Annotated in this window: 216 protein-coding genes, 5 tRNA genes, 7 pseudogenes and 1 riboswitch (1 of these 229 running past the window's edge); of the genes and pseudogenes, 166 read left to right on the top strand and 62 right to left on the bottom strand. The window is 68.7% G+C overall.

Annotated features, from left to right (window positions below):
- Positions 1-211 precede the first annotated feature (211 nt).
- From AB0D57_RS00120 to AB0D57_RS00140, 5 genes and pseudogenes are all read right to left on the bottom strand, one after another.
- A complete protein-coding gene (locus AB0D57_RS00120) occupies positions 212-961 on the bottom strand; it encodes a DUF6227 family protein (RefSeq protein WP_362065096.1) in 750 nt (249 codons plus the stop codon).
- Positions 962-1,118: 157 nt separating this feature from the next.
- Positions 1,119-2,348 carry an Ig-like domain-containing protein gene (locus AB0D57_RS00125; protein ID WP_362065099.1) on the bottom strand — a complete coding sequence of 410 codons (1,230 nt, stop codon included), beginning with the start codon at positions 2,346-2,348 and terminating at the stop codon, positions 1,119-1,121.
- 169 nt (positions 2,349-2,517) lie between these two features.
- Complete coding sequence (locus AB0D57_RS00130) at positions 2,518-3,558, bottom strand: P1 family peptidase (RefSeq protein ID WP_362065102.1); 1,041 nt, start codon at positions 3,556-3,558, stop codon at positions 2,518-2,520.
- Between the two features lie 45 nt (positions 3,559-3,603).
- A pseudogene (locus tag AB0D57_RS00135) lies at positions 3,604-4,770 on the bottom strand (IS200/IS605 family accessory protein TnpB-related protein); the annotation flags it as partial.
- Between the two features lie 68 nt (positions 4,771-4,838).
- Positions 4,839-6,065 (bottom strand): low temperature requirement protein A, encoded by a 1,227-nt coding sequence (locus AB0D57_RS00140; RefSeq protein WP_362065105.1) that lies wholly within the window; start codon positions 6,063-6,065, stop codon positions 4,839-4,841.
- A gap of 103 nt (positions 6,066-6,168) precedes the next feature.
- Between AB0D57_RS00140 and AB0D57_RS00145 the strand changes: the two genes are divergently transcribed.
- Entirely contained in the window at positions 6,169-6,381 is a 213-nt protein-coding gene (locus AB0D57_RS00145) for a hypothetical protein (protein ID WP_362065108.1), read from the top strand.
- A 67-nt stretch (positions 6,382-6,448) separates the two neighbouring features.
- Here AB0D57_RS00145 and mscL read toward each other — a convergent pair whose 3' ends face one another.
- From mscL to AB0D57_RS00175, 6 genes are all read right to left on the bottom strand, one after another.
- Entirely contained in the window at positions 6,449-6,919 is a 471-nt protein-coding gene (gene mscL, locus AB0D57_RS00150; RefSeq protein ID WP_362065111.1) for a large conductance mechanosensitive channel protein MscL, read from the bottom strand.
- Positions 6,920-7,033: 114 nt separating this feature from the next.
- Complete coding sequence (locus AB0D57_RS00155; protein WP_362065114.1) at positions 7,034-7,624, bottom strand: hypothetical protein; 591 nt, start codon at positions 7,622-7,624, stop codon at positions 7,034-7,036.
- Between the two features lie 174 nt (positions 7,625-7,798).
- Positions 7,799-8,632: an S-methyl-5'-thioadenosine phosphorylase gene (locus AB0D57_RS00160; RefSeq protein WP_362065117.1), complete on the bottom strand. Its 834-nt coding sequence runs from the start codon at positions 8,630-8,632 to the stop codon at positions 7,799-7,801.
- 75 nt (positions 8,633-8,707) lie between these two features.
- Complete coding sequence (locus AB0D57_RS00165; protein ID WP_362065120.1) at positions 8,708-9,046, bottom strand: FmdB family zinc ribbon protein; 339 nt, start codon at positions 9,044-9,046, stop codon at positions 8,708-8,710.
- 68 nt (positions 9,047-9,114) lie between these two features.
- Complete coding sequence (locus tag AB0D57_RS00170; protein ID WP_362065123.1) at positions 9,115-10,377, bottom strand: MFS transporter; 1,263 nt, start codon at positions 10,375-10,377, stop codon at positions 9,115-9,117.
- 375 nt (positions 10,378-10,752) lie between these two features.
- On the bottom strand, positions 10,753-12,327 hold the full coding sequence (locus tag AB0D57_RS00175) for a potassium/proton antiporter (protein ID WP_362065126.1): 1,575 nt from the start codon (positions 12,325-12,327) through the stop codon (positions 10,753-10,755).
- Positions 12,328-12,595: 268 nt separating this feature from the next.
- Here AB0D57_RS00175 and AB0D57_RS00180 point away from each other — a divergent pair, with 268 nt between their 5' ends.
- Positions 12,596-15,358 carry a penicillin acylase family protein gene (locus tag AB0D57_RS00180; protein WP_362065129.1) on the top strand — a complete coding sequence of 921 codons (2,763 nt, stop codon included), beginning with the start codon at positions 12,596-12,598 and terminating at the stop codon, positions 15,356-15,358.
- 70 nt (positions 15,359-15,428) lie between these two features.
- On the opposite strand, the gene AB0D57_RS00185 is transcribed toward AB0D57_RS00180, so the two are convergent.
- Complete coding sequence (locus AB0D57_RS00185) at positions 15,429-16,004, bottom strand: 5-formyltetrahydrofolate cyclo-ligase (protein WP_362065132.1); 576 nt, start codon at positions 16,002-16,004, stop codon at positions 15,429-15,431.
- A 133-nt stretch (positions 16,005-16,137) separates the two neighbouring features.
- Here AB0D57_RS00185 and galU point away from each other — a divergent pair, with 133 nt between their 5' ends.
- The 7 genes from galU to AB0D57_RS00220 all read left to right on the top strand — a co-directional run bounded on the left by galU (position 16,138) and on the right by AB0D57_RS00220 (position 21,878).
- Positions 16,138-17,040 carry a UTP--glucose-1-phosphate uridylyltransferase GalU gene (gene galU / locus AB0D57_RS00190; RefSeq protein WP_362065135.1) on the top strand — a complete coding sequence of 301 codons (903 nt, stop codon included), beginning with the start codon at positions 16,138-16,140 and terminating at the stop codon, positions 17,038-17,040.
- A 4-nt stretch (positions 17,041-17,044) separates the two neighbouring features.
- On the top strand, positions 17,045-18,367 hold the full coding sequence (gene glp, locus AB0D57_RS00195; RefSeq protein WP_362065138.1) for a gephyrin-like molybdotransferase Glp: 1,323 nt from the start codon (positions 17,045-17,047) through the stop codon (positions 18,365-18,367).
- 61 nt (positions 18,368-18,428) lie between these two features.
- Positions 18,429-18,941, top strand: a complete 513-nt coding sequence (gene moaC / locus AB0D57_RS00200; RefSeq protein ID WP_362065141.1) for a cyclic pyranopterin monophosphate synthase MoaC — start codon at positions 18,429-18,431, stop codon at positions 18,939-18,941.
- Entirely contained in the window at positions 18,938-19,450 is a 513-nt protein-coding gene (locus AB0D57_RS00205; protein ID WP_362065144.1) for a MogA/MoaB family molybdenum cofactor biosynthesis protein, read from the top strand. The genes moaC and AB0D57_RS00205 overlap by 4 nt, the downstream gene beginning before the upstream one ends.
- 23 nt (positions 19,451-19,473) lie before the next feature.
- The gene (locus tag AB0D57_RS00210; protein ID WP_362065673.1) at positions 19,474-20,151 is read left to right on the top strand and encodes a GNAT family protein; all 678 of its coding nucleotides are present in this window, start codon (positions 19,474-19,476) and stop codon (positions 20,149-20,151) included.
- Between the two features lie 206 nt (positions 20,152-20,357).
- A complete protein-coding gene (gene glpR, locus AB0D57_RS00215) occupies positions 20,358-21,707 on the top strand; it encodes a gephyrin-like molybdotransferase receptor GlpR (protein ID WP_362065147.1) in 1,350 nt (449 codons plus the stop codon).
- Between the two features lie 97 nt (positions 21,708-21,804).
- Positions 21,805-21,878 (top strand) — tRNA-Ala (locus tag AB0D57_RS00220).
- A 206-nt stretch (positions 21,879-22,084) separates the two neighbouring features.
- On the opposite strand, the gene AB0D57_RS00225 is transcribed toward AB0D57_RS00220, so the two are convergent.
- Positions 22,085-22,981: a pectate lyase gene (locus AB0D57_RS00225; RefSeq protein WP_362065151.1), complete on the bottom strand. Its 897-nt coding sequence runs from the start codon at positions 22,979-22,981 to the stop codon at positions 22,085-22,087.
- Between the two features lie 371 nt (positions 22,982-23,352).
- Complete coding sequence (locus AB0D57_RS00230) at positions 23,353-23,556, bottom strand: cold-shock protein (RefSeq protein ID WP_028805073.1); 204 nt, start codon at positions 23,554-23,556, stop codon at positions 23,353-23,355.
- Between the two features lie 354 nt (positions 23,557-23,910).
- On the opposite strand from AB0D57_RS00230, the gene AB0D57_RS00235 reads away from it, so the two are divergent.
- Together AB0D57_RS00235 and AB0D57_RS00240 are read left to right on the top strand one after the other, a co-directional pair.
- Entirely contained in the window at positions 23,911-24,759 is an 849-nt protein-coding gene (locus AB0D57_RS00235) for a menaquinone biosynthesis protein (protein ID WP_362065155.1), read from the top strand.
- Positions 24,760-24,829: 70 nt separating this feature from the next.
- Positions 24,830-26,587, top strand: a complete 1,758-nt coding sequence (locus tag AB0D57_RS00240; protein WP_362065158.1) for a protein kinase — start codon at positions 24,830-24,832, stop codon at positions 26,585-26,587.
- Here AB0D57_RS00240 and AB0D57_RS00245 read toward each other — a convergent pair.
- Entirely contained in the window at positions 26,580-26,720 is a 141-nt protein-coding gene (locus AB0D57_RS00245; RefSeq protein WP_362065161.1) for a hypothetical protein, read from the bottom strand. The genes AB0D57_RS00240 and AB0D57_RS00245 overlap by 8 nt on opposite strands.
- Before the next feature lie 163 nt (positions 26,721-26,883).
- Between AB0D57_RS00245 and AB0D57_RS00250 the strand changes: the two genes are divergently transcribed.
- From AB0D57_RS00250 to AB0D57_RS00260, 3 genes are all read left to right on the top strand, one after another.
- Positions 26,884-27,711, top strand: coding sequence for an A24 family peptidase (locus AB0D57_RS00250; RefSeq protein ID WP_362065164.1), 828 nt, complete (start codon positions 26,884-26,886; stop codon positions 27,709-27,711).
- Positions 27,712-27,782: 71 nt separating this feature from the next.
- Positions 27,783-28,982 (top strand): cyclic dehypoxanthinyl futalosine synthase, encoded by a 1,200-nt coding sequence (gene mqnC / locus AB0D57_RS00255; protein ID WP_362065167.1) that lies wholly within the window; start codon positions 27,783-27,785, stop codon positions 28,980-28,982.
- Positions 28,983-28,989: 7 nt separating this feature from the next.
- The gene (locus tag AB0D57_RS00260) at positions 28,990-29,436 is read left to right on the top strand and encodes a hypothetical protein (protein WP_362065170.1); all 447 of its coding nucleotides are present in this window, start codon (positions 28,990-28,992) and stop codon (positions 29,434-29,436) included.
- A gap of 106 nt (positions 29,437-29,542) precedes the next feature.
- On the opposite strand, the gene AB0D57_RS00265 is transcribed toward AB0D57_RS00260, so the two are convergent.
- Positions 29,543-30,574 (bottom strand): chitinase, encoded by a 1,032-nt coding sequence (locus tag AB0D57_RS00265; protein WP_362065173.1) that lies wholly within the window; start codon positions 30,572-30,574, stop codon positions 29,543-29,545.
- Between the two features lie 306 nt (positions 30,575-30,880).
- Here AB0D57_RS00265 and AB0D57_RS00270 point away from each other — a divergent pair, with 306 nt between their 5' ends.
- The 4 genes from AB0D57_RS00270 to AB0D57_RS00285 all read left to right on the top strand — a co-directional run bounded on the left by AB0D57_RS00270 (position 30,881) and on the right by AB0D57_RS00285 (position 35,892).
- Positions 30,881-31,273, top strand: a complete 393-nt coding sequence (locus tag AB0D57_RS00270; RefSeq protein ID WP_362065176.1) for a hypothetical protein — start codon at positions 30,881-30,883, stop codon at positions 31,271-31,273.
- A 19-nt stretch (positions 31,274-31,292) separates the two neighbouring features.
- Positions 31,293-33,629, top strand: a complete 2,337-nt coding sequence (locus tag AB0D57_RS00275) for a bifunctional polysaccharide deacetylase/glycosyltransferase family 2 protein (RefSeq protein WP_362065179.1) — start codon at positions 31,293-31,295, stop codon at positions 33,627-33,629.
- Position 33,630: 1 nt separating this feature from the next.
- Positions 33,631-35,124, top strand: a complete 1,494-nt coding sequence (locus AB0D57_RS00280; RefSeq protein WP_362065182.1) for an acyltransferase family protein — start codon at positions 33,631-33,633, stop codon at positions 35,122-35,124.
- Between the two features lie 72 nt (positions 35,125-35,196).
- Entirely contained in the window at positions 35,197-35,892 is a 696-nt protein-coding gene (locus tag AB0D57_RS00285; RefSeq protein ID WP_362065185.1) for a demethylmenaquinone methyltransferase, read from the top strand.
- A gap of 86 nt (positions 35,893-35,978) precedes the next feature.
- On the opposite strand, the gene AB0D57_RS00290 is transcribed toward AB0D57_RS00285, so the two are convergent.
- Together AB0D57_RS00290 and AB0D57_RS00295 are read right to left on the bottom strand one after the other, a co-directional pair.
- Entirely contained in the window at positions 35,979-36,311 is a 333-nt protein-coding gene (locus AB0D57_RS00290; protein ID WP_362065188.1) for a PASTA domain-containing protein, read from the bottom strand.
- Between the two features lie 91 nt (positions 36,312-36,402).
- Positions 36,403-36,909, bottom strand: a complete 507-nt coding sequence (locus AB0D57_RS00295; RefSeq protein WP_362065191.1) for a GNAT family N-acetyltransferase — start codon at positions 36,907-36,909, stop codon at positions 36,403-36,405.
- 99 nt (positions 36,910-37,008) lie between these two features.
- Between AB0D57_RS00295 and AB0D57_RS00300 the strand changes: the two genes are divergently transcribed.
- Positions 37,009-38,310: a geranylgeranyl reductase family protein gene (locus tag AB0D57_RS00300; protein WP_362065194.1), complete on the top strand. Its 1,302-nt coding sequence runs from the start codon at positions 37,009-37,011 to the stop codon at positions 38,308-38,310.
- Positions 38,311-38,354: 44 nt separating this feature from the next.
- Here the strand turns inward: AB0D57_RS00300 and def are convergent, their stop codons facing one another.
- On the bottom strand, positions 38,355-39,014 hold the full coding sequence (gene def, locus AB0D57_RS00305) for a peptide deformylase (protein WP_362065197.1): 660 nt from the start codon (positions 39,012-39,014) through the stop codon (positions 38,355-38,357).
- 232 nt (positions 39,015-39,246) lie between these two features.
- Here def and AB0D57_RS00310 point away from each other — a divergent pair, with 232 nt between their 5' ends.
- Positions 39,247-39,744, top strand: coding sequence for a winged helix-turn-helix transcriptional regulator (locus AB0D57_RS00310; protein ID WP_362065675.1), 498 nt, complete (start codon positions 39,247-39,249; stop codon positions 39,742-39,744).
- Between the two features lie 106 nt (positions 39,745-39,850).
- Here the strand turns inward: AB0D57_RS00310 and AB0D57_RS00315 are convergent, their stop codons facing one another.
- Positions 39,851-40,702, bottom strand: coding sequence for a C40 family peptidase (locus AB0D57_RS00315; protein WP_362065200.1), 852 nt, complete (start codon positions 40,700-40,702; stop codon positions 39,851-39,853).
- A 752-nt stretch (positions 40,703-41,454) separates the two neighbouring features.
- Here AB0D57_RS00315 and AB0D57_RS00320 point away from each other — a divergent pair.
- From AB0D57_RS00320 to recQ, 15 genes are all read left to right on the top strand, one after another.
- The gene (locus AB0D57_RS00320; protein ID WP_007383963.1) at positions 41,455-41,814 is read left to right on the top strand and encodes an NADH-quinone oxidoreductase subunit A; all 360 of its coding nucleotides are present in this window, start codon (positions 41,455-41,457) and stop codon (positions 41,812-41,814) included.
- Between the two features lie 13 nt (positions 41,815-41,827).
- Positions 41,828-42,382, top strand: a complete 555-nt coding sequence (locus AB0D57_RS00325) for an NADH-quinone oxidoreductase subunit B (protein WP_003998928.1) — start codon at positions 41,828-41,830, stop codon at positions 42,380-42,382.
- Positions 42,379-43,125, top strand: coding sequence for an NADH-quinone oxidoreductase subunit C (locus AB0D57_RS00330; RefSeq protein ID WP_362065203.1), 747 nt, complete (start codon positions 42,379-42,381; stop codon positions 43,123-43,125). The genes AB0D57_RS00325 and AB0D57_RS00330 overlap by 4 nt, the downstream gene beginning before the upstream one ends.
- Positions 43,122-44,465 carry an NADH-quinone oxidoreductase subunit D gene (locus tag AB0D57_RS00335; RefSeq protein ID WP_362065206.1) on the top strand — a complete coding sequence of 448 codons (1,344 nt, stop codon included), beginning with the start codon at positions 43,122-43,124 and terminating at the stop codon, positions 44,463-44,465. Before AB0D57_RS00330 ends, AB0D57_RS00335 begins: the two co-directional genes overlap by 4 nt.
- Entirely contained in the window at positions 44,462-45,307 is an 846-nt protein-coding gene (nuoE, locus tag AB0D57_RS00340; protein WP_362065209.1) for an NADH-quinone oxidoreductase subunit NuoE, read from the top strand. The genes AB0D57_RS00335 and nuoE overlap by 4 nt, the downstream gene beginning before the upstream one ends.
- Positions 45,304-46,653, top strand: a complete 1,350-nt coding sequence (gene nuoF, locus AB0D57_RS00345; protein ID WP_362065212.1) for an NADH-quinone oxidoreductase subunit NuoF — start codon at positions 45,304-45,306, stop codon at positions 46,651-46,653. The genes nuoE and nuoF overlap by 4 nt, the downstream gene beginning before the upstream one ends.
- Positions 46,650-49,154, top strand: coding sequence for an NADH-quinone oxidoreductase subunit G (locus AB0D57_RS00350; protein WP_362065215.1), 2,505 nt, complete (start codon positions 46,650-46,652; stop codon positions 49,152-49,154). The genes nuoF and AB0D57_RS00350 overlap by 4 nt, the downstream gene beginning before the upstream one ends.
- Positions 49,151-50,530, top strand: a complete 1,380-nt coding sequence (gene nuoH / locus AB0D57_RS00355; protein WP_362065218.1) for an NADH-quinone oxidoreductase subunit NuoH — start codon at positions 49,151-49,153, stop codon at positions 50,528-50,530. Before AB0D57_RS00350 ends, nuoH begins: the two co-directional genes overlap by 4 nt.
- A complete protein-coding gene (gene nuoI / locus AB0D57_RS00360) occupies positions 50,523-51,125 on the top strand; it encodes an NADH-quinone oxidoreductase subunit NuoI (protein ID WP_362065221.1) in 603 nt (200 codons plus the stop codon). Before nuoH ends, nuoI begins: the two co-directional genes overlap by 8 nt.
- Complete coding sequence (locus AB0D57_RS00365; protein ID WP_362065224.1) at positions 51,122-51,937, top strand: NADH-quinone oxidoreductase subunit J; 816 nt, start codon at positions 51,122-51,124, stop codon at positions 51,935-51,937. Before nuoI ends, AB0D57_RS00365 begins: the two co-directional genes overlap by 4 nt.
- A complete protein-coding gene (nuoK, locus tag AB0D57_RS00370; protein WP_030401737.1) occupies positions 51,934-52,233 on the top strand; it encodes an NADH-quinone oxidoreductase subunit NuoK in 300 nt (99 codons plus the stop codon). The genes AB0D57_RS00365 and nuoK (AB0D57_RS00370) overlap by 4 nt, the downstream gene beginning before the upstream one ends.
- Before the next feature lie 14 nt (positions 52,234-52,247).
- On the top strand, positions 52,248-54,161 hold the full coding sequence (gene nuoL / locus AB0D57_RS00375; RefSeq protein ID WP_362065228.1) for an NADH-quinone oxidoreductase subunit L: 1,914 nt from the start codon (positions 52,248-52,250) through the stop codon (positions 54,159-54,161).
- A gap of 5 nt (positions 54,162-54,166) precedes the next feature.
- Positions 54,167-55,738: an NADH-quinone oxidoreductase subunit M gene (locus AB0D57_RS00380; protein WP_362065231.1), complete on the top strand. Its 1,572-nt coding sequence runs from the start codon at positions 54,167-54,169 to the stop codon at positions 55,736-55,738.
- Complete coding sequence (nuoN, locus tag AB0D57_RS00385) at positions 55,735-57,393, top strand: NADH-quinone oxidoreductase subunit NuoN (protein ID WP_362065234.1); 1,659 nt, start codon at positions 55,735-55,737, stop codon at positions 57,391-57,393. The genes AB0D57_RS00380 and nuoN overlap by 4 nt, the downstream gene beginning before the upstream one ends.
- Positions 57,394-57,631: 238 nt before the next feature.
- Positions 57,632-59,602 (top strand): DNA helicase RecQ, encoded by a 1,971-nt coding sequence (gene recQ, locus AB0D57_RS00390; RefSeq protein WP_362065237.1) that lies wholly within the window; start codon positions 57,632-57,634, stop codon positions 59,600-59,602.
- A gap of 105 nt (positions 59,603-59,707) precedes the next feature.
- Here the strand turns inward: recQ and fahA are convergent, their stop codons facing one another.
- A complete protein-coding gene (gene fahA, locus AB0D57_RS00395; protein WP_362065240.1) occupies positions 59,708-60,922 on the bottom strand; it encodes a fumarylacetoacetase in 1,215 nt (404 codons plus the stop codon).
- Between the two features lie 255 nt (positions 60,923-61,177).
- On the opposite strand from fahA, the gene AB0D57_RS00400 reads away from it, so the two are divergent.
- From AB0D57_RS00400 to AB0D57_RS00410, 3 genes are all read left to right on the top strand, one after another.
- Positions 61,178-62,464, top strand: coding sequence for an ATP-grasp domain-containing protein (locus AB0D57_RS00400; protein WP_362065243.1), 1,287 nt, complete (start codon positions 61,178-61,180; stop codon positions 62,462-62,464).
- 71 nt (positions 62,465-62,535) lie between these two features.
- Entirely contained in the window at positions 62,536-63,741 is a 1,206-nt protein-coding gene (locus AB0D57_RS00405; protein WP_362065246.1) for an FAD-dependent oxidoreductase, read from the top strand.
- Positions 63,742-64,387: 646 nt separating this feature from the next.
- Positions 64,388-65,266 (top strand): HAD family hydrolase, encoded by an 879-nt coding sequence (locus AB0D57_RS00410; RefSeq protein ID WP_362065249.1) that lies wholly within the window; start codon positions 64,388-64,390, stop codon positions 65,264-65,266.
- Here AB0D57_RS00410 and AB0D57_RS00415 read toward each other — a convergent pair.
- From AB0D57_RS00415 to AB0D57_RS00425, 3 genes are all read right to left on the bottom strand, one after another.
- Positions 65,260-65,949, bottom strand: a complete 690-nt coding sequence (locus tag AB0D57_RS00415) for a LysM peptidoglycan-binding domain-containing protein (protein ID WP_362065252.1) — start codon at positions 65,947-65,949, stop codon at positions 65,260-65,262. The two genes, AB0D57_RS00410 and AB0D57_RS00415, sit on opposite strands and share 7 nt — an antisense overlap.
- 4 nt (positions 65,950-65,953) lie before the next feature.
- Positions 65,954-66,115, bottom strand: a riboswitch (cyclic di-AMP (ydaO/yuaA leader).
- Between the two features lie 425 nt (positions 66,116-66,540).
- Positions 66,541-66,708 carry a hypothetical protein gene (locus AB0D57_RS00420; protein WP_362065255.1) on the bottom strand — a complete coding sequence of 56 codons (168 nt, stop codon included), beginning with the start codon at positions 66,706-66,708 and terminating at the stop codon, positions 66,541-66,543.
- Positions 66,709-66,719: 11 nt separating this feature from the next.
- A complete protein-coding gene (locus AB0D57_RS00425) occupies positions 66,720-68,861 on the bottom strand; it encodes a CocE/NonD family hydrolase (RefSeq protein ID WP_362065258.1) in 2,142 nt (713 codons plus the stop codon).
- A gap of 487 nt (positions 68,862-69,348) precedes the next feature.
- On the opposite strand from AB0D57_RS00425, the gene AB0D57_RS00430 reads away from it, so the two are divergent.
- From AB0D57_RS00430 to AB0D57_RS00455, 6 genes are all read left to right on the top strand, one after another.
- Complete coding sequence (locus tag AB0D57_RS00430) at positions 69,349-70,359, top strand: polyprenyl synthetase family protein (RefSeq protein WP_362065261.1); 1,011 nt, start codon at positions 69,349-69,351, stop codon at positions 70,357-70,359.
- 145 nt (positions 70,360-70,504) lie between these two features.
- The gene (locus tag AB0D57_RS00435; RefSeq protein WP_362065264.1) at positions 70,505-71,548 is read left to right on the top strand and encodes a CHRD domain-containing protein; all 1,044 of its coding nucleotides are present in this window, start codon (positions 70,505-70,507) and stop codon (positions 71,546-71,548) included.
- Positions 71,549-71,854: 306 nt separating this feature from the next.
- Positions 71,855-73,066, top strand: a complete 1,212-nt coding sequence (locus AB0D57_RS00440) for a DUF2092 domain-containing protein (RefSeq protein ID WP_362065677.1) — start codon at positions 71,855-71,857, stop codon at positions 73,064-73,066.
- A gap of 33 nt (positions 73,067-73,099) precedes the next feature.
- Complete coding sequence (locus AB0D57_RS00445) at positions 73,100-74,113, top strand: ABC transporter ATP-binding protein (RefSeq protein WP_362065267.1); 1,014 nt, start codon at positions 73,100-73,102, stop codon at positions 74,111-74,113.
- Positions 74,100-75,077, top strand: a complete 978-nt coding sequence (locus AB0D57_RS00450; protein WP_362065270.1) for an ABC transporter permease — start codon at positions 74,100-74,102, stop codon at positions 75,075-75,077. Before AB0D57_RS00445 ends, AB0D57_RS00450 begins: the two co-directional genes overlap by 14 nt.
- A gap of 385 nt (positions 75,078-75,462) precedes the next feature.
- Positions 75,463-76,584 carry a tetratricopeptide repeat protein gene (locus AB0D57_RS00455; protein ID WP_362065272.1) on the top strand — a complete coding sequence of 374 codons (1,122 nt, stop codon included), beginning with the start codon at positions 75,463-75,465 and terminating at the stop codon, positions 76,582-76,584.
- Between the two features lie 116 nt (positions 76,585-76,700).
- On the opposite strand, the gene AB0D57_RS00460 is transcribed toward AB0D57_RS00455, so the two are convergent.
- A complete protein-coding gene (locus AB0D57_RS00460) occupies positions 76,701-77,648 on the bottom strand; it encodes a M28 family metallopeptidase (RefSeq protein ID WP_362065275.1) in 948 nt (315 codons plus the stop codon).
- Positions 77,649-77,798: 150 nt separating this feature from the next.
- On the bottom strand, positions 77,799-78,266 hold the full coding sequence (locus tag AB0D57_RS00465; RefSeq protein ID WP_362065278.1) for a VOC family protein: 468 nt from the start codon (positions 78,264-78,266) through the stop codon (positions 77,799-77,801).
- 90 nt (positions 78,267-78,356) lie between these two features.
- On the opposite strand from AB0D57_RS00465, the pseudogene AB0D57_RS00470 reads away from it, so the two are divergent.
- Positions 78,357-78,470 (top strand): annotated as a pseudogene (locus AB0D57_RS00470) (CGNR zinc finger domain-containing protein); the annotation flags it as partial.
- A 16-nt stretch (positions 78,471-78,486) separates the two neighbouring features.
- Here the strand turns inward: AB0D57_RS00470 and rarD are convergent.
- Both rarD and AB0D57_RS00480 read right to left on the bottom strand, forming a co-directional pair.
- Positions 78,487-79,473 (bottom strand): EamA family transporter RarD, encoded by a 987-nt coding sequence (rarD, locus tag AB0D57_RS00475; RefSeq protein WP_362065281.1) that lies wholly within the window; start codon positions 79,471-79,473, stop codon positions 78,487-78,489.
- 207 nt (positions 79,474-79,680) lie between these two features.
- Positions 79,681-80,535 (bottom strand): NAD(P)H-binding protein, encoded by an 855-nt coding sequence (locus AB0D57_RS00480; protein WP_362065284.1) that lies wholly within the window; start codon positions 80,533-80,535, stop codon positions 79,681-79,683.
- Between the two features lie 94 nt (positions 80,536-80,629).
- Between AB0D57_RS00480 and AB0D57_RS00485 the strand changes: the two genes are divergently transcribed.
- Entirely contained in the window at positions 80,630-81,034 is a 405-nt protein-coding gene (locus tag AB0D57_RS00485) for a helix-turn-helix domain-containing protein (RefSeq protein WP_362065287.1), read from the top strand.
- A 324-nt stretch (positions 81,035-81,358) separates the two neighbouring features.
- Here AB0D57_RS00485 and AB0D57_RS00490 read toward each other — a convergent pair whose 3' ends face one another.
- The 5 genes from AB0D57_RS00490 to AB0D57_RS00510 form a co-directional block, all read right to left on the bottom strand.
- Positions 81,359-82,438 carry a 2-oxoacid:ferredoxin oxidoreductase subunit beta gene (locus AB0D57_RS00490; protein WP_362065290.1) on the bottom strand — a complete coding sequence of 360 codons (1,080 nt, stop codon included), beginning with the start codon at positions 82,436-82,438 and terminating at the stop codon, positions 81,359-81,361.
- A complete protein-coding gene (locus tag AB0D57_RS00495; protein WP_362065293.1) occupies positions 82,431-84,371 on the bottom strand; it encodes a 2-oxoacid:acceptor oxidoreductase subunit alpha in 1,941 nt (646 codons plus the stop codon). The genes AB0D57_RS00490 and AB0D57_RS00495 overlap by 8 nt, the downstream gene beginning before the upstream one ends.
- 256 nt (positions 84,372-84,627) lie before the next feature.
- Positions 84,628-85,287 carry a response regulator transcription factor gene (locus AB0D57_RS00500; protein WP_362065679.1) on the bottom strand — a complete coding sequence of 220 codons (660 nt, stop codon included), beginning with the start codon at positions 85,285-85,287 and terminating at the stop codon, positions 84,628-84,630.
- Positions 85,288-85,689: 402 nt separating this feature from the next.
- Positions 85,690-87,045: a sensor domain-containing protein gene (locus tag AB0D57_RS00505; RefSeq protein ID WP_362065296.1), complete on the bottom strand. Its 1,356-nt coding sequence runs from the start codon at positions 87,043-87,045 to the stop codon at positions 85,690-85,692.
- 313 nt (positions 87,046-87,358) lie between these two features.
- A complete protein-coding gene (locus AB0D57_RS00510) occupies positions 87,359-88,654 on the bottom strand; it encodes a sensor domain-containing protein (protein ID WP_362065299.1) in 1,296 nt (431 codons plus the stop codon).
- Positions 88,655-89,098: 444 nt separating this feature from the next.
- Between AB0D57_RS00510 and AB0D57_RS00515 the strand changes: the two genes are divergently transcribed.
- From AB0D57_RS00515 to AB0D57_RS00580, 14 genes are all read left to right on the top strand, one after another.
- Positions 89,099-89,512 carry an NADH-quinone oxidoreductase subunit A gene (locus AB0D57_RS00515; protein ID WP_326786120.1) on the top strand — a complete coding sequence of 138 codons (414 nt, stop codon included), beginning with the start codon at positions 89,099-89,101 and terminating at the stop codon, positions 89,510-89,512.
- Positions 89,503-90,114: an NADH-quinone oxidoreductase subunit B family protein gene (locus tag AB0D57_RS00520; RefSeq protein WP_362065303.1), complete on the top strand. Its 612-nt coding sequence runs from the start codon at positions 89,503-89,505 to the stop codon at positions 90,112-90,114. Before AB0D57_RS00515 ends, AB0D57_RS00520 begins: the two co-directional genes overlap by 10 nt.
- On the top strand, positions 90,111-91,562 hold the full coding sequence (locus tag AB0D57_RS00525; RefSeq protein WP_362065306.1) for an NADH-quinone oxidoreductase subunit C: 1,452 nt from the start codon (positions 90,111-90,113) through the stop codon (positions 91,560-91,562). Before AB0D57_RS00520 ends, AB0D57_RS00525 begins: the two co-directional genes overlap by 4 nt.
- Complete coding sequence (locus AB0D57_RS00530) at positions 91,559-92,524, top strand: complex I subunit 1 family protein (protein WP_362065309.1); 966 nt, start codon at positions 91,559-91,561, stop codon at positions 92,522-92,524. The genes AB0D57_RS00525 and AB0D57_RS00530 overlap by 4 nt, the downstream gene beginning before the upstream one ends.
- 2 nt (positions 92,525-92,526) lie before the next feature.
- Positions 92,527-93,183: an NADH-quinone oxidoreductase subunit I gene (locus AB0D57_RS00535; RefSeq protein WP_362065312.1), complete on the top strand. Its 657-nt coding sequence runs from the start codon at positions 92,527-92,529 to the stop codon at positions 93,181-93,183.
- Complete coding sequence (locus AB0D57_RS00540; protein WP_362065315.1) at positions 93,180-93,851, top strand: NADH-quinone oxidoreductase subunit J; 672 nt, start codon at positions 93,180-93,182, stop codon at positions 93,849-93,851. Before AB0D57_RS00535 ends, AB0D57_RS00540 begins: the two co-directional genes overlap by 4 nt.
- Positions 93,851-94,264: an NADH-quinone oxidoreductase subunit NuoK gene (nuoK, locus tag AB0D57_RS00545; RefSeq protein ID WP_362065318.1), complete on the top strand. Its 414-nt coding sequence runs from the start codon at positions 93,851-93,853 to the stop codon at positions 94,262-94,264. Before AB0D57_RS00540 ends, nuoK (AB0D57_RS00545) begins: the two co-directional genes overlap by 1 nt.
- A complete protein-coding gene (locus tag AB0D57_RS00550; protein ID WP_362065321.1) occupies positions 94,261-96,252 on the top strand; it encodes an NADH-quinone oxidoreductase subunit L in 1,992 nt (663 codons plus the stop codon). Before nuoK (AB0D57_RS00545) ends, AB0D57_RS00550 begins: the two co-directional genes overlap by 4 nt.
- A 6-nt stretch (positions 96,253-96,258) precedes the next feature.
- Positions 96,259-97,845, top strand: a complete 1,587-nt coding sequence (locus tag AB0D57_RS00555; protein WP_362065324.1) for an NADH-quinone oxidoreductase subunit M — start codon at positions 96,259-96,261, stop codon at positions 97,843-97,845.
- Positions 97,842-99,341, top strand: coding sequence for an NADH-quinone oxidoreductase subunit N (locus tag AB0D57_RS00560; protein ID WP_362065328.1), 1,500 nt, complete (start codon positions 97,842-97,844; stop codon positions 99,339-99,341). The genes AB0D57_RS00555 and AB0D57_RS00560 overlap by 4 nt, the downstream gene beginning before the upstream one ends.
- Before the next feature lie 204 nt (positions 99,342-99,545).
- The gene (gene htpX, locus AB0D57_RS00565) at positions 99,546-100,409 is read left to right on the top strand and encodes a zinc metalloprotease HtpX (protein WP_362065331.1); all 864 of its coding nucleotides are present in this window, start codon (positions 99,546-99,548) and stop codon (positions 100,407-100,409) included.
- Complete coding sequence (locus AB0D57_RS00570; RefSeq protein WP_362065334.1) at positions 100,406-100,798, top strand: YccF domain-containing protein; 393 nt, start codon at positions 100,406-100,408, stop codon at positions 100,796-100,798. The genes htpX and AB0D57_RS00570 overlap by 4 nt, the downstream gene beginning before the upstream one ends.
- A 13-nt stretch (positions 100,799-100,811) precedes the next feature.
- The gene (locus AB0D57_RS00575; protein WP_362065337.1) at positions 100,812-101,957 is read left to right on the top strand and encodes a hypothetical protein; all 1,146 of its coding nucleotides are present in this window, start codon (positions 100,812-100,814) and stop codon (positions 101,955-101,957) included.
- Positions 101,958-102,009: 52 nt separating this feature from the next.
- Positions 102,010-102,576, top strand: a complete 567-nt coding sequence (locus AB0D57_RS00580; RefSeq protein WP_362065340.1) for an SMI1/KNR4 family protein — start codon at positions 102,010-102,012, stop codon at positions 102,574-102,576.
- Between the two features lie 50 nt (positions 102,577-102,626).
- Here the strand turns inward: AB0D57_RS00580 and AB0D57_RS00585 are convergent, their stop codons facing one another.
- On the bottom strand, positions 102,627-103,871 hold the full coding sequence (locus AB0D57_RS00585) for an APC family permease (RefSeq protein ID WP_362065343.1): 1,245 nt from the start codon (positions 103,869-103,871) through the stop codon (positions 102,627-102,629).
- Between the two features lie 163 nt (positions 103,872-104,034).
- Between AB0D57_RS00585 and AB0D57_RS00590 the strand changes: the two genes are divergently transcribed.
- Positions 104,035-104,301: a GlsB/YeaQ/YmgE family stress response membrane protein gene (locus AB0D57_RS00590; protein ID WP_362065346.1), complete on the top strand. Its 267-nt coding sequence runs from the start codon at positions 104,035-104,037 to the stop codon at positions 104,299-104,301.
- Positions 104,302-104,419: 118 nt separating this feature from the next.
- Here the strand turns inward: AB0D57_RS00590 and AB0D57_RS00595 are convergent, their stop codons facing one another.
- Positions 104,420-104,908 carry a YajQ family cyclic di-GMP-binding protein gene (locus AB0D57_RS00595; RefSeq protein ID WP_355789823.1) on the bottom strand — a complete coding sequence of 163 codons (489 nt, stop codon included), beginning with the start codon at positions 104,906-104,908 and terminating at the stop codon, positions 104,420-104,422.
- Between the two features lie 202 nt (positions 104,909-105,110).
- Here AB0D57_RS00595 and AB0D57_RS00600 point away from each other — a divergent pair.
- A tRNA-Tyr gene (locus AB0D57_RS00600) sits at positions 105,111-105,192 on the top strand.
- 349 nt (positions 105,193-105,541) lie between these two features.
- Positions 105,542-105,754 (top strand): hypothetical protein, encoded by a 213-nt coding sequence (locus AB0D57_RS00605; RefSeq protein WP_362065350.1) that lies wholly within the window; start codon positions 105,542-105,544, stop codon positions 105,752-105,754.
- 291 nt (positions 105,755-106,045) lie between these two features.
- Here the strand turns inward: AB0D57_RS00605 and AB0D57_RS00610 are convergent, their stop codons facing one another.
- Positions 106,046-106,702 (bottom strand): SDR family oxidoreductase, encoded by a 657-nt coding sequence (locus AB0D57_RS00610; RefSeq protein ID WP_362065353.1) that lies wholly within the window; start codon positions 106,700-106,702, stop codon positions 106,046-106,048.
- A 113-nt stretch (positions 106,703-106,815) separates the two neighbouring features.
- Between AB0D57_RS00610 and AB0D57_RS00615 the strand changes: the two genes are divergently transcribed.
- Positions 106,816-107,913: a hypothetical protein gene (locus AB0D57_RS00615; protein WP_362065356.1), complete on the top strand. Its 1,098-nt coding sequence runs from the start codon at positions 106,816-106,818 to the stop codon at positions 107,911-107,913.
- A 76-nt stretch (positions 107,914-107,989) separates the two neighbouring features.
- Here the strand turns inward: AB0D57_RS00615 and AB0D57_RS00620 are convergent, their stop codons facing one another.
- A complete protein-coding gene (locus AB0D57_RS00620) occupies positions 107,990-109,249 on the bottom strand; it encodes an amidohydrolase family protein (RefSeq protein ID WP_362065359.1) in 1,260 nt (419 codons plus the stop codon).
- A 394-nt stretch (positions 109,250-109,643) separates the two neighbouring features.
- Here AB0D57_RS00620 and AB0D57_RS00625 point away from each other — a divergent pair.
- The 7 genes and pseudogenes from AB0D57_RS00625 to AB0D57_RS00655 form a co-directional block, all read left to right on the top strand.
- Positions 109,644-109,716: transfer RNA gene (locus AB0D57_RS00625), tRNA-Thr, on the top strand.
- A 46-nt stretch (positions 109,717-109,762) separates the two neighbouring features.
- A tRNA-Met gene (locus AB0D57_RS00630) sits at positions 109,763-109,835 on the top strand.
- Between the two features lie 88 nt (positions 109,836-109,923).
- Positions 109,924-110,088: a 50S ribosomal protein L33 gene (gene rpmG / locus AB0D57_RS00635; protein ID WP_004571794.1), complete on the top strand. Its 165-nt coding sequence runs from the start codon at positions 109,924-109,926 to the stop codon at positions 110,086-110,088.
- A gap of 267 nt (positions 110,089-110,355) precedes the next feature.
- Complete coding sequence (locus AB0D57_RS00640; protein ID WP_362065362.1) at positions 110,356-110,802, top strand: MaoC family dehydratase N-terminal domain-containing protein; 447 nt, start codon at positions 110,356-110,358, stop codon at positions 110,800-110,802.
- 2 nt (positions 110,803-110,804) lie between these two features.
- The gene (locus AB0D57_RS00645) at positions 110,805-111,233 is read left to right on the top strand and encodes a MaoC family dehydratase (RefSeq protein ID WP_362065365.1); all 429 of its coding nucleotides are present in this window, start codon (positions 110,805-110,807) and stop codon (positions 111,231-111,233) included.
- A gap of 98 nt (positions 111,234-111,331) precedes the next feature.
- Positions 111,332-111,599: pseudogene (locus AB0D57_RS00650) on the top strand (MFS transporter); the annotation flags it as partial.
- A gap of 363 nt (positions 111,600-111,962) precedes the next feature.
- Positions 111,963-113,036, top strand: a pseudogene (locus AB0D57_RS00655) (UDP-N-acetylmuramate dehydrogenase); the annotation flags it as partial.
- A 55-nt stretch (positions 113,037-113,091) separates the two neighbouring features.
- On the opposite strand, the gene AB0D57_RS00660 reads toward AB0D57_RS00655, so the two are convergent.
- Entirely contained in the window at positions 113,092-113,724 is a 633-nt protein-coding gene (locus AB0D57_RS00660; protein ID WP_362065367.1) for an NAD(P)H-binding protein, read from the bottom strand.
- A 126-nt stretch (positions 113,725-113,850) separates the two neighbouring features.
- Here AB0D57_RS00660 and AB0D57_RS00665 point away from each other — a divergent pair, with 126 nt between their 5' ends.
- Positions 113,851-114,462, top strand: coding sequence for a helix-turn-helix domain-containing protein (locus tag AB0D57_RS00665; RefSeq protein WP_362065681.1), 612 nt, complete (start codon positions 113,851-113,853; stop codon positions 114,460-114,462).
- 201 nt (positions 114,463-114,663) lie between these two features.
- Here the strand turns inward: AB0D57_RS00665 and AB0D57_RS00670 are convergent, their stop codons facing one another.
- Entirely contained in the window at positions 114,664-115,704 is a 1,041-nt protein-coding gene (locus AB0D57_RS00670) for an adenosine deaminase (protein WP_362065370.1), read from the bottom strand.
- Positions 115,705-115,877: 173 nt separating this feature from the next.
- Positions 115,878-117,104 carry a pyridoxal phosphate-dependent aminotransferase gene (locus AB0D57_RS00675; protein ID WP_362065373.1) on the bottom strand — a complete coding sequence of 409 codons (1,227 nt, stop codon included), beginning with the start codon at positions 117,102-117,104 and terminating at the stop codon, positions 115,878-115,880.
- Between the two features lie 248 nt (positions 117,105-117,352).
- Between AB0D57_RS00675 and AB0D57_RS00680 the strand changes: the two genes are divergently transcribed.
- From AB0D57_RS00680 to tuf, 15 genes are all read left to right on the top strand, one after another.
- Positions 117,353-117,425 (top strand) — tRNA-Trp (locus AB0D57_RS00680).
- A 107-nt stretch (positions 117,426-117,532) separates the two neighbouring features.
- A complete protein-coding gene (gene secE / locus AB0D57_RS00685) occupies positions 117,533-117,814 on the top strand; it encodes a preprotein translocase subunit SecE (RefSeq protein ID WP_362065376.1) in 282 nt (93 codons plus the stop codon).
- A gap of 77 nt (positions 117,815-117,891) precedes the next feature.
- Positions 117,892-118,776, top strand: coding sequence for a transcription termination/antitermination protein NusG (gene nusG, locus AB0D57_RS00690; RefSeq protein ID WP_362065378.1), 885 nt, complete (start codon positions 117,892-117,894; stop codon positions 118,774-118,776).
- Positions 118,777-118,969: 193 nt separating this feature from the next.
- Entirely contained in the window at positions 118,970-119,404 is a 435-nt protein-coding gene (gene rplK, locus AB0D57_RS00695; protein WP_095853122.1) for a 50S ribosomal protein L11, read from the top strand.
- A 93-nt stretch (positions 119,405-119,497) separates the two neighbouring features.
- Entirely contained in the window at positions 119,498-120,223 is a 726-nt protein-coding gene (gene rplA, locus AB0D57_RS00700) for a 50S ribosomal protein L1 (protein ID WP_099942858.1), read from the top strand.
- Between the two features lie 211 nt (positions 120,224-120,434).
- Entirely contained in the window at positions 120,435-121,331 is an 897-nt protein-coding gene (locus tag AB0D57_RS00705) for a hypothetical protein (RefSeq protein WP_362065383.1), read from the top strand.
- Between the two features lie 211 nt (positions 121,332-121,542).
- Positions 121,543-122,379 (top strand): DUF1396 domain-containing protein, encoded by an 837-nt coding sequence (locus AB0D57_RS00710; protein WP_362065386.1) that lies wholly within the window; start codon positions 121,543-121,545, stop codon positions 122,377-122,379.
- A 292-nt stretch (positions 122,380-122,671) separates the two neighbouring features.
- Positions 122,672-123,202, top strand: coding sequence for a 50S ribosomal protein L10 (rplJ, locus tag AB0D57_RS00715; RefSeq protein ID WP_362065389.1), 531 nt, complete (start codon positions 122,672-122,674; stop codon positions 123,200-123,202).
- Between the two features lie 114 nt (positions 123,203-123,316).
- On the top strand, positions 123,317-123,700 hold the full coding sequence (gene rplL / locus AB0D57_RS00720) for a 50S ribosomal protein L7/L12 (RefSeq protein WP_362065392.1): 384 nt from the start codon (positions 123,317-123,319) through the stop codon (positions 123,698-123,700).
- Positions 123,701-124,467: 767 nt separating this feature from the next.
- A complete protein-coding gene (rpoB, locus tag AB0D57_RS00725; RefSeq protein WP_362065395.1) occupies positions 124,468-127,953 on the top strand; it encodes a DNA-directed RNA polymerase subunit beta in 3,486 nt (1,161 codons plus the stop codon).
- A 94-nt stretch (positions 127,954-128,047) separates the two neighbouring features.
- Positions 128,048-131,947: a DNA-directed RNA polymerase subunit beta' gene (locus AB0D57_RS00730; protein ID WP_362065398.1), complete on the top strand. Its 3,900-nt coding sequence runs from the start codon at positions 128,048-128,050 to the stop codon at positions 131,945-131,947.
- A 937-nt stretch (positions 131,948-132,884) separates the two neighbouring features.
- Positions 132,885-133,256: a 30S ribosomal protein S12 gene (gene rpsL, locus AB0D57_RS00735; RefSeq protein ID WP_003948652.1), complete on the top strand. Its 372-nt coding sequence runs from the start codon at positions 132,885-132,887 to the stop codon at positions 133,254-133,256.
- Between the two features lie 2 nt (positions 133,257-133,258).
- Entirely contained in the window at positions 133,259-133,729 is a 471-nt protein-coding gene (rpsG, locus tag AB0D57_RS00740; RefSeq protein ID WP_003974303.1) for a 30S ribosomal protein S7, read from the top strand.
- A 39-nt stretch (positions 133,730-133,768) separates the two neighbouring features.
- Entirely contained in the window at positions 133,769-135,898 is a 2,130-nt protein-coding gene (gene fusA / locus AB0D57_RS00745) for an elongation factor G (RefSeq protein WP_362065402.1), read from the top strand.
- Positions 135,899-136,041: 143 nt separating this feature from the next.
- A complete protein-coding gene (tuf, locus tag AB0D57_RS00750; RefSeq protein ID WP_362065405.1) occupies positions 136,042-137,235 on the top strand; it encodes an elongation factor Tu in 1,194 nt (397 codons plus the stop codon).
- A gap of 426 nt (positions 137,236-137,661) precedes the next feature.
- On the opposite strand, the gene AB0D57_RS00755 is transcribed toward tuf, so the two are convergent.
- From AB0D57_RS00755 to AB0D57_RS00765, 3 genes are all read right to left on the bottom strand, one after another.
- The gene (locus AB0D57_RS00755) at positions 137,662-138,900 is read right to left on the bottom strand and encodes a cytochrome P450 (protein ID WP_362065408.1); all 1,239 of its coding nucleotides are present in this window, start codon (positions 138,898-138,900) and stop codon (positions 137,662-137,664) included.
- An 87-nt stretch (positions 138,901-138,987) separates the two neighbouring features.
- Positions 138,988-139,584 carry a Uma2 family endonuclease gene (locus AB0D57_RS00760; RefSeq protein ID WP_362065411.1) on the bottom strand — a complete coding sequence of 199 codons (597 nt, stop codon included), beginning with the start codon at positions 139,582-139,584 and terminating at the stop codon, positions 138,988-138,990.
- A 52-nt stretch (positions 139,585-139,636) separates the two neighbouring features.
- The gene (locus AB0D57_RS00765; protein WP_362065414.1) at positions 139,637-140,500 is read right to left on the bottom strand and encodes a helix-turn-helix domain-containing protein; all 864 of its coding nucleotides are present in this window, start codon (positions 140,498-140,500) and stop codon (positions 139,637-139,639) included.
- 410 nt (positions 140,501-140,910) lie between these two features.
- On the opposite strand from AB0D57_RS00765, the gene AB0D57_RS00770 reads away from it, so the two are divergent.
- The 33 genes from AB0D57_RS00770 to truA all read left to right on the top strand — a co-directional run bounded on the left by AB0D57_RS00770 (position 140,911) and on the right by truA (position 160,174).
- Positions 140,911-141,786: a helix-turn-helix transcriptional regulator gene (locus AB0D57_RS00770; protein WP_362065417.1), complete on the top strand. Its 876-nt coding sequence runs from the start codon at positions 140,911-140,913 to the stop codon at positions 141,784-141,786.
- Complete coding sequence (locus AB0D57_RS00775; protein WP_362065420.1) at positions 141,783-141,992, top strand: DUF397 domain-containing protein; 210 nt, start codon at positions 141,783-141,785, stop codon at positions 141,990-141,992. The genes AB0D57_RS00770 and AB0D57_RS00775 overlap by 4 nt, the downstream gene beginning before the upstream one ends.
- Before the next feature lie 471 nt (positions 141,993-142,463).
- The gene (gene rpsJ, locus AB0D57_RS00780) at positions 142,464-142,772 is read left to right on the top strand and encodes a 30S ribosomal protein S10 (RefSeq protein WP_003948644.1); all 309 of its coding nucleotides are present in this window, start codon (positions 142,464-142,466) and stop codon (positions 142,770-142,772) included.
- Between the two features lie 17 nt (positions 142,773-142,789).
- On the top strand, positions 142,790-143,434 hold the full coding sequence (gene rplC, locus AB0D57_RS00785) for a 50S ribosomal protein L3 (protein ID WP_355782961.1): 645 nt from the start codon (positions 142,790-142,792) through the stop codon (positions 143,432-143,434).
- Positions 143,435-143,439: 5 nt separating this feature from the next.
- Positions 143,440-144,096, top strand: coding sequence for a 50S ribosomal protein L4 (gene rplD / locus AB0D57_RS00790; protein WP_362065424.1), 657 nt, complete (start codon positions 143,440-143,442; stop codon positions 144,094-144,096).
- Positions 144,096-144,512, top strand: coding sequence for a 50S ribosomal protein L23 (rplW, locus tag AB0D57_RS00795; protein ID WP_067367110.1), 417 nt, complete (start codon positions 144,096-144,098; stop codon positions 144,510-144,512). Before rplD ends, rplW begins: the two co-directional genes overlap by 1 nt.
- A 39-nt stretch (positions 144,513-144,551) precedes the next feature.
- On the top strand, positions 144,552-145,388 hold the full coding sequence (gene rplB, locus AB0D57_RS00800) for a 50S ribosomal protein L2 (protein WP_362065428.1): 837 nt from the start codon (positions 144,552-144,554) through the stop codon (positions 145,386-145,388).
- A 12-nt stretch (positions 145,389-145,400) separates the two neighbouring features.
- Entirely contained in the window at positions 145,401-145,682 is a 282-nt protein-coding gene (gene rpsS, locus AB0D57_RS00805) for a 30S ribosomal protein S19 (protein ID WP_010986346.1), read from the top strand.
- A gap of 41 nt (positions 145,683-145,723) precedes the next feature.
- Entirely contained in the window at positions 145,724-146,071 is a 348-nt protein-coding gene (gene rplV / locus AB0D57_RS00810) for a 50S ribosomal protein L22 (protein WP_003974262.1), read from the top strand.
- Positions 146,071-146,922: a 30S ribosomal protein S3 gene (rpsC, locus tag AB0D57_RS00815; protein WP_362065433.1), complete on the top strand. Its 852-nt coding sequence runs from the start codon at positions 146,071-146,073 to the stop codon at positions 146,920-146,922. Before rplV ends, rpsC begins: the two co-directional genes overlap by 1 nt.
- A gap of 5 nt (positions 146,923-146,927) precedes the next feature.
- On the top strand, positions 146,928-147,347 hold the full coding sequence (gene rplP, locus AB0D57_RS00820; protein ID WP_099500627.1) for a 50S ribosomal protein L16: 420 nt from the start codon (positions 146,928-146,930) through the stop codon (positions 147,345-147,347).
- Entirely contained in the window at positions 147,347-147,571 is a 225-nt protein-coding gene (gene rpmC / locus AB0D57_RS00825; RefSeq protein ID WP_003998824.1) for a 50S ribosomal protein L29, read from the top strand. Before rplP ends, rpmC begins: the two co-directional genes overlap by 1 nt.
- Positions 147,571-147,855 carry a 30S ribosomal protein S17 gene (gene rpsQ, locus AB0D57_RS00830; protein WP_362018953.1) on the top strand — a complete coding sequence of 95 codons (285 nt, stop codon included), beginning with the start codon at positions 147,571-147,573 and terminating at the stop codon, positions 147,853-147,855. Before rpmC ends, rpsQ begins: the two co-directional genes overlap by 1 nt.
- 105 nt (positions 147,856-147,960) lie before the next feature.
- On the top strand, positions 147,961-148,329 hold the full coding sequence (rplN, locus tag AB0D57_RS00835; RefSeq protein WP_003998823.1) for a 50S ribosomal protein L14: 369 nt from the start codon (positions 147,961-147,963) through the stop codon (positions 148,327-148,329).
- 2 nt (positions 148,330-148,331) lie between these two features.
- Positions 148,332-148,655 carry a 50S ribosomal protein L24 gene (rplX, locus tag AB0D57_RS00840; RefSeq protein ID WP_053674523.1) on the top strand — a complete coding sequence of 108 codons (324 nt, stop codon included), beginning with the start codon at positions 148,332-148,334 and terminating at the stop codon, positions 148,653-148,655.
- Entirely contained in the window at positions 148,655-149,212 is a 558-nt protein-coding gene (rplE, locus tag AB0D57_RS00845) for a 50S ribosomal protein L5 (RefSeq protein WP_060901493.1), read from the top strand. Before rplX ends, rplE begins: the two co-directional genes overlap by 1 nt.
- A gap of 5 nt (positions 149,213-149,217) precedes the next feature.
- Positions 149,218-149,403, top strand: a complete 186-nt coding sequence (locus AB0D57_RS00850; protein WP_030368403.1) for a type Z 30S ribosomal protein S14 — start codon at positions 149,218-149,220, stop codon at positions 149,401-149,403.
- 210 nt (positions 149,404-149,613) lie between these two features.
- On the top strand, positions 149,614-150,012 hold the full coding sequence (gene rpsH / locus AB0D57_RS00855) for a 30S ribosomal protein S8 (protein ID WP_362065440.1): 399 nt from the start codon (positions 149,614-149,616) through the stop codon (positions 150,010-150,012).
- 24 nt (positions 150,013-150,036) lie between these two features.
- The gene (gene rplF, locus AB0D57_RS00860) at positions 150,037-150,576 is read left to right on the top strand and encodes a 50S ribosomal protein L6 (RefSeq protein ID WP_362065443.1); all 540 of its coding nucleotides are present in this window, start codon (positions 150,037-150,039) and stop codon (positions 150,574-150,576) included.
- Positions 150,577-150,579: 3 nt separating this feature from the next.
- On the top strand, positions 150,580-150,963 hold the full coding sequence (rplR, locus tag AB0D57_RS00865; RefSeq protein WP_362065446.1) for a 50S ribosomal protein L18: 384 nt from the start codon (positions 150,580-150,582) through the stop codon (positions 150,961-150,963).
- Between the two features lie 66 nt (positions 150,964-151,029).
- Positions 151,030-151,635 (top strand): 30S ribosomal protein S5, encoded by a 606-nt coding sequence (gene rpsE, locus AB0D57_RS00870; RefSeq protein ID WP_005313527.1) that lies wholly within the window; start codon positions 151,030-151,032, stop codon positions 151,633-151,635.
- A gap of 2 nt (positions 151,636-151,637) precedes the next feature.
- Positions 151,638-151,820 (top strand): 50S ribosomal protein L30, encoded by a 183-nt coding sequence (rpmD, locus tag AB0D57_RS00875; RefSeq protein WP_030788246.1) that lies wholly within the window; start codon positions 151,638-151,640, stop codon positions 151,818-151,820.
- A 2-nt stretch (positions 151,821-151,822) separates the two neighbouring features.
- Positions 151,823-152,278: a 50S ribosomal protein L15 gene (gene rplO / locus AB0D57_RS00880; protein WP_053746341.1), complete on the top strand. Its 456-nt coding sequence runs from the start codon at positions 151,823-151,825 to the stop codon at positions 152,276-152,278.
- Positions 152,279-152,616: 338 nt separating this feature from the next.
- Positions 152,617-153,930: a preprotein translocase subunit SecY gene (gene secY / locus AB0D57_RS00885; RefSeq protein WP_362065452.1), complete on the top strand. Its 1,314-nt coding sequence runs from the start codon at positions 152,617-152,619 to the stop codon at positions 153,928-153,930.
- Entirely contained in the window at positions 153,930-154,592 is a 663-nt protein-coding gene (locus tag AB0D57_RS00890) for an adenylate kinase (RefSeq protein WP_362065455.1), read from the top strand. Before secY ends, AB0D57_RS00890 begins: the two co-directional genes overlap by 1 nt.
- A gap of 135 nt (positions 154,593-154,727) precedes the next feature.
- Positions 154,728-155,564, top strand: coding sequence for a type I methionyl aminopeptidase (gene map / locus AB0D57_RS00895; protein WP_362065458.1), 837 nt, complete (start codon positions 154,728-154,730; stop codon positions 155,562-155,564).
- A gap of 286 nt (positions 155,565-155,850) precedes the next feature.
- A complete protein-coding gene (gene infA, locus AB0D57_RS00900) occupies positions 155,851-156,072 on the top strand; it encodes a translation initiation factor IF-1 (RefSeq protein WP_003948620.1) in 222 nt (73 codons plus the stop codon).
- Between the two features lie 69 nt (positions 156,073-156,141).
- Positions 156,142-156,255: a 50S ribosomal protein L36 gene (gene rpmJ, locus AB0D57_RS00905; RefSeq protein WP_003998809.1), complete on the top strand. Its 114-nt coding sequence runs from the start codon at positions 156,142-156,144 to the stop codon at positions 156,253-156,255.
- A gap of 191 nt (positions 156,256-156,446) precedes the next feature.
- Positions 156,447-156,827, top strand: a complete 381-nt coding sequence (gene rpsM / locus AB0D57_RS00910; RefSeq protein ID WP_060901485.1) for a 30S ribosomal protein S13 — start codon at positions 156,447-156,449, stop codon at positions 156,825-156,827.
- A gap of 66 nt (positions 156,828-156,893) precedes the next feature.
- Positions 156,894-157,298 carry a 30S ribosomal protein S11 gene (rpsK, locus tag AB0D57_RS00915; RefSeq protein WP_003956432.1) on the top strand — a complete coding sequence of 135 codons (405 nt, stop codon included), beginning with the start codon at positions 156,894-156,896 and terminating at the stop codon, positions 157,296-157,298.
- 195 nt (positions 157,299-157,493) lie between these two features.
- Positions 157,494-158,516: a DNA-directed RNA polymerase subunit alpha gene (locus AB0D57_RS00920; RefSeq protein ID WP_003966937.1), complete on the top strand. Its 1,023-nt coding sequence runs from the start codon at positions 157,494-157,496 to the stop codon at positions 158,514-158,516.
- A 180-nt stretch (positions 158,517-158,696) separates the two neighbouring features.
- The gene (gene rplQ / locus AB0D57_RS00925; protein ID WP_362065463.1) at positions 158,697-159,221 is read left to right on the top strand and encodes a 50S ribosomal protein L17; all 525 of its coding nucleotides are present in this window, start codon (positions 158,697-158,699) and stop codon (positions 159,219-159,221) included.
- Positions 159,222-159,316: 95 nt separating this feature from the next.
- The gene (gene truA, locus AB0D57_RS00930; RefSeq protein WP_362065467.1) at positions 159,317-160,174 is read left to right on the top strand and encodes a tRNA pseudouridine(38-40) synthase TruA; all 858 of its coding nucleotides are present in this window, start codon (positions 159,317-159,319) and stop codon (positions 160,172-160,174) included.
- Positions 160,175-160,280: 106 nt separating this feature from the next.
- Here the strand turns inward: truA and AB0D57_RS00935 are convergent, their stop codons facing one another.
- On the bottom strand, positions 160,281-161,165 hold the full coding sequence (locus tag AB0D57_RS00935; protein WP_362065470.1) for a hypothetical protein: 885 nt from the start codon (positions 161,163-161,165) through the stop codon (positions 160,281-160,283).
- Between the two features lie 426 nt (positions 161,166-161,591).
- Between AB0D57_RS00935 and rplM the strand changes: the two genes are divergently transcribed.
- From rplM to glmM, 3 genes are all read left to right on the top strand, one after another.
- On the top strand, positions 161,592-162,035 hold the full coding sequence (gene rplM, locus AB0D57_RS00940; protein WP_362065473.1) for a 50S ribosomal protein L13: 444 nt from the start codon (positions 161,592-161,594) through the stop codon (positions 162,033-162,035).
- A 42-nt stretch (positions 162,036-162,077) separates the two neighbouring features.
- Positions 162,078-162,605 carry a 30S ribosomal protein S9 gene (gene rpsI / locus AB0D57_RS00945; protein WP_362065476.1) on the top strand — a complete coding sequence of 176 codons (528 nt, stop codon included), beginning with the start codon at positions 162,078-162,080 and terminating at the stop codon, positions 162,603-162,605.
- Between the two features lie 174 nt (positions 162,606-162,779).
- On the top strand, positions 162,780-164,138 hold the full coding sequence (glmM, locus tag AB0D57_RS00950) for a phosphoglucosamine mutase (protein WP_362065479.1): 1,359 nt from the start codon (positions 162,780-162,782) through the stop codon (positions 164,136-164,138).
- A gap of 178 nt (positions 164,139-164,316) precedes the next feature.
- On the opposite strand, the gene AB0D57_RS00955 is transcribed toward glmM, so the two are convergent.
- The 5 genes from AB0D57_RS00955 to AB0D57_RS00975 all read right to left on the bottom strand — a co-directional run bounded on the left by AB0D57_RS00955 (position 164,317) and on the right by AB0D57_RS00975 (position 168,371).
- Positions 164,317-165,252, bottom strand: a complete 936-nt coding sequence (locus AB0D57_RS00955) for a DUF389 domain-containing protein (protein WP_362065482.1) — start codon at positions 165,250-165,252, stop codon at positions 164,317-164,319.
- A gap of 16 nt (positions 165,253-165,268) precedes the next feature.
- Positions 165,269-166,258: a type I pantothenate kinase gene (gene coaA / locus AB0D57_RS00960; protein ID WP_362065485.1), complete on the bottom strand. Its 990-nt coding sequence runs from the start codon at positions 166,256-166,258 to the stop codon at positions 165,269-165,271.
- Positions 166,259-166,338: 80 nt separating this feature from the next.
- Positions 166,339-167,286 carry a CbrC family protein gene (locus AB0D57_RS00965; RefSeq protein WP_362065488.1) on the bottom strand — a complete coding sequence of 316 codons (948 nt, stop codon included), beginning with the start codon at positions 167,284-167,286 and terminating at the stop codon, positions 166,339-166,341.
- 27 nt (positions 167,287-167,313) lie between these two features.
- Positions 167,314-167,736, bottom strand: a complete 423-nt coding sequence (locus AB0D57_RS00970; RefSeq protein WP_362065491.1) for a hypothetical protein — start codon at positions 167,734-167,736, stop codon at positions 167,314-167,316.
- Positions 167,737-167,900: 164 nt separating this feature from the next.
- Positions 167,901-168,371 carry a hypothetical protein gene (locus AB0D57_RS00975; RefSeq protein ID WP_362065494.1) on the bottom strand — a complete coding sequence of 157 codons (471 nt, stop codon included), beginning with the start codon at positions 168,369-168,371 and terminating at the stop codon, positions 167,901-167,903.
- A 521-nt stretch (positions 168,372-168,892) separates the two neighbouring features.
- Between AB0D57_RS00975 and glmS the strand changes: the two genes are divergently transcribed.
- The gene (gene glmS, locus AB0D57_RS00980; RefSeq protein ID WP_362065497.1) at positions 168,893-170,740 is read left to right on the top strand and encodes a glutamine--fructose-6-phosphate transaminase (isomerizing); all 1,848 of its coding nucleotides are present in this window, start codon (positions 168,893-168,895) and stop codon (positions 170,738-170,740) included.
- On the opposite strand, the gene AB0D57_RS00985 is transcribed toward glmS, so the two are convergent.
- Positions 170,701-170,898, bottom strand: coding sequence for a DUF397 domain-containing protein (locus AB0D57_RS00985; protein ID WP_362065683.1), 198 nt, complete (start codon positions 170,896-170,898; stop codon positions 170,701-170,703). The genes glmS and AB0D57_RS00985 overlap by 40 nt on opposite strands.
- A 324-nt stretch (positions 170,899-171,222) precedes the next feature.
- Between AB0D57_RS00985 and AB0D57_RS00990 the strand changes: the two genes are divergently transcribed.
- The 9 genes from AB0D57_RS00990 (at position 171,223) to AB0D57_RS01030 (ending at position 178,791) form a co-directional block, all read left to right on the top strand.
- The gene (locus AB0D57_RS00990) at positions 171,223-171,735 is read left to right on the top strand and encodes a hypothetical protein (RefSeq protein WP_362065500.1); all 513 of its coding nucleotides are present in this window, start codon (positions 171,223-171,225) and stop codon (positions 171,733-171,735) included.
- A 41-nt stretch (positions 171,736-171,776) separates the two neighbouring features.
- On the top strand, positions 171,777-172,301 hold the full coding sequence (locus tag AB0D57_RS00995; RefSeq protein WP_362065503.1) for a hypothetical protein: 525 nt from the start codon (positions 171,777-171,779) through the stop codon (positions 172,299-172,301).
- Positions 172,302-172,394: 93 nt separating this feature from the next.
- Complete coding sequence (locus tag AB0D57_RS01000) at positions 172,395-172,766, top strand: holo-ACP synthase (protein WP_362065506.1); 372 nt, start codon at positions 172,395-172,397, stop codon at positions 172,764-172,766.
- 76 nt (positions 172,767-172,842) lie between these two features.
- Complete coding sequence (locus AB0D57_RS01005; protein ID WP_362065509.1) at positions 172,843-174,282, top strand: NAD(P)H-hydrate dehydratase; 1,440 nt, start codon at positions 172,843-172,845, stop codon at positions 174,280-174,282.
- Positions 174,283-174,399: 117 nt separating this feature from the next.
- On the top strand, positions 174,400-175,293 hold the full coding sequence (locus tag AB0D57_RS01010; protein ID WP_362065512.1) for a L,D-transpeptidase family protein: 894 nt from the start codon (positions 174,400-174,402) through the stop codon (positions 175,291-175,293).
- Between the two features lie 55 nt (positions 175,294-175,348).
- On the top strand, positions 175,349-176,515 hold the full coding sequence (alr, locus tag AB0D57_RS01015) for an alanine racemase (RefSeq protein ID WP_362065515.1): 1,167 nt from the start codon (positions 175,349-175,351) through the stop codon (positions 176,513-176,515).
- A 185-nt stretch (positions 176,516-176,700) separates the two neighbouring features.
- Positions 176,701-177,948, top strand: coding sequence for an alpha/beta hydrolase (locus tag AB0D57_RS01020; RefSeq protein WP_362065518.1), 1,248 nt, complete (start codon positions 176,701-176,703; stop codon positions 177,946-177,948).
- Positions 177,914-178,447: a tRNA (adenosine(37)-N6)-threonylcarbamoyltransferase complex ATPase subunit type 1 TsaE gene (tsaE, locus tag AB0D57_RS01025; protein ID WP_362065521.1), complete on the top strand. Its 534-nt coding sequence runs from the start codon at positions 177,914-177,916 to the stop codon at positions 178,445-178,447. Before AB0D57_RS01020 ends, tsaE begins: the two co-directional genes overlap by 35 nt.
- Positions 178,448-178,611: 164 nt before the next feature.
- Positions 178,612-178,791 carry a hypothetical protein gene (locus tag AB0D57_RS01030; RefSeq protein ID WP_362065525.1) on the top strand — a complete coding sequence of 60 codons (180 nt, stop codon included), beginning with the start codon at positions 178,612-178,614 and terminating at the stop codon, positions 178,789-178,791.
- A 220-nt stretch (positions 178,792-179,011) separates the two neighbouring features.
- Here AB0D57_RS01030 and AB0D57_RS01035 read toward each other — a convergent pair whose 3' ends face one another.
- Complete coding sequence (locus AB0D57_RS01035; RefSeq protein ID WP_362065528.1) at positions 179,012-179,566, bottom strand: hypothetical protein; 555 nt, start codon at positions 179,564-179,566, stop codon at positions 179,012-179,014.
- Positions 179,567-179,700: 134 nt separating this feature from the next.
- On the opposite strand from AB0D57_RS01035, the gene tsaB reads away from it, so the two are divergent.
- From tsaB to AB0D57_RS01095, 12 genes and pseudogenes are all read left to right on the top strand, one after another.
- Entirely contained in the window at positions 179,701-180,348 is a 648-nt protein-coding gene (gene tsaB, locus AB0D57_RS01040; RefSeq protein WP_362065531.1) for a tRNA (adenosine(37)-N6)-threonylcarbamoyltransferase complex dimerization subunit type 1 TsaB, read from the top strand.
- Between the two features lie 17 nt (positions 180,349-180,365).
- The gene (gene rimI / locus AB0D57_RS01045) at positions 180,366-180,893 is read left to right on the top strand and encodes a ribosomal protein S18-alanine N-acetyltransferase (protein WP_362065685.1); all 528 of its coding nucleotides are present in this window, start codon (positions 180,366-180,368) and stop codon (positions 180,891-180,893) included.
- Positions 180,886-181,995, top strand: a complete 1,110-nt coding sequence (gene tsaD / locus AB0D57_RS01050; protein ID WP_362065534.1) for a tRNA (adenosine(37)-N6)-threonylcarbamoyltransferase complex transferase subunit TsaD — start codon at positions 180,886-180,888, stop codon at positions 181,993-181,995. Before rimI ends, tsaD begins: the two co-directional genes overlap by 8 nt.
- Positions 181,992-182,243, top strand: a complete 252-nt coding sequence (locus tag AB0D57_RS01055; protein ID WP_362065537.1) for a hypothetical protein — start codon at positions 181,992-181,994, stop codon at positions 182,241-182,243. Before tsaD ends, AB0D57_RS01055 begins: the two co-directional genes overlap by 4 nt.
- Positions 182,244-182,343: 100 nt before the next feature.
- Positions 182,344-183,384: a substrate-binding domain-containing protein gene (locus AB0D57_RS01060; protein ID WP_362065540.1), complete on the top strand. Its 1,041-nt coding sequence runs from the start codon at positions 182,344-182,346 to the stop codon at positions 183,382-183,384.
- 470 nt (positions 183,385-183,854) lie between these two features.
- Positions 183,855-185,147 carry an extracellular solute-binding protein gene (locus tag AB0D57_RS01065; RefSeq protein ID WP_362065543.1) on the top strand — a complete coding sequence of 431 codons (1,293 nt, stop codon included), beginning with the start codon at positions 183,855-183,857 and terminating at the stop codon, positions 185,145-185,147.
- Positions 185,148-185,156: 9 nt separating this feature from the next.
- On the top strand, positions 185,157-186,164 hold the full coding sequence (locus tag AB0D57_RS01070; protein ID WP_362065546.1) for a sugar ABC transporter permease: 1,008 nt from the start codon (positions 185,157-185,159) through the stop codon (positions 186,162-186,164).
- On the top strand, positions 186,161-187,009 hold the full coding sequence (locus tag AB0D57_RS01075) for a carbohydrate ABC transporter permease (RefSeq protein ID WP_362065549.1): 849 nt from the start codon (positions 186,161-186,163) through the stop codon (positions 187,007-187,009). Before AB0D57_RS01070 ends, AB0D57_RS01075 begins: the two co-directional genes overlap by 4 nt.
- A gap of 73 nt (positions 187,010-187,082) precedes the next feature.
- Positions 187,083-189,311: a glycoside hydrolase family 3 N-terminal domain-containing protein gene (locus AB0D57_RS01080; protein WP_362065552.1), complete on the top strand. Its 2,229-nt coding sequence runs from the start codon at positions 187,083-187,085 to the stop codon at positions 189,309-189,311.
- 112 nt (positions 189,312-189,423) lie between these two features.
- A complete protein-coding gene (locus AB0D57_RS01085; protein ID WP_362065555.1) occupies positions 189,424-190,473 on the top strand; it encodes a LacI family DNA-binding transcriptional regulator in 1,050 nt (349 codons plus the stop codon).
- Between the two features lie 244 nt (positions 190,474-190,717).
- A pseudogene (locus AB0D57_RS01090) lies at positions 190,718-191,103 on the top strand (cellulose binding domain-containing protein); the annotation flags it as partial.
- Between the two features lie 85 nt (positions 191,104-191,188).
- Complete coding sequence (locus AB0D57_RS01095) at positions 191,189-192,268, top strand: LCP family protein (RefSeq protein WP_362065558.1); 1,080 nt, start codon at positions 191,189-191,191, stop codon at positions 192,266-192,268.
- Here the strand turns inward: AB0D57_RS01095 and AB0D57_RS01100 are convergent.
- Positions 192,261-192,584 carry a hypothetical protein gene (locus AB0D57_RS01100; protein WP_362065561.1) on the bottom strand — a complete coding sequence of 108 codons (324 nt, stop codon included), beginning with the start codon at positions 192,582-192,584 and terminating at the stop codon, positions 192,261-192,263. The two genes, AB0D57_RS01095 and AB0D57_RS01100, sit on opposite strands and share 8 nt — an antisense overlap.
- 163 nt (positions 192,585-192,747) lie before the next feature.
- Between AB0D57_RS01100 and AB0D57_RS01105 the strand changes: the two genes are divergently transcribed.
- From AB0D57_RS01105 to AB0D57_RS01120, 4 genes are all read left to right on the top strand, one after another.
- Entirely contained in the window at positions 192,748-194,724 is a 1,977-nt protein-coding gene (locus AB0D57_RS01105) for a zinc ribbon domain-containing protein (protein ID WP_362065564.1), read from the top strand.
- Positions 194,725-195,376: 652 nt separating this feature from the next.
- On the top strand, positions 195,377-195,955 hold the full coding sequence (locus tag AB0D57_RS01110) for a Uma2 family endonuclease (RefSeq protein WP_362065567.1): 579 nt from the start codon (positions 195,377-195,379) through the stop codon (positions 195,953-195,955).
- Between the two features lie 138 nt (positions 195,956-196,093).
- A complete protein-coding gene (locus AB0D57_RS01115; RefSeq protein ID WP_362065570.1) occupies positions 196,094-196,450 on the top strand; it encodes a YciI family protein in 357 nt (118 codons plus the stop codon).
- Between the two features lie 68 nt (positions 196,451-196,518).
- A complete protein-coding gene (locus AB0D57_RS01120) occupies positions 196,519-197,859 on the top strand; it encodes an RNA polymerase sigma factor (RefSeq protein ID WP_362065573.1) in 1,341 nt (446 codons plus the stop codon).
- Here the strand turns inward: AB0D57_RS01120 and AB0D57_RS01125 are convergent.
- Both AB0D57_RS01125 and AB0D57_RS01130 read right to left on the bottom strand, forming a co-directional pair.
- Positions 197,853-198,212 (bottom strand): DUF6204 family protein, encoded by a 360-nt coding sequence (locus AB0D57_RS01125; protein WP_362065577.1) that lies wholly within the window; start codon positions 198,210-198,212, stop codon positions 197,853-197,855. The genes AB0D57_RS01120 and AB0D57_RS01125 overlap by 7 nt on opposite strands.
- A gap of 93 nt (positions 198,213-198,305) precedes the next feature.
- A complete protein-coding gene (locus AB0D57_RS01130; RefSeq protein WP_362065580.1) occupies positions 198,306-199,472 on the bottom strand; it encodes a methyltransferase domain-containing protein in 1,167 nt (388 codons plus the stop codon).
- 130 nt (positions 199,473-199,602) lie between these two features.
- Between AB0D57_RS01130 and AB0D57_RS01135 the strand changes: the two genes are divergently transcribed.
- From AB0D57_RS01135 to groL, 4 genes are all read left to right on the top strand, one after another.
- The gene (locus tag AB0D57_RS01135) at positions 199,603-200,505 is read left to right on the top strand and encodes a polysaccharide deacetylase family protein (protein WP_362065583.1); all 903 of its coding nucleotides are present in this window, start codon (positions 199,603-199,605) and stop codon (positions 200,503-200,505) included.
- Positions 200,502-201,281, top strand: a complete 780-nt coding sequence (locus AB0D57_RS01140) for a polysaccharide deacetylase family protein (protein ID WP_362065586.1) — start codon at positions 200,502-200,504, stop codon at positions 201,279-201,281. The genes AB0D57_RS01135 and AB0D57_RS01140 overlap by 4 nt, the downstream gene beginning before the upstream one ends.
- A 260-nt stretch (positions 201,282-201,541) precedes the next feature.
- Positions 201,542-201,850 (top strand): co-chaperone GroES, encoded by a 309-nt coding sequence (gene groES, locus AB0D57_RS01145; RefSeq protein ID WP_077796719.1) that lies wholly within the window; start codon positions 201,542-201,544, stop codon positions 201,848-201,850.
- Positions 201,851-201,963: 113 nt separating this feature from the next.
- Complete coding sequence (groL, locus tag AB0D57_RS01150; RefSeq protein ID WP_362065590.1) at positions 201,964-203,592, top strand: chaperonin GroEL; 1,629 nt, start codon at positions 201,964-201,966, stop codon at positions 203,590-203,592.
- A gap of 116 nt (positions 203,593-203,708) precedes the next feature.
- On the opposite strand, the gene AB0D57_RS01155 is transcribed toward groL, so the two are convergent.
- From AB0D57_RS01155 to AB0D57_RS01165, 3 genes are all read right to left on the bottom strand, one after another.
- Entirely contained in the window at positions 203,709-204,416 is a 708-nt protein-coding gene (locus tag AB0D57_RS01155) for an ester cyclase (protein ID WP_362065593.1), read from the bottom strand.
- A 144-nt stretch (positions 204,417-204,560) separates the two neighbouring features.
- Positions 204,561-205,334: an SDR family NAD(P)-dependent oxidoreductase gene (locus tag AB0D57_RS01160; protein ID WP_362065596.1), complete on the bottom strand. Its 774-nt coding sequence runs from the start codon at positions 205,332-205,334 to the stop codon at positions 204,561-204,563.
- Positions 205,335-205,551: 217 nt separating this feature from the next.
- A complete protein-coding gene (locus AB0D57_RS01165) occupies positions 205,552-206,223 on the bottom strand; it encodes an MOSC domain-containing protein (RefSeq protein WP_362065599.1) in 672 nt (223 codons plus the stop codon).
- Between the two features lie 89 nt (positions 206,224-206,312).
- Here AB0D57_RS01165 and AB0D57_RS01170 point away from each other — a divergent pair, with 89 nt between their 5' ends.
- Positions 206,313-207,209, top strand: coding sequence for a LysR family transcriptional regulator (locus tag AB0D57_RS01170; RefSeq protein ID WP_362065602.1), 897 nt, complete (start codon positions 206,313-206,315; stop codon positions 207,207-207,209).
- An 88-nt stretch (positions 207,210-207,297) separates the two neighbouring features.
- On the opposite strand, the gene AB0D57_RS01175 is transcribed toward AB0D57_RS01170, so the two are convergent.
- Positions 207,298-207,627 carry a WhiB family transcriptional regulator gene (locus AB0D57_RS01175; RefSeq protein WP_362065605.1) on the bottom strand — a complete coding sequence of 110 codons (330 nt, stop codon included), beginning with the start codon at positions 207,625-207,627 and terminating at the stop codon, positions 207,298-207,300.
- Positions 207,628-208,018: 391 nt separating this feature from the next.
- On the opposite strand from AB0D57_RS01175, the gene AB0D57_RS01180 reads away from it, so the two are divergent.
- The 4 genes from AB0D57_RS01180 (at position 208,019) to AB0D57_RS01195 (ending at position 212,415) form a co-directional block, all read left to right on the top strand.
- Positions 208,019-208,630 (top strand): response regulator transcription factor, encoded by a 612-nt coding sequence (locus AB0D57_RS01180; protein WP_003948568.1) that lies wholly within the window; start codon positions 208,019-208,021, stop codon positions 208,628-208,630.
- A gap of 256 nt (positions 208,631-208,886) precedes the next feature.
- Positions 208,887-209,462 carry a sigma-70 family RNA polymerase sigma factor gene (locus AB0D57_RS01185; RefSeq protein ID WP_362065608.1) on the top strand — a complete coding sequence of 192 codons (576 nt, stop codon included), beginning with the start codon at positions 208,887-208,889 and terminating at the stop codon, positions 209,460-209,462.
- A gap of 209 nt (positions 209,463-209,671) precedes the next feature.
- Positions 209,672-211,177, top strand: coding sequence for an IMP dehydrogenase (guaB, locus tag AB0D57_RS01190; RefSeq protein WP_362065611.1), 1,506 nt, complete (start codon positions 209,672-209,674; stop codon positions 211,175-211,177).
- Between the two features lie 113 nt (positions 211,178-211,290).
- The gene (locus AB0D57_RS01195) at positions 211,291-212,415 is read left to right on the top strand and encodes a GuaB3 family IMP dehydrogenase-related protein (protein WP_362065614.1); all 1,125 of its coding nucleotides are present in this window, start codon (positions 211,291-211,293) and stop codon (positions 212,413-212,415) included.
- Between the two features lie 69 nt (positions 212,416-212,484).
- Here the strand turns inward: AB0D57_RS01195 and AB0D57_RS01200 are convergent, their stop codons facing one another.
- Both AB0D57_RS01200 and AB0D57_RS01205 read right to left on the bottom strand, forming a co-directional pair.
- Positions 212,485-213,075: a hypothetical protein gene (locus tag AB0D57_RS01200; protein WP_362065617.1), complete on the bottom strand. Its 591-nt coding sequence runs from the start codon at positions 213,073-213,075 to the stop codon at positions 212,485-212,487.
- Between the two features lie 183 nt (positions 213,076-213,258).
- Positions 213,259-214,467 (bottom strand): nucleotide sugar dehydrogenase, encoded by a 1,209-nt coding sequence (locus tag AB0D57_RS01205; RefSeq protein ID WP_362065621.1) that lies wholly within the window; start codon positions 214,465-214,467, stop codon positions 213,259-213,261.
- Between the two features lie 261 nt (positions 214,468-214,728).
- Between AB0D57_RS01205 and AB0D57_RS01210 the strand changes: the two genes are divergently transcribed.
- On the top strand, positions 214,729-216,435 hold the full coding sequence (locus AB0D57_RS01210) for a glycerol-3-phosphate dehydrogenase/oxidase (protein WP_362065624.1): 1,707 nt from the start codon (positions 214,729-214,731) through the stop codon (positions 216,433-216,435).
- A gap of 72 nt (positions 216,436-216,507) precedes the next feature.
- Here the strand turns inward: AB0D57_RS01210 and AB0D57_RS01215 are convergent, their stop codons facing one another.
- Positions 216,508-217,491, bottom strand: a complete 984-nt coding sequence (locus tag AB0D57_RS01215) for a serine hydrolase domain-containing protein (RefSeq protein ID WP_362065687.1) — start codon at positions 217,489-217,491, stop codon at positions 216,508-216,510.
- 320 nt (positions 217,492-217,811) lie between these two features.
- On the opposite strand from AB0D57_RS01215, the gene AB0D57_RS01220 reads away from it, so the two are divergent.
- The 5 genes and pseudogenes from AB0D57_RS01220 to AB0D57_RS01240 all read left to right on the top strand — a co-directional run.
- On the top strand, positions 217,812-220,040 hold the full coding sequence (locus AB0D57_RS01220; RefSeq protein WP_362065627.1) for a serine/threonine-protein kinase: 2,229 nt from the start codon (positions 217,812-217,814) through the stop codon (positions 220,038-220,040).
- A 239-nt stretch (positions 220,041-220,279) separates the two neighbouring features.
- A complete protein-coding gene (locus AB0D57_RS01225; RefSeq protein WP_362065629.1) occupies positions 220,280-223,135 on the top strand; it encodes a protein kinase in 2,856 nt (951 codons plus the stop codon).
- Positions 223,136-223,313: 178 nt separating this feature from the next.
- The gene (locus AB0D57_RS01230; protein ID WP_362065689.1) at positions 223,314-224,942 is read left to right on the top strand and encodes a serine/threonine-protein kinase; all 1,629 of its coding nucleotides are present in this window, start codon (positions 223,314-223,316) and stop codon (positions 224,940-224,942) included.
- Positions 224,943-224,973: 31 nt separating this feature from the next.
- Positions 224,974-225,281 (top strand): annotated as a pseudogene (locus AB0D57_RS01235) (serine/threonine protein kinase); the annotation flags it as partial.
- A 281-nt stretch (positions 225,282-225,562) separates the two neighbouring features.
- Positions 225,563-225,820: pseudogene (locus tag AB0D57_RS01240) on the top strand (IS630 family transposase); the annotation flags it as partial.
- A 133-nt stretch (positions 225,821-225,953) separates the two neighbouring features.
- On the opposite strand, the gene AB0D57_RS01245 reads toward AB0D57_RS01240, so the two are convergent.
- Positions 225,954-226,640, bottom strand: coding sequence for a TetR/AcrR family transcriptional regulator (locus AB0D57_RS01245; protein WP_362065631.1), 687 nt, complete (start codon positions 226,638-226,640; stop codon positions 225,954-225,956).
- Between the two features lie 195 nt (positions 226,641-226,835).
- On the opposite strand from AB0D57_RS01245, the gene AB0D57_RS01250 reads away from it, so the two are divergent.
- Positions 226,836-227,699, top strand: coding sequence for an NmrA family NAD(P)-binding protein (locus AB0D57_RS01250; protein ID WP_362065633.1), 864 nt, complete (start codon positions 226,836-226,838; stop codon positions 227,697-227,699).
- A gap of 1,475 nt (positions 227,700-229,174) precedes the next feature.
- Positions 229,175-229,379, top strand: partial view of a serine/threonine-protein kinase gene (locus AB0D57_RS01255; protein WP_362065635.1) — the start only. It continues 1,475 nt past the right edge of the window; the window shows 205 of its 1,680 coding nt (coding positions 1-205); the start codon lies at positions 229,175-229,177; its stop codon lies beyond the right edge, outside the window.

Here is a 229,379-nt window from a genome sequence, read left to right on the forward strand (position 1 = left end):
CGCCGCTGGGCGAGCCGTGCTCCTCCGGCCGAGCGAGCACCGCTGGGCGAGCCAGACCCCGCGTCCGCGGCGTGATCCAAACGACAGGCCCTAGGCGAGCCGTGCCGCCCGCGGAGCCGCCCGCCGCTGGGCGAGCCGTGCTCCTCCGGCCGAGCGAGCACCGCTGGGCGAGCCAGACCCCGCGTCCGCGGCGTGATCCAAACGACAGGCCCTAGGCCAGCCGTGCCGCCCGCCGTTCCATCGCCTCGCGTGCCGCGTGCTCCGTCGGATAGACCTCGCACATGTGGCGTCCGTCCGGCGTCGCCGTGTGCTCGACCTCCCACAGGGAGATCTCCTGGCCGTCACGGAGCAGGAACGCGTGCTCGTAGAGGGAGAAGCACAGCCCCACTTGGCCCGCTCGGCAGGGGCGGCCGAAAGCCTGTGTGATCTGGTGCGCGAAAGCGGTGCGCAGCAGCAGCGTCGAGAGATCGGCCCCCGGCCGGTCCGCGTTCTCCGCCCGCCGCAGCAGACGGCGCGCGTGGTCCGCCGAGTCGTCGGGCACGTAGGCGTGGCGCGACTCGGGGACCGGCGCCAACTGGACCGTCACGGGCAGTTCGAAGTCCGGCGCGTCCGGCGGCAGCGGCAGCCGGGCGGTGGCGGCGCGCAGCTCCTCCTCGTCGGCGTACACCTCGTGCTGCGGCTCACGGCCCGGCGCCGTGTTGTGCACGAGCTCCCACAGGGTGACCGCGGAGCCGTCGGCGAGCAGCCAGGTGTGCCGGTACGTCTCGCGGTGCAGCCCCGCGCTGTGGTGCGCGGAGTGCAGCGAACTGTCCTGCGCCAGGGCGCAGTCGAGTCGCCGTACCGTCTCGTCGGGCAAGTCGAAGGAGTTCAGGGCACGGCCGAGGAGTCGCGCGAGGTGCTCCTCCGGAGACTCGGGCGACTCGGGTTGTTCGTACGCTGCTGTCTCGTACGGAACGCTCAAGGCTTCTCCCGGCGTTGCTGCATGTCACCTTGTGGGTGCATACCGTAGCCCCTCGGTCGGACATCATGTCCGCGAACCGAGAAAACGTACGGAGGCAAAACGAGCGGGCCGCGCGGCAAGTTCCCACACGGCCCGCCGAGACGTCAACAGGCCCTCGTCAGACGGCACTTCCGGCGGTCCACGCGCTCCACGACATGTTCCAGCCGTTCAGCCCGTTGTCCGGCGCGACCGTCTTGTCGGGCGAGTTCTTGACCGTCACGACGTCCCCGACGAGAGAGTTGTCGTAGAACCACTTGGCGGTCGTGTCCCCCTGCGCGCCCTGCACATCCGCCAGCCCCACGCACCCGTGACTGGTGCCCTGGCGACCGAAGGGCGGATTGCCCTTGTTGTACCAGTAGTTGCCGTGGATGAACGTCCCCGACGAGGTCAGTCGCATCGCGTGCGGCACGTCCGGGATGTCGTACTCGCCGCCGTAGCCCACCGTCGAGCCGTTCATCCGGGTCTGCGTGAACTTCTCGGAGATCACCATCTGCCCGTTGTACGTGGTGTGCTCCGGGCTGCCCGCCGAGATCGGCACCGTCTTGAGGGTCTTGCCGTCCCGCGCCACCGTCATGGTCTGCGTGTTGACGTCGACCGTGGAGACCTGGGACCGGCCGATGGTGAAGGTGACCGTCTTGTCCTGCACCCCGTAGACGCCGTTCGCGCCCTCGACGCCGTCCAGGTCGATCTTCATCGTGACCTTGGAACCGGCCTTCCAGTACGCCTCGGGCCGGAAGTCGAGCCGCTGCGTCCCGAACCAGTGCCCGACCACCTGCTGACCACTGCTGGAGGTGACCGTGATGTGCGACTGCACGGCCTTCTGGTTGCTGATCACCTTGTCGAAGGTGAACGACACCGGCATCCCGACGCCGACCGTGGTGCCGTTGTCGGGCGTGTACGTGCCGATGAAGCTGTTGTCCGAAGAGACCGTCGTGAAGATGGAGTTGGCGGCGGCCGTGCGCCCGTTCGTGTCCTTGGCGGTGGCCGAGATCTGATACTTCGTCCCGCGCTCCAACTGCTCCTTCGGCTTCCAACTGCTGCCGTTCGCCGATATCGCCCCCGTCACCGCCGCCCCGGTCCCCGAGACCGTCATCTTCACGTCGGTCAGCCTGCCGTCGCTGACCCGCACCCCGGTCGCGTTGATGGACGCGCCCGTCGAACCGTCCTTGGCCGAGATGACGATCTTCGCCGTGGACGTGTTGGCCGAGCTCTTTCCGTTCCCGCCGTCCTTGCTGCCCTTGTTGTCGGCGCTGGCGTCGCCACCGCAGGCGGTGAGGGTGAGGGCGCCGACCATCAGGGCGGCACAGGCCCCGAGTGCGCGCCACGCTGTCGAGTTCGGCGTTGTCACGGGCTGCTCCGGTTTCTTGTGATGTGCGTGATCCGCTCCAGTACGTGGAGAAAGAGCGAGCGGCAGCGGAACGGGTTCCCTCCACCCGCGCAGAACACCATCACGTGACAGAACCGGGACAATCCCTCAATCTCAGTTGTCAGCGGACGACGTGAAGTACTCGGGCCCCCTACAACTCCCCCTTCTGCTCCCCGTACAGCTCCCCGTACGACGGCCACACCCCACCCGGCCCGTCCACCGGTGCGGCCGCCCGCACCGCCCGGACGATCGCCCGTGTCACCAGGTCCGCGCCCGCCGCGAGGACCTCATTGAGCGCGAGGGGATGCTCGGCGAGCGGCCTGGCACCCGTGGCCAGCGCGAACACCGTGTCCCCATCGTTGAGCAGATGCACCGGCCGCACCGCGCGCGCGATCCCGTCGTGTGCCGTGCCCGCCAGCTTGTGCGCCTGCGCGCGTGTGAGGTCGGCGTCGGTGGCGACGACGGCGAGCGTGGTGTTCAGCGGGGGAGGCCCGCTCTTCGCCGCCGCCTCGGCCAGCCGCCGCCGGGCCGCCTCGTGGACCTCGGACGCGGGATACGCCGTACGTCCGCCTCGCAGCAACTCCCCGTACAACACCCCCGTCTCCGGATCCATCGCCGAACCCGCCGCGTTGGCCACCACCAGCGCGGCCACCGTGATCCCCGAGTCGAGCACGACGCTCGCCGTCCCGACCCCGCCCTTGATCTGCCCGACCGCTGCCCCGGTCCCCGCGCCGACGCACCCCTCCGGCACCGGGGCACCCTCCTCGCTCGCGCCGGCCGCCTCGACCGCGGTCCTGCCGGTGGACGCGTCCGGCCTCGCCCGGAAGTCGCCGCCGCGGCCCAGGTCGAAGACGCAGGCGGCGGGCACGACCGGCACGACGTGCGCCGGATCGGCGTCCACGCGCACCCCGCGTCCGCGCTCCTCCAGCCAGCCCATCACGCCGGAGGCCGAGTCCAGCCCGTACGCGCTGCCACCGGTCAGCACGACCGCCTCGACCTTCTGCACCAGGTTGCGCGGGTCGAGCGCGTCGGTCTCCTTGGTGCCGGGCCCGCCGCCCCGCACATCCACGGCCGCGACGGCGCCACCAGGAGGCGCGAGCACGACCGTGGTGCCGGTGAGCCAACCGCCCCCCGTACACGTCGCGTGTCCCACGCGCAGGCCCGCCACATCCGTCAGAGCGTCAACTGTCATGGACCCAGTGTTTCGGCCCGGCGCTTCCCGTGTCACGAACCGTTCCTAGAGACTGAGCGGGAGTGAGTCCTGTTGCCAGGACTCGTGCTCAGCCGAACGCCCCGAACGGTGTTGGGCGTTCTGGTTGCCCGCGTTCGTTCCGCGTCCGGGCCCGACGGATCGTGTCCGTGGTCCGGGAATGCGGGGGCGGGTTCCCTCACGCCCAAGAGCCCCCGGTCGGGCCTGGACGGTCCGATGCCCCTGCTCATCGCTCCGGTGAGCAGGGGGCGGTGCCGTCCGTCGCCGGATCGGGTGTCCCTGGGCGCGCCTTCCGATTGCCACGGCGGCCGCGTCGTGGCGAGTGGTCTTGCGGTTGTTGCTGGTGAGGGGCTTTTGCCAGTGCCGGGCGCCCCAGCGGCTGGTGTAGGCCGGGTCCACAGCGATGATCGCGATGCCGGTGTGGTCGGCCATCGAGGTCAGCCGGGCGCGGAGCCTGCCGGTGGGCATGCCGGAGATGAGCTGGCGGAACCGCTTTTTGCGTCCGTGTTTCTCGCGGGTCTTCTCCGCGCCGAAGTCCAGGTCCTCGATGGCGATGGCCTTCACGCCGCAGGCCCGGGCCCAGTGCAGCAGCCGGGTCAGGGCGTGGCGGACCTGGGCGTCGCGGTGATGGCGGGTGCCGGACAGGTCGTAGAGGAAGCGGCGCGGGGTGCCGGTCGGGTTGCCGTGGACATCCAGGCGCCGGGCGGCGAGGTGGTCGGCGTTCATGTCGACACCGATCACGCCCTGGGCGAGCGCGGCGGCCAGAGGGATGGTGGGGGTGGGCGGGATCTGCCAGGACGCGGTCAGGTACCAGCGGTCCCGGTCCACGTCCAGGTGGATGCGGTAGGCGATCGCCCGGTTGGCCTCGACGCGGTCGGCCCACTCGGTGCCCCGGTGCCCGAACGTGACGCGGCAGGCGAGGACGTACCGGCCGTGCGGGGCGTTCGCCAGATGCGCCAGGGGTGCGGGGAGCTTGATGCTCACCTCGCCCTCCGGCGTGACGCGGATGGTCTCGTTGCCGTAGCGCTTCCCCGACTCGCCGTCGGCGGAGAGAAACCAGCGCTCCGCCTCCCAGCGTCGGCGCCAGTGCGCCTCGGTGAGCTGTGCGGCGTCGAGATGGTGGCGGGTGCGGGCCAGTTGCTTGCCGCCGCGCGCGACGTGCACGAGTCCGGCTTCGCGGTCGGCCCGCACTCGCTCCCGCTCACTGGAGCACCCTTGAGTGCGCTTCAGTGGCAGCAGCTCCACACCCCAGTGCCTCGCCCCTACACAGCCCTCTCCTCCTGCCGTGCGCCCCTGTACGCCGTCATGGTCAGCCCGACCGCCACCGTCAGCGCCGCCATGATGCCCGCGGTGGGCACCGCCCAGTCACCCAGGAAGGTGCACAGGATGATCAGCAACGCGGACGTCGGCAGCACGACTTGCTCCGCGATGCCCACCTTGAAGTAGCGCGCGTGCAACCCCCAGACGGTGAGGAGGAACAGCGCAGTCGGCAGTGTCACCGACGCGGACGCGGAGAGCGTCGAGATGTGCGCCTTGCCGACCGCCTGCTCGACCGCGACCTCCAGACCCGCGCCGATCGCGGCCGCCGACGCGAAGATCAGGTAGTGGCCGTAGCCCCACACGAACGCCTGCCTGCTGGAACGCAGATGCCCGTGGATGGGTACCGCGAAGTAGATCCACCACGCGGAGAAGACGATCAGCAGTCCGCCCGCCGCGATCGGCAGCAGATCGCCCAGTGCTTCGTGCTCGTCCACGCCCGACTTCACGGCGACCGTGGCCGCGGCGATCGTCTCGCCCAGCACGATGATCGTGAACAGTCCGAACCGCTCGGAGATGTGATGTGGATGCCAGGGTGTGGCGGTGTCCTTCTCCGCGTACACCGGGACGCACAACTCGACCAGCACCATCACCAGGAACAACCAGGGACGGCCGGACTCCGGCAGGATCAGCACCCCCAGCCAGCCGATCAGGCACAGCGTGACCCCGCCCGCGTACCGCAGCGCCATGGTTCTCTCGGCGCCCTGGGTGGACCGTGCCACCCGCAGCCACTGCGAGATCAACGCGAATCTCATGATCACGTAGCCGAGCCAGACGGTCAGGAAGTTGTGGTTGTCGAACGCCTGGGACACCCCTGCGGCGAGGACCAGGACACCGGCGATCTGTACCAGCGTCACGAACCTGAAGAGCACGTCGTCGTTGTCGTAGGCCGAGGAGAACCAGGTGAAGTTCATCCACGCCCACCAGATGGAGAAGAAGACCATCGCGTAGTTGAGGATGCCCTCGCCGGCGTGTCCCTCGGCCATCGCGTGCACCAGCTGGGCGCCGGCCTGGGCGATGGCCACGACGAAGCACAGGTCGAAGAAGAGCTCCAGCGGCGACGCGACCCGGTGCGTCTCCGCCCGCCCCCGCGCGGTCATTTTGCGCAGGGGCCGCCTGTGCGGGGGAGGCTGCGGTGTTGAATTGGATGCGGATGAGGAACCGGAGGTCATAGGGCCAAGCACAGCAGATAAGGGCCTCGGTTGCCCAGGCCGAGGACCGGGACCCGCAGCTGGTCCGGGATGGGGCGCCACCCCCTCGACGTACCCTGGAGGCATGACTACCGGCCCCGCCCCCGAACCACGCACCGCGTCGCCCCGCGGGGTGTCCCCGGCCGTCCGGAAATCGGCGTTGGACTTCGACGACCCGCTGAGCCAGCAGTCCTCCGACGACACGGACCGGGGGTGGGGCGAGCAGGCCGCCGGCGACGGTGACAGCGCGGCCGACCTGAAGCGCTTCCTCGACGAGAAGCCCCCGCACCACCTCTGAGCCCCGGCCCGGCGGAGCCGCTGGGCCCTGGGCCGGAGACTCTGAGCCCCCGCCCGGAGCCGCGCCGTCAGTCTTGGCTGTGTCCCGAACCGCGCTGTGCGACCAGGGCGTCGCGGATCTCCTTCAGCACCTCCAGCTCGGTCACCTCGATGACCTCGTGCGTGCCCTCCTTCGCCTTCTGGCGGGCCGCCTGCCGCGCCAGATACTTGGACATCGGCAGAACCATCAGGAAGTAGACGACGGCTGCGGTGATCACAAAGCTGAGCGTGGCGCCCAGCACCGAGCCCCACAGGATCCGGACGCCCGTCGCGGTGTCCCCACTGCCGGTGCAAGGCGCCTTGAGGCATGAGCTGTAGCTGTCGAGGTTCTTCGTGCCGATCGCGCCCACCAGCGGGTTGATGATGCCCTTCACCACCGAGTTGACGATGTTGGTGAAGGCCGCGCCGATGACCACCGCGACGGCCAGATCGACGACGTTGCCCCGCGTCAGAAAGGCCTTGAAGCCGTCCCAGACGCCGGGTATCTTCTTCTCGCTCACCAAGGGGCCCCTCTGTACAAGTTGCGGAACAAACAGCTCCGCAACCTACGGCAGGGCGTGCCGCGGCTGCCCAATTCGGTACCTGTGACGGGCGACTTGACACCGATTCGATACTCAGCACAGCGTCACCGCCAGCCGTGCGGTCGTGCCGACGCCGGCCAGCCGTGCCGCCGTGGGCCGCGGCACCGAGAGCACGACCAGCGCCCCGGTCTCGATGGTGTCGAAGTCCGGCACCTCGGTCACTCGCGCCCCGGCCGCGACCACGCGCCCCTCACCTCCGCCGTCCGCCGCGACCACGTCGACCCGGTCGCCCGGCCCGAGCAGCCGCACCGTGGCCGCGTCGGCGATCCGCACCGGAGCCGCCACCATCTCGACCCCGCGCCGCCCACGTAAGAGGGAAGAAGGGGAGGAGGCGGAAGAGGAAGAGGAGGTGACGGAGGACGCGGAGGGGGATGCGGTCGCCGGATGCCCCCGCGCCCGCTCGGCGTCATGAGGGCCCGCCGCCACGAGGGCAGCCGCCGTGACCGCGAGTCCCGCGGCCACGGCCCGCCGTTTGTGCCGGGTGAGGCGCCGCAGCCCGTACCGCCCGCCGCGCACACGCACCGGGGCGAACTGCGGCACCTCGCAGGTCGGAGGAGCGTCCACGCCGGGTGGGCGTACAGGATCCGTGCCATGCGGACGTACGAGAGGGGAGAGATGTGCCATGGGGACCACCACCTGCGACGAGGGACCGGCTTGCGATCCCACGATGAGGCGTCGCGGCGGATCCCGCTGAAGCCCGTGGACTACTCACGAGTTGTGGACAACTGCCTCACCCGAACGGGAGGTTCATGGACGTTCACGAAGACTCGTGGAGGTTCCGCCTCGTGCGGGCGGCCGTCACGGCAGCTCGAACCCCGGGTCCATCCCACCCAGCGCCGTCGTGCACAGACAGTCCCGCGTTCCGTTCGCCGGCAGCCCTGCCACCGCGTCGAACAGCACATCCCGCAGCCGGTCCACGTTCGCCGCGAACACCTTCAGTACCTCGTCGTGAGAGACGCCCGTGCCGTGCTCCGCGCCCGCGTCGAGGTCGGTGACCAGGGTCAACGAGGTGTAGCAGAGCTCGAGTTCACGCGCGAGTGCGGCCTCGGGGTGGCCGGTCATGCCCACCACGGACCAGCCCTGCGCCTGGTGCCACAACGATTCGGCGCGGGTGGAGAACCGGGGCCCTTCGATCACCACGAGCGTGCCGCCGTCCACAGGCTCCCAGTCCCGTCCGCGCGCCGCCGCGAGGGCGGCCTTGCGGCCGATGGGGCAGTAGGGGTCGGCCAGCGACACGTGCACCACGTTGGGCACGGTGGCGTCCGGCAGCGGCAGTCCGTCGAAGTACGTCTGCGGCCGCGCCTTCGTACGGTCGACCAACTGGTCCGGTACGAGGAGTGTCCCCGGCCCGTACTCGGGTCGTAGTCCGCCCACCGCGCAGGGCCCGAGGATCTGGCGCGCGCCGACGGAGCGCAGCGCCCACAGGTTGGCCCGGTAGTTGATGCGGTGCGGTGGCAGATGGTGGCCGCGGCCGTGGCGGGGGAGGAAGGCGACCCGCCGCCCGGCGATCTCGCCGAGGAACAGGGAGTCGCTGGGCGGCCCGTAAGGGGTGTCCACCTGGATCTCGGTCACGTCGTCGAGGAAGGAGTAGAAGCCTGAGCCGCCGATGACACCGATCTCTGCGTTCGCCATGACGAGCACATTAGCTGGCCCCGCAAACGCCGAAGGCCCTGCCGTCGTACGACGGCAGGGTCCTCGCGGGAAGCCTTATGCGGCCGAGCTGCTGCTGGACGAGCCGGTGCTGGACGAGCCGGTGCCCGACGAGCTGGAGCTCGACGACTTCGAGTCCGAGGAGGACGACGAGGTCGTCGACGACGAAGACGAAGAGGTCGACGGCTTGGCCGACGCCGACGAGCTGCTCGACGAGGAGCCGCGGCTGTCGTTGCGGTAGAAGCCGGAGCCCTTGAAGACAATGCCGACGGCCGAGAACACCTTCTTCAGGCGGCCTCCGCAGTTGGGGCACTCGGTCAGGGCATCGTCGGTGAACTTCTGCACCGCCTCGAGGCCCTCGCCGCACTCGGTGCACTGGTATTGGTAGGTCGGCACTTGTCTTCCTCCTGGCACTCTCACTCAGTGAGTGCTAACGACGATCCATACTGACCTATTCCGAGAGATCAGTCCACTGTCACCGGCACTCGGTGACCGACGCCACGTGCGACGGTGCGGCCGGGGGGCTGCGAATCCAGCCGTGACCGCAGCGCCACCAGGGTCACCAGAGCCAGTGCCGTACCGGCCATGGGCACCAGGAATCCGGCGCCGTCCCAGAGGCGGTCCTCCAACTGTCCGGCGACCGTGACGGCGGCCGCCTGGCCGAGCGCGACGGCGCCGGTCAGCCAGGTGAAGGCCTCGGTACGAGCGCCCGTCGGCACCAGCCCCTCGACCAGCGTGTAGCCGGTGATCAGGGCCGGAGCGATGCACATGCCCACCAGAAGTCCGATTCCGGCGAGCACGACCACGGAGTGGGCGGCCCACAGCCCCGACGCGGTGAGTGCGAGGGCGGCGTATCCGATGACGAGGCGCCGCTGCGGGGCCACCTTCCAGGCGATGGCGCCGCAGACGACGCCGGAGAGCATGTTGCCCGCGGCGAAGACGCCGTACAGGACGCCGTTCAGGCCGGGCTCGCCGATCGACTCGCTGAACGCGGCGAGCGAGACCTGCATGCCGCCGAAGACCGAGCCGATGCCCAGGAAGGTCACGATCAGGACGCGCACCCCGGGGACCCGCAGCGCGGAACCGTGCTCCACGCGCGCGTGCCCGTCGAAAACGACAGCGGGCTGGGTGCTCTTCTGTGCGGCGAAGAGGAGACCGCCGACCAGGGTCAGCGCCGCCTCGGTCAGCAGGCCCGCGGCCGGGTCCACGGTGGTGCACAGGGCGGTCGCCACCAGCGGGCCGAACACGAAGGTCAGCTCGTCCGTCACGGACTCGAAGGCCGCCGCGGTGGTCATCAGGGGCGAGTCCTGGAGCTTTACGCCCCAGCGAGCGCGCACCATGGGCCCGATCTGCGGCACCGAGGCACCGGTCGGCACGGCGGCGACGAAAAGGGCCCACAGGGGGGCGTCCATCAGCGCGAGCGCCGTCAAGGAGACGCCGGACAGAGTGTGGGCCAGCACGCCGGGCAGCAGGACGGCGCGCTGCCCGTAGCGGTCGGCGAGACGGCCGGTGAGGGGGGCGAACAGCGCCATGGAGACACCGGTGACGGCGGCGACGGCGCCGGCGGCGCCGTACGAGCCGGTGGTGTGCTGGACGAGGAGAACGAGGGAGATGGTCAGCATCGCGAACGGCTGGCGTGCGGCGAAGCCGGGAAGCAGGAACGTCCAGGCGCCGCGGGTGCGCAGCAGCTGTCCGTATCCCGGGCGGGAGGTGACCGTGGATGCCACGGCCCGTGCCTTTCTGCCGCCTGGTAGCGCGGCCCCTTTCATCGGGCGCGTTCGCCTCCGGAGTGCTGCAGCCGGTGTCGAGGGGGCGACCGTGCTCAGCCCTTCGGGCCTCCGCGCGCTCACCCTCTCGATACCGGCGCACTCCTTCGGCTCACACGCCCTGCCGGGGGCGCCGAGAGCTGTCCTCTTGCGCGGAACTGCGGTAGATGCCACGCCGCCCTGCGAGGGCATCGTGGCCGCCATACGGTCGCGCCAGCTCTGCGTCAGACAGAGTTGGTTCGATCAAGGTATGCCTTCATCGTACAGGGGTGGAGGGGTGAGTGCCTGTGAAAGCGGGCACCATGGCATCGTCCGCCTGCGAATGTATATCTGCCCTTAGCGGTCGGTTCCGGTCCCGGTTTCCGGTCCGGTGTCGTTGCCCGCCGTCCCCAGCCAGCCCGCCAGCTTGCCGCCCTGGCCGACCGCGCGGAGCCGCTGTTCCGCGGCGTCACGGACCGGATCGGTGGCCACCACGAGCAGCTCGTCGTAGCGCCGCAGGACGGTCGTGGGCAGGGGCACGAAAGACTTCCCGTCGCGCACGACGAGCGTGACGGCGGCGCCCGCGGGCAGCCGCAGCTCGGCCACCTCGACGCCGTGCATGCGCGATCCCTTCGGGATCGCGACGGACAGCAGATGGCCGCGCAGCCGCTCCAGGGGCGCCGACTCGATGCCCAGGTCGGCGGCGCCCGCGCCCTCGCCCAGCCGCAGTTTCCGGGCCAGCCAGGGCAGCGTGGGTCCCTGGACGAGGGTGTAGACGACGACCAGGACGAAGACGATGTTGAAGATCCGGCGGCTCTCCGCGACACCGCTCACCATCGGGATGGTCGCCAGGATGATGGGCACGGCGCCGCGCAGCCCCGCCCAGGACATCAGCACCTGCTCCGGCCACGGCACACGGAACGGCAGGAGGCCGACCACGACGCTCAGGGGCCGCGCGACCATGGTCAGCACCAGGCCGATGACGATCGCGGGCCAGATGTCGTCGCCCATCTCGTGCGGCGTGACCAGCAGGCCGAGCAGGACGAACATGCCGATCTGGGCGATCCAGCCGAGTCCGTCGGCGAAGCCGCGGGTGGCGGGCCAGTGCGGCAGCTTCGCGTTGCCGAGCACCATCGACGCCAGATACACGGCGAGGAATCCGCTGCCGTGGGCGAGCGCTCCGGCCGCGTACGCCATGACCGCGATCGCCATCACGGCGATCGGGTAGAGGCCGGAGGCCGGCAGCGCCACATGCCGCAGCCCGAGCCCGCCGAGCCAGCCGACCGCGAGGCCGATGGCGGCGCCGATGGCCAGCTCCAGGGTTATCTCGCCGAGCAGCGCGTACCAGTGCTCGACCGGGCCCGCCGTGCTGAACGCGACGACCAGGATGACCACCGGAGCGTCGTTGAAGCCCGATTCTGCCTCCAGGACTCCCGTCACGCGCGCGGGGAGGGGCACTTTCCGCAGCACCGAGAAGACCGCCGCCGCGTCCGTCGAGGACACCACCGCACCGATGATGAGCGCCTGCCGCCACTCCAGACCGATCAGATAGTGGGCGCCCGTGGCCGTCACCCCGACACTCACCGCGATGCCGACCAGCGCCAGTGACGTGGCGGCCGGAAGTGCCGGCTTGATCTCCTTCCACTTCGTGCCGAGACCGCCCTCGGCCAGGATCACGACCAGGGCCGCGTACCCGATGACCTGCGTCATCTCGGCGTTGTCGAAGTGGATGTTGCCGAGCCCGTCCTGGCCCATGGCGATGCCGATGCCCAGGTAGACGAGCAGGCTGGGGAACCCGCTGCGCGAGGAGATACGAACCGCTGCCACCGCGACGAGCAGAACGAGCGAGCAGACGAGGAGGAGCTGGTTGAGGTGGTGGACAGTCAGCGGCTGTTCCCTTCTTGCCAATCCGGACGTCGGATCCGAATACATGGATCACACACGTGGATCACATGGATCACATGAATCACGTGGATCGAGTCGATCACGTCGATCCGAACGCCGGAGGTGAGTACATAAGTCCAAGTACTTCGTTACCTTACCTAACTCTTGACGCTTTCTTGACGCTCCTCAGGCCAAGATCGAGCGCTGGGCCATCCGGGTACCCGACTCCGCGTCAAGGCGCGGTGGGCCCTGCGCCTATGGTTGCTCCAGCACTCCAGGACCGCCTGCCGCTCGCGTTAGGACAGCAAGGACAGCGATGCCCCCGAACACCACCGCATCTTCCGGCCAGAAACCCGGCAAGTCCGGCAGGAAGAAGGGGCGCAAAGCCCGACTGGTCCTTATCGTCCTGGTTCTTGCTGTGATCGGAGGCGTCGCCTTCGGCGGCTACTGGGGCGTCAGCACCGTCCGAGCCTCCTTCCCGCAGACCGAGGGTTCCCTCACGCTCGACGGGCTCTCGGGGTCCGTGGAGGTCAAGCGGGACAGCTACGGGATCCCCCAGGTCTACGCCTCGTTCGACGAGGACCTGTTCATGGCGCAGGGCTTCGTCCAGGCGCAGGACCGGTTCTACGAGATGGATGTGCGCCGGCACATGACCTCGGGCCGGCTGTCCGAGATGTTCGGCAAGGGCCAGGTCAAGGACGACGAATTCCTGCGCACGCTGGGCTGGGACCGGGTCGCCAAGAAGGAGTACGACACGAAGCTGTCGGCCTCCACGAAGAAGTACCTCCAGGCGTACGCCAAGGGAGTCAACGCCTACCTGAAGGGCAAGGAAGGCGAGGACATCTCGCTGGAGTACGCGGCCCTTGGTTTCAGCAACGACTACACGCCCGAGGAGTGGACCCCGGTCGACTCCGTGGCCTGGCTCAAGGCGATGGCCTGGGACCTGCGCGGCAATATGCAGGACGAGATCGACCGCTCCCTGATGACCAGCCGCCTCGGCCCGAAGCAGATCGACGACCTGCACCCGGAGTACCCGTACAGCCGAAACGCGACGATCGTCCAGGAGGGCGAGTACGACAGCGTCACGGGGTCGTACGTCCAGGACAGCGGCACGACCGGCACGACGGAGTCCGCGTCCACGGCGGGCACCGGGCTCGCGGGCGACACCACGGCGCCCTCCGACCTGCAGAGCCAGCTCTCGGGGCTCTACGACGTCCTCGACGACGTGCCCACGGCCGTCGGTGTGAACGGCAACGGCATCGGCTCCAACTCGTGGGTCGTCGGCGGTGCCCACACCATCACCGGCAAGCCGCTGCTGGCCAACGACCCGCACCTCTCGGCCTCGCTGCCCTCGGTCTGGTACCAGATGGGCCTGCACTGCACCACCGTCTCCGCCAAGTGCCAGTACGACGTCTCGGGCTACACCTTCGCGGGCATGCCCGGCGTCATAATCGGCCACAACGCGGACATCTCCTGGGGCATGACCAACTCCGGGGTCGACGTCACCGACCTCTACCTGGAGAAGATCACCGGCGACGGCTACCAGTACGACGGCAAGGTGCTGCCCTTCACCAGCCGCAGGGAAACGATCAAGATCGCGGGCGGCGGGAGCAAGACCATCGTCGTCCGCGAGACCAACAACGGACCCCTGCTGTCCGACCGCGACGACGAACTGGTCAAGGTCGGCAAGAAGGCCACCGTCGACACCGCGGCGCCCGACCGCGGCGACGGCTACGGCATCTCGCTGCGCTGGACCGCCCTGGAACCGGGCAACTCCATGGACGCCGTCTTCGAGATGGACAAGGCGTCGAACTGGACCGAGTTCCGTGAGGCGTCCGTCTCCTTCGACGTGCCCTCGCAGAACCTGATCTACGCCGACACCAAGAACAACATCGGCTACCAGCTGCCCGGCAGGATCCCGACCCGCGGGGGCGGCTACGACGGCTCGCTCCCGGCGCCCGGCTGGGACTCCAAGTACGCGTGGACCGGTTACATCAAGCAGGCCGAGCTGCCCTACGAGTACAACCCGGAGCGCGGCTACATCGTCACCGCCAACCAGGCCGTCGTCGACCAGGACAAGTACCCCTACACGCTCACCACGGACTGGGGCTACGGCGCCCGCAGCCAGCGGATCGCCGACCTGATCGAGTCGAAGATCAAGGGCGACGGCAAGATCTCGACCGATGACATGCGGCAGATGCAGCTCGACAACAGCAGCGAGATCGCGAAGCTGATCGTGCCCAGGCTGCTCAAGCTCGACGTCGCCGACAAGAACGTCCGCGAGGCGCAGAAGCTGCTCGAGGGCTGGGACTACACCCAGGACGCCGACTCCGCGGCGGCCGCGTACTTCAACGCGACCTGGCGCAACATCCTCAAGCTCGCCTTCGGCAACAAGCTGCCCAAGGAACTGCGGGTCAAGGGCCAGTGTCTGTACGTCGACCCGGTCGACACCACGGGTCCGGTGGACGAGGACCAGTCGGTGCGCGAATGCGGTCAGCGCGACGCGGACCAGGCGCAACCGGACGGCGGCGACCGCTGGTTCGAGGTGATCCGCAAGATCATCGAAGATGAGGACAACGACTGGTGGAAGGCGCCCAAGACGCGCCTCGACAGGGCGACCGACACCCGTGACGAGCTGTTCGCACGGGCCATGAAGGACGCCCGCTGGGAGCTGACCGCCAAGCTCGGCAAGGACATGGACACCTGGAGCTGGGGCCGGCTGCACCGCCTGTTCCTGAAGAACCAGACCCTGGGCACCAGCGGTCCCGACGTCCTGCAGTACATGCTCAACCGCGGTCCCTGGAAGCTCAGCGGCGGCGAGGCGACGGTCAACGCGACCGGCTGGAACGCCGCGGGCGGCTACGAGGTGGTCTGGGTGCCCTCCATGCGGATGGTGGTCAACCTCGACGACCTCGACAAGTCCAAGTGGATCAACCTCTCCGGAGCCTCCGGGCACGCTTACAGCGCCCACTACACCGACCAGACGGACAAATGGGCGAAGGGTGAACTGCTGTCGTGGTCCTTCTCGAAGAAGGCGGTCGACGACAGCACGAGCGACACGCTGGTGCTGGAGCCGTGAGCCACTGACGGCGACATGTGAAAGGGCCCTCCACGCGCGCGTGGAGGGCCCTTTCACACACCCGGGCCCGTCAGCGGAACCGCCGTACTCCCGAGGGCGTCACCACCGCGTGCACCGGGTGGTCGTGCGGCTCCTCGGGAACGCGCTCGGCGACCTCCGCGTCGTACAGGAGCACCACCAGTGCGGGATCGGCCCCCGCGCGCTCCAGACGGGCCAGTACGCGGTCGTACGAGCCGCCGCCGCGGCCGAGGCGCATCCCACGCCGGTCCACCGCCAGACCGGGCAGCAGGACGGCGTCGGCCTCCTGGACCGCCTCGGGGCCGAGCCGCTCGCCCACGGGCTCCAAGAGGGCCATCTTTCCGGCGTGTTGGACGCGCGCGAGGGAACCTTCTCCGACGTACACGCCCCAGTTCAAGTCGTTGTCCGCCATCAGGACGGGCAGCAGTACCCGTACGCCCCGCGCGCGGAGTGTGTCCAGGAGCGCGAGGGTTCCCGGCTCGCTCCCGACGGATACGTACGCCGCCACCGTGCGCGCGTGCGCCAGCTCGGGCAGTTCTAGGGCGCGCACGGCGAGGGCCGTGGCGGTTTCCCGCAGGTCACCGGGCGTCAACCTGCTTCTCACCGAGAGGATTCCGCGCCGCAACATTCGTTTGTCAGGCTCTGCTTCACGTCCGGCGTGGCCCACAAGTCGCTCCCGTGTCGTTGCTTATGCGGTCATATGAGAGCTATTTAACGGGAATGACAGATTCCGCTCATAGCGACCGGATATGGTTACCGCCATGACTGAGTCGCACCCCAGGATCAGCAAGGCTGTCATTCCCGCAGCGGGCCTCGGTACCCGGTTCCTGCCGGCCACTAAAGCCACTCCCAAGGAAATGCTGCCGGTCGTGGACAAGCCGGCGATCCAGTACGTGGTCGAAGAGGCTGTGTCGGCGGGTCTCGACGACGTCCTGATGATCACGGGCCGTAACAAGCGCCCCCTCGAGGACCACTTCGACCGTAACTACGAGCTCGAATCGGCCCTCCAGAAGAAGGGCGACGCCAACCGCCTTGCCAAGGTCCAGGAGTCCAGCGACCTCGCCACCATGCACTACGTGCGCCAGGGCGACCCCAAGGGTCTCGGTCACGCCGTGCTGTGCGCTGCCCCGCACGTCGGCAACGAGCCCTTCGCAGTGCTCCTCGGCGACGACCTGATCGACCCGCGCGACCCCCTGCTGGCCCGCATGGTCCAGGTCCAGGAGCAGTACGGCGGCAGCGTCATCGCGCTCATGGAGGTCGAGCCCGAGCAGATCCACCTCTACGGCTCCGCCGCCGTCGAGGCCACCGACGAGGGCGACCTGGTCAAGGTGACGGGCCTGGTCGAGAAGCCGGACCCGGCGGACGCGCCCAGCAACTACGCGATCATCGGACGCTACGTCCTCGACCCGCGCATCTTCGACATCCTGCGCAAGACGGAGCCGGGCCGTGGTGGCGAGATCCAGCTCACCGACGCTCTCCAGCAGCTCGCCGCGGACGAGAAGGTCGGCGGCCCCATCCACGGCGTCGTCTTCAAGGGTCGCCGCTATGACACCGGCGACCGGGGCGACTACCTGCGTGCCATTGTCAGACTCGCATGCGAACGTGAAGACCTGGGCCCGGACTTCCGGACCTGGCTTCGCAGTTACGCAGCCGAGGAGATGTAGCGATTTGAGCAGCGCCGCGACCCGCGTCACCGGCCAGGACCACCTCTGGTCGGTGACCGAGCACCTGGAGGACATCCTCGCGACCGTCCGCCCGCTCGAACCCATCGAGCTGCAACTCCTCGACGCCCAGGGCTGCGTCCTGGTCGAGGACGTCACGGTGCCGGTCTCACTGCCGCCGTTCGACAACAGCTCGATGGACGGGTACGCGGTCCGGGTCGCCGATGTCGCGGGCGCGAGCGAGGAGTACCCGGCCGTCCTCACGGTCGTCGGCGATGTCGCGGCCGGCCAGGCCGAGCAGCCCTCCGTGGGCCCCGGTCAGGCCGCCCGCATCATGACCGGCGCCCCGCTGCCGCCCGGCGCCGAGGCCGTCGTCCCGGTGGAGTGGACCGACGGCGGCCTGGGCGAGGGGCCGGTCTCGGGGATGCGCGCCCACAGCGCCGCTCCCGAGGGTGCCGCCGGCCAGGTGCACGTGCACCGTCCGGCCGAGGCACGCGCGCACGTGCGCGCGAAGGGCAGCGATGTGAAGGCCGGCGACCGCGCCCTCGAAGCGGGCACCATCCTCGGCCCGCCGCAGATCGGCCTGCTCGCCGCGATCGGCCGCGGCACCGTGCGCGTGCGTCCGCGCCCGCGCGTGGTCGTCATGTCCACCGGTAGCGAACTGGTCCAGCCCGACGAGCCGCTCGGTAGCGGCCAGATCTACGACTCCAACAGCTTCGCCCTCTGCGCAGCCGCCCGCGACGCCGGAGCCATCGCCTACCGCGTGGGCGCGGTCTCCGACGACGCCGAGACACTCCGCTCCACCATCGAGGACCAGCTCATCCGCGCGGACCTGCTGGTCACGACGGGCGGCGTGAGCGTCGGCGCGTACGACGTCGTCAAGGAAGCCCTGTCCTCCGTGGGCGACGAGGACGAGCCGGGCAGCGGCATCGAGTTCCGCAAGCTCGCCATGCAGCCCGGCAAGCCGCAGGGCTTCGGCTCCATCGGCCCCGAGCACACCCCGCTGCTCGCGCTCCCGGGCAACCCCGTGTCGTCGTACGTCTCCTTCGAGTTGTTCGTCCGCCCCGCGATCCGCACCCTGATGGGGCTGGACGACGTCCACCGGCCCACGACCCGCGCGATCCTGGAGACGGGCAAGGCACTGACCTCGCCGGCGGGCCGCAGGCAGTTCCTTCGGGGGAGGTACGCCGACGGAAAGGTGACGCCGGTCGGCGGCGCGGGATCCCACCTGGTCGCCGCCCTCGCACAGGCCGACGCGCTGATCGTCGTCCCCGAGGACACCACCTCGGTGGAGCCCGGCACCGAGGTGGAGGTGGTCCTGCTCGGCTGAGCACCCCCGGTTGGCGGTAGCGTGTCGCGCACAACAGGCCCGACCGGGAGCGCCGCAGCACATGACCGTTCCATCCCGGGGGGAGACCCCCGGACCCTCCGCGCAGGACCGACTGACCCATATCGACGAGGCGGGCGCCGCCCGCATGGTCGATGTATCGGGCAAGGATGTGACCGCGCGCACCGCCCGCGCCAGCGGCCGAGTCCTGGTCTCTCCCCGAGTGGTCGAGCTGCTGCGCGGCGAGGGGGTCCCCAAGGGTGACGCCCTGGCCACCGCGCGCATCGCGGGCATCATGGGCGCCAAGCGCACGCCGGACCTGATCCCGCTCTGCCACCCGTTGTCGGTGTCGGGTGTCAAGATTGATCTGTCGGTCGCGGACGACGCCGTCGAGATCCTGGCCACCGTGAAGACCACCGACCGCACGGGCGTCGAGATGGAAGCCCTCACCGCGGTCAGCGTGGCGGCCCTCACCGTGATCGACATGGTCAAGGCGGTCGACAAGGGAGCGGTCATCACGGACGTACGCGTCGAGGAGAAGACGGGCGGAAAGTCGGGCGACTGGAGCCGGGCATGACGCCGTCGTCCTATCGCGCACTGGTGATCACCGCCTCCAACAGGGCCGCCGCGGGGGTTTACGAGGACAGGGGCGGGCCCTTGATCGCCCAGGGGCTCACGGTGTGCGGCTTCACGGTCGACGGCCCGCGGGTCGTCCCCGACGGCGACCCCGTCGAGGCGGCGCTGCGCACGGGCGTCGAGGCCGGGTACGACGTCATCGTGACGACGGGTGGTACGGGGATCTCGCCCACCGACCGGACCCCGGAAGCGACGCGGCGCGTGCTCGATCACGAGGTGCCGGGCATTCCCGAGGCCATCAGGGCGTTCGGAAGAGAGAAGGTGCCGACGGCGGCGCTGTCCCGGGGGCTCGCCGGAGTCGCGGGACGGACGTTGATCGTCAACCTGCCGGGTTCCACCGGCGGGGTGAGGGACGGTCTGGCCGTCCTGGAGCCCCTCCTGATCCACGCCGTCGACCAGATCCGCGGCGGCGATCACCCCAGACCCAGCGGCAGTGGGGGTGCGAGCTGAACAGCCCAGCCTGGCCCGTCGAACTGGTGGACGGCGACGTCGTCCTCCGGCCCATAAAGGTGCGCGATCAGCGGGCCTGGCGTGAGGTGAACCGGCGCAACCGGGACTGGCTGCGGCCCTGGGAGGCGACGATCCCGCCGCCCACCCCCAGCGGCCCCATCGCGCACCGGCCGACCTACCGCCAGATGGTCCGGCACCTGCGCGCCGAGGCCAACGCGGGCCGGATGCTGCCCTTCGTGATCGAGTACCAGGGGCGGCTGGTCGGACAGCTGACGGTCGCCGGGATCACCTGGGGATCCATGTGTTCCGGGCACATCGGCTACTGGGTGGACCAGTCGGTGGCGGGCCGCGGAGTGATGCCGACGGCCGTGGCGCTGGCGACCGACCACTGCTTCCGCGCGGTCGGACTGCACCGCATCGAGGTCTGTATTCGCCCGGAGAACGGGCCCAGCCGCCGGGTCGTGGAGAAACTCGGATTCCGCGAGGAAGGGCTGCGTCCACGTTATCTTCACATCGACGGCGCCTGGCGGGACCATCTCGTCTTCGCGCTCACCGCCGAAGAGGTGCCGGACGGGTTGCTCGGACGGTGGCGGCGGGCACGATCGGAGCGGACACGCGCCGATCAGGCAGGGTCGGAGCGGACTGGGTCGGAGCGGGCTGGGTCGCAGAACCCGAGCAAGCCCGACAACGCCAGTAAATGAAATAGATGTTCGAAAATGATCGAGATGGTGATCACCTCGGAGCGTCTTGGGTGCATCTCGGTGGCATCTCGAGGCATTAAATTCGCGGTCCCGGTGGCCCGCTGATCGCGTCGGTCACAAAAAAAGCTCGAAATATCAGCCAGATCGTGCGACACACCGGCCCAATTGGCAGATGGCCTCATGCAAACCCCTCTACCGTGTGAGGCGTGAGCAGCAGCGGCCTCATCTACGCAGTCATCGTCGGGGCCTGGGCCGCCTACTTGGTGCCGATGTGGCTCCGTAGGCAGGACGAGCTGAACGAAGCCCGTCCGACGGAACGCTTCAGCACCGCCATCCGGCTGCTGTCCGGACGGGCGGGAATGGAGCGCCGGTACGCCAAGGACCTGCGGGCGCGCTCCGCCGAAGAGGGGGAGCACAGCGCCGATCCGGACGGCGTCACCGATTCGGTGGACGTCCGGGCCTTCGCCATGCCTCCGGTCCGGCAGCAGACCAAGGCCCAACTCCCGCCCCCCGCTCAGCCGGAGCCACAGCAGGCGTCGCAGGCCGCGGCCCGGCAGGGCGCGCAGCAGGGCTACTCGGCGGGTTCCCCGACAGGTTCTTCGGCGGGTTCGCCGATCGGTTCTCCTGCCGGTTCCCCCATGGGGTCTTCGGCCGGTTCCTCCGTCGACTCTTCGAGAGGCGCCGAGCCGGTGCCGCAGCAGTCGGCCAAGTCCGCGCCCAGGTCCGTGTCCAAACCCGGGCCCAAGTCGTCGGGTAGGTCCGCGGGCTCGCAGGTTCCGGCTCCGCGGGGGGCTTCCGCGGCGGAGGCCGCGGCGCGCGCCCAGCGCTCGAAGGTGCTCGCGCGCCGACGGCGTACGACCGTGATGCTCTTCCTGGCCTTCACGTTCGGTGCGATCGTGGCGGCCGTCGGGGGGCTCGCCTTCCTGTGGGCGCCCGGCGTGCCCGCCGTGATGCTGAGCTCGTACATCGTCTATCTGCGCGCCCAGGAGCGACGGCGCTTCACGTACACCATGGACCGGCGCCGGGCCGAGGCCGCGGCGCAGCGGCTGCGGGAGCGGCAGCCGCGCCGGCGGCCGACCCTCGATCCGGGCGCCGACGAGCCGGACGACGGCCCCGAGCCGGAGACCGACCCCGGGCTGTCCGCGCTCGCGGCCGACCGCCGCGCCCTCGTCGAGCAGACCGACCACGCCGAGTGGGTCGACCAGCAGCGCGAGCGGCAGCAGGGCCCCGGCCGGGGTGACAGCTGGGACCCGGTGCCGGTTCCGCTGCCGACGTACGTGACCGCGCCGGTCGCGCCCCGGGCCACCTCCAGCGTCGACCTGGGGGCGCCGGACGCGTGGAGTTCCGCGCGCTCCAGTGCCGTCGAGCCGAGCGAGCCGGAGGCGGACCTTGCCGACGAGGAGGGGCCCGATGCCGACGAGGAGGGCGAGGTCGCGGACGACGGTCGCAGCGACGCCCGGCGCGCCGCGTCCGCCCGGCGCGCCCGCGAGCGCGGTCGCACCCCGCTGTTCGACCAGTACGACGAGGGAGGGCGGCCGCGTGCGGCCAACGAATGACCACCCGCTGACCACCCCGCTCGGGACCCCCGGCTGACCAGCCAGGAACGGATTTCCAAGCAGCGGGACGGGGATGCTAGAGTTTCACTCGTTGCAAGGGCCTGTGGCGCAGTCCGGTAGCGCACCTCGTTCGCATCGAGGGGGCCAGGGGTTCAAATCCCCTCAGGTCCACCGCAACGACTGTTCTTGAGTCAGCTCAGGAATGGTTGACAAGATCCCGTCCGATCTGATTGATCGGGCGGGATTTTTGTGTTGGGCGAACTGGCGAATCGGCGAATTGGCGAACCAGCGAACCGCTGGCGCGTCATCGGTTGAACCCCGGTTGAGCCCCGGTGCGGGATACACCGGGGCTTCACCTCACCTCCTGGCCTGCTGGCTTACTGGAAGGTGATGTCGGACTCGGCGAAGACGCAGTTCGTGCCGTCAGCGTCGGAACCGAGTTCGGTCGGTTCGCCTTCGGTGACGCCCTCGAACTTCTGGCAAGGGACGATCTCTCGTTCGGCGTCGCCGACGATCGTGATGTTGGACAGGCGTGCGGTGTCGCCCAGATTGCTGTTGATGCCGGCCAGTTCGCTGCCGGGTGCGGTCGCGGTCACGTCCTCCAGCACGATGTCGCGCTGGAACTGCTCGCTGCAGTTGCCGCAGGTGCGGGCGAGCTTTCCGAAGTCCGACACCTCGAAGCCGCGGACGGTGAGCGTGCCGTTGCCGTTGAACTGGAACACCTTGTCCTCGGCCTTGGTGGCTCCGCCGCCGGTCACCAGGTAGGTCGCGTCCTCCGATTCGCCGAGGAAGGTCGCGGCGTCCTCGCCGACGTCCTCCCAGAACACGTTGTCCAGGGTGCAACTGCCCAGGCAGTGCACGCCGTCGGCTGCCGGGGCGCCGAGGATGACGTTCTTCAGCACCGCGCCGTCGGCCAGCTCGAAGATCGGATCCTGCCCCTCCTCCTGGTCTCCACCGCCGAGGGCCCCGGTTCCGACGAACCGCTGAAGTTCGCCGTCGAAGGTGCCGGACACCTGCTGGGTCTCGGCGACCGCCTGCTCACCGGTGGCCTCGGGGAAGGCAAGGGTTCGTGCGGGCGCCTCGGCCGGTGAGGAGGCCAGGGTCCGTACCGGCGCCTCGGTCGTCGAGGAGGCCGCGGAGGGTGGGTCGTCGGTGGCCAGGGCGACACCACCGGCGACCGCCGCCGAGACCAGGCCGGCAGTGACGGCTCCGATCAACCAGAGTCTGCCGCGGCGCTTTCGGTGGGGGGTGGGTGCGCTGGATCGACTGACCATCTGGGATCACCTCATGGTGTGTGCAGGATCGGCATTGCTCGCTCGTCATGCGTACGGATGCAATACATACGGATGCAATGCATACGGATGTAATGCGTACAGACGTAATGCGTACAGACGTAATGCGTACGGATGTCCGCTACAGCCGGGGTGCGCTTTCCCGGCTGATCCACACAGGCACATACGGTGCCGGAGAGGTGGCTGTTCAACCCGCGCCAGACCCCGGGGACGAAACGGCACCGCCGGGGGAAAGGGAATGAAACGACGCGGTCGGGACAAAAGGCAGGAGCCCCGCGACCGGCTGGCGCGGGGCTCCTTGGGTACTGCTATCCGTTCCGGATCAAGACATGAGGCTCATGGAGCCCGCAGGCTTAGATCGGGGTGACGTTCTCCGCCTGCGGGCCCTTCGGACCCTGCGTGACGTCGAAGGAAACCGACTGGTTCTCTTCGAGAGAGCGGAAACCGCTCGCGTTGATCGCGGAGTAGTGGACGAAGACGTCCGGGCCGCCGCCTTCCTGGGCGATGAAACCAAAGCCCTTTTCGGCGTTGAACCACTTCACGGTTCCGGTAGCCATAAGCCCTCCTTGGGCCCAAAGGGTTGCCCTGCTCCAGAACCTGCGATTGTGTAAACAACTGCATACGTCTGAAAACGACGAGAGCCCGCGGTCACATGCTCCGCAGGCTCTGTACTGCAAGGGAAACCAAACTGCAACTTGCGGCGAGCTTAGCATCCGGGCAGCCGAAAGCAATAGAGGGCAAGATCACGTCACCCGGATGTTTGACCCTGCCGGGGTGCGGGTTGACGAGGTGATGTCACAAGAGGTGACAAAGTCGTGTCGTGAGGGTTGACACGAGCGGTCGGAGTGTTTTCCAGAACCACTTCGGACCCTGAAGTCTGCACCGTACCCCATGGGGGCTAGCCTCGCGATGTGGACAATTCACGCAACCGGCCGCGCGTCGGCCACATCCAGTTCCTGAACTGCCTGCCCCTCTACTGGGGGCTCGCAAGAACGGGCACGCTTCTCGACTTCGAGCTCACCAAGGACACCCCGGAGAAGCTCAGCGAGAAGCTCGTGCGGGGCGACCTCGACATCGGGCCCATCACCCTCGTCGAGTTCCTCAAGCACGCGGACGAGCTGGTCGCCTTCCCTGACATCGCTGTCGGCTGCGACGGTCCGGTGATGTCCTGTGTGATCGTCTCGCAGGTCCCGCTGGACCAGCTGGACGGCGCCAAGGTCGCCCTCGGCTCGACCTCTCGTACATCCGTTCGGCTCGCGCAGTTGCTGCTGGCCGAGAGCGTGGGCGTCCAGCCGTCGTACTACACCTGCCCGCCCGACCTCAGCCTGATGATGCAGGAAGCCGAGGCCGCCGTACTCATCGGTGACGCGGCGCTTCGGGCCAATCTGTTCGACGGGCCGAAGTTCGGTCTGCAGGTGCACGACCTCGGCTCCCTGTGGAAGGAGTGGACGGGGCTGCCGTTCGTCTTCGCCGTGTGGGCCGCCCGGCGCGACTATCTGGAGCGGGAGCCGGTCGTCACCCGCAAGGTGCACGAGGCCTTCCTGGCGTCCCGGGATCTCTCGCTGGACGAGGTCGGCAAGGTCGCCGAGCAGGCCGCCCGCTGGGAGGCCTTCGACGAGCGGATTCTGGAGCAGTACTTCACCACGCTCGACTTCCGCTTCGGCGGCCCGCAGCTGGCCGCGGTGGGGGAGTTCGCGCGGCGGGTCGGCTCGACCACCGGGTTTCCGGCGGATGTGAAGGTGCGGCTGCTGGAGTCCTGAGGCTCGGGGCGCGTACGGCACTACGCTGCTGGGCAGTGCGTGGAGTGCGTACGGGGGAGGGGTGAGCGTCATGCAGCCGCTCGGAGTCGACGAGCCCACTGTCGTGGGGCCCTACCGGCTGCTCGGCCGGCTGGGCTCCGGCGGCATGGGGCGGGTGTATCTGGGCCGCAGCGCGGGCGGCCGTACGGTCGCGGTCAAGATCGTGCACCCGCACTTCGCGCTCGACGAGGAGTTCCGCGCCCGCTTCCGTCGTGAGGTCGAGGCCGCTCGGCGGGTGGGCGGCGCGTGGACGGCGCCGGTCCTGGACGCGGACCCGGAGGCATCGGTGCCGTGGGTCGCGACGGGGTACGCGGCCGGTCCCTCGCTCGCGGCCGCCGTCGCGGATGGTGGCCCGCTGCCGCTGCCTTCCGTGCGAGTCCTGGGCGCGGGCCTCGCCGAGGCGCTCTCGGCGGTCCACGCGCTGGGTCTGGTCCACCGGGACGTCAAGCCGTCCAACGTCCTGCTGACCCTCGACGGCCCCTTGCTGATCGACTTCGGCATCGCGCGGGCGACGGACGGCACGGCTTCGCTCACCTCGACGGGCGTCTCCGTCGGATCCCCGGGCTACATGTCGCCCGAGCAGATCCTCGGCCAGGGGGTCACGGGGGCGGCGGACGTCTTCTCGCTGGGCGCGGTGCTGGTGTACGCGGCGACGGGTGAGTCCCCGTTCTCCGGTGACTCCTCGGCTGCCCTCCTCTACAAGGTGGTGCACGAGGAGCCCCGACTCGGCTCCCTGGAGGGCGGGTTGCGGGATCTCGTGTCGGCGTGCCTGGCGAAGGAACCGCTCGGGCGGCCGACTCCGGGTGAGGCGGCCGCGCGGCTGGCTCCCGAGGGCGCGGCCCGGCTGGTGACGGCGGGATGGCTGCCGGGAGCGCTGGTGGAGCAGGTGAGCCGAAGTGCCGTACAGCTGCTGAACCTTGAGGCGACCGAGCCGGCGCCCTCGGGTCCGGTGGGATTCAGCAGCCCTTCGGTGGGCCCGAACTCCGGCGCGGAGGTACCGGCGTCCGGTTCCGGCGCGGGCGTGCCGGTGCCCGGCGGGGTGTTCGGGCCGCCGCCCGCGATGCCGACGTATGGGCCGGGACAGCAGTCGACCTACGTGCCGGCGCAGCAGTCGGCCTACGTGCCGGGGCAGAGTGAGGCGCGGGCCGAGCCGCAGGACATGGTGCCCCCGCCCGTCGGCCGCCCCGGCAAGCTCTCCGTCAGTGTGGCCGCGACCTCGGCCCCCGGGATGAACGGCCGTGGTCGCAAGCTGAGTTGTACGGTCGCGCTGGCCGTCGCCGGAGCGCTGGCCGCGGTCACGGTGGGCTCGGCGTTCGTGTTCGACCTGATGCCGGGGGGCGGTGACAACGACGCGGCTTCCAGTGGCTCCGACTCCGCGGCGAGCCCCCCTCCGGCGGCGACACCGAGCGCGTCCGAGCCGGTGGACGCGGAGCCCGGTTCCGTGCCGGCGAAGTACCTCGGCACATGGGAGGGCGACGCCTTCGCCCTGGACGGCAAGCTGCCCGCGGGCACCTTCCGGGTCACCCTGCACCGGGCCGCCGTGGGCAAGGAGGTGGGTACGTTCCGGTCGACCGACCTGATCGGCGGCGTCTGCGACGACGTACTCGTCCTGAAGAAGGTCACCGAGAAACAGCTCACCGCGACGAGCATCGCCGACGAGTCCAACCCCGGCACGTGCACCACCGGCAGACACGAGGTGCGGCTGATTCCCGTCGGGGCCGAACTCACGTACGAGACGGACAACTCGGAGGCGGGGGATCCGGTGGCTCGGATGGCGAAGATCAAGTAGTCGGGGGCTCGGCCGGCCGCCGGGCGGTGGAGCGCCTGACGAGTACGGCGATCAGGGCGGCGCCGAGAAGCAGCGTCGCGGCCGGCCCCAGGGACCAGACGTACGGATGCTCCTCAGGGACGGCGGCGTCCACGCCCTGACAGCGAGGACCAGAAGGCCGCGCTGGGTCTGCAACGACCAGAAGGATCCCGGCGAGCCCTGGCAGGCGGCCATCTTCGGCAACCACCTTCTGGCGACAGGTGGTTACGAGATCTACGCACTGCCCGCGGTGTGGGGCGGCTGCGTAAGGTGGGCCCGTGGATCCCGACCTCTGGCTGACCGCCGTCGCCGCCCTCTGGGGCGCGGCGGTGGGGCTGCTGGTGCCGCGGGCCGCGTACCGGTTCGCGGTGGAACCGGACGAGACGTGGCGGGACCGGTGCCCGGACGGTCATCCGATCACCGGCATCGCGCGGGGCTGGCTCGGACTCGCCGGGTGCGTCGCGTGCGCCGACTCCGTCCGGATGTCCGCGATATCCCGGGTACCCAGTACATTCCGTAGGTCCAGTGCATCCAGTACATTTCGCGCATCCCGTACGTCATCGTACGGACCCGGCACCCCCCGTACGGCCCTCACCACCGCCCTCGTCTGCGCCGGTCTGGCCCTCGCCACCGGCACCCGCCCCGAACTCGGCGTCTGGCTGCTGCTCGCGCCCCTCGGAGTGCTGCTCGCCGTCGTGGACTTCAGGGTGCAGCGGTTGCCCGATGCGCTGACCCTGCCGCTCGCGGTCGGCGCGCTCGGGCTGCTCGGGGTGGTCGCCGCCGTGCCCGAGCACGTGGGGGACTGGCCGACCGCGCTGTTCGGGGCGCTCGGCCTCGGCGGCGCGTACTTCCTTCTCTTTCTCATCAACCCGAACGGGATGGGATTCGGGGACGTGAAGCTCGCGCCGGGGCTCGGGGCCGTGCTCGGCTGGTACGGGTGGGGGACCGTCGTGCTGGGGACCTTCGCGGGGTTCCTGTTCGGGGGGCTGTACGGGCTGGGGCTCGTCATCGCGCGGCGAGCCGGGCGCAAGACCTCCATCCCCTTCGGGCCGTTCCTGATCGCGGGCGCGTACATCGGGCTGCTGATCGGGGCGTTCGCGGCCTGACGTCGGGCTCAGGGCAGGGCTGGCGTAGGCTGGCAAGGTCCGTCCACACCCCTATGAAAGGGACGCTCCCGGTGACCGAGAAGGCCGACCTTCAGTCCGTCCTCGACCGTGCCGCCGCGGGTGGGCGGATCACCCCCGAAGAGGCGCTCGACCTCTACCGCGACGCCCCGCTGCACGCGCTCGGCGCCGCCGCCGACGCCGTACGCAAGGCGAAGTACGCGGGCACCGAGCACATCGCCACGTACATCATCGAGCGCAACATCAACTACACGAACGTGTGCGTCACGGCGTGCAAGTTCTGCGCTTTCTACGCCGCCCCGAAGGACACCGCCAAGGGCTGGACCCGCGACCTCGACGACATCCTGCGCCGCTGCGCCGAGACCGTCGAGCTCGGTGGTACGCAGATCATGTTCCAGGGCGGGCACCACCCGGACTACGGCGTCGAGTACTACGAGAAGCACTTCTCCGCGATCAAGGCCGCCTACCCGCAGCTCGTCATCCACTCGCTGGGGGCGAGCGAGGTCGAGCACATGGCCCGCATCTCCAAGGTGAGTGTGGAGGAGGCGATCCAGCGCATCCACACCGCCGGTCTCGACTCCTTCGCGGGCGCGGGCGCGGAGCTCCTGCCCGAGCGGCCGCGCAAGGCGATCGCTCCCCTCAAGGAGTCCGGCGAGCGCTGGCTGGAGATCATGGAGGCCGCGCACGGGCTGGGCGTCGAGTCGACCTCCACCATGCTCATGGGCACCGGCGAGACCAACGCCGAGCGCATCGAGCACCTGCGGATGATCCGTGACGTACAGGACCGGACGGGCGGCTTCCGCGCCTTCATCCCGTACACCTACCAGCCCGAGAACAACCACCTCAAGGGCCGCACCCAGGCCACGCTGTTCGAGTATCTGCGGATGATCGCGATCGCCCGCCTCTTCCTCGACAACGTCGCCCACATCCAGGGCTCCTGGCTGACCACCGGCAAGGAGGTCGGCCAACTCTCGCTGCACTACGGCGCGGACGACCTCGGCTCGATCATGCTGGAGGAGAACGTCGTCTCCTCGGCGGGCGCCAAGCACCGCTCCAACCGCCTGGAGATCATCGACCTCATCCGCAAGGCGGGCCGCGTTCCGGCCCAGCGGACGACGACGTACGAGCACATCGTGGTCCACGACGACCCGGCGAACGACCCGGTCGACGAGCGGGTCATGTCGCACATCTCGTCGACCGCGATCGAGGGTGGCACCGCACACCCCGAGCTGAAGCTGCTGACCTCCAACTAGCGCCGTCGTGCTGACGATTCACGCCGCGGACGAGCTTCGGGTCACCTGGGACGCCGAGCCGGTGAAGGAGGGCGCGGTCGCCGTCGACGGGGACCGCGTCGCGGGCTTCGGGCCGCTCGCCGAGCTGTTGGAGCGGTTTCCGGGCGCGCGGCTGCGACGCTGGCCCGGCGTGCTCGGGCCGGCGCTCGTCCACGAGGGGGCCCTGCCCGAGGCGCCGAGCCCCCGAGAGCGCGTCCACGCCGTACTGAAACTGGGCGCCACCGCCGTACGGGCGGAACACGCCGACACGGCCGACCTCCGAGCGGCGGCTTCCCGCAACGAGGTCGCTGTCCTTCCTCGTACAGGAAAGCCGATGATCACCGACACGGCCCGCGCAGACCTGGCTGTTTTCGACGAGGACGGCACGTGCATCGCGACGGTGTGTGCAGGCCGCTTGGTACACAGACGGCGCTGAGCTCATTCACGCTCGTCCGCTGCGGCGAGCCTTTTTTGGGCGCGGGGTTGTGCCATTTGCGGGCTCCGCAGAGTGGGCGCGACGAGCTCCCCACGGCCCGCAGTTTTCATCCGGCCAACGCCTCCGCAAACGCCCCCGAAGTCTGCGTCACCCCACTGCAATTGGTTGCCGCATTGTCCGAATCCGCATCGTCACTCGAACACTGCTGATCACGGAACGTCGACCACATGGAGACCCACGCGATCTTCTTCTCCTCGGCGAACTCCCGCACCTGAGCCGCGTCCGAGAGGGTGAACGTCTCGCCCGCCACGTCGTTGTCGCCGATCATCGAGGTGAGCGCGAGCCCCTGCCACGCCCCCTCGCTCGACAGCCCGAAGACGTCCTCCAGCTGGTCGTGGGTCGCCTCGGCGGAGGTCTCCGCGTAGTCACCCATGTCACCGCCGTACGACGTGCCGTAGTTCATCGTCATGATGTTGACGGTGGAGACCGCCACGGAGTTGTCGTTGGCGGACTCCAGCAGCGCCAGGCTGTCGGCGTCGAGGCCGGACGGCATGACCGGCAGTGTGAAGGAGACGTTCAGGTCGCTGCGCTCCTTCTGGAGCAGCGCGATCGCCTCGGAGCGCAGCGCGACCGAGTCGGAGTCGGTCAGCGTGTCGCCCTCGATGTCGAAGTCCGCCTGGGTCGATCCGGCGGCGTCGAGCGCCTCGCCGTAGGCCTCGGCGAGCGCGCTCGCGCTGTCGCAGGTCTCGGCCAGCTCCTTGCCGGACGCCCCGCCGAAGGAGACGCGCACGCTCGCGCCGGACTCCTTGAGCGCCGAGATCCGGGACGTCACCGAGGCCTTGTCGATGGCCTCCGTCCCGTTCCACTTGGGCGTGCAGTCGCTGCCGTCCGAGATCACGAAGGCCAGGTTGTAGGTGGTCGGGGACCCGGTCGCGTCCGTGGCGGAGGTGGCCGTGGCGCTCACGTAGGGCGCGTACGAGGTGGTGGACGTGGCCTCGGTCTCGGAGGGCGCCGCACTCGTCTGCGGGGTCTGTGCGGGCGCCGCGTCCGAGGTGTCATCACCACCGGAGGAGCACCCCGCACAGGCCAGGGCCACCAGGCAGACGAGCCCGGCGGCCGGCTTCAGGAAACTCCTCATTGCGCATGCACCCGCTCTCGTGATTTCTGTCTCAGGACGGAAACAAAGTGCGATTCCGGAGTTCAAAGGTGGCACATTCGGTGTTGATTCACGAATACAGGAAACGCATAGAAAGCACATAGGGGCAGGGGGTGAATCGGGCGAGTCGGGCGCGAGAATGGTACATAAGGTCTGTATGTGTCAGTCCCGAGCTGCGCGGATGATCGAGAATTCTCTCAGGGAACGGACAGGTTGGGCCAAGTTTCATGGGTGCCTCACATGAGAACCAGAGAATTGGCCACATAAAGGCGTCCTAATATCCGGGGAATGCAATCCGAGTCAGCCATCGAAAACCGCGCCCAAGTGCGCGGCCGTCGCCGCAAACCCGGCAACGGGTCCGGGGACGGGCCCGTCTTCGTTGACAGCTCCGGGCGCAGAGCACGTCTCCTGCGCCGAGTCGGCATGCTCTTCGGCGCCGTGTGCCTCGGCTACGCGGTCGTTCTCGGCATGGCCTTCATGGGCGTGGGCACCTCGCTCACCCCGAACTCGCTGATCCCGTTCGGCGGTGGCCAGGCCGGCTCCGCCCCCGGAGGCAACTTCCAGCCGCAGGGTGGCGTGGCCCCCACCGGCAGGCCCACCGGCAACCCGCCGTCGGGCACGCCCACCGGCGAGGCCCCCTCCTCGGCTCCCTCTGCGTCTGCCTCCACCGGCGCCAACTGACCGGAACGGACCCACCCACATGACTTCGACGACGCCCTCGCGCGGCCGCCGGCGTGCCCCCTCCAAGATGGAGCGGGCGGCGGGCAGGGCCGCGGCGCTGCAGAAACCCCGTGTGATCCTCGCCCTGCTCCTCCTGCTGGGACTCACCAGCGTGATGCTGCTCGATGGCTATCTGCGCTCCGAGATCGGCAATGACTCCCGGGTGCGCGACGGCGCCGCCTACGACGAGGTGCCGGAGAAAATCCTCGACGGCGGTCCTCTCCTGACCTTCAACAACGGCACGGCGAAGACGCAGTCCGTACCGAAGAAGACCATCGTGCTCACCTTCGACGACGGTCCGACCGGGGACTGGACTCCCAAGGTCCTCAAGGTCCTCGAGGACAACGACATCGAAGCCACGTTCTTCATGGTCGGCTCGATGGTCTCCCGCTACCCGAGCATCGTGAAGGACCTGGTGGACCAGGGCAACGAGGTCGGCATCCACACCTTCACGCACGTCGACCTCTCCTACCAGACCACGGCGCGGCTGAAGCGTGAGCTGACGCAGACGCAGCTCGCGCTGGCCGGTGCGGCGGGGGTCACGACCACGCTGTTCCGCGCCCCGTACTCGTCGGAGATCAACGCGGTCGACAATTACAGCTGGCCGGTCTACCAGGACATCGGAGACCTGGGCTACGTCAGCGTCTTCGTCGACACCGACAGTGACGACTGGAAGAAGCCGGGCGTTTCGAAGATCGTCAAGTGGGCCACGCCGAAGAACAACGAGGGCGCCGTCGTCCTCATGCACGACGCGGGCGGTGACCGTTCGCAGACGGTCAAGGCGCTCGACACGTACATCAAGAAGATGAAGAAGAAGGGGTACTCCTTCACCACGGTCAGCGGCGCGATGGCGAAGCTGAACCAGGGCCAGAACGGCCGGCCGGGCGGAAACACCGGTTCCGGGCAGACCGTCGAGGCCGGGGCCGCGCCGACCGGTGTTCCGGGTGGGCAGTCGGGTGGCACGCAGTCCGGGCCCGGTTCGGCCGACGCCGGCAACGTGAACGTCGAGCAGTCCGGCCAGTCGAAGGCGTCCGGCGCGACCCTGTACGAGGGCAAGGCCCTCATCTACGCGGTCGCGGTCGCCGAGTGGGTCCTGCCGGTGCTGTCCTGGCTGCTGTTCGTCGTCGGCGTGTCCGTCATGGGCCGGTTCGGGCTGATGCTGGTCCTCGCCCGCCGCCACTACAGACAGCGCAACAAAAAGCGCGGCAAGGGCGGGAAATTCAGTTGGGGGCCGACGGTCACCAGGCCGGTGACCGTGATCGTGCCCGCGTACAACGAGAAGGAGTGCATCGCCAACACGATCGACTCCCTGACGCGGTCCACCCATCCGATCGAGATCATCGTCGTCGACGACGGCTCTACGGACGGCACGTCGGAGATCGTCGAGGCGATGGGCATCCCGAACGTCCGCGTCATCCGCCAGGAGAACGCGGGCAAGCCGGCCGCGCTCAACAACGGTGTGCGCAACGCCAGCTACGACATCGTCGTGATGATGGACGGTGACACCGTCTTCGAGCCGGACGCCGTGCACCAGCTCGTGCAGCCGTTCGCGGACCCGGAGATCGGCGCGGTCGCGGGCAATGCCAAGGTCGGCAACCGCAACACCATCATCGGCGCCTGGCAGCACATCGAGTACGTGATGGGCTTCAACCTCGACCGTCGCATGTACGACCTGCTGCGCTGCATGCCCACCATTCCGGGCGCGATCGGCGCGTTCCGCCGGGACGCGGTGCTCGAGGTCGGCGGCATGAGCGAGGACACGCTCGCCGAGGACACCGACATCACCATCGCCATGCACCGCGCGGGCTGGCGGGTCGTCTACCAGGAGCACGCCAAGGCCTGGACGGAGGCGCCCGGTTCGCTCAAGCAGCTGTGGTCGCAGCGCTACCGCTGGTCGTACGGCACCATGCAGGCGCTGTGGAAGCACCGCAAGTCCCTGACGGACAAGGGACCTTCGGGCCGCTTCGGTCGCGTCGGTATGCCGCTTGTGGTCATCTTCCAGATCATCACGCCGGTTCTCGCGCCGCTGATCGACGTGTTCACCATCTACTCGATGATCTTCGTCGACTTCTGGGCCTCGCTGCTGGCCTGGCTGGCGGTACTGGTCGTCCAACTCGTCTGCGCGGCCTACGCGTTCCGGCTCGACCGGGAGAAGTACCGCTACCTCGCGATGCTGCCGCTCCAGCAACTCGCGTACCGCCAGATGATGTACCTCGTCCTGATCCACTCCTCCGTCACGGCTCTCACCGGCGGCCGCCTCCGCTGGCAGAAGCTCAAGCGCACGGGCGAGGTCGGGACTCCGGCAGGAGTGAGCTGATATGAGCTGGGGCTCGGAACAACAAGGGCAGCAGGGATACCAAGGGCAGCAGGGATACCAAGGGCGGCAGGAGTACCAGGGACAGCACGGGCAGCCGGGGTACGGCTACGGGTACGGCCAGCAGCCCGATCCCTACGGTGGCGGCTATGCGCAGCAGCCCCAGTCGTACGGCCAGGGCCAGGGCCAGGGCTACTCCGGGACCGGGCAGGCGTACGTCGACTACGGGCAGGGGTACGCCACTGACACGGCGCCCCTGCCGGCGGTCGAGCCGGAGCCTGTGACTGTCGCCGCGCCGCCGTCCGAGCCCAAGCCCGATACGTCGTCCGAGCCCTCTCCGAAGCCGAAGCCGAGGCCGAGGCCGAGGTCGAAGCCGAACCCGGATTCGACGCCGGGGCCGGAACTGGAAACGGAACCGGAAGCGGAATCGGAGTCCGGACCGGAATCGAAGCCGAAGCCCAAGGCCGGGGGACGCGACCGCTACTTCGACGCGCTGCGCGCCGTCGCACTGGTCCGCGTCGTGACCTACCACACCTTCGGCTGGGCCTGGGCCGGCATGGTCTTCCCGTCGATGGGCGTGATGTTCGCGCTCGCCGGCACGCTGATGGCCAAGTCCCTGGAGCGCCCCGCGTTCAAGGTGGTCAAGAGCCGGATGCGGCGACTGCTGCCGCCCTTCTGGTTCTGGGGATTCTTCGTCGTGGTGGCGATGCTGATCCACGACTGGATGCCGGGCTGGCAGATCGTCTTCTGGATCGTGCCGGTCGGCGACCCGCCGGGCAACCAGTGGGGCGTTCAGGCCTGGGAGATCCTCTGGTACCTACGGACGTACCTCTGGTTCGTCCTGCTCTCCCCGCTGCTCCTGTGGGTCTTCAGGAAGGCCCCCATTCCGGTTCTGCTCCTCTCCCTCGCCCCGATCGTGGTCTTCCAGTACGGGTGGCAGCCCCCGTACGACCGCTTCGGCAGCGGTCTCACGGACCTCGCCACCTACCTGTTCTGCTGGCTCGTCGGCTTCGCGCACCGCGAGGGCGTGCTCCAGCGGCTGAAGCCGGCCCTGGTGGTTCTGGCGTCGCTGGGCCTGCTGGCGTACGGCGGCTGGTACGCCTTCGCCCACCAGGCGGAGTTCGGCACCTACGACCTGGACGAGATCCCGCTCGCGCAGACCTTCTGGTCGGCCGGCTTCGTGACGCTGCTGATGTACTTCAAGGCGTACTACAACGTCGACTTCGCCTGGCTGGCCCGCTTCAAGCGGCTCGACCGGATCGTGACGATCTTCAACGGGCGGGCGGTGACGATCTATCTCTGGCACGAGATCGCGCTGATCCTCGCGGTTCCGCTGATCGACCAGTTCTGGAAGGTGCCCGCCTTCGAGAAGTGGCTGCCGCTGGAGAGCCAGTGGTTCATGTTCGGCATCGGCTGGGTGCTGATCTGGATCGCGATCCTGCTGTTCGGCTGGGTCGAGGACGTGGCCGCCAAGAAGAAGCCGAAACTGCTCCCCTGAGAGGGTTGTGTGAGACCGGCGTACGGGCCGGGCGCTGGAGAGTCGCCCGGCCCGTGCTGCCACAATGGGGGCGTGACCCGCGCATCCCTGGACAAGCAGCCGCATGAAGTCGCCTCGATGTTCGACGACGTGGCGGAACGGTACGACCTGACGAACGACGTGCTGTCGCTCGGCCAGGACCGGGTGTGGCGCAGAGAGGTCGCGAAGGCGGTCGACGCGCGCCCCGCACAGAAGATCCTGGACCTGGCGGCCGGGACGGCGACCTCGTCCCTCCCCTTCGCGCGCACGGGTGCGTACGTCGTCCCGTGCGACTTCTCCCTCGGCATGCTCCGCGTCGGCAAGAAGAACCACCCCTGGTTGCCGCTCACCGCGGGCGACGCGACGAAGCTGCCCTTCAAGGACGACACCTTCGACGCGGTGACGATCTCCTTCGGGCTGCGCAACGTCCAGGAGACCGAAACGGCGCTGAGTGAGCTGTACCGGGTGACCAAGCCGGGCGGCCGGGTCGTGATCTGCGAGTTCTCGCACCCGACGTGGGCGCCCTTCCGCACCGTGTACACGGAGTACCTGATGCGCGCGTTGCCGCCGGTCGCCCGCGCGGTGTCCTCCAACCCCGATGCGTACGTCTATCTCGCCGAGTCCATCCGCGCCTGGCCCGACCAGCCCGCCCTGGCCGAGCTGCTGCGCAAGGCCGGCTGGTCGAAGGTGGCCTGGCGGAACCTGACGGGTGGCATCGTCGCGCTGCACCGGGGCTTCAAGACCGCTTAACGGCTCACCTGGTCACCTGGCTCGGGTGACCATCTGATCACGTGGCTCAGGTGCCCACCTGCCTACCTGCCCACCTGTCCACTTGTTCACCTGAGCACCGCGAACGGGTCCCCCGGCGCGTCGAGCTCGCGGCGCAGTCCGCCCGACGGCGGACGAGGCAGGCGCGGCTCGCGCACACCCGCGCCGCCCTCCGCGTCACCCAGGTCGAACCACACGGTGACCATGGCACCCCGCGGAACCTCGGAGCCGGGTGGCGGATATTGGCGTACGACGTAGTCGACGACCGTGAGATGGAAGTCCGGCCGGTCCGGCGCGGCGAGCAGCACACCTCGCGCCTCGGCCGTCTCGCGCGCGTCCACGGCCATCAGGCCGATGAACCGCGGCACGCGCACTTCGGGTGTCTTGGGTGTTATGCGCACAGACGTCACCCCCCAGCGGTACCGGAAGGGTAAGCCCGGCCGGGCTCTTCCGGAAGCCTTCAGAGAACTCGCCCGAAGGGGGTGAGGCCCGTCAGAGAGCCAGTCGGTAGCGGTGTGCCTGCTGCTGCGTCGTCGGCGACGTGACCGTCTCGGCGAGCTCCATGCCGAGACGTCTCGTCACCGCGATGGAGCGCTCGTTGCGCGTGTTGACCATGGCGATCACGCTGGATACGCCCGCGTCACGGACCCGCTCCAGGGTGGTGAGCGCGGCAGCGGTGACATACCCCTTGCCCCAGTGCGCCCGTCCGAGCCGCCAGCCGATCTCGATCTGCCCGGCCGGGCCCCACGCGTGCGGCCAGGGCTGCGCACCGGTGAAGCCGAGCACCTCACCCCCGGAGTCGACCATCGTCCACAGACAGAACCCGAGCTCGGCGTCGTGCCGTCGCTGCCGTGCGGTGAGCTCCTCGTACACCGACAGCTCGGCAGCCCGGCCGCCGTGGAACTCCATGACTTCCGGGTGGGCGAAGACTCGGTGCCAGGCGAAAGCGTCCTCGTCGGTGGGGACACGGAGCCGTACGTCGGGGAGAGCTCGGTTCACGGGGGCAGCCCTTCAACCAGGTGATCAGTACCGCTGCATAGACTGCCCATGTCCAGTGCCCGTCAGCACGCAGATTTCGAGTCTTGGGGAGACCCCGCCGTGACCGAGCCCCAACCCCTCTCCGAAAACACCGCAGATGTGATCGTCGTCGGGGCGGGACCAGCCGGTTCCACGACCGCGTACTACCTGGCGAAGGCCGGACTCGATGTCCTGCTCCTGGAGAAGACCGCGTTTCCCCGGGAGAAGGTCTGCGGTGACGGCCTGACGCCGCGCGCCACCAAACAACTCATCTCCATGGGCATCGACATCTCGGAGGAGGCCGGCTGGCTGCGGAACAAGGGCCTCCGCATCATCGGCGGTGGCGTCCGCCTCCAGTTGGACTGGCCGGATCTCGCCTCCTTCCCCGACTACGGACTCGTCCGCAAGCGGGACGACTTCGACGAGCAGCTGGCACGGCAGGCGCAGAAGGCGGGCGCGCGGCTGTACGAGCGCTGCAACGTCGGCGCCCCGATCGTCGACGACCGCACCGGCCGCATCACCGGCGTGCACGCCAAGCTCGGCGACGTCGACTCGGGGGAGAAGCGGGAGGTCACCTTCCACGCCCCGCTGGTCGTCGCAGCCGACGGCAACTCCACCCGGCTCTCCCTGGCGATGGGCCTGCACCGTCGTGAGGACCGGCCGATGGGCGTCGCGGTCCGTACGTACTTCACGTCCCCGCGTCACGAGGACGACTACCTGGAGTCCTGGCTGGAGCTGTGGGACCGCCGTGGCGCCGAGGACCGTCTCCTCCCCGGCTACGGCTGGATCTTCGGCATGGGCGACGGCACGTCGAACGTCGGCCTCGGCGTCCTCAACACCTCCGACTCCTTCAAGGAACTGGACTGGCGCGAGGTCCTGAAGGCGTGGTGCGCCTCGATGCCGGAGGAATGGGGCTACACGCCCGAGAACATGACCGGCCCGATCCGAGGCGCCGCGCTCCCGATGGCCTTCAACCGCCAGCCGCACTACACGAAGGGGTTGTTGTTGGTCGGCGATGCCGGCGGCCTGGTGAACCCCTTCAACGGCGAGGGCATCGCCTACGCCATGGAGTCCGGCCAGATCGCCGCGGACGTCATCGTCCAGGCCCACGCCCGCTCCACCCCCGCCCAGCGAGAACTGGCCCTCCAGCGCTACCCCCGCGTCCTCAAGGACACCTACGGCGGCTACTACAACCTCGGCCGCGCCTTCGTGAAGCTCATCGGCAACCCCAAGGTCATGAAGATCGCGACGCAGCGAGGCCTGACCCACCCCCTGCTGATGAAGTTCACCCTCAAGATGCTCGCGAACCTGACGGACCCGACGGGCGGCGACGCGATGGACCGGATCATCAACGGGCTGTCCAAGGTGGCCCCGAAGGCGTGACGCGGGAGCCGGGGCGCCGCGGCTGAGACAGGGCAGCGAGGACGTCAGCCCCTCAGCTCGGCCGCCTTACTGAGCCTCCGAGCGAAGACGTGCTCGCGGCGGTCTTCCATCTGCCGCAGCGCGTCCTTGCGTTCGCGCCGGGACAGCCGGTCCAAGTAGACGTGCCCGTCGACGTGGTCGGTCTCGTGCTGCAGACAGCGGGCGAAGTAGCCCGTTCCCTCGATGACGAGGGGGTTCCCGTCCTTGTCGAAGCCGCGCACCACCGCGCGGTCGGGACGCGGAACGTCCATGACCGCCCCCGGCACCGACAGACAGCCCTCGCCCTCGTCGAGGAGGCGTCGTCCGGCCGGGGCGAGCTGGTCCAGGACCGGGTTGGCGATGTGTCCGACGTGTCGGACGCCGTCGTCGTCCGGGCAGTCGTACACGACGAGCCGCAGATCCACGTCGACCTGATTCGCGGCCAGTCCCGCGCCGTCAGCGACGTACATCGTCAGGAACATGTCGTCGACGAGCGCGGAGAGCTCCGGACTGCCGAACCCGATCCCTTCCGCACCGGCCCGGATCACTTCCCGGCTCGGCCGATGCAGCACCTCCTCGCCCACCTCGGTGATCCGCCGCACCGAGCCCCGCGCGGCCTCCGGAGGCACCATCGGATACGACTCGACGAGCACTCCCTGCACGAACACCCCGCGCCTGACGGACATGACGCCCCCTCGCTCATCTGACCAACTCGGCAACTTGCCAAGTGCTTTGCAAAGTAGCAGGCTTTGCAAAGTGACTGAAGACGATGTGCACCGAGCCGGGGACGGCGGCCAGGACCGGGGCCAGGGGCAGGACGAGGACCAGAGCCAGGCCGAGAGCCAGGGGCAGGGGCAGGGCCTGAGTCAGGACCAAGGCCTGGGCCGGCACCGAGAGCGAGACCGGGGATCGGACCAGTTGCCGGCGCACGACATACGCACGGCCCTGCTGGAGCTGCTCGCGGAGGTGGGGACGGTGACGGCCACGGAGGCGGCGGCACGGCTCGGATACAGCTCCGGCCTCTGCTCATTCCATTTGCGGCAGTTGGCACGGTATGGGCGTATCGAGGAGGTGCCGCAGAGCGGCGGGCGCGCTCGTCCATGGAGGCTGCGGCGGGAGACGGCCGACTCGGCCTCGGGAACGGGCTCGGAGTCCGGCTTCGGGGAGTTGGTGCGAGGGCTCGAGGACGAGAGCTATCAGCAGTGGCTCGCCCAGAAGGACCAAGTGCCCGAGGAATGGCAGCAGGACGAGGCATTCAGCGCGGTGGTCTACCTCACGCCGGAGGAACTGGCGGCGGTCGCCGCGACCGTACGGCGGACTCTCGCGCGCTATCAGGACCGCGAACAGCGACCGTCCATCCGCCCTGCGGAGGCACGCCCGGTCGCGGTCGTCAGTCGACTGTTCCCGTTGGTGTGACGATGCTCGTCGGCCTCGTCGATTCCATGACGGACTCGGTGACAGGGGCGCCGCCCTCACGCGGCGCCCCTGTCGCCGAGTCGTATGACTCAGAAAGCTGTGCGACTCAGAGGACGCGCACCGCGCCCGTGGCCGGATAGCCCGAAAGGTCCTGAATCACCACACCCTTGGAGGGGTTGGCCGCGTCCAGGTACTGGCCGTCACCGATGTACACGCCCACGTGGTAAGCCGACCCGGCCGAACCCCAGTACAGGATGTCCCCGACCTCGAGGTTGGACAGCGAGACCGGCGTACCGGCCGTCGACTGATCCCCCGAGACGCGCGGCAGGTCGACACCGACCTGCTTGAACGCGGCCTGCACGAGGCCGGAGCAGTCCCACGCGTTGGGGCCCGTACCGCCCATGACGTACGCATCGCCGACCTGCGCCTTGAGGAAGGCGATGACGGTCGCGACATTGCCGCTGGCCGGGGCGGAGACGTTCGAGGACGTGGAGGTGGAGGCGGAGGGGGAGTCGGAGGAGGACAGGACGGTCCGCTCGGCGGACCGCGAGGCGGCCTCGGCGGCTGCGGCCTTGCGTGCGGCCTCTGCCTTCTTCTTGGCCTCCGCCTTCTTCTTGGCGTCGGCGAGGTCCGCCTTGGCCTGCTGGGCGGCCTTGGCGGCTGCGGCGTCGCGCTCTGCCTGCAGCTCGTAGTTCGCCGCGGCCTGCTGCGTGACTTCCGCGGACTGCGCGAGCTGGGTGGCCAGGTCGGCCGTCAGGGTGGGCAGTTCGAGCGTCTGCGTCACGGGCTCGGCCGCGTTCGCCGAACCGGCCGCACCGGCCACGGCCAGGGTGCTGAGAACGCCACCGGCAACTCCGGTGCGCATCGCGAGCGTCGACGCGTTGCGGCGGGGCTTCCGGTGGCTGCGTATGTGAGCGGTGTGGGACATGGGTACAACCGGTATCAGGGGCTCCCTCATACCTTCAAGAAACGTGTGGTGCGCCACAGTTGTTCAATCTGCGGCTGAATCCCGGGCGCGTCACTCTTTATTGACGCCGTAACGGGCATTGCGGACAGAGATGATCAAGCCTGTGATCATGCCCTTTCGGTATTACGTCCGGATTGCCCGCTGCTTACCACTGGTTGGAGCCGGTGGCCAAGCCCGGCTTATCCGGCCCATAGGTGAGTGTGGCGCAGGTCACGGAACGGTCGCCGCGGCGAGCGTGTCCCGCGCGTGTGTCCGGACGGTCACCCCTCGTGAACGCGTGCACGCGCCCATGTCCATCCACACCCGTCCCTCTGATGTGTGAATGCGGCCCTCTATCAAGCCCTCGCGTCCAGCACTAATTTGCATGCAGGGGAAGTCTCTTGATATGGAGATGCCGCTCCAGGCCTGCGGTGACGAGGGCAAATGTCACCTCTCGTGATCGCACGGACGCTTCGCGTGTGAAGATCCCCGCTCATTCGACTTCATGATCCTTCATCAGGTGGTGGAGATCACAAAGTCCTTGCTGTACCCCGTGTCGCAGATCACAGACCGACGGGCATAAGATGCGAGGCGGTTGGGCTTGTGACCTGCTTCACATGTACGCGATCTTCGTCGGGACGCACGGGGCTCGTGGGACAGGTGGGGCGGGAGTGCTTGCCCGACGCAACCTCCCCCGGTCCCGACTTCGCTCGGGCAGGGGGGACCCGCCATGCAGTCAATGCCGACTGAGAGGAGCGAGGAACGTGAACGCGTATGCGCCGATCCTCGTACTGGGAGCCCTCGGGGCAGGCTTTGCGATCTTCTCCGTGGTCATGGCCACGCTTATCGGTCCAAAGCGATACAACCGGGCCAAGCTCGAGGCCTACGAGTGCGGAATCGAGCCGACCCCCACGCCGGCCGGCGGCGGGCGCTTCCCCATCAAGTACTACCTGACGGCGATGCTCTTCATCGTCTTCGATATCGAGATCGTCTTCCTCTACCCCTGGGCCGTCACCTTCGACGCCCTGGGTGTTTTCGGGCTCGTGGAGATGTTGCTCTTCGTGCTCACCGTCTTCGTCGCGTACGCGTACGTATGGCGGCGCGGCGGTCTGGAATGGGACTGAGGGGCCTTAAGACATGGGACTCGAAGAAAAGCTGCCGAGCGGATTCCTGCTGACCACCGTCGAGCAGGCCGCGGGCTGGGTGCGCAAGGCGTCCGTCTTCCCCGCCACCTTCGGACTGGCCTGCTGTGCCATCGAGATGATGACGACCGGCGCGGGCCGCTACGACCTGGCGCGCTTCGGTATGGAGGTCTTCCGCGGATCACCGCGCCAGGCGGACCTCATGATCGTCGCCGGACGTGTCAGTCAGAAGATGGCGCCGGTGCTGCGGCAGGTCTATGACCAGATGCCCAACCCGAAGTGGGTGATCTCCATGGGGGTCTGTGCGTCGTCGGGCGGAATGTTCAACAACTACGCCATTGTGCAGGGCGTCGACCACATTGTCCCGGTCGATATTTACTTGCCCGGCTGTCCGCCGCGGCCCGAGATGCTGATGGACGCGATTCTCAAGCTCCACCAGAAGATCCAGACCTCGAAGCTCGGTGTGAACGCCGAGGAGGCGGCCCGCGAGGCGGAGGAAGCGGCGCTCAAGGCGCTCCCCACCATCGAGATGAAGGGCCTGCTGCGGTGAGCGACGCGAATGGCGCCGGCAACGGCGTGAACCCGGAGAAGGACCTCGGCGCGTCCAATCTCCCCGGCCAGCGTGGTGAGGGCGGCGAGGAGATCCGCGTCCAGCGCGGGATGTTCGGCGCCAACAACGGCGGCGACACCTCCGGCTACGGCGGTCTGGTGCGCTCCATCCGGCTGCCCGGCCCGGCCTCCCGCCCCTACGGCGGCTGGTTCGACGAGGTCGCCGACGAACTGGAGGGCGCCTTGGAGGAACAGGGCCTCGTCCCGGAAAACGTGATCGAGAAGACGATCGTCGACCGTGACGAGCTCACCTTCCACATCGAACGCGAGTACCTGGTCCGCGTCGCCCAGACCCTCCGCGACGACCCGGCCCTTCGCTTCGAACTGTGCACGGGCGTGAGCGGAGTGCACTACCTCAGTGACAAGGGCCGCGAGCTGCATGCCGTCTACCACCTGCGCTCGATCACCCACAACCGGCTGATCCGCCTCGAAGTCAGCGCCCCCGACGCCGACCCGCACGTCCCGTCGCTCGTCTCCGTCTATCCGACGAACGACTGGCACGAGCGCGAGACCTACGACTTCTTCGGTCTCATCTTCGACGGCCACCCAGCGCTGACGCGGATCATGATGCCGGACGACTGGCAGGGCTTCCCGCAGCGCAAGGACTACCCCCTCGGCGGCATCCCCGTCGAGTACAAGGGCGCCCAGATCCCGGCTCCGGACCAGCGGAGGTCGTACTCATGAGCACGCAGACTCCTTCTTCCGGCGCGTCCGCCGCCTCGGCCCGCGAGACGACCGAGGGCACCGTATACACGGTCACCGGTGGCGACTGGGACGAGGTCGCCCAGTCCGCGGTGAAGTCCGACGACGAGCGCATCATCGTCAACATGGGCCCGCAGCACCCGTCCACTCACGGCGTGCTCCGACTCATCCTGGAGATCGACGGCGAGACGGTCACCGAGGCCCGCTGCGGCATCGGCTACCTCCACACCGGCATCGAGAAGAACCTTGAGTTCCGCACGTGGACGCAGGGCACCACCTTCGTGACGCGCATGGACTACCTGACGCCGTTCTTCAACGAGACGGCTTACTGTCTCGCCGTCGAGAAGCTCCTCGGCATCGAGGACGAGATCCCCGACCGCGCCACGATCATCCGTGTGCTCCTGATGGAGCTGAACCGACTCTCCTCCCATCTGGTGTGCATTGCCACCGGAGGCATGGAACTGGGCGCCACCACGATCATGATCTACGGCTTCCGTGATCGTGAACTCATTCTCGATATCTACGAGCTGATCACCGGCCTGCGGATGAACCACGCGTACATCCGACCCGGCGGACTCGCCCAGGACCTGCCGCCCGGCGCGGTGGACCAGATCCGTGAGTTCGTCAAGAAGATGAGGAAGAACCTTCCCGAGTACGACAAGCTGGCCACCGGGAACCCCATCTTCAAGGCCCGTATGCAGGACGTCGGCTACCTCGACCTGGCCGGCTGTATGGCACTCGGCGCCACCGGCCCGATCCTCCGCTCGGCCGGCCTCCCGCACGATCTGCGCAAGTCCCAGCCCTACTGCGGCTACGAGACGTACGACTTCGACGTCCCGACCACCGACACCTGCGACTCCTACGGGCGCTTCCTGATCCGTCTGGAGGAGATGCGCCAGTCGCTGCGCATCGTCGAGCAGTGCCTGGACCGTCTGCAGCCCGGGCCGGTCATGGTCGCCGACAAGAAGATCGCCTGGCCCGCCCAGCTCGCACTCGGCCCCGACGGTCTCGGCAACTCCCTCGACCACATCAAGAAGATCATGGGCACCTCCATGGAGGCCCTGATCCACCACTTCAAGCTGGTGACGGAGGGCTTCCGCGTCCCGCCGGGACAGGCGTACGCGGCGGTCGAGTCACCCAAGGGCGAGCTCGGGGTGCACGTCGTGTCCGACGGAGGCACCCGCCCCTACCGGGTCCACTTCCGCGACCCGTCCTTCACCAACCTTCAGGCCATGGCGGCGATGTGCGAGGGCGGCCAGGTTGCCGACGTCATCGTCGCCGTCGCGTCCATCGACCCCGTGATGGGAGGCGTCGACCGGTGACCACCACCCCCGCCGAGGGCGTCAGCCTGGGCATGCCCCAACTGCCCGCGCCCGACTACCCGGACGACGTTCGAGCCCGGCTCGAAGCGGACGCACGCGAGATCATCGCCCGCTACCCGGACTCCCGCTCGGCGCTCCTTCCGTTGCTGCATCTCGTGCAGTCGGAGGAGGGCCATGTCACGCGCACGGGGCAGCGGTTCTGCGCGGACATGCTCGACCTGACCACGGCCGAGGTCACCGCGGTCGCGACCTTCTACTCGATGTACCGGCGCAGGCCGAGCGGCGACTACCAGGTGGGCGTCTGCACCAACACCCTGTGCGCGGTCATGGGCGGCGACGCGATCTTCGAGGCCCTCCAGGACCACCTGGGCGTCGGCAACGGCGAGACGACCGACGACGGCAAGGTCACCCTGGAGCACATCGAGTGCAACGCGGCCTGCGACTTCGCGCCGGTCGTGATGGTCAACTGGGAGTTCTTCGACAACCAGACCGTGAACTCCGCGAAGCGCCTCGTCGACGACCTGCGCGCGGGAGCACAGGTCGCACCCACCCGCGGTGCCCCCTTGTGCACGTTCAAGGACACCGCACGGATCCTGGCGGGCTTCCCGGACGAGCGCGAGGGGGCCGTCGAGGCGAGCGGCAGCGCGGGTCCGGCATCACTGATCGGGCTGCGCCTGGCCAAGGGCGAGACAGCCCCCGCGCGCGTGGTGCACCCGCGCGGTGGTGAGGCGCCTCAGGACCGGCCGCCCGCCGAGCACCTGAGCTCGCACGACGCCCCGCAGGACACGTCGGCCTCCGACCCGTCCCACCCGGCGGGGCCTGTCGCAGAGGAGGGGGAGTGATGACCTTGGCACCCGAGATCAACGAGAGCAGCCCCGAGAAGCTGCTCGCACCCGTGCTGTCCGCCTTCTGGGACGAGGACAGGTCCTGGACGCTGGACGTCTACCGGAGGCACGAGGGGTACGAGGGGCTGCGCAAGGCGCTGGCCATGTCGCCGGACGACCTGATCGCGTACGTCAAGGAGTCCGGCCTGCGCGGCCGAGGCGGCGCGGGATTTCCCACCGGAATGAAATGGCAGTTCATTCCTCAGGGTGATGGCAAGCCTCACTATCTAGTTGTCAACGCCGACGAATCGGAGCCGGGAACCTGTAAGGACATCCCCCTCCTCTTCGCGAACCCGCATAGCCTCATCGAGGGCATTGTGATCGCGTGTTATGCCATCCGGTCTTCGCATGCCTTCATCTATCTCCGCGGTGAAGTCGTCCCCGTACTGCGGCGGTTGCACGAGGCCGTCCGAGAGGCCTATGCGGCGGGCTACCTGGGCGAGAACATCCTGGGCAGCGGACTCGACCTCCAGCTCACCGTGCACGCGGGCGCGGGCGCGTACATCTGCGGTGAGGAGACCGCACTGCTCGACTCGCTCGAAGGCCGCCGTGGGCAGCCGCGACTCCGTCCCCCCTTCCCTGCCGTCGCGGGCCTCTATGCGTGCCCAACTGTTGTAAATAACGTCGAGTCGATCGCATCAGTTCCCGCAATCCTCCACAAAGGCACGGAATGGTTCAGGTCGATGGGCAGCGAGAAGTCCCCGGGCTTCACTCTCTACTCGCTCAGCGGCCATGTCGCCAATCCCGGCCAGTACGAGGCCCCGCTCGGCATCACATTGCGTCAACTCCTCGACATGAGCGGCGGGATCAGGCCCGGCCACCGGCTGAAGTTCTGGACGCCGGGCGGCTCCTCGACGCCGATGTTCACCGACGAGCACCTCGACGTCCCTCTTGATTACGAAGGAGTGGGTGCCGCAGGTTCCATGCTCGGCACAAAAGCACTCCAGTGCTTCGACGAGACGACGTGCGTCGTTCGCGCCGTCACCCGCTGGACCGAGTTCTACGCCCATGAGTCCTGCGGCAAGTGCACGCCCTGCCGCGAAGGGACGTACTGGCTCGTGCAGTTGCTGCGCGACATCGAGGCCGGCAAGGGCGTCATGTCCGACCTCGACAAGCTGAACGACATCGCCGACAACATCAACGGCAAGTCGTTCTGCGCCCTCGGCGACGGTGCCGCCTCGCCGATCTTCTCCTCGCTCAAGTACTTCCGTGAGGAGTACGAGCAGCACATCACGGGCCGCGGCTGCCCCTTTGACCCGGCCAAGTCCACGGCTTGGGCCGACCGCACGGAGGTGAACGCATGACCGTGACCACCAGCGCTCCCTCCGGAGGGGGGGAGGCGGGGGTCCCGCCGGAGGACCTCGTCTCGCTGACGATCGACGGCGCCGAGATCAGCGTGCCCAAGGGCACCCTGGTCATCCGCGCGGCCGAACAGCTCGGCATCGAGATCCCCCGATTCTGCGACCATCCGCTGCTCGACCCGGCCGGTGCCTGCCGCCAGTGCATCGTCGAGGTCGAGGGTCAGCGCAAGCCCATGGCGTCCTGCACGATCACCTGTACGGACGGGATGGTCGTCAAGACTCATCTCACCTCGCCCGTCGCCGAAAAGGCCCAGAAGGGTGTGATGGAGCTCCTGCTCATCAACCACCCGCTGGACTGCCCGGTCTGCGACAAAGGCGGCGAGTGCCCCTTGCAGAACCAGGCCATGTCGCACGGCCACGCCGAGTCCCGCTTCGAGGGCAGGAAGCGGACGTACGAGAAGCCGGTCCCGATCTCCACACAGGTGCTGCTCGACCGCGAGCGGTGTGTGCTGTGCGCCCGCTGCACCCGCTTCTCCAACCAGATCGCGGGCGACCCGATGATCGAGATGGTCGAGCGGGGCGCGCTCCAGCAGATCGGTACCGGCGAGGGCGACCCCTTCGAGTCGTACTTCTCCGGGAACACGATCCAGATCTGCCCGGTCGGCGCGCTGACCTCGGCGGCGTATCGCTTCCGCTCCCGGCCCTTCGACCTCGTCTCCTCGCACTCGGTGTGCGAGCACTGCTCCGGCGGCTGCGCGACCCGCACCGACCACCGGCGCGGCAAGGTCATGCGGCGCCTCGCGTCCCCCGACCCCGAGGTCAACGAGGAGTGGCTCTGCGACAAGGGGCGGTTCGGATTCCGGTACGCGCAACAGCGGGACCGGCTGGATACGCCCCTCGTCCGCAATGCCGACGGTGTCCTTGAACCGGCCTCCTGGCCGGAGGCACTGGATGCGGCGGCTCAGGGGCTGCTGGCCGCCCGCGGCAGGACCGGCGTCCTGACCGGTGGCCGTCTCACTGTCGAAGACGCCTACGCCTACAGCAAGTTCGCGCGCGTGGCCCTCGACACGAACGACATCGACTTCCGCGCGCGCGTGCACAGCGCCGAGGAGGCCGACTTCCTGGCGGCCAGGGTCGCCGGACGTGGCCGGGACCTCGACGGTACGGGCACCACGTACACCTCCCTGGAGAAGGCGCCCGCCGTCCTGCTCGTCGGCTTCGAGTCGGAGGAGGAGGCGCCCGGCATCTTCCTGCGGCTGCGCAAGGCCTGGCGCGGGCACGGGCAGCGGACTTTCTCGCTGGCCACGCACGCGACACGCGGTCTGGAGAAGGCGGGCGGCACGCTGCTGCCCGCCGCGCCCGGCACCGAGACCGAGTGGCTGGATGCCCTTGCGAGTGGCGTGAGCCTGGAGGGCGACGGCGCCAGGGCCGCGGAGGCGCTGCGCACCGAAGGTGCGTTGATCGTCGTCGGTGAGCGGCTCGCCGCCGTGGCGGGCGGGCTCACCGCCGCCGTACGGGCCGCGTCCGCGACCGGCGCCCAGTTGGCGTGGATCCCGCGCCGGGCAGGAGAGCGCGGCGCGATCGAGGCGGGTGCGCTGCCGTCGCTGCTGCCGGGTGGACGTCCGGCCACCGACCCGCGCGCGCGAGAGGAGGTCGCGGCCGCCTGGGGCGTCTCCGAACTCCCGCATCGTTACGGCCGTGACACCGGCCAGATCGTCGAGGCCGCCGCCGGTGGTGAGTTGCGGGCTCTGGTGGTGGCGGGTGTGGAGGTCGCCGACCTCCCCGATCCGGCACGCGCGCGTGCGGCTCTGTCCGAAGTCGGCTTCCTGGTGTCCCTCGAGCTGCGTCCCAGCGAGGTCACGGAGCAGGCGGATGTCGTCCTCCCGGTGGCCGCCGTCGCTGAGAAGGCGGGCACCTTCCTCAACTGGGAAGGCCGGGTCCGCCTCTTCGAGGCCGCGCTCAAGCCCGACCAGATGACCCGCGGGTCGGCGCCCACCGACGCGCGCGTGCTGCAGATGCTCGCCGACGCGATGGACGTACACCTCGGCCTGCCGGATCTGCGCACCGCGCGCGGGGAGCTGGACCGGCTCGGCGCCTGGGACGGGCCGCGGGCCACCGACCCCTTGGAGACCGCGGTCCCGCTGCCGCGCCCCGCTGTCGGGGAGGCCGTGCTCGCGGGCCACCGGCTGCTCCTCGACCGAGGCCGCCTCCAGGAGGGCGACGATGCGCTCGCCGGGACCCGGCATGCCGCACGCGCGCGCGTGTCGCCCGCCACGGCCGCCGAGGCGGGCGTCAAGGAGGGCGACCTCCTCGCTGTCACCGGTAGTGCCGGAACTGTCGAACTTCCGCTGCAGATCACCGAGATGCCCGACCGCGTGGTCTGGCTCCCGCTGAACTCCACCGGGGGCGGTGTCGCTTCCGACACGGGGGCGCTGCCCGGCGCACTCGTCCACATCGGCCCGGCGACGCTCGCCACCGAGGGCCCCAAGGAGGTGGAGGCATGACTCCGTACCTCGCCGCGGAAGACCTCTCCATGTTCGGCCGCGACCCCTGGTGGCTGGTTGTCATCAAGGCGGTCTTCTGCTTCGCCTTCCTGATGGTGACCGTGCTCTTCTCCATCGTGTGGGAGCGCAAGGTCGTTGCCTGGATGCAGTTGCGCATCGGCCCCAACCGGCACGGTCCCTGGGGAATGCTCCAGTCGCTCGCCGACGGCGTGAAGCTGATGCTCAAGGAAGACGTCATCGTCAAACGCGCGGACAAGGTGGTCTACGTCCTCGCGCCGATCGTCGCGGCCATCCCGGCCTTCATGGCGATCGCGGTGATCCCCTTCGGACCCGCGGGCAACGAGATCTCGATCTTCGGCCATCGCACCACGATGCAGCTGACCGACCTGCCGATCGCGCTGCTCTACATCCTCGCGGTCGCCTCGGTGGGCATCTACGGAATCGTGCTCGCGGGATGGTCCTCCGGGTCGACGTATCCGCTCCTCGGCGGTCTGCGGTCCTGCGCGCAGATGATCTCGTACGAGATCGCCATGGGTGCCGCGTTCGCCTCGGTGTTCCTGTACTCCGGGTCGATGTCGACGTCGACGATCGTCGAACAGCAGCAGGACCGCTGGTACATCATCCTGCTGCCGGTCTCGTTCGTGATCTACATCGTGACGATGGTCGGGGAGACCAACCGCGCCCCCTTTGACATGCCGGAGTCCGAGGGCGACCTGGTCGGCGGCTTCAACACCGAGTACTCGTCGATCAAGTTCGCCCTGTTCATGCTCGCCGAGTACGTGAACATGGTGACGGTCTCGGCCGTGTCGGTCACGCTCTTCCTGGGCGGCTGGCGGGCCCCGTGGCCCATCAGCAGCTTCTGGGAGGGCGCCAACCACGGCTGGTGGCCGATGCTCTGGTTCGTGGTGAAGGTGCAGCTGTTGCTGTTCTTCTTCATCTGGCTGCGCGGCACGCTTCCGCGTGTCCGCTACGACCAGCTGATGAAGCTCGGCTGGAAGGTCCTCATCCCGGTCTCCGTGGTCTGGCTGATGCTCGTCGCGACCGTACGGACCCTCAGGAACGAGAACTACGACTTCGCCGACATCGCCCTGTACGTCGGCGGCGGTGTCCTGGCCCTGCTGTTGCTCTCGTTCGCCGTGGACATCTTCCGGGACAAGCAGGGCGCGCAGGCCCAGGAGACGCCCGCCGAACCTGTCGGCTTCGACCCGATGGCGGGCGGATTCCCCGTACCGCCACTGCCCGGACAGGAGCTGCCACCGGTGCCTCGGCGCCGCCCGCGCCGCGAGCGCGAGTTGATTGTCAGTGGTGGGTCCGATACTGCGAGTGACGGATCGATTGGCGGATCTCGTGACGGAAAGGAGGGGTCCGATGGCTGAGGAGCCGAAGGAGACCAAGCCCGGTTTCCAGAACCCCGTCGCCGGCTTCGGCGTGACCTTCAAGGCCATGTTCAAGAAGCGCCTGACGGAGCAGTACCCGGAGCAGCCGAAGACCACCGCCCCGCGGTTCCACGGCCGGCACCAGCTCAACCGCCATCCGGACGGCTTGGAGAAGTGTGTCGGCTGCGAGCTGTGCGCCTGGGCCTGCCCCGCGGACGCCATCTATGTGGAGGGCGCGGACAACACCGACGAGGAGCGCTACTCGCCAGGCGAGCGGTACGGCCGCGTCTACCAGATCAACTACGCCCGCTGCATCCTGTGCGGCCTGTGCATCGAGGCGTGCCCCACGCGCGCGCTCACGATGACGAACGAGTTCGAGCTCGCCGACTCGAGCCGCGCCAACCTCATCTACACCAAGGAGCAGCTGCTCGCCGGGCTTGAGGAGGGCATGGTCGACACACCGCACTCGATCTTCCCCGGCATGGACGAGCAGGACTACTACCGGGGTCTGGTGACCGAGGCGGCTCCGGGTACGGAGCGCCAAGTCGCCGTCTCCAAGGGTGAGAAGCCCACGGAAGAGGGGGTGGGGGCATGACCGACCTGGCCGCCTACTCCACCTCCACCGGAGAGGCCTTCCAGTTCTGGATCCTCGGCACTGTCGCCGTGATCGGCGCCCTGTGCACCGTCTTCATGAAGAAGTCGGTGCACAGCGCGCTCTGTCTCGCCGGGACCATGATCGTCCTGGCGGTGTTCTACCTCGCCAACGGCGCGTACTTCCTGGGCGTCGTGCAGATCGTCGTCTACACCGGCGCGATCATGATGCTGTTCCTGTTCGTGGTCATGCTCGTCGGTGTCACCGCGGCGGACTCCCTGAAGGAGACCATCAAGGGGCAGCGCTGGCTGGCCCTGGTGTGCGGACTCGGCTTCGGCGCTCTGCTGGTCGCGGGCATCGGCAACGCGTCCCTGACGGAGTTCAACGGTCTGGGTCAGGCCAACTCCGGCGGCAATGTGGAGGGCCTCGCGGCCCTCATCTTCACGAAGTACGTGTTCGCCTTCGAAATCACCGGCGCCCTGCTGATCACGGCCGCCGTCGGCGCCATGGTGCTCACGCACCGCGAGCGCACCGAGCGGGCCAAGACTCAGCGCGAGCTGTCCGAGCAGCGCGTCCGCGAGGGCAAGCACCTGCCGCCGCTGCCGGCGCCCGGTGTCTACGCCCGGCACAACGCGGTGGACATCGCGGGCCTCCTCCCCGACGGCACCCCGTCCGAGCTGACCGTCAACAAGACGCTGCGGGAGCGCGGCCAGATCCGCGATGTGTCGACCGAGTCGCTGAGCGAGCTGAAAGCCCTGGAGCAGCGCGCCGAAGAACGCCTGGATCGCACGAAGACGGAGGAGGCGTCCAAGTGAACCCGGTCAACTACCTCTATCTCGCAGCCCTGTTGTTCACGATCGGCGCCACCGGTGTGCTGGTCAGGCGCAACGCGATCGTGGTGTTCATGTGCGTCGAGCTGATGCTCAACGCCTGCAACCTCGCGTTCGTCGCCTTCTCCCGCATGCACGGCAATCTCGACGGCCAGATCATCGCCTTCTTCACGATGGTCGTCGCCGCCGCGGAGGTCGTGGTCGGGCTCGCGATCATCGTGTCGCTGTTCCGTTCCCGCCACTCGGCCTCGGTCGACGACGCCAGCCTGATGAAGTTGTAAGGGGTCGCTGAATCGTGGAGAACCTGATTGCGCTGCTGGTAGCGGCGCCTCTGCTCGGAGCGGCCGTACTGCTGTGCGGCGGTCGGCGGCTCGACGCCGTCGGCCACTGGATCGGCACGGCCCTCGCGGCCACCTCCTTCGTGATCGGCGCGATCCTGTTCGCCGACATGCTGGGCAAGAGCGCCGACCACCGGACCATGGACCAGTACCTGTACAGCTGGATCCCTGTCGAGGGCTTCCAGGCGGACGTCGCCTTCCAGCTCGACCAGCTGTCGATGACGTTCGTCCTGCTGATCACCGGCGTCGGCTCGCTCATTCACCTGTACTCGATCGGGTACATGGAGCACGACGAGCGGCGCCGCCGCTTCTTCGGCTATCTGAACCTGTTCCTCGCGGCGATGCTGCTGCTCGTCCTCGCCGACAACTACCTTCTGCTGTACGTCGGCTGGGAGGGCGTCGGCCTCGCCTCGTACCTGCTGATCGGTTTCTGGCAGCACAAGCCCAGCGCCGCCACCGCCGCGAAGAAGGCCTTCCTGGTCAACCGCGTCGGCGACATGGGTCTGTCGATCGCGATCATGCTGATGTTCACGACCTTCGGGACCTTCGCCTTCGGGCCGGTGCTCGGCACCCATGAGGAGCCGGGACTTGTCGGCAACGCGACGGAGGGCAAGCTCACTGCCGTCGCCCTGATGCTGCTGCTCGCGGCCTGCGGCAAGTCCGCCCAGGTGCCGCTGCAGTCCTGGCTCGGGGACGCGATGGAAGGTCCGACCCCGGTCTCGGCCCTCATCCACGCCGCGACCATGGTGACCGCGGGTGTGTACCTGATCGTCCGCTCCGGCGCGATCTTCAACGCGGCGCCCGACGCACAGCTCGTCGTCACCGTGGTCGGTGCCGTCACGCTCCTGTTCGGTGCGATCGTCGGTTGCGCGAAGGACGACATCAAGAAGGCGCTCGCCGGTTCGACGATGTCGCAGATCGGCTACATGGTGCTGGCCGCGGGCCTCGGCCCCATCGGCTACGTCTTCGCGATCATGCACCTGGTGACGCACGGCTTCTTCAAGGCCGGACTGTTCCTCGGCGCCGGCTCGGTGATGCACGGCATGAACGACGAGGTCGACATGCGGAAGTACGGTGGCCTGCGTACGTACATGCCGATCACCTTCGTCACCTTCGGCCTCGGCTATCTGGCCATCATCGGCTTCCCGGGCCTGTCCGGATTCTTCTCCAAGGACAAGATCATCGAGGCGGCCTTCGCCAAGGGCGGCACCGAGGGCTGGATCCTCGGCGGCGTGGCCCTGCTGGGCGCGGCGATCACCGCGTACTACATGACGCGCGTGATGCTGATGACGTTCTTCGGAGAGAAGCGGTGGCAGCCGGACGCAGAAGGCCATGAGCCGCACCCGCACGAGTCCCCGAGGTCCATGACGATCCCGATGATCGTGCTGGCCGTCGGATCGGTGGGCGCGGGCGCCTACTTCAGCATTGGTGACCGCTTTGTGCACTGGCTGGAGCCGGTCACCGGGCACAGCCACGGGGACTCCCCGGTCAGCGCCCTCACGGTCACGCTCGCCACGATGGTCCTGCTGGTCATCGGCGCCGCCATCGCGTACGCGCAGTACGGGCGCAGCCCCGTCCCGGTCGTCGCCCCGCGTGGCTCCCTGCTCACCCGGGCCGCCCGGCGCGACTTGCTCCAGGACGACTTCAACCACGTCGTGCTGGTGCGCGGCGGGGAGCACCTCACACGCTCCCTGGTGTACGTCGACCACACCCTGGTCGACGGGGTCGTCAACGGCACGGCTGCCTCGATGGGCGGCCTCTCCGGGCGGCTGCGCAAGCTGCAGAACGGCTATGCGCGCTCGTACGCGGTCTCGATGTTCGGCGGTGCGGCGGTCCTCATCGCCGCGACCCTGCTGATGAGGGCGGTCTGATACCGATGTCGTTTCCTCTGCTGACAGCGACGGCGGCGCTCCCGGCGATCGGGGCGATCGCCACGGCCGCCGTGCCGGCTTCCCGGCGCGTCGCCGCCAAGTGGCTGGCGCTGCTCGTCTCGCTCGCCACGCTCGTCCTGGCCGCGATCGTGCTCGTACGCTTCGATCCCGACGGCGACCGCTACCAGCTCACCGAATCCCACCCCTGGATCAAGGACTTCGGGGTGCGGTACGAGTTGGGGGTGGACGGGATCGGGGTGGCGCTCGTCGCGTTGACCGCCCTGCTCATCCCGTTCGTGATTCTCGCGGGCTGGCACGACGCCGACCCGCACGAGACCGGGAACAAGCGCTGGCGGCCGACGCAGGGCTTCTTCGCCCTGATCCTGGCCGTCGAGGCGATGGTGATCCTCTCCTTCGAGGCCACCGACGTCTTTCTCTTCTACATCTTCTTCGAAGCCATGCTCATCCCGATGTACTTCCTCATCGGCGGCTTCGGGGACCGTGCCCACGAGCACGGGGACGAGGTGGCGGCGACGCAACGGTCGTATGCCGCGGTGAAGTTCCTCCTCTACAACCTGGTCGGCGGCCTGATCATGCTGGCCGCCGTAATCGGCCTCTATGTAGTGGCCGGAAACTTCTCGCTCCAGGAGATCGCCGAAGCTCGGGCCAATGGTTCGCTCGACATGGCGACCAACACGGAACGGTGGCTCTTCCTCGGCTTCTTCTTCGCGTTCGCGGTGAAGGCACCCCTGTGGCCGCTGCACACCTGGCTGCCCAACGCCATGGGGGAGGCCACGGCCCCGGTCGCCGTACTGATCACGGCGGTGGTCGACAAGGTCGGCACCTTCGCGATGCTCCGCTTCTGTCTCCAGCTTTTCCCGGAGGCGTCGAAGTGGGCGACGCCGGTCATCCTCGTCCTGGCGCTCATCAGCATCATCTACGGGGCGTTGCTCGCGGTCGGCCAGCGGGACATCAAGCGGCTGGTGGCGTACGCGTCGATCTCGCACTTCGGGTTCATCATCATGGGCATCTTCGCGATGACCAGCCAGGGCCAGTCGGGCGCGACGCTCTACATGGTCAACCACGGGATCTCGACGGCCGCCTTGATGCTGGTGGCGGGCTTCCTGATCTCGCGGCGCGGCTCGCGTCTGATCGCCGACTACGGAGGAGTGCAGAAAGTCGCCCCGGTGCTCGCCGGTACCTTCCTGATCGGCGGCCTGGCGACCCTCTCGCTCCCCGGGCTCGCGCCGTTCGTGAGTGAATTCCTGGTCCTGGTCGGCGCGTTCGCGCGCTACCCGGCCGTCGGCATCATCGCCACCTTCGGCATCGTCCTTGCCGCGCTCTACACGCTCGTCCTCTACCAGCGGACGATGACGGGCCCGGTGAAGGCGGAGGTCGCCGAGATGCCCGACCTCAGGGTGCGTGAGCTCCTGGTGGTCGCCCCGCTGATCGCTCTGCTGATCTTCCTGGGCGTCTACCCGAAGCCGGTCACCGACATCATCAACCCGGCGGTCCAGCAGACCATGTCAGACGTACACGAGAAGGACCCCCAGCCTGAGGTGGAGGCGGCCAAGTGAGCGCATCAGCCATCCACAGCCTGTGGACAACGGCGGCAACCGCGGCCGAACCGATCTCGAAGATCGGCGCACCGAAGATCGAGTACGGGCAATTGTCGCCCACCTTGATCGTCATCGGTGCGGCTGTCGTCGGGGTGCTGGTCGAGGCCTTCGTGCCCCGCAAGTCCCGCTACTACGTTCAAGTGTTCGTGTCCGTCGTCGCGCTCGCCGCCGCCTTCGCCGCGGTCGTCGCGCTCGCGGCGGGTGGATACGGCACGACGAAGGCGCGTATCGCGGCCATGGGCGCGATCGCCGTCGACGGGCCCGCGCTCTTCCTTCAGGGCACGATCCTGCTCGCCGGTCTGCTCGGCGTGTTCACCTTCGCCGAGCGGCGGCTCGACCCGGAGGCACATGGCAACCGCGTCGACTCGTTCGCCGCCCAGGCCGCGTCCGTGCCCGGCAGCGACAGCGAAAAGGCCGCGGTGAAGGCGGGGTTCACCACCACCGAGGTGTTCCCGCTGCTGCTCTTCGCGATCGGCGGCATGCTGGTCTTCCCGGCGGCCAACGACCTGCTGACGCTGTTCATCGCGCTGGAAGTCTTCTCGCTGCCCTTGTATCTGCTGTGCGCCGTGGCCCGCCGCAAGCGGCTCATGTCGCAGGAGGCCGCGGTCAAGTACTTCCTGCTCGGTGCCTTCGCCTCCGCGTTCACCCTGTTCGGCATCGCCCTGCTGTACGGCTATGCGGGCTCGGTGTCGTACGCGACGATCGCTCAGGTCGTCGACGGCACGATCGCGAACGTCGACCCGGCGCTCGCCGACACCATGGGCAACGACGCGCTGCTGCTCATCGGCGCCGCGATGGTCGTCATGGGCCTGCTCTTCAAGGTCGGCGCGGTGCCGTTCCACATGTGGACCCCGGACGTCTACCAAGGCGCCCCGACACCAGTCACCGGCTTCATGGCGGCGGCGACGAAGGTGGCGGCCTTTGGAGCCCTGCTGCGACTCCTCTACGTGGTCCTGCCGGGCCTGCGCTGGGACTGGCGGCCGGTCATGTGGGCCGTCGCGGTCGTCACCATGCTGGGCGGTGCGATCGTCGCGATCACCCAGACCGACATCAAGCGGCTGCTCGCGTACTCGTCAATCGCGCACGCAGGGTTCATCCTCGCGGGTGTCATCGCGGCCTCGCCGGACGGCGTCTCGTCGGTCCTCTTCTATCTGGCCGCGTACTCGTTCGTGACGATCGGAGCCTTCGCGGTCGTGACCTTGGTCCGGGACGCGGGCGGCGAGGCGACGCACCTGTCCAAGTGGGCGGGCCTCGGACGCAGGTCCCCGCTGGTCGCGGCCGTCTTCGCGGTCTTCCTGCTGGCCTTCGCGGGCATTCCGCTGACCTCGGGCTTCGCCGGGAAGTTCGCCGTGTTCAAGGCGGCGGCGGAGAGCGGAGCGGGCGCGCTGGTCGTCGTCGGTGTGATCTCGTCGGCGATCGCGGCGTTCTTCTACATCCGCGTGATCGTGCTCATGTTCTTCAGTGAGCCGCGGCCGGAAGGTCCGACGGTGGCCGTGCCGTCGCCGCTGACCATGACGGCGATCGGGTTCGGTGTGGCGGTCACGCTGGTGCTGGGTGTGGCTCCGCAGTACTTCCTGGACCTGGCGAGTCAGGCGGGGGTCTTCGTCCGCTGAACCATGTAGGCCTCCGAACCACGTAGGCGCCTCGGACCCGCTCCCTCCCCGGGAGCGGGTCCGAGGCGTGTTCAGGGTCTTGTCGTACCGAGTCTCGCGGGTGCGTACGGGAGCCGGCCGGTCGCAGCCTGTGGATAACTCTGAGGCTGTCGGTGCGGAGCCCTATGGTGGCTGTCGTGGGCGAAGCACGACATACGGGGGACGACGAGCGATGAGCGGGATGGGCGGGACGGGTGTGATGACCGAAGCGGACGCGACGGACAAGCTGGGGGAGAGCGAGGCACTGGCCACGCTCCACCGGGTCTTCGGGTACGACGCCTTCCGGGGCGAGCAGGAAGCGATCATCGAGCATGTGGTGACAGGCGGCGACGCCGTCGTCCTGATGCCGACGGGCGGCGGAAAGTCGCTCTGCTACCAGATTCCGGCCCTGGTCAGGCCGGGTACGGGAGTCGTGGTCTCCCCCCTCATCGCCTTGATGCAGGACCAGGTGGACGCGCTGCGGGCGCTGGGCGTGCGCGCCGGGTTCATGAATTCCACGCAGGACTTCGACGAGCGGCGCGTGGTCGAGGCCGAGCTCCTGGCGGGGGAGCTGGACCTGCTCTACCTGGCCCCGGAGCGGCTGCGCCTGGACACCACGCTGGACCTGCTGTCGCGGGCGAAGATCTCCGTCTTCGCGATCGACGAGGCGCACTGCGTGGCCCAATGGGGCCATGACTTCCGCCCCGACTACCTGGCCCTTTCGCTGCTCGGCGAGCGCTGGCCGGACGTCCCGCGCATCGCGCTGACCGCCACGGCCACACACGCGACGCACCGGGAGATCACCCAGCGCCTGGGCATGCCGAGCGCCCGCCACTTCGAGGCGAGCTTCGACCGGCCCAACATCCAGTACCGGATCGTCCCGAAGGCCGACCCGAAGAAACAGCTGCTGTCCTTTCTGCGTGAGGAGCACGCGGGCGACGCGGGCATCGTGTACTGCCTCTCGCGCAACTCGGTGGAGAAGACGGCCGAGTTCCTCTCCCGCAACGGTGTCGAGGCGGTGCCGTACCACGCGGGCCTGGACGCGGGCACCCGCGCCGCCCACCAGTCGCGCTTCCTGCGTGAAGAGGGCCTGGTCGTGGTCGCCACGATCGCCTTCGGCATGGGCATCGACAAGCCCGACGTCCGGTTCGTCGCCCATCTCGACCTGCCGAAGTCGGTCGAGGGCTACTACCAGGAGACGGGACGCGCGGGCCGTGACGGACTGCCGTCCACGGCATGGATGGCGTACGGCCTTCAGGACGTGGTCCAGCAGCGCAAGATGATCCAGGGCTCGGAGGGCGACGAGGCGTTCCGCCGCCGGGCGGCCGCCCACCTGGACTCGATGCTGGCCCTGTGCGAGACGGTCCAGTGCCGGCGCTCCCAGCTCCTGGCCTACTTCGGCCAGGACCCGCACACCCCCGCCTGCGGCAACTGCGACACGTGCCTGGCGCCGCCCGAAACCTGGGACGGCACGATCGCGGCGCAGAAGCTGCTGTCCACGGTGGTGCGGCTGCAGCGCGAGCGCGGGCAGAAGTTCGGCGCGGTCCAGCTCGTCGACATCCTGCTGGGGCGCCGGACCGCCAAGGTGATCCAGTTCGACCACGACCAGCTGTCTGTGTTCGGCATCGGAGAGGAACTGGCCGAATCCGAATGGCGCGGCGTCGTACGACAGTTGCTGGCCCAGGGGCTGCTCGCGGTCGAGGGCGAGTACGGGACGCTGGTGCTGACCGAGGCGAGCGGGACGGTGCTGCGGCGCGAGCGGGAGGTGCCGTTGCGCAAGGAGGCGCCGAAGCCGACCGTGGCCCGCTCCTCGTCCTCCAGGGGCGAGCGCAAGGCCAAGAGCGCCGTGGCCGAGCTGCCCCAGGAACTCGTCCCCGCCTTCGAGGCCCTGCGCTCCTGGCGTGCCGAGCAGGCCAAGGAACAGGGCGTCCCGGCGTACGTCATCTTCCACGACGCCACGCTCCGGGAGATCGCCACGGTGTGGCCCACCTCGGTGGCGGACCTGGGCGGCATCAGCGGGGTGGGCGAGAAGAAGCTGGCGACATACGGGGAAGGCGTCGTCGGGGTGCTCGCCTCCCTGGGCGGCGGCGCTCCCGGGGGAACGCCGGGTACGGCGACGGACGCGGCCCCGGCCCCGGATCCGGACTGGCCAGAGATGGATGCGGAACCGGAGCCGGAGGACTGGATATAAGGGGATACGGATACGGGGGTGGGGGCGCGGGTGCGAGGCCGGGCTCCAGCAGCCGGGGTCTCGGGAGTCGCGGTCCCGGCCATCCGGCGGGTCAGGAGCCCGGGGTCAGGAGGCCGGGGCGATCCTGCCGGTCACCTCGCCCAGGCCCACGCGGGTGCCGTCGGGACCGGGAGCCCATGCCGTGAGCGTCACCTCGTCGCCGTCCTCCAGGAAAGTGCGTTTGCCGTCCGGGAGTTCGAGGGTGTCGCGGCCGTTCCAGGTGAGCTCGAGGAGGGAGCCGTGCTCGCCCTCGGAGGGGCCGCTGACCGTACCCGAGCCGTACAGGTCACCCGTGCGGAGCGATGCTCCGTTGACTGTCATATGGGCCAGTTGCTGGGCGGCCGTCCAGTACATGGTGGAGAAGGGCGGCTCGGAGATGACGTGGCCGTTGAGGGCTACGGAAATGCGCAGGTCATAGCCGCCGGGCTCGTCGTCGGAGTCGTGAAGGTAGGGGAGGAGGGGGTGCGTGCGCGCCGGGGGTGTGATCCGGGCGCTGTCCAGGGCGTCGAGCGGGGTGATCCACGCCGACACCGATGTGGCGAAGGACTTGCCGAGGAAGGGGCCGAGAGGGACGTACTCCCAGGCTTGGATGTCGCGCGCCGACCAGTCGTTGAGGAGGCAGAGGCCGAAGACGTGGTCGCGGAAGGAGGAAAGGGGGACGGGGGTGCCCAGGCTCGACGGGGCGCCGACGACGAAGCCGACCTCCGCCTCGATGTCCAGCCGGGTGGAGGGCCCGAAGGCGGGGGCGGTGGCGGAGACGGCCTTGCGCTGGCCCGACGGACGTACGACATCCGTGCCCGACACCACGACTGTGCCGGACCGGCCGTGGTAACCGATGGGGAGGTGTTTCCAGTTGGGGGTGAGGGAGTCCGCGGCGTCGGGGCGGAAGATCTGTCCGACGTTACGGGCGTGGTTCTCGGAGGAGTAGAAGTCGACGTAGTCCGCGACTTCGAAGGGGAGGTGCAGCGTCACCTCCGCGAGGGGGTGGAGGAGAGGTTCGACGGTCTCTCGGTAGGCCGGCACCGTCACCCATGCCGTGAGCGCGCGGCGTACGTCGGACCAGGCCGTGCGGCCCGCCGCGAGCAGCGGGTTCAAGGTCGACCGCGCGAGCAGGTCGGCATAGGGGGAGCCGAGCGCCTGAGCCGCTGCGCCCGCGTCGAGCACGTGGTCGCCGAGCCGGACGCCGATGCTCCGCTCGGACGGGTCCGCCCGGCTGAAGACGCCGTACGGAAGATTGTGCGGACCGAAGGGGTCGCCCTCGGGGACATCGAAGGGGGGCATCGGGGTGTCGCCTCACTTTCGTGTTCGCCACGGTATCCATGCGTTCCGCGTGGTCAACGTGTTCCATGTGGTCGCGGCACACGTTACGGGGGAGTGGCTGTGCTGTGGCAGTGCCTAAAGAGTTCGCAATGTCCGAATCGGGAACCTTGTTGGACGTGGCAATTCCGGCTTAGCGTCCTTTGGGGACACGGACGGGGTGGGTCCGGTCCGTAGGGGGGACACGTGGGGGGACCCGTGGCCAGGGGCGCCAGAGGCGTGCCGGTCGACGCTGACCAGGACGTACCGGGCCTGATCGTGAAGTTCGGCGACTATCCGCTGCACCACGGTGGAGTGGGCGCCATCCGAAGTCTGGGCCGCCTCGGCATACCGATGTATGCGATTGCCGAGGACCGTTACACGCCCGCGGCGGCCTCGCGCTATCTGCGCAGCGCCTTCGTCTGGCAGACGACAGGGACGGAGGAGCCGGAGCGGCTCGTGGAGGGGCTGCTGCGGATCGGCCGCCGCATCGGACGGCCGACGGTCCTGGTCCCGACGGATGAGGAGGCCGCCGTCCTGATCGCCGAGCATCAGGAGGAGCTGGGGGACCGCTTTCTCTTCCCGCGGGTGGACGCCAAGCTGCCCCGCCGCCTCGCCAGCAAGCAGGGCCTGCACGAACTCTGCATGGAACACGGCGTCCCCAGCCCGGCGGCCGCCTTCCCGCAGTCGTACGAGGAGATCGTCGCGTTCGCCGAGAGCGCCCGCTTTCCCCTCGTCGCCAAGAACCGGGAAGCGTTCGTACGCCGCAGCCGGCCGGCCGTGAGCGGGACGACAAGGATCGAGACCCCTGAGGGGCTGCTGAAGCTCGCCCGGGACTGGGGCGATCACCCGGGTGTGATCCTCCAGGAGTATCTGCCGAGGGAGGAGGCTGAGGACTGGATCGTGCACGCGTACTTCGACGCGGACTCGACGCCGCTCGCGATGTTCACGGGCGTGAAGGTCCGCTCCTGGCCGCCGCACGCGGGAATGACGGCGAATGCGTATGTCGTCGACAATCCGGAACTCGCGGATGTCGCCGCCCGTTTCATCAAACAGATCGGCTTCAGCGGCGTCATCGACCTCGACCTGCGCTTCGACCGGCGCGATGGACAGTACAAGCTCCTCGACTTCAACCCACGGGTGGGCGCACAGTTCCGACTCTTCGAGAGCGAGTCGGGGATCGACGTCGTCCGTGCCATGCATCTTGATCTGACCGGGCGCAGCGTTCCCGAGGGGGAACAGAGAGTCGGTCACCGTTACATCGTGGAGAACATCGACCTGCCGGCCCTGCTCGCCTACCGACGCAGCGGCTATTCGACGCCGCACGCGCCGGTTCACGCGAGCGGTACGGAGCTGGCCTGGCTCGCGGGTGACGACCTGTGGCCGTTTTTCACGATGCTCGCGCGCTTCGTGCGGCCGGGCGTGAAGCACCTGTATCAGCTGTGGCGGAGCAAGCGCCGGGAAGGCCGCACCAGAGTCGGCACCAGCACCAGCGTCGGCACCAGCACCCGTACGACCACGAAGTAGGCACGTAGGCACGACACGGAGTAGGCACGACCGCGCGACGCGCGGCACAGCATGTCCTGGGGAGGGACTTCGTGAATCATCCGGTAGCAGTCATCGGTGCCGGGCCGTTCGGCCTTTCCACCGCTGCCCATCTGCGGGCGCGCGGCATCCCGGTGCGCGTCTTCGGAGAGCCCATGGTGAGCTGGCGCGACCACATGCCCGAGAGGATGCTCCTGAAGTCGACCCCGGCCGCGTCCAGTATCGACGCCCCGCAGCGCGGCCACACGATCCTCGACTACTGCATGGCGGCAGGAATTCCCCGGCTCGTCGCGGACGAGGACGTCATCCCGGTCGAGACGTTCATCGCGTATGGCGAGTGGTTTCAGCAGAAGTTGGTGCCCGAGCTGGAGCGGGTGCGGGTCGTTTCCGTCGACCGCAAGGGCGGAGAGGGCTTCGAACTCAAGCTGGACTCGGGCGAGTTGTTCACGGCGCGTGCCGTCGTGGTGGCCACCGGGCTGTCCGGGCTCGCCCATCTGCCGCCGGAGCTCGCGGGCGCGGCGACGGACGGGCCCTCGCTCACGGGTCCCGTCTCGCACAGCTCCCAGCATCACGACCTCAGCCGGTTCGCCGGCAAGGAGCTGATCATTGTCGGAGCGGGCCAGTCCGCCCTGGAGACGGCGGCGCTCGCCGCGGAGGTGGGGGCACGGGTACGGGTGGTGTCCCGAGGGTGCGGCAAGGTCGCCTTCGGTGCGCCGCCCTGGAGGCAACCGAAGCTGCGCCCGGAGTCGCCCTTCGGACGTGCCTGGTCGCTCTGGGTGCTGAGCTACTACCCGCACCCTTACCGGTACTTGCCCGCCCGGACCCGGCATTATCTCGTCCGGCGTGTGCTCGGCCCCCTCGGCGCGTGGTGGCTCCGCGACCGCTTCGAGGCCAAGGTCGAGGTCAGCGAGGTGTCCCGGATCGTCCGCGCCGGGGTTTCCGACGGCCGGCCCGTCCTCGCCGTCCGGACCCCGGACGGCGGCCGGACCGAGGAGCTCTCCGCCGACCACGTCATATCCGCGACCGGCTACCGCGTCGACATCGCCGCGATGGACTTCCTGAGCCACGAGTTGCGTACGGAGTTGGCGGTGAGCCGCGGCACGCCGAAGCTCGGCGCCGGGTACCGGTCCTCCGTTCCTGGGCTGTACTTCACGGGGTTGCCGGCGGCGGCTTCGTACGGGCCGGTGATGCGGTTCGTGTGTGGCACGGAGTTCGCTTCGCCGCGGGTGGCCAAGCATGTGGTGGCGGCGCACGGGTGAGGTGACCGTACGGGTGAGGTGACCGTACGGGCGGGGGAAAGGGGGAGGAAGGCTGCGGCTTCCGGGGCATGCCCCGTAGAACTCGACTGTCTGCTCCGGCAGGGAGACGGTGCCTCACGCCACGCGCGCGGTTTTCCCTTGCAACCTGTGAGAACCGCGAATAGGGCGGGGCGGCTCAACCCCTCGCGTCAGGGCTCGAGTTGGCTGCCGGTGGTCACGGCCGTCGCAGTCGCGTCATCCTCCGGAGTGACATCCCACTCGGATTCGTTCGCGCTGTCCTGGACCATTCCGACCGCCGCGCTCACCTCCACACACAGCGGAACCGCCCTGTACACCCCAGGGCGGTCAGCGTACGGACACGTCCGAACGCCGTCAGGGTCGGACAGGGTAGCCACGCTCTGTCACATGAATCCGGAGATCAGACGCGTGCGGGCCGACGGAGAGTGACGAGTCGGGGTGGGGGCTGCTCCTCTCCGACGCGCCACCGACCAGTCGGGCGTCACGCCGGGGACCTCGCCCCGCATGACCATGCGGGCGGAACAGGACCTCGTACACCCCTTACGGTGAACGGCGTTGCTGACGGGATACCGGACGTCGTCCGGTTCACGCCGGGCCGATGAGCCGTTCGATCCGTATTCTTCGGATCATGGCCGCTCCGACTGCATATTCACTTATCGCCACTGACCTGGACGGAACGCTGCTCCGCGGCGACGACACCCTCTCCGACCGGTCCCGGGCCGCGTTGGCGAGGGCGGTCGCGGCGGGTGCCAGGCACCTGGTCGTGACGGGGCGCCCGGCGCCGAGAGTGCGACCGCTCCTCGATGAACTCGGCGGCGCGGGGCTGGCGGTGTGCGGACAGGGAGCGCAGTTGTACGACGCGGGGGCGGACCGCCTGCTGTGGTCGGTGACCCTGGACCGGGAGCTCGCGGAGACGGCGCTGGGCAAGATCGAGGCGGAGGTCGGGCTGCTCTACGCGGCGGTGGACCAGGACGGCGTGGACGGACTGACGCTCATCGAGCCGGGGTACGTCATGCCGCATCCGACCCTTCCCGCGGTACGGGTGGGGCGCCGTGACGACCTCTGGACGGAGCCGATCAGCAAAGTGCTGCTCCGTCACCCGTCACTGTCCGACGACGAGTTGGCCTCGGCGGCCCGCGGCGCGGTGGGATCCTTGGCCACCGTCACCATGTCGGGTCCCGGCACCGTCGAACTCCAGCCATGCGGCGTGACCAAGGCGACGGGCCTGGCTCTCGCCGCCGAGCACCTGGGGCTGAGCCCCGGCGCGACCATCGCCTTCGGTGACATGCCCAACGACATCCCCATGTTCGACTGGGCCGCCCATGGGGTCGCCATGGCCAACGCCCACCCGGAACTGAAGGCGGTGGCCGACGAGGTGACCCTGTCGAACGAGGAGGATGGGATCGCGGTGGTGCTGGAGCGGTTGTTCCGGAGCGGTTGTTTCCGGGGCGGTGTCTCCAGTGCGGTGGTTCCGCGGCCGGTGGGCCCCGTTGACGTTGTTCAGTAGGGTCCGTTGACGTTGTCGATCGAGCCGTACTTCGCCGCCGCGTAGTTGCAGGCCGCCGTGATGTTCGCGACCGGGTCGTAGGGGTTCATCGATGTGCCGGGCACGTGGTAGGCCTTGAAGGTCGGGTCGATGACCTGGAGGAGGCCCTTGGAGGGGATGCCGGCCTTGGCGTTGGAGTCCCAGTTGTTGATGGCCAAGGGGTTTCCGGAGGACTCGCGCATGACGTTGCGGTAGATACCGTTATAGGTGCCCGGTATGCCGGATTTGGCCATGATGTCCAGCGACTGCTTGATCCAGCCGTCGAGGTTGTTGGTGTAGGTCTTCGCCGAGGCGAGGGCGGCCGTGGTCGCCTTGGGGGAGGCTTTGATGGTCTTTGTGCCCACTGTCAGCGTGAGGCCCGGGCGGAGCGTGGTCGGGTCGGCGCCGATGACCGCACTGTTGGCCTCGTACAGCTTCTTCCAGCCACCGCTCTTGGGGTACTTCGCGGCGATCGTGCCCAGGGTGTCACCCGCGACCACCTTGTACGTGATGAGCTGGACCTGAGGGGTGGGGCCGGCGGAGGCGGCCTGCGCGCCGGTCGCGCCCAGGATCGGGAGAACGAGGGCGGCTCCGCCCGTTGCCGCGGCGATGAAACCGCGGGTGAGGGTGCTGGTCCTGGGGTGGCGGTGCTGACGTGCGGCCATGGTGAAGTCCTCTCCGGCGCCTGCGAGGTGAGCTGTCGGGTTCGGGCGGGAGGTGCCCGGCCGCGTTTGGGTGCGGCTTCACCCCTAGCCGCTCCGGAGTCCGGATCGGCGATGTGCTTGGGTCCCCCGCTCCTGCCGTGCGCGTGTGGGTGGGTGGGTGGGAATCCGGGCGGCGGCAGGATTGGGCGGTCCGTCCGGATCGACGTGAACGTATGCGAGAGCACATGTCGGAAACAAGGCCTGATTTCCCGGTGTAGATCGCTTTCTCCTGGTCGGAGCGAGGGATGAATTGCCCGATTATTCCGGAACGTGACGCTCAACTTGCCGTCCGCAAAGGGGGAATAGCTGAGCGAGGGGAGGGGTTCACGCGCGTCCGGGCGTGACCCATTTCACGCGACCAAGCATGAGTAAAGCGGCAATGGGGGCAACTCGGGCATTACGCTTCGAGTGTCCAGGCGGCAGAGCCGTCGGGCAGGGTCGGCCGCACCTCTCACACCGACAGGTCCATGTCCGTGTCTTCGTCCGGGAGCCGGCCCGCGTCGGGCTTGAAGTAGAGGCCGTAGGCCCAGTATTCGGGGAGTTCGTGGCACATCAGGTCGGGGTACGGGGCGAACTCGCCGCTGAGTAAGCCCTGTTGATTCTCGCCACCGCTTCCGCCCGCGAGACCCCGAAGCGCGTCACCATCTCGTGGGCCAGCTCGCGGAAGTACGCGAGCATCCCCTTGTCGAGGTCCATGAGGAATTCTTCGGTCCGTGCCACGGTCCTCAGGGCTACCCCAAGGCGCCGCCGGGACTCCAGTGGGGCGCCGCGTCGGCGACGGCCGCCGTGCGGGGGAATCTCCTCTCCCATGTCCTATGGAAGACCACCTCGTCGCCGTCCTTGCAGATCAGTTCGTTAGAGGTGATGAAGTCCTCAGCGTCGCAGGTGATTTCGGAGTGCGTCTCGACTGTGGCGTTCCATGCCAGGTCCGGGCGGTGGAGGCGGATCGACCAGTCCGAGCGCGCGCGGGCGCTCAGAGGGTCGACCTCCTGGATCGTGTACATCTCCCGTGCGTCCTCCGTGCATTCGAGGCCGTCCGGGTATACGCGGGTGCCACCGTGGTGGGGGTCGACCTCCAGGCGCCACTCGCCCTTCGCCACGTCGCGTACGACGACACGTTCCGGGCGGGGTTCGTCGAAGGTGGTCGGGGAGGCCACTCCGAGGGGTTCGGACTGCTCGGGTTCCTCGAAGGCGATCGAGGGGTCCGACTCGCGCGCTCGTACGGGAAGTTCGAGGGAACTGCCGTTCGGGTCCAGGGTGAAGCCCGCCTCCGAGCCCGGTTGGGGCCAGATCCACGGCCAGTACGCCGAGGAGACGGAGAGGCGGATGCGGTGCCCCGGCGGGAACGCGTAGCCGATGCCGGTCAGGTCGAAAACCACCTCCTCCGTAGAGCCCGGTTTCCAGGAAACCGCCTGGTCACGGCCATGGCGCGCTGACAGGTTCAGTGCACCCCGGGTCACCAGGGTCGAGGCGCCGTCGGGAGCCACGTCGCAGACCCGGGCGATCACCTGGCCCAGGGGCGAGTGGGATGTCAGACGCAGACGGAGCCTCGGGCGGCCCAGGATCCAGGTCTCCTCCGGGGCCTCGAACTCGAAGCATGCGGATCGCGCGTCCTCCTCCCGCTGATTGGGCGGCAGATCGGCGTCGTTGCCGAAGGGGGAGAAGCGGCCCGCGTCCACGCCGGTGTGCTGGGGGGAACGCACCAGTACCGGTGCTCCCTGGAGTGGGTACGAGATCGGGGTCACGGAAGGGGAGGGCCAGGCGGCGTCGCCCACCCAGCGGCCGGGGAGGGTGGCGTAGGTCGTGGCAGGGGCGTGCGCGTCCATGACGTAGGAGCGCAGGAGTGGTTCTGGCATCACGCTTGGACCGGTGCCCGGGTCGGTGCGCGAGTCGGTGCCCAGGCCGGTGGACGGGCCAGTGCCCGAGCCGGTGGACGGGTCCGGGAGCGAGCCGGGCGGCTTGAGCCAGTGCTCCCACCATCGCAGCGTTTCCTGCAGGAAGCCGATCGCCGGACCCGGCGGGAGACCCCTGTCCGGGTACTCGTGGCACCAGGGGCCGATCAGGCCGCGTACGCGGTCCGGCGGGAGGTTCTCGACCAGCCGCAGCACCGTGTCGCGGTACGGGTCGTGCCAGCCGCCCACCGCGAGGACAGCCGCCCGGATCGCTCCGTAGTCCTCGCGGATGCTGCCGTGGCGCCAGTACGCGTCGCGGGTCTGGTGTGCCAGCCAGGTGTGAACGTACGGGTCCACCGCCTTCAGCCGCTTCACCCACATGTCGCGCCACATCACCCGGCCCACGTGCGCCGGGTCCGGCGGCCGGGCGACGAACGCGAGCATCGTGGCCGCCCACGCGTGCGTGTCGACCGCGAGGACGGAACCTCCCATGTAGTGCACGTCGTTGTCATAGCGATCGTCCGTCGAACAGACCGTGACGATCGCCTTGAGCGACTCGGGCGCGCGGGCCGCGATCTGGAGGGAGTTGGAGCCACCCCAGGAGATGCCGAACATGCCCACACTGCCGCTGCACCAGGGCTGGGCTGCCAGCCAGTCCACCACGTCCACCCCGTCGGCCAGCTCGATCTGAGCGTACTCGTCCGTCGGCATGCCCTCCGAGTTGCCGTGGCCACGGATGTCCACGCGGACGGACGCGTAGCCGTGGCCCGCGTACCAGGGGTGGCGCTGCCAGTCGCGGGTTGCGGTCCGGTCGGTGAGGCGGAACGGGAGGTATTCGAGGAGGGCGGGTACGGGCTCGTCGGTCAGCGGGCGCCATACGCGTGCGTACAGACGGGTGCCGTCCGGGAGTGGGATCCAGAGGTCCTCGTGAGTCGTCTCGTACGGGAAGGACGTACGGATGTGTGGGTTCAGCGGGTTCATCGGGGTGACCTCGGGAGAGTGGGTGACCTCGGTGGACGGGGTGCGTGGTGTGGTGCGGCCGGAGGGTGAGGGAGGCCCGAGACTGAGGCCATATGGACGAGCGTTCCCTACGCGACTGCGCCCTGAAGCGTCACCGTGTTCTTATGCCCCGTGTTCCTGTGCCTCGTGTTCGTATGGCTCCGTTCGATCCGGATGTGTCGATTCATACCAGCAGATCAAGGACATATCACCCATGCCTCGATGCCACCCTGGCGCGGCGCAATCCGTTGCTCGGCGTGGGGCCGTCTGCCGCCCGGGGGCATCGGGTGGCAAGCGAGGGGGAAGTCGGGAGGAAGTCGACAGTGGGGACGGTGGGCGCTCGTGGTGATCGAAACGTGACCGGATACGCTGACTTGAGTGATGGCAGCGACACATCGACAAACCGTGTCATCGACCGAATGATCGACCGAGTTCGCCATGTGATCGTCAGCAGACAGGAGAACCTCTCGTGACCGTCGTCGGGCCGTTCGGGCTGAGCGTGCGGGACCAGGCTCTCGAAGCCGATGTCCAGGCCGGGTTGACGGCCGTGGAGGAGGGCCTGCTCGAAGTCACCAAGAGCGAGGTCCCCTTCATTACGGAGGCCGCGCAGCATCTCCTGCGGGCCGGGGGGAAGCGGTTCCGCCCGCTGCTCGTGATGCTCGCCGCGCAGTTCGGGGATCCGTACGCGCCGGGTGTCGTGCCCTCGGCCGTGGTCGTCGAGCTGACTCATCTCGCCACGCTGTACCACGACGACGTGATGGACGAGGCGGACGCGCGGCGCGGAGTGCCCAGCGCGAACAGCCGCTGGGGCAACTCGGTGGCCGTCCTCACCGGCGACTTCCTCTTCGCCCGCGCGTCGCACACCCTGGCCGACCTCGGACCCGAGGCCGTCCGCATCCAGGCCGAGGCGTTCGAGCGGCTCGTCACCGGGCAGATCCTGGAGACGGCGGGGCCGCGCGACGGGCGCGATCCGGTCGAGCACTACCTCGACGTGCTCAGCGGCAAGACCGGGTCGCTGGTCGCCGTCGCATGCCGGTTCGGCGCGATGATGTCGGGCGCCGACGAGACGGTCGTCGACGTGCTGACGCAGTACGGGGAGCGGCTCGGTGTCGCCTTCCAGCTCGCGGACGACGTGCTGGACATCGCGTCCGACTCGCGCGAGTCGGGAAAGACGCCGGGGACGGATCTGCGCGAGGGGATCGCCACGCTGCCGGTACTGCGGTTGCGTGAGCGGGCGGAGCGGCTCGGCCTGGCCGAGGACATCGCGCTGTGCGAGCTGCTCGACTCCGATCTGACGGACGACGCCCGGCACGCCGAGGCGCTTTCGCTGCTGCGGGTCCATCCCGCGCTCGAGCAGGCGCGGCGGGACACCGTGCGCTATGCGGAGGAGGCCCGGGCGGCGTTGGTTCCGCTGCCTGAGTGTGGCGCGAAGGCCGCGTTGGTGGAGCTGGTCGATGCGGTGGTGCACCGGGCCGGGTGAGGGTTTCGCGAGCGCGGAACGGACCGTAAGTGTATGTGGCGCAGGTCACATTCCTAGATTGAGTCCAAGCTCAGATCCATTCCGTAAACCTCCCCAGAAGCTGACGCAGGGGGTGTCAGCTGAATTACGGGGAGAAAACAGAATCATGGGATCTAACGCCCGATCCACCACCCGATCCACCGCCCGATCCGACGCCACGTTTCCGCGGCGTCGTAGGAGCCTGATCCTGGCGGCTGTCGCGGTGGCCGCCGCGGCAGGTGTCGCCGCCGCTGTCATCCCGGCGGTTGCCGACAGCGGCAGCCATGGGAGCAAGGGTCACTCCGCGCACGGCGACCAGACCATCGCCGTGCAGAGCGGAGTGATGGGCGGCACCGGCGGCACCATCCTCGCCACCAGCCTCAACGGCGCCAACGAGGTACCCGTGCAGGGCGGCCCCGCCGTCGGCGACAAGGACGGCGCGGCGCTGGAGTTCATCAAGGTCAAGGGCGACAAGGTGTCCGTCGCCGTGACCTGGCGCGGCACCGGCAAGCCGACCCTGCTCCACATCCACCAGGGCGCCAAGGGCGCCAATGGCGGAGTCAAGGTCGACTTCACCAAGCTGCTCGGGAAGATCAAGGGCCACCATGTGGTCGGCACGGTGAAGGTCAAGGACACCGCCCTGCTCGAGCAGCTGAAGAACGATCCCGGCGCGTTCTACGCCAATCTGCACACCGCCGAGTTCCCGGGCGGAGCCGTGCGCGGCCAGCTCCACAAGGTCACCGGCTCCTTCGACTTCCGGGACGCCCTCGACAACTTCCAGGCCTCCGTCGTCAAGGGCAAGCAGATCTACGAGTGCAAGCTGGCCGAGGGAGGGGGCTACGCCTTCGCCCAGCGTGACGTCTCGGCCGTGCTCGGCGGCAGCATCGCGCACACGTTCGTCAAACCCAACTCCGGTACGCCGCAGTGGGTCGCGCCCGACCGCAGTGCGGTCACCGGGTCGGTGATCTCCAGGACCCCGAACGGCGACAAGAACATCCCCGAGCTGGACCTCAAGGCCACCCAGTCCGGCAAGCACCGAGGTCTGCTGGCCGACACGCAGGAGATCCTGCGCCTCAACACCGTGGGCGGCGTCGCCCCGGCCGGGTCCTGCTCACCGGGCACGATCGTGGGCGTGCCGTACCAGGCGGACTACGTGTTCGTACAGCGCTGATCCGCGGCGCGCCGACCCGCTGGTGCGAGGCGGTGGCTGCCCCAACCCCTACGGGTCGGGGCAGCCACCGCCTCCTCACGTCATACCGCAGGAGTACGCGAGGTTGGCTCCGCGGTCTGACGCTTCCCGTCAGCCGATTTGGTCTGATTGAGGCAGCAGTTTTCTGGGGACCCCCCTCAGACCCCCGACACTTCTCACCGGTTCGGGTGAGAATGGCGGCTACACGGGTGGAGAAGTGCAGGACGGTAGGCCGCCGCCGACGACGGAGGTAAGGCACACATGGCACCGAAGACACCGATGTCACCGATGGATCCGTACGAATCCGACGACCGCACGAGCACCGGCAAGGCCCAGGCCGAGGACATGCGCGCGGGCCGCCGCAAGGCCGCGCGGTATGTCGTCCCGGTCGCGGTGGTGGGGGTGGCGGCGGCGACCATCGGGCTCGTACCGGCGCTCGCCGACTCCGGCGACCCCAGCCTGCCGGACATCACCGCACAGCAACTCATCGAGAAGATCGCTGAGTCGGACGCCCAGCAGCTGTCCGGCATGGTCAAGATCAGCACCGACTTCGGGCTGCCCGACCTGGGAGGGCTGGAGAGCGGCTTCATGTCCGGCGCCGCAGAGGGCGACGACGGCTCCTCCGCGGACCCGCAGTCCAAGCTCATAGAGCTGGCCTCCGGCACGCACACGCTGCGCGTCGCGGTCGACAGCCCGGACAAGGGCAAGATCTCCGTCCTGGACAACGCCGCCGAGTACAGCGTCATCCGCAACGGCGACGACGTATGGGCGTACGACAGCAAGTCGAACGAGGTGTACCACTCGACCGCCCCCGAGTCCGAGGGTGCGAGGGAGAAGGCGCCGGAGGATGTTCCGGCCACGCCCAAGGAACTCGCCGACGAGGCCCTGAAGGCGGTCGACGACACGACTTCCGTAACCGTCGACGGCACCGCCCAGATCGCGGGCCGTGACGGCTACAAGCTGCTCATCAAGCCGAAGCAGTCCGGCTCCACGGTCGGCGCGATCACCGTCGTGGTGGACGCGAAGACCGGGGTGCCGCTCAAGTTCACGCTGACCCCGGCGAGTGGCGGCGCCGCCGTCGTGGACGCCGGCTTCACCAAGGTCGACTTCGCCGAGCCGGCCGCTTCGACCTTCGACTTCACCCCGCCGAAGGGTGCGAAGGTCACCGAGGGCGAGGACGCGAAGGCGCCGGAGTCCGGCGAGGGGATCGGCCAGGGGATCGGCCAGGGACTCGACGGCCTGAAGGTCATAGGTGAGGGCTGGAACTCCATCGCCGAGTTCGACACCGGCGGCCAGGGCCTGCCGTCGGGCTCCGCGTCCGGCAGCGACGACTTCTCCGGAATCCTGGACGTCCTCGGCGACCAGGTCACCGGCAAGTTCGGCTCGGGCACGGTCTTCTCGACCCGCCTGGTCAACGCGCTGATCACGGACGACGGCAAGGTGTACGCCGGTGCGGTCACCAAGGACGCGCTGGTGAAGGCGGCCGACGCGGCCCAGTAGGTTCGCCGCGTGCACGACGAATCGAGGGAGCCCATGGAGGAACTGTCTGCCGCGGAGCCCGATCTGGTGGACGACACGGGAGGCACCGGCACCGACACCGTGCCCGGCGAGGACACGGTGATCGCCACCCGCGCGCTCACCAAGCGCTACCGCGGCGGGCAGCTCGCCGTCGACGGCCTGGATCTGACCGTCCCGGCGGGCAGCGTCTTCGGCTTCCTGGGACCGAACGGCTCGGGCAAGACCACCACCATCCGCATGCTGATGGGCCTGATCGAGCCGACCTCGGGCACGGCGCGCGTGCTGGGGCAGCCTATGCCCCGCGCCACCCGCGCCGTGCTCCCGCACGTGGGCGCGCTCATCGAGGGCCCCGCGCTGTACGGCTTCCTCTCCGGCCGCGACAACCTCGTCCGGTACGACGCCGCCGACCCGACCGCCGACCCGCGCACCAGGCGTACGCGCGTCGCCGCCGCCCTCGACCGGGTCGGACTCGCCGCCGCCGCGGGCAAGAAGGCGAAGGCGTACTCCCTCGGCATGAAGCAGCGGCTCGGGCTTGCGGCCGCGCTGCTCCAGCCCCGCCGCCTCCTCGTCCTGGACGAGCCGACCAATGGCCTCGACCCGCAGGGCATGCGGGAAATCCGGTCCCTGATCCGTGAGTTGGCCTCGGACGGCACGACCGTCTTCCTCTCCTCACACTTGCTCGATGAGATCGAACAGGTGTGCACGCATGCGGCCGTGATGGCGCAGGGGCGGTTGATCAGGCAGGGCGCGGTCGCGGAGTTCGCGGCGGGGGCGCGGGGCCGTCTTCTGGTGACCACACCCGACCCCGGGGACGCGGCGCGCGTCCTGAAGGAGCAGGGGGTCGCGGACGTGGTGGTGACCGAGACGGGGGTGACGGCCGAGCCGCCGGATCGGGACCGGGAACTCGCCGACCTGAACGCCGCGTTGGTCGCGGCGGGCGTCCGAGTACGCGGCTTCGGGGTCGAACGGGCCTCGCTGGAAGACACGTTCGTGGCGCTGACGGGGGAGGGATTCGATGTCGCGGGCTAACGCTGCTTCGAAGGGCGGGGCTGTATCCCCGGCAGGTCAGGCAGGTCAGGCAGGTCAGGCAGGTCAGGCAGGTCAGGCGGAACAGGTAGGAGCTGACTCGCAGGTCGATGTCGGGCGCGCGCCCAGCCCGCTGTGGACGTTCGGACTCTTCCGCAGCGAGCTCGTCACGACCTTCCGGCGGTGGCGGACCATCGCACTGCTGGGCGTGCTGGCGGCTGTACCGATTCTCATCGGTGTCGCCATCAAGATAGAGACGAGTGACGGCTCCTCCGCGGGCGGCGGAGGTGGCGAGGGACCGGCCTTCATCGCGCAGGTCACCAACAACGGCCTGTTCCTGGTGTTCACGGCGCTCGCCGCGACGCTTCCCTTCTTCCTGCCGATGGCGATCGGTGTCATCGCGGGCGACGCGATCGCGGGCGAGGCGAACGCCGGCACCCTGCGCTATCTCCTCGTAGCCCCCGCCGGCCGGACCCGCCTGCTGATCACGAAGTACGCGACCACGATGACGTTCTGCCTGGTCGCGACGCTGGTGGTGGCGGTCTCGGCGCTCGTGGTGGGGGCGCTGCTCTTCCCACTGGGTGAACTGACCACCATCTCCGGGACGCGGATCAGCTTCGCCGAGGGGTTGGGGCGCGCGCTCCTCATCGCGCTGGTCGTCGCCGCGTCACTGATCGGCGTCGCGGCCCTCGGCCTGTTCGTCTCGACGCTGACGAACAGCGGCATCGCGGCGATGGCGACCACCGTCGGCCTGCTGATCACCATCCAGATCCTCGACCAGATCCCCCAGCTCCACGCCCTCCAGCCGTACTTCTTCTCCCACTACTGGCTCTCCTTCGCCGACCTCATGCGCGACCCGGTGTACCGGGACGACCTGGTCCGCAACCTCGGCCTGCAAGGCCTGTACGCGGCGATATTCGGCTCGGCGGCGTGGGCGCGGTTCACGGCGAAGGACATCACGGCGTAGCCCCGGCCAGCCTCGCTGGTCAGACGTCGTCGGCCCGTCAGCCGGTCGGTCTTCACGGCGCCGGGAAAGGTTCGGTAGCGGGGTGTGGGGTCCTGGGACGAGTCTGTGACGCCGCGGTGACGCGAGAGTCGGGTGTGAGCCGAAAGACTCGTGCAACCATCAAGGGAAACCAACCAAGCCACCAGACCGCAGATCCCCACGTGGTCGCGCGTCCGAGGTCTCCGAGTCGTGGACGATAGGGGAGGTGACGTCGGACGATGACGGTCCCACCGACACGCCGGCCACATCCCCGTCCTCGACTTCCTCCGTCTCGCCCCTCCGCCCGTCCGCTCTCCCCTCTCCTTTCCTCTCCTTCCTCCCCCGATCGACCCGAGTGAGGGAATCGATGTCTCGACTCAGCCGCGAAGAACTCGAGCGGCAGCGCTCGGCGGCAGCCTCCGGGGTGCCTCCGATCGAGGTGCTTGTGCCGGTGACCGCCGAGGGCGCCGCGGGCGGAGCCACGGTCGGCGGTATGCCGGTCGCCGCCGCCCCCGGCGAGGCCGTCCAGGACGCCGTCCTGAACCATCTCCACCACGTTGCCCTCGCCACCGGCCGGCCCGTCCTCGCCACGATCCACGACGAACGGATCGGCTTCGTCGTACCGCTCGAGGTGTGCGTGGACGGGTCGAGCCGATACGCGGGGGAGCCGGTGCGGGTGACCGAGGTTCCGGTGCCGAGTGGTCCGGCGCAAAGCGGTCCGGCCCCGTCGACGCACGCCCATCGGGCCGTACCGGAGCCGAAGCCGCTGCCCGGGGCCGCGGCGACGCATGCGCCGCGGGCGGTGCCGGAGCCGGAGGCGGCGCGGGGTGCTGCCACCGGTGCCATGACGCCTCCGCCGGAGGAGCTCGGCCCGGTACCCGAGCGGCCGGTTCCCGCGATGGAGGCCCCGGCTGTGATGGAGACCGAGCGGGAGCCGAAGCCCACTCCCGCGCGTGGTTTCGACGCCGTCGCGGAGTCGGTGCTGGCGCCGGCTCCGGGGGAGGCGGGGGCGGCGACGGAGGGCGCGGCCTTCCTCGGGGGGCCCGTGGCGCAGATCAACGAGGCCGTCAGGAAGGGCCGGATCGAAGAGGCCGCGGGGCTGGCCGAGCGGGCCGTGGCCGAGGCGTCGCGGTCGCTGGGCCCCGAGCACCCGGAGGTGCTGCGGCTGCGGGAACTGACCGCGTACATCGCCTACCTGGCGGGTGACGCGCTCAGGTCGTTCCAACTGTCGCTCGACCTCGCCCAGGTTCGCAGGCGCCATCAGGACGCGGACGCCGCGTACGGCAGTGTGCAGAGCGCGTACACGGCCTGGCGCGCGGTCCGCGACCCCTCGCAGGGCCTGCACCTCGGGCGGGACCTGATCGGCCTGTGGACCGAGCTCGTGGCCGACGGCGGCCCCGCCGCCGACGACCTCGAGCAACTCGATTCGGCCCGTTCCCGCATGACCCGCCTCGCCGACCGCGCAGGCGTCCGAGCCGACGCCACCTAGGACCTGTCCGGTCGATCACGGTGGAGGAAAGCAGCGGTGTGCGGTCGCCGCAGATGCGCGTGCCAGACCCCGCGTCCGCGGCGTGATCCAATCGACAGGCCCTAGGAGGACAGCTCCTAGGAGGACAGCTCCCACACCGCGTACGCCAATGCGTCCGCGTTCCGGTCCAGTGCGGTGTCGTTGATGTTGGACGCGGTGTCGCAGGAGGCGTGGTAGCAGCGGTCGAAGGCCTGGCCCGACGTGCCGCCCCACTTCGCCGCCTGGGCAGCCGTCTTGATGTAGTCGGCGCCGCTGAACAGGCCGCCGACCGGGATGCCCACGTTCTTGAACGGAGCGTGGTCCGAGCGGCCGTCGCCCTCGGTCTCCGGCTCCGTCGCGAGGCCGACGCCCGCGAAGTAGTCCTTGAAGGTCTTCTCGATGGCGGGGTCGTCGTCGTAGACGAAGTACCCGGGGTTCGACGAGCCGATCATGTCGAAGTTCAGATAGCCGCTGATCTTCGAACGGTTCGCTGTGGACAGGTTGTTCACGTAGTACCTCGAGCCGACCATGCCCAGCTCCTCCGCGCCCCACCAGGCGAACCGCAGATGCTTTGTGGGCTGGTACTGCGCGCGGGAGACGGCGAGCGCGGTCTCCAGCACCGCCGCCGACCCGGATCCGTTGTCGTTGATGCCGGGCCCTGTCGTCACGCTGTCGAGATGTGACCCGGCCATGACAACCTGATTGCTGTCGCCGCCGGGCCAGTCCGCGATCAGGTTGTAGCCGGTGCGGCCGGAGGACGTGAACTGCTGCAGGGTCGTGGTGAATCCGGCCGCGTCCAGCTTCGCCTTCACGTAGTCGATGGAGGCCTTGTACCCGGTGCGTCCGTGGGCGCGGTTGCCACCGTTGGCGGTGGCTATGGACTGCAACTGGGCGAGATGGGCCTTGACGTTGGCCACGGGGAGGTCGGGTGCGGCGGCCGCGGCTGTCGGCGCGGGCGCCGCGCCGACTGTCGCGCCGGTCGTGAGGAGCGTGACGGCCGCGACGGCGGCAGCCGGGACGGCACGCCCGGGAACGGAGAGCTTCATGTGGGGGGCTCCGAACTCCTTGGGAAACCACAGGGGTTCCACAGTGAATGGGGTGCCTGATGGTGAAGCTGAGGCCAACGTTCCGTCAAGAGCGCAATCCGGTCAGGGGAGTTCGTATAGCGGACTCGACCCATCAGGAACGCTCACCGCTCACTGCACGCAGAATTCGTTCCCCTCCGGATCCGCCATCACCACCCACTTGCCCCCCGGTTCCTCGACGTGCCGCAACGCGCTCGCCCCCAGCTCCGTCAGCCGCGCCACCTCGTCCGCGCGCCGCCCGTCGCCCGGGTGCAGATCGAGATGCAGCCGGTTCTTCGCGGTTTTCGGTTCCGGCACGCGCTGGAAGAGCAGTCGCCGCCCGAGCCCGGTGCCGCTCTTTTCGTCGTACGGATCGTCCGGATGCCGTACGGCGATCAGGTCCCGGAAGGCGGGACGGCCGTGGAAGTCGACGGTGGCCTCGGCGGGCAGGGCGCCGAGGCTCAGCAGCCGTTCGACGAACGTGCTGTTGTCCTCAACGGTGTAACCGAGCGCGGCGGCCCAGAAGTCGGCCTGGGCGTGCGGGTCGGCGGCGTCGATGACGAGCTTCCAGTGCACGGGCTGCGGGGGCGTGTGTGTCATGGCCACTACTTGTAGCGGTTACGTGCGTGAGCGCGCAGTGGAAACGCCCGGGCCGGCCCCGGTGTCGTATGGCGGGAAGCCGTTCCTTTCTTTCTGGTCTTCGTCGAGACATCCCGTCCGGGCCGCCGCCGCTGGTGCGCCATGGAACACTGCGGAAACCGCCACAAGGTCCGCGCCCACCGCGCCCGCAGGGAAATCCCGTAGCCCGCGGGGAAGTTCCCTAGCGTGCTGCCGACTCCCGTTCGTCATACGTCCGTCGGGCCGCCGCGATCTCCCCCTGATGCTCCTCGCTGGTCGCGGCCCTGAGCGTGCGGGCCGCGCGGCGGGCGGTGCGCAACGCGTCGAAGGTGAGCAGCGAGAGCGCCAGCCAGACCAGCGCGAACCCGGCCCAGCGCTCGGGTGGCATGGCCTCGTGGAAGTAGAGGATGCCGAGGAGGAACTGGAAGACGGGGGCCAGGTACTGCAACAGTCCCAGCGTGGACAAGGGCACCCTGATCGCGGCCGCGCCGAAGCAGACCAGGGGCAGCGCGGTCACCACGCCCGTCGCCGCGAGCAGCGCCGCGTGTCCCGCGCCCTCGGCGGCGAAGGTCGCCTCGCCGCTCGAACTCAGCCACAGCAGATAGGCCAGCGCGGGCAGGAACTGGATCGCGGTCTCGGCGGCGAGTGACTCGATGCCGCCGAGGTTGACCTTCTTCTTCACCAGTCCGTACGTGGCGAAGGAGAAGGCGAGCGTGAGGGAGATCCAGGGCGGGCGCCCGTAGCCGATGGCGAGCACGAGGACCGCGGCGACGCCGACGCCCACCGCCGTCCACTGCACCGGGCGCAGCCGTTCCTTCAGGAGCAGCACGCCCATGGCGATGGTGACGAGCGGATTGATGAAGTAGCCGAGCGACGCCTCCACCACGTGCTCGCTGTTCACGGCCCAGATGTAGACGCCCCAGTTGACCGTGATCACGGCCGCCGCGATGGTGATCAGCCCCAGCTTCCGGGGCTGCCGCAGCAGCTCGCCGAGCCAGGCCCAGCGCCGCATCACCAGCAGCGCGACGCCGACCACGCCAAGGGACCACACCATGCGGTGGGCGAGTATCTCCAGGGCCCCGGAGGGCTTCAGCAGAGGCCAGAAGAGGGGGACGAGCCCCCACATGCCGTACGCCGCGAAGCCGTTCAGCAGACCTATGCGCTGCTCGCTCTTCGACGTCCCGGCCACCGGCGCCGCCCCCTCATGTCCCGCTCGTGTCCCGTTTGTGCAGCTCTCGGCTGACCGCCGCTCCCGCGCGACCTCCAAGAAGGTAGCGCCGAGCGCCCCTGCCTGTCATGCCCGTATCGCCATACGGTCATGACAGGTGGGGGTGGGGTGGCGGAGCTCCGGGCCCGAGGGGCTCAGGGCGGGAGGTGCGCAGGGCCCGAGAGGGGATCAGCCCTTCAGTGCCGCCGCGATCGATTCGGCGATCGGCGTGGTCGGGCGGCCGGTCAGCCGGGACAGGTCGCCGCTGGTGACGACCAGCTGGTTTTCCGCGATGGACACGTCCACGCCGGCCAGGATCGCGGCGACCGGCTCGGGCAGCCCGGCGCCGGTCAGGATGCCCGTGTAGACATCGAGGGGGACGGGGCTGTAGGCGATCTCCTTGCCGGACTGCTTGGCCACCTCGGCGGCGTACTCGGCGAAGCTCCACGCGGTGTCGCCGCCCAGCTCGTACGTCTTGTTCTCGTGGCCCTCGCCGGTCAGTACGGCCACGGCCGCGGCGGCGTAGTCCGCGCGGGCGGCCGAGGAGACCTTGCCCTCGCCGGCGGCCTGGACGACGGCGCCGTGCTCCAGGACCGGGGCCAGGTTCTCGGTGTAGTTCTCGTTGTACCAGCCGTTGCGCAGCAGGGCGTACGTCACGCCGGACTCCAGGATCGCCGCCTCGGTGCCCCGGTGGTCGTCGGCCAGCGCGGCGGTCAGGGTGCCGGGAGCGCTGGTGTACGCGAAGAGTGCCGCCCCGGCGGCCTTGGCGGCGTCGAGGACGACCTTGTGCTGGCCCACGCGGCCCTTGTCGAACTCGTTGCCCGAGATGAGCAGCACCTTGTCGCCGGCGGAGATGACGCCGTCGAAGGTCTCGGGGGTGTTGTAGTCGGCGACCGCGATCTTCACGCCGCGGGCCGCGAATCCGGCTGCCTTCTCCGCGTCGCGGACGGCGGCGGTGATCTGATCGGCCGGGACCTTCTCCAGCAGCCCTTCGATGACAAAACGGCCGAGGTGTCCGGTGGCTCCGGTGACGACGATGCTCATGTCTGAAACAACTCCTCATGGGGTGCGGTCTGCCGCTAACCATAGGAGGTGCGCTAACTCTGGGAAAGTACCCACTTTGAAGTAAGGTACTGGCATGGCCGTAAGTGAGATGGCAGTAACCCCGGATGCGACACCGGTCGGCAAGTACGACCACGGCGAGGCGCAATGTCCGTACCGCCTCGTCCTGGAGCACGTCACCAGCCGCTGGGGTGTGCTCGTACTGATCGAGCTCCTCGACCGCCCCTACCGCTTCAGCGAGCTGCGCCGCGCGATCGGACGCGTCAGCGAGAAGATGCTCGCCCAGACCCTGCAGACCCTGGAACGCGACGGTCTCGTCCACCGGGACGCGAAGCCCGTGATCCCGCCGCGCGTCGACTACTCCCTGACCGACCTGGGGCGGGAGGCCGCCGAGCAGGTGCGCGCGCTGGCCGCTTGGACCACGGACCGGATGGACGAGGTGACGAAGGCCCGTGAGGCATACGACGAGGCCCGGACCTGAGGGCCCGAGCCTCGTTGCCGTAGAAATTCGTGCGTAAGACCGACCGGCCTAAGTCGTACGAATCGAACCGGCCGCCTAGGACCTGTCCGGTCGATCACGGCGGAGACGCGGGGTGGCAGTGACATCAGCCGCTCCGCGGCGGGCGCGCATCTGTGGCGTTGTCGTCGGTTGCCGACTCCCCCAAGTTCTCGGCTTCGCTCGAACAGGGGGGACCCCCATCGCGTCGACGCCCTCCTCCGCCTTGCAGCTGCACGCACCACACCCCGCTCGCCGGTATCGACGAGGTGCCGCGGCTTTCCTCCACCGTGATCGACCGGACAGGTCCTAGCCGACGACGGTCCAGGTGTCGCCGCCCGCGAGCAGTGCGGCCAGGTCGCCCTTGCCGTTCTGTTCGATGGCCGCGTCGAGCTGGTCGGCCATCTGGGTGTCGTAGACCGGGCGGTCTACGGAGCGGAGGACACCGATGGGGGTGTGGCGCAGGGTGTCGGGGTCGGCGAGGCGGGAGAGGGCGAAGGCGGTGGTCGGGGACGCTGAGTGGGCGTCGTGGACCAGGATCTGTGCCTCGTTGTCCGGGGTGACGGTGACGACCTTCAGGTCACCGGTCCGCTGATCCCGTACGACGCCGCGGGCGCCGTCCGCGCCGAAGCGGATGGGCTGTCCGTGCTCCAGGCGGATCACGGCCTCCTCGGCCTGCTGCTTGTCCTTGAGGACCTCGAAGGCGCCGTCGTTGAAGATGTTGCAGTTCTGGTAGATCTCCACCAGGGCCGTGCCGGGATGGGCGGCGGCCTGGCGCAGCACCTCGGTGAGATGTTTGCGGTCGGAGTCCACGGTGCGGGCGACGAAGGAGGCCTCGGCGCCGATCGCCAGGGACACCGGGTTGAAGGGCGCGTCCAGGGAGCCCATCGGGGTCGACTTGGTGATCTTGCCGACCTCGGAGGTGGGCGAGTACTGCCCCTTGGTGAGCCCGTAGATCCGGTTGTTGAAGAGAAGGATCTTGAGGTTCACGTTGCGGCGCAGGGCGTGGATGAGGTGGTTGCCGCCGATGGACAGCGCGTCACCGTCACCGGTCACGACCCATACGCTCAGGTCGCGGCGGGAGGAGGCGAGCCCGGTCGCGATGGCGGGGGCGCGACCGTGGATGGAGTGCATGCCGTACGTGTTCATGTAATACGGGAAGCGCGACGAGCAGCCGATACCCGAGACGAAGACGATGTTCTCCTTCGCGAGGCCGAGTTCGGGCATGAAGCCCTGCACGGCGGCGAGGATCGCGTAGTCACCGCAGCCGGGGCACCAGCGCACTTCCTGATCGGACTTGAAGTCCTTCATGGACTGCCTGGCCTCGGCCTTGGGCACCAGAGTGAGCGCCTCGATCGTGCCCGTGCCTTCCGGGGTCGTCTCAGCCATCGATGGCCTCCTTAAGAGCCGTGGCGAGCTGCTCAGCTTTGAAGGGCATGCCGTTGACCTGGTTGTACGAGTGCGCGTCGACCAGGTATCTCGCCCGGACGAGGGTGGCGAGCTGGCCGAGGTTCATCTCGGGGATCACCACCTTGTCGTACTGCTCCAGCACCGTGCCGAGGTTGTGCGGGAAGGGGTTGAGGTGGCGCAGATGGGCCTGCGCGATGTTCTCCCCGGCCGCACGCAGCCGCCGTACGGCCGCGGTGACGGGTCCGTAGGTCGAACCCCAGCCCAGGACCAGGGTGGTGGCCTCGCCGGACGGGTCGTCGACCTCGACATCCGGTACGTCGATGCCGTCGACCTTGGCCTGCCGGGTGCGGACCATGAAGTCGTGGTTGGCGGGGTCGTAGGAGATGTTGCCCGTGCCGTCCTGCTTCTCGATGCCGCCGATGCGGTGCTCCAGGCCCGGCGTGCCCGGGATCGCCCACGGTCGGGCGAGGGTCTGAGGGTCACGCTTGTAGGGCCAGAATGCCTCGGTGCCGTCGTCCAGGGTGTGGTTCGGGCCCTGGGCGAACTGCACGCGCAGATCGGGGAGTTCATCGGTTTCGGGGATGCGCCACGGCTCGGAGCCGTTGGCCAGATATCCGTCGGAGAGGAGGAGGACGGGGGTGCGGTAGGTGAGGGCGATGCGGGCCGCTTCGAGGGCGGCGTCGAAGCAGTCGGCCGGGGTGCGCGGGGCGACGATGGGGACCGGGGCCTCACCGTTGCGGCCGTACATCGCCTGCAGCAGGTCCGCCTGCTCGGTCTTGGTCGGCAGACCGGTGGAGGGGCCGCCGCGCTGGATGTCGATGACCAGCAGCGGCAGTTCCAGGGAGACGGCCAGACCGATGGTCTCCGACTTCAGCGCCACGCCCGGCCCGGAGGTGGTGGTGACGGCCAGCGAGCCGCCGAACGCCGCGCCCAGCGCGGCTCCGATGCCCGCGATCTCGTCCTCGGCCTGGAAGGTCCGCACGCCGAAGTTCTTGTGTTTGCTGAGCTCATGCAGGATGTCGGAGGCCGGGGTGATCGGGTATGAGCCCAGGTAGAGGGGCAGGTCCGCCTGCTTGCTCGCGGCGATCAGACCGTACGACAGGGCCAGATTCCCGGAGATGTTGCGGTAGACGCCGGCCGGGAAGGTCTGGGCGGCCGGCGCGACCTCGTAGGAGACCGCGAAGTCCTCGGTCGTCTCGCCGAAGTTCCAGCCCGCCCTGAACGCGGCGATATTGGCCGCCGCGATGGCCGGCTTCTTCGCGAACTTGGCGGTCAGGAACTTCTCGGTGCCCTCGGTCGGCCGGTGATACATCCACGACAACAGCCCCAGCGCGAACATGTTCTTGCTGCGCTCGGCCTCCTTGCGGGAGAGCTCGAACTCCTTGAGTGCCTCGACCGTCATCGTGGTGAGCGGCACGGGATGGACGCTGTAGCCGTCCAGTGAGCCGTCCTCCAGCGGCGAGGTGGCGTAGCCGACCTTCTGCATCGCCCGTTTGGTGAACTCGTCCGTGTTGACGATGATCTCCGCGCCGCGCGGCACATCGCCGATGTTCGCCTTCAGTGCGGCCGGGTTCATCGCGACGAGGACGTTGGGCGCATCGCCCGGAGTCAGGATGTCGTGGTCGGCGAAATGCAGCTGAAATGACGAAACGCCCGGCAGGGTGCCTGCGGGCGCTCGGATCTCGGCGGGGAAATTCGGGAGTGTGGAGAGGTCGTTTCCGAAGGATGCCGTCTCGGAGGTGAAGCGGTCGCCGGTGAGTTGCATGCCGTCACCGGAGTCCCCCGCGAACCGGATGATCACCCGGTCCAGGCGGCGGACGTGTTTCGCCCCCGCCGGCTTGCGCTGTTCCCCCAGTTCTCCTAGGACTGCTTCGTCGGCATGCTCCGCTGGGCTACTGACCTTGCTGGTCACTTAACTGAACCTCCTTCGAGGCGGCTGTCCGGGAGTGGCCTTCCCGCAGGCCCTCCCAGGATCAACCCTACGTCGCTAAGGGTCGCCTTCCCGCGGCCGTTCGCATGATGGACACCATTTTGAGACGGTTCGAGCCCCTGACTTGTCATGATTTACCCTCCCCCTGGGTGCTTGCTCTCCAGCCGCTCGCGGCGCATCCTTTCTGCGCCAGGTCTCGCCTCTGACGCATTTCGATACCTGACACAGTGTCAGGTCATCAGGAGTTCAGGTAGGTGAGGACGGCGAGAACACGCCGGTGGTCCCCGTCGCTCGGGGAAAGACCCAGCTTCAGGAAGATGTTGCTGACGTGCTTCTCGACGGCGCCGTCACTGACGACGAGCTGCCGCGCGACCGCCGAATTGGTCCGGCCCTCGGCCATAAGTCCTAGGACCTCCCGCTCCCGCGGGGTGAGGCCGGCGAGCACGTCCTGCTTGCGACTGCGCCCGAGCAGCTGCGCGACCACCTCGGGGTCCAGCGCGGTGCCTCCCTGGGCCACCCGCACCACCGCGTCCACGAACTCGCGGACCTCGGCCACGCGGTCCTTCAGCAGATAGCCGACGCCGCGGCTCGAAGCGGCCAGCAGTTCGGTGGCGTAGCGTTCCTCCACGTACTGCGACAACACGAGCACGCCCAGTCCGGGATGGTGCTTGCGCAGCTGTACGGCCGCCTTGACGCCTTCGTCGGTGTGCGTCGGCGGCATCCTCACATCGGCGACCACGACGTCCGGCAGCGCGCCCTCGGCCGCCAGCTCGGTGATGGTCTTGATCAGCGCGTCGCCGTCCCCGACACCGGCCACGACATCGTGCCCGCGGTCGGTCAGCAACCGGGTCAGGCCCTCCCTGAGCAGCACTGAATCCTCGGCGATGACCACCCGCACCCTGTCCTCCACGATTCTCGGCCCCCCACAGCCCGTCGCCGGCCCGCGCCGGTTCGTCCCCGCCCGGTCGCCACCTGGTTTCTGCCCATACGGCAGTCCTCAGCATTCCAGCATTCGGACCAGCCTGCGCCCGGGTGGCGCGAATCGGTGCACATGACTCCGGGTTTCGGCCGGGGGCGGCCTTCAGCCAGTCGGGCGTTTGAGGACGAGCGCGTCAGCGCGACACGGGGGTCTGGGGGCGGAGTCCCAGGGGGAGACGGGACCGGGTAGGGGCGGCGGGGGCGAAACAACCCTGGCGCCGGCCTACCGCGCACGTCCGGCTCACCGCTCACCTCTCGGCGGGGCGAATCGGTTCACCCCGAGCGGAGCGAACCCGCTCACCCTGAGCGGAGCGATTTCCGCTCACCCCCGCCAGGGCAGCTCCGCAGTGATCCGGGTGGGCCCGGCCAGGGGCGAGTCCACCACCAGGATCCCGTCCACCGCGTCGAGCCGCTCCGCCAGCCCCGCCAGCCCGGACCCCGCGGAGACATCGGCGCCGCCCACCCCGTCGTCGACGACCTGAAGCATCAGCCGGTTGTCGACGCGCCAGACATCCACCGTGGCGTGCCTCGCACGGGAGTGCTTGCTGATGTTCTGCAGCAGCTCGGAGACGGTGAAGTACGCGATGCCCTCGATCGCGGGGGCGGGCCGGGCGGGAAGGTCCACCTCCACCTGCACCGGCACCGTGCATCGCGAGGCCACCGAGGACAGCGCGGCGTCCAGCCCGCGGTCGGTCAGCACGGCCGGATGGATCCCGCGGGCCAGATCCCGCAGCTCCTGCAACGCCGTCTTCACCTCACCGTGCGCCTCGTCCACCATCCGCGCCGCGGCGTGCGGATCCTCGGTGAGCTTCTCCTTGGCCAGGCCGAGCCCCATCGCGAGGTTGACGAGCCGGGCCTGCGCCCCGTCGTGCAGATCCCGCTCGATACGGCGCAGATCGGCCGCGGCAGTGTCGACGACGACCCCCCGGTCCGACTCCAGTTCGACCACCCGCGTCGCCAGCCGCGACGGCGCGAGCAGTCCCCGCACCATCAGCCGGTCCACCGAGGTCAGCGCCCGCACGATCCACGGCGTGGCCATGGTGATCAGCAGCCCCAGCAGCACCGTGACCGTGAGCTCGAAGGGGTTGTCCAACTGGACGCTGTGGGTGTCGTCGCCGAAGATCTGAAGGCCGTCCTGACCGGCGTACACCGGGAAGACCCAGAACCACAGCGGATACGTCAGCATCGTCCAGCCGCACGCCCAGAAGCTCAGCGCCACTGAGAACGAGAACACCGCCCACGGGAACTGGACCAGCGCGTACAGCAGCTGCCGCCACGACGAACCGCTCTTCAGCATCGCCCCCATCCACGCCATCACCCCCCGCTTCTTTGTTCGCAGCGGCTCCGGCGTGGCCACCTCGACGCCGAGCAGCCCGCGCGCCCGTGCCCGCTCCAGCGCACCGAACCCGCGGCAGCCCGCCAAGGCCGCGGCGAGCACCGGTATCCCCAGGAAGGTGACCAGCAGCCCGGCGCCGAGCGAGAACATCGTGACGGCGAACGTGAACATGATGATGCCGAGCGGCAGGCTCAGCATCACGTAGCAGAACTCGCGCCAGCTGCGGGCCTCGATCGGCGCCCGCAGCGGTGCCGGGAGGCGGTGCCGCCGCGCCTCGGCGCCCGCCCCATGGAATCCGGGCCCGCTCCCGTGCCCGTACCCCTGTCCGTACTCCGTGGCCATCGGTGTCGTCCGTTCTACTCGTCCTGCTCGTCGGCTCGTACCTCCACCTTGTTGTCCCCGGCACTTTCCGGCCATGGAGCGGGTCGGCGTCTTGGAGCGGGGGTTTTCCCTACCTCGGAGCCGGAGCCGGAGCCGGCCGGAGACCGCCGGAGACCTGCATGGGCGCACGGAACGTCACGACGGCGGCAGCCGTACGAGGCAGGCGCCGACGGCACCTCGAAACGACCGCACCCGCGCGGCACGGCTACCGCGGGGAACGGCACGACTGTCAGGCGCTACGGCTACCGCGCGCCACTGCTACCGCGCGCTACGGCTACCGCGCGGTCTCGTCCCCCCGGTCCCGCCACGGCAGCTCCGCCGTGATGGTCGTCGGCCCGCCGGGCGGAGAGTCGATGACGAACAGCCCGTCCACCGCGCCGAGCCGGTCCGCGAGCCCCGCCATCCCCGTACCGCCGTCGAGGCCCGCCCCGCCGTGCCCGTCGTCCCGGACCTGTATGAGCAGCCGTTCGTCGGTCCGCCACACGTCGACGGACGCGGACCTCGCTCCGCTGTGCTTGCTCACGTTCTGCAACAACTCGGAGACGGTGAAGTAGGCGATGCCCTCGATGGCCGCGGCCGGTCGCGTCTCCAGGTCGGCCGTCACCTTCACCGGCACGGTGCAGCGCGAGGCGACCGACGACAACGCCGCGTCCAGGCCCCGGTCGGTGAGGACCGCAGGGTGGATACCGCGGGCCAGGTCGCGCAGCTCCTGCAGGGCCAGTTTCACCTCGCCGTGCGCCTCGTCGACCATGGCCGCGGCCGCGTCGGGATCTTCCAGCAGCTTCTCCTTGGCCAGGCCGAGCCCCATCGCGAGGTTCACGAGCCGGGCCTGCGCCCCGTCGTGCAGATCCCGCTCGATGCGACGCAGGTCGGCCGCCGCCGTGTCGACCACGACCCCGCGGTCCGACTCCAGTTCGGCGATGCGCCGCTCCAACTCGTCGGAGGGCGACAGCAGCCCGCGCACCAGGGCCCGGTCCACGTTCGTCAGCCCCCGCGCGATGAACGGCAGTACCGGCCACAACACGAACAGCGACGTGAGTGTGACCGTGAAGGTGACGATGCCCCACGGGAGCCGGATGAAGTCGTACAGCACCGTTCGCCAGCCCACCGGGTCCTTCAGGCTCGACCACAGCCAGGCGAAGAAGCCGGTCCGGCGCACCGGCAGCGGGCTCGGCTCGTCGATCCGCACGCCGAGCAGGGCCCGCGCCCGGGCCCGCTCCATCTTGCCCAGCTGCCGCGCGCCGAGCAGCCCGCCCGCGAGCAGCGGCAGTCCGACCACTGTCACCGAGAGCGCCGCGCCCGTGGATATCAGTGTCACGACGTACACGAAGCCGAAGATCGAGACCGGCAGATTGGCGAGGAGATGCGCGATCTCCGCCCACGTCCGTCCGTTCAGGGCGAGGCGGGCGGGGGGCAACTGGTCGCCGCCGGAGGTCCCGTCGGCGGTTGAGTCGGAGGCCGAGCCGGAAGTCGTGTCGAGCGTCGCGTCGGGCGCCCTGCGGGAGGTCCCGCCGGATACCCCGTCCGACGGGGCGTCCGGCAGGGCGACAGAGGTGATGCGTTCGGTCATATCCGCTAGCCTGCCCGGCCGCGAGCCGCCGCGCCATGAGGTGGACCGCCACGATCCCCTGGGGAAAACCCCACCCCCTGAGGTGAAACCGGACGCGCCCGCAGGACGAAACGGGACGGCCACGCGAGGTGCAAGGGAAGGGGAGGGCGTAGGGATGGCAATGGGATGGGCCCGCGAGGTGCAATAGGACGTGACAGGGACGCACGGACGGGAGTCCCGCGGCGCGTGAGCCGCACGCGTCGCACGCGTCCGCGAGGCACGGACGAGGACCCCGCGGCGGATGGGCCGGAGGCATCCACGATGGTCCAGCCGTGACGGGCTGCTTACCGTTTCTTTAGCAGGCCCTAGACTCCCGTCCGTACAGATCGTCGAACAGGGCGCATCACAGAGTGCGCGACGGTGCGCACGACGGGGCGCAGCGAGGTCAGGGAGTGAGGGGCTGACGTGCCGGAACCGACCGTTGTCACGGCGACCGGGACTGTCGTCGCGGCGGACTACTTCCAGTCCTACTCGGTTGTCGGACTGCTCGCCGTCGTGGGCGTGCTCTTCGTCGCCGTCGCCTTCGGGGCGGGCCGCCTGCTGCGGCCGGTCGTCCCCACCCCAGAGAAACTTCTGACGTACGAGTGCGGTGTCGACCCCGTCGGCGAGGGCTGGGCCCACACTCAGGTCCGCTACTACGTCTATGCCTTCCTCTACGTGATCTTCGCGGTCGACTCGATCTTCCTCTTCCCCTGGGCGACCGTCTTCGCCGCGCCCGGCTACGGCGCGGCGACGCTCGTGGAGATGTTCATCTTCCTCGGCTTCCTGGCCGTGGGCCTGCTGTACGCATACAAGAAGGGCGTCCTGACATGGACGTGACCCCGGAGACCTCAGAGCAGCCGGTTCTGCTGCCGGAGCCGAAGCGGCTGGGCGCGCTCTCCCGCCTGGCCCCCGAGCCGATGAAGGTGGTCCTGAACTGGGGCCGTCGCTATTCGCTCTGGGTCTTCAACTTCGGCCTCGCCTGCTGCGCCATCGAGTTCATCGCCGCGTCGATGGCCCGCCACGACTTCATCCGCCTCGGCGTGATCCCCTTCGCGCCCGGCCCGCGCCAGGCCGACCTGATGGTGGTGTCGGGCACGGTCACGGACAAGATGGCCCCGGCCGTCAAACGCCTCTACGAGCAGATGCCCGAGCCCAAGTACGTCATCTCCTTCGGCGCCTGTTCCAACTGCGGCGGCCCGTACTGGGACTCGTACTCCGTCACGAAGGGCGTCGACCAGATCATCCCGGTGGACGTCTACGTCCCCGGCTGCCCGCCACGCCCGGAGGCCCTCCTCCAGGGCATCCTGAAACTCCAGGAGAAGATCGCCCGTGAGTCGCTGGGCGAGCGCTACGGGGCCGGGGCGGCGCGTCCGTCCGCGGCCGCGCTCCAGAGCGGCCTGGTGAAGCCGCCCGTGCCCGTCCCGGGGGAGGACCGATGACCGTCGGCTGGCTTCCCGGCCCCGCCGAAGAACTCTTCGGCCCGGACGCCACGGCCGAGGAGTCCTACGAGGTCCTGACGGTCGACGTGCCGCCGACCTCCTGGATCGAGGCCCTGCGGACGGCGCGATCCACCCTGGGCTGCACGTACTTCGACTGGCTGAGCGCCGTCGACGAACCCGGCACGGGTTTCCGCGTCTTGGCCCACGTTGTGGCGCTCTCCCCGGTACGCCGTCTTCTCGTCCGTACGACGGTCCCGCACTCGGCACCGGTCCTCGCGTCCGCGGTGTCCGTGTACGCGGGCGCCGGTTGGCACGAGCGCGAGACCCACGAGATGTTCGGCGTCACCTTCGAGGGCCACCCCGGCCTCGATCCGCTCCTCCTCCCGGAGGGCTTCGAGGGCCATCCCCTCCGCAAGGACTTCGTCCTCGCCGCCCGCGTGGCCAAGGCCTGGCCCGGTGCGAAGGAACCCGGTGAGTCCGACCACGGTGGGCCGAAGCGCCGGCAGATGCTTCCGCCCGGCGTCCCCGACCCCAACGAGTGGGGCCCCCTGAAGGGCCAGCTTCCGGCGGCCCCGGCCCGCCCGGCCCGCGGCGCCGGCCGCGCCGCCGGCGACCGTCCGGTGCGCCGGGCACGTACGGCGGGGGAGGGCTCGGCAAGCCAGGCCACCGGCACCGGTGCCGCCGCCGGTGCGGGTACGAGGACCGGCGCCGCTGCGGACGCCCCGGCACCGCCGCGCCGCGCGCGCAGCGCGAGCCAGGGCTCGGCAAGCCAGCAGCAGACCGAACCCCGCCCCCCGGCCGGTGACCAGCAGGCAGGTCCGGCCCCGGACCAGCAGGCAGCTCCTGCCCTCGACCAGCTGACGGTTGCGGGGACTCCTGAGACTCCTGCGGCTGCAGGGACTCCCGCGGCTCCGGGGACTCCTGAGGCTTCCGCGGCTCCGGGGACTTCTGAGGTTCGGGGGACTCCTGAGGCTCCTGAGGCTCCTGCGCCTCCGGAGACTCCGGTGCTTCCGGCGGCCTCTTCGACCCCGGGGCCGGCAGCTCCTGCGGGCCCCCGCCGTGCGCGCAGCGCGAGCCAGGGCTCGGCCTCGCAGCGGGCGGAGGGATCAGAGGGAACGGCGGAGGGCGCCGGGCCAACACCTCCGGGCACCGGCGAGCCAACGGTTCCCTCCACACCGATACCCCCCGCCGTGCCGCGCAGCTCGGATGCCCCGTGGCACCACGCCCGCCCCGCCTTCGACGAGCCCGAGGCGAAGCGCGAAGCCACCGGTGCGCAGCCCGAGGTCACCACGCAACCCGAGGTCACCCCGAAATCCGAGCAAGCCCCGAAACCCGAGGCCCCACAACAACCCGAGGCGACCCCGAAACCCCCGACCGAAACAACCCCCGACAAACCCCAGCCCGACGCCACCCCAGACCCCGAGGCGCCCTCCGGAGGCACGCAGTGAACGACGCTCTGGACGTCGCCCTGCGACTCCTCATCGTCTTCGTCGTCTTCCTGACGTTCCCCCTGATCGTCGGTCAGACCGAACACAAGGTGATGGCCCACATGCAGGGCCGCCTCGGCCCGATGTACGCGGGCGGCTTCCACGGCTGGGCCCAACTCGTCGCAGACGGCGTGAAGTTCGCACAGAAGGAAGACGTTGTCCCCACGGGTGCGGACCGCCGTATCTTCCAACTCGCCCCCGCCGTTGCCCTCCTCCCGTACCTCCTGGTCCTTCTCGCCATCCCCATCGGCCCGGGCGAGGGTGCCGTCGGCGAGGTCGTCGACGCGGGCATCTTCTTCGTCCTCGCCGTCATGGGCGTGGGCGTCCTCGGCTCACTGATGGCGGGCTGGGCCTCGGCCAACAAGTTCTCCCTCCTCGGGGGCCTCCGCACCGCCGCCCAGCTGCTCGCGTACGAACTCCCGATGCTGCTGACCGCCGCCTCGGTGGCGATGGCGGCCGGTACGGTCTCCCTCCCAGGCATCGTCGCCGCCTTCGAGTGGTGGTGGCTGCCCTGGCAGATCGTCGGCGCGATCGTCTTCTTCGTGGCGGGCCTCGCCGAACTCCAACGGCCGCCCTTCGACATGCCCGTCGCCGACTCGGAGATCATCTTCGGCGCGTACACCGAGTACACGGGCCTGCGTTTCGCCCTGTTCCTCCTCGCCGAGTACGCCGGAATCGTCGTCTTGTGCGGTCTGACCACCGTCCTCTTCCTGGGCGGCTGGCACGGCCCGTGGGGCGCCGACGGCCTCGGCTGGGTCTGGACCCTCCTGAAGGCGGCCGTCCTCGCCTTCGTCGTCATCTGGCTGCGCGTCACCTACCCCCGCCTGCGCGAGGACCAGCTCCAGAAACTCTCCTGGACCCTCCTCGTCCCCCTCTCCCTCGCCCAGATCGCCCTCACCGGCGTCGTCAAGGTGGTGATGTAACCGTGGCCCCGATCCCCGGCGCCGGCCTCGCCAAGGGCCTGGCCGTCACCCTTCGCACGATGACGAAGAAGACCGTCACCGCGCAGTACCCGGACGCCCAGCCCGAACTTCCGCCGCGCTCCCGCGGCGTCATCGGCCTCTTCGAGGAGAACTGCACGGTCTGCATGCTGTGCGCCCGCGAGTGCCCGGACTGGTGCATCTACATCGACTCCCACAAGGAGACGGTGCCACCCGTCGCTCCCGGTGGCCGCGAGCGCAGCCGCAACGTCCTCGACCGCTTCGCCATCGACTTCTCCCTGTGCATGTACTGCGGTATCTGCATCGAGGTCTGCCCTTTCGACGCGCTGTTCTGGTCCCCGGAGTTCGAGTACGCGGAGACCGACATCCACGAACTCACCCACGAACGCGACAAGCTCCGCGAGTGGATGTGGACCGTCCCGGCCCCGCCCGCCCTCGACCCCGCCGCCGAGGAACCGAAGGAACTCGCCGCCGCCCGCAAAACCGCCGAGAAACTCGCCGCCGAGGCAGCCGAACCCGCCCCCGAGGCAGAACAGCCAGCCCAGACCGAGCCCCCGGCGCCGGGCACGCCCAGGCCGGCGAAGCCGTCCGAACCCTCCCAGCCCTCCGAACCCGCCGAGCCAAGGGAGGGCGAGTCGTGACCCTCGCAGCCGCCACGGCATGGGCGACAACCACAACCACAACCACCGCCGCCGAAAGCCACGGCTTCCTCTCCCCGACCGGTGTCGAGATCGCCTTCCTCCTCGTCGGCCTGGTCACCCTCGGCGCCGCGATCGTCACCGTCACCACCAAGCAGCTGGTGCACGCCGCCCTGTGGCTGGTGGTGGCGCTCGGCGGTCTCGCCGTCGAGTACCTCCTGCTCACGGCCGAGTTCATCGCCTGGGTGCAGGTCCTCATCTACGTCGGTTCCGTCGTCGTCCTCCTCCTGTTCGGTCTGATGCTCACCAGGGCCCCCATCGGCCGCTCCCCGGACGCCGATTCCGGCAACCGCTGGGCCGCCCTGACCGTGGCCGTCGCCGCGGCCGCCGCCCTGGTCTGGGTCGTCGTCGACGCCTTCCGGACGACCTGGGTCGACCTGGACGGCCCCGCCGTCGGCTCCACCGAGGTGACCGGAGCGAGCCTCTTCCAGAACTGGGTGCTCCCCTTCGAAGCGCTCTCCGTCCTCCTCCTCGCCGCCCTGGTCGGCGCGATCGTCCTCTCCCGCAAGGCGGACGCGGACGCGGCGACCACCGCGGGCGTCCCCGCCGGCGGGACCGTCCCGAACTCCCGCATCGACGGCGCCCGGAGCGACAAGGAAGGCACCCGCTGATGCACCTCGCCTATCCCGCCGTGCTCTCCGCCCTTCTCTTCTGCACCGGCCTGTACGGAGTTCTCGCGCGCCGCAACGCGATCCTTGTCCTGATGTCCGTCGAGCTGATGCTCAACGCCGTCAACCTGAACCTCGTCGCCTTCGACGTCTGGCTCTCCAAGGCGGCCCGCGACACGCTCCACTCCGGCCAAGCGCTGACCCTGTTCACCATCGCCATCGCCGCCGCCGAGATCGGCATCGGCCTGGCGATCGTCCTCGCCGTGTACCGCAACCGCGGCACCTCGGACATCGACAAACTCCGCGACACCGCCGAGGGCCCCGCAACGGACGGCCCGGACGGCGACGGCCCCGAAGGTGACGGCGCCGAGGAAGCCTCCGTCACGGCAGACGAGAAGGCTGAGGCCACCGCGTGACCACGACCACCCTCGCCGTCCTCGTCCCCCTCCTTCCGTTCCTTGGCGCCGCGGCCGGACTCCTGCTCGGCCGCACAGCCCCCGGCTTCGTCCGCCCCCTCGCCGTACTCCCACCCCTCACCTCGCTCGTCATCGCCGTACTGGTCGCCGTACGCCAGGGCGGCGGTCAGGCCATCGACGCCGCCACCGAGCTCACGCCGACCGGCTCGATCCCCATCGAACTCGCCCTGTACATCGACGGCTTCGCAGCCCTCGTCGCTGTGCTCGTCTGCGTCGTCGCCTCCTGCGTGCAGATCTACTCGACGGGCTACCTCCGCGACGACCCGCGCTACCCCTCGTACGCCGCCCTCGTCTCCCTCTTCACCTCCGCGATGCTGCTCGTCGTCTACTCCGGCGACCTGATGGTGCTCCTGGTCGGCTGGGAGATCATGGGCATCTGCTCGTACTTCCTGGTCGGTCACTACTGGGAGACCCCCGAGGCCCGCGCCGCCTCGGTCAAGGCCTTCCTGGTCACCAAGCTCGGCGACGTCCCCTTCCTCATCGGTCTGTTCGCGCTCGCCACCGACGCCGGGTCCTTCCGCATCACCACGGTCCTCGGCACCGTCGCAAGCGGCGGACTGCACCACCCGACACTGATCGCCCTGCTGCTCCTCGCCGGTGTGGCGGGCAAGTCGGCGCAGTTCCCGCTGCACACCTGGCTGCCCGACGCGATGGCGGGCCCCACCCCCGTCTCCGCGCTGATCCACGCCGCGACGATGGTCGCCGCCGGTGTCTACTTCGTCGCCCGCCTCCTCCCTGTCTTCCAGGCCTCTTCGGCCGCGATGGTCGTCCTCGCCGTCATGGCCGCCGTGACGATGGCCGGCTCGGCGCTCGCCGCGCTCGCCCAGGACGACATCAAGCGCGTCCTCGCCTATTCGACGATCGGCCAGCTCGGCTACATGACCGGCGCCCTCGCCGTCGGCGACCGCGGCGCCGCCGTGTTCCACCTCCTTGCGCACGGCGCCTTCAAGGCGCTGCTGTTCCTCGCCGCAGGCGTGATCATCCACGCCGCCGGCACCAACTCGCTCGCTGTCATGTCCCGCATGAAGGACCTGCGCACCCGCGTCCCCGACGCCTACTGGACGATGACCGTGGCGCTCCTCGCGCTCGCCGCGATCCCGCCGTTCAGCGGCTTCTTCTCCAAAGAGGCCGTCCTCGGCGCCGCCGAGCATGTCGCCACCGGCCACACCGAGCACGCCCCCGGCGCCGCGGGCTGGATCGTCCTCCTCGCCGGCCTGATCAGCGCCGTACTCACCGCCGCGTACGCCACCCGCCTGTGGCTGCTGGCCTTCCGCGGCCAGGGCGCCGAGGCCCCCGACCACGGCAGGCAGCCGCTCACCATGACGGCCGTCCTGTGGGTGCTCGCCATCCCGTCGCTCGTCTTCGGTCTGGCGTACAGCCCGCTGCCCGACTGGTTCGACGGCCGCGACCTGACGCCGGTCCTCACGACCTCCGTCCTCGGTACAGGTCTCTCCCTGGTCGGCGGACTCGTCACCTACGGCGCCTGGCGGCACACCAGCGCCCTGGCCGCGCGCGTCCCGCTGGGTGCGGTCGTGGCCCACCCCGACGCCGACGCCGGACATGTCGAGGCCGAGGCCATCGCGCTCCACACGCCCGCGTTCGGAGATGTGGCCTACGCACCCGACCCGGCGGACCCGGGACGGCTGCTGCTCGGCCCGCTGCACCGCCACGCGGCTGTCGGCTTCCACCTCGACGCTGTGTACACAACCCTGTTCGTCCGCCCGGTCCAGGCCGGAGCCGCACTCGTCCGGTTCCTCGACCGCGAGGTCGTCGACACCTACGTACGCGGTGCGGGCGCCCTACCCCGCTGGCTCGGCACGGCCGTACGGCGTGCGCAGACCGGCAATGTGCAGACCTATGTGAGTGCGCTGCTCGCCGGCACCGTCGTCCTGGTGGTCGCCGCCCTCCTCGTCGCCACGGGAGCGTGAGCAGGCGTGATCGATATCAGTGAATCCGTGATGCAGATCCTTCTGGCATTCATCGTCGTCGGCCCGCTCATCGGCGCCGCCGCCGCTCTCCTGCCCGCCCCGCCCGGGCTGAAAGGGAAGTCGCCCGAGCAGGCGGTGCTGCGGCACGGCGTGACCGTGACCGGCGCGGTGCTCATCGCCGCGATCGTCCTCACGCTCGGCTTCGACCACGACACCCCGGCCAAGGCACAGCAGATGCAGGCTACGACGGACATCAGCTGGATCCCCGCACTCGACGTGCGGATCCACCTCGGCATCGACGGCATTTCCCTCCCCCTCCTGGTCCTGACCGCGCTGTTGACCTTCCTCTGCGCGCTGTACAGCTACTTCAAGATGCCCGAAGGCCCGACCCCGAAGGCCTTCGTCGCCCTGCTGCTCGTCCTCGAGTCCGGCACCCTCGCGACCTTCGCCGTCCTCGATCTGCTGCTGTTCTTCCTGGCGTTCGAGATGGTGCTCATCCCGATGTACTTCCTCATCGCCCGATGGGGCGGTGCCCAGCGCCAGGCCGCCGCCTGGAAGTTCATCCTCTACACGCTGCTCGGTTCGGTCGTCATGCTGCTGGGCCTGCTCCTGATCGGAATCAACGCGGGCACATTTGACATGGTGGCACTCGCCACTGACAACGGCTCGTCGCTGACGACATCCGTGCAGGTCATTGCCGTTTTGGCGATCGGAATCGGGCTCGCGGTCAAGACGCCGATGTGGCCGCTGCACAGCTGGCTGCCGGACGCCCACACCGCCGCGCCCACCGTCGGCTCGGTCCTGCTGGCCGGCGTGCTGCTGAAGATGGGTACGTACGGGTTCGTCCGCATTCTGCTGCCCATCACGCCGGACGGGATGCACACCTTCGCCCCCTACCTCGCCGCCTTCGCCGTGGTCGGAATCATCTACGGATCCCTGGCCTGCCTGGCCCTCGCCAAGCAGGGCGCGAAGGGCGATCTCAAGCGGCTCATCGCGTACTCGTCCGTCGGCCACATGGGCTTCGTACTGCTCGGCATCTCGACGATGACCCCGACCGGCGTGAACGGCGCGCTGTTCGCCAACATTGCTCACGGCCTCATCACCGGCCTGCTGTTCTTCCTCGTCGGGGCCTTGAAGGACCGCACGGGCACGACCGACCTCGACACGCTCGCCGAGGGGACCGGCGCTGCGCTGTACGGCAAGGCCCCGCGCCTCGGCGGCCTCCTCGCCTTCGCCGCCGTCGCCTCGCTCGGGCTGCCGGGCCTCGCCGGATTCTGGGGCGAGATGCTCGCGCTGTTCGGCGCGTTCAAGCCCGCCGACGACCTCAACCGCCCCGCGTATCTGACGTTCATGGCGATCGCGGCCTTCGGCACGCTGCTCACCGCCGCGTACATGCTCGTCGTCGTACGCCGGGTCTGCATGGGTGCCACCCCGCAGCAGGACTCTCCGAAGCTCGCCGACGTCCAGAGCTACGAGTTTGCGGCCTGGACGCCGCTCGTCGCCCTCACCGTCGTCGCGGGTCTGTGGCCCAAGGCCCTCCTCGGCCTGACCGACCCGGCCGTTCAGCAGCTCCTCGCAGGAGGCACCCGATGAGCTCCCTGGTCCAGTCCGTCGACTGGCTCGCGATCGCGCCGCCCACCATCGCTGCGGTCGTCGGACTCGTCGTGCTGGTCGCCGACCTCTTCCTCGACGACGCCAAGAAGGCAGCGCTCGGCTGGGTCTCAGTCGCGGGACTGGCCGCGTCCACACTCATGCTGCTGCCCCTCCTGGACGGCGACCGCGCCACCTTCTGCCTGACCGGCGACGCAGACGTCTGCAGCTATACGGCGGACCGGTTCACGCTCGTCATCCAGTTCCTGGTCCTCGGCGGCGCCCTCCTCACGGCCCTGCTGTCGGTCACGGCCCTGAAGGACGCCAAGGGGGAACTCCCCGAAGGGGAGTTCTGGTTCCTGCTGCTCTCCTCGGCCGCGGGCGCTGCCCTGCTGCCCGCGTCCCGGGACCTCGCGACCCTCATCGTCGCCCTGGAAGTCGCCTCCCTGCCGGCCTTCGCGCTCGTCGGCCTCAAGCGAGGCGACAAGAAGTCCTCCGAAGCGGCCCTGAAGTTCTTCCTGTCCTCCGTCACCGCGACCGCCGTGAGCCTCATGGGCGTCAGCTTCGTCTACGCGACGACCGGCACCCTCTACCTCACCCAGATCGCGGACAAGATCCAGAACGTCGACGAACAGTTCCACACGCTCGCCCAAGCGGGTGTCGTCCTCACCCTCGTCGGCTTCGCCTTCAAGACGGCCGCGGTGCCCTTCCACTTCTGGGTGCCAGACACCTACGTGGGCGCGCCCTTGCCGATCGCCGCCTACTTGTCGGTCATCGGCAAGGCGGTCGGCTTCTCCGGACTGATCCTCGTCACGGTCGTCGCCCTCCCGTCGTACGCGGACGTCTGGGGCCCGGCACTTGCCGTGCTGGCCGCCCTCACAATGACCGTCGGCAACGTCGGCGCCCTGCGGCAGCAGTCCACGCGCGCGTACAGCGCGGTACGGCTGCTCGCATGGTCTTCCGTCGGCCAGGCCGGCTACCTCCTGGTGCCGATCGCAGCCGCCGGCTATTCCAAGGACGCCGAGAAGGCCGTCGGCTCCACCGTCGCGTACGCACTCATGTACGCCGTCGTGAACCTCGGCGCCTTCGCGGTGGCCGCGCTGGTCGCCCGCAGGAGCCCCCTGAATCGCATCAGCGACTACCGCGGCCTGTACGCGCAGAGCCCCCTGTCAGCGCTGCTCCTAGGCTTCTTCCTGCTCTGCCTCGCCGGGCTGCCGCCGGGCATCATCGGGCTGTTCGCCAAGGTCACCGTCTTCTCGGTGGCTGTCGACGCGGGGCTCGGCTGGCTGGCCGTGGTCATGGCCGTCAACGTCGTGATCGCGCTCTTCTACTACCTCCAGTGGACGACCCTGCTCTTCCGCGCCCCCGAGGGCGAGCCCGAGAAGCACCGGGTCCCGGCCCCCCTGACGGCCGCCATCGCCCTGACGGCAGTCCTGGGCATCGCTCTCTCCGGGGCGCCCCAGCTGGTGCTGCGCTTCTCGGACACCGGGCTGTTCTGACATCCGTTTCTGACATCCGCACAGCACGCGCGCGCGTGGGCCGGTGCGCGCCATCACCCGGGCGGCCCACACGCGCCGGTGCGCGCACAAGGGAACTAGTACTTCCCGCCTGGCGTTGACCTGTACGGGAGGGTCCACTGAAGAGTGGAAGCAGAGCGTCAGTAAGCAAAGGGTTCCCCTGCCGCACCACTTGGAGGGCGTACCGTGCACCGCCGGCACAACGGGCTCAGGACCGCCGTACTCCTCGGGGGACTGTCCGCACTCATCATCGTCATCGGCAGCTTCTTCGGGCGTACCGGCCTAGTCGTCGCGCTGTTCATCGCGATCGGAACGAACGCGTACGCGTACTGGAACAGCGACAAACTGGCTCTACGCGCGATGCGCGCGCGCCCGGTGAGTGAGTTCGAGGCCCCCGCCCTCTACCGCATGGTCCGCGAGCTCTCGACCCAGGCCCGTCAGCCCATGCCGCGCCTGTACATCTCACCGACGGAAGCGCCCAACGCCTTCGCGACGGGACGAAACCCGCGTAATGCGGCCGTGTGCTGCACCGAAGGAATCCTGCGCATCCTGGACGAGCGCGAGCTGCGCGGCGTCATCGGCCATGAACTCAGCCACGTCTACAACCGCGACATCCTCATCTCGTCGGTCGCGGGCGCCCTCGCCTCAGTGATCATGTTCCTGGTCAATTTCGCCTGGCTGATCCCCATCGGTCGTTCGAACGACGACGACGGCCCCGGCATCCTGGGCATGCTGCTGATCATGATCCTGGGCCCACTCGCCGCAACCGTCATCCAGCTCGCCATCAGCCGTTCCAGAGAGTACGAGGCGGACGCGTCCGGCGCCCAGATCACCGGCGACCCCCTCGCCCTCGCGAGCGCCCTGCGCAAACTCGACGCCGGCACCAAGCAACTGCCACTACCCCCCGAGCCGCGCATCGAGACAGCGAGTCACATGATGATCGCGAACCCCTTCCGCCCGGGCCAGGGAATGTCGAAGATGTTCTCTACGCACCCTCCGATGGCGGAGCGCATCGCCCGGCTCGAGAAGATGGCAGGTCACCACCAGTGAAGACAATCCTGAACGTCATCTGGCTCGTCCTGAGCGGCTTCTGGCTGTTCCTCGGGTATCTGGCCGCGGGTGTGATCCTGTGCATCACCATTATCGGCATCCCCTTTGGTATCGCCGCGTTCCGTATCGGCGTCTACGCCCTGTGGCCCTTCGGCTACACGACGGTGGAGCGCCGCGACGCGGGTGCCCCCTCCTGCGTCGGCAATGGCCTGTGGCTGGTCCTCGCGGGCTGGTGGCTCGCCCTTGCCCACATCGTCACCGGCGTCCTTCTCTGCATCACGATCATCGGCATCCCCTTCGGTATCGCCAACTTCAAGCTCATCCCGGTTTCGCTGCTTCCTCTGGGGCGCGAAATCGTGCGCACGGACCAGCCGTTCGCGACGCGTTAGCAGGGCGGCGGGGGTGCAGGGTCCGAAGTACGCGGTGGAGGCATACAGCAGCAGAGGCTTCGGCGACTCGATCTGGGCCCTGTGCAAGGACGCCGCCGACGAGCTCTTCGCCGATCCGCTCCCTCCGGCGCGCGTGCGGTACGAACTCCTCGGCTGCGCACCCCAGGGCGAGCTGGCCGCGGCCCTGGAGCGGGCGCGTGTCGACGGCTCCGCGCCTTTGGGCGGCCTGGTGCTACGGGCGCTCGACGCAGCGCACACCCCGGTCGGCGAGGAATGGCCCCTTGAAAACGCACGTGTCCTCGGCGACCGCCCATGCGCGCTGGACCTGACGCTGCGCGACATCACCGTAGAGGCGTCGGCGGTCCCTGATGCTCAGGCCGAATATCCCCAACGACCATCACTCTCTTCGGGATACCGCCTTCTCGGTGCGGAGGGCGAGTCATGGGGCCACTGCCGGGACCTCGCCCAGGTCCCCCGCGAATTCACGGAACCGGCCGAGCCGCCGGTGCGCCTCCTCGGCTGCTCCCCGCGCGGCTCCCTGCGCGACGCGCTCGACGCGGGGGACGAGGACCTGGGGCATGCCAGGGTGCTGCGTCTCAACTGGATCGGTTGGACCGTCGGCGCGGTGCTCGAAGGAGAGATCACCGCATGGATCCCCTCTGCGCACGGTCGGAGCCTGGTCGACCTCACCCTCGACCCCTGGTCGCGGCGGCTGCCCCGGGCGGCCCGCGAGGCCTGGGACCTGTGGTGGCACGAACGCCAGTCCGAACCCAACAGCTGGGCCCGATGCAGCGCGCAGGGACGGGAGTTCTGGCTCGAGCGAGCCCGGGACCGAATGAACCAGTACGGGCCCGACAGAGCGCCCGGCGCCACCTACCACCTCGATGGCCGGTACGTCACCGATGCGGCGGCCTTCCACTGCGCTCTCGGCGAGGCGCTGAACGGACCCGGCGGTTACTTCGGCCATGACCTGAGCGAAGTCGCCGACTTCCTGGGAGGCGGATTTGTCGCCGAGCCGCCCTTCAGCCTCGTCTGGCACCACGCCGACGTCGCCCGCGCCTGCCTCGGCGTGACCCCGTGCCGCGACCGCAGACCGCCGACTTTCGAGGAACTGCTCGCATTCCTCACCGAGAGCGGTGTCGACGTACACATCGCCTGATCGGTTATCCACAGGCCGCCCGATTGTCAGTGGCGCGCTGCATCATGAACCCATGACCGAAATCGAGCAGTTGCTGGCAAGGGTCGGTACGGAGGCCCGCAACACCCGGCCATGGGGCTGGCCTTCACTCCCCGAGCCCGTGGAGGCGGCGGCGGTCACCCGCGCCGAGTCCGTCCTGGGCTTCTCCCTGCCACCCCTGCTCGCCTCGCTCTACCTGAGGATAGGGGACGGCGGATTCGGTCCGGAGTACGGCCTGTTGCCGCTGCTCGACGGCTCCCCGTCAGGGGAGCCGGCCGCGGTCCCGCAGTACCTCGCCCACCTCGAGAGCGGCCGCAAGGACCCCGAATGGCCCTGGCCCGAGGGCGTCCTGCCGATATCCCACTGGGGCTGCGGAATGTACGCGTGCGTGGACTGCCACAGCCCCAAGGGCACGGTCCTGCTCTTCGAGCCGAACGCAGACGACGCCGACCACGCGTGGTACGTGGACGCGCCCGACCTCCAAGCCTGGCTGCACACCTGGCTCGACGGCTCCGGGTGGTACGAGGAGTCCGACGAGGGTACGAACATGGCCCCTTGGCCCGACTTCCGCATACGCGCGGCGACAGCACAGGTGTCATAGCCAACGAACCTGCGGAGCGGCTACTCCACGCCCCGACTCCACGCCTGCGGCTACCGCGAAGCGGCCCACCTCCGTACGCCGTACGCCGCCGCGCCCACGCCCAGCACCCCCGCGCCCGCGACCACGGAAACCCCCGGCAGAGCGAACGCCAGCGTCACACACCCGATGAGTCCCACCACCGGCACAACCCGCGATGCCGGAGCCGGACTCAGCGTCCAGGCAGACGCGTTGGCCACCGCGTAGTACGCCAGCACACCGAAGGAGGAGAACCCGATCGCACCCCGCACGTCCACCGTCGCGGCCAGCACGGCGACCACCGCGCCCAATGCCAGCTCCGCCCGGTGCGGCACGTGGAACCGGGGATGCACGGCGGCGAGGGCGCCCGGCAGATGACGGTCCCGGGCCATGGCCAACGTCGTCCGCGAGACGCCCAGAATCAGAGCGAGCAGTGAGCCGAGCGCGGCCAGGGCCGCACCCACCCGCACCACCGGCACGAGCTCCGGCACACCGGCCGCCCGCACCGCGTCGGCCAGCGGCGCCGAGGCCTGCCCGAGCCGCTCCGCCCCCAGCACAGAAAGGACCGCGACCGCGACCGCCGCGTACACCACCAGCGCGATGCCCAGAGCCATCGGGATCGCGCGCGGAATGGTGCGCGCCGGATCCCGTACCTCCTCACCGAGCGTCGCGATCCGGGCGTACCCGGCGAACGCGAAGAACAGCAGACCAGCCGCCTGAAGCACTCCGCCCGCGCCACCGGAGACCCCGACGTCCAGCCGCCCGGTGTCGGAGGCGTCCGAGCCGAGACACACGACCACCACGGAAGCGAGGACCGCGAGAACGGCCGCCACGATCGCCCGCGTCAGCCAGGCGGACTTCTGTACGCCGCCGTAGTTCACCGCGGTGAGGGCCACCACGGCCCCGACCGCCACCGCGTGCGCCTGTCCCGGCCAGACGTACGCGCCCACGGTGAGCGCCATCGCCGCACAGGAGGCCGTCTTCCCGACGATGAACGACCAGCCCGCCAGGTACCCCCAGAAAGCCCCGAGCCGCTCGCGCCCGTACACATAAGTGCCGCCCGAAGCCGGGTACAGGGCGGCGAGGCGCGCCGACGACATCGCGTTGCAGTAGGCGACCACGGCGGCGACCGTGAGCCCGAGCAGCAGCCCGGACCCGGCCGCCCGTGCTGCGGGGCCCAGCGCCGCGAAGATCCCGGCGCCGACCATCGAGCCGAGACCGATGATCACGGCGTCCCCGGCGCCCAGGGTGCGCCTCAACTCGGCGCCGGACTGTGTCATGGCCGCACCCTACTGATCAGCGCAACCGGCCGGCGCCGACGAGGCGTCCTCCCCGGCAACCAGGCACGAACAACAAGCACCACCAGCAGCTTGCAAGCATGAACACAGCTCGGTCGGAGCAGGAGCACAGCGCAGGCACAGCACGGAGAGGCAGGTTCACGGCATGGGCATCATCGGCTGGATCATTCTGGGGCTGTTGGCCGGAGCCATCGCCAAATTCCTGCTGCCGGGCCGTGACCCGGGCGGTTTCATCGGCACGACCGTCATCGGGATCGCGGGCGCCTTCATAGGCGGCTGGATCTCCGCCCGCTGGCTGGACCACCCGATCACCAAGCAGTTCTACGACGGCGCCACGTGGGCCGCCGCGATCGGCGGCTCGCTCGTTCTGCTGGTCCTCTACCGCATCCTGTTCGGCGACTCGCGCCGCTGAGCGCGTACCTCCGAGGCCCCGACGGGTGAGAGGGGTGGGCATCCAGGATGCCCACCCCTCTCACCCGCGGTCGTGCGCGCAACGAACGACCCGTTCCCGCCAGTCGACGGACCACCTGCTACCGGTAGTTCACGAACTGCAGCGCGAAGTCGAAGTCCTTGCCCTTCAGCAGCGCCTGCACGGCTTGCAGGTCGTCGCGGCTCTTCGAGCTGACGCGCAGTTCGTCGCCCTGCACCTGCGCCTTCACGCCCTTCGGGCCCTCATCACGAATGATCTTCGCCACCTTCTTCGCGTTCTCCTGGGAGATCCCCTCCTCGATGGACGCGAAGATCTTGTACTCCTTGCCGGAGAGCTGGGGCTCACCCGCGTCCAGCGACTTCAGCGAGATGCCGCGCTTGATCAGCTTGGTCTCGAACACATCGAGGATGGCCTTGACCCGCTCCTCGGAGTTCGCCTCCATCAGGATCTTCTCGCCGGACCAGGAGATGGAGGCGCCCACGTTCTTGAAGTCGTAGCGCTGCGAGATCTCCTTGGCGGCCTGGTTGAGGGCGTTGTCGACCTCCTGCCGCTCGACCTTCGAGACGATGTCGAAACTGGAGTCGGCCATGTCCTGTGGCTCCTTGTATCGGGGTGCGTAGGGGCGGCCGTCGAGCCCGGCGTCGGTCCCCGGCCGCATCCGCATAAGCCTAGCCACCCGCTCCCCTCCGAGCGCAGATCAATCGGGTGGCGAAGCACCCCCGGGCATCAGGTATCGTTTACGTCGTTGCCACGGAGAACCGCCAAAAAGCGGTCCTCGGGGCAGCAACCCCGGCGGTGTGCCCGAGCGGCCAAAGGGAGCAGACTGTAAATCTGCCGGCTCAGCCTTCCCAGGTTCGAATCCTGGCGCCGCCACACGGGAAACAAGGGGCCCGTGACCAGCGTGAATCGCTGGTCACGGGCCCCTTGTCGTGTGCTCTGGCGCAAGCCGGCCTGCTGTGCCCTTGCGATGCCTGGGGAGATGGGGCCCTGCATGTAGGCACGCGGCTTGGCCCGCCGTTGGGGCGACCCACAGGGCGTCCGGGCGGTGAGCTGGCTGCGGCTGCCCCTATGTCTGAACCGCGATTGAGCAGTTCGAAGGGGGTTTCCTCGTGTGTGGGGGGCGGGAAAATCGGTTGGGGGCCGCGGGTAGGACGGGCGATGCCGCGAGGGCCGCTCCTTCAGTGGCTCATCCGCATCTCTCCCCGCCAGGCACACTGATCCCATGTCATCGCGTCGCAGGAACTGCCCCGAGTGCCGTAGGGAGATCGCCGTCGTCGCGGGACGGTACGCCCGGCATGATCCGCCGGGCGCGCGGGGTAGCGGGGAACTCGTCTCGTGCCCCGGATCGCGCAGGCAGGCACAGCTCGGGGCGGCCCAGCCGGCGCTGGACGGGTACGTCGTGGCGGAGTTCCCCGGGCAGCTCCCGCTGTTCTGACCGGTGCGCCGGCCGCCGTGTCGGTGAGCGACGACGACGCCCTAAGGACCTGTCCGGTCGATCACGGCGGAGACGCGGGGTGGCAGTGACACCAGCCGCTCCGCGGCGGGCGCACATCTGCGGCGTTGTCGTCGGTTGCCGACTCCCCCAAGTTCTCGGCTTCGCTCGAACAAGGGGGACCCCCATCGCGTCGACGCCCTCCTCCGCCTTGCAGCTGCACGCACCACACCCCGCTCGCCGGTATCGACGAGGTGCCGCGGCTTTCCTCCACCGTGATCGACCGGACAGGTCCTAGTTGCCCGCCACCGACTTGACCGCCACCGAGATGGGTGTCGAACCGCTGATCACTTCCAGGGTCAGCCCGGCCGTCGCCGACGTCTCCAGCAGCTCCGCGATGATCGCGGCGACGTCGTCGCGCGGAATCGTCCCCCGGCCGGTCGAGGCCTCCAGGCGTACGAGGCCGGTGCCGGCGTCGTCGATCAGGCCTCCGGGGCGCAGGATCGTCCAGTCCAGGGCCGTACGACCGCGTACGTACTCGTCGGCCTCGCCCTTGGCGCGCAGATACACGTCGAAGACGTCGTCGCCCGGGTGTGCAGGGTCCGCGCCCATGGACGAGACGACGATGTAGCGCCGTACACCCGCCCGTTCCGCGGCGTCCGCGAACAGGACGGCGGCGCCCCGGTCCACCGTGCCCTTGCGGGCCGGGCCGCTGCCCGGGCCCGCGCCCGCCGCGAAGACGGCCGCGTCCGCGCCCTGCAGATGTGCGGCGACCTGCTCCACCGAGGCCGACTCCAGATCGCACAGAACCGGCTCGGCACCGGCCGCCCGCAGATCGTCGCCCTGCTCGAGGCGGCGGATGATGCCGGCGACCTCCTCGCCGCGCGCGCTGAGCAGCCGCTCCAGCCGCAGCGCGATCTGACCATGACCTCCAGCGATGACAATGCGCATGCTTCCGACCGTACGCCCGCACGCACACGTTCGCCGCACAACCCTGTGGACAACTCATGAGTCACACATGAGTCATATGAGTGATTCCAGTGATCCGATGACTGGGTCGCTGAGTGAACGAGGGGATGTCGTGCGGGGGGCCGCGCGGCGTCGTAGAGGAGACCATCATCAACGCCATACGCAAGACCGCCACCGCGGTCGGCTCCACCGCTGTGCTGCTCGCCGCGGTGGCGGCCTGCGGCACTGTCCAGAACCTCAGCGCTGGGCAGAAGGTGGACCAGGCCGTCGACCGGCTCGGCGAACAGAAGTCGCTCGCCTTCCAGTTGGACCTGGACGCCGAACCCGACGCGCTGACCTCGCTGACCGACGGGTCCGACCCCGACGGGCAGATCCCGCCGCAGTTCGCCAGCCTCCTCGCCGGGCTGCGGATCGACATTTCCGTCAAGTCAAGGAAGCCGCTGGCGGATTCGGGTGAGAAGGACCTCGTCGGTACGAGTATCAAGGTCGCCGGCCCCGACGGGCTCCTGGCCGAATACCGGGTCGTCGGCGACTTCACGTACTACCGCACCGACATGAAGGCCTTCAGCAAGGCGATGGGCTTCCCCATGCCCTCGGCCGATGAACTCCCCGAGAGTGAGAAGGCGTTCAGGAGCGTCCTCGAGGGTGAGTGGGTGAAGTTCGACACCCGAGGTGTGGGCGAGGCCCAGACTTCCGGCGAGGGGGCCGTGGACGGCGCCGACGGTGCCGGTGAGATCGACGCCAAGACCCAGCAGAAGATCATCAAGGCCGTACGCGGTGTCCTCGTCCGCGATGTCACCCTCAGCACCAAGAGCGGCAGCGACGGCACCGAGCGGATCGTCGCCGAGGGCAACTTCCGTGAGCTGATCACCGGGATCTTCGAGAAGCTCCAGCCACTGCGGGGCGAACTTCCGGAAGGTGCTGAACTCCCCACGGGCGACGACCTGAAGGACGCCCCGAACAAGAAGGTCGCGGTCGACTTCACGCTGAAGAACGGCGATCTGAAGCAGGTCGAGGTCGACCTCTCCGTCCTCGCCGACGACCCGAAGGCGGCCGAGCTTCCGCTGGTCCTGAAGTTCGCAGAGGCGGGCGATGTCAGTGCCCCGTCGGGCGCCGCGGAGATCCCCGCAGACCGGATGCCTGGGCGGGTCAGTCCGTTCGGCGGCGGAGTGTTGGGCGGCGGCGTGCTCTGAGCATCGGAGGGGCCCTTCCCTGCGCGTGGCACCCGTTCACAAGGCTGAATGGGTGCCACGCGCGCGTGGCGTCCGTTCACGAAGGCTCCTGGCGCCCCTGCCGAGGTAGATCCAACCCTGCCGCGGTCGCCGAGTTGCAGTACTCCCGCACCGCGCTGGTCCGCGCCACCACGCGCCCCCGGTGCACCACGATCCGGCTGTACGCGAGCGACAGCGCCCCCGAGAGCCGGTCACCGCGCACGGCGAGCAACTCGGCCGGGAAACCGGCCTCGACGCGTACCTCGGGCAGTCCGAGAGCGGCCCGCGCGCCGGAGCTCACGGCGTCGTACGCGTCCTCGGGGCGTAGTCCGTACCGCGAGGCCAGCAGGTACGCCGCCTCCAACGGGTCCCCGCGGCCCACCGGGTTCGCCGCGTCCCGCAGGGCGCCGCTGCCCGCCGCGACCCGTACCCCGGCCGCCCGCAGCAGCCGTACCGGAGCCGTCCCACACCGGTCCACGCCCCCGCAGCCGCCCTGCGGCAGGCACACCACCGTGACCCCGGCCGCGGCGAGTTGGTCGGCCGCCCGGGAGACCGCCTTGGCGGGCAGCCTGCCGAGCCCGCCGCACGGGCCGAGCGCCACCCCGGCCCGCAGCCCGCCGGCCATCGCCGCGAGCCGTCCGAGGCGGGCGGGGTCGGTGGCGTCCGTGTGCAGGTCGACCGGGCAGCCGTGTTCGGAGGCGAGTTCCAGGACCGCCTCCACGTAACCCGTCGGATCGGGGTCGGCGTCCGGACAGCCGCCCACCACGGAGGCGCCCATCTTCACGGCGTCCCGCAGCATCGCGAGCCCGTCGGCCCCGGCGACCCCGGTCAGCACTCGCGGCATCGCCACCGCCGTCAGCTCGGCCAGTCCGCGCAACGCCCGCCGCGTGCGGAGCAGCGCCGCCAGCGCGCCGAGCCCCTGTACGCCGCCGACGCGCACGTGCGAGCGCTGCGAGGTCGCCCCGTGGCCGAGCTGCAGCAACGCGGCCTCGGTGGCCCGGCGCTGGACCTCCTGGGTGTCGTACGAGAGGGGGCCGACGCCGTCGGCGGTCAACGCTGTGTCGCCGTGCGCGTGGGGCTCGACGGGGGCCGGCAGCAGCAGGTAGCCGTCGAGATCCACCTTCGCGGCGAGCGCCCCGGAAGCGCTCGTCGTCAGGCTCCCGGCGGTACCGACCGCCTCGATGCGCCCGCCGCCCAGCCGTACGTCCACAGTCCGGCCGTCGGTGAGCCGCGCCCCGCACAGCAGCAGGGCGGCGGTTTCGGGCTGTCCCAACTGTCCCGATGAGGAATGGGGCGGCTGCGGCTGACTGTCGGGCATCGCGCTCCTGGGGCTCGGGGGCGGCTGCGGGGAGGGACGACTGCGGAGACCGGGGGTGCGGAGAGTGGGTTGCGGAAGGTGGGTTGCGGAGGGTGAGGTTCGGTGAGTGGGGGATCAAGATCACCCAGCGGGAGTCGAGCCTAGGGTGGCGAGCCGTCCGCGTCGGGGAGGAGCGCAATAGTCGTACCGGCGTGGGCCGTCCCCTGGGAGAGGTCCGAGGAGCGGGCGGTATGCCTGTGGTCCCCGGGGCGCGAGAGGCGCGAGTCCCGGCTGTGGTCCACCGTCCGTGAGGGGCGTGAGGAACGGCCCGGGAATGGCGGGGAACAAGCCGGGGCGGGCGCCTCGAAACGGATTTGGGCGATCGGCGGGCGAGCGTGTAATGTCTTCATCGCTCGCCCCAATAGCTCAGTCGGCAGAGCGTCTCCATGGTAAGGAGAAGGTCTACGGTTCGATTCCGTATTGGGGCTCTGGTGTGTGAGGTTCCCGTCGCAAGACGGGTTCCGATCGCATCACAGCGGTGTAGCTCAGTCGGTAGAGCAAGCGGCTCATAATCGCTGTGTCACCGGTTCAAGTCCGGTCACCGCTACAGACAGTAGCCGATTGTGGGGTCGGTCCTTCGATCGGCTACTCTTCTATGCGTTAATCGTCCTATCCGTTCGTCAAGGAGCACTCCTGTGGCTGCCACCGACGTCCGCCCGAAGATCACGCTGGCCTGCGTGGAGTGCAAGGAGCGGAACTACATCACCAAGAAGAACCGGCGTAACGACCCGGACCGACTGGAGATGAAGAAGCACTGCCCGCGTTGCAATGCGCACACCGCGCACCGCGAGACGCGATAAATCAGGCTCGTACACGAGGCCGTCCCCAGTAACGGGGGCGGCCTCGCGTCGTTCGTCGGCCGAGTGGTGCCGTTCGAGCGGACGCCATCGGCCACCGGTCGGGCGTATCGCCCGGGCGGGCACCGGCCATCGGCCGCGTGTCGCCTTGTCGGACGGCGGCCACCGGTCGAGTGTCGTCCGACACCGACCATTGCCGTGTGTCACCGCCGCATCGGACACCGGCCGAGATTCGCTACACCGGTTGAACAACCAGGAGGTGCCGAGCCCATGGCGCTCGACCAGTCCTTCGTGGGGCGGTCCTACCCGCCCACCGACCCCTACGAGGTCGGCCGGGAGAAGATCCGCGAGTTCGCGGAGGCCGTGGGGGACACCAACCCGGCGTACACGGACCCGGATGCCGCCAAGGCGCTCGGGTACCCCGATGTGATCGCCCCGCCGACCTTCGTGTTCGCGATCAGCTTCAAGGCCGCGGGGCAGGTTGTCGAGGACCCTCAACTGGGCCTCGACTACAGCCGTGTGGTGCACGGCGACCAGAAGTTCGCCTACACCCGCCCGGTGCGCGCGGGTGACCGGCTCACGGTCACCTCGACCATCGAGGCGATCAAGTCCATGGCGGGCAACGACATCCTGGACATCCGCGGTGAGGTCCACGACGAGGCGGGCGAGCACGTGGTGACGGCGATCACCAAGCTCGTGGCGCGGGCGGAGGGCTGACCATGACGGCGAAGATCGCATACGACGACGTCGAGGTCGGCACCGAGCTGCCGGCGCAGACCTTTCCCGTGACTCGCGCCACACTCGTGCAGTACGCGGGTGCCTCCGGGGACTTCAACCCGATCCACTGGAACGAGAAGTTCGCGGTCGAGGTCGGCCTCCCCGACGTCATCGCGCATGGCATGTTCACCATGGCTGAGGCGATCCGCGTCGTCACCGACTGGGTCGGCGACCCGGGCGCGGTCGTCGAGTACGGCGTGCGCTTCACCAAGCCGGTCGTCGTCCCGAACGACGACAAGGGGGCGACCGTCGAAGTCAGCGGCAAGGTCGCGGTCAAGCTGGACGACAACACGGTCCGCATCGACCTCACCGCGATGAGCGCGGGCCAAAAGGTTCTGGGCATGTCGCGAGCGGTCGTACGGCTGGCCTGACGGCGGTGACACTGGGTGAGGGGTAAGGGGCGTTCGCTATAGCGGACGCCCCTTACCCGTCCGCCGGCATCATGATCGCCGCGCCGACACCCTGAACCGCAGTGCCGGCTGCCAGGCGCGGCATGGCGTACGGGATCTGGGGCGCCGTGAACGGACTCGCGGTCGCCTCCGGACCACTCGTCGGCGGCAGCCTCACCGACGCGCGTGTCCTGGCACTGGATCTTCTGGCTGAACGTGCCGCTGGGCCTCGCCCTGCTACCGCCCGCCCGACTGCGCCTGGCCGAGTCCCACGGCACCGGCGCCCGGCTCGACATCCCCGGCACGCTGCTCGCGAGCGGCGGTCTTTTCGGGATCGTCTACGGCGTGGGGGCCGCGGTGGTCGCCGTCGCGGGAATCGCGGCGCCGCTGATTCCGACCGCGCGGCGCGCGACGCGGATGGACTCCGTCGGCTCCGCTATGCCGGAGCGGGTTCTGGAGAGTGCCGCGCAGTGAGTTCGGAAGTCAAACCCATAGGGGTAGGGGTTGGTTCGAAAGTCAAACCTAGGCGGTAGAGGTTAGTTCGGGAGTCAAACTCGCGTGGTGGGTGGAGGGTTCGGAAGCCAAACCCGGGATGCGTGGGGGGTCCAGAAATCAAACCCCGGCACCCGTCGTGAGTCCGGAAAGCAAACTCCGGATTCGGCACCCTCGTGAGCCACGCGGCAACGGCCCCGCCATGACAGGCGGGGCCGTTCTCGTACTCTTGAGCCCGTGCAGGAACTCCACGACGCCCCGCTCGCCCCGCTGACCACCTTCCGGCTAGGGGGTCCCGCGACCCGGCTGATCACCGCCACGACCGACGCCGAGGTGATCGCCGCCGTTCGCGAAGCCGATGACACCGGTACGCCACTGCTGCTCATCGGCGGCGGATCGAACCTGGTCATCGGCGACAAGGGCTTCGCCGGCACCGCCCTGCGCATCGCGACGAGAGGCTTCGCGCTCGACGGTACGAGGCTGGAGCTGGCGGCGGGCGAGGTGTGGACCGACGCCGTCGCCCGCACCGTGGAGGCCGGGCTGGCCGGCATCGAGTGCCTGGCCGGTATCCCCGGGTCCGCGGGCGCGACCCCGATCCAGAACGTGGGCGCGTACGGCCAGGAAGTGTCGTCGACCATCGCCGAAGTGATCGCGTACGACCGCGAGACGCGCGAGACGGTCACGTTGACGAACGCCGACTGCGCCTTCTCGTACCGCCACAGCCGTTTCAAGGGCGACCCCGAGCGCCATGTCGTACTGCGTGTCCGTTTCGAGCTGGAGGACGCGGAGGGGCTGTCGGCGCCGATCAAGTACGCCGAGACGGCCCGAGCTCTCGGCGTCGAGCCGGGGGACCGGGTGCCGCTCGCCGCAGCCCGCGAAACCGTCCTGAAACTGCGTTCCGGGAAGGGCATGGTGCTCGACCCCGAGGACCACGACACCTGGTCGGCGGGGTCGTTCTTCACCAACCCGATCCTCACGAACGAGGAGTTCGCCGCGTTCCACGCGCGCGTGGCGGAGCGGCTCGGGGCCGAGGCCGTGCCGCCCGCGTACCAGGCGGGCGAAGGCCACACCAAGACCTCCGCGGCCTGGTTGATCGACAAGTCGGGCTTCACCAAGGGCTATGGCAGCGGGCCCGCCCGGATCTCCACCAAGCACACGCTGGCCCTCACCAATAGGGGCCACGCAACCACCGAGGACCTGCTCGCGCTGGCCCGCGAGGTCGTCGTCGGCGTGCGCGAAGTCTTCGGGATCACGCTGGTCAACGAGCCGGTGACCGTGGGAGTGGAGCTCTAGTGGAAGCCCTCTGGCAGGAGCTTCTCGGTCCTCTGGAGATCCTCCAGAGAGTCCTCTAGTAGGCGACTCCCACGCCCTGCTTGACCGTCCCCCGGTCGTCGATCATCGCCAGCATCGCGTGCGCCACATCGGCGCGTGAGATCGTCCGGCCCTTGAGCGGGGAACTGCCGACGACCGTGCGGTACTTGCCGGTCAGCGGCCTGTTCAGCAGCCGGGGTGGGCGGACGGCCGTCCAGTCCGTCGTGCTGCGGGCCAGCTCGTCCTCCATTTCCTTCAGGTCGGCGTAGACGTCCTTCAGGAGCACCGAGATCAGGCCTCGCGCGGCGCGGTCGACGAACGCGTCGCCCTCGGCGGCCGGGCCGACCGGAGCCGCGCTCACCACGATCAGCCGCCGAGCCCCTTCCGCCTCCATGGCACCCAGCACCGTACGGGTCAGCCGGGTCGCCACCCCGGCTTCCTTTCGGCTGCGGGCGCCGAGCCCGGAGAGGACCGCGTCCCGGCCCGCCACCGCGGGGCGCAGCGTCTGCGGGTCCGTGAGGTCCGCGCGGAACACCTCCAGGCCCGGACCCGTGACGGTCAGCCGCGCCGGATCCCGTACGACGGCCGTGACCTGGTGTCCGGAGTCCAGCGACTGGCGGACGATCTCCTGGCCGATGCCTCCTGTGGCACCGAAGACGGTGAGTTTCATGGCGGGCTCTCCTTGGGCGGGATCGGGGTGGGTGAGTATTCACTCACCCACGTTCCCTCCTAGGGTGGGTAAGTACTCACCCACCCGTCAAGCTTGAATGGAGCCGCCATGGAATCCTTGGGGCCCATGCAGCAGAAACCGGCCCGGATCCGCATTCTCGACGCGGCGCACGAGCTCATGCTCACCGTCGGCCTCGCCCGCGCCACGACCAAGGAGATCGCCAGGGCGGCGGGCTGCTCCGAGGCGGCGCTCTACAAGTACTTCCCGAGCAAGGAGGAGCTGTTCGTCAGCGTGCTCAAGGAGCGCCTGCCGCAACTGGCCCCGCTCCTGGCCAGTCTCGCGGCCGAGCCTGGCCGGGGCACTCTGCTGGAGAACCTCACGGAGATCGCGCGCCAGGCGGCCCTCTTCTATGAGCAGAGTTTTCCGATCGCCGCTTCCTTGTACGCGGAACCCCAGCTCAAGCGCCGCCACGAGGAGTCGATGCGCTCCATGGGCAGGGGCCCGCACATGCCCATCCGGGGCCTGGACGCCTATCTCCGCGCCGAACAGGGCGCGGGCCGGGTCCGAGCCGGTGTGGACACCTACGCGGCCGCCTCGCTCCTGCTGGGCGCCTGTGCCCAGCGTGCCTTCGCCTACGACTCCACGGAGCAGGGCAAGCCGCCGCCCGTCGACGAGTTCGCCACGTCGATCGCGCGCACCCTGCTGGGCGGAATCTCCGTTGCCGACGAGCCCTCGTGACGGTCACGCCGGGGCCATGGGGCACCCCCGTGTGCGGCTGGGAGGGACCGAGTTCAGGCCAGGCGCGTACCGGGTGGTGCAGCCGCTCGTCCTGGCCCCCCGTTCGCCGGGCCTGTGCCGCCCGTGCCAGGACACTCCTGCACGGTGTCCGCCGCACCGAACTGGACATCGACTGCCAGGCGTACCCGCCCCACCGCCACGTCAGGCCACCGGGTCCGCCAGCCAGTCGTCGACCCCGGACAGCAGCTTCTTCTTGACGTCCGGTGTCGCCGCCGAGGCCCGTACCGACTGGCGGGCCAGCTCGGCCAGTTCGGCGTCCGTGAAGCCGTGGTGGCGGCGCGCGAACTCGTACTGGGCGGCGAGGCGGGAGCCGAACAGCAGCGGGTCGTCGGCGCCGAGGGCCAGCGGGACCCCGGCTTCGAAGAGCGTGCGCAAGGGGACGTCCTCCGGCTTCTCGTACACCCCCAGGGCGACGTTCGACGCCGGGCACACTTCGCAGGTGATCCCGCGGTCCGCGAGGCGCTTCATCAGCCGCGGGTCCTCGGCCGCGCGCACGCCGTGCCCGATCCGCGAGGCGTGCAGATCGTCCAGGCAGTCGCGGACCGACGCAGGGCCGGTCAGTTCGCCGCCGTGCGGAGCGGCCAGCAGCCCGCCCTCACGCGCGATCGCGAAGGCCCGGTCGAAGTCCCGCGCCATACCGCGCCGTTCGTCGTTCGAGAGGCCGAAGCCGACGATGCCCCGGTCCGCGTAGCGCACGGCGAGCCGGGCCAGGGTGCGCGCGTCCAGCGGGTGCTTCATGCGATTCGCGGCCACCAGGACCCGCATGCCGAGCCCGGTCTCCCGCACGGCCGAGTCCACCGCGTCCAGGATGACTTCCAGCGCCGGGATGAGCCCGCCCAGGCGCGGCGCGTACGACGTCGGGTCGACCTGGATCTCCAGCCAGCCGGAGCCGTCCCTCAGGTCCTCCTCGGCGGCCTCGCGGACCAGGCGCCGGATGTCCTCGGGTGCTCTCAGGCACGAGCGCGCCGCGTCGTACAGCCGCTGGAAGCGGAACCAGCCGCGCTCGTCGGTCGCCCGCAGCCTTGGCGGCTCCCCGCTGGTCAGCGCGTCGGTCAGCGCTTCGGGCAGCCGGACGCCATACTTGTCGGCCAGCTCCAGCAGCGTCGTCGGCCGCATCGAACCGGTGAAGTGCAGGTGCAGATGGGCTTTCGGCAGTTCAGAGAGATCACGTACGCGCTCCATTCCAGGATCCTGCCGTACGTTCCCGCCGTTTCGGTAGCGCTTTCCCCGTTAGTGGCCTTGCTCGCACGAAGAAGCGGGCCGCCTCCCCGAAGGGAAACGGCCCGCACACGCGCGTGGAGCACGAAAAGGGAATCGGCGCCCTCAGGGGCGTACCCCTGGGACATACGACAACGTCAGTCCTGCGCCTCGGCCAGCAGCTTCTGGATCCGGCTGACGCCCTCGACGAGATCCTCGTCACCCAGGGCGTACGACAGGCGCAGGTACCCCGGCGTGCCGAAGGCCTCGCCCGGGACCACCGCGACCTCGGCCTCCTCCAGGATGAGCGCGGCCAGCTCGACCGTGTCCTGGGGGCGCTTGCCGCGGATCTCCTTGCCGAGGAGGGCCTTGACCGAGGGGTACGCGTAGAAGGCGCCCTCGGGCTCGGGGCAGAGCACGCCGTCGATCTCGTTGAGCATCCGCACGATCGTCTTGCGGCGGCGGTCGAAGGCCTCGCGCATCTTCGTGACGGCCGTCAGGTCGCCGGAGACAGCGGCGAGCGCGGCCACCTGGGCGACGTTGGACACGTTCGACGTGGCGTGCGACTGCAGGTTGGTCGCGGCCTTGACGACGTCCTTCGGGCCGATGACCCAGCCCACCCGCCAGCCGGTCATCGCGTACGTCTTGGCGACGCCGTTGACGACGATGCACTTGTCGGCCAGCTCGGGCACGACCACCGGCAGGGAGTGGAATTCTGCGTCGCCGTAGACCAGGTGCTCGTAGATCTCGTCCGTCAGGACCCACAGGCCCTTCTCGGCGGCCCAGCGGCCGATCTCCTCGATCTGCTCGCGGGTGTAGACCGCGCCCGTCGGGTTGGACGGGGAGACGAAGAGCAGCACCTTGGTGTTCTCGGTGCGGGCCGCCTCCAGCTGCTCGACCGAGACGCGGTAGCCGGTGGTCTCGTCGGCGACGACGTCCACGGGGACACCGCCGGCGAGGCGGATCGACTCCGGGTACGTCGTCCAGTACGGCGCCGGGACGATGACCTCGTCGCCCGGGTCGAGGATCGCGGCGAAGGCCTCGTAGATGGCCTGCTTGCCGCCGTTGGTGACCAGGACCTGGGCGGCCTCCACCTCGTAGCCGGAGTCGCGCAGGGTCTTCGCGGCGATCGCGGCCTTCAGCTCGGGAAGGCCGCCGGCCGGGGTGTAGCGGTGGTACTTCGGGTTCTTGCACGCCTCGATGGCGGCGTCGACGATGTAGTCCGGGGTCGGGAAGTCGGGCTCACCGGCGCCGAAGCCGATCACCGGACGCCCAGCGGCCTTGAGGGCCTTGGCCTTGGCGTCCACGGCGAGGGTGGCGGACTCGGAGATCGCGCCGACTCGGGCGGAGACCCGGCGCTCGGTGGGAGGGATTGCAGCGCTCATGGGGCCCATCGTTTCAGACTGGAAACTCCCCCGGCACGCGGGTTTCACAGACTGAACAACAAGAGAACAACCGTCCGGATCCCGACCTCCCGCCGGTCGATCTTCGGCGGACAAGGCCCGTACGGACACTTTCTGTTCGACGACCGGCCCCGGACCACGTACACTCTCACCTCGTTGGCCCTCACAGGCCGCACTCACCCGATGCACGCCAAGCACTCGGATGGATGCGGTACGTTGGGGGAAATCAAAGGGTCGTAGCTCAATTGGTAGAGCACTGGTCTCCAAAACCAGCGGTTGGGGGTTCAAGTCCCTCCGGCCCTGCTACACACTCCTTCGCCAGGAAGTGTGCGCATGTACGTACTGCAATGCACCGCCGTGCGGCTCAACCGGGCGCGGCACGGCCACGACCCGGAATCAGGTGAGGACGAGTGACGGACGCCGTGGGCTCCATCGACATGCCTGATGCCGAGGCGCCCGAGTCCAATAAGAAGGCCCGCAAGGGCGGTAAGCGTGCCAAGAAGGGCCCGCTGAAGCGCCTTGCCACCTTCTACCGCCAGATCGTCGCGGAACTCCGCAAGGTCGTCTGGCCGACTCGCAACCAGTTGACGACGTACACCACAGTGGTGATTGTCTTCGTCGTCATCATGATCGGTCTGGTCACCGTGATTGACTATGGACTCGACCACGCCGCCAAGTACGTCTTTGGCTGAGCCAAGAGCGAAGGGCGCCGTCACCGGCGCCCCTTTCGCGTGTTCCACCCCCATGTATCCAGGAAGAAGCAGCCACCGTGTCTGACCCGAACCTGAACGACGCCATCGAGTCGGTCGAGTCCGTTGACGACGAGCTCGACATCGTCGAGGGCGCGGACGTCGAGGACGAGGTCGAGGCTGCCGACGCTGCCGCCGGCGAGCCCGCCGAGGAAGCGGCCCTGCACGTCGAGGACGAGTCCGGTGAGGACGTCGAGGACGAGGACGTCTCCGAGGAGGCCCTCGCCGTCGAGGACGTCGAGGCCGAGGACGCCGACGAGGCAGAGGCCGAAGAAGAGGCCGAGCCCGTCGACCCCGTCACCGCCCTGCGCGAGGAGCTGCGCACGCTCCCCGGCGAGTGGTACGTCATCCACACGTACGCCGGTTACGAGAACCGCGTGAAGACCAACCTCGAGCAGCGTGCCGTCTCGCTGAACGTCGAGGACTTCATCTTCCAGGCCGAGGTGCCGCAGGAAGAGGTCGCGCAGATCAAGAACGGCGAGCGCAAGACGATCAAGCAGAACAAGCTCCCGGGCTACGTCCTGGTCCGTATGGACCTGACGAACGAGTCCTGGGGCGTCGTCCGCAACACCCCCGGCGTCACCGGCTTTGTGGGCAACGCCTACGACCCGTACCCGCTGACCCTGGACGAGATCGTCAAGATGCTCGCCCCGGAGGCCGAGGAGAAGGCCGCCCGTGAGGCCGCCGAGGCCGAGGGCAAGCCCGCTCCGCAGCGCAAGGTCGAGGTCCAGGTGCTGGACTTCGAGGTCGGCGACTCGGTCACCGTCACCGACGGCCCGTTCGCCACGCTGCAGGCGACCATCAACGAGATCAACGCCGACTCCAAGAAGGTCAAGGGCCTGGTGGAGATCTTCGGCCGCGAGACGCCGGTCGAGCTGTCCTTCGACCAGATCCAGAAGAACTAGCACCTTCTGGACGTAAGTCTTCCGAACAGGTCAGGCAGGCTCTCGTAGCCGGTCTGACCTGCTCGGTTTTTGGCCGCGCAGGGATACCCGTTATCGTTGTGCGGTATGCCTCCATCCGGATCATTGGTTCGGCTGAAGGCAGCCGTCTGGGGCAACTCGGACGTAGGAAGGCGAAAACGAAAGAGGACCCGGAATGCCTCCCAAGAAGAAGAAGGTCACGGGGCTTATCAAGCTCCAGATCCAGGCCGGCGCCGCCAACCCGGCTCCGCCGGTCGGCCCCGCGCTGGGCCAGCACGGCGTCAACATCATGGAGTTCTGCAAGGCCTACAACGCCGCGACCGAGTCGCAGCGCGGTTGGGTCATCCCGGTGGAGATCACGGTCTACGAAGACCGCTCCTTCACCTTTGTCACCAAGACGCCGCCGGCCGCCAAGATGATCCTCAAGGCCGCGGGTGTCGAAAAGGGCTCCGGCGAGCCGCACAAGACCAAGGTCGCCAAGATCACCCAGGCGCAGGTCCGCGAGATCGCCACCACCAAGATGCCCGACCTCAACGCCAACGACCTTGACGCCGCGTCGAAGATCATCGCCGGCACCGCCCGTTCCATGGGCATCACGGTCGAGGGCTGACACCCACCTTCGTAGGAACCATGCGGCTTCGGCCGCACGTGGCAGGGCCTGCTCGGTCCGTACCACGACTCCTCAGAACACACAGGAGCAGTAGTGAGCAAGCGCAGCAAGTCTCTCCGCGCTGCGGACGCCAAGATCGACCGGGAGAAGCTCTACGCCCCGCTCGAGGCCGTCCGTCTCGCCAAGGAGACCTCCACCTCGAAGTTCGACGGCACCGTCGAGGTCGCCTTCCGCCTGGGTGTCGACCCGCGCAAGGCCGACCAGATGGTCCGTGGCACCGTGAACCTCCCGCACGGCACCGGTAAGACCGCCCGGGTCCTGGTCTTCGCGACCGGTGACCGTGCCGAGGCCGCACTCGCCGCGGGCGCCGACATCGTCGGCTCCGACGAGCTCATCGACGAGGTGTCGAAGGGCCGTCTGGACTTCGACGCCGTCGTCGCCACCCCGGACCTCATGGGCAAGGTCGGCCGCCTCGGCCGCGTCCTCGGCCCGCGTGGTCTGATGCCGAACCCGAAGACCGGCACCGTGACCCCGGACGTGGCCAAGGCCGTGACCGAGATCAAGGGCGGCAAGATCGAGTTCCGCGTCGACAAGCACTCGAACCTGCACTTCATCATCGGCAAGACCTCGTTCGACGAGACCAAGCTGGTGGAGAACTACGGCGCCGCGCTGGACGAGATCCTTCGTCTGAAGCCGTCGGCCGCCAAGGGTCGCTACATCAAGAAGGCCGCGATCAGCACCACGATCGGCCCCGGCGTTCCGGTCGACCCGAACCGCACCCGCAACCTCCTCGTCGAGGAGGACCCGGCCGCCGTCTGAGCCTCCCGCTCACCGCAGGCCGCGTCGCATACGCGTTCTTGGCACGGGCCCCGCAACCTTTCGAGGTGCGGGGCCCGTCCCCATTTCCGGAGATGTTTCCGGAGACCTTCGAGAGGCCGCCGCCGGGGGTTCCGGGACACAAAATCCGGATACGTGTGTCAGTGGGCTGCGCTAGCGTGCAGCCCTCAGGATTCGCATAGGGGTGGGACGAATGAAGAGCACGACCGTGCGCCGCGTGACCCTGTCGATCGTGCTGGTGAGCGCGCTGACGGGAGTGTCCGCCTGCTCCTCGGATTCCTCCGGGAGCTCCGGCGACGACAAGGCGGCCCGTAAGGGCACGACCCAGTTCAGCCCGATAGCCGCCCTTCGCTCCGTCGAGAAGTCCACCGACGGCGCGGACTCCGCCAAGGTCGAGTCCACGACGACCATGGGCACCCTGATGTCCATGGAGGCGGACGGCGTCATGGGCTGGGCCGACGGCCTCACCGGCACCATGACCATCACGTACACCGGCGGCACGCTGGCCGAGACGATGCGCAAGACGGGCAGCACCTCCATGCAGGCCCGCTATCTGTCCGACGCCTACTACGCGAGGATGAGCGACACGTTCGCCGAGCAGGTGGGCGGCAAGCACTGGATCAAGTACGCGTACGACGACCTGGCGGAGCTCGGCGGCGGCTCCGGCGCGTATCTCAAGGACCAGATGCAGAACACCACGCCGAACCAGTCGGTGAAGCTCCTGTTGGCCTCCGGCGACGTGAAGAAGGTCGGCGAGGAGACAGTGCGCGGCGAGAACACCACGCACTACTCGGGCACGGTGAACGTCGCGGACATGGCGACCAAGAACTCCAACCTGACTGAGAGTCAGCTCGCCGACCTCAAGGAGCAGCTCACCCAGGCCGGCGTCAGCACGGAGCGGGTCGACATCTGGGTCAACGACGACGACCTGCTCGTCAAGAAGGTCGAGAAGGGCGAGCTGTCCAGCGGCACGATGTCCTCGACGGCGTACTACAGCGACTACGGCGTGAAGGTCTCCGCCGCGGAGCCTCCGGCGAGCGACACCGCCGACTTCAAGGACCTGTTGAAGTTGCAGGGCGCCACCAGCTGAGGCTTCCGAGGCCCCGATGAACTCAGGGGCCCTGAAGAACCGAGGGGACCCCCGAGGAACCCAGGGGACCCCGAGGAACCCAAGAGACTCCAAAGAATTCGGGAGACCACTCGAACCTCCCTGGGCTAGGCTCACGAATGTCTGTGCATAGTTCATCTGTTCCCTGGGGGGGATCTTGAAGGTTTCTGTGAGTGGTTCCGTGCGTGGTTCTGTGCGACGTGGGACGACGGGGGTCGCGATCGCCGCGCTGGCGCTGGGCGGAGGCGTGGTCGCCTGTTCGAAGAGCGCGGACGACTCGCCGAACATGACGCCCGCCGCGGCCGTCGCGAAGGCGGCGAAGAACACTGAGGACATCACGTCCCTCAGCTACCGGATGGCCGGCACGGTCCCGGAGTCGGGCCGTGTCGAGGCCGAGGCGTCGATGGCCATGAAGCCGCTGGCCATGAGCATGAAGATGACGGCCCTCGATCAGGGCGCCGACGGCAAGGTGGAGATTCGGCTCGTCGACGGGGCGATGTACATGGGCGGGGGTGCGGCCGCCGCCAAGGAGATGGACGGCAAGAGCTGGATGAAGTTCGACGTCTCCGCGATGACCGATGGCGCCTCCGCGGGTCTCGGCGCCGGCGGGCTCTCGGACCAGGCCAACCAGGACCCGACCCAGGAGTCCACCTTCCTGACCGGCTCCAAGGACGTGAAGAAGGTCGGCACCGAGAAGGTCGACGGTGTCCAGACCACGCACTACAAGGGGACGGTCACTCTCGACGACCTGCGCGCCGACCTCAAGAGCGAGGACAAGGCGACGCGGGAGAAGCGCGAGAAGAGCCTCAAGCAGTACGAGGACATGGGCGCCGACAAGATGACGATGGACATGTGGATCGACGAGGACGACCACACCAAGCAGTTCCGGATGCGCGCGGACGCCGACAAGGGCAAGTTCGACGTGACCATGACCTTCCTCGACTTCAACCAGCCGGTGACGGTCAAGGCCCCGCCCGCCAAGGACACGGTCGACCTCGCCGAGATGATGAAGGAAGCCCAGCAGGGCTGAGCCGGGGCGCTGCCGAGCGGATTTGCTTGACAGCAACCCCTTCACGTACTGTTCTCCAGAAGCCAAAGACCGCTGGTCGTTGCCTTGCGCTCGCAAGAGGGCAAGGTGGCCGAAGGATCCGCTGACACTGCGGACGACCCGCGTAGGTGACTGTGGATGTGCTCCCGGAATTCGCTTGTGAAGCTCGCGAATGTTTCGGTGGAGCTACGCCCCGTGCGCCTGCGCCGGGGCGTTTCGTTTTCCCCAGCCCCTTCTGAGCGGTCCTCATCACCCGGAAGGAGGCCGACGCTCTATGGCAAGGCCCGACAAGGCTGCCGCGGTAGCCGAGCTCGCGGACCAGTTCCGCAGCTCGAACGCCGCTGTGCTGACCGAGTACCGGGGTCTCACCGTGGCGCAGCTCAAGACGCTGCGTCGTTCGCTCGGTGAAGACGCCCAGTACGCCGTGGTGAAGAACACGCTGACCAAGATTGCGGCCAACGAGGCCGGGATCTCTACGCTCGACGACCTGTTCAACGGTCCGACGGCGGTCGCCTTCATCACCGGTGACCCGGTGGTGTCGGCGAAGGGTCTTCGTGACTTCGCCAAGGACAACCCCAACCTCGTCATCAAGGGCGGTGTCCTTGACGGCAAGGCGCTGTCCGCCGACGAGATCAAGAAGCTTGCGGACCTCGAGTCCCGCGAGGTTCTGCTCAGCAAGCTGGCGGGTGCCTTCAAGGGCAAGCAGTCTCAGGCTGCTTCGCTCTTCCAGGCGCTTCCCTCGAAGCTCGTCCGCACCGTGGACGCGCTCCGTGCCAAGCAGGCCGAGCAGGGCGGTGCCGAGTAATTCGGCTCGCGCATTGACCGTCGCCGCCTAGGCGAACGGTCGTAGCGGGCCGAAAGTACGCCCGCCTCACCAGTACATCCGGCACCAGCCGAATAAGTGGAAGGATCGCCCATCATGGCGAAGCTCAGCCAGGAAGACCTGCTCGCGCAGTTCGAGGACATGACCCTCATCGAGCTCTCCGAGTTCGTGAAGGCGTTCGAGGAGAAGTTCGACGTCACCGCCGCCGCCGCGGTCGCCGTTGCCGGCCCCGCCGGTCCCGCCGCCGCCGTTGAGGCCGAGGCCGAGCAGGACGAGTTCGACGTCATCCTCACGGGTGCCGGCGACAAGAAGATCCAGGTCATCAAGGTCGTGCGTGAGCTGACCTCGCTGGGCCTGAAGGAGGCCAAGGACCTCGTGGACGGCGCTCCGAAGCCGGTCCTCGAGAAGGTCGCCAAGGAGGCCGCCGAGAAGGCTGCTGAGTCCCTCAAGGGCGCCGGCGCCTCCGTCGAGGTCAAGTAACACCTCGAGGGTCCCGCAAGGGCCCTCGTGGGCTCCCACGGACTCTCAGCGGACCGTGGAGCCCCTCGTGGTCCAGTACGGACTTTCACGGTCCGGTACGGACTCACGCGTGCCGACGCAGCCGCTCACGCGGCGCCGCACACAGCCGCTCACGTAGCGCCGTAACGCGGACGCCAGGAAGCGCTGTAACGCTGACGCACTGAGGAGCGATCACCCAACTGGGTGGTCGCTCTTCGGCGTTCCAGGGGTCCCCGTAGCGGCTGTCTTGCGCTGTCGGTCGCGGCGAGTATGGTGATCTTCGTTGTGCCTCCGGCCGCGCCCGTGACGGGCTGCAAGACGGGCTGCAAGACAGGTTGCACGTGACGATCGCGGCACTTGCTTTGGGCATGGGGGGCCTTGACGAACAGCACGCAGCGCGCAATTCTCAGGACGCGTCGTCACAACGATCCGGATCCGAGGCATGGATCGGTGGCGAAGAGGGCAGTATCGATGTGCATTGAGGGCGTGGCTTGCCGCAGGTGTTGAGAACAACGAGGGTCTCAAAAAACCGGGACTGGACATCAGTGGGCCGACTGGCTACACTGACCCTTTGCGCTGCCTGTTAGCTGCCTCCTGCCCGTCACCAGGGGCATGCCCTCGCTTGAGCACCGACGATTGGAACATCCCTGAACTGGCCTTCTTGGGCCGATCGGGAACGACCTGTCTCTGTGCCCCTGCTGGGGACCGGTACGCGCGTAGTGAGTCCGAGCCCTCGGAAGGACCCCCTCTTGGCCGCCTCGCGCACTGCCTCGACCGCGAATACGAACAACGGCGCCAGCACCGCCCCGCTGCGCATCTCCTTTGCAAAGATCAAGGAGCCCCTCGAGGTTCCGAACCTTCTTGCGCTGCAAACCGAGAGCTTCGACTGGCTGCTCGGCAACGCCGCGTGGAAGGCTCGTGTCGAGGCGGCTTTGGACAGCGGACAGGATGTCCCCACGAAGTCCGGTCTGGAGGAGATCTTCGAGGAGATCTCCCCGATCGAGGACTTCTCCGGGTCGATGTCCCTGACGTTCCGTGACCACCGCTTCGAGCCCCCGAAGAACTCCATCGACGAGTGCAAGGAGCGCGACTTCACGTACTCGGCGCCGCTCTTCGTCACCGCCGAGTTCACCAACAACGAGACCGGCGAGATCAAGTCCCAGACGGTCTTCATGGGCGACTTCCCGCTCATGACCAACAAGGGCACCTTCGTCATCAACGGCACCGAGCGTGTCGTGGTGTCCCAGCTGGTCCGCTCGCCGGGTGTCTACTTCGACTCCTCCATCGACAAGACGTCCGACAAGGACATCTTCTCCGCGAAGGTCATCCCGTCCCGGGGTGCCTGGCTGGAGATGGAGATCGACAAGCGCGACATGGTCGGTGTCCGCATCGACCGCAAGCGCAAGCAGTCCGTCACCGTTCTCCTGAAGGCTCTCGGTTGGACGACCGAGCAGATCCTCGAGGAGTTCGGCGAGTACGAGTCCATGCGCGCCACCCTGGAGAAGGACCACACCCAGGGCCAGGACGACGCGCTGCTCGACATCTACCGCAAGCTGCGTCCGGGCGAGCCCCCGACCCGTGAGGCCGCGCAGACGCTGCTCGAGAACCTCTACTTCAACCCGAAGCGCTACGACCTCGCCAAGGTCGGCCGCTACAAGGTCAACAAGAAGCTGGGCGGCGAAGCCCCGCTGGACGCCGGGATCCTGACCGTCGAGGACATCATCTCGTCGATCAAGTACCTGGTGAAGCTGCACGCCGGTGAGACCGAGACCGTTGGCGACAACGGCACCTCGATCGTCGTCGAGACCGACGACATCGACCACTTCGGCAACCGTCGTCTGCGCAACGTCGGCGAGCTCATCCAGAACCAGGTCCGCACGGGTCTGGCTCGTATGGAGCGCGTCGTCCGCGAGCGCATGACGACTCAGGACGTCGAGGCGATCACGCCGCAGACCCTGATCAACATCCGGCCGGTCGTCGCCTCCATCAAGGAGTTCTTCGGCACCAGCCAGCTGTCGCAGTTCATGGACCAGAACAACCCGCTGTCGGGTCTCACCCACAAGCGCCGTCTGTCGGCTCTTGGCCCGGGTGGTCTCTCCCGTGAGCGGGCCGGCTTCGAGGTCCGTGACGTGCACCCGTCGCACTACGGCCGCATGTGCCCGATCGAGACCCCTGAAGGCCCGAACATCGGTCTGATCGGCTCGCTCGCCTCGTACGGCCGGGTCAACGCGTTCGGTTTCGTCGAGACCCCGTACCGCAAGGTCACCGGCGGTGTCGTCACCGACGAGGTCGACTACCTGACGGCCGACGAAGAGGACCGGTTCGTCATCGCGCAGGCCAATGCGCCGCTGACGGACGAGCTCCGCTTCGAGGAGTCCCGCGTCCTGGTCCGCCGTCGTGGCGGAGAGGTCGACTACGTCCCCGGTGAGGACGTCGACTACATGGACGTCTCGCCGCGCCAGATGGTGTCGGTCGCGACCGCGATGATCCCGTTCCTGGAGCACGACGACGCCAACCGTGCCCTCATGGGCGCGAACATGATGCGTCAGGCCGTTCCGCTCATCAAGTCCGAGGCGCCGCTGGTCGGCACCGGCATGGAGTACCGCTGTGCGGTCGACGCCGGTGACGTCCTGAAGTCGGAGAAGGACGGTGTGGTCCAGGAGGTCTCCGCGGACTACGTCACCACCGCCAACGACGACGGTACGTACACCACGTACCGCCTGCACAAGTTCTCCCGCTCGAACCAGGGCACCTCCGTCAACCAGAAGGTTGTCGTGGACGAGGGCGCCCGGGTCGTCGCCGGTCAGGTTCTGGCCGACGGTCCGGCGACCGAGAACGGCGAGATGGCGCTCGGCAAGAACCTGCTCGTGGCGTTCATGCCGTGGGAGGGTCACAACTACGAGGACGCGATCATCCTGTCGCAGCGCCTCGTGCAGGACGACGTCCTCTCCTCGATCCACATCGAGGAGCACGAGGTCGACGCCCGTGACACCAAGCTCGGCCCCGAGGAGATCACCCGGGACATCCCGAACGTCTCCGAGGAGGTCCTCGCCGACCTCGACGAGCGCGGCATCATCCGCATCGGTGCCGAGGTCGTCGCCGGCGACATCCTGGTCGGCAAGGTCACGCCCAAGGGTGAGACCGAGCTGACCCCCGAGGAGCGCCTGCTCCGCGCGATCTTCGGTGAGAAGGCGCGCGAGGTGCGCGACACCTCGCTGAAGGTGCCGCACGGTGAGATCGGCAAGGTCATCGGCGTCCGCGTCTTCGACCGTGAAGAGGGCGACGAGCTGCCGCCGGGCGTGAACCAGCTGGTTCGTGTCTACGTGGCGCAGAAGCGCAAGATCACGGACGGTGACAAGCTCGCCGGCCGCCACGGCAACAAGGGTGTCATCTCGAAGATCCTGCCGATCGAGGACATGCCGTTCCTGGAGGACGGCACCCCGGTCGACATCATCCTCAACCCGCTGGGTGTCCCGTCCCGAATGAACCCGGGACAGGTTCTGGAGATCCACCTCGGCTGGCTCGCCAGCCGCGGCTGGGACGTCTCCGGCCTCGCGGACGACTGGGCGCAGCGCCTGCAGGCCATCGAGGCCGACCAGGTCGCCCCGGGCACCAACGTCGCCACCCCCGTCTTCGACGGTGCGCGTGAGGACGAGCTCGCGGGTCTGCTGCAGCACACGATTCCGAACCGCGACGGCGAGCGCATGGTGCTCCCGACCGGTAAGGCGCCGCTGTTCGACGGCCGCTCCGGCGAGCCGTTCCCGGAGCCGATCTCGGTCGGCTACATGTACATCCTGAAGCTGCACCACCTGGTCGACGACAAGCTGCACGCGCGTTCGACCGGTCCGTACTCGATGATCACCCAGCAGCCGCTGGGTGGTAAGGCCCAGTTCGGTGGCCAGCGCTTCGGCGAGATGGAGGTGTGGGCGCTTGAGGCTTATGGCGCCGCGTACGCCCTCCAGGAGCTGCTGACCATCAAGTCCGACGACGTCACCGGCCGCGTGAAGGTCTACGAGGCCATCGTCAAGGGCGAGAACATCCCCGAGCCCGGCATCCCCGAGTCCTTCAAGGTGCTCATCAAGGAGATGCAGTCTCTCTGCCTCAACGTGGAGGTGCTGTCCAGCGACGGTATGTCCATCGAAATGCGTGACACCGACGAGGACGTCTTCCGCGCAGCGGAGGAGCTCGGCATCGACCTGTCCCGGCGCGAGCCGAGCAGCGTCGAAGAGGTCTGACGGGAGTTCGGCGGCCTTCACCAGAAGGCCGCCGGCCCCAGGACCCCCGTATCAGACCCCTAAGACTTACAACCCTGAGAGGGATTGACGCATAGTGCTCGACGTCAACTTCTTCGATGAGCTCCGGATCGGTCTGGCCACCGCTGACGACATCCGTCAGTGGAGCCACGGCGAGGTCAAGAAGCCCGAGACCATCAACTACCGCACCCTCAAGCCCGAAAAGGACGGACTCTTCTGCGAGAAGATCTTCGGTCCGACCCGGGACTGGGAGTGCTACTGCGGCAAGTACAAGCGTGTCCGCTTCAAGGGCATCATCTGTGAGCGCTGTGGCGTCGAGGTCACTCGCGCCAAGGTGCGTCGTGAGCGGATGGGCCACATCGAGCTGGCCGCTCCCGTCACCCACATCTGGTACTTCAAGGGCGTTCCGTCGCGTCTCGGCTACCTGCTCGACCTTGCCCCGAAGGACCTCGAGAAGGTCATCTACTTCGCGGCGTACATGATCACGTACGTCGACGAGGAGCGCCGCACGCGTGACCTGCCCTCGCTGGAGGCGCACGTCTCCGTCGAGCGTCAGCAGGTCGAGAACCGTCGCGACGCCGACCTCGAGGCCCGCGCCAAGAAGCTCGAGACCGACCTGGCCGAGCTGGAGGCCGAGGGCGCCAAGGCCGACGTACGCCGCAAGGTGCGCGAAGGTGCCGAGCGTGAGATGAAGCAGCTGCGTGACCGTGCGCAGCGCGAGATCGACCGTCTCGACGAGGTGTGGACCCGGTTCAAGAACCTCAAGGTCCAGGACCTGGAGGGCGACGAGCTCCTCTACCGCGAGCTGCGTGACCGCTTCGGCACGTACTTCGACGGTTCGATGGGTGCCGCGGCGCTGCAGAAGCGCCTGGAGTCCTTCGACCTGGATGAAGAGGCCGAGCGGCTTCGCGAGATCATCCGTACCGGCAAGGGTCAGAAGAAGACCCGTGCGCTGAAGCGGCTGAAGGTCGTGTCTGCCTTCCTGCAGACCTCCAACAGCCCCAAGGGCATGGTCCTCGACTGCGTCCCGGTCATCCCGCCGGACCTGCGTCCGATGGTGCAGCTGGACGGTGGCCGCTTCGCGACCTCCGACCTGAACGACCTGTACCGCCGTGTGATCAACCGCAACAACCGTCTGAAGCGACTTCTCGACCTCGGTGCGCCCGAGATCATCGTGAACAACGAGAAGCGCATGCTTCAGGAGGCTGTTGACGCGCTGTTCGACAACGGCCGTCGTGGCCGTCCGGTCACCGGTCCGGGTAACCGCCCGCTGAAGTCCCTGAGCGACATGCTCAAGGGCAAGCAGGGTCGTTTCCGTCAGAACCTGCTCGGTAAGCGTGTGGACTACTCCGCGCGTTCCGTGATCGTCGTCGGTCCGCAGCTGAAGCTGCACCAGTGTGGTCTGCCCAAGGCCATGGCGCTGGAGCTCTTCAAGCCGTTCGTGATGAAGCGCCTGGTCGACCTGAACCACGCGCAGAACATCAAGAGCGCCAAGCGGATGGTCGAGCGCGGCCGCACGGTCGTGTACGACGTGCTGGAAGAGGTCATCGCGGAGCACCCGGTTCTGCTGAACCGTGCGCCCACGCTGCACCGCCTCGGCATCCAGGCCTTCGAGCCGCAGCTGGTCGAGGGCAAGGCCATCCAGATCCACCCGCTCGTCTGCACCGCGTTCAACGCGGACTTCGACGGTGACCAGATGGCCGTGCACCTGCCGCTGTCCGCGGAGGCGCAGGCCGAGGCCCGCATCCTGATGCTGTCCTCGAACAACATCCTCAAGCCCGCCGACGGTCGCCCGGTCACGATGCCGACCCAGGACATGGTCCTCGGTCTGTTCTTCCTGACCACCGACGGTGAGCTGCGCAACGTCAAGGGCGGGGAGCGCTCCTTCGCGTCCGTCGCCGAGGCGATCATGGCGTTCGACGCCGGCGAGCTCTCGCTGCAGTCGCCCGTGGACATCCGCTTCCCGGTGGGCACCATCCCGCCGCGTGGCTGGACTCCGCCGGCGCGCGAGGAGGGCGAGCCGGAGTGGCAGCAGGGTGACACCTTCCGCCTCCGTACGACGCTGGGCCGCGCGCTCTTCAACGAGCTGCTGCCCGAGGACTACCCGTTCGTCGACTACGAGGTCGGCAAGAAGCAGCTCTCCGAGATCGTCAACGACCTCGCCGAGCGCTACCCCAAGGTCATCGTGGCGGCGACGCTCGACAACCTGAAGGCGGCCGGCTTCTTCTGGGCGACCCGCTCCGGCGTCACCGTGGCCATCTCCGACATCGTCGTTCCCGAGGCGAAGAAGGAGATCGTCAAGGGCTACGAGGCGCAGGACGAGAAGGTCCAGAAGCAGTACGAGCGCGGTCTGATCACCAAGGACGAGCGCACGCAGGAACTCATCGCGATCTGGACCAAGGCGACCAACGAGGTTGCCGAGGCGATGAACGCGAACTTCCCGAAGACGAACCCCATCTTCATGATGGTTGACTCGGGTGCCCGAGGAAACATGATGCAGATGCGTCAGATCGCCGGTATGCGTGGTCTGGTGTCGAACGCGAAGAACGAGACGATCCCGCGTCCGATCAAGGCGTCGTTCCGTGAGGGTCTGTCCGTGCTGGAGTACTTCATCTCCACGCACGGTGCCCGTAAGGGTCTGGCGGACACCGCCCTGCGTACCGCCGACTCGGGTTACCTGACCCGTCGTCTGGTGGACGTCTCGCAGGACGTCATCATCCGCGAGGAGGACTGCGGCACCGACCGTGGCCTCAAGCTGCACATCGCGGAGCGCGGCGCGGACGGTGTGCTGCGCAAGGCGGAGAACGTCGAGACCAGCGTGTACGCACGTGCGCTGGCCGAGGACATCACCGTTGACGGCAAGGTGCTGGCCCCGGCCAACACCGACCTCGGCGACGTCCTCATCGACGAGCTCGTCAAGCACGGCATCGAGGAGGTCAAGACCCGCTCGGTCCTGACCTGCGAGTCCGCCGTCGGTACCTGCGCCATGTGCTACGGCCGTTCGCTGGCCACCGGCAAGCTGGTCGACATCGGTGAGGCGGTCGGCATCATCGCCGCCCAGTCCATCGGTGAGCCCGGCACGCAGCTGACGATGCGTACCTTCCACACCGGTGGTGTGGCCGGTGACGACATCACCCAGGGTCTGCCCCGTGTCGTCGAGCTCTTCGAGGCTCGTACGCCGAAGGGTGTCGCCCCGATCTCGGAGGCCTCCGGCCGGATCCGGATCGAGGAGACCGAGAAGACCAAGAAGATCGTCGTCACCCCGGACGACGGCAGCGACGAGACGGCGTTCCCGATCTCGAAGCGTGCCCGTCTGCTGGTGGGCGAGGGCGACCACGTCGAGGTGGGCCAGAAGCTCACCGTGGGTGCCACCAACCCGCACGACGTGCTGCGGATCCTCGGTCAGCGCGCGGTCCAGGTCCACCTGGTCGGCGAAGTCCAGAAGGTCTACAACTCGCAGGGTGTGTCGATCCACGACAAGCACATCGAGATCATCATCCGGCAGATGCTGCGCCGTGTGACGATCATCGAGTCGGGCGACGCGGAGCTGCTGCCCGGCGAGCTGGTCGAGCGTTCGAAGTTCGAGACCGAGAACCGTCGTGTGGTCCAGGAAGGCGGCCACCCGGCCTCCGGCCGTCCGCAGCTGATGGGTATCACCAAGGCCTCGCTGGCGACCGAGTCGTGGCTGTCGGCGGCGTCCTTCCAGGAGACGACCAGGGTTCTGACGGACGCGGCGATCAACGCCAAGTCCGACTCCCTGATCGGCCTCAAGGAGAACGTCATCATCGGTAAGCTCATCCCGGCCGGTACGGGTCTGTCCCGCTACCGCAACATCCGGGTCGAGCCGACCGAGGAGGCCAAGGCCGCGATGTACTCGGCCGTCGGCTACGACGACATCGACTACTCGCCGTTCGGCACGGGCTCCGGCCAGGCCGTTCCGCTGGAGGACTACGACTACGGTCCGTACAACCAGTAAGCGGTAGTAGGCAGTACGCGAAGGGCGGTCATCCCCGGTTGGGGGTGACCGCCCTTCGGCGTTCACCGACTACAGCCGGCGGCCCCTCTTGCACGCTGTCCGCCTCGCGGAGGTGCAACGCCTGGCGCAGGGGCTTCCACGGCCGTGTAGCCGCTGGAGAGCGCCATGCGCAGGCGTATCTGGGCACTGGCCGCCATCGAGCCGGTTCTTGTTGTGCAGCAGTGCGGGTGTCTCGGAGAGCAGGGCCTTCAGCGGGCCGGGAACCGGGACCTGGGCGTCGATGAGCTCCATGACGGAGTGTCGCCGGGGTCCGCACGCAGCCGGGCCGTCTCGCTGACGCCTGCCGCCACAGGGCGGCGTGCGGTGACGGCAGCTCACGGAGAGTGCGTGCCCCCTATGATCCGGCGCAGCAGATCGCGGCGTACGGCGACGACGCGGCAGCTCCTTGGTACGACGACCTGCCAATCACATAACTCTTTCCAAACGGGCAGGAACGGCACTCGGTCATCGAGGCCGTCGTCGTCCCAGGCGCGCGTCCGAGCCCCGGTCATTGCCCTGCCCCCCGTCTTCACCTGCGGCTATGCCATCGGTGTGGCAACCAGTCAACGTACTTGAGGTGGCTGCTCGGCGAACGGGCGGCAATCGGCCTCCTTGACCGATACTGGGCGTACGCGGCTCGAAAAGCCCGGCGTGTCGTGCCCCATCGCATTTGTTTTGACCGAAGTCCGTGAGGTAGGTACGCTCAGACCTTGTGCCTGGGGTGTGCCCTGGCTCGCGTGCGTGCCTTTAAACCGCGAGGCGAGTCGTAACCGGCCACCGTAATCTGCGCTCTTTCCGCCTTGCGGTGGGAGTCTGCAGCATTCGACACACCCGACCGCGTGGGTCGGAGATGTTCCAGGTTAGCTTCACCATTCGGCACACAGAAACCGGAGAAGTAGTGCCTACGATCCAGCAGCTGGTCCGGAAGGGCCGGCAGGACAAGGTCGAGAAGAACAAGACGCCCGCACTCGAGGGTTCGCCCCAGCGTCGCGGCGTCTGCACGCGTGTGTTCACGACCACCCCGAAGAAGCCGAACTCGGCCCTGCGTAAGGTCGCGCGTGTGCGTCTGACCAGCGGGATCGAGGTCACCGCTTACATTCCGGGTGAGGGACACAACCTGCAGGAGCACTCCATCGTGCTCGTGCGCGGCGGCCGTGTGAAGGACCTGCCGGGTGTTCGCTACAAGATCATCCGAGGTTCGCTTGACACCCAGGGTGTCAAGAACCGCAAGCAGGCCCGCAGCCGCTACGGCGCCAAGAAGGAGAAGTAAGAATGCCTCGTAAGGGCCCCGCCCCGAAGCGCCCGGTCATCATCGACCCGGTCTACGGTTCTCCTCTTGTCACCTCCCTGATCAACAAGGTGCTGCTGAACGGCAAGCGCTCCACCGCCGAGCGCATCGTGTACGGCGCCATGGAGGGCCTGCGCGAGAAGACCGGCAACGACCCGGTCATCACGCTCAAGCGCGCGCTGGAGAACATCAAGCCGACCCTCGAGGTCAAGTCCCGCCGTGTTGGTGGCGCCACCTACCAGGTGCCGATCGAGGTCAAGCCCGGTCGCGCCAACACGCTCGCGCTGCGCTGGCTCGTGGGTTACTCCCGCGCCCGCCGCGAGAAGACCATGACCGAGCGTCTGCTCAACGAGCTTCTCGACGCTTCGAACGGCCTCGGTGCGGCCGTCAAGAAGCGCGAGGACACCCACAAGATGGCCGAGTCCAACAAGGCCTTCGCGCACTACCGCTGGTAGTCGCTACCCCCATCGAGACCGAGAGAAGACTGAGCCAATATGGCTACCACTTCACTTGACCTGGCCAGGGTCCGCAACATCGGGATCATGGCTCACATCGACGCGGGCAAGACGACCACCACCGAGCGGATCCTCTTCTACACCGGCGTCAGCTACAAGATCGGTGAAGTCCACGACGGCGCTGCCACCATGGACTGGATGGAGCAGGAGCAGGAGCGTGGCATCACGATCACCTCTGCTGCCACCACCTGTCACTGGCCGCTTGAGGACAACGACTACACGATCAACATCATCGACACCCCGGGGCACGTCGACTTCACGGTCGAGGTGGAGCGCTCGCTGCGCGTCCTCGACGGTGCCGTCACGGTGTTCGACGGTGTCGCCGGTGTTGAGCCGCAGTCCGAGACGGTGTGGCGTCAGGCCGACCGTTACGGCGTGCCCCGCATCTGCTTCGTCAACAAGCTCGACCGGACCGGCGCGGAGTTCCACCGCTGCGTCGACATGATCTCGGACCGCCTTGGTGCGCAGCCGCTGGTCATGCAGCTTCCGATCGGTGCCGAGATGGACTTCAAGGGCGTTGTGGACCTGGTCCGCATGAAGGCGCTCGTGTGGTCCGCCGAGGCCGCCAAGGGCGAGATGTACGACGTCGTCGACATCCCGGCCACGCACATCGAGGCTGCCGAGGAGTACCGCGGCAAGCTGATCGAGGGCGTTGCCGAGAACGACGAAGAGATCATGGAGCTGTACCTGGAGGGCCAGGAGCCCACCGAGGAGCAGCTGTACGCCGCGATCCGTCGCATCACCATCGCGTCCGGCAAGTCCAACGACACCACGGTCACCCCGGTGTTCTGTGGCACCGCGTTCAAGAACAAGGGCGTTCAGCCCCTGCTCGACGCGGTCGTGCGCTACCTCCCGACTCCGCTCGACGTCGAGGCCATCGAGGGCCACGACGTCAAGGACCCGGAGCTGGTCGTCAAGCGCAAGCCGTCCGAGGACGAGCCGCTGTCCGCGCTCGCTTTCAAGATCATGAGCGACCCGCACCTGGGCAAGCTCACCTTCGTCCGGGTCTACTCGGGCCGCCTGGAGTCCGGCACTGCCGTGCTGAACTCCGTCAAGGGCAAGAAGGAGCGCATCGGCAAGATCTACCGCATGCACGCGAACAAGCGTGAGGAGATCGAGGCGGTGGGCGCCGGTGACATCGTCGCCGTGATGGGCCTGAAGCAGACCACCACCGGTGAGACGCTGTCCGACGACAAGAACCCGGTGATCCTGGAGTCCATGGACTTCCCGGCGCCGGTCATTCAGGTCGCCATCGAGCCCAAGTCCAAGGGTGACCAGGAGAAGCTGGGTGTCGCCATCCAGCGTCTCGCGGAGGAGGACCCCTCCTTCCAGGTTCACTCGGACGAGGAGACCGGCCAGACCATCATCGGTGGTATGGGCGAGCTGCACCTCGAGGTGCTGGTCGACCGTATGCGCCGTGAGTTCAAGGTCGAGGCCAACGTCGGTAAGCCGCAGGTCGCCTACCGTGAGACGATCCGTAAGGCCGTCGAGCGCGTGGACTACACCCACAAGAAGCAGACCGGTGGTACCGGTCAGTTCGCCAAGGTGCAGATCGCGATCGAGCCCATCACCGAGGCCGACGGTCCGGCGTACGAGTTCGTGAACAAGGTCACCGGTGGCCGCATCCCGCGGGAGTACATCCCGTCGGTGGACGCCGGTGCGCAGGAGGCCATGCAGTTCGGCATCCTCGCCGGCTACGAGATGACGGGCGTCCGCGTCACGCTTCTCGACGGTGCTTACCACGAGGTCGACTCCTCCGAGCTCGCGTTCAAGATCGCCGGTTCGCAGGCCTTCAAGGAGGCCGCGCGCAAGGCCAGCCCCGTGCTGCTCGAGCCGATGATGGCCGTAGAGGTCACCACGCCCGAGGACTACATGGGTGACGTCATCGGCGACATCAACTCCCGCCGTGGCCAGATCCAGGCCATGGAGGAGCGGGCCGGTGCCCGCGTCGTGAAGGGCCTCGTGCCCCTCTCGGAGATGTTCGGCTACGTCGGAGACCTCCGCAGCAAGACGTCGGGTCGCGCAAGCTACTCGATGCAGTTCGACTCCTACGCCGAGGTTCCCCGGAACGTCGCCGAGGAGATCATCGCGAAGGCCAAGGGCGAGTAACGCACCCCGTTCACACGCTTTAGGCTTGACACCGACCGCCGGGGCTCAACCGGTAAGGGAGAACCCCGGCGGCCGGCACCCCAGCAAAGATCACCTGGCGCCGATGAGTAAGGCGTACCAGAACCACTCTCAGGAGGACCCCAGTGGCGAAGGCGAAGTTCGAGCGGACTAAGCCGCACGTCAACATCGGCACCATCGGTCACATCGACCACGGTAAGACGACCCTCACGGCCGCCATTACCAAGGTGCTGCACGACGCGTTTCCGGACCTGAACGAGGCCTCGGCCTTCGACCAGATCGACAAGGCTCCTGAGGAGCGCCAGCGCGGTATCACCATCTCCATCGCGCACGTCGAGTACCAGACCGAGACGCGTCACTACGCCCACGTCGACTGCCCCGGTCACGCGGACTACATCAAGAACATGATCACGGGTGCGGCGCAGATGGACGGCGCCATCCTCGTTGTCGCCGCCACGGACGGCCCGATGCCGCAGACCAAGGAGCACGTGCTCCTGGCCCGCCAGGTCGGCGTTCCGTACATCGTTGTCGCCCTGAACAAGGCCGACATGGTGGACGACGAGGAGATCCTGGAGCTCGTCGAGCTCGAGGTCCGTGAGCTGCTCTCCGAGTACGAGTTCCCGGGCGACGACCTGCCGGTCGTCAAGGTCTCGGCGCTCAAGGCCCTTGAGGGCGACAAGGAGTGGGGCCAGACCGTCCTCGACCTGATGAAGGCCGTCGACGAGAACATCCCGCAGCCCGAGCGTGACGTCGACAAGCCGTTCCTGATGCCGATCGAGGACGTCTTCACGATCACCGGTCGTGGCACCGTCGTCACCGGTCGTATCGAGCGCGGTATCCTCAAGGTCAACGAGACCGTTGACATCGTGGGTATCAAGCAGGAGAAGACCACCACCACGGTCACCGGCATCGAGATGTTCCGCAAGCTGCTCGACGAGGGCCAGGCCGGTGAGAACGTCGGTCTGCTCCTCCGTGGCATCAAGCGCGAGGACGTCGAGCGCGGCCAGGTCATCATCAAGCCCGGTTCGGTCACGCCGCACACCGAGTTCGAGGCCCAGGCCTACATCCTGTCCAAGGACGAGGGTGGCCGCCACACGCCGTTCTTCAACAACTACCGTCCGCAGTTCTACTTCCGTACGACTGACGTGACCGGTGTTGTGACCCTCCCCGAGGGCACGGAGATGGTCATGCCGGGCGACAACACTGAGATGAAGGTCGAGCTCATCCAGCCCGTCGCCATGGAAGAGGGCCTGAAGTTCGCCATCCGTGAGGGTGGCCGGACCGTGGGCGCCGGCCAGGTCACCAAGATCAACAAGTAATTGCTGATCGCTTGACCTGGTAGCTCCTCGCGAGCTCCTTGAAGGGGCCCGTACGACTTCGGTCGTACGGGCCCCTTTGCCGTGTGCCGTTCATGCCGACGTCCCGCCGAAACCATTCGACGCCGACGCGGCCGAGGGGTGTAGGCATGTCTGGAAACGTCAGCCGTAGAACCGTGCTCGGTGCGGGGCTCGCCGCGCTTCTGGTCCTGTCCGGCGTGGCACGGGCCGATGCGGGCGCGCGGTCCACAGACCCCGGGGCGGGACGACATCGAACGGGTGACAACGGGCGTACGGCCCGGCGACGCGATGGCGCGGGATGTCGTGCTCCAGGGCAGGGTGCGGCGACGCTGATGGACGAGAACTTCGTGACGAAGCCGGCGTACGCGGCGGTGGGGGAGGGGCTGGCGTCCGGACGGTGAGCCCGGCCTACCAGGTCACCGGGAGGGCTACCGGGCCGCGGATCATCGTGCGCTGCCGGAAGGGGACCTCGTCGGCGGGCACGGCGAGGCGCAGGTCGGGCAGGCGGGTCAGCAGGGTGTCGATCAGCAGCTCGATCTGCATCCGGGAGAAGACGGCGCCGGTGCAGAAGTGCGGCCCGTTGCCGAAGGCCATGTGGGCGCCGGTGTCCCGGTCGAGGTCGATCCGGTCGGGGTCGGGGAAGACGTCCGGATCGCGGTTGGCGGCCAGGTAGGAGACGTAGACCGGGTCGCCCGCGCTGACGCGGATGCCCGAGATGTCGACGTCCTCCGTGGCGATGCGGGGGAGGCCGACGGCGGCGCGGTGCGGGATGTAGCGCAGGAGTTCCTCGATGGCGGCGGGGCGGGACGCGGGGTCGCTGCGGAAGCGTTCCATCAGGTCGGGGCGGGTGAGGAGGAGGTAGAACATCTGGCCGCTGTTGTTGGTGACGGCTTCGCCGCCGATCTGGAGCGGGCCGGAGACGCTGATCGCCTCCTCCATACCGAGCTCGCCCTGCCGCACGGCGGCGCCGAGCAACGACAGCACGTCCTCGCTGTCACCGTCGCTTTCGTTGTCCCGGCGGTCGCGGATGGCTTCTCCGATCCATCCGAACAGGCCCTTCTTGGCCTGCTCGGAGGCTTCGGCGCCGCCCGCGGTGGAGATGATCTCGCGCGTCCAGTCGTGCAGCTTCTGCCGTTCGTCGGCGGGTACGCCCATGACCTCGCAGACGACGTTGATCGGGAAGGGTTCGAGGACCCGCTCGATGAGGTCGGCGGGCGGCCCGTCGCGCAGCATGCCGTCGACCAGAACGTCGAGCATCTCCTGGGCACGGGGACGCAGCCGCTTCACCGCGCTCACGGTGTAGGCGTTCGCGACGGCGCGGCGGAGCCGGTTGTGGTCGGGCTGGTCGGCCCACGCCAGCGCGCCGGGCCTGGGCGCGAAGTGCGGCGCCAGCCGTGTGACCTGCCGGACGGAGGCTTCCTTCCGGCTGAACCGGGGATCGTTCGTGATCATCTTCACGTCGTCGTAGCGCGTCGCCAGCCACGCCCAGCCCTCCCCGTGCGGAAGCCGGATCCGTGTCAGCGGACCCTCCCGCATCAACTCCGCGAGCACCGGCTCGAACTCGGTCCCGCGCAGCTCACCGGCGGGCCAGTCGCGGACGGGGGGAAGCGGCGGCTCCGCCAGGACGCTGATGGTCTCTTCTGCCATGGATCCACGATCGGCGGCCTATGGCGCGCTGTCGCGTGGGAGTGCTCCAGGTGGAGCAGCGGAATGACTTCGTTGCCGCTGTCCGGCTTACTCGTCCGGATAGCGGGGAAGGCCCGCGGTGGAGATCGTCCACTCGGCGATGGTGACGTCCTCGCCGTACACGAAGTCCTTGCGGGTGGCGTAGCGGGGGCCGTCGGGAGTGGAGTGGATGTCGGAGAGGACGGCGCCGGTGGCGGTGCGGGGATCGAAGATCGCGTAGATCGGGACGCCCATCAGCGGGTAGTCGCGCACCTTGCTCACCCAGTCGTTGTCCGGGTTGGATCGGGAGACCACTTCGACGGCCGCGATGAGGGTACGGGGATCGAAGGAACCCGGGACGTCCATGTCCACCATGGCGATCACCATCACGTCCGGACGGCGCAGGATGCCCTGGGGTTCGTCCTCGACGTCGGGTTCGCCCGTGTGGGCCACGAGCTCGTCCGGCATGACTTTCTCAAGGCGTTTCCTGACATGAAGAGTGGTCAACTCGTGCGGACCGACGGGCGCCATCATGTCGTGGACGATCCCCTTCTTGGTGATCTCGAATTTGCCGGGGATGGTGTCGTCCATGGACTGAACGAGGTCCCGCATGGCCCGGTAGATGTGGGAGGCGCCCTGTCGCGCGTCGTTTGGGGCGATGGTCATGGCGCTCGCTCCTCGTCTGCCGTGCCCGGGGGCAAGGATCGTCACGTTCATGCTAGGCGGCCTCCGGGAGATCGGATCGGCAGTCGCGGCAGTGGCCGGGGTCGGGCGCGCGGAAGGCGCGGTCGCAGCCGTCGCAGTTCTGGAGGGGGTGCCGAACCGCCAGTGGTGAGGCGGGCGCGCGGAACGGGGGCGGGGGCGGGAGCTGGGCGGCGAGGCGGTGGGCGAGGAAGGCTGCTGGGCGGCGCAGGTCTTCGGCTGGCAGGTCCGTGGTCAGGGCTTGTTGTACGGCGGTGGGGGTGAGATCGCGTTCTAGCCAGGCGGCGACTCCGGGAGCGAGGTGCTCCGCGTCGGTGGCGGAGAGGAGCAGGCGGGGGTCGTGGCGGCGGAGGCCCGCGAGGAGGTCGACGGCGGTCTGGAGAAGGGTGGGGGAGGCGTACGCCGGTTTCGGCACGGCGGGGAGGGCGCGGCGCGGGGGTTTCTTTTCCAGGGAGGCCCGTCGAGCGGGCGGCCTGGGCGCGTCGGCCGTGCCGTGGTGTCCCGGCCGGTTGCAGGAGATCGTGCGGGTGACGATCCGGCCGCCGGGGGTGCGTTCGCGGGTGCGGCGGAGGTAGCCGTGGGCTTCGAGTTCGCGCAGGGCGGCGGCGATTCGGTCCGGGCCCTCGGGGAAGCGGGCGGCGAGGGTCTTGATGTCGACGCGGGCGCCGGTGGGCAGCGACTGGATGTGGACGGCCAGCCCGATCGCGAGGAGCGACAGCTCGGGGTGCTGGGCGAGGTGGTTGCCGATCACCGTGAAGCGGGTGGTGTGGCGGGTGTTGTCGTGGATGACGCCGCCGGGGTGGGCGTGCGCGTGCCGGCGGTTTTTGCCCGCGATACCGGACTGCGCGCACGGGGGCGCGCTAGGGTTCTGCGTATCCATCGGGAAGCTCTTTTTCCTCGGTGGTCAGGCCCTCGCATTGGGATGGCAGTCCCGGCGGGGGCCGTCGTATGTCTGCGGTTGTGTCGCGCTGAGCGTAGGGCAGGCAACAGGTCCCGGATCCAGCCGAGTTGGCGATGTTCACTCGCGCGAGTGAGTTTGCGCGGCGGGCGGGAGGGGTGGGGCTTGGTGGGGTTTCTTTCTCTCCCGTGTTTCTTGGGGAAGAGCGCCGGTCGCACCGGAGCACACGCCGCCGGGGTTCGGTGTTCTTACCGTGATTCGTGATTCGCCATTCGTTACTCGGTCGATGCGTACGGTTACTGTCCGGAGTTTGTCCGGTCGTGTCGAGCTGTCGACAGGGGCCGTACGGGTAGGGGCCGTTGCGGCGCAGCGGTACGACGGAGGGGTGCGCGATGTACGTGGATGGCGACGCGGGTCGGCTCAAGGGCGAGGCGGACGAGCCGGGTTGGGAGGTGGACCCGGACGACGACTGGGGTGTGGCGGTCGTCGCGACTGTGGGGCGGCAGTTGAAGCTGCGGCGGGAGGCGAAGGGGATGCGGGCCGCCGAGTTCGGAGCGGCGGTCGGGTACGGGGAGGACATGGTCTACAAGATCGAGGGGGGTAAGCGGATCCCCCAGCCCGGGTATCTGGAGCGGGCGGACGAGGTGTTGGGGGCGGGTGGGCTGCTCTCGGCGATGAAGGAGGACGTGGCGCGGGTTCGGTATCCGAAGAAGGTTCGGGAGATCGCGAAGCTGGAGGCGCAGGCCGCCGAGATCGGGGTGTACGTCGGGCTCAGTCTCCATGGCTTGTTGCAGACGCCTGAGCATGCGGGGGCCTTGTTCGAGGTGTGGCAACCGTCGTACTCGGAGGAGGAAGTGGAGCGCCGCGTGGCGGCCCGCATGGCGCGGCACTCGATCTTCGAACGCGAACCTGCGCCTGCACTCAGCTTCGTCCAGGAAGAGGCGACGCTCCGACGCCGTGTCGGAGGCACAATGGTGAGGCGACAGCAGCTCGAACGCTTGCTGGAGGTGGGGCGGTTGCGCAATGTCACTCTTCAGGTGATGCCGACGCATTCCGGAGCCCACCCCGGGCTGAGCGGCAAGATCGAGGTGCTGAAGTTCGCGGACGGCACGGCGCTGGGTCGTTCCGACGGCGCGTTCAACGGCCGCCCGACTTCCGATCCGAAGCAGCTGAGGATCCTTGAACTGCGGTATGGCACCATCCGGGCTCAGGCTCTCTCGCCCGGGGAGTCATTGGCCTTCATCGAGCAACTGCTGGGAGAAACATGATCCGCAAGGCCTTCGCCGGGGGTACCTCTGAACTGGCGTGGTTCAAGAGCAGCTACAGCGACGGTCCTGATGGCGACTCCTGCGTCGAGATCGCCACCGCTCCCGCCACGATCCACGTCCGCGACTCCAAGAACCTCGCCGGCCCCCAGCTCGCGCTCACGCCCGACGCGTGGGCGGCCTTCGTGCCGTACGCCTGCGAGGGCTGACCCGGTCCGTCCCCTCGTCCGGCGTCAGTACTCGGGCGGCCCCGGCGCGCGCCCCGTGTTTGACCTGCGTCACTCTCGGGGTATTGTCTCCGGCTCGATTGGCGTCCGCCATGCCCTCTGTGGCAGACTAGCGGGGTTGCTCGGTCGAGTGCCGATGCTGCGCGCCTCCCGCCGGGAGGACCGGAAGCGAGTCCCACAGTACTCGTCGCCTCAACTGCCGTAAGGCAGCGCTGGGGCGGACGTACGGGAATCTTTCGGGAAGTGTCAGCGGGGTGCAGACCAGGCACCCGGTGGGTGTTTTGCCCCCGGTCCTGCGGTTGCTTTCGGGTAGAGCCGTGTCCCTGGCAGGGAAATCCGTTTGTGGATACCCCTGCGGCGGGAGCGCGACACACCCGACCGCGTGGGTCGGAGACAGGACGCGAACCCCCGGGTTCCAGAGCGTTTCACTAGACAAAGGACTACTGAGTAGCCATGGCGGGACAGAAGATCCGCATCCGGCTCAAGGCCTACGACCACGAGGTCATCGACTCCTCGGCGAAGAAGATCGTCGAGACGGTGACCCGCACTGGTGCGTCGGTCGCAGGCCCGGTGCCGCTGCCCACTGAGAAGAACGTGTACTGCGTCATCAAGTCGCCGCACAAGTACAAGGACTCGCGCGAGCACTTCGAGATGCGCACGCACAAGCGCCTGATCGACATTCTCGACCCGACGCCCAAGACCGTTGACTCTCTGATGCGACTCGACCTCCCGGCCGGTGTCGACATCGAGATCAAGCTCTAGGGATCGGTGATCTGAGAATGGCTAAGCAGATCAAGGGCATCCTGGGCGAGAAGCTCGGCATGACGCAGGTGTGGGACGAGAACAACCGTGTTGTTCCGGTCACCGTCGTCAAGGCTGGGCCCAATGTCGTCACCCAGGTGCGTACGAACGACACCGACGGCTACGAGTCGGTCCAGATCGCCTTCGGCGAGATCGACCCGCGCAAGGTGAACAAGCCCCTCAAGGGCCACTTCGCCAAGGCCGACGTCACCCCCCGTCGTCACCTCGTCGAGATCCGTACCGCTGACGCCAGCGAGTACACCCTCGGCCAGGAGATCACCGCCGAGACCTTCGAGGCCGGCGTCAAGGTGGATGTGACCGGCAAGAGCAAGGGCAAGGGCTTCGCCGGTGTCATGAAGCGTCACAACTTCAAGGGCCTCGGCGCCGGACACGGCACCCAGCGCAAGCACCGCTCTCCCGGCTCCATCGGTGGCTGCGCCACCCCGGGCCGTGTGTTCAAGGGCCTCCGCATGGCGGGCCGCATGGGCAACGAGCGCGTCACCACCCAGAACCTGACCGTTCACGCCGTTGACGCGGAGAAGGGCCTGCTCCTTATCAAGGGCGCGGTTCCTGGTCCGAACGGCGGCCTCGTCCTGGTCCGCACCGCGGCCAAGGGGGCCTGAGGAACATGACCACCATTGACATTCAGTCGCCCTCCGGCGACACCGCCGGGACTGTCGAGCTCCCGGCCGAGATCTTCGACGTAGAGAAGATCAGCATCCCGCTGCTCCACCAGGTCGTCGTCGCACAGCTGGCCGCTGCCCGTCAGGGCACGCACAAGGTCAAGCGTCGTGGCGAGGTCCGCGGTGGCGGCAAGAAGCCCTACCGCCAGAAGGGCACCGGCCGCGCCCGTCAGGGTTCGACCCGTGCGCCGCAGTTCGCCGGCGGTGGCGTCGTCCACGGCCCCACGCCGCGTGACTACTCGCAGCGGACCCCGAAGAAGATGAAGGCCGCGGCCCTGCGCCACGCCCTCACCGACCGGGCCCGCAACGCTCGCATCCACGTCATCACCGGCGTGATCGAGGGCGAGACCCCCTCCACCAAGGCCGCGAAGAGCTTCCTCGGCAAGGTCAGCGAGCGCAAGAACGTGCTCCTGGTCATCGAGCGCTCCGACGAGGCCGCGCTGCTCTCCGCGCGCAACCTGCCCCAGGTCCACATCCTGGAGCCGGGCCAGCTGAACACGTACGACGTTCTCGTCTCGGACGACGTGGTCTTCACCCAGGCCGCTTTCGAGTCCTTCGTGTCTGGCCCCCAGGCCGCTGACACCGAAGGGAGCGAAGCCTGATGGCTACGCGTCACCCGAGCATTGCCTCGAAGGCCGCCAAGGCCGCCAAGGCCGCGCGCGTCGCCAAGGCGAAGCGCCACGAGGCCGAAGGCAAGAACACCGTCGAGACCCCGGCGAGCAAGAGCTTCACGGACCCCCGTGACGTCCTCCTCAAGCCGGTCGTCTCCGAGAAGAGCTACGCGCTGCTCGACGAGGGCAAGTACACCTTCGTCGTCGCGCCGGGCGCCAACAAGACCCAGATCAAGCAGGCCGTCCAGGCGGTCTTCTCGGTCAAGGTCACCGGGGTCAACACGATCAACCGCCAGGGCAAGCGCAAGCGGACCAAGAGCGGCTTCGGTAAGCGTGCGGACACCAAGCGCGCCATCGTGACCCTCGCTGAGGGCGACCGTATCGACATCTTCGGCCAGGCCTCCTAACGGAGCGCCCTGGTCCGAATATCGGACGAGGACTGAGAAATGGGAATCCGCAAGTACAAGCCGACGACGCCGGGCCGCCGTGGCTCCTCCGTCGCCGACTTCGTCGAGGTCACGCGGTCCACGCCGGAGAAGTCGCTGGTCCGCCCGCTGCACAGCAAGGGCGGCCGTAACAACGCCGGTCGTGTGACCGTTCGCCACCAGGGTGGCGGACACAAGCGCGCCTTCCGAGTGATCGACTTCCGTCGTCACGACAAGGACGGCGTGCCGGCGAAGGTCGCGCACATCGAGTACGACCCCAACCGCACCGCGCGCATCGCGCTGCTGCACTACGCGGACGGCGAGAAGCGCTACATCCTCGCCCCCCGCAACCTGTCGCAGGGCGACCGCGTCGAGAACGGTCCCGGGGCCGACATCAAGCCGGGCAACAACCTGGCCCTCCGCAACATCCCGGTCGGTACCACGATCCACGCGATCGAGCTCCGTCCCGGTGGCGGTGCCAAGTTCGCCCGCTCCGCCGGTACCTCCGTGCAGCTGCTCGCGAAGGAGGGCCAGATGGCCCACCTCCGCATGCCCTCCGGTGAGATCCGCCTGGTCGACGTGCGCTGCCGCGCCACCGTCGGTGAGGTCGGCAACGCCGAGCAGAGCAACATCAACTGGGGTAAGGCCGGCCGTAAGCGCTGGCTGGGCGTTCGCCCGACCGTCCGCGGTGTGGCGATGAACCCGGTTGACCACCCGCACGGTGGTGGTGAGGGCAAGACCTCCGGTGGTCGCCACCCGGTCTCGCCGTGGGGTCAGAAGGAGGGTCGTACTCGTTCGCCGAAGAAGGCTTCGAACAAGTACATCGTCCGCCGCCGCAAGACGAACAAGAAGCGCTAGGAGCGGGTTTAGATGCCGCGCAGTCTCAAGAAGGGGCCCTTCGTCGACGACCACCTCATCAAGAAGGTGGACGCCCAGAACGAAGCCGGTTCCAAGAACGTCATCAAGACCTGGTCCCGTCGCTCGATGATCATCCCGGCCATGCTCGGCCACACGATCGCGGTGCACAACGGCAAGACCCACATTCCGGTGTTTGTCACCGAGTCGATGGTCGGCCACAAGCTCGGCGAGTTCTCGCCGACGCGCACCTTCCGGGGTCACGTCAAGGACGACCGGAAGTCGAAGCGCCGCTAACGCGGGGTGGAATGACCATGACAGACACTGGAAGGACAACCATGGAAGCCAGGGCCCAGGCGCGGTACATCCGCGTTACGCCCATGAAGGCCCGCCGCGTGGTGGACCTTATCCGTGGCATGGATGCCACGGAGGCTCAGGCGGTCCTGCGTTTCGCCCCGCAGGCCGCGAGCGTGCCGGTCGGCAAGGTGCTTGACAGCGCCATTGCCAACGCCGCGCACAACTACGACCACACCGACGCCGACAGCCTCTTCATCTCCGAGGCGTACGTCGACGAGGGCCCGACCCTGAAGCGGTTCCGGCCGCGTGCCCAGGGCCGCGCCTACCGGATCCGCAAGCGGACCAGCCACATCACCGTGGTCGTCAGCAGCAAGGAAGGAACCCGGTAATGGGCCAGAAGGTTAACCCGCATGGGTTCCGGCTCGGTGTCACCACGGACTTCAAGTCCCGGTGGTACGCCGACAAGCTGTACAAGGACTACGTCAAGGAAGACGTCGCCATCCGTCGGATGATGACGTCCGGCATGGAGCGCGCCGGCATCTCGAAGGTTGAGATCGAGCGCACCCGTGACCGCGTGCGGGTGGACATCCACACCGCGCGTCCGGGCATTGTCATCGGCCGCCGTGGCGCCGAGGCCGACCGCATCCGCGGTGACCTCGAGAAGCTCACGGGCAAGCAGGTCCAGCTGAACATCCTCGAGGTCAAGAACCCCGAGACCGACGCTCAGCTGGTTGCTCAGGCCGTTGCCGAGCAGCTGTCCTCCCGCGTCTCCTTCCGCCGCGCCATGCGTAAGAGCATGCAGTCGGCGATGAAGGCGGGCGCCAAGGGCATCAAGATCCAGTGTGGTGGCCGTCTCGGCGGCGCCGAGATGTCCCGCTCGGAGTTCTACCGCGAGGGCCGTGTGCCCCTGCACACGCTCCGCGCGAACGTCGACTACGGCTTCTTCGAGGCCAAGACGACCTTCGGCCGTATCGGTGTGAAGGTCTGGATCTACAAGGGCGACGTCAAGAACATCGCCGAGGTCCGCGCCGAGAACGCCGCTGCCCGTGCGGGTAACCGCCCGGCTCGCGGCGGCGCCGGCGGCGGCGACCGCCCGGCCCGTGGTGGTGGCCGTGGTGGCGAGCGTGGCGGCCGCGGCCGCAAGCCGCAGCAGCAGTCCGCGCCGGCTGCCGAGGCCCCCAAGGCCGACGCTCCCGCCGCCGCTGCCGCTCCGGCTGAGAGCACCGGAACGGAGGCCTGACCGAAATGCTGATCCCCCGTAGGGTCAAGCACCGCAAGCAGCACCACCCGAAGCGCCGTGGTCAGGCCAAGGGCGGTACGCAGGTTTCGTTCGGCGAGTACGGCATTCAGGCCCTCACGCCGGCGTACGTGACGAACCGCCAGATCGAGGCGGCTCGTATCGCGATGACCCGCCACATCAAGCGTGGCGGCAAGGTCTGGATCAACATCTACCCGGACCGCCCGCTGACCAAGAAGCCTGCCGAGACCCGCATGGGTTCCGGTAAGGGTTCCCCCGAGTGGTGGGTCGCGAACGTGCACCCGGGCCGGGTCATGTTCGAGCTGTCCTACCCCAACGAGAAGATCGCCCGTGAGGCCCTCACTCGCGCAGCCCACAAGCTGCCGATGAAGTGCCGGATCGTCAAGCGCGAGGCAGGTGAAGCGTGATGTCGGCCGGTACCAAGGCGTCCGAGCTGCGCGAACTGGGTGACGAGGAGCTTCTCGCGAAGCTCCGCGAAGCCAAGGAAGAGCTGTTCAACCTCCGCTTCCAGGCGGCGACCGGTCAGCTCGAGAACCACGGTCGGCTGAAGGCCGTCCGCAAGGACATCGCGCGGATCTACACCCTGATGCGTGAGCGCGAGCTGGGCATCGAGACGGTGGAGAGCGCCTGATGAGTGAGAACAACGTGACCGAGACCGCTGAAGCCCGTGGTTTCCGCAAGACCCGTGAGGGTCTCGTCGTCAGCGACAAGATGGACAAGACCGTCGTCGTCGCTGTCGAGGACCGCGTCAAGCACGCGCTGTACGGCAAGGTCATCCGCCGTACGAGCAAGCTCAAGGCCCACGACGAGCAGAACGCCGCCGGCGTCGGCGACCGTGTCCTCCTGATGGAGACCCGGCCGCTGTCCTCGACGAAGCGCTGGCGCATCGTCGAGATCCTCGAGAAGGCCAAGTAATTACCTGAGGGGTTTCCCTCAGGTTGGTTCCGCCAGGCTCGGGGCGGGGTCGCTGTGAACAGTTGACCCCGCCCCGGGAACCGGCAGACAAATCAGGAGATAGACGTGATCCAGCAGGAGTCGCGACTGCGCGTCGCCGACAACACTGGTGCGAAGGAAATCCTTTGCATCCGTGTGCTCGGTGGCTCCGGTCGCCGCTACGCGGGTATCGGTGACGTCATCGTCGCCACCGTCAAGGACGCGATCCCCGGCGGCAATGTGAAGAAGGGTGACGTCGTCAAGGCGGTCATCGTTCGCACCGTCAAGGAGCGCCGCCGTCCGGACGGCTCGTACATCCGCTTCGACGAGAACGCCGCCGTCATTCTGAAGAACGACGGCGACCCTCGCGGCACCCGTATCTTCGGCCCCGTCGGCCGTGAGCTGCGCGAGAAGAAGTTCATGAAGATCATCTCGCTCGCGCCGGAGGTGCTGTAAGCATGAAGATCAAGAAGGGCGACCTGGTCCAGGTCATCACCGGTAAGGACAAGGGCAAGCAGGGCAAGGTCATTGCCGCTTACCCGCGCGACGAGCGCGTCCTGGTCGAGGGTGTCAACCGGGTCAAGAAGCACACCAAGGCCGGCCCGACCGCTCGCGGTTCGCAGGCCGGCGGCATCGTCACGACCGAGGCGCCGATCCACGTCTCCAACGTCCAGCTGGTCGTTGAGAAGGACGGTAACAAGGTCGTCACGCGTGTCGGTTACCGCTTCGACGACGAGGGCAACAAGATCCGCGTTGCCAAGCGGACGGGTGAGGACATCTGATGGCTACCACCACCACTCCGCGTCTCAAGACGAAGTACCGCGAGGAGATCGCGGGCAAGCTGCGTGAGGAGTTCTCGTACGAGAACGTCATGCAGGTTCCCGGCCTCGTCAAGATCGTGGTCAACATGGGTGTCGGCGACGCCGCCCGTGACTCGAAGCTCATGGACGGTGCCGTCCGTGACCTGACCACGATCACCGGTCAGAAGCCGGCCATCACCAAGGCCCGCAAGTCCATCGCGCAGTTCAAGCTGCGTGAGGGTCAGCCGATCGGTGCCCACGTCACGCTCCGTGGCGACCGCATGTGGGAGTTCCTGGACCGCACCCTGTCGCTCGCGCTGCCGCGCATCCGCGACTTCCGTGGTCTGTCCCCCAAGCAGTTCGACGGCCGTGGCAACTACACCTTCGGTCTCACGGAGCAGGTCATGTTCCACGAGATCGACCAGGACAAGATCGACCGCGTCCGGGGTATGGACATCACCGTGGTCACCACGGCGACCAACGACGCTGAGGGCCGTGCCCTTCTCCGTCACCTCGGCTTCCCGTTCAAGGAGGCGTAAGCGAGATGGCGAAGAAGTCTCTGATTGCCAAGGCTGCTCGCAAGCCCAAGTTCGGTGTGCGCGCGTACACCCGCTGCCAGCGCTGCGGCCGTCCGCACTCCGTCTACCGCAAGTTCGGCCTGTGCCGCGTGTGCCTTCGTGAGATGGCTCACCGTGGCGAGCTGCCGGGCGTGACCAAGAGCTCCTGGTAATCCCCTAGTTGGGATCAACCAGGACTCTCGGTAAGTAAAGGGTCTGGCAGAGGCCCGCTCCTCCATGGCTTAGGCTAGGAGGGTTGGGCGTCTGCCGCCCTGACCGACTTACTACGCCGTAGGTCCCCGCACCGCACCCGTCCCGCCACTGAGTGGGGAGAGGGATGGCGCATACAGGAAACCCCGGCGAGAGAGGCCGAAGGCCAATTCATGACCATGACTGATCCGATCGCAGACATGCTTACGCGTCTGCGTAACGCGAACTCGGCGTACCACGACACCGTGGGAATGCCGCACAGCAAGATCAAGTCGCACATCGCGGAGATCCTCCAGCAGGAGGGCTTCATCACGGGCTGGAAGGTCGAGGAAGCCGAGGTCGGCAAGAACCTCGTCCTCGAGCTGAAGTTCGGCCCGAACCGTGAGCGCTCCATCGCGGGCATCAAGCGGATCTCCAAGCCCGGTCTCCGGGTTTACGCGAAGTCCACCAACCTGCCGAAGGTGCTCGGCGGCCTCGGCGTGGCGATCATCTCCACGTCGCACGGGCTCCTCACCGACAAGCAGGCCGGCAAGAAGGGCGTAGGCGGAGAAGTCCTCGCCTACGTCTGGTAGCGGAAGGGAACGGAGGAAACAGCTATGTCGCGTATTGGCAAGCTCCCCATCACGGTTCCCGCCGGCGTGGACGTCACCATCGACGGCCAGACGGTCTCGGTCAAGGGCCCCAAGGGCTCGCTGACCCACACCGTCGTGACGCCGATCGAGATCGCCAAGGGTGAGGACGGCGTTCTGAACGTCACCCGCCCCAACGACGAGCGTCAGAGCAAGGCCCTGCACGGCCTGTCCCGCACGCTGGTGGCGAACATGATCACCGGCGTGACCCAGGGTTACGTGAAGAAGCTCGAGATCAGTGGTGTCGGTTACCGCGTGACCGCCAAGGGCTCGAACCTCGAGTTCGCGCTCGGCTACAGCCACCCGATCACCGTCGAGGCGCCCGAGGGCATCACCTTCAAGGTGGAGACCCCGACCCGCTTCCAGGTCGAGGGCATCGACAAGCAGAAGGTCGGCGAGGTTGCGGCCAACATCCGCAAGCTGCGCAAGCCCGACCCGTACAAGGCCAAGGGCGTCAAGTACGAAGGCGAAGTCATCCGCCGCAAGGTCGGAAAGGCGGGTAAGTAAGCCATGGCATACGGTGTCAAGATTGCTAAGGGCGACGCTTACAAGCGTGCTGCCATCAAGCGTCGTCACATCCGGATCCGTAAGCACATCTCGGGTACGGCCGAGCGTCCGCGCCTGGTCGTGACGCGCTCGAACCGCCACATCGTGGCCCAGGTCATCGACGACGTTAAGGGTCACACCCTCGCGTCGGCGTCGACCCTGGACACCACGATCCGCGGTGCCGAGGCCGACAAGTCCGCGCAGGCCAAGCAGGTCGGCGCCCTGGTCGCCGAGCGTGCCAAGGCTGCCGGTGTCGAGGCTGTCGTATTCGACCGTGGTGGCAACCAGTACGCCGGGCGCATCGCTGCCCTGGCGGACGCCGCCCGCGAAGCCGGACTCAAGTTCTGAGTCGCCCGTCGCGCTAGCGACTTGATTGTCGCTGCGTAGCTAGCGGAAAAAGAGAGAGGTAATCCAATGGCTGGACCCCAGCGCCGCGGAAGCGGTGCCGGTGGCGGCGAGCGGCGGGACCGGAAGGGCCGTGACGGCGGCGCAGCTGCTGCCGAGAAGACCGCGTACGTTGAGCGCGTTGTCGCGATCAACCGCGTCGCCAAGGTTGTGAAGGGTGGTCGTCGCTTCAGCTTCACCGCGCTGGTCGTGGTGGGCGATGGTGACGGCACCGTGGGTGTCGGTTACGGCAAGGCCAAGGAGGTGCCGGCCGCCATCGCCAAGGGTGTTGAGGAGGCCAAGAAGCACTTCTTCAAGGTCCCCCGTATCCAGGGCACCATCCCTCACCCCATCCAGGGTGAGAAGGCGGCGGGCGTCGTTCTGCTCAAGCCGGCGTCCCCCGGTACCGGCGTTATCGCCGGTGGCCCGGTGCGTGCCGTGCTCGAGTGCGCCGGCGTTCACGACATCCTGTCGAAGTCCCTGGGCTCCGACAACGCGATCAACATCGTGCACGCGACCGTGGCGGCCCTCAAGGGTCTGCAGCGTCCCGAGGAGATCGCGGCTCGCCGTGGTCTGCCCCTCGAGGACGTCGCCCCTGCCGCTCTGCTGCGTGCGCGTGCGGGAGCGGGTGCGTAATCATGGCTCAGCTCAAGATCACGCAGACGAAGTCGTACATCGGTAGCAAGCAGAACCACCGCGACACCCTGCGTTCGCTCGGGCTCAAGCGCCTGAACGACGTGGTCGTCAAGGAGGACCGCCCCGAGTTCCGCGGAATGGTGCACACCGTCCGCCACCTCGTGACGGTTGAGGAGGTCGACTGATCATGGCGGAAAACAACCCGCTCAAGATCCACAACCTCCGTCCCGCCCCGGGCGCCAAGACCGCCAAGACCCGTGTGGGTCGTGGTGAGGCGTCGAAGGGTAAGACGGCCGGTCGTGGTACCAAGGGCACGAAGGCCCGTTACCAGGTTCCGGAGCGCTTCGAGGGTGGCCAGATGCCCCTCCACATGCGTCTTCCGAAGCTGAAGGGCTTCAAGAACCCGTTCAAGACCGAGTTCCAGGTCGTGAACCTTGACAAGCTGGGCGCGCTGTACCCGGAGGGTGGCGAGGTCACCGTCGAGGGTCTCGTCGCCAAGGGTGCCGTTCGCAAGAACAGCCTCGTCAAGGTCCTCGGCCAGGGCGAGATCTCCGTGGCGCTGCAGGTGACGGTCGACGCCGTCTCCGGCTCCGCCAAGGAGAAGATCACCGCTGCCGGCGGTACCGTCACCGAGCTCGTCTGAATTCCTCAGGCGTCTCGCTGACTTGAACGATCCCGACCGGGGATGTCCTTGCAAAGGGGCATCCCCGGTCGGTCGTTTCGGGAACTTCCTTCGTCCGTCCCGGGGTTTTCTCAGCGGGGCCGATCGTGCTCTCGCAGGGGATGGACCAGGACCGACGCCGACGTAAGGTGACGGTAGACTCGATCGGTCGTTCCCCGGCAGGTGCCTGTCCCCGGTAGGGTATGGCAGGTTGCGTGTCACGGGCGATGTGCCCCGCGCGCAGGCCCTACACCCACTCGTCACCGATTACTCGACACCGTCGCCTACCGCGCAGTAACGCGGGGGTCGCAGGAGGCACCGTGCTCACCGCGTTCGCCCGGGCGTTCAAGACGCCCGACCTGCGCAAGAAGCTGCTGTTCACGCTCGGCATCATCGTGGTCTACCGGGTCGGTACGCATGTCCCGATCCCCGGCGTCGACTACAAGAGCGTTCAGATCTGTGTGGATCAAGCGTCCGGCAACCAGGGCCTGTTCGGTCTGGTCAACATGTTCAGTGGTGGCGCGCTGCTCCAGATCACCATCTTCGCGCTCGGCATCATGCCGTACATCACGGCGAGCATCATTCTGCAGCTGCTGACCGTGGTGATCCCGCGCCTCGAGGCCCTCAAGAAGGAGGGTCAGGCGGGCACCGCGAAGATCACGCAGTACACGCGTTATCTGACGGTGGCCCTGGCCATCCTGCAGGGCACCGGCCTGGTCGCCACCGCCCGCAGCGGCGCGCTCTTCAGCACCTGCTCGGTCGGTGGACAGATCATCCCCGACCAGTCGATCTTCACGACCGTCACCATGGTCATCGCGATGACCGCCGGTACGGCGCTCGTCATGTGGCTCGGTGAGCTCATCACCGACCGCGGTATCGGCAACGGCATGTCGATCCTGATGTTCATCTCGATCGCCGCGACCTTCCCGTCCGCGCTGTGGGCCATCAAGACCTCGGGCACGCTGGCCGACGGCTGGATCGAGTTCGCCACCGTCATCTTCATCGGCCTGGTCATGGTCGGCCTGGTGGTCTTCGTCGAGCAGGCCCAGCGGCGCATCCCGGTCCAGTACGCGAAGCGCATGATCGGCCGCCGGTCCTACGGCGGTACGTCGACGTACATCCCGCTGAAGGTCAACCAGGCGGGCATCATCCCTGTGATCTTTGCCTCGTCGCTGCTTTACATCCCGGCGCTGGTCGCTCAGTTCTCCAGTGGCACCTCGGGCTGGAAGACCTGGATCGAGCAGAACCTCACCAAGGGCGACCACCCTATTTACATCAGTACGTACTTTGTCCTGATTGTTTTCTTCGCGTTCTTCTACGTGGCGATCTCCTTCAACCCCGAAGAAGTAGCCGACAACATGAAGAAGTATGGTGGCTTCATCCCGGGTATCCGGGCTGGCCGACCGACCGCTGAGTACCTCAGCTACGTACTCAACCGGATCACCTGGCCGGGGTCGCTGTATCTGGGTCTGATCGCTCTCGTACCGACGATGGCGTTGGTTGGCTTCGGGGCAAGCCAGAACTTCCCGTTCGGTGGTACCAGCATCCTGATCATCGTGGGTGTGGGCCTCGAGACGGTGAAGCAGATCGAGAGCCAGCTTCAGCAGCGCAATTACGAAGGGTTCCTCCGCTGATGCGAATCGTCCTCGTCGGGCCGCCCGGTGCCGGGAAGGGAACGCAGGCCGCGTTCCTCGCCAAGAACCTGCGGATCCCGCACATCTCCACGGGCGACCTCTTCCGCGCCAACATCAGTAAGGGCACGGAGCTCGGCAAGCAGGCCAAGGCGTACATGGACGCCGGCAACCTGGTACCGGACGAGGTCACCATCGGGATGGCCAAGGACCGCATGGAGCAGCCCGACGCCGCGAACGGGTTCCTGCTCGACGGCTTCCCTCGTAACGTCTCGCAGGCCGAGGCGCTCGACGAGATGCTGAAGACCGAGGGCATGAAGCTGGACGCGGTGCTGGACCTGGAGGTCCCCGAGGCCGAGGTGGTCAAGCGCATCGCGGGCCGCCGCATCTGCCGCAACGACTCGGCGCACGTCTTCCACGTCACGTACAAGCAGCCGAAGCAGGAAGGCGTCTGCGACGTCTGCGGCGGCGAGCTGTACCAGCGGGACGACGACTCCGAGGAGACCGTGCGCAAGCGCCTCGAGGTCTACCACACGCAGACCGAGCCGATCATCGACTACTACAAGGCCCAGGGCCTGGTCGTCACGATCTCGGCGCTCGGCAAGGTGGAAGAGGTCACGGGGCGCGCCATGGAGGCGCTCAACAGCAAGGCCGACGACAAGTAGTCGTCACGCTGCTTCGGCCGCGGTGCCCTCGACGGGCGCCGCGGCCGTAGTGTTGTCTAGGTGGACGCGGTGCGTGAGCAGGCGCCGCGTGCGTATGTAAACGGTTGACGGAGAAGACGGAGAGCGCAGGCCGCCATGGTGCAGATCAAGACCCCCGAGCAGATCGCCAAGATGCGTGAGGCGGGCCTGGTCGTCGCCGCCATCCACGCGGCCACTCGTGAGGTGGCCGTACCCGGCGCCACCACGAGGGATCTCGACGAGGTCGCCCGCAAGGTGCTCGCGGAGCACGGCGCGAAGTCGAACTTCCTGGGGTACGGCGGTTTCCCCGCCACCATCTGCACCTCGGCCAACGAGGTCGTCGTCCATGGCATCCCGGACGACAAGACCGTCCTGAAGGACGGCGACATCATCTCCATCGACGCCGGCGCGATCATCGACGGCTGGCACGGCGACGCCGCGTACACCGCGTTCGTGGGCTCCGGCCACGCTCCGGAGCTGATCGAGCTCTCCCGGGTGACCGAGGAGTCGATGTGGGCGGGCATCGCCGCGATGAAGCTGGGCAACCGGCTCGTCGACGTCTCCCGCGCGATCGAGACGTACATCCGCCGCCAGCCGAAGCCCGGCGGCGGCAAGTACGGGATCATCCAGGACTACGGCGGCCACGGCATCGGCACCGAGATGCACATGGACCCGCACCTGCTGAACTACGTCGAGCGCAAGCGCGGCAAGGGCCCCAAGCTGGTCCCCGGCTTCTGCCTGGCCATCGAGCCGATGGTGTCGCTCGGCACCCCGAAGACCGAGGTCCTCGAGGACGACTGGACCGTCATCACCACGGACGGCACATGGTCCTCCCACTGGGAGCACTCGGTGGCGCTGACGGAGGAGGGCCCACTGGTCCTCACCGCGCCCGACGGGGGCAAGGCGAAGCTGGCGGAGTACGGCGTCGCGACGGCGCCGGACCCGCTCACCTGACCACGCGCGGCCGCGCGCAGGGTGTGAGGCGCTTCGGGTCGCCGCGCCGCCTCGCACGCCCGCAGGCCCCCGCGATCACGGCCCGGCCCCGTACGCGTACGCGGGCCGGGTGCGCGCACAGCTCGTACCGCCCGCTCTGGCTTAATGATCTCCGTAGCCGGGCATTCTTCCTCGATTCGTCTTTCCGGGTGCGCTGACGTAGACTGACTCGTCGGCTCTCGTGCACCCGCATGTCTGCATGCGCTCGTACGGAGTCGATCAAGGTAGTCGATTCGAAGGGCAAAGCGTGGCCAAGAAGCAAGGTGCCATCGAGATCGAGGGCACTGTCGTCGAGTCTCTGCCGAACGCCATGTTCAAGGTCGAGCTCCAGAACGGCCACCAGGTCCTGGCACACATCAGCGGCAAGATGCGCATGCACTACATCCGCATCCTCCCTGACGACCGGGTCGTGGTGGAGCTGTCTCCGTACGACCTGACGCGTGGCCGGATCGTCTACCGGTACAAGTAGATCTTGCCTTTGCTCCGTGTTCCCGGTTCCGGGACGCGGGGGGTGGCACTGACCCGGAGAACCTCACCAATGAAGGTCAAGCCGAGCGTCAAGAAGATCTGCGACAAGTGCAGGGTGATCCGCCGTCACGGTCGGGTCATGGTCATCTGCGAAAACCCGCGCCACAAGCAGCGCCAGGGCTGACGCACGACCGAACCTCTGCATCACGCAGAACTTCGCGCGACGCAAGCAGTACATGTTCATACGCAGAGCCCAGGTCGTCCGTGAGGAGACCTGATACCCCCGGTCGGAGGCTGGGGACCCGGTTCGTACCTGGTACGGCGGCTGGGAACCGGTTCTGTGGAAGACCTCCGAACGACAACTGGAGCCATTGAATGGCACGCGTTTCCGGTGTTGACATCCCGCGCGAAAAGCGTGTGGAGGTCGCCCTGACCTACGTGTTCGGCATCGGCCGGACCCTTTCCCAGCAGACGCTGGCCGAGACCGGCGTGAACCCGAACACCCGCGTTCGTGACCTCTCCGAGGAGGAGCTGGTCAAGATCCGCGAGTACGTGGACGCCAACATCAAGACCGAGGGTGACCTCCGTCGCGAGATTCAGGCCGACATCCGCCGCAAGGTCGAGATCGGCTGCTACCAGGGTCTGCGCCACCGTCGTGGCCTGCCCGTCCACGGTCAGCGCACCAGCACGAACGCTCGTACCCGCAAGGGCCCGCGTCGCGCGATCGCCGGTAAGAAGAAGCCGGGCAAGAAGTAGTCCTCAGCGGACGCTTGACCAAGCGGTCTTCGCTGTAGGACCGACCACCTCCCGTAGGAGTAATAGATGCCCCCCAAGGGTCGTCAGGGCGCTGCCAAGAAGGTGCGCCGCAAGGAAAAGAAGAACGTCGCTCACGGGCACGCTCACATCAAGAGCACGTTCAACAACACCATCGTCTCGATCACGGACCCCTCGGGCAACGTGATCTCCTGGGCCTCCGCCGGCCACGTCGGCTTCAAGGGCTCGCGCAAGTCCACCCCCTTCGCCGCGCAGATGGCCGCCGAGTCGGCCGCCCGCCGCGCGCAGGAGCACGGCATGCGCAAGGTCGACGTCTTCGTCAAGGGCCCGGGTTCGGGTCGCGAGACGGCCATCCGTTCGCTGCAGGCGACCGGTCTTGAGGTCGGCTCCATCCAGGACGTGACGCCGACGCCGCACAACGGCTGCCGTCCGCCCAAGCGCCGCCGCGTCTGATTGGCCTTGGCGGCGCTCTCCGCGCGAGCGGAGGTGAACCGCGCCGCCGCGTCTGACGCACGGTTGTCTTAGGTTTCGGGCGGTACGTCTCCTTGGAGGCGTGCCGCCCGTACCCTTGCAGCAGTAACAACATCGGGCCACCGCCCGGTGAGCAGGGCATCAAATAGTGGGTGCCCCTGACTGAAGGATCGCAACATGCTGATTGCTCAGCGTCCCTCGTTGACCGAAGAGGTCGTCGACGAGTTCCGCTCCCGGTTCGTGATCGAGCCGCTGGAGCCGGGCTTCGGATACACCCTCGGCAACTCCCTGCGTCGTACGCTCCTCTCCTCGATCCCGGGTGCGGCGGTCACGTCCATCCGCATCGACGGCGTTCTGCACGAGTTCACCACCGTGCCGGGCGTCAAGGAGGACGTCACCGACCTGATCCTCAACATCAAGCAGCTGGTCGTGAGCAGCGAGCACGACGAGCCGGTCGTGATGTACCTGCGCAAGCAGGGCCCGGGTCTCGTCACCGCCGCCGACATCGCGCCCCCGGCCGGTGTCGAGGTGCACAACCCCGACCTCGTCCTCGCCACGCTCAACGGCAAGGGCAAGCTGGAGATGGAGCTGACCGTCGAGCGCGGTCGCGGCTATGTCTCCGCCGTTCAGAACAAGCAGGTCGGTCAGGAGATCGGGCGCATCCCGGTCGACTCGATCTACTCGCCGGTGCTGAAGGTCACGTACAAGGTCGAGGCGACCCGTGTCGAGCAGCGCACCGACTTCGACAAGCTGATCGTCGACGTCGAGACCAAGCAGGCCATGCGTCCGCGTGACGCGATGGCTTCCGCCGGTAAGACGCTGGTCGAGCTCTTCGGGCTCGCCCGCGAGCTCAACATCGACGCCGAGGGCATCGACATGGGCCCGTCCCCCACGGACGCCGCCCTCGCCGCCGATCTCGCGCTGCCGATCGAGGAGCTCGAGCTCACGGTCCGCTCGTACAACTGCCTCAAGCGTGAGGGCATCCACTCCGTGGGTGAGCTCGTGGCGCGTTCCGAGGCCGACCTGCTCGACATTCGTAACTTCGGTGCGAAGTCGATCGACGAGGTCAAGGCGAAGCTGGCCGGTATGGGCCTGGCGCTCAAGGACAGCCCGCCCGGATTCGACCCGACCGCTGCCGCTGACGCCTTCGGTGCGGATGACGACGCGGATGCCGGGTTCGTCGAGACCGAGCAGTACTAAGAGCTCGGGACTGCCGGTTCGTTCTTGGGTGCGGGTGCGCTGTGGCTTGTCGCGCAGTTCCCCGCGCCCCTTCCGAGCTCGCCCCTTCGGGGCTTGCTCGGATCTCCGACGGGCGATCGCCCGCTCGGACACTGACCTCGGTACCTGATACGGCCGGGGCAGACACCTAGGAGAAACACCATGCCGAAGCCCACCAAGGGTGCCCGTATGGGCGGCAGTGCCGCGCACGAGAAGCTGCTCCTCGCGAACCTCGCGAAGTCGCTCTTCGAGCACGGCCGCATCACCACCACCGAGGCGAAGGCCCGCCGCCTGCGCCCGTACGCGGAGCGTCTGGTCACCAAGGCGAAGAAGGGCGACCTTCACAACCGCCGTCAGGTGCTCCAGGTCATCACGGACAAGAGCGTCGTCCACACGCTCTTCACCGAGATCGGCCCGCGCTACGAGAACCGTCCGGGTGGCTACACCCGTATCACCAAGATCGGTAACCGCCGTGGCGACAACGCGCCCATGGCTGTCATCGAGCTGGTGGAGGCGCTGACCGTGGCCCAGCAGGCCACCGGTGAGGCCGAAGCGGCGACGAAGCGTGCCGTCAAGGAAGACGTCCTCAAGAAGGACGAGGCCGTCGAGGCCAAGTCCGACGAGGTCGTCGAGGACGCCAAGCCGGCCGACGAGGCCGCCGCGGAGTCCGAGTCCAAGGACGCCTGAGGCACTGCCTGGCTGTGAGCGGGTCCGTCCCTTCGGGGGCGGGCCCGCTTTGGTGTTCAAGAGGGACCTGAGAGATCTAGGTAGAGGATCTAGGTGTGAGTGACGAAGTGGAGCCCGGGTTCGTACGGGTGCGGCTGGACCTGTCGTACGACGGGCGTGAGTTCTCCGGGTGGGCCAAGCAGGCCAGTGGGCGCAGGACCGTACAGGGGGAGATCGAGGACGCGCTGCGTACGGTGACGCGGTCGGGGGAGACGACGTACGAGCTGACCGTCGCCGGGCGGACCGACGCCGGGGTGCACGCGCGGGGGCAGGTGGCGCATGTCGATCTGCCGGTCGCGCTCTGGGCCGAGCACCAGGAGAAGCTGCTGAAGCGGCTGGCTGGGCGGCTGTCCAAGGACGTGCGCGTGTGGTCCCTGACGGAGGCGCCCAGCGGGTTCAACGCGCGCTTCTCGGCGATCTGGCGGCGGTACGCCTACCGCGTCACCGACAACCCCGGTGGGGTCGATCCGCTGTTGCGCAGTCATGTCCTGTGGCACGACTGGCCGTTGGACGTCGACGCCATGAACGAGGCCGCCCGGCGACTCGTCGGGGAGCATGACTTCGCCGCTTACTGCAAGAAGCGCGAGGGCGCGACCACCATTCGTACGCTCCAGGAGCTGAGCCTCGTACGAGACGAGGACGGGGTCATCACCGCCACCGTCCGCGCCGACGCCTTCTGCCACAACATGGTGCGCTCGCTGATCGGCGCGCTGCTGTTCGTGGGGGACGGGCACCGCGGGCCCGACTGGCCCGGGAAGGTGCTGGCCGCCGGTGTACGCGACTCCGCCGTGCACGTCGTACGGCCGCACGGGCTGACGCTGGAGGAAGTCGGTTACCCCGCCGACGAGTTGCTCGCCGCGCGCAACAAGGAGGCGCGGAACAAGCGGACGCTGCCGTCGGCGGGTTGCTGCTGACCGGTTGCCGCTGACTGATCGGTGCTGAGTCGCTGGTGCTGAGTGAGTGCTGCTGACTGGCTGGTGCTGAGTGGCCGGTGCTGAGTGGTCGCTCTCGCCGGCCGGTCTACGACTGGTTGGCCGCCGTCGACGCCTGGGCCTCGCCGCGGCGACGGATCTGGCGGAAGGCGAACTCGGCCAGGTCGTCGCCGGTCGTGAAGACCTTGGTGTCCTTGGTCGTCACGTCCTTGCCGTTGGTGAAGCCGGCGAGGGTGAAGTAGGCGTAGCGGCCGTAGGAGTTGGTGGTCGAGCGGCAGATCGCCGTAGTGCAGAACTTGGCGACGCCCTGGCCGGACAGCGAGGCGATGATGCTCTTGCTGTCCGCCTCGGTCTTGGCCTTCACTGCCTGTGCCGCGGTGTCGAAGACCGCCACGCCGACGGTCACCGCGACGCCGTCCTTGCTGTAGGTGACGCGCATCAGCCGGGTGCAGTCGTTCTTGGTGAGCACCGCGGGGAGCGTGCTCTGGGCGGCCGTCGCGCACTTCGTCGTGGAGGCCTTCGGGCCCTTGCGGTAGACGTTCTCACCCATGGTCAGCTGCGAACCGGGGAACAGGATGTCCGGGCTGAGCGGCGCCTTGTCCTTGGCCGCGCTGGATATGAAGTCCATCGGGTCCAGCGGGGGAGGAGCCGACGTCGGCGCGAACGACGGCACCGGTGCGGTGGTGTCGCTCGGGATGTTCGCGGTGGAGGGCAGCTTGCTGGGCGTGTTCGCGGCCTGGCTTTCGCCGTTCGCGGAGACGACGGCCACGGCGACGACAGCGCCGACCGCGAGCGTGGCCACCGCCGCACCGCCGGTCACCAGCACTCTGCGCCGTTTGTTGCGCGTCTCGGACGCCTCGGCGAGTGCCGCCCAGTCCGGAGTCTGGTTCTGTTGGCCCCAATCGGGTTGCTGAGAACCAGGCTTCCAGGGATCCCACGGGGGCTCCCCCTGCCCACCCTGCCCATAACTCATGGGCGGCATCTTAGACGGGGAGCGGGGGGTGTTGTTGCGCACTGGGGGGAGGTTGAGCCCCTAGCGTGATCTGACGTGACCTGACTGCACACGGGCAAAACTGGCTATCTCGGGGTGCTTGGTGCGCCGCGCTTCCTGCCGTTGCCTTACCCTGACTGTACTGAGCTGTTTGCGTGACCCTGAGCGCGAGGCACCGGGGTCGCGGACCCACGTTTTGACCCGTCCGGGGAACCGCGGGTACTCTTGCAGTTCGTTATGTGTATTGGCTTGCTCATTCTCACGTGAGGGGCCCTTACACCGGTCCACCGGGGCTGATGACCAGCGACCAGCACGCGGTATGCGTCACCGCAGTGCGGTCAGGGCTGTCGTGATCGTCCGTGGTGGCCATGTCAGGACCCACTCACTGAAGAAGCGAAGGCTACGACCGTGCGTACGTACAGCCCCAAGCCCGGCGACATCACTCGCCAGTGGTACGTCATCGACGCCCAGGATGTCGTCCTGGGCCGTCTGGCGACCACTGCCGCGAACATCCTGCGGGGCAAGCACAAGCCGATCTACGCGCCCCACGTCGACGCTGGTGACTTCGTCATCATCATCAACGCCGACAAGGTGCACCTCTCCGGCAACAAGAAGACCCAGAAGCTGGCGTACCGCCACTCCGGTTACCCGGGTGGTCTGCGCTCCGTCCGTTACGACGAGCTGCTGGCGAAGAACCCCGAGAAGGCCGTCGAGAAGGCCATCAAGGGCATGATCCCCAAGAACACCCTGGGCCGTCAGGTGCTCTCGAAGCTGAAGGTCTACGCGGGCGAGAACCACCCGCACGCTGCCCAGCAGCCGGTCCCGTTCGAGATCACCCAGGTCGCGCAGTAGTTCCGGCCACCCCCTAAGACGAAAAGAAATCTGAGGAGCATCGTGGCCGAGACCACCGTTGAGCAGCCGGTCGAAGAGACCGAGACCGAGCTCGTCGACATCGAGAACTACACCACCGAGTCCGAGGTCCCCCTCGAGGGCGAGTACACCTCGGAGTCCCTCGCGGGCCGCTTCGGCGAGCCGCAGCCGGCCGCCGGCCTGGGCCGTCGCAAGAACGCCATCGCCCGCGTCCGGATCGTCCCGGGCACCGGCAAGTGGAAGATCAACGGTCGCACCCTTGAGGACTACTTCCCCAACAAGGTGCACCAGCAGGAAGTCAACGAGCCCTTCAAGGTGCTCGAGCTCGACAACCGCTACGACGTCATCGCCCGCATCTCGGGTGGCGGCGTCTCCGGTCAGGCCGGTGCGCTCCGTCTCGGTGTCGCCCGTGCGCTGAACGAGGCCGACGTCGACAACAACCGCGGCGCCCTGAAGAAGGCCGGCTTCCTCAAGCGCGACGACCGTGCGGTCGAGCGCAAGAAGGCCGGTCTCAAGAAGGCCCGTAAGGCCCCGCAGTACAGCAAGCGTTAATCACTGCCTGCTGCGTATTCGTACGATCGTTCGCCCCGGCGGCACGCTGTGTGCCGCCGGGGCGTTCGTTTATCACAGCTCAGGGCGTATAACGGCACAAGGCGCTCAAAGGCTTGCATGATCGGATGACTTCCGAATACTGCGCTTCATTCAGGTTCATTCAGGAGGACACCAGTGGGACGACTCTTCGGCACGGACGGTGTGCGCGGTGTCGCCAACGCGGATCTGACGGCCGAGCTGGCGCTCGGCCTCTCCGTCGCGGCGGCGCATGTGCTGGCCGAGGCGGGTACGTTCGAGGGCCACCGGCCGGTGGCCGTGGTCGGGCGGGATCCGCGAGCGTCGGGAGAGTTCCTGGAGGCCGCCGTGGTCGCGGGCCTGGCCAGCGCGGGCGTGGACGTCCTGCGCGTCGGTGTGCTGCCCACCCCCGCGGTGGCGTATCTCACCGGTGTGCTGGGTGCCGACCTCGGCGTGATGCTCTCGGCCAGCCACAACGCCATGCCCGACAACGGGATCAAGTTCTTCGCCCGCGGCGGCCACAAGCTCGCCGACGAGCTGGAGGACAGGATCGAGGGCGTGTACGAGGAGCACCGCACCGGCGCTCCCTGGGACCGCCCGACCGGTGCGGGCGTGGGCCGGGTGCGTTCGTACGACGAAGGGTTCGACCGGTACGTCGCCCACCTCATCGGCGTACTCCCGAACCGTCTCGACGGTCTGAAGGTCGTCCTCGACGAGGCGCACGGTGCCGCCGCCCGGGTGTCCCCCGAGGCCTTCACCCGCGCCGGCGCGGAGATCATCACGATCGGCGCCGAGCCGGACGGCCTGAACATCAACGACGGCTGCGGCTCCACCCACCTGGACCTCCTGAAGGCCGCCGTCCTCAAGCACGGGGCCGACCTCGGCATCGCGCACGACGGCGACGCCGACCGCTGCCTCGCCGTGGACCACACGGGCGCCGAGGTGGACGGCGACCAGATTCTGGCCGTACTCGCGCTGGCGATGCGGGAGCGTTCCGCACTGCGCTCCGACACCGTCGTCGCGACGGTCATGTCCAATCTGGGCTTCAAGCTGGCCATGGAGCGCGAAGGGCTCAAGTTCGTCCAGACCGCCGTCGGCGACCGCTACGTCCTGGAGGAGATGAAGGAGCACGGCTACGCCCTCGGCGGCGAGCAGTCCGGGCACGTCATCATCCTCGACCACGCCACCACCGGCGACGGCACGCTGACCGGCCTGCTGCTGGCGGCCCGGGTCGCCCAGACGGGCCGTACGCTCCAGGACCTCACGTCCGTCATGGAGCGGCTGCCGCAGGTCCTCATCAACGTGCCCGACGTCGACCGCTCGCGGGTGCACAGCTCCGCCGAGCTGTCCGCCGCGGTCGCCGACGCCGAGCGGGAACTCGGCTCCACCGGGCGGGTGCTGCTGCGTCCGTCGGGCACCGAGCCGCTGGTGCGGGTGATGGTCGAGGCCGCCGACATCGACCATGCCCGGTCGGTGGCGGGGCGGCTCGCGGACGCTGTGAAGTCCGCGCTCGGTTAGGACCTGTCCGGTCGATCACGGTGGAGGGCGTCGACGCGATGGGGGTCCCCCCTGTTCGAGCGAAGCCGAGAACTTGGGGGAGTCGGCAACCGACGACAACGCCGCAGATGTGCGCCCGCCGCGGAGCGGCTGGTGTCACTGCCACCCCGCGTCTCCGCCGTGATCGACCGGACAGGTCCTAGGTCAGCTGTGTCTTGCGCTGCCTCGCCCAGAACCACTTCTGGGCGAGCAGTGTGAGCGTGCCCGCGAGCACGATGCCGCCGAGGTTGGCCAGCAACTGCCAGCTGGAGCCCCACGTCTGGGAGTAGTCCGTGTAGCTGAAGGCCACGGCGGCGTTCGCGGCGGCCGGGACCGTGGTCACCGAGATCGCCACGCCGATCAGCGCGCCCGACTTGGCGGACGTGAGGGAGAGAGTCCCCGCGATACCGGCCAGGTACGCCACCACGAACGACATCCAGTCGGGCTTCCAGATGAAGGCCGTGTTCGGCCGGGCCGCCTCCACCATGGACTTCTCGAACAGCCCGAAGACGTCCATCAGTCCGCTGAAGCCCGCGGTCAGCACCATCGCCGCCGCGAACCCGGCGAGCAGCGCCCACAGCGACCGCCACACCAGGTGCGGGGCGCGCCGCACCAGCGCCGTGGAGATCCCGGCGAGCGGCCCGAACTCCGGGCCCACGGCCATCGCGCCCACGATCAGGATCGCGTTGTCGAGCATCACACCGCAGGCCGCGAGCATCGTCGCGACCGCCAGCAGTCCCACGTAGGTGACGCTGAGCGTCGATTCCTCGTGCGAGGCGTCCGCCAGGTGCTCCCACAGCACAGCGTCCGCGCCTTCGCCGGGTGCCTCGTCCTCCGCCTTGTCGGCGCGCTTCGACAGCGACAGATCGATGTTCTCGACGGCGATCGAGCCGGTCTTCTCGAGGTCCAACTTCTGTAGGGCATTGAGGAGTTCATCGCCCGCCTCGCGCGCGACGTCGCACATCACGACGTCCCCGGCCGGGTTGCGGGCGGCTCCCGGCAGGAGGACGAGATGGGTGGTGCCGACCGTCTTCTCGATCAGCCGTACGACGTCATCGGTGCGGTCGGCCGGGCTGATCAGGCGGAGATGCAACATGCCCGCAGGGTAACGGTCACAGCTTGCGCAGGCTCAGGCGCTGCACCTTGTGGTCCGGGCCCTTGCGCACGACGAGGGTCGCTCGGCCACGGGTGGGCGCCACATTCTCCAGCAGATTGGGCTTGTTGATGGTGCGCCAGGTCGTGCGGGCGTAGTCGAGCGCCTCCTCCTCGGAGACCTGGGTGTACTTGCGGAAGTACGAGGAGGGGTTCTGGAAGGCGGTGGCGCGCAGCTTGCGGAAGCGGTTCAGATACCAGCGCTCGATGTCCTCGGCGCGGGCGTCCACGTACACGCTGAAGTCGAAGTAGTCCGCGAGGCCGACGCGGGTGCGGCCGTCCTTGCCGGGGAGGGCGGGCTGCAGCACGTTCAGGCCCTCGACGATGAGGATGTCGGGGCGTCGGACGGTGAGTCGCTGGCCCGGGACGATGTCGTAGATCAGGTGCGAGTAGACGGGGGCCGTCACCTCGTCCTTGCCGGCCTTGATGTCGGCGACGAAGCGGGTGAGCGCGCGACGGTCGTACGACTCGGGGAAACCTTTCCGCGACATCAGGCCGCGGGCTTCCAGCTCCTTGGTGGGGAGCAGGAAGCCGTCCGTGGTGACGAGTTCGACGCGCGGGTGTTCGGGCCAGCGGGAGAGCAGGGCCTGGAGGAGGCGGGCGACGGTCGACTTGCCGACGGCCACGGAGCCGGCGACACCTATGACGAAGGGGGTGCCGGCCTGGGAGCCCTTTTCACCGAGGAAGGTGTTCAGGGCGCCGCGTAGACCGTCGGTGGCGCCTACGTAGAGATTGAGGAGGCGGCTGAGCGGGAGGTAGATGTCCCGCACCTCGTCGAGGTCGATGACATCGCCCAGGCCGCGCAGCTTCTCGACCTCCTCGGCGGTGAGCGGGAGCGGCGTTTTCTCGCGCAGCGCGCTCCACTCGGCACGGGTGAGGTCGACGTAGGGAGTCGCCTCCGGCCTGGACCGGTGGGCGCTCCGGGGGATCGGGGAGACCGGAGAGATCACAGTCCATTGTTAACGGAGTTTGAACGGGGCAGCGGGTGGGGTCGGTCACGTCGTGCCGTGGTCAAGCCCGGTCGGCCTGATCAGGTGAAGTCCGCGTAGGCGAGGTGGACTGCGCAGACCCGGCACCGGAAGAGATACGCGGTCGGCTGGTCGTCCTTCTCGAGCGAGCCGAGAAACCCCTCGACCTGGTCCGGCGGCCACTCCCACGCGGCACACTCCCGGCGGAGGTGGTCCACCGCGTCCGGATACGCCTGGAGTTCCTTGGCCCCGGCACGGCCGAGGAAGGTGGCGCCGTCACCGCAGTGCGTCAGCCAGTACGGGGACTGCCACGCCGTGAATCCCGGAGTGCGCTCCAGAATGGCCGTCACGACGTCCTGGGGTACGTCGCCGTCTACGGTGTCGGTGAAGGAGGCGCCGTAGCGTTCGGCGGCGGTTCCGAAGGCGATGCAGTACGGGCAGATACCGGTGTCGGGGGCGTCGGCGGCGTAGACGGGACCGGCGTACACCCAGCCGCGTTCCTGCGCGCAGCACACGCATGGCTCGTCGGAGGCGGTCACGGAACCGGTGGCGACCGGGCTTGGGTGGTACGGGAACTGCGGCAGGATGGGCCGTCGGCGGGGTTCTGGCTGTGGGTTGATGACCTGCGCGATGGCGTGTCCGGTCAGGGCGGCGGGGGGCACCACGATCGCTTCCTCCCAGAAGTTCTCCGGGAGATGTTTCCGGTGGGCCTCGGTCGTCAGGATCGCCGGGCAGTTGAGCGGGATGACCACCGCGCCGGTTCGGCGGGCGAGTTCGGCGACGAGGTCGAGGATGTGTCCGGGGGAGAAGCGGCTGAACGTGAGTCCGTGGACGTCACCGTAGACCTCTGCCGCTCCGCCGTCTTCGGCTTCGAGGTCCCAGGATTCCGGCAGACCGGCGGCAGGCATGCCACCCAGGGTGACGGGGCCGAGTACGTCGCGTATCGCGGTCTCGTCCATCGGGGCGGGTTCTCCGTCGACGAACCGCCACACGTACATGCTGTAACTCACGCCGTCCCTTTTCCTGAAGTGGGTGGATCAGGGCCGGAAGCCCTTCACGTGGACCATGCTCCCGTGCCCGTGTCTGTCCGGTTCCTCGACCTCGAATCCCGCCGAGGAGAGGATCCCCATGAGAGCGGCCTGCATGTGCTTGAGCACGGTGTTGTAGTGGCGGAGGACCGGAGGCGGGTTCGAGTAGTCGATCCCTTGCGCGAAGAGATCGAGAGCGGGATCCCTCAGCTCCGCGTCCGTGTGCCAGTCCGCGTACACCCCGCCGTCGATGAACGGCTCCACGTGCACGTCCACGCCAGGCCGGCTGTGCGGACCACCGCTGAGGTCACCCCGGTACACAGGAAGACCGGTACGTTGCAGTTCCCGGCATACACGCTCGGCCAGCGCCTGGCGCTTCGCTATGACCTCCGGTGAGGATTTCGGGGGCAGGTCGAATTTGGGTTCAGTCATGGGTTCTCTCGTTCGGTATTTCTCTTGCGAAAGGACGTACCTCCCCAGCCGAACCGCTGCCTCGCTTGAGCACGCTGCAGAACGGGCAGTGGACTGCGTCCTTCCCTTCGGTGTGAGCCGCTCTCAATTCGCCTGCGATTTTCTCCAGATTATCGATCTCGCGCTCAGCGGCTAGCGCCGATGATTTCCGGTGGAACGAACGTGGGTCTCAGTGCGGATGGCAGGTCGGACATCAACCCGAATACCAGGACGTGTTCCGGATTCATGGTGTCGTTGTCGAGCGTTGCGATGACTCCCGCCGACAGCAGGATCTTGATGAGCGCACTTTGCATGTGCAGGCCGATCGTCCCGGGATAACGGACGACCGGTGCGTCGGGATCGCCAGAGGTGAGGCTGTCGACAGCTGCCTGGACCATGGCAGGGGCGCATCTCCAGCCCACGGATACGGACGCCGAAGCGGTCTCGGCGTCGGGTTCGACGTAGACCACGGCGCCCGATCGGTCCGCTGTTGCGGTCTCCCCGTCGCGGAAGGCGGGCAGGCCGGCCCGCCGGAGCGCCTGGACCACGTGCCTGGCCAGCTCGTTTCGGACGGCGAGGACTTCATCAGATGCGTGGGTAAAACCGTACTCGGACATAGCTATTCTTCGTCCTCGACCGTCGACTTCTCGGGCACGGCATTGTAGGGAGCCGGAACCGCCCGCACCAGGTCCACGTTCGGCGGGGCGAGCTCACTCATTGGACTGCCTTCGCAGAAACGGCGACTGGTGTTTCCCGCGTATCCATGGACGCCATCTTGCTGTCGTTCTCGAAGGCCGAATTCAGCAGGTCCCGCTGCCCTCCGATGAATCGAACCGCGAAGCCTGCCTCCACCAGCCGCACGAAGGGGCTGGCCCTCACCGTCGGCTCCCTTGGTTACGCAGGACGAACCTGCCCTCGTTGATGTTCTTTCTTGAACGTTTCGAAGCTGTACTGGTAGGCGTGGATCAGTAGGAAGATCCGGCATGGCACGCGACACCATAGGTGGATCTGCGCTCGACGGGTGGGGGGTGGTGGGTGGGCGTAGGTCAAAGATGACCGATTCGAACCGGGTGAGGATTTCCGATTTCGGGCACGACGTGCCGGGTTCGGGACGCTCTCGGCCCTTAGGCTGCGGCCCATGTGCGGAATCGTGGGATACGTGGGGTCGCAGTCGGCGCTTGATGTGGTGATGGCCGGGCTGAAGCGGCTGGAGTACCGGGGGTACGACTCGGCGGGGGTCGCCGTGCCGGCGGACGGGGGGCTCGCCGCCGCGAAGAAGGCCGGGAAGCTGGTCAACCTGGAGAAGGAACTGGTCGACCGGCCGCTGCCGGCGGGCACGACGGGCATCGGGCATACGCGCTGGGCCACCCACGGCGGTCCCACGGACGCGAACGCCCATCCGCATCTGGACAACGCGGGCAGGGTCGCCGTCGTCCACAACGGGATCATCGAGAACTTCGCCCTCCTGCGCGCCGAGTTGGCCGAGCGGGGGCATGAACTCGGCTCCGAGACGGACACCGAGGTGGTCGCGCACCTGCTCGCCGAGGAGTACTCGGTGTGCGCCGATCTGGCGGAGGCGATGCGGCTGGTGTGCCGACGCCTGGAGGGCGCGTTCACGCTGGTCGCGGTGCATGCCGATGAGCCGGATGTGGTCGTGGGGGCGCGGCGGAACTCGCCGCTCGTGGTGGGCGTTGGAGAGGGCGAGGCCTTTCTCGCCTCGGACGTCGCCGCGTTCATCGCCCACACGCGGTCGGCGATCGAGCTGGGTCAGGACCAGGTGGTGGAGCTGCGCCGGGACGGGGTGACGGTCACCGGCTTCGACGGCCGACCCGCCGACGTGCGCTCGTATCACGTGGACTGGGACGCGGAAGCAGCCGAAAAGGGGGGCTATGACTACTTCATGCTCAAGGAGATCGCCGAGCAGCCCAAGGCTGTCGCCGATACCTTGCTGGGGCGCATCGACGCGGCCGGCTCTCTGACGCTGGACGAGGTGCGGATTCCGGTTCAGGCGCTGCGCGAGGTCGACAAGGTCGTCATCGTGGCGTGCGGGACCGCCTTCCACGCGGGGCTGATCGCCAAGTACGCCATCGAGCACTGGACGCGGATCCCGTGCGAGGTGGAGTTGGCCAGCGAGTTCCGGTATCGGGATCCCATCCTGGATCCCCGTACGCTCGTCATCGCCATCTCGCAGTCCGGCGAGACCATGGACACGCTGATGGCCCTTCGGCACGCCCGCTCGCAGGGCTCCAAGGTGCTGGCGATCTGCAACACGAACGGCTCGACGATCCCACGCGAGTCGGACGCGGTGCTGTACACCCATGCCGGGCCGGAGGTCGCCGTTGCCTCGACGAAGGCGTTCCTGACGCAGCTCGTGGCCTGCTATCTGGTCGCGCTGTATCTGGGTCAGGTCCGCGGCACCAAGTGGGGCGACGAGATCCAGGCCGTGATTCGGGACCTGTCCCAGATCTCCGGCGAGGTCGACCGGGTGCTGGAGACCATGGAGCCGGTACGGGAGTTGGCGCGCTCGCTGGCCGACAAGGACACGGTGCTGTTCCTCGGGCGGCATGTGGGATATCCGGTGGCGCTGGAGGGTGCGCTCAAGCTGAAGGAGCTCGCCTATATGCACGCCGAGGGGTTCGCGGCGGGGGAGTTGAAGCACGGGCCGATCGCGCTGGTCGAGGAGGATCTACCCGTAGTCGTGGTCGTGCCTTCGCCGCGGGGGCGGTCCGTTCTCCACGACAAGATCGTGTCCAACATCCAGGAGATCCGGGCGCGGGGGGCGCGGACGATCGTGATCGCGGAGGAGGGGGACGAGGAGGTCGTTCCGTACGCCGACCATCTGATCCGGATCCCCGTCACGCCGACCTTGCTTCAGCCGTTGGTGGCTACGGTGCCCTTGCAGGTCTTCGCTTGTGAGTTGGCCACGGCTCGGGGCAACGAGGTGGATCAGCCTCGGAACCTGGCGAAGTCGGTGACGGTGGAGTAGCGAGCGTCCTTGAGGGCTGCGACGAAAGGGGTGAAGGCTCCGGTCGGGAAGGTGAGGGTGCGGTCGGCTGGGGCCTTGGGGTCGCGAACGGCCACGTGGGTGTGCGAGTTGGCTGTCTCCACGCAGGTGTTGCCGTCGTCGCCGAAGATGGTCAGCAGTTACTTCCCGGGCAGGCACTGTCTTTGAGGAGGCGTACCTGGACGGCCAGGCCGAGGGCGAGGTCAGAGGCAAGGCGAAGGGCGTCCTGCGCGTCCTCGCGGCGCGTGGCCTTTCCGTCTCCGACGAGGTGCGTGAGCGCATCACCGACTGCACGGACCTCACGTGCCTCGACGGCTGGCTCGACCGGGCTGTTGCGGTCGCACGTGCGGAGGAGCTGTTCGTTGAGGGCCCGGAGGTTTCGCAGGAGAAGCCTCACCTGGGCTGAGCCCCTGGTGCGAACTCGCCGCCGCTGAATGTCAGTGCCTGCACCTAGGGTGCTCGGCATGACGGACTTGATACGGGACTCCTTCCCGGGCCATGAGGTGAATGTCGTCTTCGCCCGGGGCATGTCCCTCGACGCGCTCACCGAGGGGCTTCGCGGCCTGCTTCGGGACCCCCTCGCTCAGGGCGAAGGGGGCGGGTGGACGTGGGCGGTGCACGACATGTGCAACTGGGAAGCCGAGGACTACGACCCCGTCAGCTACAACAGTCTCTGTTCGGGCGACGCGGAGATCGTCGTCTTCGTGACCGAGCCGTGCAGCGTGAAGGGGTTTCCGCCCGATTTCTCTTACTACCGTGACGGCCGCATGATTCTCCACTTCAGCTTCGAAGACCTTGCGTCGCGGGTCGGCGACAACCCGGACCATCTCTCTCCGGAACTCCTGGCCGCGGACCTCATCGGCCCCGACGCGGTATTCGACAACTCGGACGACGATCACAGACGTCTCGTGAAGACGATCGCCGACTTCTTCGAACTGCCCTCTCCACCCCTGTCTTTGGAGGCGGAAGCGAAGTGACTTGGCTCGCCCCGAACACGTTCGTCACCTTCTGCAGAGGCATGACCCTGCCCACCCTCTCCGGCATCTACGCGGAAGCGGGGTGCCCTGCCCGCACCGTCGGCGAATCGTCGGGCTGGTCCTGGGTGACGCACGACGCCTACACCGCCCCGACGGGAGAGACCGCTTGGGAGCTGGCACGGAACATCACGGGTCGCCGCTACTACGCGAATCGAGCAAGTGATCCGGATCGCGTGGAGACCGTGCTCCTGGCTTCCACGCCCGCATGCCCGTGCCCGCACGGGCAGAACTACATGGTTCCGCACTGCGCCGAGCACCCGTTCCAGTTCGCCTACAGCCGCGGCGGGTTCGAGCAGACGTACTTCAACTTCGGCCGGCGGCGGGAGTCACGACGTGGCGGAGGTATGGCTGATCTCCTCGTGCGTGAGCTGCTGGACGCCGGGATCGTCGGCCGGGACATCCCGAGGTACGACTCCGATCCCGGCTTCAACGCCGATGGTGCGGAGACCGTACGGATCATCGTCGACCATTTCGGGCTTCCCTCCGCGCCGCTCGGTCTCAGCTGACGAACAACCGGAGCAGTGTCGCGACGGCGACAGCGAGAGGGGCTCGGCCCTGACCGCACGGCATTGGTACGGGGCGCCCGTAAGGTGCTCGGCATGAGCATCATCGGGGTCGGAATCGACGTGGCGGAGATCGACCGGTTTCACGCGGCGCTGGAGCGTACGCCCGGGCTGGCCCAACGGCTCTTCGTGGATTCGGAGTTGTGTCTGCCGAGTGGGGAGCGCCGGGGTATCGCGTCGCTGGCCGCGCGGTTCGCGGCGAAGGAAGCCCTGGCCAAGGCGCTCGGCGCTCCGGCGGGGATGTACTGGACCGACGCGGAGGTGTACGTCGAGGACAGCGGGCGGCCGCGGCTGCGGGTGACGGGGACGGTGGCGGCGCGGGCGGCCGAGCTGGGGGTCCAGTCCTGGCATGTGTCGCTGAGCCATGATGCCGGGGTGGCTTCGGCGGTGGTGGTGGCGGAGGGGTAGCGCTCGTAGCGCTTGTAGCGCTCGCCGAGGCGGCCAGGGGCGGCGCGGGCGGCGTCCGTACGGGAGACTCGACCCCATGCGTACTGCGTACAGCGTGGAGACGGTCAGGACCGCTGAGCGGGAGCTGATGGCACGGCTGCCGGACGGGGCGTTGATGCAGCGGGCGGCGGCCGGACTGGCCGCCGCCTGCGCGGACTTGCTGGGGCGGGTGTACGGCAGCCGGGTCGTGCTGCTGGTCGGCAGCGGGGACAACGGCGGGGACGCGCTGTACGCCGGGGCGCGGCTCGCCCGGCGCGGAGCGGGCGTCACGGCCGTGTTGCTCGTGCCCGGGCGGACGCACGCGGGCGGGCTGGCGGCCCTTCGCCGGGCGGGCGGCGGTGTGGCGGGGCCCGGTGCCGCCGAGGAGTTGATCGGGCGGGCCCATCTCGTCGTCGACGGCATCGTCGGGATCGGCGGCAAGGGCGGGCTGCGGGCGGACGCCGCGCCGTTGGCCGCTCTGGCCGAGGCGTCCCGGGCCGCTTTCGTCGCCGTCGATCTGCCCAGCGGGGTCGAGGCGGACACGGGGGAGGTGCGGGGGGCGGCCGTGCGGGCCGATCTGACGGTCACGTTCGGGACGCACAAGCCGGGGCTGCTGATCGATCCGGCTCGCGCGTACGCAGGGGCGGTGCGGCTCGTCGACATCGGGCTGGAGCTGCCCGATGAGCCCGAGCTGGAGGCATTGCAGCACGCTGATGTGGCGGAGCTGCTGCCGGTGCCGGGAGCGGAGAGCGACAAGTACCGGCGGGGGGTCGTCGGGATCGCCGCCGGGTCCGCGCGCTATCCGGGGGCGGCCGTGCTCGCCGTCGCGGGAGCGTTGCGGGGTGGGGCGGGGGCCGTGCGGTACGTGGGGCCCGCTGGGGACGCGGTGATCTCCCGGTTCCCCGAGACGCTCGTGTCCGACAAGGGGCCCGAGCAGGCCGGGCGGGTGCAGGCGTGGGTCGTGGGGCCCGGCGCCGGGGACGACGCGGCGACCGTGGCGGAGGTGCTCGGGGCGGATGTGCCGGTGCTGGTGGACGCGGACGGGTTGCGGCTGGCGGACATGGGGGCGGTGCGCGCACGTACCGCGCCGACGCTGATGACGCCGCACGCGGGTGAGGCGGCGGCGTTGTTGGGGGTTCCGCGGGAGGAGGTCGAGGGGGCTCGGCTCGCCGCCGTGCGGGAGTTGGCGGGGCGGTACAGGGCGACCGTGCTGCTCAAGGGGTCGACCACGCTGGTGGGCGATTCCGGGGGTGGGGCGGTGCGGGTGAATCCGACGGGGACGGCGTGGCTGGCGACGGCGGGGAGCGGGGACGTGCTGTCGGGCCTGGCAGGGTCGTTGCTGGCGGCAGGGCTGTCGGCGGTGGACGCGGGGAGTGTGGCGGCGTATCTGCACGGGCTGGCGGGGAGGTTTGCCGCGGACGGGGCGCCGGTGGGGGCCCATGACGTGGCGGATGCGGTTCCGGGGGCCTGGCGGGATGTGCGGGACGCGATGAGCTGAGGAGGGGACAGGCCCTAGGGGCGGCGGAGGCGAAAGCACGGCCCCGTTGCCCATTACGGGCGACCCCTTGCGCGCGGCTCACCCCCTCCCGCGCTCGCGTTGCGTATCGCTGGTTGCATGATGAGCAGACGAATGACATGCCGGGGTGTGGCGGTGGTACTCGCGCTCTCGGCGCTGTTGCCCGTGGAGAGCGCGCTGGCCGAGAGCGGCCCCCCGGCCCCCGGTCCGGGGAGCGAGCTGGTGCCCGGTGTGGCGCCGGGCTCGCATCAGCCGTGGCAGGTGGACACGCCGGATCAGATGCTGCCGCCGAAGGTGTACACGCCGAGCGCGCGGGAGGACGCCGTCGAGCCCCGTGACGCGCCCGTGGGGACGGACGCCCTCATCGAGTACGTACCCCTCAGCGACGCCGCCGCGGGCAAGGCGGTGACCTGCAGCAAGCTGACCGGCCCGTACCAGCGACAGGTGGAGCGATGGCTGAAGCTGAAGGTGGACGGGAAGCAGTCGGCGAGCGACTGTCGTGCCATTCGGGCGTTCCAGAAGCGGCACGGGATCAACCCGAGCATCGGCTTCGCCGGCCCCACCACGTGGGCTCACATGCAGTTGCTGTCCGCGAAGAAGAACCCGAACGCGGCCGGGAAGTGTCCCGTCCGGTCGTACCGCGTCGCCTGTGTGGATCTGGCCCGTCAGGTCACCTGGGTGCAGAAGGGGAAGAAGGTGCTGTGGGGGCCGGTGCCGATGCGGAGCGGGCGGGCCGGGCACCGGACCAGGACCGGGCTGTTCAAGGTCTACTGGCGGCACAAGAACCACTGGTCGACGCTGTACAACAACCCCATGCCGTACAGCCAGTTCTTCAGCGGTGGACAGGCCTTCCACGCCATCTACGGCAGCATCTACAACCCGAACGGCTCGTGGGGCTGTGTCAATCTGCGCCTTGCCGACGCCCGCAGCCTGTGGAGCGTCCTGAAGAAGAACGATCGTGTCTACGTCTGGGGCCGCAGGGCCGGCACATGACCGTCCCAGAGCTACTGACCGGGCTGTCAGCCCCCTCTGAGACACTGGGTGCGCTATGAACGAGACAGCGCCCCTGCGCGCCCGCGCAGAGATCGACCTGGCCGCCCTGCGGGCCAACGTGCGGACCCTGCGCGCCCACGCGCCGTCCGCGGCCGTGATGGCTGTGGTCAAGTCCGACGCGTACGGCCATGGGGCCTTCCCGTGCGCCCGAGCGGCGCTCGACGCGGGCGCCGGCTGGCTCGGCACCGCCACCCCTGAGGAAGCCCTCGCGCTGAGGGCCGCGGGACTGCCGGGGCGCATCATGTGCTGGCTGTGGACCCCCGGCGGCCCCTGGAAGCAGGCCATCGAGGCGGACCTCGACGTGTCGGTCAGCGGGATGTGGGCGCTGCGGGAAGTCTGTGCGGCGGCCGAGGAAGTGGCGGAGGGGGAGACCGGCATTCGTGCCCGTGTCCAGCTCAAGGCCGACACCGGCCTCGGACGCAGCGGCTGCCAGCCCGCCGACTGGCCCGAACTCGTCACCGAGGCGCTGCGCGCCCAGGCCCGGGGGCTGATCACGGTCACCGGACTCTGGTCGCACTTCGCCTGCGCCGACGAGCCGGGTCACCCGTCCATCCAGGCCCAACTCACCCGTTTCCGCGAAATGGTGACGTATGCCGAACAACAGGGCGTGCGCCCCGAGGTGCGGCACATCGCCAACTCGCCAGCCACGCTGACCCTTCCCGAGAGCCACTTCGACCTCGTCCGTACCGGAATCGCGGTCTACGGCATCTCGCCCAGCCCCGAGATCGGCACCCCGGCCGACTTCGGGCTGCGCCCGGTGATGACGCTGAGCGCGTCCCTGGCGCTGGTGAAGCAGACGCCGGGGGGCCACGGCGTCAGTTACGGGCATCACTACGTCACTCCAGGCGCCACGACCCTCGGCCTGGTGCCCGTCGGCTACGCGGACGGCATCCCACGGCACGCCTCCGGCACCGGCCCCGTACTGATCGGCGGCAAGTGGCGGACGGTCGCGGGCCGGGTCGCGATGGACCAGTTCGTCGTCGACCTCGGCGGGGACGAGCCTGCGCCCGGCACGCAGGCGATCCTCTTCGGCCCGGGCGACCGCGGCGAGCCGACCGCCGAGGACTGGGCCCGTGCGGCGGGCACGATCGCGTACGAAATCGTCACCCGGATCGGAACCCGGGTGCCGCGCGTGTACGTGAATAGGGAACAAGAGGGGTAACCCGCAGAGGGTGCCATTACAACAGCATCGCGTGTAGCAACAGCACCACGAGTAGCAACAGCACCACGAGTAGCAACAGCACCACGAGTAGCAACAGCACCACGAGTAGCAATCGCACTACGAGTAACAACAGCATCATCAGTAACAGCAGAAGCAGACGACATCCTGGCGAAGGGGAGCGGTACGTGAGCGAGAGCAGCGCGGAGGCCGTCACCGGCGTCGCCGCGGCGGCCGTCGCCTCCGCCGCGGCGAGTGCCGGGAACTGGCGCAAGGCCGGTGTCGCCGGTGTGGCCATAGGCGTGGTCGCCGCGGGCGCCGCCGCCGGAGTCGCCATAGAGCGCCTCACGGTCGGCCGCGGCATGCGCAGAAAGGCACGGCTCGCCCTCGACTCGACGGGCCCGTACGGCTCGCTGCGCGGCACACCGGGCAAGGCGTACGCCGACGACGGCACCGAGTTGTACTACGAGGTGGACGACATCGAGCAGGACGTCACCTTCACCCCGCGCCGCCGGCGGCTCTTCGGACGCAAGGCCCCGGCCCCCGTCACCGTCGTCTTCAGCCACGGGTACTGCCTCAACCAGGACTCCTGGCACTTCCAGCGCGCCGCGCTGCGGGGTGTGGTGCGCACGGTCCACTGGGACCAGCGCAGTCACGGGCGGTCCGGGCGCGGCGCCGCCCAGGTGCAGGACGGCACGCCGGTCTCCATCGACCAGCTCGGCCGCGACCTGAAGGCGGTCATCGACGCCGCCGTGCCCGAGGGGCCGATCGTGCTGGTCGGACACTCCATGGGCGGCATGACGGTCATGGCGCTGGCCGACGAGTTTCCGGACCTGGTGCGGGAGCGGGTGGTCGCCGTCGCCCTTGTCGGTACGTCGTCGGGGCGGCTCGGCGAGGTCAACTTCGGGCTGCCTGTCGCGGGCGTCAACGCGGTGCGGTGGGTGCTGCCCGGCGTACTGAAGGCTCTCGGGCAGCAGGCCGCCCTGGTGGAGCGCGGGCGGCGGGCCACGGCAGATCTTTTCGCGGGGATCATCAAGCGGTACTCGTTCGCGTCCCGGGACGTCGACCCGGCCGTCGAGCGATTCGCCGAACGGATGATCGAGGGCACCCCGATCGACGTGGTCGCGGAGTTCTACCCGGCGTTCACCGATCACGACAAGACCGAGGCGCTGACCCACTTCACCGAGCTGCCGGTACTGGTGCTGGCCGGGGTCGGGGACATGGTGACGCCGAGCGAGCACAGTGAGGCGATCGCGGACCGGCTGCCGGACGCCGAGCTGGTGCTCGTACCGGACGCCGGGCATCTGGTCATGCTGGAGCACCCCGAGGTGGTCATAGACCGTCTCGCCGACCTCCTCATGCGCGCGGGTGCCGTCCCGGCAGGGGCTACCGTGGGTGGCTATGGAAGCACCAGCAGCACCGCACAACCAGGCTGAGCCCACGCGGGACGGGGCCGGCGTGCAGATCATCGTCACCTCGCCCGAGCAGATGCGCGACCTCGGCCGTCGCCTGGCCAAGCTGCTGCGCGCGGGCGATCTCGTGATGCTCAACGGTGAGCTCGGCGCCGGCAAGACGACGCTGACCCGTGGGCTCGGCGAGGGGCTGAGCGTGCGCGGCGCGGTCACCTCCCCGACCTTCGTCATCGCCCGCGTGCACCCCTCCCTCGGCGGGGGTCCGCCGCTCGTCCACGTGGACGCGTACCGCCTGGGCGGCGGGCTCGACGAGATGGAGGACCTCGATCTCGACGTCTCGCTGTCCGACTCGGTGATCGTCGTCGAATGGGGCGAGGGCAAGGTCGAGGAGCTGACCGACGACCGGCTGCATGTCGTCATCCACCGGGCCGTCGGTGACACCACGGACGAGGTACGGCACGTCACGGTGACCGGGCTCGGGGGGCGCTGGGCGACGGTGGAGCTGAGCGTGCTGGCGGCGTGAGTCCTGGCACAGGTTCATGACGGTATTCATGAAGGGATTCATGAAGGTTCCGACAAGTCGTCGGCAAGATGTTGCGTTCGGCATCCCGGCCGTGGTCACATGGACATCAGTCCGTAGTTAGGTCTACCTAACCACGCTTGCCCCCGGAGCCCCAGGAGGCGTTCATGTCGGCTTCAGAACGTGACGTGCCGGAGCAGCCGTGCGGGGTGGGTGGAGTGGCGGGGGTGTCGATGCGGGACTTGTTGGCGTCGTGTGCCGCCGCTGCGGCGGTGTCGCTGCCGCCGCGGGTGCCGTTGCCGGAGGTGCCGCGGGTGGTTGAGGAGCCTCGCCGCGAGGCGGCGTAGGCGCTCCGCTGGAGGGGCGGTTCTTCGGGTGCGGGTGCGTTGTGGCTTGTCGCGCAGTTCCCCGCGCCCCTGAAAGATGCGCCGTTCCCCGCGCCCCTAAGAGGTGGCCCCGCTGGTGGCGGCTTGTTGGCTGCGGGGCGGTGGGGGCTGGTCGCGCAGTTCCCCGCGCCCCTGAAGGGCGCGGTTTCCTGCGCCTCTGAAAGCGCGGCTCTCGCTGGGGCTAGCGGATTACTACGATTTTTACGCCTACTGTTGCGAACTCCCACATTGCGGTGCCGTCTGTGCGGGATTCTCGGATTCCGCCGAGCTTTCGGGCGGGGTCGGGGGCGGCTGTTGAGCCGTTCAGGGCGGCGCTGAAGCCGATGGCGATGTCGTCGACGAGCGTGAACCGTACGACGTGCTCGATCTGGACCCCGTCCGATCCGGTGACCTCTTTGGAGCGCGTGGTGACGGCGTAGGTGCCGACGGCCGGGTCCACCGTGCCCGGTGTGACCTTGAAGGTGCGCTGGGCCTTGTTGTTCGCGTCGACGAGCCACACGCGGTCGTCGTCGACCGAGTAGACGACCCGCTCACCGGCGCCGGACTGGGCGGGCAGCGCAACCGGGTTCTTCTTGTCCCGGGGGGCCTTCGTGGCGGTGGCCTGGGGGGATGTGCCGGTACGGGGCTGGGCCAGCTCCTCCGGTACGTTCGCCGATGCCTGGTAGGCGAGGAAGCCCACTACGGCGATGGCCGCGGCGGTGAGCCCGGCCACGAATCCCGAGCTGCTCCTAGCCACCTGTGTGCCCACCTCTCGTACCGTGTCCGCGCCCTGTATGTCCTTTGTGTTGACGGTAGCAGCAGGGGCGCGGCGGACGGCGGCGGCCGTACTCCGGTCCGCGGGACACCCCCCGAGCGCCGTAGGCTGTTTGCGTGCTCTTGCTCGCTCTGGATACCGCAACCCCCGCCGTGACCGTCGCCCTGCACGACGGCACGTCCGTCCTCGCCTCCTCCAGCCAGGTGGACGCGCGTCGGCATGGAGAGCTGCTGCTGCCGACCGTCGACCGGGTGCTCGCCGAGGTCGGCCTGCGGCTCGACGCCGTCACCGGCATCGTCGTGGGCGTCGGCCCCGGCCCGTACACGGGGCTGCGCGTCGGCCTCATGACCGCCGACACCTTCGGCCTCGCGCTGGGCGTGCCCGTGCACGGCCTGTGCACCCTCGACGGGCTCGCGTACGCGGCCGAGGTCGAGGGTCCCTTCGTCGTCGCTACGGACGCGCGGCGGAAGGAGGTGTACTGGGCGCGGTACGCGGATCCCCGTACGCGTGTGTCGGAGCCCGCCGTGGACCGGCCGGGCGACCTCGACCTCGGTGGGCTGCCCGCGGTCGGCGCGGGCGCGCTGCTCTACCCCGACACGTTCCCGGACGCCCGCGCGCCCGAGCGCGTCTCGGCGGCGGCGCTCGCGTCCCTGGCCGCGGAGCGGCTGAACGCGGGCGAGGAGCTGGAAGCGCCCCGGCCGCTGTATCTGCGCCGGCCGGACGCCCAGGTGCCCAAGAACTACAAGGTGGTCACCCCGAAGTGACCACCGAGCTGCGCGAGATGCGCTGGTGGGACATCGATCCCGTACTGGAGCTGGAGAAGGACCTCTTCCCCGAGGACGCCTGGTCGCGGGGGATGTTCTGGTCGGAGCTGGCGCATGCGCGCGGCCCGGAGGCGACGCGGCGGTATGTCGTGGCCATGGAAGGGGAGCGGCTCGTCGGGTACGCAGGGCTGGCCGCCGCCGGTGACCTGGGCGACGTGCAGACGATCGCCGTGCGCCGCGACCAGTGGGGCACCGGCCTCGGCGCCCGGCTGCTGACCGAACTGCTGCGGGCCGCGACCGCGTTCGAGTGCGCCGAGGTGATGCTCGAGTGCCGGGTGGACAACGTCCGCGCGCAGAAGCTGTACGAGCGCTTCGGCTTCGAGCCCATCGGCTTCCGGCGCGGCTACTACCAGCCGGGGAACGTCGACGCCCTGGTCATGCGCCTGCATGCTCCTTCGGCCGCCATACCAGGAACTCAAGAAGCGCAAGAAACACAGGAAACACAAGAAGCACAAGGGACACGAGGAACCGAGATCAATGGCTGACGAACCGCTCGTCCTCGGCATCGAGACCTCCTGCGACGAGACCGGCGTCGGCATCGTCCGCGGGACCACCCTGCTCGCGGACTCCATCGCGTCCAGCGTCGACGAGCACGCCCGTTTCGGCGGGGTCGTGCCGGAGGTCGCCTCCCGCGCGCACCTGGAGGCGATGGTGCCGACCATCGAGCGCGCGCTGAAGGAGGCGGGGGTCAGTGCGCGCGATCTGGACGGGATCGCCGTCACCGCCGGGCCCGGACTCGCCGGCGCGCTGCTCGTCGGGGTGTCGGCGGCGAAGGCGTACGCGTACGCGCTGGGCAAGCCGCTGTACGGCGTGAACCACCTGGCCTCCCACATCTGCGTGGACCAGCTGGAGCACGGCGCGCTGCCGGAGCCGACGATGGCGCTGCTGGTCTCCGGCGGGCACTCGTCCCTGCTGCTGTCCACAGACATCACCTCTGACGTACGGCCGATGGGCGCGACCATCGACGACGCCGCCGGCGAGGCCTTCGACAAGATCGCCCGGGTGCTCAACCTCGGCTTCCCCGGCGGTCCGGTCATCGACCGGTACGCGAAGGAGGGAGACCCGCGGGCCATTGCCTTCCCGCGTGGGCTCACCGGGTCGCGCGACCCGGCGTACGACTTCTCCTTCTCCGGTCTGAAGACCGCCGTGGCCCGGTGGATCGAGGCCAAGCGGGCGGCGGGGGAGGAGGTGCCGGTGCGGGACGTCGCCGCTTCCTTCCAGGAGGCTGTGGTGGACGTGCTGACCAGGAAGGCTGTACGGGCCTGTCGCGACCAGGGCGTCGATCACCTCATGATCGGCGGCGGGGTGGCCGCCAACTCCCGGCTGCGCGTGCTCGCCCAGGAGCGCTGCGAGGCCGCCGGGATCCGGCTGCGGGTGCCGCGGCCCAAGCTGTGCACGGACAACGGTGCGATGGTGGCCGCGCTGGGTGCGGAGATGGTGGCGCGGAACCGGGCCGCGTCCGACTGGGATCTGTCGGCGGACTCTTCGCTGCCGGTGACCGACCCGCATGTACCGGGGCACGGACACGGGAACGGGCACTCGCATGATCATGTGCACGAGGTCTCGAAGGAGAACCTCTACTCGTGACCGTCGCGCTGATGTGGGAGGCCCGGGCCGTCGCCGGGCGGGGCGAGGAGCTGCTCGCCTGGGTGCGGGCGCAGGAGTTGCCGGGGGCGCCGCTGCGGCAGGAGGTCCTGCGGGCGCCGCAGGACCGGGTGCTGGTGATCACCTGGTGGGATGCTGCGTACGACGCCAAGGTGCCCGAACTGCCTGAGCCGGATGGGGAGTTGGTGACTCGGGCCGTGCATCGGTGGCGGTTCGAGTCGGTCTCCTGACGCTCCTGTCCTGTCCCGGGCTTCACGCCGACGGAAATTTTCCGGAAGACTCCTGCAATGTTTCGCCCGTGGGTGTGGAACGGTAGAGGGGCGCTTGGACATGTCGACGGAGGTGGGCGCAGTGGCCCGGGAGAGCATCAAGAACAAGGTGACGATCACCGAGATCGCCCGGCAGGCCGGGGTCTCGGTGCCCACCGTGTCGCGTGTCGTCAACGGTCGTTCCGACGTGTCGCCGGAGACCCGGGCCCGTATCGAGGACCTGCTGCGGCACCACGGCTACCGGCGCAGGGCGGCCGCGCCCGGTGACCGGGCGGCCCTTGTCGACCTGGTCTTCAACGACCTCGACAGCCCCTGGGCCGTGGAGATCATCCGGGGGGTGGAGGAGGTTGCCCATGCGTCCGGGGTGGGGACCGTGGTCTCGGCCATCCATGGGGCGTCGGGGTCCGCGCGGCAGTGGATGACCAATCTGCGCGCCCGTGCCTCGGACGGCGTGATCCTGGTGACGTCTGTTCTCGAACCTCGGCTGCACGAGGAGCTGCGGCGGCTGGGTGTGCCGTTGGTCGTCATCGATCCGGCGGGGTCGCCGACGCTGGACGTGCCGACGGTCGGTGCCGCCAACTGGGCGGGCGGGATGGCCGCGACCGAGCATCTGCTCGGCCTCGGTCATCGCCGGATCGGGTTTGTCGCCGGGCCGGTGCGGTTGCTGTGCTCGCGGGCTCGGCTGGATGGGTACCGGGCGGCGCTGGATGGGGCGGGGGTCTCGGTTGATGACGCGTTGATCGTGCCGGGCGACTTCTATCACCAGGCGGGGTTCGACGGGTGCAATGCGCTGCTTGATCTGGATGAGCCGCCGACCGCGTTGTTCGCCGCGAGTGATCAGATGGCGTTGGGGGCGATCGAAGCGTTGCGGCGGCGTGGGCTGCGGGTTCCGGAGGACATGAGTGTCGTCGGGTTCGATGATCTGCCGGAGGTTCGGTGGTCGGCTCCGCCGTTGACTACGGTGCGGCAACCGTTGGCGGAGATGGGGAAGTTGGCTACTCGGACGGTGCTGCGGCTGGCGCTGGGGGAGGAGCCGGCGTCTCCTCGGGTTGAGCTGGCTACGGAGTTGGTTGTGCGGTCGAGTACGGCGCGGAGGGTTTGAGCGGGGTCAGGTCGGCTTTTGGCTGCGGGTTCGGTGGGGGCTGGTCGCGCCCCCGCGGCGGAGCCGCACATGTCACAGCCCCGCGCCTCTGAGAGATGCGCAGTTCCCCGCGCCCCTAAGAGGTGGGCCCGTTGGAGGCGGGTTGTTGGCTGCGGGTCCGGTGGGGGCTGGGCGCGCAGTTCCTCGCGCCCCTGAAAGATGCGCCGTTCCTCGCGCCCCTGAAAGATGCGGCCGTTTCCCGCGGCCCTGAGGTGCGCCAGTGCCTGCGGCCCTGAGGTGCGCCAGTGCCCGCGCCCCTGAGATGCGCCAGTGCCCGCGGCCCTGAGATGCGCCAGTGCCCGCGGCCCTGTGTGGGGTTGGTGACTCCCTGGTTTGTCAGAAGCGTTGACACGTCTGTTGTGTCCCCGTAACTTCCGGCGCACTCGACCGATAATTATCGGCTCTCTTCCGGAAGGTGTGCGATGCGAGCGTTGGGCAACACCTCTCTCTCCCGCCGTGGGTTCCTGGCGGCCTCCGCGGCGACCGGACTGGGGGCGGCCGCCCTGAGTGCGTGCGGCTCCTCCGACAGCGGGAACAGCTCGGGCAAGACCACGATCGAGTGGTGGAACATCACCACCACCGAGCCCGCGAAGAAGCTGTGGGCCCAGCGCGCCAAGGAGTTCGAGGCCGCGCACCCGGACGTGAAGATCAAGATCGTCACGCTGGAGAACGAGGCATACAAGTCCAAGATGACGGCGCTGACCACCTCGGGGAAGCTGCCGGACATCTACCACACGTGGGGCGGCGGGGTCCTCAAGCAGCAGATCGACGCCGGCCTGGTCGAGGACCTGACGGAGAAGGTCTCCCCGTGGACGGCGAACTTCGTGCCCGCCTCCCTGTCGGCCTACCAGTTCGACAAGCAGACGTACGCCGTCCCGTTCGACATCGGCATGGTCGGCTTCTGGTACAACAAGGCGCTTTTCAAGAAGGCGAAGATCGACACCCCGCCCACCACCTGGTCCGGCTACCTCGATGTCGTCCGAGCCCTCAAGAGCGCCGGGATCACCCCCATCGCCCTGGCCGGCAAGGAGAAGTGGCCCGGCATGTACTACTGGGCGTACCTGTCCATGCGCGTCGCCGGGCTCGAAGCGATGCAACAGGCCGCCACCGACGCCGACTTCACCGGTGAAGGATTTGTCACGGCCGGTCAGCACCTCAAGGACCTCGTCGCGCTCGAACCCTTCCAGAAGGGGTTCCTCGGCGCGGCCTACTCCACGCCCACCGGCGAGGCGGCCGCGATGGCCAACGGCAAGGCGGGCATGGAGCTGATGGGCCAGTGGGCGCCGATCGTCCAGAACGACTCGGGCAAGGGCCTCGGCGACGACCTCGGCTTCTTCTCCTTCCCCGCGGTGGAAGGCGGAAAGGGCGCGCTCACCGAGGTGTTCGGCGGGGGCGGCGGTCACGCGGTGCGCAAGGGCGCACCCGACGCGGCGGTGGAGTTCCTGAAGTTCTTCGCCGAGAAGGAGTTCGCCGAGAAGCTCGTCAAGGACACCGGCCTGATACCGGTCTCCAAGGACGCCCTCCCCGCACTCACCGACCCCAACCTCACCGCCGTATCGGACGCGCTGACCAACGCCACCGGCTTCCAGCTCTACCTCGACCAGGCGTACACCCCCGCCGTCGGGCAGGAGATCAACGACAGCGTCGCCGCGCTCATCGCGGGCTCCAAGTCCCCCGAACAGGTCACGCGTTCGGTCACCCAAGTCGCCAAGAGCGAGGGCTAGCGGCCGCCGATGACGCACTCGACGACACCGACGTACGCGGTCGACCTCGGCAAGTCCTCCGAGGCGCCGCTGCCCCTGTCACCCGGGCCGGCGACTCGGCGGCCCGTCGCGCGCCGGCTGCGTGACTGGCTGGGGGCCTTCGTCTTCACGGTTCCGGCGCTGGTCCTGTTCGGGATGCTGGTGCTGGTCCCGATGGGCTACGCGATGTACATCAGCTTCTTCAACTGGGGCGGGTTCGGGTCGCCCACGGACTCCGTGGGGCTCGACAACTACACCCGGCTCCTGGACGACCCGGTGTTTCTCGGGGACCTGTGGCGCGGCTTCCTGCTCGTCGCCTTCTCCGTCGTCCTCCAGCTGCCGTTCGCGCTCGCCATGGCCGTGATGCTCAACCAGAAGCTGCGCGGCCGGGCCGTCTACCGGATGCTTTTCTTCGCGCCGTACATCCTGTCCGAGGTCATCACCGGCGTGCTGTTCAGCATGATCTTCGCGCCGGACGACGGTCTCGCCGACAGGGTCTTCGACGCGGTCGGGCTCGGCGGCGTGGGCGGGCTCTGGTTCGCGGGGCCGGACACCGTCCTGCCCACCCTCTTCCTCGTGATGACGTGGAAGTACTTCGGCTTCCACATGATGCTCTACCTGGCCGGCCTGCAGGGCATCCCGGCGGAGTTGCACGAGGCGGCGCGCATCGACGGCGCCGGCAGCTGGCAGCGCTTCCGCCACGTCACGCTGCCGCTGCTCGCGCCGACCCTGCGGATCAGCGTGTTCCTGTCCGTCATCGGCGCCATCCAGCTCTTCGACCTGGTGTGGGTGATCTCCGCGGGCGGCCCCGACCACCACTCCGAAACCATGGCCATCAGCATGTTCCAGTACGGCTTCAAGCGCTACCAGATGGGCTACGCGAGCGCCATCAGCGTCGCGATGTTCCTGATCAGCCTGGTCTTCGCGCTCGCCTACCAGCGCTTCGTGCTGCGCCGCGACACCGAAGGAGCCATCACCACCATGCGAGCCAACCGATGAGCGGATCCCAGAGCGTGGTGCGCCGCCGATGGCTGCGCACCCTCCCGGTGTACGTGATCCTGTGGCTGGTCGGCGCGGTCATGGTGACCCCGGTCCTCTATGCCCTCGTCTCCGGCTTCAAGTCGACCGACCAACTCTCCAGCAACACCTTCGGCCTGCCCGACCCCTGGGTGACGTCGAACTACACGTCACTGCTCGGATCGGGCACGTTCTGGCGGTCCGTCGGCAGCAGCACACTGATCGCGGTGGGCACCGCGATCCTGACGGTGGGGGCCTCGGCGCTCGCCGCCTACGCGCTCGCCCGATTCGCCTTCCGCGGGCGGGAGGTGGTGTTCACCCTCTTCACGATGGGGCTGATGTTCCCGTTCGCGGTGGCGATCCTGCCGCTGTTCATCCTGCTCCGCACCTTCAACCTCCTCGACAACCCGTGGGGCGTGATCCTGCCCCAGGCCGCCTTCGGCCTGCCCATGACGATCGTCATCCTGCGCGGCTTCTTCCGGGAGATCCCCGGCGAGCTGGAGGAGGCGGCCACGCTCGACGGCTGCTCCCCCTTCGGTTTCTTCTGGCGCATCCTGCTGCCGCTGGCCCGCCCCGCACTGGGAACGGTCTCCGTCCTCGCCATCGTCGGCAGCTGGAACCAGTTCCTGCTGCCCCTCCTCGTCTTCAGCGAACCCACCTGGTGGACGGTCCCCGTCGGTATCCAGCAGTTCCAGGGCCAGTACGCCGCCGATGTGGCCCGCATCTTCGCGTACCTGGTCCTCGCCATGGCGCCCGCCCTGGCCTTCTACGCGGTCGCCGAACGACAGCTGATCGGCGGCATCACGCTCGGCGCGACCAAAGGCTGACGACCAAAGGCTGACGACCAAGGGCTGAAGACCGAACCGCCTTATGTACCGCCTTATATACGTGAGGAGTTACATGACCGACCCCTGGCAGAACCCCGCTCTGCCCGCAGACGTCCGCGCCGCCGATCTGCTCGCCCGTATGACCCCTCGGGAGAAGATCGCCCAGCTCTACAGCGTCTGGCTCGGCTCCAACGAGACCCCGGGCGGGGATGTGGCGCCGCTGCAGCACGCCCTGTCCGAGGACGTGGACCTGGCCGAGCTGTTGCCGCACGGGCTGGGCCAGTTGACCCGCCCCTTCGGCACGGCGCCGGTCGACCCGGCCGAGGGCGCCGCCCGTCTTGCCTCCCTCCAGGAACGTATCCGCTCGGCGAACCGATTCCGGCTGCCCGCCCTCGCCCACGAGGAGTGCCTCACCGGCTTCACGGCCTGGCAGGCCACCATCTTTCCGACGCCGCTCGCCTGGGGTGCGAGCTTCGACCCGGCCCTGGTCAAGGAGATGGCGTCGGCGATCGGAGCCTCGATGCGCGCGGTCGGCGTGCACCAGGGCCTCGCCCCTGTCCTCGACGTCGTACGCGACCCCCGTTGGGGCCGCACGGAGGAGTCGATCGGTGAGGACCCCTACCTCGTGGCGACCGTCGGCACCGCCTATGTCCAGGGCCTGGAGTCGGCGGGCATCGTCGCCACGCTCAAGCACCTTGCGGGCTACTCGGCCTCCCGCGGCGCCCGTAACCACGCGCCCGCCTCGCTCGGCCCGCGCGAACTGGCGGACGTCATCCTGCCGCCGTTCGAGATGGCCGTACGGGAGGGGGGCGCGCGGTCGGTGATGGCCGCGTACAACGACGTCGACGGGCTGCCCGCGCACGCCCACCGCCGTCTGCTCACCGAACTCCTGCGGGGAGAGTGGGAGTTCACCGGCACCGTCGTGTCCGACTACTTCGGCGTGTTCCTCCTGGAGTCGGCGCACGGGCTCGCGGACTCCCCGGCGGGGGCGGCGTCGCTCGCGCTCGCGGCGGGCGTGGACGTCGAGCTTCCGGCGGTGCGGTGCTACGGGGCCGGGCCGCTCGACGAGGAGCTCGTGGACCGGGCCGCGCTGCGGGTGCTGACGCAGAAGTGCGAGCTGGGGCTGCTGGATCCCGACTGGGCGCCGCCGTCCGTCACCACGACTCCCGTCGATCTCGATCCGCCCCATATGCGGGCGTTGGCAGGGCAGTTGGCGGAGGAGTCGGTGGTCCTGCTGGCCAATGGCGGTACGTTGCCGCTGGCGCCCGGGGTGCGGCGGATCGCCGTGCTCGGGCCGCTCGCCGACGACCCGGCGGCCATGCTCGGCTGCTACACGTTCCCCCGCCATGTCCTACTGGACCACCCCGAGGTCCCGACGGGCGTCGCCGTGCCGACGCTGCTCGAGGCGCTGCGTGCGGAGTTCCCGGACGCGGAGTTCACGGATGAACCGGTGGCGGCCGAGGTGTGCGTGGTCGCGGTCGGGGACCGTTCCGGGCTGTTCGGGCGCGGCACGTCGGGCGAGGGGTGCGACGCGGCCGACCTCGAACTTCCAGAGGGGCAAGGGGAGTTGCTGGACAAGGTGCTGGCGTCGGGGACGCCGGTGGTGCTGGTCGTGCTCTCCGGCCGCCCGTATGCCCTCGGGCGCTGGGCGGACCGGTGCGCGGCGGTGGTGCAGGCCTTCTTCGCGGGACAGGAGGGCGGCCCGGCGGTGGCAGGGGTCCTGTCCGGGCGGGTGAACCCGTCGGGACGGCTGCCGGTGAGCGTGCCGCGTGACCCGGCCGGGCAGCCGTGGACGTATCTCGCCCCGCCGCTCGGCCTGCGCGGCGAGGCGAGCAACCTCGATCCGACGCCGCTGTTCCCGTTCGGGCACGGGCTGTCCTACACGTCGTACGCCTGGCAGGCGCCGTCGGTCGAAGACACCGTGTTCCCGACGGACGGCGAGACGACGCTCCGGCTGACCGTCCGCAACACGGGGGAGCGGGCCGGTACGGAGGTCGTGCAGCTCTATCTCCACGATCCCGTGGGCAAGGTGGCCCGACCGGTGGTCCGGCTGGTGGGGTACGCGCGGGTGCCGCTGGAGGCGGGGGCATCGGCAGAGGTCCACTTTACGGTGCCGGCGGACCTGGCCGCGTACACCGGGCCCGACGGTGACCGAATCGTCGAACCAGGGGAGCTGGAGCTGCGGTTGGCGGTGGCCGGCGGCGAAGGAGACGTGCGGTATGCGGTGCCGGTGACGCTGACCGGGCCCGAGCGGGTGGTGGGACCCGGGCGGCGCATGCGGTGTGAGGTGCGGGTGAAGTGAGCTGGTCGCCCCTCCCGGGTTCGAATGTTTCTTACTGGTATTCGAATGTTGCTGACCTGAGTGAGGTCGGAGAGGGGCTGCCAACAGGGCCCACAGGGTTACCATCACGCCCATGAAACCCGCGAAGCCCATGGAAAGTCGGACGACGGACCGGTCCTCGCAGACGGCGACCCTCGCCGAAATCGCCCGCGAGGCCGGCGTGTCCGCTCCGACTGTTTCGAAGGTGCTCAACGGCCGGGCCGACGTCGCCCCGGCCACCCGCACCCGCGTCGAGGAGCTGCTGCGCGACTACGGCTACCGGCGCCGCCGGGCCGAGGCGACCCGCTCGCCCCTCATCGACCTGGTCTTCCACGAGTTGGAGAGCGCCTGGGCGATGGAGGTCATCCGGGGTGTCGAGAACGTCGCGCGGGACGAGGGCCTGAGCGTCGTCCTCTCCGAGAGCGCGGGTCGGCTCACCCCCGGACGCACCTGGGCAGACCAGGTCGCCGCGCGCCGCCCGCACGGCGTGATCCTCGTGCTGTCCCGGCTCGACGAGTCCCAGCGCGCGCTGCTGACCAGCAGATCCATCCCGTTCGTGGTGCTGGATCCGGCAGGCGACCCGGGTGACGACGTACCGTCCATCGGCGCCACCAACTGGCACGGCGGGCTGGCCGCGACGCGGCATCTCATCGAGCTCGGCCACACCCGGATCGGCGCGATCAGCGGGCCCTCGCGGATGATGTGCAGCCGCGCGCGGGTCGACGGATTCAGGGCCGCGCTGGAGACGGCCGGGCTGCCGGTGGACCCCGAGCTGATCAAGGTCGGGAACTTCCATCACGAGGACGGCTACCGGCTGGGCCGCGAACTGCTGGGCCACCCGGACCGGCCGACGGCCGTCTTCGCGGGCAACGATCTCCAGGCGCTCGGCCTGTACGAGGCCGCGCGCGAGCTGGGGCTGCGGATCCCGGACGACCTGAGCGTCGTCGGGTTCGACGATCTGCCGGTGGCGCGCTGGGTCGGGCCGCCGCTGACGAGCGTACGACAGCCGCTGACGGAGATGGCGGAGGCGGCGGCGAAGCTGGTGCTGGAGCTGGGGCGGCAGGAACAGCCGTCGGCCGGAACGCGCGTGGAACTGGCGACGAGACTGGTGGTGCGGAGCAGTACGGGGGTGCCGTCGGCTTAGGGCTTCTCGTTACCGGTGTTCCGGTCATTGACGAGTGGTGCGCCCCGCTCCACACTCTCCGAAGCCAATCGGTTGCCCGGCCGAAACGTTCGGAGGCACCCGCAATGACACCGGCAGTCACGCCCGCAATGAGATCCCTGAGATCTCTTGGATCAGGCTTATCGCTCGCGTCCCTGGCAACAATGTTCACCGGCATCGCCACCCTCGGCGCCCTGCTGGTCGCACGCGCGGCACGTGCAACTGAGGCGTCGGCCTCCAGGCCCATCTGATCCTCGGCCAGGTCCCGTCGACGCTCCAGCAGAACATCCAGCGCTTCGCCGACCTCGGCGTCGACGTCGCGATCACCGAGCTGGACATCCGTATGCGACTCCAGGCCCCACGGGCTTCACCGGGCAGGTCCGGATCGCCTGTTCGGGGGCGGCGCTGTCGTCCTGGAAGGTGAGCTGGACGTACGGCGCGGGGCAGCAGATCACCCAGGCCTGGAACGCCACCTGCGCGCAGTCCGGCGCGGCGGTGACGTGCACCAACGCCTCCTACAACGGGACGGTCCCGAACGGCGGATCGGTGACGTTCGGGTTCAACGCGTCCTGGAGCGGGAGCAATCCGGCGCCGACGTTGACCCTGGGCTGAGGGTGGCCTGAGAAGTCTTAGATTTTCCGAAGGAAAGCGACGAAGGTGTTCCTGCTCGTAATAATTCGGACTTACGTTCCTCTGTGTGGCCGGAGAAGACGAGCACGGGGACGAGCGTGGGGATGAGAACGGGGACGCGGCGAGACGCGGGGGCCGACGGCGAGGGCTGCTGAAAGCCGCCGGTGTCGCGCTCGCCGGCGTCCTCGTGCTTTCCGCCGCCGGGGCGGGCTGGGCCTACTGGCATCTGAACCGCAACATCAAGAGCGTGGACATCAACAGCGCGCTGGGCGACAACCGCCCGGCGAAGGTGGTCTCGACCCCGTCGGCATCGGCGTCGGCCTCCGCCGCCCCTCTCCCCAGTGGGGCCCTGAACATCCTGGTCCTCGGCTCCGACTCGCGCAGCGGCGAGGAGAACGCGGCACTCGGCGGCGGCAACAGCTCGGGTGCCCGCTCGGACACGGCGATGGTCGTCCACATCGACGAGGGCCGCACCGAGGCGACGGTGGTGAGCATCCCCCGGGACACCCTGGTGACCCGCCCGTCGTGCCCGACCTCGTCCGGGGGGACGACCTCGGTGTCGTACAACGCGATGTTCAACAGCGCGTACTCGGTCGGCGGCCCGGTCTGTGCGGTGAAGACCGTCGAGTCCATGACGGACGTGCGCATGGACCACGTCATCGAAATCGACTTCTCGGGCTTCGCCGACCTGGTGGACGCGCTCGGCGGCGTCACGGTCACGACGGACGAGGACATCGACGACGACGACAGCCACCTGACCCTGAAGGCGGGCACGCACCACCTGGACGGCACCCAGGCGCTGGCCCTCGCCCGTACCCGCCATGGCATAGGCGACGGCAGCGACCTCGGCCGCATAGGCCTCCAGCAGAAGCTGGTGAAGGCGCTGCTGGAGCAGATCTCCTCGACGTCCCTCCTGACCAGCCCCACCAAGCTCTACAAGGTCGCCGACGCGGTCACCGGCAGCCTGACGACGGACACGGGTCTCGACTCGCTGGGCGAGCTGATGAAACTCGGCCAGAGTCTCAAGTCGCTGTCCTCGGACGAGGTGAAGACGGTCATGATGCCGGTGGTGACGGCTCCCTCGAATCCCAACCGGGTGGTGGCGGACGAGCCGGAGGCGAGCGAGCTGTGGGCTTCGCTCAAGTGACCCGGTACGTCAACAGGTAACGCCAGAAGAGGAGTTGGCGCACGGTGGAGCCCGGCAGCAGTCGGGCCGCCTCGCGCCGGACGTCGGCGAGTGACATCTCCGGCTGCCGTACGGGCGCCCGGACCGGCGCCGGTCCGGCCCCGCGCAGCCGCTCGGCCGTGGACACCCCGGCCCGCGCGACGGCGTTGGCGGGCACGGCAGCGATGTCCCACCAGGTGATCCCGGCGTAGCAGCCCAGCACCAGCAGCACCCCGCCGGGCGCGAGCGCGTCCCGCAGCCTGGTCACGGTGCCGAAGGGCATGTGATGCAGGCTCACGCATTTCCTTTGGCTTCCGTAGTGATGTGTCGCCCGTCGGCGTCGTGACGTGTGTCCAGCATCAGTGCTGGTGTCGTGTGTGAGTGCGTAGATCGAATGCGTGACCTTTTCGTGGGGGTGTCGTTGATCGGATGACAGCATCGCGGGCGGGGAGGGGGCATCGGTGGGCCGGAGGCTGCCGCTCGGTGAGGGCGAGACGGCCCGCACTGCCTGTGCCCGTGGTCTGCTGCGGGCGGGCGTGGTGGAGAAGACGGGCGAGATGCTGTCGGTTGCTGTGCTGGCGGAGCGTGTCGGCTGGTGCGTGGATCTTGTGTCCCACATGGCCGATGCGCTGACCAGTGAGCACTGGAAGACCAGTGATGTGGAGGTGCTGGCCTCGGGCGAGGACGTCGGGGGCCGCAAGCTGCCGTCGAATGCGTGGATGGCGCTGCGGCGTCTGGGCTGGACTGCCGAACCCCCGGAGGGCGTCCGGGTCAATGACCGCATCGTGCGTATGGCTCAGGAGCAGGCTGGGCGTGCTCTGCGGTCGGTGAAGTGGCGCGCTGATCTGACCGCTGGGGTTCTCGCGACGTGGCCCGCCGACCCGGCGAAACGTGATGCCGGTGAGTGGGACGCGGTGCGCGATGCGGTCCCTGGCGGGGCATTTCTGCCGTCGAGCATCATCAAGTCCCGCACCCGGCAAGCTGCTGCCTTCCAGCGGAAACACGGGCGGCTCCCTGTCACTGTGTTCGAACTGGAGGCCGTGCCGCGGACTGCCCGGATGCTGCTGCTGTCGGCGTGTGACGGGCAGCAGGCCACCATCGAACGGCACGAGAGCGATCCGCGCCGGGCCTTGCTGCGGTTGCAGCTGCCCACCCGCCCCGACCCGCGCACCTACGGGGACTGGACATGGGTTGCCTGCCCGATCTCGCTGCCGCCGACGATCCCGGCCGGTGCGGTGCTGCACCTGCCCACCCTGCGCATCCACCAGGGCCGGGTACGGGCTGATCTTGCCTACACTCACCCGGTGCCGAAGGCCCGGCGCACCGGGCACACGGTCGCCCTCGGCGTGGACTGGGGCCTGAACACCCTGCTGTCCGCCGGGGCCGTCCGGCGAAGCGACGACGGGCGTATCACCGCCCTCGGGTCCGGGGCCATGTTCCGCACCGCCGGGGTCCTGGCGAAACAGCACCGCCTGCGCCGTCTGTCGGAGCACCTGCACGCCAAGGCCGACCACTACCAGCGGCTCACCGGCAACGACACCGAACACCCGATGGCGGCCAGACACGCCGTACTGGCCGAAGAAATCCGCCACGTCAGCGACCGCCGGTCGAACCTCAACGACGCTCTGGCCCGGGCTGCCGCCCGCTGGGCTGTGGATCAGGCCATCGCCGCCGGGGCGGCCGTGATCTATGTCGAAGACCTCCGCTCGATGGAAGCGCTCGGCATGGGCCGCGCGATGAACACTCGCCTTTCCCAGCAGGTGCGCGGGCAGATCGTGGACCGGATGCGGCACCTGGCCGCCGAGGCCGGTATTGCCGTCGTGACGGTCCCAGCGAAGAACACCTCCAAGCACTGCCCCCAGTGCCTCACACCGCTGCGGCATTGCAAGGCCCCCGACCGCCCGACCGCCCAGGGCTGGAAGTGGGCCATCTGCGGCTCGTGCGGCTACCAGGGCGACCGCGACACGGGCGCATGGAAGCGCATCGCGGCACGCGGTCTGACTCACCAGGCGAAGACCGTGACCGACCGCGCCAGCGGTGCCACGGCCATCCGCTCAGTAGTCGAAAAGCTCGAAGCCAACGCCGTGGTCACCCCGGCCACCACGCAGACCAGCCGATGGGCCCGGTCCAAGACCGGGCCCACCCGGCCCCGTTCCACACGCCCCGCGCCCAGGCGACGCAGGGCACCCTCCCCCACCGGCCCCTCGGGTCCGGCGGGCAAGCGTCCGGAGGGACACGCACCAACGGGCCGGACCCGGCTGCCCCGCGCAGCCCACCGGCACCAGGGCGTGACGACGATCAGCACACCCACCACAGCCGGTCATCGGCCACGAGGAACAGCGCTGGGAGCGGGATTCCACCTGCACGCCCACGCCACCCCTCCACGGTGGGCAGAATCCATACAAGACACTACGTCTTGCATGGGATCGCTGAGCTGATCAGAGACGCTCGCCAGGCAGGTGATGGCGTCGTAGTGCCCCTTCGGCAGCGCGGCGGAGGCGATGTCGGTACGCCGGAACCGGGGGCCTCCGCCGATCCGTTCCGCCGCGGCTATCACCTCCGCGGACGGGTCGACCGCGTCGACGCGTAGCCGCGTGCGGCTCTTCGGCAAGTTGCGCAGGAGCAGACAGTGGTAGTGGTCGTTGTGGTCGAAGGGCATGGGCGGGACCCTGCCACACCGTTCGCCCGCACGGTGCCGGTGACTTGAGCTTCGGGGGGGGCGGGATTCGAGACTCTTTTTGTAAGGAAGGTGGCTCAACCCACCCACTCTCCCTTGTCGGCGACCGAAGTGCCGCCCGGGCCAGGGGAGATGACTTTGGTCGCCAAGCTGCCGCCCCCGCCGCCGCGTTACGAGGTCGTCTGCACGGCCTGCGGTGAGCCGAGCGACAGTCAGGGGCTGCGGGGCGGGCTGTGCGAGGGGTGCTGGGGCGCGCGGGCGGGTCTCGCGGCCGATCGGGTGCACGCCCATGCCGGCCAAGTGCGCGCCGCCCTGCGCACAGGGGCACGTACGGAGAAAGGAAGAGACGCATGACGACCTTGCAGCACGGGCCGCCCGTAACCGGGGCAGGATGGAGGGGAGGAGGCGACGCCATGACCCCCATGACATCCGACCGGCCCCAGATGCTCGTCGAGGAATTCGAGGAGCTCGCCCGTCACGCGCCCGAGTCGGCGCGGCTGGAATTTCTGAACGGAAAGATCGGGGTCAAGCCCATGCCCGACGGCAATCACGGTGAGATCGTCGCCTGGCTCCTCAAGCGGTGCATGCAGCACCGGCCTGAGCTGTTCCTCTATCCGGAGCAAGGTCTCAAGGTCGAGGCCTACCGCAAGGGGCGAGCCAAGCCGGACGGGTCTCTGGCGCCTGAGGAGTACTTCGTCGGAAAAGGCGAGTGGGCCGAGCCGAACGGCGTCCTGATGGTCGTCGAGGTCACCTCCCACGACCGCGACGCCGACAAGCGCGACCGGATCGAAAAGCCCGACGGCTACGCGGCCGCAGGCATCCCGGTCTATCTCCTCGTCGACCGGGACACGGACAGCGTGACCGTGTACGCCGATCCCGAGGGCGGCGCCTACCGCTCTCTCACCGCGCGTGCGTTCGGCTCGGTGATCGAACTGCCCGATCCCGTCGGCTTCACCCTGGACACCGAGAAGCTGAAGGACTTCGCCGACTGAGCCGCCCGAAATTCTTGCCAAGAAATACTTGCCAAGAAATCTGCAGACGGTGTCGAAACCGGTGTCTCCCGTTCGACGCAGGGGTGAGAGGCCAGGACAAGCCCGGCCTCCGGGACCCAAGAGACCCGAGGAGTCACCATGCCCCGCTACCTGTCGCTCATCCAGATCGACGAGAACACCGCGCCCGCCGAGGGCCCCAGCCCCGAGCTGATTCAGCGGATGGGGGAGCTGCTGGAAGAAATCACCAAGGCGGGGGTCATGCTCGACAACGCCGGGTTGACGCCGTCCGCTCAGGGCAAGCGGGTGCACTGGGCGGGCGGGCAGCTGTCCGTCACCGACGGGCCCTTCACCGAGTCCAAGGAGGTCGTCGGCGGCTACGCGCTCATGCAGTGCAAGGACATGGCCGAGGCCATCGAGTGGACCAAGCGGTTCCTGAAGGTGCATGAGGAGCACTGGACGGTGACCTGCGAGGTGCGGGAGATCGCGGAGGGCTGAGCGGAGGACTGAGCGGAGGGCCCGGCGGTTCTTGGCCTGTGCCCGCCGCGGGTGTCTGATGGTGGGCTGTGGAACAGCAGCCCACCGCCGACCCGCGCGGAGCCATCGAAACCGTCTTCCGGATCGAGTCGCCCCGCATCATCGCCGGCGTCACCCGCATCGTCCGTGACGTGGGTATCGCCGAGGAACTCGCCCAGGATGCCCTGGTCGCGGCCCTGGAGCAGTGGCCGCGGGACGGCGTCCCGGACAACCCGGGCGCCTGGCTCATGGCCACGGCCAAACACCGCGCGATCGACCTCGTACGCCGCCGGGAGCGCTACGCCCGCAAGCTGGAGGAGGTCGGACGGGACCTTTCCCTGTCCACCCCGCACCACGTCGACGAACCCGCCGACCCCGACGCCATCGACGACGACCTCCTCCGCCTCGTCTTCACCGCCTGCCACCCCGTTCTCTCCGCCGAAGCCCGCATCGCGCTCACGCTGCGCCTCCTCGGCGGCCTGACCACCCCCGAGATCGCCCGGGCCTACCTCGCTCCGGAGCCGACCATCGCCCAGCGCATCGTGCGCGCCAAGCGGACGCTGGCGACGAGGGGGGTCGCCTTCGAGGTTCCGTACGGCCCGGAGCGCGAGGCCCGTCTCGGGTCTGTACTCGAAGTCATTTATTTGATCTTCAACGAGGGGTACGCGGCCACGGCGGGCGACGACCTGCTGCGCCCCGCCCTGTGCGAGGACGCCCTGCGACTGGCCCGGGTGCTCGCCGAGTTGATGCCGAAGGAGTCCGAAGTGCATGGGCTGGTGGCCCTGTTGGAGCTCCAAAGCTCCCGCGCTGCCGCCCGCACCGGCCCGTCCGGCGAACCGGTCCTTCTCAAGGACCAGAACCGCAGCCGCTGGAACCGCCTGCTGATCCGCCGCGGATTCGCCGCTCTCGCCCGCGCGAACGCCGTCAGCACCGGCGTCCCCGGCCCGTACGCCCTCCAGGCCGCCATCGCCGCCTGCCACGCCCAGGCGTACGCGTACGAGGACACGGACTGGCACCAGATCGCCACCCTGTACGGCCTGCTGGTGACCCGCTCCCCTTCCCCCGTCATCGAACTGAACCGCGCCGTCGCCGTCTCCATGGCCGACGGCCCGGAACCCGCCCTCGCCATCGTTGACACCCTGGCCACCGAACCCGCCCTGCGCGACTACCACTTGCTGCCCAGCGTGCGCGGCGACCTGCTCGCCCGTCTCGGGCGTACGGCGGAGGCGCGGGCCGAGTTCGAGCGGGCCGCGCTCCTCGCCCGTAACGCCCGCGAACGCGCGCTACTTGAGGAACGGGCGGTGGGTCTCGACCGACCGGCCGCCGAAGGCCCGGCCGGGACTGCCGCCGTCAGGTGCGGACGCGCAGGCCCTCGCTCGGGAGGTCAGTGATCCTTGGCGGCGGCGGCGCGACGCTGCCGTTTACCGAGGGGGGCCTGGGAGAGGTCCTCGGCCTGGGACCGGAGGTTCTTGTAGCCGTAGCCGCGTTCGGTCAGCCACGCTTCCGCGGCGGCTTCGGCGCGTTCGGTCGCCTCCAGGATGTCCTCCTCGGCCTCTCCGGAGTCCAGGAACCGGAAGGTGAAGGCGGTCCGGGCGGCGAGGTCGTAACTGAGGTGCCCCTCGGGGGTGAAGGCCGCGCGCAGTATGTCGTGCGCCGGCGCGCGGTTCACGAGTTCAGCGCGTTGCTCGGTGCTGAGTCCGTCGAAGACGCCGCGGACCATGATGCGGAAGGTGCGAGAGCTCATCCGTGGACCCTAATCAGGGGGACCGGGGCGGTTCCACCGTATTTCGGGCGGCAGCCCCGTCCGGTTCCGTCGCCGAGGGTGGTGAATCCCGGCCTATGCCGGGTGCCCGATCAGCATCGTCGGCGCCCCCGCCACCCGGGTCAGGAAGACGGTGGCCGAGTGGGGGCCGTGGGGCTTGACCTTCTTGCGCAACTCCTCCGGCTCCACGGCCGAACCCCGCTTCTTCACGGTCAGGATGCCGACCTCCCGCTCCCGCAGCAGTGCCTTCAACTTCTTGACGCTGAAGCGGAGTTGATCGGTGATCTCGTATGCGGCGGCGTACGGTGTCGCGCGCAGTTCGTCCGCCGTGATGTACGCGATGGTCTCGTCGATGAGTCCTCCGTCCAACTCCTCGGCGACCTCCGCCACCAGATGGGCCCGGATGACGGCGCCGTCGGGCTCGTACAGGTAACGCCCGACCGGTCGGACGGAAGGATCCGGCAGCCGACGTCCCCGCAGTACTCGCGGCCCCGGCAGCAGGGTGGCCCGGACCAGGCCCGGCTCCGTGCCGAACCACAGCACCGCCTCCTTCACGTCTCCGCCGTCCGAGATCCATTCGGCCTCCGCCTCGGCGGGGACGGCCTCGTGGGGAATGCCGGGGGCGATCTTGAGGGCGGCGAGCGGGGCCTTCAGGGCCGTTCCGATCGCCCATGACAGCGGTGGCGAGTACGCCTCGGGGTCGAAGATCCGGCCCCGGCCGCCGCGCCGCGCGGGGTCCACGAAGACCGCGTCGTACGGCGACGTGTCGACCTCCGTGACATCCGCCTCGCGCACCTCGATCAGGTCCGCGAGGCCCAGCGCGTCCGCGTTCGCGCGGGCCGCCGCCACCGTCAGGGGGTCGTGGTCCACGGCGAGGACCCGGATCCCGGCGCGGGCGAGCGCGATCGCGTCGCCGCCGATGCCGGAGCAGAGGTCGGCGACGGTACGGACGCCCAGTTCCGCGAAGCGTCGCGCACGGTGCGTGGCGACCGTCGTACGGGTCGACTGTTCGACCCCGTTGGGGGTGAAGAACATCCGTTCCGCGTCCTCGGGCCCGAACTTCGCCGCCGCCCGCTGCCGCAGCCGCGCCTGCGTGAGCGCCGCCGAGACCAGCTCGGCCGGGTGCTCGCGGCGCAGCCGGGTGGCGACGGCGAGCTCCTGGGCCGGTTCGGTGCCGCGCACCTCGTCGAGCAGGGCGCGGCCCTCGGGGGTGAGGAGAGAGGCGAAGGAGAGGTCGTTCACCGGCCCATTGTGGGCCTATGCGGGCCACTGGGGGCCAACCGGGCCGGTGTGGGCCAGTCGGTGGACGGTGCGCTTTCGATCGCGGTGTCGGGGCCGCCGTACGGGCCAAGGCCTGGAAGGATCCGGCACCATGCGACTAGTACGACAAAATGACAAAAACCGCACGAAGCAGGCTGCTGTGTGGAGTGGGATCGCCGTACTCGCCGTCGCCTCCCTCACGTCCGGCTGCGCCGACGGTGACGGTCAGCAGGCACTGCACGCGCCCGAGGCGCGCGCCCTCGACGCGTACGCCGCCAAACTGCGCCAGGCGCACGCGCAACGCGTCGCCGCGGCCGAGCGCTGGGGGCTGGCCGGGACCCCGCTGACCGCGCCGCCCGCCCCGGCCAGGAAACCGGTCATCAAGGCCCGCGAGGGATTCGAGGTCACGGGCCAGGAAAAGTTCGACCTGCCACCGGTCTTCACCACCGTCCCCACCAAGGACAAGGTCATCTTCCTCACCATCGACGACGGCGAGGAGAAGGACCCGGAGTTCCTGCGGATGATGAGCGACCTGAAGATTCCGTACACCGCCTTCCTCAGCAACTACCTGATCAAGGACGACTACGGGTACTTCCGGAAGATGCGCGACCGGGGCGTCGGCCTCAACAATCACACGCTGCACCACTCCTATCTGCCCGGACTGTCGTACAAGGAACAGAAGTACGAGATCTGCGGCATGCAGACGGTGATGAAGAAACAGTTCGGCAAGCGCCCCAAGCTCTTCCGGCCGCCCTACGGCAACTACAACAGGGACACCCTGCGCGCCGCCAAGTCCTGCGGCATCAAGTACGCCCCGATCTGGGCCGAGGAGGTCTACGTCGATCACTGGGAGTACCGCGAGTGGGACCAGAAACTGCACCCCGGCGACATCGTCCTCACCCACTTCCGGGGCACGGGGGAGTGGGGCGGCGCGATGGCCGACATGATCCGCCGGTTCCTGAAGAAGGTCACCGACAAGGGGTACGCGGTGGCGCGACTGGAGGACTACCTGTGAGGACGTGGGCGTTGGCCGCCGGGGCGCTCGCCGCCGCACTCCTGGCCGGGAGCGCCGGCTGCGCCCAGTCCGTCGATCCGATCGAGCGGCTGGGCAAGAAGGCCGCTCAGGAGGTGCGTGAGGCGCGGCCGCACGGGCCGACCCGGGCGACGTACCGTCGCTGGGGGTTGTCGGGCCCGTTCGCCCCCGCGCCGAAACCGCCCGCCCGGACCGTCCTCCGCGCGGCGGGGCCGGGGCTGGTGCCGGTCGTGGGCCGCGTTCCCACCCGCGACAAGGTGGTCTTCCTGACGTACGACGACGGCGCCGAGCGCGATCCGCGGTTCGTCGACATGGTTCGTGAACTGCGGCTGCCGGTCAGCATGTTCCTCACGGACAGTGTCGTCGGGCCGGGGTACGGGCACTTCGCGCGCCTGCGGGCGGTCGGCGCGAGCGTGCAGAACCACACCCTCGACCACGCCTCGCTGCGCGGCCTGCCGTACGCGGGCCAGCGGGCCGAGATCTGCGGCCAGCAGGACAAGCTCAAGGCACGCTTCGGCATCCGCCCCCGGCTCTTCCGGCCCCCGTACGGCACGTACGACACCACCACGCTGCGCGCCGCCGCCGACTGCGGGGTCGCGGCCGTCGTGCTGGGGCGGGAGGCCGACGAGGGACGGCTGCGGGCGGGCGACATCCTGTCCGGGTTCGACGATCCCGACCTCGCGGAGGCGACGACCCGGCTGCTCCGGCGCATCCAGGCGGAGGGGTTCACACCGGCGCGGCTGGAGGACTATCTCTGAGGCGAGTGGAGGACTGCCCGAGACGCCCGCTGGCGCACCGGGCGAACCCGGCGAACCGGGCGAGGTTTTTCCGTGTTGTGAGCGCCGCGTTGGCACTCCGCTTGACCGAGTGCTAATCGCGGTCATAGTCTCAGGTCTGGCACTCCCCCCTGGAGAGTGCCAATAGCGACGGGCAGGTCCGGCACCCGCGACGACGGATCGACCTGGTCGCAACCTCAGACAGTTCACCCCGTGAGATCTCCGAAGGGGGAGGTCGGATCGTGACGACCGCCAGCTCCAAGGTTGCCATCAAGCCGCTCGAGGACCGCATTGTGGTCCAGCCGCTCGACGCCGAGCAGACCACGGCCTCTGGCCTGGTCATCCCGGACACCGCGAAGGAGAAGCCCCAGGAGGGCGTCGTCCTTGCCGTGGGCCCGGGTCGCTTCGAGGACGGTAACCGTCTTCCGCTCGACGTCACCGTCGGCGATGTCGTGCTGTACAGCAAGTACGGCGGCACCGAGGTGAAGTACAACGGCGAGGAGTACCTCGTCCTCTCGGCTCGCGACGTGCTCGCGATCATCGAGAAGTAATTCACCCCAGTTTTGCAGTGAGCTGCGCCCCTGACCCCCGCGACCTTCAACAAGCCGGGCGCCGGGGGCGCAGTTCGTTCTCCCAAGATTTCCGAGAGGGCTGAATCGCTCCCATGGCGAAGATCCTGAAGTTCGACGAGGACGCCCGTCGCGCCCTCGAGCGCGGCGTCAACAAGCTTGCCGACACGGTCAAGGTGACGATCGGCCCCAAGGGCCGCAACGTCGTCATCGACAAGAAGTTCGGCGCCCCCACCATCACCAACGACGGTGTCACCATCGCCCGCGAGGTCGAGCTCGACGACCCGTACGAGAACCTCGGCGCCCAGCTGGTGAAGGAGGTGGCGACCAAGACCAACGACATCGCGGGTGACGGTACGACCACCGCCACCGTGCTGGCCCAGGCGCTCGTCCGCGAGGGCCTGAAGAACGTCGCCGCGGGTGCCTCCCCGGCGCTGCTCAAGAAGGGCATCGACGCCGCGGTCAAGGCCGTGTCCGAGGAACTCCTCGCGACCGCCCGCCCGATCGACGAGAAGTCCGACATCGCCGCCGTCGCCGCGCTGTCCGCCCAGGACCCGCAGGTCGGCGAGCTCATCGCCGAGGCGATGGACAAGGTCGGCAAGGACGGTGTCATCACCGTCGAGGAGTCCAACACCTTCGGCCTGGAGCTGGACTTCACCGAGGGCATGGCCTTCGACAAGGGCTACCTGTCGCCGTACATGGTGTCCGACCAGGAGCGTATGGAGGCCGTCCTCGACGACCCGTACATCCTCATCCACCAGGGCAAGATCAGCTCCATCCAGGACCTGCTGCCGCTGCTGGAGAAGGTCATCCAGGCCAACGCCTCCAAGCCGCTGCTGATCATCGCCGAGGACGTCGAGGGCGAGGCCCTGTCGACCCTGGTCGTGAACAAGATCCGCGGCACCTTCAACGCCGTGGCCGTCAAGGCCCCGGGCTTCGGTGACCGCCGCAAGGCGATGCTGGGCGACCTCGCCACCCTCACCGGTGGTCAGGTCATCGCCGAAGAGGTCGGCCTCAAGCTCGACCAGGTCGGCCTGGACGTGCTGGGCACCGCCCGCCGCGTGACGGTCACCAAGGACGACACCACGGTCGTCGACGGTGGCGGCGACCACGAGGCCGTCGTGGGCCGCGTCAACCAGATCAAGGCCGAGATCGAGAACACCGACTCCGACTGGGACCGCGAGAAGCTCCAGGAGCGCCTCGCGAAGCTGGCCGGCGGCGTGTGCGTGATCAAGGTCGGCGCCGCCACCGAGGTCGAGCTCAAGGAGAAGAAGCACCGTCTGGAGGACGCCATCTCCGCGACCCGCGCCGCGGTCGAGGAGGGCATCGTCTCCGGTGGTGGCTCCGCGCTCGTCCACGCCGTGAAGATCCTCGAGGGCAACCTCGGCAAGACCGGCGACGAGGCCACGGGTGTCGCGGTCGTCCGCCGCGCCGCCGTCGAGCCGCTGCGCTGGATCGCCGAGAACGCCGGCCTGGAGGGTTACGTCATCACCTCCAAGGTCGCCGAGCTCGACAAGGGCCAGGGCTTCAACGCCGCCACCGGCGAGTACGGCGACCTGGTCAAGGCCGGCGTCATCGACCCGGTCAAGGTCACCCGCTCCGCCCTGGAGAACGCCGCGTCCATCGCCTCCCTGCTGCTCACGACCGAGACCCTGGTCGTCGAGAAGCCGGCCGAGGAAGAGGCCGACGCCGGTCACGGCCACGGCCACGGGCACGCCCACTGAGTCACCGACTCCTGAAGAAGCCCCCGTTCCGCAGGGAACGGGGGCTTCTCCCGTACGAGCCTGAGCCACACAGGCCCCTAGTGTCTGTCGTTTGGATCACACCCAAACGACAGACACTAGTTCTCCAGCGCGTCCAGCGCCCCGAGTTGACCCATCAGTCCCAGTCGGTCGTACTGCCACCAGCCCTCGACGATCTTCCCGTCCTCGCCGCACCGGAAGATGGTCGTCCCGGTTATGGTGGCCTGCCTGCCGGTCGACAGAATGCCCAGGAAGTCGCCCGTGTGGGTGCCGTTCCAGGTCCACCGCGTGCAGACACGGTCTCCCTCGGCGATCTGGTCCTCGACGGTGAACGTGAAGTCGAACGCGCGGCGCCACATCTCGATCTCGCGGCACATCGCGTCGAGGCCGAGGTTGTCCTGCTCGTTGGCGGGATCGTGGTCGTGGTAGTTCTCCGCGAGCAGGCTGTTGAGCGGCGGCAGTTCACCCTGGACGGCCACCGTCTCGAAGAATCTGCGGATGTTCGCCGCGTAGAGCTGCTCATCACGGACCACGTCCAGGTCGGTGAACGTGGGCATCTCGTCGCAGAGCGCCACCATCTCCCGGAAGATCTTGTCGGTCTCGGGGAGATTCGAGTTCCGCATCGCCTCGTCGAACGAGGTGAACTCCACGATCTCTATGAAGTGGCTCGCGTCGGACCGGTCCTTGCCGATGATGTTGTGTGTCGCGGTCCGCTTGCCCTTGGTCTGATCGGCCCATGTGTCCATGAGCCGGTTCATCTCATCGAAACGGCTGGTCTTGCAGTCGATGAGCTGCACAAATGTCATGACGCCGCCTCCCGGCCCCCCTGGGTCCGGCTGATGCGTCCATTTTCCCACTGGGACGGCGGCGTCACCGCTTCTAGCTGCGGCTTCCTGCTGTGGTTTCCTGCGGTGGTCTCTTACCGCGGTTTCTTGCTGCGGCCCGTACTTCTACTGCGGCCCGTACTTCCGCCCGGTCTTCGACGTGATCCCGCCCAGCAGCGCCCGCGGCGTCACCTTCACCACGCCCATGAGCGCCTTGTAGCGGGCGTCGGGGATGGACAGCGTCTTGCCGCGGGCCAGGTCCGCGAGCGCCGTCGCGACCAGCTTGTCCGCGTCGAGCCACATCCAGTTCGGGATGTTGTCCGTGCCCATGCCGGCCCGCTGGTGGAACTCGGTGCGCACGAAGCCGGGGGCCAGCGCCATCAGCCGTACGCCGGTGCCCGCCAGGTCCTTCGCCGCGCCCTGCGTGAACTGCACGACCCACGCCTTGGACGCCCCGTAGGTGCCCCGCGGCACGAACGCGGCCACCGACGCGACGTTGACGACTCCGCCCCGGCCGCGCTCCCGCATGCCCCCGGCCGCCGCCGACGTCAGCCGCAGCACCGCCTCGCAGTGCACCTTGAGCATCATCAGCTCGTCGGCCATCGATACGTCGAGGTAGTGGCCCTTGTTGCCGAAGCCCGCGTTGTTGATCAGCAGGTCGACCGGGTTCTTGCGGTCGCTCAGCCGCGTGGCCACCGCCTCGATACCCGCGTCGGTCGCCAGGTCCGCCGTCAGTACCTCCGCCTCGATGCCGTGGCGGTCGTGCAGTTCGGTCGCCTGCTCGCCCAGTCGCGCGGTGTCGCGCGCCACCAGCACGAGGTTGTGCCCGTCAGCCGCCAGGCGCCGCGCGAAGGCGGCGCCGATGCCCGCGGTCGATCCCGTAATCAGAGCCGTTGTCATGGCCCAAGGCTAGTGACCTGACCAGGGGTACCGCGCCCTCCACCACCCAACGACAGACCATGCTCCACGAGTTCCCCGCATGCACCGACACGGTCGCCGCACGGGCTCCACCCAGGCAACGACGTGGCCCTCGCGCGTGTTCCGGGGCGGGGTGCCGCGGCCGTCGCACGTGGGCCGGGCAAGCGCGCCGCACTCACCGGGATCCGCCGGACAGGCCCTAACGGCCCTGCTGCGCCACGTACTTCTCCGCCGCCGCGCGCGACTCCGGGTGTAGTGCCTCGCCCGCGGCCAACAGCCGTGACAACAGCTCCCGTTCGGTCGTGACGGCGCGGAACTGGAGTGTGACCGTCACGTCGTGGTCCGGTCGGTGCACGACCTCGATCGGGTCGCCCGCCCGGATCTCGCCCGGCTCGATCACCCGCAGATACGCGCCGGGCGCGCCCTTCTGGGTGAACCGCTTCACCCAGCCCCGCTCGCCGACATGCCCCTGGAAGGTACTGCAGGGGATGCGCCCGCAGGTGACCTCCAGGACCACTTCGGAGCCGACGCGCCAGCGCTCGCCTATCAGCGCGCCGGACACGTCGAGCCCCTCCGTGGTGAGGTTCTCACCGAACATGCCGTTGGACAGCGGCCGGCCGAGCTCGCGCTCCCAGTCGTCGAGGTCCTCGCGGGCGACCGCGTACACGGCCTGGTCGTTCCCGCCGTGGTGGCGCTTGTCGCACACCGTGTCCCCGGCCACCCCGCTCGCGCCGACCCCCTTGGGCCCGGGTGCCTCCACCCGCACCGGCCCGCTCACCGGCTGCTTGTCGATGCCGGTCACACCGCCCACGGCCTTGTCCGTGTAGGGGACGGCTTTCGGACGGCCCAGGTTCAGAGACAGAAGCTTCATGGCAGCACGCTAGGCGATGCGGGCCAAAGCGTCGACGAGGTATTCGCCTCCGTATCCAAGACTCGCTTATGCCCGCCTATCCTCGAAGGATGATCGAGGCCCGTCATCTCCGTGTACTGCGCGCCGTCGCCGCCACCGGCTCCTTCTCGGCGGCGGGACGAGAGCTGGGCTGCACCCAGCCCGCCGTGAGTCAGCAGATGAAGGCGCTCGAGTCGTCCGTCGGCACCCCGCTGCTGATCCGCACCGGCCGGGAGATGCGCCTGACGCAGGCGGGCGAGGCACTGGTGCGGCACGCGGCGGGCATCATCGCGGGACTGGCCGCGGCGGAGGAGGAGGTCGCCGCGATCGCGGGCCTGCGCGCGGGCCGGGTGCGGCTCGTCTCCTTTCCCAGCGGCAGCTCCACCCTCGTCCCCACGGCCCTCGCCGCCCTGCGCGCCCTGCACCCCGGCACCCGGGTCTCGCTGGAGGAGGCCGAGCCGCCCGAGTCCGTCGAGAAGCTCCGAGGCGGCGACTGCGACCTCGCGCTCGCGTTCCGGTACGAAGGCGCGGCGGGTGTCGAGGAGTGGGACGACCTCGTCGTCCGGCCCCTGCTGACGGACCGGCTCGTCGGGCTGGTCCCCGAGGGGCACCGCCTCGCCCGGGCGACGTCGGTCGCGATCGGCGAACTCGCCGGGGACCCGTGGATCGCGGGCTGTCCGCGCTGCCGCGGGCAACTGGTCGAGGTATGCCGCGGCGCGGGTTTCGTACCCCGCATCGACTTCGCCACCGACGACTATCCGGCCGTGGTCGGACTGGTGGGTGCGGGTCTGGGGGTCGCCGTCCTGCCGGAGCTCGCGATCGAGTCCGTACGTCCCAAAGGGGCTCGCACCGTGACCGTGGAGCCGCCGGTGCGGCGGGAGATCGTCGCGCTCACGCTGCCGGACCTGGCCCAGGTACCGGCGGTGGCAGCGACGCTGGAGCAGCTGGCGAGGGCGGCGGCACGCTGACGGGCGGGCTCCGCGCCAACAGGCTGATGGGCGGGGGCCGCGCCAAAAGCAGGGGCACTAGTACGCGCCCGAATGAAGAAACGTTCCTTTAGTTGTTCGAAGCGGAACCGCTGCCGTTGGTCGACGCCGCCACCAGGCGGTTGCGCGCCCGCCCCATGAGTTCTTCGCGCTCGTCCTCGGTCAGCCCGCCCCATACGCCGTACGGTTCGCGCACTGCCAGCGCGTGAGCCGCGCACTGCGCGCGCACCGGGCATCTCATGCAGACCTCTTTGGCCGAGTTCTCGCGAGCGCTCCGTGCCGCACCGCGCTCGCCCTCCGGGTGGAAGAAGAGCGAGCTGTCGACCCCGCGGCAGGCCGCGAGGAGCTGCCAGTCCCAGAGGTCCGCGTTCGGACCGGGAAGGCGGGAGAAATCTGCCATTGCGTGTCCCCTTGGTGCCGTTCTGGGCTGCTATGTGCCCATCGACCGTACATCTACGATCTAAGGAGATGAAAATATGACTCATTGCGAATCTAGCCGCAGACACCAGCAAATGGGAAGAAAACCGGCCGAATGGGGCATGGGTTGTGATGAAACGTTGAGGGTCCGTCGTGCATGTCTGCACCGTGTCCGCCCCCTCACGTAGAGTGCCGAAGACGACCGCCTGGCCCGTAACTCTTTCGAGTGACCATCGTTGAGAGTGCCGAGGCGGTTGAAGGAACAAGCGCTCGGGCAGGCGGCAGTTTCCGTCGGCGAGTGTCAACCGCACAGGTGACGATTCGTACCCAGCCTGGAGGCTCAAGGTGACGCGCATCAGCTGCGGAGGGCGGCCATGACATCCGTCCTCGTCTGCGACGACTCCCCGCTTGCCCGAGAGGCGCTCCGTCGTGCGGTGGCGACCGTGCCCGGCGTCGAGCGTGTGACGACGGCGGCCAACGGCGAGGAAGTCCTCCGCCGCTGGGGAGCCGACCGCTCGGACCTGATTCTGATGGACGTACGCATGCCCGGTCTGGGCGGCGTCGAGACCGTCCGGCGGCTGCTGTCCGCCGACCCCGGTGCGCGCATCATCATGCTCACCGTCGCCGAGGACCTGGACGGCGTGGCGCTCGCCGTCGCCGCCGGTGCCCGCGGCTATCTGCACAAGGACGCCTCACGCGCGGAGCTGCGCGCGACCGTGACCCAGGCGCTCGCCGACCCCACCTGGCGGCTCGCCCCGCGCAGACTGCGGTCGGCCGAAATGGGCGCGGCGCCGACGCTCACAGCGCGTGAGATCCAGGTGCTGGAAGGCATGAGCCACGGCCGGTCGAACGCGGAGATCGGGCGCGAGCTGTTCCTCTCCGAGGACACCGTCAAGACGCACGCCCGGCGGCTCTTCAAGAAGCTCGGCGCCTCGGACCGCGCGCACGCCGTGGCGCTCGGTTTCCGGTGGGGCCTGGTTCGCTAGGTGAGCCGTCGCGGGGGTACGACGAACCCCGCCTACCGCATGGTGGGTGGGGAAGGCAAGGGGCTCCGTCGGGTGTCTGCTGCTCGTTTCGCCGCGGATGCCGCATCCTTGAGGTGTGGAGTCTCTCGGGGACAAGTCGGTCGAGCGGAAGGGGAGGGCGCAGGAGATGAGTTCCGGCGCACCTGCTCATAACGCTTCGGTGCACAACTATGGACGCGGTGCCACGGACAGGACGACGCCAAGGCACCATGGACCGATGCGTGACGACGAGACGACGGTGATCGGTGCGCTCGTCCATCGCGCGGTCGACGGCGACGAGCAGGCCACGCACGATCTGCTCGCCCGCGTACACCCACTGGCGTTCCGCTACTGCCGTACCCGTCTGTCCCGGCTTCCGGGGGGCGCGCGGCACTTCGTGGAGGACCTGGCGCAGGAGGTCTGCGTCGCGGTGCTCCTGGCGCTGCCGCGCTACAAGGACACCGGACGCCCCTTCGAGGCGTTCGTGTTCGCCATCGCCGCACACAAGGTCGCCGACCTGCAGCGTGCGGCGATGCGCCACCCCGGTGCGACGGCCGTGCCCTCGGACGAGATGCCCGAGCGCCCCGACGACTCCCTCGGCCCCGAGGAGCGCGCCCTGCTCAGCAGCGACGCCGAGTGGGCCAAGAAGCTCCTGGCCAACCTTCCCGAAAATCAGCGCGAGCTGCTCCTCCTGAGGATCGCGGTGGGCCTCACGGCCGAGGAGACGGGCCAGATGTTGGGAATGTCACCAGGAGCGGTACGAGTGGCTCAGCACAGGGCGCTGAGCCGGCTGCGCGCGCTGGCGGAGCAGTAGTCGGGGCTTCGCCGGGTCGGCCTTCTTCTCGGTGTCGTCCCGGCGAGCGGTCTCTCAGGGGCCGGGTTTCCGGCCCACAGGTGAACGGCGCCGCCGTTCCCCCCGTACGAACCTATGAAACCTCCGGCGCCCGAACCGTGGAATGAGACAGCCCTGCTTCCCGTTAGCATGGACATCCGCACCGTTCAAGGCCATTTGGGGAAGGTGTCATGACTGCCAACGTCGACGGAGTGCCCGCCAAATTCGCGACACTCGGGCTGACCTACGACGACGTGCTGCTGCTGCCGGGCGCATCCGAGGTGCTGCCCAACGCGGTCGACACCTCGTCCCGCATCTCCCGCAACGTACGCGTGAACATCCCGCTGCTCTCGGCTGCGATGGACAAGGTGACCGAGTCGCGCATGGCGATCGCCATGGCCCGGCAGGGCGGCGTCGGTGTACTGCACCGCAACCTCTCCATCGAGGACCAGGTCAACCAGGTCGACCTGGTGAAGCGCTCCGAGTCCGGCATGGTCACCGACCCGATCACGGTGCACCCGGACGCGACGCTGGGTGAGGCCGACGCACTGTGTGCCAAGTTCCGCATCAGCGGCGTGCCCGTCACCGACGGTAACGGCAAGCTGCTCGGCATCGTCACCAACCGTGACATGGCCTTCGAGACCGACCGCTCGCGCCAGGTGCGCGAAGTCATGACGCCGATGCCCCTGGTCACCGGCAAGGTCGGCATCTCCGGCACCGACGCCATGGAACTGCTGCGCCGCCACAAGATCGAGAAGCTTCCGCTGGTCGACGACGCGGGTGTCCTCAAGGGCCTGATCACGGTCAAGGACTTCGTGAAGGCCGAGAAGTATCCGACCGCCGCGAAGGACGCGGAGGGCCGCCTGCTGGTGGGTGCCGCCGTCGGCGCCAGCCCCGAGGCGCTGGAGCGGGCTCAGGCGCTGGCCGAGGCCGGGGTGGACTTCCTGATCGTCGACACCTCGCACGGGCACAACAGTAACGCCCTCAACTGGATGGCGAAGATCAAGTCGAGCGTGCACGTCGACGTGATCGGCGGCAACGTCGCCACCCGTGACGGCGCCCAGGCATTGATCGACGCCGGCGTCGACGGCGTCAAGGTGGGCGTGGGACCCGGCTCGATCTGTACCACCCGTGTGGTCGCCGGCATCGGCGTCCCGCAGGTCACCGCCATCTACGAAGCGGCCCTCGCGGCCCGCGCCGCGGGTGTCCCGGTGATCGGCGACGGTGGTCTGCAGTACTCCGGCGACATCGGCAAGGCGCTGGCCGCCGGTGCTGACACGGTGATGCTCGGCAGCCTCCTCGCGGGCTGCGAGGAGTCGCCCGGCGAACTGCTCTTCATCAACGGCAAGCAGTTCAAGTCGTACCGCGGCATGGGCTCCCTCGGCGCCATGCAGTCCCGTGGCCAGGGCAGGTCGTACTCGAAGGACCGCTACTTCCAGGCGGACGTGGCATCCGACGACAAGCTGGTCCCCGAGGGCATCGAGGGCCAGGTGCCCTACCGCGGCCCGCTGGCCAACGTGCTGCACCAACTCGTCGGGGGCCTGCGCCAGACCATGGGGTACGTGGGCGCCGCCACCATCGACGAGATGGAGTCCAAGGGCCGCTTCGTGCGCATCACCTCCGCGGGCCTCAAGGAGAGCCACCCGCACGACATCCAGATGACGGTCGAGGCACCGAACTACAGCCGTAACAAGTAGTCACCGGTAGTCACAAGACTCGCGACGGGCGGTCCCGGAGGTTCCGGGGCCGCCCTTGTCGTAGGCGTCGGGGATACTGGGAGGCGCAGAAGCGAAGAGGGAAAGGCCAACACGTGACTGAGATCGAGATCGGGCGCGGCAAGCGCGGCCGTCGGGCGTACGCCTTTGATGACATCGCCGTCGTCCCGAGCCGCCGTACGCGGGACCCGAAGGAGGTCTCGATCGCCTGGCAGATCGACGCCTACCGCTTCGAGCTGCCCTTCCTGGCCGCCCCGATGGACTCGGTCGTCTCCCCGGCCACCGCGATCCGCATCGGAGAGCTGGGCGGCCTGGGCGTGCTCAACCTCGAAGGCCTGTGGACCAGGTACGAGGACCCGCAGCCGCTGCTCGACGAGATCGCCGAGCTGGACGCGGACACCGCGACCCGCCGCCTCCAGGAGATCTACGCCGCTCCCATCAAGGAGGAGCTGATCGGGCAGCGCATCAAGGAGGTGCGCGACTCGGGCGTGGTCACCGCCGCGGCCCTGTCCCCGCAGCGCACGGCGCAGTTCTCCAAGGCCGTCGTGGACGCGGGCGTGGACATCTTCGTCATCCGCGGTACGACGGTGTCGGCGGAGCACGTCTCGGGCGCCTCCGAGCCGCTGAACCTGAAGCAGTTCATCTACGAGCTGGACGTTCCGGTCATCGTCGGTGGCTGTGCCACGTACACAGCGGCCCTGCACCTGATGCGTACGGGCGCGGCCGGTGTCCTGGTCGGCTTCGGCGGCGGCGCCGCGCACACCACGCGCAACGTGCTGGGCATCCAGGTCCCGATGGCCACGGCTGTCGCGGACGTCGCCGCGGCCCGCCGCGACTACATGGACGAGTCCGGCGGCCGGTATGTGCACGTCATCGCGGACGGCGGTGTGGGCTGGTCCGGCGACCTGCCCAAGGCCATCGCCTGCGGGGCCGACTCCGTGATGATGGGCTCCCCGCTGGCCCGTGCCACGGACGCGCCCGGCAAGGGTCACCACTGGGGCATGGAGGCGGTCAACGAGGAGCTGCCGCGCGGCAAGAAGGTCGACCTCGGCACGGTGGGCACCATCGAGGAGATCCTCACCGGTCCCTCGCACATCCCGGACGGCTCCATGAACATCTTCGGAGCCCTCCGCCGCGCCATGGCCACCACCGGCTACAGCGAGCTCAAGGAGTTCCAGCGCGTCGAGGTGACGGTCGCGGACTCGCAGCACAAGAGGTAGTGCCCACGGCGTGAGGGGCCCGGATCACCTGGAGGTGAGTCGGGCCCCTTCGCCATGACCGGCACCGGGTTACGCGGCGGCCTTCTTCGCGCCCGAGAAGGCGGCGAAGGCGCCGAAGGCGAGGAAGAGGAAGGTCATGACGTCGGCCTCCTCCTTCCAGCCCGAGGTCAGCACGTTGAAGTTGTCGAAGAAGATGGTGGTGAGGGAGAGGCCGGTCTCGTCGGCCGCCCACACCGCCATGCCGATGAGCTGTCCCAGGTAGACCGCGCCCAGGGAGAGGATCGCGCTCACGACGGGCAGGGCGGGGTTGCTGCCACCGATCTTGCCCGCGGCGAGGCCGGTGAGGAAGCCGACGGCGACCGCGGCGTAGCCGATCTCGTACTCCGTCTTGCCGATGATCGTGCCGTAGATCCCGGCGGTGACGAGGGCCACGACGACGGCGGCGACGATGCCGAGGGCGATGTTGTCGCGGCGCGGCGCGGGGGGTGCCGGAGGTGCGAATCCGGGCTGCTGTCCCTGTCCCGCGAACGGGTTGCCCTGCGGCGGCTGGGCGGCGTACGGGTTGCCGCCCGAGGGCTGCTCGGCGGCGTACGGGTTGCCGTCCGACGGCTGGGGCTGGGGCTGGGGCTGGGGCTGGGACGGTGGCGTGGACTGGCTCATGACGGAGATCCCCCGAAGAAGTGTGGATGCGGGCGCACTGGTGTGCGACAGCGGCCCGCACATTAGCAGTCGGCACCGACATCCAGGCGAGGGATTTCTGGAGAGGGATCCTGACAGTTATTCGTAGTTGTTCGCGGTCATTGTTGTTCGCGGCCAGTCATGGTCATTAGTAGTCATTCGTAGTCAGAGGCGGTGCGCGGCCCCGGTTGGGGTGGCGCCCCGCGTGTCCAGGAGGAGTTGGGCCTTCACGGAGAGCCCTTGGAGGTCGTACGTGCGGTGCTGCTGGAGCAGGATCGTGAGGTCGGCGCCGGCGGCGGCCTCGTAGAGGGAGTCGGCGCGCGGGACGGGGCGGCCGAGGACGCTCCAGGCTGGGACGTGCGGGTCGTGGTAGCTGACGGACGCGCCGAGTTCCATCAGGCGCAGCGCGATCTCGTGGGCGGGCGTGCCCTGTTGGTCGGCGAGGTCCGCCTTGTAGGTGACGCCGAGGAGGAGTACGCGCGCGGCGCGGGCCGATTTGCCGTGTTCGTTGAGGAGCGCGGCGGCGCGCTGGATGACGTACTGCGGCATGTGGTTATTGACCTGCTGGGCCAGTTCGACCATCCGGAGCGATCGGGTGGAGTGGCCGGTCAGGTCCTGGGGGATGCCGTGGCCGCCGACTCCGGGGCCCGGCCGGAACGCCTGGAAACCGAACGGCTTGGTCTCGGCGCAGCGGATGACGTCCCACAGGTCGACGCCCAGATTGTTGCAGAGCACGGCCATCTCGTTGACCAGGGCGATGTTGACGTGCCGGTAGTTGGTCTCCAGGAGCTGCACGGTTTCCGCCTCGCGTGGTCCACGCGCGCGTACGACCTTGTCGGTGAGGCGCCCGTAGAAGGCGGCGGCCGACTCGGTGCAGGCGGGGGTGAGGCCGCCGATGACCTTGGGGGTGTTGGCGGGGGTGAAGTCGCGGTTGCCGGGGTCGACTCGGCTGGGCGAGTACGCCAGGTGGAAGTCGCGCCCCGCACGGAGCCCGGAACCCTCCTCGAGGAGCGGCCGCAGGAAGTCCTCCGTGGTGCCGGGGTACACCGGCGACTCCAGGATCACCGTGGTGTGCGGGCGCAGTTTGGCGGCGAGAGTGCGGGCGGCCGCGGCCACCTGACCCAGGTCGGGCGCGCCGTCCGGGCCGGGTGGGGTCGGGGCGCAGATGACGGCGGTGCGGACCCGGCCGAGCTCGGCCGGGTTGGTCGTGGGCCGGAAGCCCCCCGAGAGCATCCGGCGCATGTCGGCGGGGGTGAGCGAGCCGCCTTCCGGCCCTGTTTTGTAGCCGAGCGTGGAGATGCCGGCGGCGACGGCGGCCTGGGCCAGGGGCAGGCCGAGATGACCGAGTCCGATGACGGCGAGATCTGCGGGCATGGCGTGGGCCGTCCTTCCCAGTAACCGAAACGGGACAGGTGCGCAAGCCCTGTGGACAGGATGGACGAGCGCAATGTCACACTAGGAGTAAATATGACCGATTTGTGGGATTGGCTGTGCGAGTTTCCGGGAGTGTTGTCCACAGGCTGAGGGTGCGTGGTGGCCGAAGGCGGGCAACGCGGTCAGACTTTGGGCAGGGGGCATGTGAGCCGGGCGTCGCCGGACAGGTGAGGCCAGCGCGACTGACAGCGGGAGGCAGCGGTGAGGACAGCGACACTGGGGCCGGCGGAGCGCGCCGAGTCCCTGGCGGGAATGGCCGAGCGTGAGCTGGACGTGCTGGTCGTGGGCGCGGGTGTGGTCGGCGCGGGTACCGCGCTCGATGCCGCGACGCGTGGCCTGTCCACGGGCCTGGTCGAGGCGCGTGACTGGGCATCGGGCACGTCGAGCAGGTCCAGCAAGCTGATCCACGGAGGCCTGCGCTATCTGGAGATGCTCGACTTCGCACTCGTACGCGAGGCCCTGAAGGAGCGCGGACTCCTTCTCCAACGGCTCGCACCGCACCTCGTGAAACCCGTGGCCTTCCTCTATCCGCTCCAGTACAAGGGCTGGGAGCGGATATACGCGGGAATGGGTGTCGCGTTGTACGACGCCATGTCGATGGCGAGCGGACATGGGCGCGGCCTGCTCACGCACCGTCACCTGACCCGCAGCCATGCCCTGCGCGTGGCCCCCGCCTTGAAGAAGGACGCCCTGGTCGGAGCGCTGCAGTACTACGACGCACAGATGGACGACGCCCGCTATGTGGCGACCTTGGTGCGCACGGCGGCGGCGTACGGCGCGAAGGTCGCCAACCGCGCCCGGGTGACCGGCTTCCTGCGTGAGGGCGAACGCGTGGTCGGCGCCAGGGTGCAGGACGTCGAGGGCGGCGGGGAGTACGAGATCCGCGCCAGGCAGGTCGTCAACGCGACGGGGGTGTGGACCGACGACACCCAGGCGATGGTGGGGGAGAGGGGCCAGTTCCACGTACGGGCCTCGAAGGGCATCCACCTGGTCGTACCGAAGGACCGGATCCATTCCACCACGGGGCTGATTCTGCGCACCGAGAAGTCCGTCCTCTTCGTGATCCCTTGGGGGCGGCACTGGATCATCGGCACCACGGACACCGACTGGGACCTCGACAAGGCCCACCCGGCGGCGTCCAGCGCGGACATCGACTATCTGCTGGAGCATGTGAACTCGGTGCTCGCGGTGCCCCTGACGCGCGACGACGTACAGGGCGTGTACGCGGGGCTGCGGCCGCTGCTCGCCGGTGAGTCGGACGCCACCAGCAAGCTGTCGCGCGAGCACACCGTGGCCCATCCGGTGCCGGGGCTCGTGGTGGTGGCGGGCGGCAAGTACACGACGTACCGGGTGATGGCCAAGGACGCGGTGGACGAGGCGGTGCACGGCCTCGACCAGCGGGTCGCCGACTGCGTCACCGAGGACATCCCGCTCCTCGGCGCCGAGGGCTACCGGGCACTGTGGAACGCGCGAGCGCGGATCGCGCAGCGCACCGGGCTCCATGTGGTGCGCGTGGAGCATCTGTTGAACCGCTACGGGTCGCTCGCCGATGAGGTCCTCGACCTCATCGCGGCCGACCCCTCCCTGGGCGAGCCGCTGCCGGCCGCCGAGGACTACCTCAAGGCCGAGGTCGTCTACGCCGCCTCGCACGAGGGCGCCCGGCACCTGGACGACGTCCTGACCAGGCGGACGCGCATCTCGATAGAGACCTTCGACCGCGGCACGCGCAGCGCCCGTGAGGCGGCTGAGTTGATGGCGCCGGTCCTCGGCTGGGACAAGGACCAGATCGAGCGCGAGGTGGAGCACTACGAGAAGCGGGTCGAGGCCGAGCGGGAGTCCCAGCGTCAGCCGGACGACCTGACGGCGGATGCGGCGCGGCTGGGGGCGCCGGACATCGTGCCGCTCTGACCGGTTCCGGGTCGGGCAATGTCACTCGAACGAGTGTGGTGAGCTGGGATCTTTGCTCGAAACTCGGCCGTTCTACCGGGTGCGGGGGCAGAACTCGGCGGCGAGCAGGGCGGGTTCGAGGTCAGGGTCTGCGATCCCGTCCGTGTTCACCCGGAAGGTGAGGACATGACGGCCGTCGACAGTGGCTGCGGTGCGCACGTAGCTGCCGGAGATGCGTCCGTTGTGCCCCCACACCGTGGTGCCGCACGGCAGCTTCACCGGGTAGAGCCCCATGCCGTACGTGCCTTGTGAGGTGCGGGTGTCGAGCATCTCGCGCAGCCGGCGCGCGGGCAGCAGATCGCCGCTCAGCAGGGCGGAGTAGAAGCGGTTCAGGTCGGCGAGCGTGCTGACGAGCTCGCCTGCCGCGCCGGCCACGCGCGGGTCGAGGTCGGTGACGTCGGAGCCGTCGGCGGCGTAGGCGCGGCCGTGCGGGGACGGAAGGGAGACGCGGGCTCCGGGGAAGGAGGTGCCTGTCAGACGGAGAGGAGTGATGATGCGACGCTCGGCCTCGGTGGCATATGAGTGGCCGGTGACCTGTTCGACGACCATGCCGAGCACGACGTAGTTGGTGTTCGAGTAGGCGAAGCGGCCGCGGGCCGCCGGGGGGTGGGTGAGTGCGATGCGTACGGCCCGGAGCGGCGTGACGGGGACGGTGCCTTTGGTGTCCGCGGTGAAGTCGTACAGACCGCTGGTGTGGGTGAGCAGGGAACGCAGGGTCAGACGTCGGCCGTCGTTGCCCGCGCCGCGCACCAGCCCCGGAAGATGAGCGTCCACCGAGTCGGACAGGGACAGCCGGTGCTCGGCGGCCAGCTGCAGCACCACGGTTGCGATGAACGTCTTCGTGATGCTGCCCGCGCGGAAGTGGTCGCCGCGGGCGATGCCGGCAGCGGAGATGTCGTCACCGACGCTTGCGAAGCGTGAGCCGGAATCGTCGAGGGCCAGTAGCGCCGCGGCCGGAGCCTTGCCGCGGGTGACGAGGAGGGAGAGGCGGGAGCGGAGGTAGAGGGGGGCGTCCATTGCGGGGGTGACGGGGGTGCGGGAGCCCGTCGGGGCCGTGGACATGAGGGAGCGGGAAAGGGGGTGGGAAGCGGTTGGGGGCAGTCCGAGCAAGCCGGTCGGGGCCAGGCCGAGGAGCGTCAGGGACACAAGTATGACCAAGAGTGTCCGACGTGTCCGGCGCGGCGGCATCGGCGGTCCTTCCTTCTCGCGCCCCATCATGAGGGACGGTACGGCTTCACCAGCGGGCGGGGACCCTCCTGAGGGGCCCCTGGGCGTCGAGCGCTTGTCGGGTGAGGGACAATGGAGGCTCTGTCAGGGCGGGTTGCATGAGGGGACGCATGTCGGAGGCGGAGCGGGCGGGAGCATCCCGTCAGGACAAGAGCAGTCGTCTCCTCGCCGGGCGGTACCGGCTGGGAGATGTTCTCGGCCGCGGTGGCATGGGCACGGTGTGGCGGGCCGAGGACGAAACCCTTGGTCGCACGGTCGCGGTCAAGGAGCTGAGGTTCCCGTCGAGCATCGACGAGGACGAGAAGCGGCGGCTGATCACGCGCACGCTGCGTGAGGCCAAGGCGATCGCGCGGATTCGCAACAACGGCGCGGTGACGGTCTTCGACGTGGTCGACGAGGACAACCGGCCGTGGATCGTGATGGAACTCGTCGAGGGCAAATCGCTCGCCGAGGTCATCCGCGAGGACGGCCTGCTCACGCCGAAGCGCGCCGCCGAGGTGGGGCTCGTGATACTCGACGTGCTGCGTTCGGCGCACCGCGAGGGCATCCTGCACCGCGATGTGAAGCCGTCGAACGTGCTGATCGCGGACGACGGCCGGGTCGTGCTGACCGACTTCGGCATCGCGCAGGTCGAGGGCGACCCGTCCATCACCTCCACCGGCATGCTCGTCGGCGCGCCCTCCTACATCTCGCCGGAGCGGGCGCGCGGTCACAAGCCCGGGCCCGCGGCCGACCTGTGGTCGCTGGGCGGTCTGCTGTACGCGTCGGTCGAGGGAGTGCCGCCGTACGACAAGGGGTCAGCGATCGCGACCCTCACCGCGGTGATGACCGAGCCGGTGGAGCAGCCGAAGAACGCGGGTCCGTTGGAGACCGTGATCTACGGACTGCTTGCCAAGGACCCCCAGCAGCGGCTCGACAATGAGCGGGCGCGGGTGATGCTCAACGAGGTGGTCTACGCGCCCGAGCCCAAGGAGACCGTGCCGGAGCCGGCGGACGCGACGAAGGTCGTGGCCTTGCCGCCGGTGCCGGACGAGGGTTCTGGCCGGGGGAGTTCGGGCGGCTCGGGTGGCTCCGGGGCCAAGCGGGGCGAGGAGGCCGGGGAGCGGCTGCGCGGGGCGATGCGTTCCGTGCGGAAGGCTGCCTCGGCGGCCGGCGCGGCCACTGCGGCGGCCACCGCGGCGGCGACGGCACGTGCGAAGTCCGGCGGTACGGCGGCCTCCGGGTCGGCCGGAGGGTCGGTCGGCGGGGCGGTCGGAAGTGAGGATGCGGCTTCGGCTGCTCCGGCGGTTCCAGCGACTCCGACGGCTCCGGTGGGCGCGGATGCGTCGGCGCCGGGGGGCGGGAAGGCCGGACCCGCGGTATCGGGGAAGGCCGGGGCGTCCGCCTCGGAGAAGGCCGGCGGCGCTGCGTCGGCGGGTCGGAACTTGGGTTCGGCGAGTGCGACGAGCGCGACGAGTGTGGGAAGTGCCGGCGGTTCGGCGGGGCGGGCCTCGGGGTGGCCCGTGGCGCCCGAGAGGCCGCCGCGGCCCGTGCCGAAGGCGCCGCTCACGGATGTCGTACCGCGCCGGACACTGGTGATCATCGCGGTGGTCGTGGTGCTCGCCGTGATCGGGACCGTGCTGGCCCTCACCCTCGGTGGCGGTGACGACAGCGGATCGAAGGACGGCAAGAGAGGCGACACCAAGGCGGCCACGTCCAGCGGAGTGACCGCCGGAAGCGGTGGCGAGGACGCGACCACCGGCGCTGACAAGGACAGTGGCGACACGAAGGACGACGACACCGGCTCCGGCGCTGACGGGACTTCGGGCAGCACGCCGAGCGCGAGTGAGTCGAGCGAGAAGAGCGACGAGAGCGAGGAGAGCGGCACGAGCAGCGACGGCAAGGAGTCGTCGGGCTCGTCGGACTCCACCGCCGTGTCGACGTACAAGGGCAGTCAGGGGTTCTCGATCGGGCTGCCCAAGGGGTGGAAGTACGTGTCCGAGGACCCCGCGGGAGTCCGGTTCACCGGGCCCGACGGGCAGAGGCTTCTCGTCGGCTGGACGACGACACCCAAGTCCGACCCGGTGGCGGACTGGAAGAACCAGGAGCAGTACATGACGCGCTCGCAGTACAAGCGGGTGCGAATAGAGCAGGTGGACTACCGCGGCTGGAACACGGCCGACTGGGAGTTCACCTACCAGGAGAGCGGCACGAAGTACCGGTCGATCGACCGCGGGTTCGTCGTCAACTCTTCTCTCGGATACGGGTTGATGTACTCGGCGAAGGCGTCCAAATGGGACAGCGATCTACGCAAGGACACGTGGCAGACGCTGACGACGACGTTCCAGCCGAAGTCCTGAGGCGCGGAGTCTCGAGGGGCGGAGCTTCGAGGCGCGGAGTCTTGAGGAACGGAGACTCGAGGTACGGAGTCCTGCGGTGCGGACCCGGGCGCATGTCGTGAAGTTCGGGACGGTTCGCCCGGGGTGTCTGTTGTAGGGGTCGGTCACGGGGCGGTGACATCTCGCATCCCCGCTTTGCGGGTTGCCTCGGGCACGTATCGTGAGTGGTTGCGGACCGTACGAAGCTTGTAACGGGATGCATGGCGAACGGAATTGACCAACCGTCGGCCGGGGGAGGCATCGTGGACGACTACGCGGGACGAGTACTCGCCGACCGCTACCGTCTGCCGTTGCCGCCGTCGGACGAGTACGAATTCGCCGAGACGCGGGCCTTCGACACCTACAGCGGACAGGAAGTCCTCGTTCGGCAGGTGCCGTTGCCCGAGGTCGTCGAGGCAGAGGTGCTCGACGCGGACGGGCTGCCCGAGGGGTTCGTGGCGCGGGACGGCGGGGTGCGGCGCGCCTCCGCGCGGACCACACGTCGGCCCACCGAACCCGCCGTGCGACGGGCGATCGAGGCTGCCCAGGCCGCCGCGCAGATCCCCGACCATCCCCGGCTCGACCAGGTCTTCGACGTGTTCGCCGAGGGCGGGTCGCTGTGGATAGTGAGCGAGTTCGTGCCCGCGAGGCCGCTGGCCGCGCTGCTCGCCGAGAAGCCGTTGAGCCCCTATCGGGCGGCCGAGGTCGCCGCCGACGTCCTCACCGCGCTGCGGGTGCTGCACGCCCACGGGTGGGTGCATCGGAACATCACCGTGCGTACGGTGCTCGTCTGCGACGACGGCCGCGTGATGCTGACCGGTCTGGCGGCCGGGGCCGCGGAGGAGGCGCTGTGCGGGTACGACCCGGTACCGGTGCCGGACTTCGAGGGTGCAGAGGGTCCGGGGGGCTCAGGGAGCTCGGGGGGCTCCGGACGCGCTGCGGGTTCCGGGGGTTCTCGCGGTTTTGGCGGTGAGGGGGGCGGGGGCGCCGGGCAGGTGCGGAACACCGGTTCGCTCGACGCGGGAGCGGGTCCCGGCCGAGGTGTCGGGGCCGGTGCTCCAGGCGGTGGCGCGCCCGGTGTGCGGGCCGGAGCTTCGTTCGGAGTGGTGGCCGCCAGTGCGCACGGGGCCGACGCGGAAGCCGCTCGGCGGGCCGCGATCGAGGCCCGTGCCGAGAACGGGGCTCCCGTTGCCGAGCCGCCCGCCGGGGGTGGAACGGATGTGGGGCGCCGGGCTCCCGAAGCCGGGGACGACGTCCGGGCCGCGCGGGCCGGGGCCATCGCCGCGTACCGTGCCGGAGCGCGTGCCGCCGCCCGCGTACAGGAACAGCAACGAGGCGGGCCGGCCGCACTGCCCGCGCCCCGGTCCGTCCAGCAGGTGGGTTCCTCCGCACCGTCCGCTCAGGGCTCCGGGCCGGGCACGGAGCATCAGCCGGAGGGTCCGCCTCCCGGCCAGATCGCCGACCCGTACGGAGTCGGGCAGACGAGTGCCTGGCATGGCGCCCAGCCCCGTTCTGGTAGCGGCAGTGCCGGTGGCAGTGGCAGTGGTGGCGGCAACGGTCAAGGGCTTCCCGTTCTCCCCGGTCCTGTCACCGGGCTCAGCCCCATCCCCGGCCCCGTGGTCGGAAACGGCACGCCCGCTCCCACCCCTGGGCAGAGGCAGTCATCCGCTTCCGCCCTCGCTCCCGCGACTCCCAACGGCCGTTGGGACGAGCTCGTCGCCGGTGCGCCCCCGCGTCGCGGCCCCGCCACCGCGCTCGCCGCGGAGCGTGCCCGGCAGGCCCGGATGGCGGTCGTCGGGCCGGTGACCGAGCGGTGGGCGCCCGAGCAGGCCGGTCCGGTGCATGAGAACTGGCAGTTGGCGGCGCCGATCGGGCCCGCGACCGACCTGTGGGCGCTGGGGGCGCTGCTCTTCCGCGCGGTCCAGGGCCATGCGCCTTACCCGGAGGAGAACACCGCCGAGCTGGTGCAGCTGGTGTGCGCGGAGCCGCCCGCGTTCGCGGAGGAGTGCGGGCCGCTGCGGCCCGTAGTGGAGTCGCTGCTGCGTCAGGACCCCACCGAGCGGCTCGACTTCGAGGAGCTGCGCGGCTGGCTGCGCTCGCTCGTGCGCTCCGCTCCCGAACCCGAGGCGGGCGCGCACGTCATCGCGGCGCCCCCCGTCGACCCCAGTCGGCTGCCGATCGTACGGCGACGTGGTGAGCTCGTTCGCAGGCGCCGCGCCCGGCGGCTGCCCGCGGCCGGCCCGCACGCCCGCCACAAGCGCGCCAGGCACGACAAGCAGGCCAAACCGATCAGACCGACCAGGCCGACCGCCTCGGCCGGGCCGGCCAAGCCCCGACGGCTCGGGCGGAATCTCGTCCTGTTGGTCCTGCTCGGGTTGGTCGCTGCGGTCGCGTACGCGATGGTCTTCATGCCGAAGGCCGAGCCGGACAGCGACGCCGACGGCCAACGGACCGGCTCCGCCGGGGAGGTGAGCCCCGCACCGGGGAGCTCCTCCGGCACGGGCACCGACGGAAAGGCGAGCAGCGAACCGCGACCCGACCAGACCTCCCCCGGCTCCGACGGGAACGACAGCCCTTCGGGAGACCCGAGTTCGACGACCTCGCAGTCCAACGACTCCGAGGGCGCCCAGGGCTTCACCCTCCGCGAGGACACCGAGGGCTTCCGGGTCGCCGTGGCCAACGGCTGGGACCGCACACCCAAGAACGGGCAGGGGCAGGTCGTCTACTCCGACGGCAACTTCGAGCTCATCGTCGTACCCGGACGGGACAGCACCGCGACGTACGGCAGTGATCCGCTGGCGTACCAGCGGGAGCGGGAGAGCGAGTTGCAGCCGTTCCGCGACTCGACGTGGGCCACGTCCAGCGGGATGCGGCGGATCGACGTGGGCGGACGGACCATGGCCGAGGGGCAGTTCACCTGGCAGAACTCCGCGGGGCAGGAGCTGTTCGTCCGCAATCTCGCGATCATCCTGGACGGGCGCTACCACGTGGTGCAGGTGCGCGGCCCGGAGGCCGAACGGGACGAGGTGACACGGCTGTACGAGCAGGCGTCGGAGACCTATCAGGCCACCGGCTGAGCCGACTCCGAGTGACGTTCAGGGCCCACGAGTCCCTGAACGCCCAATGGTTCCCTCCCGTGCCCGGAAGGGAGAACCGTCACAGTGCGGTCTCCGTACGCCTCCGTAGGTTCCCTGCGCGGGTGACCCCTCTCTAGTCTGACCCTCGTCAAGACCATTGCGGGGAAACGTGAATCAGATGCAGGGCCTGCTCCTCGCGGGCCGCTACCGGCTTGTCGAATCCATCGGCAGCGGTGGCATGGGCCGGGTGTGGCGCGCGCACGATCAGGTGCTGCACCGTGCGGTCGCCATCAAGGAGCTGACTGCCGCGTTGTACGTCGCGGAGAGCGACCGGCCCGTGCTGCTGGCCCGTACTCATGCCGAGGCGCGGGCCGCCGCCCGGATCAACCACTCGGCCGTCGTGACCGTGCACGACGTCCTCGAGCACGACAACCGGCCGTGGATCGTCATGGAGCTGGTCGAGGGCAACTCGCTGGCCGACGAGGTCAAGGAGCAGGGGCGCGTCGAACCGGCCGAGGCGGCGCGGATCGGTCTGTGGGTGCTGCGGGCGCTGCGCGCCGCGCACGCCGCCGGCGTCCTGCACCGTGACGTCAAGCCCGGCAACGTCCTGCTCGGCGGTGACGACCGTGTCCTGCTCACCGACTTCGGCATCGCCCAGATAGAGGGCGACACCACGATCACCCGCACCGGAGAGGTCGTCGGCTCGGTCGACTACCTCGCCCCCGAGCGGGTACGCGGCCACGACCCGGGCCCGGCCTCCGACCTGTGGGCGCTCGGCGCGACGCTGTACACGGCGGTCGAGGGCAGGTCGCCGTTCCGCCGCACCTCGCCCATCGGCACCATGCAGGCCGTCGTCGAGGAGGAACCCGCCGAACCGGTCAACGCGGGTGCGCTGGGGCCCGTCCTCGCCGCGCTGCTGCGCAAGGATCCGGCCGAGCGGCCCAGCGCGGCGCAGGCCGAGCAGATGCTTGCCGAGGCGGCGGCGGGACGACTGTGGAGTGCGGCGCAGTCGTATGCGCCGACGGGGCAGGCAGGGTACGACACCACGGAGACGGGGACCGGCACCGGTACCCGCGCGCAGACGGCCGTCGCCACGCCGTATCCGCCGGTGACGATCGGGCCCGTGCCCGCGCGGCCGAAGCGGCACCGCCTGCGTACGTTCGCCCTGGTCGTCGCCCTCGCGGCGATCGTCGGCGGGGGTGTCGCGGTCGCGCTGCAGCAGTTCGGCACGGGGAGCCCCGGCGACTCCGCCTCTGTATCGTCGACTCCGAGTGCCAGTGCCAGTGCCAGTGCCAGTGCCACGCCGAGCGACGAGGGCGGTCAGGGGGCGGTTCCCGCCGGTTGGGAGCGGCGCAACGACCCGGTGGGCTTCAGCATCTCCCTGCCCAAGGGGTGGAAGCGGTCCGTCTCCATCGACCAGGACGGCCTCCGGCAGGTCGACTACTCGCCCGACAAGGGCAAGCACCTCGTGCGGGTTGCCGTCGACACCGCGCCGGACTTCCGCACCTCGTACGAGCACATGAGCAACCTGGACCAGCGGATCTCACGGCGGCTGCAGGACTACCAACAGCTGAGCCTCAAGGAGGAGCTTTTCCGCGACCTGCCGGGCGTTCGCTGGGAGTACACGTGGAACGCGCTGGCCAAGGACCCGCCGCACTACTTCCCGGGGCCCTACCGCGCGATCGACGTCGGGTACATGGACAGCGACGGCACCGAGTACGCCATCTACGCGGCCTCGCCGGCCGACGACTGGGCCACCACCAGAAAGCAGTTCGACTGGATCCTGCGGGGCTTCCAGGAGGGTTGATCCGAGTGGAACAGAAGGTTCCGCTGTCACTGTGGTGGCTCTCATCGCCCCGGAGCGGGTGTTGGGGAAGCGGCCGGGTCCTGCCTCCGATCTCTGGTCGCTCGGCGTGGTGCTGTACGCGGCGACGGAGGGCGTCTCGCCGTTTCGTCGCAGCAACACCCCGGTGACCCTGCAGTCCGTCCTCAACTCGACGCCCGCGGCGTCGGATTCGGTCGAGGGGCCGCTGGCCGACGTCATCAACGGGCTTCTGCAGAAGGACCTTCGTGCCGTCCGAACGCCGGGCAGGTGCGGGCGTTGCTGGAGACGGCCGCGCATCCGCCTGCTCCGGCCGCGACCCAGGCCGTGGAGTCGGGCAAGGAGCACTGGGTTACCTACACCGACCCGAGCCACTCCGTGTCGGTGGGCCTGACCCTGTACAAGATGTCCGAGGACAGCCTCGACGAGATCGCCGGACCTGCTGGTGCTGTGACCAGGAAGGTTCACCGGATTGGTAGTCGGAGCGGTTGTATATGGCGTGTCGTCCGATCCGACTGCTGGGGGTGTGGTGGCTGAGCCTGTCCGTGTGCGCAGGTTGACCGACCAGGAAGGGCAGAAGCTGCAGCAGATCGTGCGCCGGGGCAGAGCTGTGTTTCACCCCGACCTACGCGTCGTGGGCCAACCCCATCGAGGCGCACTTCGGGCCGCTGCGGCAGTTCACCGTCGCCAACTCCAACCACCGCAACCACACCGCGCGGACCCGCGCCCTGCACGCCTACCTGCGCTGGCGCAACGCCAACGCCCGACACCCCGACGTCCTCGCCGCCCAGCGCCGCGAACGCGCCCGCATCCGCAGTGAGAAGGGAATCCGCTGGGGCGGCAGGCCCGCTCTTGCCGCGTGAGGGCCTCCGGTCACAGCACTCACAAGGCGCTGTCGGAGGTCTGGGCACGGGACAGTGTGTGCCTCGGTCTGGTTCCCAGAAGTGGTGGTCGAAACTTTGCCATTGTGGCCAGGGCCCGTAGCGCGGTGATGGATCAGCGTTGCAGCCACTCGTCGAGAAGCGCGGCTTCAGCTTTGCTGAGACTGGGCAGTTCGGGCACGAGGGTGCGGAAGGCCGCAACGACGGCCGCCTGGTCCTGGGTGGGGACAGCGGGCTCATCTGTGAGGATGGCGCGAGCGATCGCGTCGAAGGCGGCGTCGGCCAGGTGCGGGTCGCTTTGCTCTGGTGGCAGGGTCAGCAGGGTGTGGACGGTTCCGATCCCCGCCGCGCGGATGAGATTGACGGCGCGTTCCTCGCTCACCCGAAGCCGCCCGGCGGCGGCGATTCTGTGCACCCGCTCGGCAAGGATCAGCACGCCCTTGGCCTGTGCCGGGGTGTCGCGTGCGCGGGCCGGGTCGAGCAACAGGCCGTAGACGTACGGGTTGGCCAGGCCGAAGCTGATCTGCGTGTTCCAGCCGGCGCGGAGGTCTTCCACAGGGTCGTCGGAGGGCGCGGTGGTCTGCTTGCTCGCCACGTGTTCGGTGAAGACGTGCTCCGCGGCGGTATCCAGCAGGTCGTCCTTGTCCTGGAAGAGGCGGTATAGGGCAGGAGGCTGCAGCCCGGCCTCGTGGGCCACGCGGCGCGTGGTGACCGCTGCCGGCCCTTGCTCACGCAGCAGGTCGGCCGCAGCTTTCACGATGCGGTCCCGGGTGATGTCTCGCCGCTGCGTGTTCGATGCCATAGGGACGATGGTATCGCTCACGGGTGACAAGCGATGTTATCGGTGATATCGCGATCCCTTCGCAGTGCGACCTGCTCAAAGTCACTGACCACCACCGGTCAACCTTCGGATGAACGCAAGGGTTGCGTCCAACGGAATTATCACTGGTACCGTAATTTCCATTCCGTTGGAAACAGCATGAGATGGGAGCCACCAGTGCTGATCGTCACGGGAGCCACCGGCCGCCTCGGGGAGCTGATCGTCAACTGCCTGCTGGAGCGGGTACCGGCCGACAGGATCGGCGTCAGTGTGCGCGATGTGAGCAAGGCCGCCGACCTCGCCGAGCGCGGCGTCCGAGTCCGGGCGGGAGACTTCACCGAACCCGGCAGTCTGAAGCACGCCTTCGAAGGTGCCGAGCGCGTCCTCGTCGTCTCCGCGGCCATTCGCGGTGGCGGCGCGTTGACCGCCAACAGCGCCGCCATCGACGCAGCGCGGGAAGCGGGCGCCCAACGCATCCTGTACACCAGCCACCAGGCTGCCTCTCCCACGTCACTCTTCCCGCCGCAGAAGGTCCACGCCGCCACCGAGGAGCACCTCAAGCAGCAAGGAGTCCCCTACACCGCCCTCCGCAACGGGTTCTATGCCTCCACCTTGGGCTCCTACATCGGTGCGGCGCTGGAGACAGGCACGCTCGCCGTGCCGCAGGACGGCCTGGTGTCCTGGACGGCCCACGAGGACCTGGCAGAAGTCGCGGCCGTCGCTCTGACGGAAGAGGGAGCGCTCGAAGGGATCACGCCGCCGCTGACAGCCGCCCACACGCTGGACTTCGCCGACGTTGCCGAAATCCTCAGCCGCATCACCGGCCGGACCATCGCCCGAGTCGTCATGGACGACAACGAGTGGACATCCACAGCAGTCGCCAGCGGGATGCCGCGGCCGGCTGCGGAGTTCGCCTTGACGATGTTCGCCGCATCACGCAATGGCGAGTTCAACGTCACCGACCCCACACTGGAAGCCACCATCGGCCACCCCGCGAAGACCGTCCACGAGGTCTTGGAGGCCGTCGTACGCTCCCGGTAAACCGACCGTCCCTTGCTCCTGGCGGGTCGACACCTCCGCGGCGCGACCCGCCAGGCACAGCGACGGCGGTCGAATTAACCCAGCCCACCGTAAAAGCCTGCGAGGGACAGACGGGCCGGGCGACGAATGACGCAAGCCCACTGCCGCGGCGCCCGCCGCATGAACCAGCGGCCCTTACGCCGCCTCTCCGGAACGGAAGCCACTACTCATCCGACCGCCACGGCCACGAACTCGGCGAACCTTCCCGGTCACAGCACCAGCTCGGTGGCCTATCAGGACGCCGACGGTATGGAGTAGACGGACGACGCTGCCTTCTCCTATATGGCGGAGACTCCTGCCCCGCAGGCCGAAACAACCAAAACTTCGTACCAGGGCAGCGAATCGGCCGAGAACGTCGTGACCTACGTGGACGACGACTTCACGAAACGCGGTCGCGTATCGGCCCACCCGAAAATCGCGTGGGCCGATACGTCAACGATTCGAGGTCGACCCCGAGCGCTTCCCGTCCACTCTTAGGTGAGCAAAGCTCGCTGGCGGCTCAGGCCCAGTCCGTGCAAGAACGGACTATCGTACTTCCTTCCATGACCGCCACCTGTGCGCCGATGGAGTCGAGATCATCGGTGGAGGGGCTCGCGTAAGTCGTGAAGGAGGTAGTCGATCCGTTTCCGTCGTATTCGTGACGCCAGGGCCAATCTGTTACCCATCCAGTGCCGCCGTCTAGGGACCTGAATCGAATGGCCACATGGTGACCGTCGGCAGCGTTGTCCTTGACCCAACCGCTGATGTCCACATAACTGGCTGTCCAGTTGGTGAACGTGAGACTCCCCGAGGCGCCGGTCACCGAGCACGCGGCTGCGCCACTCGCCGCGCTGGCATTGGTCACTGTGGTCGTAGCGAATATTGCCACCGCCGCGACGCTCGTGACGGAAAGGCGCTTCAAAGTGTTTCCCATAAGGAAAAGGTAAGGCTTTCATGATTCACATGACAGCATGATTCCAGCCACCCGTTTTGCCCAGTATGGTGCGTATCCCTTGGTGATTTGCCATGCTTTGTGTCCTGCTCAAAACAGGTTTTGGCCGAAAATGATCGCCCTCGGTCGCCCGGCCCGACCTGGTCACGCACGCCGACGAACTGGCCGAACTCACCGGCTCCCAGGAGCCGCCGCGTGCCACCGGGCCGCTGGAGTGCCGAGCCGGTTGCTCCCGCATCTTCGTAGGCAAGGCGTCCGGCAGGAACACGAGCCAGTCGGAGCTCGGCAAGGCGCTGTAGGCGTGAGCGGTGGACTCGCTGATCCCGCCCCCGGCAGCGAGCGTAGAGGCGCCGTTCCATCGCGGTGGCCTCGTCGATCCGGCCCAGTATGGTCCGCGCCAAGGCCTGAGTTCCCTGGAGTGTGCCACCGGCAGTCTTGGGGCGGCGGCATACTTGGCCGGTCGGCGTCCCGGAGCCGATCCGTCCGGTGCGGCATGATGGGGCGCATGGGGACCGAGGGGGACAACCTCCGCGTGATCGAGGGCCGGTACCGGCTGGAGGCCAGGATCGGGCGGGGCGGCATGGGCGTCGTATGGCGTGCCACCGACCAACTGCTCGGCCGCCGGGTCGCGGTGAAGGAACTCGCGGTCGACGACTCGCTCTCGGAGGACGAGGCTCGGCAGCAACGCGATCGCACCCTGCGCGAGGCCC

The sequence above is a fragment of the Streptomyces sp. NPDC048275 genome, assembly GCF_040652275.1.
Lineage (GTDB): Bacteria > Actinomycetota > Actinomycetes > Streptomycetales > Streptomycetaceae > Streptomyces.

Coding starts and splice junctions, on each gene's coding strand:
- AB0D57_RS00130 (WP_362065102.1), bottom strand. CDS start 3,558: ATGACAGTTGACGCTCTGACGGATGTGGCGGGCCTGCGCGTGGGACAC.
- AB0D57_RS00140 (WP_362065105.1), bottom strand. CDS start 6,065: ATGACCTCCGGTTCCTCATCCGCATCCAATTCAACACCGCAGCCTCCC.
- AB0D57_RS00145 (WP_362065108.1), top strand. CDS start 6,169: ATGACTACCGGCCCCGCCCCCGAACCACGCACCGCGTCGCCCCGCGGG.
- AB0D57_RS00155 (WP_362065114.1), bottom strand. CDS start 7,624: ATGGCACATCTCTCCCCTCTCGTACGTCCGCATGGCACGGATCCTGTA.
- AB0D57_RS00160 (WP_362065117.1), bottom strand. CDS start 8,632: ATGGCGAACGCAGAGATCGGTGTCATCGGCGGCTCAGGCTTCTACTCC.
- AB0D57_RS00175 (WP_362065126.1), bottom strand. CDS start 12,327: ATGTATTCGGATCCGACGTCCGGATTGGCAAGAAGGGAACAGCCGCTG.
- AB0D57_RS00180 (WP_362065129.1), top strand. CDS start 12,596: ATGCCCCCGAACACCACCGCATCTTCCGGCCAGAAACCCGGCAAGTCC.
- AB0D57_RS00185 (WP_362065132.1), bottom strand. CDS start 16,004: ATGTTGCGGCGCGGAATCCTCTCGGTGAGAAGCAGGTTGACGCCCGGT.
- galU (WP_362065135.1), top strand. CDS start 16,138: ATGACTGAGTCGCACCCCAGGATCAGCAAGGCTGTCATTCCCGCAGCG.
- moaC (WP_362065141.1), top strand. CDS start 18,429: ATGACCGTTCCATCCCGGGGGGAGACCCCCGGACCCTCCGCGCAGGAC.
- AB0D57_RS00205 (WP_362065144.1), top strand. CDS start 18,938: ATGACGCCGTCGTCCTATCGCGCACTGGTGATCACCGCCTCCAACAGG.
- AB0D57_RS00225 (WP_362065151.1), bottom strand. CDS start 22,981: ATGGTCAGTCGATCCAGCGCACCCACCCCCCACCGAAAGCGCCGCGGC.
- AB0D57_RS00230 (WP_028805073.1), bottom strand. CDS start 23,556: ATGGCTACCGGAACCGTGAAGTGGTTCAACGCCGAAAAGGGCTTTGGT.
- AB0D57_RS00240 (WP_362065158.1), top strand. CDS start 24,830: ATGCAGCCGCTCGGAGTCGACGAGCCCACTGTCGTGGGGCCCTACCGG.
- AB0D57_RS00265 (WP_362065173.1), bottom strand. CDS start 30,574: ATGAGGAGTTTCCTGAAGCCGGCCGCCGGGCTCGTCTGCCTGGTGGCC.
- AB0D57_RS00270 (WP_362065176.1), top strand. CDS start 30,881: ATGCAATCCGAGTCAGCCATCGAAAACCGCGCCCAAGTGCGCGGCCGT.
- AB0D57_RS00275 (WP_362065179.1), top strand. CDS start 31,293: ATGACTTCGACGACGCCCTCGCGCGGCCGCCGGCGTGCCCCCTCCAAG.
- AB0D57_RS00280 (WP_362065182.1), top strand. CDS start 33,631: ATGAGCTGGGGCTCGGAACAACAAGGGCAGCAGGGATACCAAGGGCAG.
- def (WP_362065197.1), bottom strand. CDS start 39,014: ATGTCCGTCAGGCGCGGGGTGTTCGTGCAGGGAGTGCTCGTCGAGTCG.
- AB0D57_RS00315 (WP_362065200.1), bottom strand. CDS start 40,702: ATGAGGGAGCCCCTGATACCGGTTGTACCCATGTCCCACACCGCTCAC.
- AB0D57_RS00325 (WP_003998928.1), top strand. CDS start 41,828: ATGGGACTCGAAGAAAAGCTGCCGAGCGGATTCCTGCTGACCACCGTC.
- AB0D57_RS00335 (WP_362065206.1), top strand. CDS start 43,122: ATGAGCACGCAGACTCCTTCTTCCGGCGCGTCCGCCGCCTCGGCCCGC.
- AB0D57_RS00350 (WP_362065215.1), top strand. CDS start 46,650: ATGACCGTGACCACCAGCGCTCCCTCCGGAGGGGGGGAGGCGGGGGTC.
- nuoH (WP_362065218.1), top strand. CDS start 49,151: ATGACTCCGTACCTCGCCGCGGAAGACCTCTCCATGTTCGGCCGCGAC.
- nuoI (WP_362065221.1), top strand. CDS start 50,523: ATGGCTGAGGAGCCGAAGGAGACCAAGCCCGGTTTCCAGAACCCCGTC.
- AB0D57_RS00365 (WP_362065224.1), top strand. CDS start 51,122: ATGACCGACCTGGCCGCCTACTCCACCTCCACCGGAGAGGCCTTCCAG.
- AB0D57_RS00380 (WP_362065231.1), top strand. CDS start 54,167: ATGTCGTTTCCTCTGCTGACAGCGACGGCGGCGCTCCCGGCGATCGGG.
- recQ (WP_362065237.1), top strand. CDS start 57,632: ATGACCGAAGCGGACGCGACGGACAAGCTGGGGGAGAGCGAGGCACTG.
- fahA (WP_362065240.1), bottom strand. CDS start 60,922: ATGCCCCCCTTCGATGTCCCCGAGGGCGACCCCTTCGGTCCGCACAAT.
- AB0D57_RS00410 (WP_362065249.1), top strand. CDS start 64,388: ATGGCCGCTCCGACTGCATATTCACTTATCGCCACTGACCTGGACGGA.
- AB0D57_RS00415 (WP_362065252.1), bottom strand. CDS start 65,949: ATGGCCGCACGTCAGCACCGCCACCCCAGGACCAGCACCCTCACCCGC.
- AB0D57_RS00425 (WP_362065258.1), bottom strand. CDS start 68,861: ATGAACCCGCTGAACCCACACATCCGTACGTCCTTCCCGTACGAGACG.
- AB0D57_RS00435 (WP_362065264.1), top strand. CDS start 70,505: ATGGGATCTAACGCCCGATCCACCACCCGATCCACCGCCCGATCCGAC.
- AB0D57_RS00440 (WP_362065677.1), top strand. CDS start 71,855: ATGGATCCGTACGAATCCGACGACCGCACGAGCACCGGCAAGGCCCAG.
- AB0D57_RS00445 (WP_362065267.1), top strand. CDS start 73,100: ATGGAGGAACTGTCTGCCGCGGAGCCCGATCTGGTGGACGACACGGGA.
- AB0D57_RS00450 (WP_362065270.1), top strand. CDS start 74,100: ATGTCGCGGGCTAACGCTGCTTCGAAGGGCGGGGCTGTATCCCCGGCA.
- AB0D57_RS00455 (WP_362065272.1), top strand. CDS start 75,463: ATGTCTCGACTCAGCCGCGAAGAACTCGAGCGGCAGCGCTCGGCGGCA.
- AB0D57_RS00460 (WP_362065275.1), bottom strand. CDS start 77,648: ATGAAGCTCTCCGTTCCCGGGCGTGCCGTCCCGGCTGCCGCCGTCGCG.
- AB0D57_RS00465 (WP_362065278.1), bottom strand. CDS start 78,266: ATGACACACACGCCCCCGCAGCCCGTGCACTGGAAGCTCGTCATCGAC.
- AB0D57_RS00480 (WP_362065284.1), bottom strand. CDS start 80,535: ATGAGCATCGTCGTCACCGGAGCCACCGGACACCTCGGCCGTTTTGTC.
- AB0D57_RS00485 (WP_362065287.1), top strand. CDS start 80,630: ATGGCCGTAAGTGAGATGGCAGTAACCCCGGATGCGACACCGGTCGGC.
- AB0D57_RS00490 (WP_362065290.1), bottom strand. CDS start 82,438: ATGGCTGAGACGACCCCGGAAGGCACGGGCACGATCGAGGCGCTCACT.
- AB0D57_RS00505 (WP_362065296.1), bottom strand. CDS start 87,045: ATGGCCACGGAGTACGGACAGGGGTACGGGCACGGGAGCGGGCCCGGA.
- AB0D57_RS00510 (WP_362065299.1), bottom strand. CDS start 88,654: ATGACCGAACGCATCACCTCTGTCGCCCTGCCGGACGCCCCGTCGGAC.
- AB0D57_RS00520 (WP_362065303.1), top strand. CDS start 89,503: ATGGACGTGACCCCGGAGACCTCAGAGCAGCCGGTTCTGCTGCCGGAG.
- AB0D57_RS00525 (WP_362065306.1), top strand. CDS start 90,111: ATGACCGTCGGCTGGCTTCCCGGCCCCGCCGAAGAACTCTTCGGCCCG.
- nuoK (WP_362065318.1), top strand. CDS start 93,851: ATGCACCTCGCCTATCCCGCCGTGCTCTCCGCCCTTCTCTTCTGCACC.
- AB0D57_RS00560 (WP_362065328.1), top strand. CDS start 97,842: ATGAGCTCCCTGGTCCAGTCCGTCGACTGGCTCGCGATCGCGCCGCCC.
- AB0D57_RS00580 (WP_362065340.1), top strand. CDS start 102,010: ATGACCGAAATCGAGCAGTTGCTGGCAAGGGTCGGTACGGAGGCCCGC.
- AB0D57_RS00585 (WP_362065343.1), bottom strand. CDS start 103,871: ATGACACAGTCCGGCGCCGAGTTGAGGCGCACCCTGGGCGCCGGGGAC.
- AB0D57_RS00590 (WP_362065346.1), top strand. CDS start 104,035: ATGGGCATCATCGGCTGGATCATTCTGGGGCTGTTGGCCGGAGCCATC.
- AB0D57_RS00595 (WP_355789823.1), bottom strand. CDS start 104,908: ATGGCCGACTCCAGTTTCGACATCGTCTCGAAGGTCGAGCGGCAGGAG.
- AB0D57_RS00605 (WP_362065350.1), top strand. CDS start 105,542: ATGTCATCGCGTCGCAGGAACTGCCCCGAGTGCCGTAGGGAGATCGCC.
- AB0D57_RS00610 (WP_362065353.1), bottom strand. CDS start 106,702: ATGCGCATTGTCATCGCTGGAGGTCATGGTCAGATCGCGCTGCGGCTG.
- AB0D57_RS00620 (WP_362065359.1), bottom strand. CDS start 109,249: ATGCCCGACAGTCAGCCGCAGCCGCCCCATTCCTCATCGGGACAGTTG.
- AB0D57_RS00640 (WP_362065362.1), top strand. CDS start 110,356: ATGGCGCTCGACCAGTCCTTCGTGGGGCGGTCCTACCCGCCCACCGAC.
- AB0D57_RS00645 (WP_362065365.1), top strand. CDS start 110,805: ATGACGGCGAAGATCGCATACGACGACGTCGAGGTCGGCACCGAGCTG.
- AB0D57_RS00660 (WP_362065367.1), bottom strand. CDS start 113,724: ATGAAACTCACCGTCTTCGGTGCCACAGGAGGCATCGGCCAGGAGATC.
- AB0D57_RS00665 (WP_362065681.1), top strand. CDS start 113,851: ATGCAGCAGAAACCGGCCCGGATCCGCATTCTCGACGCGGCGCACGAG.
- AB0D57_RS00670 (WP_362065370.1), bottom strand. CDS start 115,704: ATGGAGCGCGTACGTGATCTCTCTGAACTGCCGAAAGCCCATCTGCAC.
- AB0D57_RS00675 (WP_362065373.1), bottom strand. CDS start 117,104: ATGAGCGCTGCAATCCCTCCCACCGAGCGCCGGGTCTCCGCCCGAGTC.
- rplK (WP_095853122.1), top strand. CDS start 118,970: ATGCCTCCCAAGAAGAAGAAGGTCACGGGGCTTATCAAGCTCCAGATC.
- AB0D57_RS00705 (WP_362065383.1), top strand. CDS start 120,435: ATGAAGAGCACGACCGTGCGCCGCGTGACCCTGTCGATCGTGCTGGTG.
- rplJ (WP_362065389.1), top strand. CDS start 122,672: ATGGCAAGGCCCGACAAGGCTGCCGCGGTAGCCGAGCTCGCGGACCAG.
- rplL (WP_362065392.1), top strand. CDS start 123,317: ATGGCGAAGCTCAGCCAGGAAGACCTGCTCGCGCAGTTCGAGGACATG.
- rpsG (WP_003974303.1), top strand. CDS start 133,259: ATGCCTCGTAAGGGCCCCGCCCCGAAGCGCCCGGTCATCATCGACCCG.
- fusA (WP_362065402.1), top strand. CDS start 133,769: ATGGCTACCACTTCACTTGACCTGGCCAGGGTCCGCAACATCGGGATC.
- AB0D57_RS00755 (WP_362065408.1), bottom strand. CDS start 138,900: ATGGCAGAAGAGACCATCAGCGTCCTGGCGGAGCCGCCGCTTCCCCCC.
- AB0D57_RS00760 (WP_362065411.1), bottom strand. CDS start 139,584: ATGACCATCGCCCCAAACGACGCGCGACAGGGCGCCTCCCACATCTAC.
- AB0D57_RS00765 (WP_362065414.1), bottom strand. CDS start 140,500: ATGGATACGCAGAACCCTAGCGCGCCCCCGTGCGCGCAGTCCGGTATC.
- AB0D57_RS00770 (WP_362065417.1), top strand. CDS start 140,911: ATGTACGTGGATGGCGACGCGGGTCGGCTCAAGGGCGAGGCGGACGAG.
- AB0D57_RS00775 (WP_362065420.1), top strand. CDS start 141,783: ATGATCCGCAAGGCCTTCGCCGGGGGTACCTCTGAACTGGCGTGGTTC.
- rpsJ (WP_003948644.1), top strand. CDS start 142,464: ATGGCGGGACAGAAGATCCGCATCCGGCTCAAGGCCTACGACCACGAG.
- rplC (WP_355782961.1), top strand. CDS start 142,790: ATGGCTAAGCAGATCAAGGGCATCCTGGGCGAGAAGCTCGGCATGACG.
- rplD (WP_362065424.1), top strand. CDS start 143,440: ATGACCACCATTGACATTCAGTCGCCCTCCGGCGACACCGCCGGGACT.
- rplW (WP_067367110.1), top strand. CDS start 144,096: ATGGCTACGCGTCACCCGAGCATTGCCTCGAAGGCCGCCAAGGCCGCC.
- rplB (WP_362065428.1), top strand. CDS start 144,552: ATGGGAATCCGCAAGTACAAGCCGACGACGCCGGGCCGCCGTGGCTCC.
- rpsS (WP_010986346.1), top strand. CDS start 145,401: ATGCCGCGCAGTCTCAAGAAGGGGCCCTTCGTCGACGACCACCTCATC.
- rplV (WP_003974262.1), top strand. CDS start 145,724: ATGGAAGCCAGGGCCCAGGCGCGGTACATCCGCGTTACGCCCATGAAG.
- rpsC (WP_362065433.1), top strand. CDS start 146,071: ATGGGCCAGAAGGTTAACCCGCATGGGTTCCGGCTCGGTGTCACCACG.
- rplP (WP_099500627.1), top strand. CDS start 146,928: ATGCTGATCCCCCGTAGGGTCAAGCACCGCAAGCAGCACCACCCGAAG.
- rpmC (WP_003998824.1), top strand. CDS start 147,347: ATGTCGGCCGGTACCAAGGCGTCCGAGCTGCGCGAACTGGGTGACGAG.
- rpsQ (WP_362018953.1), top strand. CDS start 147,571: ATGAGTGAGAACAACGTGACCGAGACCGCTGAAGCCCGTGGTTTCCGC.
- rplX (WP_053674523.1), top strand. CDS start 148,332: ATGAAGATCAAGAAGGGCGACCTGGTCCAGGTCATCACCGGTAAGGAC.
- rplE (WP_060901493.1), top strand. CDS start 148,655: ATGGCTACCACCACCACTCCGCGTCTCAAGACGAAGTACCGCGAGGAG.
- AB0D57_RS00850 (WP_030368403.1), top strand. CDS start 149,218: ATGGCGAAGAAGTCTCTGATTGCCAAGGCTGCTCGCAAGCCCAAGTTC.
- rpsH (WP_362065440.1), top strand. CDS start 149,614: ATGACCATGACTGATCCGATCGCAGACATGCTTACGCGTCTGCGTAAC.
- rplF (WP_362065443.1), top strand. CDS start 150,037: ATGTCGCGTATTGGCAAGCTCCCCATCACGGTTCCCGCCGGCGTGGAC.
- rplR (WP_362065446.1), top strand. CDS start 150,580: ATGGCATACGGTGTCAAGATTGCTAAGGGCGACGCTTACAAGCGTGCT.
- rpsE (WP_005313527.1), top strand. CDS start 151,030: ATGGCTGGACCCCAGCGCCGCGGAAGCGGTGCCGGTGGCGGCGAGCGG.
- rpmD (WP_030788246.1), top strand. CDS start 151,638: ATGGCTCAGCTCAAGATCACGCAGACGAAGTCGTACATCGGTAGCAAG.
- rplO (WP_053746341.1), top strand. CDS start 151,823: ATGGCGGAAAACAACCCGCTCAAGATCCACAACCTCCGTCCCGCCCCG.
- AB0D57_RS00890 (WP_362065455.1), top strand. CDS start 153,930: ATGCGAATCGTCCTCGTCGGGCCGCCCGGTGCCGGGAAGGGAACGCAG.
- map (WP_362065458.1), top strand. CDS start 154,728: ATGGTGCAGATCAAGACCCCCGAGCAGATCGCCAAGATGCGTGAGGCG.
- rpmJ (WP_003998809.1), top strand. CDS start 156,142: ATGAAGGTCAAGCCGAGCGTCAAGAAGATCTGCGACAAGTGCAGGGTG.
- rpsM (WP_060901485.1), top strand. CDS start 156,447: ATGGCACGCGTTTCCGGTGTTGACATCCCGCGCGAAAAGCGTGTGGAG.
- rpsK (WP_003956432.1), top strand. CDS start 156,894: ATGCCCCCCAAGGGTCGTCAGGGCGCTGCCAAGAAGGTGCGCCGCAAG.
- AB0D57_RS00920 (WP_003966937.1), top strand. CDS start 157,494: ATGCTGATTGCTCAGCGTCCCTCGTTGACCGAAGAGGTCGTCGACGAG.
- rplQ (WP_362065463.1), top strand. CDS start 158,697: ATGCCGAAGCCCACCAAGGGTGCCCGTATGGGCGGCAGTGCCGCGCAC.
- AB0D57_RS00935 (WP_362065470.1), bottom strand. CDS start 161,165: ATGAGTTATGGGCAGGGTGGGCAGGGGGAGCCCCCGTGGGATCCCTGG.
- AB0D57_RS00955 (WP_362065482.1), bottom strand. CDS start 165,252: ATGTTGCATCTCCGCCTGATCAGCCCGGCCGACCGCACCGATGACGTC.
- AB0D57_RS00970 (WP_362065491.1), bottom strand. CDS start 167,736: ATGACTGAACCCAAATTCGACCTGCCCCCGAAATCCTCACCGGAGGTC.
- AB0D57_RS00975 (WP_362065494.1), bottom strand. CDS start 168,371: ATGTCCGAGTACGGTTTTACCCACGCATCTGATGAAGTCCTCGCCGTC.
- glmS (WP_362065497.1), top strand. CDS start 168,893: ATGTGCGGAATCGTGGGATACGTGGGGTCGCAGTCGGCGCTTGATGTG.
- AB0D57_RS00990 (WP_362065500.1), top strand. CDS start 171,223: ATGACGGACTTGATACGGGACTCCTTCCCGGGCCATGAGGTGAATGTC.
- AB0D57_RS00995 (WP_362065503.1), top strand. CDS start 171,777: ATGACCCTGCCCACCCTCTCCGGCATCTACGCGGAAGCGGGGTGCCCT.
- AB0D57_RS01000 (WP_362065506.1), top strand. CDS start 172,395: ATGAGCATCATCGGGGTCGGAATCGACGTGGCGGAGATCGACCGGTTT.
- AB0D57_RS01005 (WP_362065509.1), top strand. CDS start 172,843: ATGCGTACTGCGTACAGCGTGGAGACGGTCAGGACCGCTGAGCGGGAG.
- AB0D57_RS01010 (WP_362065512.1), top strand. CDS start 174,400: ATGATGAGCAGACGAATGACATGCCGGGGTGTGGCGGTGGTACTCGCG.
- alr (WP_362065515.1), top strand. CDS start 175,349: ATGAACGAGACAGCGCCCCTGCGCGCCCGCGCAGAGATCGACCTGGCC.
- tsaE (WP_362065521.1), top strand. CDS start 177,914: ATGGAAGCACCAGCAGCACCGCACAACCAGGCTGAGCCCACGCGGGAC.
- AB0D57_RS01030 (WP_362065525.1), top strand. CDS start 178,612: ATGTCGGCTTCAGAACGTGACGTGCCGGAGCAGCCGTGCGGGGTGGGT.
- rimI (WP_362065685.1), top strand. CDS start 180,366: ATGCGCTGGTGGGACATCGATCCCGTACTGGAGCTGGAGAAGGACCTC.
- tsaD (WP_362065534.1), top strand. CDS start 180,886: ATGGCTGACGAACCGCTCGTCCTCGGCATCGAGACCTCCTGCGACGAG.
- AB0D57_RS01060 (WP_362065540.1), top strand. CDS start 182,344: ATGTCGACGGAGGTGGGCGCAGTGGCCCGGGAGAGCATCAAGAACAAG.
- AB0D57_RS01070 (WP_362065546.1), top strand. CDS start 185,157: ATGACGCACTCGACGACACCGACGTACGCGGTCGACCTCGGCAAGTCC.
- AB0D57_RS01075 (WP_362065549.1), top strand. CDS start 186,161: ATGAGCGGATCCCAGAGCGTGGTGCGCCGCCGATGGCTGCGCACCCTC.
- AB0D57_RS01080 (WP_362065552.1), top strand. CDS start 187,083: ATGACCGACCCCTGGCAGAACCCCGCTCTGCCCGCAGACGTCCGCGCC.
- AB0D57_RS01085 (WP_362065555.1), top strand. CDS start 189,424: ATGAAACCCGCGAAGCCCATGGAAAGTCGGACGACGGACCGGTCCTCG.
- AB0D57_RS01110 (WP_362065567.1), top strand. CDS start 195,377: ATGACCCCCATGACATCCGACCGGCCCCAGATGCTCGTCGAGGAATTC.
- AB0D57_RS01115 (WP_362065570.1), top strand. CDS start 196,094: ATGCCCCGCTACCTGTCGCTCATCCAGATCGACGAGAACACCGCGCCC.
- AB0D57_RS01125 (WP_362065577.1), bottom strand. CDS start 198,212: ATGAGCTCTCGCACCTTCCGCATCATGGTCCGCGGCGTCTTCGACGGA.
- AB0D57_RS01135 (WP_362065583.1), top strand. CDS start 199,603: ATGCGACTAGTACGACAAAATGACAAAAACCGCACGAAGCAGGCTGCT.
- groL (WP_362065590.1), top strand. CDS start 201,964: ATGGCGAAGATCCTGAAGTTCGACGAGGACGCCCGTCGCGCCCTCGAG.
- AB0D57_RS01155 (WP_362065593.1), bottom strand. CDS start 204,416: ATGACATTTGTGCAGCTCATCGACTGCAAGACCAGCCGTTTCGATGAG.
- AB0D57_RS01160 (WP_362065596.1), bottom strand. CDS start 205,334: ATGACAACGGCTCTGATTACGGGATCGACCGCGGGCATCGGCGCCGCC.
- AB0D57_RS01165 (WP_362065599.1), bottom strand. CDS start 206,223: ATGAAGCTTCTGTCTCTGAACCTGGGCCGTCCGAAAGCCGTCCCCTAC.
- AB0D57_RS01170 (WP_362065602.1), top strand. CDS start 206,313: ATGATCGAGGCCCGTCATCTCCGTGTACTGCGCGCCGTCGCCGCCACC.
- AB0D57_RS01175 (WP_362065605.1), bottom strand. CDS start 207,627: ATGGCAGATTTCTCCCGCCTTCCCGGTCCGAACGCGGACCTCTGGGAC.
- AB0D57_RS01180 (WP_003948568.1), top strand. CDS start 208,019: ATGACATCCGTCCTCGTCTGCGACGACTCCCCGCTTGCCCGAGAGGCG.
- AB0D57_RS01185 (WP_362065608.1), top strand. CDS start 208,887: ATGCGTGACGACGAGACGACGGTGATCGGTGCGCTCGTCCATCGCGCG.
- guaB (WP_362065611.1), top strand. CDS start 209,672: ATGACTGCCAACGTCGACGGAGTGCCCGCCAAATTCGCGACACTCGGG.
- AB0D57_RS01200 (WP_362065617.1), bottom strand. CDS start 213,075: ATGAGCCAGTCCACGCCACCGTCCCAGCCCCAGCCCCAGCCCCAGCCC.
- AB0D57_RS01205 (WP_362065621.1), bottom strand. CDS start 214,467: ATGCCCGCAGATCTCGCCGTCATCGGACTCGGTCATCTCGGCCTGCCC.
- AB0D57_RS01215 (WP_362065687.1), bottom strand. CDS start 217,491: ATGGACGCCCCCCTCTACCTCCGCTCCCGCCTCTCCCTCCTCGTCACC.
- AB0D57_RS01220 (WP_362065627.1), top strand. CDS start 217,812: ATGTCGGAGGCGGAGCGGGCGGGAGCATCCCGTCAGGACAAGAGCAGT.
- AB0D57_RS01225 (WP_362065629.1), top strand. CDS start 220,280: ATGGCGAACGGAATTGACCAACCGTCGGCCGGGGGAGGCATCGTGGAC.
- AB0D57_RS01230 (WP_362065689.1), top strand. CDS start 223,314: ATGCAGGGCCTGCTCCTCGCGGGCCGCTACCGGCTTGTCGAATCCATC.
- AB0D57_RS01245 (WP_362065631.1), bottom strand. CDS start 226,640: ATGGCATCGAACACGCAGCGGCGAGACATCACCCGGGACCGCATCGTG.